The following is a 228,059-nucleotide window of genomic DNA, read 5'->3' as shown; positions in this document are numbered from 1 at the left end:
CGGGGTGACCGGGGCAAAGAGTTGCACGGTTCAACCCACTGCCGGGCTGTCCTGCGCCTCACTCCGGACCGTCGCCCTCACAACCCGAGGACGCGCGGCTCGCGGGGAACGCCCGATTCGAGCAGGGCCCGCAACGGTGTGGCGAGATCGCGTGGGGAGAACAGGTCCGGACCGCGACAGGCGACGATCTCCTCCGGAGTCCACCACTTCGCTCCGCTGATGTGCTCCGCCGCGCGTTCTTCCTCGCTCAGGGTGCCGCGCGGCGCGAACCAGGCGGTGCGGACCAGGAAGTAGTCGTTGACCACGCCGTCATAGCCGGGCGCGTAATCGGGGCCCAGGACTTCCTGGTGCCAGACATGCGGTGGTTCGACGAGGTCCCTTTCCCACTCCAGGCCCACCTCCTCGCGCAGTTCGCGACGCAGCGCGGACAGTGGCCCTTCGTGCCGCTCGACCCTGCCGCCGGGGGCGGCCCAGACCGTCGTCCCCGTCTCCGGCAGCAGGTGTCCGCACAGCAGGAGACGGTCGGCGTCGTCGAGGACGAGAGCGCGGACCGAGTGACGCAGTTTCAGCGGCGGCATCGGACAACACCCATCCCTTGCTCCTCGGTCGGAAACCCGGTCAGTCGTGCGCGGTGTCGATGACGCAGAAGATGTTGCCGTCGGGGTCGGCGAGCACGATGAAGTCGGCGTCGTCCGGATAGCTGTCCCAGTCGACGCGTCGGGCGCCCAGCGACACCAGTCGCTCCACCTCGGCGGCCTGATCGGCGGCGTCCCCGGCGTACAGGTCGAGGTGGATCCGCGGGCGTTCCTGGACCGGCGACCTGCTGAGGCCGAGTGACAGCTGTACGCCGGCCCCTTCCTTCGGTACCAGGACGACCCAGTCGTCTTCCATCTCCTCGCGCGGGACGTATCCCAGGGCGGCCGTCCAGAACGCGGCCGCACGGGGCACGTCAGCGACACCCAACACCACGGATCCGACTCTCAGCATGGGGTGATGATGCCGTACGGCGACGCTTCTCGGTACCGGGCGTGCGCCTGGCGTCCCCATTCCCACGACCGCGCCGTGGGGAACCCCAGGAGTCCCAGGGTCCCCGGGCGGCGTCAGTCGACCAATCTGTCGTCCACGTCCATGGTGGGTCGAGCGGTGACCCGAACCATGGGGCCAGACCTAGCGGTTCTGTGCCCACCACACCGCGAGGCCGATGACCGCGGTGCCGCACGCGTACGAAGCACCGCGCAAGAAGTTCGTGGCAACGAGCCGACCGTAGCGGCGCCATGGGTTCCGGAAGCGGGTGGATGTCTGCGGACGGCCCTCCATTGTCTGCATTGGGAGCCCCTCTCGTGCACGCGGAGAACAGCGACGGTTCCACACGGGGAGCCCCGATCGGGCGGCGTCGGTCGCCGGACCTCCTCGCCCGGGCTCCCTTGCGTTGAGTAAAAGCTTACGAGGTTGTGCGCTTGTGAACGCGTCGTGTTGCCCGGCGCGTCCCCAGGGAATTTCGTCGAATGGTGGCGAAAGATCGTCGTGGGGGCTGCTGGAGGCGGCTCGGGGGCGCGTCGAGGGTGCCTGAGAGTGCCTGAGAGCGCCTGGGGGCGCGGCAGTCGCGCCGGGTGCGGCCGTGAGCGTGAGTGTGGCGCGGCCAACCTCGCTGGTTCCAGGGGGACTTGAAAGTCCATGTGGGGAACCGTGACGCAGCGCCGCGGGTCGCTCCTTCCCAACTGTGCTGGAGGGGCACGTCGGTCGGGGCGCCGGCCGGTCGTCCGCGGCGCGCGCACTGTCGCCGCGCCGCGACCATCGGCGAGGCCCTCGCGGACGGCGGACGGTGGGCATCCGGCAGCGGTGCCTGTGCGCCTAGTTCTTCCCCCTCTTTCTCCTCTTAACCTTTTGCGTCTTCTATCCCTTTTGCTCGTCCCTGTCTTGGGGTTCCGTGGGCTCGTCGGGTGCCGCGGTGGAGTGGGCGGGCCGGGTGAGGGCGTGGATGACCTGCGGGACCAGGTCGTGGGTGTGGTGTGCGGTGCCGTGGATGAGCCGCTGCGCGGTCAGGCCCTCGAAGAGGGCGACGAGCAGGCGGGTCAGGTCCGCGACGGGGACGGCCGGCGCCTCGCCGCTCCGGGCGAGCGCCGCCGTCAGCACGTCCGTCAGGCCCTGGTTGAGGCGTTCCTCGTGGGTCGCGAGTTCCTGGGCGACGGCGGGGTTGCGCGCCGCATGCAGGGTGAACTCCATGGAGACCAGGAACCATTGCCGTTCTTGGTGAGTGCGACCCGCTATGCGCTCCTGGAGCTGGACGAGCGGGTGCTTGCCCTGCTCGGGATGGGCCGCCGCGTCCGCGAGCTCCGCCAGCAGCCGGTCGGTGTGGCTGTCGTAGAGGGTGAGGAAGAGCTCTTCCTTGTCGCAGTAGTTGGAGTAGAAGGCGCCGCGGGTCAGACCTGCGCGTTCGACGATGTCGCTGATCGAGGTGGCGTGGAAGCCCTTCTCGGTGAACAGGGCCCAGGCGCTCTCGGTGAGGGCGGCGCGGGTGAGCGGGCGACGCTTGGTCGGTGACTTGGGCACGGCGGGGTCCTTCGGTGCTGCCCGCGGGGGCGGCAGTCGATCGAGGTCGGTCCTGCTGAGCGTAGTCGTCGTAGAAGCCGCGCCCGGTCTTCACTCCCAGGTGTCCGGCGTCGACATAGCGCTGGAGCAGCTCGCGCGGGCCGGTGGGCAGGGCGGGGTTCTCTGCCGCGTAGTGGTTCTCGATGTCCAGGACGACGTCGAGGCCGACGCGGTCCATCGCGCGGAACGGGCCGGCGGTCAGGCCGGTGTTGATGCGCCACATCGCGTCGACATCCTGGGGCGTGGGCACGCCCTCGGCGACGACGGCCAGGGACTCCCGCTTGATGGCGGCCCAGATGCGGTTGAAGGCGAAGCCGGTGCTCTCGCGGTGGGCCTCGAAGGGGAAGACCCCATAGTGCGGCAGCTCCCGCAGGAGCAGATCCAGGACGACGCGGTCGGTGCGTCCGCTGGACATCAGGTCGACGGCCGGCTGCCGGGGCGGCATGTAGAAGTGCATGTTGAGTGCGCGCTCGGGGTGGGCCACGTCACCGATCTCACGCTGGCGCCCGCGCGTCCGGTCCGCGACCATCTCGCCCGTCGAGCGGGTGGGGGTGCCGAGGTGTCGGCCCGAACTCCCTTGATGGGGGAGGGGGTTCGGGGTCGGTGCGGGGGTGTGGGGCGTTATGTCGAGCGTTCCACTCGTGGCCGGGGTGTGGTGTCGGTGTGGCTGCCGCCCCAGCCGTCGTTGCCGTCGTCCGCGCCGTCGCGCTGTGCCAGCAGGGCGGGGAGGAATCCGGGGAAGGCGCGGTCGAATTCCTCCAGGCGCAAGGTGTTCATGCGCGAGGTGCCGGCGTAGTACTGGCGGATGAGGCCGGCCTCGCGGAGCACGTGGAAGTGGTGGGTGGCGGTGGACTTGCTGACCGGGAGGTCGAAGGAGCCGCAGGCGGAGTCGCGGTGGTTGGCGTGGAGCTGGCGGACGATGCTGCGGCGTACGGGGTCGACCAGCGCCTCCAGCACCCGCTGGAGAGTGACGGTGGTGATGTCCGGGTGCGGCGGGGTGCGATCCCTGCCGGCTCGCTCTGCTGCCGTCATTGCCTGGTGACCTCCCGCGCACATGGTACGACATCGATCAAACTTTGATCATCATCAAGGTTTGATGGTCGTCGAAGTTTGACAGGCATCGTACTTTGGGCTTGAGTGGGGCTCGGCGACGCGACCAGGCGCCGCCCTTACGGAGCGGAAGGACGATCTGCCATGGCCAGAACGGTGCGGTTCCACGAAGTCGGCGGGCCCGAGGTGCTGCGGCTGGAGGACGTGGAGGTCGGCGAACCCGGCCCCGACGAGGTGGCCATCCGGGTCGAGGCGATCGGCCTCAACCGCGCCGAGGTGATGTTCCGCAGCGGCCAGTACATCGAACCCGTCAAGCAGTTCCCCACCGGGCTCGGCTCGGAGGCCGCGGGGGTGATCGACGCCGTCGGCGCGCACGTGACCGGATTCGAGATCGGCGCGCCGGTCAGCGTGGTGCCGGCGTTCTCGATGAACGACTACGGCGTCTACGGGGAGCGTGTGATAGTCCCCGCTGCCGCGGTGGTGCATCGCCCCGAGGGGCTCGACGCCGTCGCGGGCGCGGCGGTGTGGATGCCGTACCTGACGTCGTACGGCGCCCTGGTGGAGGTCGGCGCACTGCGCGCCGGGGACACGGTCGTGATCACCGCGGCCTCCAGCAGCGTGGGCCTGGCCGCGATCCAGACCGCCCTGCGCGTCGGGGCGATGCCGATCGCCACCACCCGTACCGCGGCCAAGAAGGACGCCCTGCTCGCGGCGGGCGCGGCGCACGTGGTCGTCACCGAGGAGGAGGACGTGGTGGCGCGCGTGCTCGACCTGACCGGCGGCCGGGGCGCCGAGCTCGTCTTCGACGCGATCGCCGGTCCCGGCGTACTGGAACTGGCCAAGGCGGTTGCGGCCGGCGGCACGCTGATGGAATACGGCGTGCTGAGCGGTGAGCCGACCCCCTACCCGGGTTTCGCCCTCGGGATGCCCGCTCTGAACATGCGCACCTACACCCTCTTCGAGACCACCGGCGACCCGCAACGGCTGCGCCGGGGCGAGGCGTTCGTCGCCTCCGGCCTGCGCTCGGGGGCGTTCCGGCCCGTCGTGGACCGGGTCTTCGACCTGGACGAGATCGTCGAGGCGCACCGCTACATGGAGGCGGGGACCCAGGTCGGCAAGATCGTCGTCCGGGTCGACCAGTAAGGGACCGGACCGGGGGGAGCGTGTCGCCGGTGCCCGACGGGGGAGTGGTCGGCGTCCCGGCGGGGCCCGTGCGGTGATCGCCCGGTTGGCGGGACGGATTGTTGGGCCGCGGTCGGTCGGGGTACCTCGCCTGGGGTTGCCGACCGCGCACCCGAGACACCGGAAGCGAAGGAGCCGCTGTGAAGTTCGGTGTATCGACCTTCCTCACCGACCAGGGCATCGCGCCGGCCGCGCTGGGGCGTGCCGCGGAAGAACGGGGCTTCGACTCCCTGTTCATCGCCGAGCACACCCACATCCCGGTGGACCGCCGCACGCCGTACCCGCGCGGCGGGGAACTGCCCGAGATGTACTACCGCACCCTCGATCCGTTCGTCGCGCTCGCCTCGGTCGCCTCGGTCACCGAGCGGCTCCTGCTGGGCACCGGCATCGCGCTGGTGGCCCAGCGGGACCCGCTCGTCACGGCCAAGGAAGTGGCGTCGCTGGACCTGGTCTCCGGCGGGCGGGCGGTCTTCGGCGTCGGTGTCGGCTGGAACAAGGAGGAGATGGCCAACCACGGCACGGACCCCCGGACCAGGGGCCGTCTGGTGGACGAGCGGCTGCGGGCCATCCGGGAACTGTGGACGCGGGAAAAGGCCGAGTTCCACGGGGAGTTCGTGGACTTCGATCCCGTCTACTCCTGGCCCAAGCCGGTCCGGCGACCGCACCCGCCGATCTACGTGGGCGGTGGCGAGGGCGCCTTCCACCGGGTGGCCGCGCTCGGCGACGCCTGGTTGGCCATCAGCGCCTCGCCCGAGGAACTGGGGCCGCAGATCGAGCGGCTGCGGAGCCTCGCCGACCGGGACGTGCCGGTGACCGTCTACGCGGTGCCGCCGGAGCCGGAGGTCGTCGAGCGGTACGTACGGCTGGGTGTGGAACGGGCCCTGTTCTACCTGCCGACGGTGCCGGAGGCCGAGACGCTGGCGCACCTCGACCGGTTCGCCGAGGTCGCCGGGCGCTTCCGGTGAGTCGGACGGGGCAGCGGTGCCGGCGATGACCGGCGGGCGGGCCCGGGAGCGCTTCGCGGCGGCCCGGGTCGCCCGTCTGGCCACCGTCGACGACCTGGGCCGTCCCCATCTCGTGCCGGTGGTCTTCGCGGTGACCGGCGACACCCTCGCCTTCGCCGTGGATCACAAGCCCAAGCGGACCACCGAGCTCAAGCGGCTGGCCAACATCAGCCGCCGCCCCGGGGTCTGCCTGCTCGCCGACGCCTACGACGAGGACTGGGACCGCCTGTGGTGGGCACGGGCGGACGGTACGGCCACCGTGCTGCCGCCGGCCGACGCCTCGGAGGTGTCCGCGGGGTATGTGCGGCTGCTGATGGAGAAGTACCACTCGCAGTACGCCGGTCGCCGGCCGGCCGGACCCGTGGTGGCGGTGGCGGTGGCCCGCTGGTCCGGCTGGCAGGCCACATGAGGAGGCCGGGCCGGGCGATGAACCACCCCGGCCCGGCCGTTGGGTGACGGTACGTCAGCGCATCGCGCGGGACTCCGCCGGGCGGCGGGTCCTGCGGTGGATGCCGACCGCCGCGGCGAGGCAGAGCACGGCGATCGCGCAGAGCACCAGCGGGACGGCCCGGACGCCGGCCACCTGGATCACCCCGCCCAGCGCGGGCCCCGCCGCGACGCCCCCGACCATCGACGCGGCGATGACATAGGCACCGGCGCGGCGCGCGGTGGGCACCGTACGGGTCAACCAGGGCAGTCCGGTGGGGAAGATCGGGGCGATGAACAGGCCGACGCCCGCGTACATATAAGGAGCCAGCGCCGGCACCGCGGCGGCGGCCAGGCAGACCGCCATGCCGGCGCAGCTGACCATGATGATCGCGGCCTCGGAGTAGCGGAGCGTGAGGGGGACGACCAGGAACCGACCCACCGTCATCATCAGCCAGTACACCGAGGTGGCGGAGGCGGCGAAGCCCGCGCCGAAGCCGACCGTCTCCAGGTGGGTCGGCTCCCAGCCGCCCACCCCGGCCTCGACGCCGACATGCAGGACGTAGAGCGTCACGAACGCCGCCATCAGCCAGGCCAGCGAACGGCCCAGGGGAGCGGACACCGCCCCGCCGTCGCCGGCGGAGTCGGCGGGCCGGGGCGGGTCGGTGTTGCTGACGCCCTTGAGGAAGAGCAGCAGCAGCGCCGACAGCACACCGAACGCGCCGAAGACGAACGGGTACCGATCCGGGCCGACGGCGCCGATGACGATCGGACCGCCGACCGCCCCGATGCCGAAGAAGGCATTGAGGACGTTGAGCATCGCCGTGCTGCGCCGGCCGAATCCCACCGCGAAGAGCTGGTTGAGGCCGTAGTCGATGCCGCCGAAGCCGAGTCCGGCGCCCAGCGCGGCGGCCAGCGCCACCGGCCAGGACGGGGCCAGCGCGAAGCCTGCGGTACCGACCGCCATCAGCAGGTACGAGGCTCCCAACAGGGCGCGGTTGCCGACTCTGCCGTGCACGCGGTTGAAGGCGAGCACCCCGCACACGCCGCCGATGAAGTGGGCGCTCAGGCCGAGCCCGGCCGCCGCCGGGGTGAGGCCGAAGGAGGTGCGCAACGCGGGGATGGCGGGCCCGTAGAAGGACTGCAGCGCACCGATCAGCGCGAAGCCCGCACAGGACGCCACCAGCGCCACGGTGCTGAACATCCGGAACTCGGGGGCGTGCGGGGGCAGTGGGGCGGTGTCGGTGTGCCGTCCGTCGCGGTTCCTCTTGTCGGCGGTTCCGGTTGCCGGGAGCTCGCTCATCGGGCCTTTCCTCAAGGGTTGTTGAACCGGGACACGATCTCATGGGCGAACGCCATGATCGTGCCCTGTGGACTGATTCCCGTCACGCCGGGGAGCACGCTGGCGTCGCACACCCGCAGGCCCCGGAAACCGTGCGGGCGGCCGTCGGCGTCGCACACTCCACCGCGGTCGGCCGTCCCCATCGCGGCCGAGGCCATGCCGTGCACCGAGACCAGTTCCCAGTCCCGCGGACGCACCCGGCGGCAGAACTCCTCGGCGTCGGCGGGCGAGTGCAGCGCGGGGGCCGCGGCCACCGGCGGCGTCAGCTCGGTCGCGCCCGCCGCGAACAGCAACGCGGCGCCCTTGCGGAAGGCGTCGCACAGCGCGCCGTGGTCCACCGCGGTCATCGCGTGGCGCAGCAGCAGACCGCCGCCGGGGACGGCGCGTACCGCGGCGGTCCCGTGCAGCCGCACCTGCGTGGTGAAGACACCCAGGTGATCGAAGTCGGCCAGAAGGCGTCGAGTGTCCGGGGCCGGCCGGCCGGCGAGCGCCGCGGCCAGGCTGCCGCGGGAGACATTGGCCGGCATGATCAGCACGCCCTGGTCGCCGAACTCCTTCAGCTGCGCGGTGAAGATGGTGCCGCGGTCGGCGTGCACCGGCTCCGGGAAACGGGCGATGGTCCGCAGGTTGACGTGCAGGGAAAGCCGACGGCCCGCGGCGCGGTGCTGGATCCGGCTGCGCTGGAGCAGCGCGGGGGTGCCCAGCGGACCGGCCGCCAGGAACACCGCACGGGTCCGGTAGACGGTCCGGGCGCCGTCCGGGCCGACGGTCAGCACCCCGCGGGCGGTGCGCCCGTCGTGCAGCACGCGCACCACCCGGGTGCCCGGGCGGATCTCCGCGCCCAACGCCTCGGCCCGCGGCAGATAGCTGACGGTCATGCTCTGCTTGGCGCCGCTGGTGCAGCCGGTCGTGCAGCGGTTGCGGTGCAGACAGTCGCGCACCGCGCGGTCGGCGTGCTGCCAGCCCCACGACAGCCGTTCCGCGCCGGCCGCCAGGAGCTGCGAGTCTCGGTTGCCCGCACCGTGCCGCTGGGTGAGGACGCCCAGGCGGGTGGTCACCGTCTTGAGGTGGACCTCCAGGTCCTGCGCCCGGTAGCCGTCGATGCCCGACTGCGCCGCCCAGCGGGCCAGGAGGTGGGGCGGCGGCTCCCACAGCAGCCCCCCGTTGACCAGGGTCGTCCCGCCGACGCAGCGGCCCTCGCCGTATGCGATGGTGGGGGTGCCGAAGATCGGGGTCAGGCCCCCGTTGCGGTAGAGGCGGCGCATGTTGCCGGCCTGGCTGGCCGCGGCGAGGTCGGCCGTGCCCGCCCGGGGGCCCTCCTCCAGAACGGTCACCTGCCGCCCCGCGGCGGCCAGTTCGAGCGCCGCGACGCTCCCGCCGGCCCCCGAGCCGACCACCACCACGTCCGTCTCGACGATCCGTCCCCGCCTACCGGTGCGCATGGGCGCCACCTCGTTCCTCCTCGTCCGCCCGGCCGTCGAGCGCGCCCAACAGGGCCAGTGCGGTGCTGGCCCGGACGACCTCGGCGAAGCCGGGCAGGGCGGCCACGGACCGCATGCCCCGCCGGCCCTCCTCGGCCGACGCGGCGCGCAGCGAGCGCCGCGCGGCGACCCGGAAGGCCAGCGGCAGCAGCCGCAGCGCGGTCGCGAACCCGGCGCGGTAGGGCGCCGGCAGGGTCGCCAGCGTGCCCAGGACGTGGGCCTCGGCCGCCGCCAGGGCGCCCGGCTCGCGCAACCAGGGGTACTGGCGCTGCCAGTAGGCCCGCAGGCCGCTGGCGTGCAGAGCGGCCCGCATCAGCGCACCGCCTTCGCCGCGGAGACCTTCTCCCGCACGAAGTCGGTCAGCAGCCGGCGCACCCCACGGCTCAGCACGTCGTCCAGGGCGCGCAGGAAGATCTGGACCTCCTCCTCGCCCGCCACCAGCGGCGGCGAGACGATCAGCGCGATGCGCTGGTTGGAGCCGAAGAACGTCAGGATGTTGTGGTCCCGGTAGAGGGCGGCGATCACCGCCCCGGTCAGCAACTTGGCTGTGACCTGCGGGTCCTTGGCCAGCGAGAGCGGGATCAGGTCCCGCACCGCCTTGGGCAGCGTCGGCCCCTGCCGCAGGTACACGCCGTGCAGGGCGCCCCGGCCGGCCACCGAGGCCACCAGTCCGGAGTGGCGCGCGGCGAGGTCGGCCAGGCCCGCCGACAGCAGCTCGCCCAGTTTCCGGGCACGCCCGGGGAAGTCCTCCTCCACCGCGACCGAGACCGCCGCCAGCGCCGTCGCGGTCTCCTCGCCGAAGCCGTAGTAGGTGGTGCTGTGCAGCGTGGCGTCGCCGAGGTTGTCGTAGGCGCGGCGGAAGACCGGCTCGCGGGTGACGTAGCCGGAGATGGAGGACTTGCCGCCGCCGAACGACTTCGACGTGGTCAGGACGTCGGGAACCAATCCGGGGTGCCGCATGAAGTGGAAGAGTTCGCCGGTCTTGCCCCAGCCCGTGTAGACCTCGTCGAAGATCAGGACGATGTCCTGTTCGGTGCAGATGCGGCGGACCTCGTACAGGAAGTCGGCCGGGCACTCGCGCAGGCTGGAGGCGCTGAACGGCTCCAGCACCACGGCGTAGACGTCGCTGCGGCCCTGGCTGTCGGCGTGCCGTTCCAGGGCCAGTTGGAAGGAGTCCAGGTCGGCGTAGGCGAAGGAGTCGGTGCCCGGGATCTGCGGGAAGTCGAAGTGGATCTCGGGGGAGGCGGTGAGACTGCCGGCCCCCATCAGCTTGCCGTGGAAGGCGATGTCGGTGTGCAGTACGGTCCCGCGGCGGCCGGCGTGGTACTTGTACGCCATCTTGACCGCGCCCTCGACGGCCTCGGCACCGGAGTTGGGGAAGTACGAGATGTTCAGGTCGCCTGGCAGCAGCGCGGCCAGGTTGTGGCTGAGGGCGGCGACGTAGGGCGAGAAGTAGTTCTTGTGGACCTCCATGCGGCGCTGCCGGCGGTAGCGGTCCCGGGCGGCCAGCACCCTGGGGTGGTTGTGACCGTGGTTGAGGACGCCCACGCCGCCCGTGAAGTCCAGGATGTCGCGGCCGTCACGCAGCCGGATCCAGGCACCCTCCGCGCTCTCCACCAGGTCGCGACCGAAGCCGAAGGTGCCGATCAGCGAGACCTGGCTGCGGCTGACGTACTTGCCGTACAGGTCGTGGACCTGCTCGATGCTCAGGCGCTCGGCCTGGTCGAGGGTGAGCAGTTCAGGCACGGGCGTTCTCCTCGTCGTGAAGCGCCGCACCGGTGCGCAGCCGGTCGGCGATCAGCCGGCCGGCCTTGCGGCCCTCGCGTACGGCGTAGTTGGTGCCGCGGTCCTCGGGGAAGACCTGGGCCATGCTCGACAGGTACAGGCCGGGCAGCCGGGTCTGCAGCGCAGGCATGGACCGGCGGTAGCCGGGGGTGATCACCGGCTGGGCGTACTCGGCCCGCCAGACGTGGTGGTCGTCGATCCAGCTGCGCTCGAAGCCGGGGAACATGGTCCGCAGGTGCGGGAGGCTGTACTCCAGCACCTGCTCGTCGCTCATCCGGTACAGCTCGGCGTCGACCGGCAGGTACTTCGACAGGTAGACGATGTGCTTGCCGCCGTAGCGCCCCGGCGCGTCCATGTTGGTGTGCTCGATGACGCCCACGTAGGGGAAGGACGGGTCGTTGACGTTGAGCCAGTAGGTGTCGGACAGCGGTCGGTTGTTCTCCAGCACCAGGCAGACGTTGGCCAGGTACTGGACGCCGCGCAGCTGCCGGACGAGGGCGGGGACGGCGGGGTGCGGCGCGGCCTCGGCCTCCGGGGCGACCGGGTCCAGCAGGGCCGCGGCCTGCTCGGGGGCGACGGTCACCAGCACATGGGGTGCGGTCAGCAGTTCGCCGGCTTCGGTGCGGACGCCGGTGACGCGATTGCCGTCGGTGGTCAGCGACCGGACGGCGGTGCCGGTGCGGATCTCCACGCCGAGTTCGGTGAGCCGCTTGTGCAGCGCGTTCACCAGGGTCTCGCTGCCGCCCCGGAGGTAGTACAGCGTCTCGCTGCCCGACTTGGTGCGGCTGCCGCCGCGCAGATGGAGCTTGGTCCACATCCAGGTGGCGCCGACCTGCTCGGCGTACTGGCCGAACTTCCCCTCCAGCAGCGGCCGCCACACCACGTCGTAGACCTTGCGCCCGCCCAGGGAGATCAACCACTCCTTGGCGGTGCGGTTCTCCAGCTCCCGCCAGTCCTTGACGCGCTGGGCGCGCAGGGCGAGCAGGCCCAGGCGTAACCGGTCGGGAAGCGAGAGGGGGGCGAAGCGCAGCAGATCCAGGGGCTGGGAGAGGCGGTAGATGGAGTTGGCGTAGTACATGCCGGTGCGGGTCAGGTGCGGTTCGACCGCGCCGGAGATGCCCAGTTCGGCGCAGAGGTCGAGGATCTCGGTGTCGGAGGCGAACCAGTGGTGGTAGAAGCGCTCGATCCGCCGGCCGCCGCCGACGTCGAAGCTGCCGGCCAGGCCGCCGAGTTCGGTCTCCTTCTCCAGGACCTGGACGCGGTGGCCCCGCTCGGCCAGTTCCAGGGCGGCGGACAGGCCGGTGAAGCCGCCGCCGACGACGAGGGCGTCCGCGGGGGCGGCGGGGTGCGTGCTCATGCGTACTCCTCGACGAGCTTCGGGGCGGGATCCGTGGGCCGGGCGGTGCTGCGGATGCGTTCCAGGACGAGATAGGGCGGGCGCCCCTGCACCTGGCGGAAGACACTGATCAGGTACTCGCCCAGCACGCCGCAGACCAGCGACTGCACGCCGAACGCGGCCAGTTGGGCGGATCGGCGCGGGTTCTGCCAGGCCACGCCGACGCCCACCGCCGCGGAGAGGGAGGCCACGCCCAGGTAGGTGGGGAGGCGGAGCGGCAGCGCGGCGCCGCCGGCCATCAGGCCGCTTCGGGACAGCGCCAGCATCTTGCGCAGCGTGTACTTGGTCTCGCCGGCGCCCCGGGCGTCCCGCTCGTAGCGGATGCTGGTCTCCGGGAAGCCGGTCCAGCTGATGGCGCCGCGCAGGAACAGCTCGCTCTCCCCGAGGTTGCCGACGAAGTCGACGACCTTGCGGTCCAGGAGCCGGAAGTCCCCGGTGTCCAGGGCGACCGGCTGCTGGGTCAGGCTCGCCAGCAGCCGGTAGTAGGTGTATGCGGTGGCCTTCTTGAACACCGTCTCGCCCTGTCGGTGGCTGCGTCGGGCGGAGACCACCGACCAGCCCTTGAGCCACTGTTCGACCATACGCGGGATGAGTTCGGGCGGGTCCTGCAGATCGGCGTCGATCAGGACGACGGCGTCCCCGTCCGCCTCGCGCAGGCCGGCCAGGCACGCCGCCTGGTGGCCGAAGTTGCGGCTGAAGCGGACCGCGCGGGCGGTCGGCGTCTCGCCGGTCAGTTTCTCGATCAGCTGCCAGGTCCGGTCGGTGCTGCCGTCGTCCACGTAGACGATCTCGTGCGGGAGGTCGCGCACCGCGCGGGAGAGGCGCCGGTGCGTCCGCTCCAGCACCTCCTCCTCGTTGAAGCAGGGCAGGACGATGCTGACGAGATAGGGGCGCGGAGGCCCTTCGTGCGGAACGGGAGTGGCCATGGGAACCCTCCTGAAGGGGGAAAGCCGACAGGTGCGGTAGGTACTACGGCGGGCGGGACAGGCCCGGACAGCGGACCCGTTGTTCCGGATGGGGACGAGCAGCGCGGCGCCGACCGTCTGCGGTGGTAACCGGGTTTCGGCGGACAGTGGTTGATCAGGGGGCGACCGACCGGCGGACGCGGCGGAGCAGGGCCGACCGATGCCGCGATGACCGCGGCGGTGGGCCCGACGGGCGGGAGACGAGCAGCAGATCGAGCACCGGGATGACGCGGTGGGGCGGCGGACTGCCCGTCAGGGCGTCGAGGGCGAGCGCGCGGCGCGGCCGCCGCGGCCCGGGCGTGCGAACCGAGGGCGGTGCGGCCGGGCGGATGCCTCCTGTTCGGCTGATCGCTGCACCATGTCGGGTCCTCTCCGTGTCCCCGGTCCCGTGGCAGCCCGAAGTCCGGTGTGGGAGTGGGTGAGGGTGCGCTGCCAGACGGCGCTTCCGGAGCTGGAGCCAAGGTGCCGAGTCATCCTCCGAGCGCTTGGCAATATGTTGCCAGGATGGGCGCAAAATTGGCAAGGGTGAACGGAGTGAAGTGATCGGCTCGCCTTGGGCATCGCTCAATTCCCGTGGAATAGGCGGGTGGTGAGCCGAGAGGGGAGGACTGAGGATGTGGCAACTTTGTTGACAAGGGAGGCGAAGGCCATGCCGGCGCGGGCGGCCGTCCGTGGCTTCGCAGGGGCCCGCCGTCGGGCGGGCCGGCTCGAAACCCGGACGGCCGCCCGCGGTTACTTCTTGGCGGCGCTGCGGCCGCGACGCACCGGCCGGTCCCGGTGCACGTCCTCCAGGGCCTCGGCGAGAATGCGCCAGATCTCGGCCGCCAGGTCGATGTTGGACTCCTGCCGGGCCTCCTCGCCCAGCTCCTTGAGCCGGCGGATGGCCTCCTCCTCGCGGCCCTCCCGCAGCATCAGCCGACAGTCGAGGATGTGCAGCCGGATCCGGTCGCGATAGGACAGCCGCAGGTCATGGCCGCTGAGCTCGTCGTACGCCGCCCGGGCCGCGGCGAACCGCCCCTCCTCGAAGGCGAGATGTGTCTGCAGGGTCAACAGTTCCTGGCACAGCACGGGCGTGCCGACCAGTGACAGGGCGCCGGCCGCCGCCTCCAGGTACTCCCGGCAGTGCGACGTGCGCGGTGGCGTGATCTGGAGGCACAGCGAGGCCGCGGCCAGCCGCAGCCGCAACCACAGCGTCAGATCGACACGGCTCTCCAACTCCTGCATGGCGCGTTCCAGATAGGTCATGGCGACTTCGTGGTCGCCCTGCCGGAAGCGCACGGTGGCGACCGACCACAGGGCTTCGGCGGCCAGGACTCCGGACCGGCCCTCCATGAGTTCGGCGAGTTCGTCGGCGTGCGCCCGCGCGTCCGGCAGCCGGCCCGCCTCGGCCTCCACCGACACCAGCGTCAGCAGGGCGCCTCCGGTGTCGGACACCGACAACCGGGCGTTCTTGGCCAGTCGGTGGGCGTCCACCGCGATGCTGATGGCCCGGCTGACCTCGCCCGTCGACCGCAACGACCGGGCCAGGTGGGAGCGGGCGCGGCACTGCAGCTCGGGCAGGGCCTGTTCGTCGGCGATCCGCACCAGCTCTTCCAGGCACGTCTGTTCCTCGCCGCGCTCGCCGCGCTGCCGCCAGTGGACGGACGCCAGCCACAGGGCCTGCCAGCGCAGTATGGCGTCCTCTCCGTCGGCCCGTTCGAGCACGGCGATCAGGTTCTCCGTCGCCTCGTCGCTGTCGGAGGACATCGCCAGGCTCAGTGCCTGGGCGAGCGAGCCGCTGTGCGGGGCCTCTTCGAACGCGGCGGGCTCGACCCCGAGTTGCCTGGCGAGATAGGTGATCACCCGGTCCGTGGGCTGCCGGGCGCCGGATTCCAGACGCGACAGATACCCGGTGGAGATCTCCTCCCCCGCGAGCGCGGACTGCGAGAGACCCCGCTCCGCCCGCAACGCCTTCAGGCGCCGTCCGAAAGCCGGCTGTTCCCTCATATGAATCCCACTATTCAGCTCGGTTGAGAAGTGAGGCCACCCGACCGCCCCAACTCGCCCGAGCGGGCAAAAAGCTGTCCGTTTGTTGCCCGAAGTTTAATGAGGCGCTGCCTGCCCGGGCAAGCCTATTGCCAAACGTGGAGCGGCTCGTTCTAGCAATATCCGGATACTTGGAAGCGCGAATTTGCCAACCTGTTGGCAAACATTGCCAAAGTGTCGGGGTGCTCGATACGTTGTCTGCGATTCAACTGTCGGGATCGCGACATCCCCGGCCATCTGCGTCTTCATCCCTGGAGAAGGAATGTCCCAGCGCGCCCGCACGTTATCCGGTACCGTCCTTTTCGCCCTGCCCGCCTCCCCGCTCGCCGGCTCGACGGACTGGGACATTGACTGGCCACTTCACCAGGGGACCGTCGTCTCCGTACACGGCAGCACGCCATGGATCGACCGGTCGTGACGGCGGTGGTCGCCGGAGTTGCCATCAGTTGGCAAGCGGGTGACAGCTGTGTCGGCGTTGTCGGGCGTCCCGACCCGTGACACGGCGCTCCGCTGTGCCCGAGCACACCCTTCGCCACCCCGCTCCAGCGGCGGCCGGCTCCGCAGTCCTGAACCTGGAGACCGCATGCAGCCACTCAGCAAGGTCGTCATTCCCGTGGCCGGTCACGGAACCCGCCTGCTCCCGGCGACGAAGGCGACCCCGAAGGAAATGCTGCCCGTCGTCGACAGACCCGTTCTGCAGTACCTCGTCGAGGAAGCCGCCGCCGCGGGACTGCACGACGTCCTCCTGATCACCGGGCGCAACAAGCGGCCGATCGAGGACCACTTCGACCGCAACGCCGAACTGGAACAGGTCCTCCGCCGCAACGGCGACCGCGACCTGCTGGCCGAACTCCAACGCCCCGAGGGACTGGCCGCCGTCCACTACCTCAGGCAAGGCACCCCCCGAGGAGTCGGCCACGCCGTCCTCCGCGCCGAACAGCACATCGGCGACGAACCCTTCGCGGTCCTTCTCGGCGACGACCTCATCGACGCCGGCAGCCCCCTGCTGCCGGACATGATCAAGGTCCAGCAGCGGCACGGCGGCTGCGTCCTCGCCCTCACGCCCGCCGCACCGCACGAGATCTCCGCCCACGGCTGCGCGGCCACCCGCCCCGCCCGCACCGACGGCACCCTCCCCATCACCGACCTCATGGAGGGGCCGCGGCCGGACGAGGCCGCCGGCAGCTACGCCGTGATCGGCCGCTATGTGCTGCCCCCGGAGGTGTTCGAGGTTCTCCGAGCCACCCCACCGGGCCGCGGTGGAGAGCTCCAACTCACCGACGCCCTGGCCACCTTGGCGCGACAGGGCACACCGGTGCACGGCGTGCTGCACACCGGACGCCGCTTCGACACCGGCGACCCGGAGAACCACCTGCGCACCGCCATCCAGTTCGCCTGCGAACGCCCCGACATCGGCCCCACCCTCCGCAGGTGGCTCGAACACTACGTACGCCACGAGATGCCGCGCGGCTGACCGCCACCCACCTCGCCGCCACGACGCTCCTGCCGCCGACGGCAACAACCGGCGCCGCCACCCGGCGAAGTGACGGGCCCACACCGCCGAGGCGTCCCGGAGCACGGGAACACAGCGGGGCGCACCACTCGACGGTGCGCCCCGCTGCCCTGCTCCGCCGCAGGTCACGGCCGCTGGGACCGGGCGTTGTCAGTGGTCGTAAGTATGTTCATCCGTGTCCCGCCGATGTGGCGTGGAGCCCCGCCGTTCCGGCGTGGATTCCCCTTTGGTGCGAAGGAGACGGTGCGTTGTCAGCGTGGGAGAGGTCGAGCACGGCGCGGGTGATTCCGCCCGCCCGACCACGGAAGCTCGCCAAGGTCCCGTTCGTCGAGCTGGCCGACGGACGCTTGCAGGGCGTGGTGTCCAGCGGCTCGGACATCGAGCGCGTCTATGTCTCGTCCATCGCCGTCGGTACCCATGCGTACGCCTGCAGCACCAACAACAACCGGCCCTGCGGCGGCGCCCGGGGCTCGTTCTGCAACCACCTGCGCGCCCTGATCAACGAGGCGGTGCTGCAGTACGGCGCCGAGCGCGTCGCCCGCTACTTGAAGGTCGAGGGCGCCGCCGGCGAGCCGACCGCACAGACCCTGGCCGCAGCCCTGACCGCGGCACGCCCGCCCCGCGGGGACACCACCGCAGCGGCACCCGTCTTCAGCCGGTTCCTGCGCCACCTGGCCTACCTGGAACTCGCCCCGAGCACCGGCCCGTTGCCGGACATGCAGTGGTTCCCGCCGACCAGGGCGGCGGTGACCGGGCCGCCCCCGGGCGAGCCCGGTGCGGGTGCCGAGGAGCACGCCGATGCGTTCGCCGAAGCCCCCGCCGGGCTCGACGAAGCCCTCGCGGCCGTCGACGCCTTCGACCAGGTACTCGTCGCCGGCCTGCTCCGCCCCCAGCCCGCCCAGGCCGCCGGCCTCACGGAGCTCGCCCACGCGGTGGCGGGCACGCCGCTGACCGCCAGGGTCGCCGAGGCGGCGGAGAAGGCGGCGGCCGGCACCGCGAGCGAGGACCACTTCCTCGCCCTCGCCGCGGCCCGCACCGCCCTGCTCGGCTCCGTCCACGACGCCCTGACAGCCCAGTTGGGGGAGACGACCGGACGCCCCCGCGCCGAAGCGGCCGCACCGGCCCCCGAGGGCGGGCAGCAGCCGACGAACCTGCTCGCCGCAGCCCGCTCCTGGCTGTCCGACCTGGCGCGCGCCGGGTGGCAGGGCATTGACCACGACCTGGTCTCCGCGGCGGCACCCGTCGTCTCCGCACTGCTTCCGGACCCTGCCCTGCGTCGCCTGGCGACCCTCCTCGACGGCTTCGCCGCCGAACTCGCCGCATCCTGCCCCGGCGCGTCCCTGGACCGCATCCCCGAACGCCGGTGGGCCGACCTGTGGTCGCGAGCACTGCTGCTGACGGTGCCCGGTGCCGCCGACGCGCCGGTCACCGACACGGCCACCGGCCGCCTGCTGCCCCTGGGCATCGACGTACAGGAACACGCGACCGCCGTACAGGCCCAGGTCCACGCGGTGTTCGAGCCCGCCGACGGCACCGCGCCCCGCCTGGTGCGCGCCGGCGTGTCGGCGCCCAAGCCCGACACGGTCGTCGGAGCCGGCCTCTGGCAGCTGCTCCGCCCCCACATGTCGCTCCTGGCGGCCGTCGGCGAAGGCCGTGCCATGGAGCTCTCCGACATGCCGATCACCCCGGAGGGCGACCTGCTCTGGAGCGACGAACACGCCCGCCAGAGCGAGCCAGCCGACACCTTCACCACCGCCCGCGTCGCCCTGCCCACCGCCACCGACCCCGCGATCGCGCCCCTGGACCGGCACCCGGCGCGCATCGCCGTCCCGGTCTTCCTGGAGGGCTACACGGCCCACCAGGCCGACGCGGAGGGCAAGGGCGGCGAGCCGGACGAGGACGATAAGGGTGCCACCCACGATGCCGCGCTGACCTTCACCGTCGCCGGACGCCCACTGGTCGTCGACACCGACCGCCTACCGACCGCCGGTCCGCTCACCCCCGATGCCGTCGCGTCGTCCGCCGCCTGCATCGGACTGCTCCGCTGGGATGCCGGTGCCTTCATCGTCCAACCCCTGGCCGTCGAGCGGACCGTCCGCAAGAAGACGGTCGCCCTGCATGCCGGCGGATGGGTCGGCGGCACGACCGACAAGGCCGGCGTCAAGGCGGAGAAAACCGCCACCGACGCCGTGGCCGTACTGCGCGAGCGCGCGGGAAGGCTGTTGCGGAAATGACGGACCGGACCACCGCGCAACCGGCCGAACCCGAGCAGGCCCCCGGGCCGTCCGAGCGCGCGACCACGCATTCCCTCCCGGCCCACCCGGCCGTGGACCCGCACGACAACCGCCGGCAGGTGCTGTACTGGCGGCTCCTCGCCCGCCTCTTCGACCCCGAGGAGCAGGCCGCGCTGGAATCGGCGAGCCTCGCCGTCGTCAAGGACATCGGCCTGCCGCCCGCCCTGTTGGACCCCAAGACCTCGGTCGACTCGGTCGTGCAGCGCCACCCGGAACTGGCCGCGGAGTTGGACGGGCTGATGGCCCCGGATCCCACCGAAGCCGAAGCCGAAGCCGAAGTCGAAGCCGAAGTCGAAGCCGACGACTGTGACTGTGACTGTGACGGAGACGGTGACTGTGACGGTGACGACGCACGCGACCGGGCTGCCGAAGTGCGCCGCGCCGCGCTGGTGTCGAAGGTGCTGCTCAATGTCTTCACTACCGGATCCGGCGCGGTCAGCGCCGGAGAGCTGGCCCGTTGGCAGTCCGACGCGGGCTGGCTGGAGCGCGCACTCGGCTGTGCACCCGGCGACCTGCGCGGCGGTCGCGCCGGGGGAGGGGCCGGCGCCGCAGGGCCGGGCGTCAGCCCGACCGGCACCGGCGGTCGCGGCACCGCCCCCGATCTCAGCCGGCTGATCCCGGCGATCGGCCCGGAGCTGGGCGCCATCGAGGCCGACCTCGTCAAGCGGATGCGCCTGCGCGAGGTGCTGGCCGATCCCCGGCTCGCCGCGCAGCTGACCCCCAGCATGTCGCTGATCGAGCAGCTGCTGCAGGACAAGAACAACCTCTCGGGCGTGGCCCTGGCCAACGCCAAGGACCTGATCCGCCGGTTCGTCGACGAGGTCGCCGAAGTGCTGCGCACCCAGGTGGAGAAGGCCGCCGTGGGGGCGTTGGACCGCTCCGTCCCGCCCAAGCGCGTGTTCCGCAACCTCGACCTCGACCGGACGATCTGGAAGAACCTCACCAACTGGAGCCCGGAGGAGGAGCGGCTGTACGTCGACCGCCTCTACTACCGGCACACCGCCCGCAAGACGACACCACAGCGGCTGATCGTCGTCGTGGACCAGTCGGGCTCGATGGTCGACTCGATGGTGAACTGCACCATCCTGGCCTCGATCTTCGCCGGGTTGCCGAAGGTCGACGTCCACCTGATCGCGTACGACACCCAGGCGCTCGACCTCACGCCATGGGTGCACGACCCCTTCGAGACCCTGCTGCGCACCAACCTCGGGGGCGGCACCGACGGCACGGTCGCCATGGCGCTGGCCCAGCCGAAGATCGCCGAGCCCCGCAACACCGTCGTGGTGTGGATCTCCGACTTCTACGAATGGCAGTCCGAGCCGCTGTTCGAGAGCATGGCCGCCATCCACCGCTCGGGAGCCAAGTTCATCCCGGTCGGCTCGGTGACCAGCTCCGGCCGCGGCAGCGTCAATCCGTGGTTCCGTGAGCACTTCAAGGATCTCGGCACACCGGTGATATCCGGTCACATCCGCAAGCTCGTCCACGAACTCAAGACGTTCCTCACGTAGGCGCTCGCGGGGCCGCCCGCCCGCTTACCTGCACATCACCCTTCACGTGTCACGTCTCCCGCATCACCCCTCCCGTTTCAGCATGCCCCTATAGCGAAAGGCCCTGAGATGTCTGACCTGTTGCGCGCCCCCGCCGAGATCAAGTACGCCGAAGAACTGGACTGGCTGGAGTCCGTCGACGACAACCCCAAGCCCTTCTCCTGGCGCCTGTCCCCGAAGATGATCCGTCTGTTCATCCTGGGCTCGGAGCGCTCCGACGGCCTGGACCGGGAGATCCCGCAGAAGTGGTTCGGCGACCGCAGTTTCGTCGAGCGCGCCATCGTCACGCTCGCCTCCGACCGCGGTCTGCTCCTCATCGGCGACCCCGGCACCGGCAAGAGCTGGCTGGCCGAGCTGCTGTCCGCAGCGATCAGCCGCAACTCCACGCTGGTGGTGCAGGGCACCGCCGGCACCACCGAGGACCACATCAAGTACTCCTGGAACGTGTCCATGGTCATCGCCAAGGGCCAGTCGCGGGAGTCGATGATCCCCTCGCCGATCATGACCGCGATGGAGAACGGCGCGATCGGCCGGTTCGAGGAACTCACCCGCTCCACCAGCGACGTCCAGGACGCGCTGATCTCGATCCTGTCCGAGAAGTACATTTCCGTTCCCGAACTGGACAGCGACAACATCGTCTTCGCCAAGCCCGGCTTCTCGATCATCGCCACCGCCAACAGCCGCGACCGGGGCGTCAACGACCTCTCCTCGGCACTCAAGCGCCGCTTCAACTTCGTCCGCATCCCCGTGGTGACCAACAAGAAGAGCGAGGCGGAGATCGTCCGCTTCCGCACCGAGGAACTGCTGCGCCGCCACCAGATCGAGCTGGACGTGCCGCCGAACCTGCTCGACGTCCTGCTGCAGAGCTTCGCCGACCTGCGCGCCTCGGCCGCAGCGGCCGGCAGTGACGACGAGAAGCTGGAGTCCGCCCTGTCCACCGCCGAACAGATCGGCGTCCTCGAGGACGCCGTCCTGCACAGCAACTTCTTCGGCGAGCGTGCCCTGACCGCCCACACGCTGGCCTCCTCGCTCGTCGGCTCACTGGCCCGACGCGAGCCCGAGGACCTGGCCATCCTCAACAAATACCTGCATGGTGTCGTCGAGCCGCGCAGCAAGGAAGAGGGCGGATCATGGCCGGAATTCCTGGCGGGCGGCCGCGACGCGATCGCCACCCTGTCATGAGCGGCGCGCACGAGAGCACCTTCGCCGGGCTGCGCGGACAGTTGCAGGAGGCCGCCGCCGCGTTCGCCGACGGGCCCGACGCCCTGGAGGGCATCCTGCTCGGCATCGTCGACGACGTCGACCGCGCGGTCCGCGAACCGCTGGAGATCTTCCCTGTCTGCCACCACTCGCCCGCCTCCGCCCTCGCGATGGCCCGCCGCCTGCGGGAGAAGCAGCCGAAGGTCGTCTACCTGGAGCTGTGCGAGGACATGGCCCCGCTGCTCACCGAACTCCGCAACTGCAGGCTCCCGGTGGCGGTCCAGGCGTTCGCGACCGAGATCGACGGTTTCCCCGCCGAGTGGTCCCCGCTGTCGGTGGTCGCACCGATCACCGAGGCGTCGGCCGAGTACCAGGCGATCGCCTACGCACTGGACACCCCGGGCGTCGAGCTGGTCCTCGTCGACCGCTCCTCGGACCACGTCTTCCAGTGGGACGCCCGCGGCACGCACTCCGCCGAGCCCCCCGCCCAGAACGGGGGAGCGGACGCCCCACCCGCCGAGGAGGAGGCCGCGCTGCACGGCGACGCGGTCGGCGTGGAGATCGGTGACCTGCGGCCCCGCTTCGCCGAGCTGGAGGAACACCTGCTGCGCCACGGCAAGGTGCGGCACTGGTCGGAGTGGTGGCACCAGTACGTCGAAGTGCCGCTCGGCGACAGCGACCACGACACCTACCGCCAGGTCATGCTGCTGATCGGCAGCCTCTTCCGGCGCCTGGCACCGGGTGAACCGAACCGGGTGCGCGTGGACGAGGACCGCGAGCGCTACATGTGGACGAGGATGCGCGCGCACCTGGCCGCGACCGGCGCCGATCCCGCGGACTGCCTCTACGTCTGCGGCGCCTTCCATGCGGCCAGCCGCGTCGCGGAGTTCGGCGTCCACGGCACCGACACCTTCGAGATCGGCCCGCGCACCGCCACCACATGGCAGCACGGCCTGATCCCGTCAAGCCACGCGGCGATCGAGGCGCAGTTCGGCCTCGCCGCCGGCTCGGTGTCGATCGCCGCCACGGTCTGGGCGAAGAACGTCAAACGCACCCGCGTACAGCCCTACCGCCTGGACGGGCAGACCGGCACGAAGAAGCCGGCACGGCCCAGGAAGACCGCGGTCGCCCTCGCCCCCGTGCCACAGACATCGCCGCCCACCGACAAGCTGACCGGATTCCTCCGACAACCGCCGGTCCTGGACGGGCTCGACGAGGCCGAACTCCTCGGCTGGTCGGTGGAGATCGTGCGCGCCGCGCGCCGCAACGGCTACCTCGCGTCCACCGCCGACGCCATCGCGGTGTTCGAGACCTCGATCCTGCTCGCCGGAATGCGGGACCGGGCCAAGCCGACGCCGTACGACTTCCAGGACGCGGCGGTCACCTGCATCGAGAAGGACACCGTGCCCGGCCGGCGCGACGTGCGCCGCCTGGTGGACATCATGATGGGCGGCGACCGGACCGGCCAGGTCGGCTACGACGCCCTGCCACCCCTGGCACGCGACGTCCACGACCGCCTGGCACCGCTCGAACTCAAGCTCCAGCAGCGCGGCGTCCAGCGGGCGTTGCTGGACATAGCCGCCCAGCCGGAACTGGAGCGCTGCTCCGACGTGTTGTGGATGCTGCGCTACCTCATGCCGCACGGCGCCGCCCGCCCGATCATGGGAGAGCGGAAGCTCGGCGAACGCCCCATCCAGGAATCCTGGGACCTGGCACTGGGTACCCACCAGCGCGCGCTCATCGAGCTGGGCTACGAGGGCGTCAGCATCGAGCAGGTCCTCGAACAACGCCTGCGCCGCACGGCGTACGGCTCACAGGCCACCACGGCGACGGTCCTGGAAACCGTCGAGGACGCGGCACTGTACTTGCGCAGCCGCCGGCTCGCCGACGAACTGGGCACCCGCGCCCTGGAGGTGCTGGCCGCCGAACGCAGCGTCGACGGCGCACCGGAGGTACTCCGCCGGGTACGCCGGCTGCTGTCGCACTACCGCACCAGCGAACCGGTGCTGCCGCAGTGGATCGAGTCCTTCGTCAAGACCGGGTACGCGCACTACTGCACGCTGCTGCCTACGGCCTGCACCGACGAAGACGCCACCGTCCGCCAGGTGGCGGCCATGCTGGGCTTCCTGTTCAGCATGGAGGGCCTGGCGCTGTCGCTCGGCTGCGACCGGACCCAACTGGAGCTGGCGGTCAGCCAGTCGCACCCCGAGGACCCGTCCAAGACGGCACTGCTGTGGGCGGCCCGGACCCAGCTCGGCCACCTCTCCCGCGCCGACCTGCGGGCCAAGTGCGACGCACTGCTCGGCAACCCCCTGGTGGTGCCCGCCTACCCGCGCTACCTCAGCGGCTTCCTGCACGCCCTGGAGCCCGTCCCCGGCCTCGCCGACTTCGTCGTGGAAGCGGTGTCGAACGCCTTCGGGCGACTGCCCGACCCGGTGCTCCTGCCGTGGCTGCCGACCCTGATCGGCACCCTGCGCTCGGACGGCGCCGAGCTCGCCCCGTTGCTGATCCGCGAGGCCGGTCGGATCTTCCCCGGCCGACTCGCGGCGCTCGACGCCTGGACACCACCGTGGCGAAGCCAACCGGAGGCGCACACCGCCGAACCCACACCGGGCGCGGACACCGGCCACGGCGTCACCCTCCTCGCCGCCCACCCCGCGACGTGCGACGCCCTGGCGGGCCTGCTCGGCTGCGACGGTACCTGGCAGACCGCGCCACCCGCCCCGCACGGCGCGACACTGACCAGGGCCCACCCGGACACGGCCATCGCACTGGAGGCACTGCTGGCCGGCCGATGACTCCGCCGGGAGCAGGCCCCCGGCCGCGGCCCCCGTCGGGGCGCCCGAACCCACGGGCGCCCCGACGGACACGAGACACACCGCCGCCAACGGGCCGCCAACTGCATGGGTGGCCAACGTCGGTGAGGCCGACGATCCGGACCGGGATGTGCCGACCCAGGCATGAGGCCCCGGCCATCGTCACGGCCAGGACCCCACGCGTGCGCTGTCCGGTGCCCAAGGTGGTCAGAAGCCGGGCGCTCCCGGTACGCGGTGCGGAATCGGGACCGTACTCTTCCCCAGGCCGGCGTTCTGGCTGCCGGACGCCTCGCAGGTGAGGTCCCGTGTCGGGAGCTGGCCGGTGCTCAGATAGGCGTTGACGGCACGGTTGGCGCAGGCGCGCGGGTCCCCGGAGTAGACGCCGTGGCCCTCGCCGCCCTCGACGTACACCATGCGCGAAGCCGTCAGGGTGCGGTGCATGCCCAGACCGCTGACCAGAGGTGTCTGGGGATCCCACTGGTTCTGGACGGTGAGGAGACGGACATCGTTGTGCACGGTCGTGACGGGCTCGGCCGGTCCGGTCCAGAAGGCGCACGGCGTGATGTTGGAGCCGAAGTCGCCGTACAGCGGGTGCCTGGCCTTGTCCTGGATCGCATCACGGCGGTACTGGTCGATGCGACGCGGCCAGGCCGCGGTGTCGCCACAGACGACGGACCAGAACACCGCGGAGCCGTTGTCGGCCGGTGGCTGCGCGTCGGTTTCTCCGGGGCTCCGCGGAGCCGGCGCGCCGTCCAGCCCCACGATGCGGTGCGAGGTGGGCTTCCCATCGGCGGCGGCCTTCAGCGCGGCGACGGTCTCGGCGGCCTCGATCGGACTGAAGAACTGGGGACGCAGACCGGCCCGGAGGTCGTCCCCGCTGAGCTTCTGGTTCTCATACGGGATGGGGTCGCGGTCGGCTCGGGCGACCAGGTCCCAGAACGACGCCTTGACCGCGGCGGGCGTGCTCCCGAGGTGATAGGCCCGGTCGCGCTGAGCGGTCCACTTCGTCCATCGGGCGAACGCCGGCTCGGCGCCCTCTGCCCACACCTGGATCATGCCGCGCCAGACCCGGGCGGGGTCGACCGCGCTGTCGAGTACGAAGCGGTCGGTCCGCTGGGGGAACATCTGCGTGTAGACGGCGCCGAGGTAGGTGCCGTACGAGAAGCCCAGGTACGAGATCTTCTTCTCGCCCAGTACGGCGCGGATGACGTCCATGTCACGGGCGGTGTTGCGGGTGGTGATGTGCCGGAGCACGTCGCCGTTCTCGGTGCGGCACTTCTCGGCGACGGACCGTGCCCAAGTCACATCATGGTTGAACGTCTCGGGCCGGTAGGGGTGTTCGACCTTCCGCTCCGCGGCCGTCAGGCCGCAGGTGACGGGGGTGCTCCGGCCCACTCCGCGGGGGTCGAACCCGATCAGGTCGTAACGCTCGCGGACGTCCTTGGGCATCGTGTCGTTCATCGCGACCGGCATGGCCAGGCCGTTGGCGCCGGGCCCACCGGGATTGAACAGGATCGCGCCGTGCCGCTCGGCCGAGCCGCCGGCCTTCATCCGGGAGATGGCCAGCTTGATGGTCCTGCCGGTGGGCCGGCTGTAGTCGAGCGGCACATCGATCGTCGCGCACTGGTACGCGGCGGGCATCGAGGTGTCGCAACGGTGCCAGGCGGGGCGCTGGTTGTGGAACCCGTGCAGCGGGTCCGCGGCGGATGCCTGCGCCGGGGACAGGGCGGGGACCAGCGTCGCCGTGACCCCGACCGCCAGCACGGCCGCTAAGCGTCGTATTCGCACGAAATGCCTTCCTTCCCGTCAACTTGCCGGAAAGAACGACCATTTCGTACGAGCAAGTGCCGACGAATCCTCCTTCAGGGCCATCTTGGTCCGACTCCAGGCGGACTCCGACCCTCGGCGGCCGGCCGGATCAGGCCGGATCACATCGGATCAGGCGGCATCACGTCGGATCGATCCGGATCAGCGGGAGGTGTCCGAGCCGGCAAGATCCGAACGAGAGGTCGGAGGGGCCACCCGGCGTTGGGCTATGAAGGCGAGCAGCCGCTGTACGGCCTGGTCCTGAGCCCAACGGGGCTCCTCCACCGCGACGCGTTGCGCGGCGTAGATGCGCACCATTTCCGACCGCACATAGTGTCCATGGGCACGTTCCTCGAGGAGGTGGGCGTCGCGCGGTTCGTTGAGATGGCGACGGCGGCCCTCGACGTCCCCGCCGACCAGCACGCTGGCGTGGTGGTCGCCGACGCACGGGCCGGGGTGCAGACCCAGGAAGCGGAAGAGCCGGGCAGCGTTGCTCGACAGACAGTCCGGCGTCGCGGGCAGCAGGGGGCGTGCCTGTTCGGCGGTGCCCGCGTTGTCCAGTGCAACGAGCATCCGGCGGTCGGCGAGCAGCGGATGGTAGAGCGCCGACGCCTCCGTCACGGACTCGCAGAAGTCCGGTACGGCGGGCGGCAGTTGGGCGATGCGTGGATGGCGTGGGCCCCGCAGGTGGTCGCAGACATACGGGGCGACGTAGGGCGCCGCCCTGCCCGACCCCGGGCACGCTGTCACGGCAGGCGCCGGGGGCGGTCCCGCGGACTTCGGGCGATGCGCATTGCTTCGAACGGCTAGCTTGCTAGGATGCTAGCATCGCTTCTGTGGGTGATGAGGAAGTCAAGCAGTTCAACGTGTACCTGCCGATCGGACTGATCAAGCAGGTCAAGTACCACGCCATCGAATCGGGGATGTCGCTGTCGGCACTGGTCGCCGAAGCGCTGCGCGCCTATCTCGACGACGCCGAGGGCACGGACAACGAGCGAGCGACGGAGAGGGAGAGCTGATATGCCGACCGAAGGAATCGAGGCCGTGCACTTGACGACCCACAACTGGGGCAGGGCGGCGAAGTTCTTCCAGTCGCTGGGCTACGAGTTGGAGTTCTCGACCGACCACAACTCCGGTCAGCTCCGCAACGGCGACGGGCCGTACGTCTTCATCGCCGAGGTCCCGGAAGACCAAGAGCCTCAGACGCAGATCGTGCTGAAGGTGGCGGACGCGGACGCGTTCCGCTCCGATCCTGCCGTCGAGGTGGTCACGCCGTTCGAGGACACCCACTACGGAACCAAGGAGATGACCGTCCGCGATCCCGACGGGCGACTGTGGAGCCTCCAAGCACCCGCCCAGAACTGACCACAACGGCGCCGGAAGGGAACACCATGACAGGCGAGCCGACCGGGACACCGGACAACACCGCGCTGCGGACCGCCCTCTGGCGAGCCGTGCACGTCCAGGTGGACCCACCACCGCATGTGCTCGACGACGAGATCGGCCTCCAGCTGGCGGCTCCCGACGACGACTGGCGCAGCCGTCCCGACATGGACCCGGATGCCACCGGGGGATTCCGAGCGGCCATCGTGGCCCGCGCTCGCTTCATCGAGGACCTGGTCGCCGAGCAGGTCGACCACGACGTCACCCAGTACGTCATCCTGGGAGCCGGCCTGGACACCTTTGCCCAGCGCCGGCCGGAGGTCGCCTCCCGCCTACAGGTCTTCGAGGTCGACCAGCCCGCCACCCAGGCATGGAAGCGTCGCCGCCTGGTCGAACTCGGCTACGACATTCCCGACTGGCTGCACCTGGTGCCGGTCGACTTCGAGGCGAGCGAAGACTGGCTGGAACAGCTGACCGTTGCCGGCTTCGATTCCAGCCGACCGGCGGTCATCGTCTCCACCGGCGTCACCATGTACCTCACCAAGGACGCCACCGTGGCCACTCTCCGCCAGATCGCCGGGCTGGCACCCGGCTCGACGCTCGCCATGACCTTCCTGCTGCCGCCCGAACTCATCGACGACGCGGACCGCCGCGGCCTCCGGACGAGCAAGGAAGGCGCACAGGCATCCGGCACCCCGTTCATCAGCTTCTACACTCCGCCCGAGATGTTGGCACTGGCCCGTGAAGCCGGCTTCGGCGAGGCCCGCCACGTGTCGGGGGGTTCGCTCGCCGATCGCTACTTCGCCGATCGCACCGACGGCCTCCGCCCGTCGAGCGGAGAGGACTTCCTGCTGGCCAACACCTGACCATTCGTCAATACCGGCCTTTCTCAACGAGCCAGAGGAGCGCCCTAACGAAATGGTCTTCAAGGAAAGGTAGTTGGGTGGCTTCGAGGGCGATGCGATCACCCACCACGAACGATGTTCTCATCTGGTCGTTGGCTGAAGGAGGCGGCGGATAGCCGACGTCGTAGACCTGATCTGCTACCCCTGCGACGCGTTGAGGTGTCGTCAGCAGATGACTGGGCATCCGAGGGTGAGGAAGGCCGTCGTTGCGATTGCCACCAGTCAAAGTGCCGGCGAGTGGGATGCCGGTGGCGGTGGCGGTGGCCGAGCCGCCCGCCCCCCCGAATGTCGGAAGCATTTGGCCTCGTGGGTCTCCTGGCGGATGTCGTGGCGGTCCCACAGGCGACGCAACTCCGCGCTCTTCAGCGACAGTTCACCGACCGTCCGGACAAGTTGGGGGTCGTCGGTGTCGGTCCCGGCCGCCGAGCGCAGCCCGCCCACGGTGTTGGCCGCCACCTGCTCCCAGTCCGGAGAGAACTCGCGCGCGTCCGGGTCGAGGAACACCAACCGCACCAGGTCGCCGCTGTAGGCATGGCCGGCGAACAGGCTCGGCCCAGGGCGTTATGGGCCAGCACCGTCAGACAGCGCCCGAGGACCACGGCCGGTGTGCGGTGCCGGCCCGCCATCATCCGCAACAGGACCGGACTGACGGTCTCCGGGCGCCTCTGCCCACAGTCCCGCACGGCCCCGCCCCGCAATCGGTCGCGCCAGCCGCTGTAGATGATCCGTCGCGTCCCCGTCCAGGTGCAGGGCCCGGGACAGGGCATCGACGACCTGCACGGAGGGGTGCCGCTCCCGCCCCTGCTCCAGCCGCACGTAGTAATCGGAGCTGACCCCGGCCAGCATGGCGACCTCTTCGCGGCGCAGCCCGGCGACCCGGCGCCGAGGAGAGACCGGCAGTCCTGAGTCCTCGGGGGGTGATCAGGGCGCGGCGGGTACGCAAGAACTGCCCGAGCGGGTTCGCGCTGCCCATGCCCGCAACCTTAGACACGGGCGAGTGAGGTGCGGCACCGCGGAGGGTGGCCGTGGCACTCCTACGATCGTGCCTCCCGGGAGAATCCCTGCCTGGTCAGGGATGCGCTCACCGTCGCAGGCTCAAGCCGTGAGTTCTTCGTCTCCCTCCCTCGCCCGCGACACCCATGCCGGGCACAGCGCTCAGCGGCTGACCGGCAGGGTCGCCGTCGTAACCGGCGCCTCCAGCGGCATCGGCGCAGCCACCGCCCGCCGCCTGGCAGCCGACGGGGCCGCGGTCGCCCTCCTGGGCCGTCGCGCAGAGCGCCTGCGAGCCCTGGCCGACGAACTCGGCCCCACAACCACCGCGCCCATCCTCCTGGTGACCACCGACCTGGCCGACCCCAAGGCCATCGACACCGCCGCCCGCACCATCACCGCGACCCTCGGCCCCGCCGATCTGGTGCACGTCGGCTCCGTGGCCGGCCACAGTCTCTACCCCGGTTGGTCGGTCTGTTGCGCCACCAAGTCCGCCGTGGCCCACCTGACCCGCAATCTGCGTGCCGAACTGGGCCCCCGCGGCGTCCGCGGGAAGAACATCGAACCCGGCGTCACCGTCACGGAACTGGGCCACGACATGCGGGACATCAGCATGCAGACCTCCCTGCCCCGCATGCGGACCGACCTCCGCCCGCTCACCGCAGAGGACATCGCCGGCACCATCGCCTTCGCCGTCTCCGTCCCCGCACACGTCAACGGCGCCGAACTGGTCGTCGTACCCGTCCAGCAGGGCTGATCGGCTCGCCCGCCCTCCCGGATACCGGCAATGGACGTAGCGGCCCGGACCACTTAGCGTTCGGCGCATGACAGAGCGACGCGCGATCCTCAGTGGCTCGACCTTCGAGGAGCAGATCGGCTACGCCCGTGCCGTGATCGACGGTGACTGGGTGCACGTGTCCGGGACGACCGGGTTCGACTACTCCACCATGACGATCTCGGACGACGTGGTGGCGCAGGCCGAGCAGTGCCTGCGGAACATCGAGGCCGCGCTGGCCGAGGCGAAGTGCACCTTCGCCGACGTGGTCCGGGTGCGCTATCTGCTGCCCGACCGCGCGGACTTCGAGCCCTGCTGGCCGGTCCTCCGCCGTTGCTTCGGGGAGGTCCGGCCGGCCGCCACGATGATGGTGTGCGGGCTCGCCGATCCCCGCATGAAGATCGAGATCGAGGTGTACGCACGACGGGCCACCACCGCCTGAGCAGCAGTTCGCGGATGCCTGGTTGCGGACCCGGTAAACGGGGCGTTCCGTGACGACTGGTCGCCCCCCGCCGCCTCACCGGCCGCCCATTCCTGATGCATGCGGCATCTACCGCAGGCAAGCCCGCCCCTTCAAATGCAAGTAACGGGAAGGGAAAAGAATTGTCATGTCCATTCAACGCGCGTAGCGCAGGCCCCGGCATGTGCGGTTTCCTCGAAAGGAGTCTCTCCAACCCCCCACATTTCAGGAGACCTTGATGCCTCGTGCTGCCCTCGGCCTGTCGGCCGCCGCCGTTATCGTCGTCGGCCTGTCCGCCGCCCCGGCGCTCGCCGAACCGCCGGCCCCGCCGTCGACATCGACCGCCCGCGCCGAGCTGACGGCCCTGACCGTCGCCACCCCGCACTCCATGGACGGCTACGCCCGCGACAAGTTCTCCATATGGGCCAAGCAGCCCGACGGTTGCACCACCCGCCAGGAGGTCCTCGCCCGCGACGGCAAGGACGTCCAGGACAAGCCGGGCAGCTGTCAGCCGGCCAGCGGTTCGTGGTATTCCGTGTATGACGACGCCACCGTCACCGATGTCGCGCAGGCCACCATCGACCACATGGTGCCCCTCGCCGAAGCCTGGCGTTCCGGCGCCGACACGTGGACCGCCGACCAGCGCAAGGCATTCGGTAACGATTTGAAGGACCCCCAGCTGCTGATTGCCTCGGAGTCCTCCAACAGCTCCAAGAGCGACAGCGGCCCGGCCGACTGGAAGCCGACCAACCACGCCTTCTGGTGCACGTACGCCAAGGACTACACCCACATCAAGTCCGTCTGGAAGTTGACCACGACCGACGGCGAGAAGAAGGCGCTGGCCTCGATGCTCGACACCTGCACCAACTGACCCGACGGTGACCCGCCTCCCGCACATGCCATGGGGCTCGGCCGGTGCGGGAGGCGTTGCGCAGGCAACCTCCAGGACTGCCCGGCAGGATTCCCCCGACCGGTCGTCGACGACACTCGCACTCCTCGCGCTCCAACGCCCCCTGTCCCGCCGGTAGTCGGCCGCGCCACATGCGTCCAGAGCGTCCACCCCGCGTCCATGCAGCGCTGTGTCTCTCACCTCCCATCGGGCCCCGACGCCTGGGCCACTGCAGGGCGGATTCGGCTACGGCAGGGTGGAACGGTCCGCCGAGGCCCGGAAGTAGTGACCCTGTTCCAGGTCGTCTATGAGTCCGTGATGGGTCGGCTGCCATCCCAGTAGTTCGCGGGTCAGAGCACTGGACGTCGGTGCGTCGGCCCCGAAGAAGGCGCCCAGCCAGCCGAAGTGCCGCTCCGCGTCCTCGGGGGAGACGGACGCCACCGGGAGGCCGAGATGCCGGCCGATCGCCTCGGCGATGGTACGGACCGGTACCGCCTGTTCGGCGACTCCATGTAGCACCGACCCGGCCGGAGCCCCCTCCAGGGCCAGCCGGAACAGGCGCGCGGCATCGCTGCGGTGCACGGCACACCAGCGGTTCGACCCGTCGCCGACGTATCCCGACACGCCCCTGTCGCGGGCGATATCGATGAGGGTCTTGACGAAGCCGTGGTCACCTTCGCCGTGCACCGACGGCGCCAGCCGCAGCACTGACGAGCGGACCCCGCGCGCGGTGAGGGCGAGCGTGGCCTGCGCCGAGGGAGCTCTAAGGGCCCCGATCGAGTCGGCAACGGGGACGTCCCGTTCGGTCGCCACCCGCCCTTCGGCGATCCCCAGCGTGCCGGAAGCGACGACCAGGGGGCGGTCGGATCCCTCCAGTGCGGCACCGAGCGTCTCGATGGCACGCAGATCGGTGTGCGCCGCGTGCTCGTACCGCGAGAAGTCGTGGATGAAGGCGAGGTGGATGACCCCGTCGGACGCGGCGGCGCCGGAGCGCAGACTGTCCGGGCCTTCCAGTGTGCCGCGGTGCACCTGCGCCCCCGCGGCGGTCAGCCGCTCGGCCGAGGCGTCCGAGCGCGCGAGCCCGAGGACCTGGTGGCCCGCGCCGATGAGTTCGGGAACGACGGCGGACCCGATGAATCCGGATGCGCCGGTGACGAATACACGCATGAGGAGAACTCCCAGCACTCCATCGTCCTCTGCGCAGGGTGCACCGAGGACGGACCGATGTCAGTCACTGACATCAAAGGTAGCATCGATGTCAGTCACTGTCATCGAGTAGGATTCGGGACATGAGTCGATGGGAGCCCAACGCGCGTGGCCGACTTGAGCAGGCGGCATTGGAGCTCTACAGCGAGCGCGGGTACGAACAGACCACCGTGGCGGAGATCGCCAAGCGTGCGGGACTGACGGAGCGGACGTTCTTCCGGTACTTCCCCGACAAGCGCGAGGTGCTGTTCGCCGGCGCCGGCACACTCCAGGAGCTCTTCGTCGACACCGTCACCGAGGCGCCTGTCGCCGCGGCGCCGATCGACGCGGTGGCCGCTGCCCTCGATGCCGCCGCGGCACAGTTCCAGGGGCGCTTCGACAGGGTTCGCCGCCGGCAAGCCGTCATCGCCGCCAACGCCGAGCTCCAGGAACGCGAACTGATCAAGTTCGCCTCGCTGTCCACGGCGCTCTCCGACACTCTGCGCCGCCGCGGTGTGGGAGAACCGGCCGCGAGCCTGACGGCCGAGGCGGGCATCGCCGTGTTCAAGATCGCGTTCGAGCGCTGGGTCGAGCAATCCGGTGACCAGGACTTCGCGCACCTCATCCGGGAGTCGCTCGCCGAACTCAAAGCCGTGGCCACGGGCGCCTGACTCCGCCGCCGGGCGCCGCCGCCCGCGCAAGAGCCGCGCGCTCGACACCGGGGCCATTCACGGCAGGCACCTCATCGCCCGGGCCCCGCGTCACCTGCGCAAAAATCCGTTCGTCGGGAGCCGCGGTGACTCGCCAGCATCCTGAAACGTGGCCGTCGACGATCCCGGGGCATCGTGCGGCGCGGATATGGCGCCGTGTTCGTGCACTGCGATGAGGCGTACGGCGCCGCGGCGAAGTGCCGGCCTGTGTTGGGGAGTTCGTGCCCAAGCCACCGTCCCGTCCGTCTTGCCGACCTGAGGCTCGTCAGTGGTCCGCTGCGGTCATCGTGTCGGCGATGAGGCCGGCGAGCTGGTGCAGTTGTGCGGTGAGCGCGTGCCGCTCCTGCGGTGTGAAGCGGGACAGCGCCTGGGCCTGGCGGGCGCGCAGCTCGGTACGCATGGCGGTGAGTCGTCGGGTGCCGTCGTCGGTGAGGCGGATGAGGACCTGCCGTTCGTTGCTCTTTCCGCGCCTCGCCGGCCCGTCCCCCCGCGGCGGTCGACGTGCGCTGATCCTCGGCCGGGGCGCCGTGCTCAGCGAACGCCCGCAGGCGGAGCTCGGGTGCGGTGGCGTCCGCGAGCCGCTGCAGGCGGTTGTCCTCCGCGGCGAGGATCGTGGCGCGTGGTCTTGCGTTGTATCCGGGGTCCGTCAGCTCCACCGTGGTCAGGTACTCGGCCGGCATCGTCGCGGCGACGAAGCGTTCGGCGGTCGGCCCCAGCAGGCCGATCTGGTGGACGTGGGCCTCCAGAACGACCGGGGCATCGGCGTCACTCTCGGACTCGGTGAGCGCCTCGTGCAGTCTCGCGACGGTGGCCACCCTGCCGGCGAAGCAGCCGTTGAGAACGTCGCCGTCGACGGACCTCCGCAGGAGTCAGGGGCGGGTGCGTGGCTCCTCGACGCGGCAGTGGGCTTCCACAACATGGATCCGGCCCGAGCCGGAGACCCGGTCCGCCGGCCAGAGCAGTGACTCCAGCTCTCATTCCTGGTCTCGCAGGTTCGCGTGGAGGAGTTCGTGCAGGCGGCTTCGGGTGAAGTTGCGGCCGTGACCCGGGTGGACGGCGGACACGTCCAGGTCCAAGAGGTGTTGCAGACTTCGGCGGTAGGCGGACCGGTCCGATTCCGGGAGGTCGTCGATGAGGTCGCCGTTGTAGATCACATCGCCGGAGTACAGCACCCCGGTGTGCGTTTCGTGCAGGGCGATGCACCCCGGTGTGTGGCCGGGCAGGTGGATGACGGTCAGCTGTCGGCCGCCGAGGTCGATGACGTCCCCGTGGTGCAGCTGTTGGGTCACCTCCAGGGGAGCCACCTGGTAGGTGCGAGGGTCGTAGGTCGGGTGCGGAAGTGCGTTGATCAGCAGGTTCGGTGGGGGGTCTGCTGCGGCGTCGAGGCCGAGTTGGTCGTAGAGTTCGACGCCGAACAGGCTCGCCGCAACCCCTTCCGCCAGCGGTCCGGCGGCGGCGGTGTGGGCGGCCTGTTCGCGGAACTCGTGGGCGCCGCCGACGTGGTCGAGGTGGGCGTGGGTGAGAACGACCAGCGGATCCCGTGTGAACATCTGCGGGATCTCCTGGCGTAGGGCGGCGACGCCCAGGCCGGCGTCCACGACGAGGTCGCGATCTGTTCCGCGCAGCCACCACAGGTTGGCCCGCAGCAACTTGTCGACGTGCGGTTCGGTGATGCGGACGATTCCGTCGTCCAGTTCGTGCAGCTCAAACCAGTGAGCCGGAACCGGCAGGTCGTGCGTCGCCGTCGCCGGGCCCGCCCCGGGAGCAGAAACAGTCATGCCGAGGATCCCATCAGGCCCCTCGTCGGCCGAGCAAGAGATTTGGGTTCGACCGAATGTTGATCTGTGGACCGGCGCGCGTCATCGATCCGGCCGGTCGACCGACGTCAGTCGCCCCGCTCGGCGATGGCGTCGACGCGGGACGCCCAGGGGCCGGGATCGAGGGTGTTGGCGGGATCGAGGAGAAGTGGGCGGCCGGTACGGGTCTTCGCGCAGGCCGGGCAGGTCCGCGCCGGTCGATCATCCGCACGACCTGTCCGACCAGGCCGCTCGCACGGTGCTCGGTGGACGGCTGGGTGCGGCGCTCCAGGACGAGCGGACCCGCACCGGGCAACGGACGCCGACGCCCCGTCAGGACTTCGAACGGCGTCCGCTGCGGCGGGGTGCCGGCTCCGCGCCGTCCAGCAGCGCCGCCCGCCGCTCCTCGCCGTGCGTCTCGACCTGCACCACGATCCGGCGCAACATCTCCGCGGTCCGTCGGCACTCCTCGGCGTCGAGCCGTTGGGTGACGAAGACCTCCTCCGCGTTGAACTGGGGGAACAGACGGTGCATCAGCGCCTCGCCCTCCGTGGTGAGACCGAGCAGCACCAACCGGCCGTCCTCGGGGTGGCCGGCCCGTCTGACCAGGCCGCGGGACTCCAGGGTGCGGGCGACGCCGGTCAGGGTGCCCTTGGAGATCCCGACCTCCTCCGCGACGTATCGGGTCTCCGACTCGCCCCAGATCCAGATCACCCACAGCACGACGAACGCGGTCCAGGTCAGATCCGAACCGCGCAGTACGGAATTCTCCAGATGTTGCCGGACGGCCGCGGCCACCCGATGGATGTTGGCCACCACGGCCATCTGGTCGTGCCCGATCGGGACGCCGCCGAGCTTGGCTTCGACGAGCTTCTCGGCCTCGATGATGGAGCGTTGGCCTGGCACGGGACCCTCCTCTTCGTCGCCGGCGTACGGCCCGGCCGTGAGGCGCGCGCCGGACCGTACGGAGCCAAATTGTAGAAGTGCCGGGCTTTTGACCGGTCTTGGCTCGCGCCCGCAGAGGAGGAAATCAGGCGTTCGCCGCAGTCGGCGACGTGCGGGGGCCGCACTGGCAGACCGGTCGCGGTTGCCCGCGAGCGTCTGCCGCTACGGTTGGGGCCTGCCGTGCAGGTCAGGAGGAGGGCCCGCTCCAGTAGGCGTCGTCCCACTGCGATACGTCCGGGCTGAACTTCACCTCGACCGGATTGGCGGCCTCCGGCGGCAGCGAGAAGGCGTACTTGCCGACGACCGTCCCGTGGGGCGGGACGGCGCCGGTGATGACCTTCTGCCGGCCGCTTCCGTCGATCACCAGCTGTGCCGAGATCCCGTCCGCGTCCTTGACGTCCGGCATTCCGGTCTCGACGCCCACGCGCCGGGAACCGGTGTTGACCACCGTGACGGTGACCTCCACGGCCTTGTTGCCCTTGGCGTGGCCGTTGGCGAACTCGTCCGGGGTGAACGGCGTCGGCTTGGACACCGTGACCTTCAGGCCGTTGCCGAAGGTGTACGCCTCGCCGAAGGAGAGGTGCCGCTTCTTCTCCTCGGCCGCCTTCGACTCCTCGGCCTCCTTGACTTCCTTGATCTCCGAGCGTGCGCCGTCGACGGCGTGCTTGACCACCACCGCGGTGAACACCGCGCTGCCGGCCGCGATCAGCAGGCCGACGATGCCCAGGGCGAGACCGGCGACGGCCATGCCCTTGTTGGTCGCACGGCCCTTGCGGGCGTGGCTCAGCCCCACGGCGCCGAAGATCACAGCCAGCAGGGCAGGGAGCCAGGACAACCAGAACAGGAAGACGAACACGCCGAGGACCACGCCCACCAGGCCGAGGACCAGGGCGGTGATGCCCATGCCGTTACGGGGTTGGCCGATCTGCGTCGGGTACGTCGCGGGGGGCACGTCGGCGGATTGGTGTGCCGGTGGGGCCCACGGGTTGTGGTCCTGTGGCTGGCGACCCGTGGTCGTGGAGCCATCGGGAGGAGTGGGCGTAGTCATGCGGTTCCTTCACACGAGTCTCTGAACTGGGAGATTACCAGAACATTTTCCCTATTATTTACCCCTGATGGTCGATATCGGTCGAGCTCTCTACTCGCTCGGAAGTCGGCATGGGCGGTCGCGGCGTGGCCATGCCTGGGCGCGGCGAGGCGCGGCATGACGGCACGGCACGGCACCGCACGGCGCCTGGCCTGGCGCGAGCCGAGACGGTCGGCAGGTGCGGTCGACCGCAGCTGGTCAGGCGGGGGCGGATGTCGAGGGCGGACCGGGGCTTCGTCCGCCTGGTTCAGGACGGTGCGCCGGCCAGAACTTCCACTGTGCCCGTGTCCAGCGCGTGGTAGGCGCCGACCACGGCAAGGGCGCCCTTCGCCGGTGCGCATCACATACAGGTCGCCCAGTCCCGTGTCGAAGAGGAGCTTGGCACCCGGCGAGCGTGGACGTGGGCGGCCGGACCCCGACTTCGTCGGCACCCCTGCGACCCTCACTCTCGTCACACCCTCATGGCCTTCGCCTTCCGACGAAATACCGGGTGGAGGTCTGCGCGCGGTGTGAGACTGCTGCCATGACCCTCCACCTCATCTCTGTCATCGGCAGCAGCCCTGGTGTCGGCAAGTCCACCCTGTGCCGTGCGATAGCCGAGTGGCTCGGCAACACCGGCGCATCGGTGGACCACTTCGAGGAGGCCGACATCCTCACACGGTCCGCCTTCCGGCCCGTGACCGAAGAGTTCGCCGGTGGGGACGGAACCGTCCGGCCTGCGACCTTGGCCGAGTGCACTCGCGCCTACGTCGCCGAGTCACTCGCGGCGGGTAAGGACTATCTGGTGACCGATGCCCTGCTGCCGTTCATCCCGTCCCTTGTGGCATGGGGGCACGACGAGGGGACTCTCGTCCACGTCATGGATGAGCTGGCCCGGGCTGTGGAGCCGGCACAGGTCACCGTGGTGTACGTCCATGACGATCCGGCCACGGCGCTGCGGCGTGCGGTCGAGCGAGAGGGCGATGCCTGGGAGGACTGGTACGTGCGAAAGCTCGCCGGGTCCCCTGGTACTCGGGCTGTTCGCGACCTTGCGTCGGCCGCCGCTCATCTCCGCTACGAGGCCGACCTGACCCGTCGTCTGCTCGCACAGACCCCGTGGCACGTGTTGGGCGTGGACGTAGGAGACCTCGACGCTCAGGAAACGTATGCCCATGCCCGGCGCCGCCTGGTGGAGGTGCTGGGCTGGTAGTTCGTCCAGTACGTCCCCGATGCCGGCCGGCCGTGCGGGAAAATCGGGTGAGTGGGGCCCGGGCCGTGATTAGGGTCGGGTCTCATGCACTCCCGTCCCGCTTCCATCAGCGACGATGCCATCGCCCGTGCGATCGCCGGGCATTGGCCGGCCGAGACATCCGAGATCGCGGAGGTCGTCTATCTGCCCTGGGGTTTCGGCGCGCATCACTGGCGGGTGGCCGGTGGCGGCACCGCCTTGTTCGTGACATGGGACGAGTTGGGGTCCAGGCATACCGCGGGGTCGCTGGAAGCCGCGTACGCGGGGGCGGCAGCGCTCGCGGCGGGCGGGCTGGAGGTGATGTGCGCACCGCTGCCGCATCGGGCCGGGCGGTTCACCGTCGAGGCCGCGGGCGGGGCGCTCAGCGTGACGCCGTGGTTGGACGGGCGCACTCCGACGGAGGCGGAGGCGTGCGAGCCGGGCCATGTCCGTGGGGTCGTCGCCGCGTTGGCCGCGTTGCATGACGCCGAGCCTCCGGGGGGATTGCGGGACTGGGCTCCGCGGGTCGCGCCGTCGTTCGCCGACGCCTTGCGGGCCAGGACCACGCGGCCGTGGACGTCCGGTCCGCTGGGGGAGGAGGCCAGGGCCGCGCTGGCCGCGCGCGGCGAGGAGATCGGACGCTGGACGGCCCGCTATCACGAACTGGCGGAGAGCGCGCTCGCCGGCCGGGAGGGGTGGGTGCCGACGCACGGCGAGCCGCACTACGCCAACCAGGTCGTCGGCGCCTTCGGCCTACGACTGGTCGACTGGGAATCGCTGGTGCTCGCACCGCGCGAGCGGGACTACGGCGATCTGCTCGCCGCCGGTGCCCGCCTGCGTCACGATCCGGCGATGGTCGAGTTGTTCGCGCTCGATTGGCGATTGTCGGAGATCGCGGAGTACGCGCGGTGGTTCGCCTCGCCGCACACCGGCAGCGAGGACGACCGCACGGCGTTGGAAGGGCTGTTCGAGGAACTGTCGGCGTCGGAGTGAGTGCGGCTGCCCTGCCCTGCCCCGGCGTGCGCGTGCGCGTGTACGTGGCGTGGGTGCGGCCGGCCGGTGGTGGTCAGCCGGCTGCGGGAAGGTGGACCTCGAAGCGGCATCCGCCGGGCACGTTGGACACCGCAGCGCGGCCCTGGTGGGCCTCCACGATGCCGCGCACGATGGCCAGGCCCAGCCCCGCCCCGGCGGGCGGGGTCCGGGCGTGGGTGCCGCGCCAGCCGGTGTCGAAGACCCGGGGCAGGTCCTCCGGGGGGATGCCGCCACAGCCGTCGGTCACGGACAGGACGACGCCGGTGGCCTGACGCCGGGCGGAGACCGCGACGGTGCCGTCGGCGGGGGTCCGGCGGATGGCGTTGATCAGCAGGTTGCCCAATACGCGGGACATCTCGCGGGCGTCGACCTCGATCGGCACGGGATCGACGCCGTCCCCGACCAGTCGCACGCCGTGTTCCCTGGCGAGTGCGTCCACGCCGGCGATCGCTTCCCCGACGAGGTCGTAGGCCGACATGCGGGTGGGGGCCAGGGTGAGGACGCCGGCCTGGATGCGGGAGAGCTCGAAGAGGTCGCCGACCATGGTGCCCATCCGCTCGACCTCCGTGCGGATGCGGGTGTGGTAGACGCCGGGGTCGTCGACCACGCCGTCCTCCAGCGCCTCGGCCATCGCCTGCAGGCCGGCCAGTGGGGTGCGCAGATCGTGGGAGATCCAGGCGACCAGTTCCCGGCGCGAGGCTTCCAGGGTCCGCTCGCGCTCCCGGGACTCGGTGAGCCTGGCGCTGGTGGCGGCCAGTTCCCGGCTCAGCTGGGCGAGTTCGGCCGTGGGCGCGGCGGCGGGCGGGGTGAAGCGGCCGTCGTCCCCCAGGGCCCGGGCGGCCTCGGCCAGTGCGCGGCTTCCCTTGACGACGCGGCGGCCGAGGACGAGGGCCACCGTCATGGAGACGACCGCCGCCATGGCGCAGACCGTCGTCACGACCCACAGGTCGTGATCGGACAGCAGCATGGCCCAGGAGACCAGGAGCGTTCCGGCGAGCATCGCGGCCACGGTGACGGCGGCGACCACGGCCAGGGACAGGGTGACCGATCGGTTCCGGAGCAGCCGCAGGGCGGCCGTGCCGACCAGTCCGGCGGCGCCCGCGCCGACCGCCGCGTACAGCGCGATGAGCAGCGCGTCACCGATCATCGTGGGCTCCTCGCTCGTCGGTGCCTTCCGGCGGTGGGGCGGCGTCGAAGCGGTAGCCCACGCCCCACACCGTGCTGATCAGGTGCGGGCGGGCCGGGTCGTCCTCGATCTTCTCGCGCAGTCGCCGTACGTGGACGGTCACGGTGGACAGATCGCCGAACTCCCAGCCCCACACCCGGCGCATCAGCTCCTCCCGGCTCGTCGCCCGCCCGGGGTTCCGCAGGAAGAACTCCAGCAGGTCGAACTCCCTTATCGTCAGGGCGAGTTCGGTTCCGTCACGGGTGGCGCGTCGGCCGGCCGGGTCCAGGCTGAGCGGTCCGGCCCGCAGCCACGGCTCCGACCGTGCCGTCCGGGCGGTGGTCGGTACGCCGGCGCGGCGCAGTACCGACTGCACCCGCAGGACGAGTTCGCGGGGGCTGAAGGGCTTGGTGACGTAGTCGTCCGCTCCGAACTCCAGGCCCAGGATGCGGTCCTCCTCGTCGCCGCGCGCGGTCAGCATGATCACCGGGAGTGGGCCCTGCTCGCGGATGCGCCGGCAGACCTCCAGCCCGTCCATGCCCGGCAGCATCAGGTCCAGCACCACCAGGTCGGGGGGCTGGGCGGTGGCCCGGGCCACGGCGGTCGGGCCGTCGGCGATCATCTCGACCGCGAAGCCCGCCCGGTCCAGATAGCCGGCCACGACTTCGGAGACGGTGGGGTCGTCGTCCACGACGAGTACGCGTTTCACCTCACCGAGTCTTGCATCCTCTTTCGGCGGCCGGCCGCGAAGACCCGGGACGTCAGCGTTCCGTAAGGTCACCAAGTCCTTTATGTACCTTTTGCTCTCGTAGGGTGAGGGGGGTGAGTGAGACATCCCCTTCCCCTTCACGGGTCGACGTCGTGCTGCCCTGCCTCGACGGGGCCCAGGCACTGCCGTGGGTGCCGGACCGCCTGGCGCACGGCCGGCGCGCGACCGACATCGCGGCGGCTGCCCAACCCGACGCACCGACGCCCGCCACCGGCCGCCCCGCACCCGCACAACGGCGTGACCCCTGGACGGACCAGCCCTACGCGCACGCCCTGCGCACCGGCAGCGGTCCCCTCTTCCTGCGCCGCCTGTCACCGTCGGACGCCGCGCAGGGCGCCGGTTGGCGGGGCGATCTGCTGCCCCTGGACGTCGAGCGCTGGTGCGCCTTGCCCGACGCGGCCGACTCCAGCGTGCTGCGGCGCTGTGCCGGCCCCGTCCTCGACGCCGGCTGCGGCCCCGGACGCCTGGTGGCCGCGCTGACCGCCCGAGGTGTCCCGGCGCTGGGCATCGACGTCAGCCCGACCGCCGTGGCCCGCACCCGCCGCCTCGGGGGGCGGGCCGTGCGACGGTCCGTCTTCGACCGCCTGCCGCAGGAGGGCCGGTGGGGCACGGTCCTGCTCATGGACGGCAACATCGGCATCGGCGGCGATCCGATCGGCCTGCTCGACCGCCTGCGCACCCTGGTCGCCCCGGGGGGACGCCTGCTGGCCGAGGCGGCCCCCCACGACGTGGACGAGCGCCTCACCGTGCGCGTCGAGGACGCCCGGGGCCGCCACGGCCGCCCGTTCCCCTGGGCCCGTCTGGGCACCAACGCCCTGCTGCATGCCGCCGACGCGACGGGTTGGCTCCCGGCCGGTCGATGGGCGGTCGACGGCCGTCCCTTCGTGGCACTGCACCGCCCGGGCCCGGGACGCCATGACCAACACGCCACCCTGGCCGCCCTCGCCGCGAGGCCCGGTCGCCGATGACCGGCGGTGCCACCCCGGATCACCGCCTGCCCGAATCGACGAACCGCGGATCGGGCGCCGATCGGGCACGGAGCGGACGCCGAACGGCGGCCCGAGAGCTGGCAGTTCTTCCTGATGGACCGCGGCGCGTGCCGGGCCGGGTCAGTGCAGGTCCACCTGGAAGGGATGACGGTGATCGGCAGGGCAGGTGAAGATCCGCAGGTCTCCGGAGCGGCCGACGACGACTCCTGTCTCCGCATCGCTGGCCATGGTGAACAGCAGCGTCAGGTCCGTGCCGCAGTCACCGCAGGCGAACACTGCCGGGTACGTCAGGTGCCAGGTCGGCCAGCCGCCGAGCTTCCAGCCGGCGACGCGGGTGATGACATCACTGCCGTCACCGGTCGCACGGACCAGTTCCTCCAGTTGCGGGCGGAGGTCCGCAGGCAGTTCTTCCCGGTAGGGAAAGTCGGTCAGATGCCGAGCGGTGAGGGTGCATGCCTGGGGCAGGTAGCCGTCCTCGTCGTAGCGCGAGGGCGACGGCGGGGTCGTCAACCGGCTCGTCACCTCAGCGGCCCGACGCCAGCGCATCTCGACCACAGGGCTGATGTCGGCCTGTTGGGCCGGCGGATCCCAGTGTTCATTGGGACACCACAGGATCTGCAAGAGGTCGAAGTCGGCCGGCCACCAGGGCCCTTGCGCGTCTCGTCGGAAGATCTGGGCGACCGGCACCATCGCCGTGGCAGGTGCGCCATCAGGGCTGTCCACGTCGGGCAGGGAGCACTCCGGCCACGGCTCGTCACTCGGCCACAGGAGCGGGCCGCCGATCGAGCTGTTCCGGGGGTCCGGCTCGCCGCGCTCGGGACAGAGCACCACGGCGTCGCGCGCGTAGGGAGCGAGCGCGGGCAACGCGGTGAGTATCGCTTCGGTCGATGGCCTGGAGCTGCGCGTCATCATGTCTTCCGGTCAGCTGGCGGGAAATCGCTGGAAGCGTATCGGCCGGCTGTGACAGTGGCTCCCTCGTACCTGGTCAGCGGAGCCACAGTCGGATCGCGGCAACGACGACCGTGCCGTGGACGACCTGCGCGCGCTGCGCCTGCCCGGTCGCCACGGCCCCCTTCATCCGCCGGACCGGCTCAGGACTCCTCCTCCCACAACGGATGCTCCCGCCTGGCCCAGGCGCGCGAGACATGGCCGGTGCGCAGCCCGCGGCGGGCCTCCGGATCGCGGGCCGCCATCCACACATGGCCGATGACGAGGACGCCGATGAGCAGGGCGATCCAGTCGTGGACGAAGGTCGCCCCGGTCCGCCAGAGCAGCGGCACCAGGCTCGGGAACCACAGGATCAGTCCGGTACCGATCATGACGAGCGCGGCTCCGGCGACCAACGCCGCATACAGCTTCTGCCCGGCGTTGAACTTTCCCGACGAACGGTGGTGCCCGCGCAGGGCCGCTCTCACCCAGCCGCGGTCCTGCGGGCCGAACCGGTTCAACCGGCCCAGATCCGCCCGGAAGGCCCGTGAGACCAGCCCGGCCAGCAACGGTGCCGGCAGGGCGATGCCCGCCCACTCGTGCAGGGTGACCAGCAGGCTGCGGCGACCGACGAGTTCGGCCAGGTAGGGCACGTACAGGCAGGCCGCGGTGAGCAGCATGATGCCCATCAGCGCCGCCGTGGCCCGGTGCACCCACCGCTCCGCGGCGGTGAACCGCCGCAGCCTCTCCGCATGGCGCACCGGGACCGGCCGTTCAGTCAATGCTGGCATCGTCCCGCCCGTTCGATCGGCCGACCCAGGCGTCCACGTCGTACCCGCGCTCTTCCCAATAACCGGGCTGCACGCGGTCGGTGACCGTGATGCCGGACAGCCACTTCGCCGACTTGTAGAAGTACATCGGCGCGGCGTACAGCCGGACCGGCCCGCCGTGCGCGTGCGTCACAGGCCGGTCGTCCATCGCGTAGGCGACCAGCATGTCGGGCCGCCGGGCCTGGTCCAGGGTCAGGCTCTCGGTGTACACGCCGTCGAAGCAGGTGAACCGCACGGCCTTGGCGCCCGGCTTCACCCCCGCCGCGTCGAGCAGATGGGACAGCCGCACGCCCGTGAACGGCGTCCGCGGCACCCGCCAGCCGGTGACGCACTGCACGTCCTTGACCATCCGGGTGCGCGGCAGACCCTGAAGGTCCGCCAGCGTGTACGCCGTCGGACGTGCGACGAGCCCGTCCACGGCGAGGCGGTAGTCGGCTGCGGTGCGTTGCGGGACCGAGGGGGCCACCGAGTAGAACCGGAAGTCACCGGAGCCGGGCAGCAGGCCCGTGATGCCGGTGGGATCCTTCTCGCGCACGCCGGCGAACACCCCGTTGAGGCTGTCCTGCAGCGGTGCCCCGACCGCCACGCCCACGGCGCCGAGCCCGAGCATTCCCAGGACCAGTCGCCGACCGACGGGCCTGCCTTGCCTTTCACTGACCATGCGACCAGCACAGCACCGGTTCGGGGCCGCCGACCACCCCCCGCGCCCGGCCGTCAGCGATTCGTAAGACCCGGAGCCGCTGGGTGCCACAGCAGGCGCAGCCCCGGGAGCAGCAGGTGGGTCCGCCCGCTCGCGTGGTGGCGGCGCGTGCGGGCGGACCCACCCGGGCTGTGCGTTCAGCTGTGGCAGGTCGTGAAGTTGGGGCTCGTCTGGGCCAGGTAGATGCTCGACCGGCCCTGGTCGTCGCTCTTCAGCGGAACGGTGACGGTGTCCTTCGCCTTCTAGGGGAAACCGTTCGCGTCGAAGGTCCACTCACCGGTCACCTTCGTGGCCGGCTCCGACAGCGCCACCCAGCCGTACTGGTGCGACGGAACGTTGATGACCAGGCTGTTGCCCAGGTCCTGCTTCAGGTCGTAGGTGACCTGGCCGGAGAGGGTCAGGCTGACGCTGGCCTGGACGGGGCTCGCGGAGCCCGCGCCGACTTCCGAGGTGAAGCTGACGCCGAGTTGGCTCGACCAGCCGGAGGAGGTGTGCAGCGAGAACGTCCACGGCACCGGGGATTCGGTGCCGTTGTACCAGACGGGGGAGGCGCACTGCTTGGGAAGCGGCTCGGTCGGGGCTTGGGAGCCCTTGGTCCACAAGCAGGTGGAGCCGCCTTCTGGCAGCGCTTGGCGGCGGTCGGCTTGCCGCGGACGACGTCAGGAGCTCGTCAGGACGACGAGTTGCCGGGTCGCCCGGGTCATCGCGACATAGCGATCGACCGCACCCTCGATGCCCGTGCCGAACTCCTCCGGGTCGACGAGGACGACCAGGTCGAACTCCAGCCCCTTCGTCAGTTCCGGGGCCAGCGACCGCACCCGGGACGTCGCCCGGAACGTGGGATCGCCGATGACACAGGCGATCCCGTCCGCATGCGCGGCCAGCCAGGCGTCGAGGATCGAGTCCCGGTCCGCAGCGGATCCGTGGGCGACGGGCACGCCGCTGCTGCGGATGGAGGTCGGCACATTGGCATCCGGCAACTCGGCCCGGATGACCAGCTCGGCCTCCGACATGACCTCTTCCGGCGTCCGGTAGTTGATGCCCAGGGCGGTCACCTCGACCCGGTCGAGCCCGATCCGCTCCAGTCGTTCCTGCCACGACTCGGTGAACCCGCGCCTGGCCTGGGCGCGATCCCCGACGATGGTGAAGCTCCGGGACGGACACCGCAACAGCAGCATCTGCCACTCCGCGTCGGTCAGTTCCTGCGCCTCGTCCACGACGATGTGCGCGAACGGGCCGGCGAGGCGGTCCGGATCGATGCCGGGCAGGGCGGTCCGGTCGATCAGCCTGTCCTGCAGGTCCTGCCCGCGCAACATGGTCACCGCGCCCTCACCGTCGTCATCCGCCGCCAGCACATCGGCGATGACGTCGGCCATGCGGGCGCGCTCGGCGTCGACGGCGGCCTGCTGCCGGCGGGTGCGTCGCGCCGTCTCCGGGTCGCCGAGCCGCTGCCGCGCCGCGTCCAGGAGCGGCAGGTCGGACACCGTCCACGCCTGGGGCGCCTCCTTGCGCTGCAGCGTGCGCACCTCGTCGCGGCTGAGCCAGGGGGCGCACATCCGCAGATACGCCGGCACCGACCACAGGTCCCCGACGAGGTCGGTCGGTTCCAGCAGCGGCCACGCGCGGTTGAGGGTGGTGACCAGCTCCTCGTCGTGCCTGAGCGAGCGTCGGAACAGGTCGGGCGGGACATCGCCGTCGAGCTTGTCCAGCAGGATCGTGACCAGCTCGTCCCAGATCTGCTCGCGCGCCTCGTTGTGCGGGGTGCCTGGATCCGGCGCGTCGAACGCCTCGGCCCAGTCGTCGGCGCTCAGTCGGATGTCGGCCCAGTCGGTCGTGACCGTCATCCCCTCGGCCGGCGGCTCCTCGTAGAACCTGACGGCCGCCTCGATCGCCTCGACCATGCCCGCGGACGACTTCAGTCGGGCGACCTCCGGGTCGGCCTCGACCGCCGCTCCGGCCCCCTCGGCGACGAGGTCCCGCACGGTGCAGGTCTGCACCCCCTCCTCCCCGAGACTGGGCAGGACGTCCTCGACGTAGGCCAGGTAGGGCTGGTGCGGACCGACGAACAGCACGCCGCCCCGACGGTGGCCGAGGCGCGGGTCGGAGTAGAGAAGGTGGGCGGTGCGATGCAGGGCGACGACTGTCTTGCCCGTGCCCGGGCCGCCGTCGACGACGAGGGCGCCCCGGGAACCCGCCCGGATGATGGCGTCCTGGTCGGCCTGGATGGTGGCGAGCACGTCGCGCATCCGGGACGACCGGGTGCTGCCCAGGCTGGCGATGAAGGCGGACTGGTCGTCGAGCGCGGCGTGCCTGTCCAGTCCGTCCGTGGTGAACACCTCGTCCCAGTAGTCGCTGATCCGGCCGCCGGACCAGCGATACCTGCGGCGGCTGGCCAGACCCATCGGGTTGGCGTGGGTCGCCGCGAAGAACGGTGCGGCAGCCGGGGAGCGCCAGTCGACCAGCAGCCGACGCCCCGCGCTGTCGGTGAGGCCGAGCCGTCCGATGTACACGGGCTCGGGGTCGTCCGCGCCGACCACGCGCCCCAGGCACAGATCCAGGCCGAAGCGCCGCAGGGCACGCAGGCGCCCGGTCAGCCGCTGGACCTCCGCATCCCGGTCCATGGCCTGCCGGCCGACGCCGCCGGGTGCCTTCAGCTCGGCGTCGAGGCGGTCGGACAGTTCGGCCATCGACTGCTCAAGGCTCTCCGCGATGGCCGCGAAGTGCTGTTCGTCGCCGGCGATCAGGGTCGGGTCGGCCTTGGGGGAGAGGCGGTCGGGAAGGTCGAACGCGCTGGTGGTGAGGGGATTCATGGCACCGGCTCCGATAAACACACGCACTTCGTAAAGCTCCCATTGCCGAAGGTCCTGGCCGAGGTCAGCGATTGTGCGGCATGACTGGGGCCTTGCCGCAAGACCCCCCGTGCGCTATACGTTGAGAGTGGCAAGGAGTGGGTACGCCCTTCTGCCGTGATCGTCCGCTCCGGACAGACAAGCCCTTCACGAGGCGCGACGCGCCGCATGCGGCGCTGCCCGACGCCCGGAAATCCTCGGCTGACGGGCAGGCAAGGCGCTCGGCCCGTGCCGCCGAAGGCCCCGATGCGGGCCGGACACCACTCAGTGCAAGGCGCGATCCAACGTGTCCCGGTGAGCGAAGACCCACCGATGGGCCGCCCGCACCCGCCCCAGCACCCCGGCGTCACGGAGACGGACCATCGACGGGTCTCCGCAGTGCGCCGCAGCCTCGATGCCGCGCCAGCACCGGTCCTGCCACCACAAGATCACGGAGACCAGCTCACGCCGATCCACGGGGCCGTAGCCGTCGGCGATCAGCCGCAGCCGTCGCGCGGCCTCGGAGACGTCCCGGACGGCCGGCCCGAGCCCGAGGTACTGCCAACACACATGGGCGACATCGTGGATCCGTGCGCCGGGAGCCGCCAGATCCCAGTCGATGAAGGCCACCGGGCGCAAGGCGCCGTCGACCGGCTGATAGACCGTGTTCTTGGGCGAGAGGTCGTTATGGCACACGACCTCGTGCGACCCGGCCAGTGCCGTGCCCGCCGTCAGGTCATGGAACTCCCGCACGAGCCGTGCGACCCGCAGCAGACTCTCGTCGGAAGAGACCGCAGGCGGCTGCCTGCTCCATCACGCGGTGCGGGCCGGGCCGCCGGCAACGGTCCGCTGCCGAAGCCCACCCCGCCCCCACGTCATTGTGACTGCCATCACACCCCTCTGCTGTCACGATCGCCCGGCCTGCGATGTCCTCACAGCGTCAGGTCGAACTGAACGGAGGTGGGTCGTGGTGGCGCGAGTGGTGGTCGTCGGGGCGGGCTACGCGGGAGTGATGGCCGCGAACCGACTGGCGGCCGTGGGGCGGTCCGACGTGGACGTCACGGTGGTCAACCCGCGACCGGATTTCGTGGAACGCGTCCGGCTGCACGAGCACGCAGCGGGCGCGCCCCGCGCAATACGGCCGCTGCGCGGTCTGTTGCGCCCCGACGTGCGACTGCGGGTGGCGGCGGCGGACACGATCGCCGAGCGATCCGTGCGGCTCGACGACGGCGGCGCGCTCGACTTCGACTATCTGCTGTACGCGGTGGGCAGCACGGCAGCCCGCGGCATGACCGGGTCCGAGCACGCCTGGAACATCGCCGACCTCGACGGTGCCGAGTCGTTGCGCACCCGGCTGCGGCAACTGCCCGCACAGGCACCCGTCGTCATCGTCGGCGGCGGTCTGACCGGGATCGAGAGCGCCGCCGAAATCGCCTACCGGTACCCGTCCCTGGACATCGCGCTGGTCTCCCGGTCGGTCGCCGCCGGGCTGCCCGCATCCAGCCGCGCCCGCATCCACGCCAAGCTCGCGAACGCCGGGGTTGCGCTGCACACCGGACTGCGGGTCACCGCGATCCGCGCGGACGGCGTCGACACCGACGGCGGCCGGCTGCCCAGCGACTGCACGGTCTGGGCGGGCTCGTTGGCCGTACCGGACCTGGCGCTGCGCAGTGGCCTTCCGGTGGCCGCCCACGGCCGTCTGCGCACCGACGACGCCTTGGTGTGCCTGCACCATCGACGGATCGTCGGAGTCGGCGACGCCGTCGCGCCGCCCGTGCACGTAGGGGCGCACCTGCGGATGAGCTGCCAGGCGGCGTTGCCCATGGGTGCCCACGGCGCCGACACGGTGCTCGCGATGATCCGGGGGCAGCAATCGACGTCCGTGTCGATCGGCATGACCGGACAGGCGATCAGCCTCGGTCGGCGGGACGGCTTCATCCAGGCCGCGCACCGGGACGACACCCCCGCGGCGTTCGCGCTGTCCGGCCGGGCGGCGGCCGTGGTCAAGGAACGCGTCTGCCGCTTCACCGTCACCTCGATGCGGTTTCCGCGCGCCTACCGGTGGCTTCCCGGCACGACACGATCAGTGCCCGTGCCGCCCCCGGTCGAAGCCCGATGAGCGGGAAGAACTCCCGGGCAGACCGGGTGCATGGCCCGATCTGCCCCACACCACACGGAATACGTCGAAGCGAAAGGAACCGCATCATGAAGGCCGTCATCGTGTGCACCTCCGTGTCCCACGGCAACACCAAGAGGATCGCCGACGTCATGGGGCAGGTGCTCCAGGCCCGGGTCGTCGCCCCCGAACAGGTCGATATGGCAGAACTCGCCACCTGCGACCTGGTGGGATTCGGCTCCGGGATCTTCATGCAGAACGTCCATCCGCAGCTGCGCCAGTTCGTCCAGGCACTCCCGACGGGTGCACGACGCAACGCGTTCGTGTTCACCACCAGCGGGCTTCCCGCACTGCGGGTCCGGCCGTTCACCCGCCCCCTCGTGCGGCTCCTCCAGCGGAAGGGCTTCGAGGTGCGCGACACCTTCTCGTGCCGCGGCTTCGACACCTCGTTTCCGTTCAAGCTCGTCGGCGGCATCAAAAGCGGACGCCCCAACGGCGCCGATCTGGTGGCGGCGCGCACCTTCGCCGAAGGGCTGCGCGATCGGATCGGCGCCGCCTCCTGACCGGCACGGTCCAACCGCCCCCTCCGCGGCCGGTGTTGTGCGTCACATGGACCTCATGTCACGTATGGGCGGCCAGCTTCCATCTGGTGGCCGTCAGCAGCGAAGGAAGGAGGACGGAACGATGAACGCACAGCAGGGCATCGGCACGGAGTCCGCGCACCGGGTAGTGGTTCTGGGGGCGGGTTACGCGGGCATGGCCGCGGCCGTTCAGCTCGCGGCCCGCACCAAGCGACGCCAGGGCGTGCAGGTGACCGTGGTCAACGCGCAGGAGCGGTTCACCGAGCGCCTGCGGCTGCACATGACGGCGACCGGGCAGGAACTCGCCGAGCTGACCATCGGCACCGTCACCTACCAGGGCATCGATCCGGCCGACAGGAAGGCCGAACTCGCGGTGATCAACGGTGGGTTGGGCATGGTGTTCAGCGCCCCGGACCGCGTGATCGCCACCGTCACCTTCGACTTCGACGCCGACGGCCGCATCATCGCCCTCCACAACGTGGCCAACCCCGACAAACTCCAGGCCGTCGCCGGCTGCGCCCCCTATGACATGGGGACGCGATGAGCAGCCGAACTCCGTGATCAGACGCCGGGCCACCGCCGAGCCCGGCGGGACGACCAACTGCGCGGAACGCGGGCGACGCCGACCCGCCGATCAGTTGACGTGTGCGGCGATGCTCCGTGCGCACTCCATCGACTCGGCATGCGCGGTGTCCACTTCCAGGTCGTACTCCACGTCCCGGTGGACCGCTTCCGCCTGGGACGCGGCCATCCCGATGATGCGGTCGCCTCGTGCCACCTCGCGGCCCGTGGCGACCGCACCGTCACACCTCACGCCGACCCACAACACCGGCAGTTCGCCCAGGGCTTTCCGCCAACGCCGCTGTGAGTCCGCTCCGCCCAGGAAGACCTCGTCGACGATGACCCGGGCGCCCGCTCGGGCCATCGCGGCCACCCCTTCGAGCCAGGCGGCCTCCAGCGTGCGGAACTCCGGCCCGACGACCACCTCTCCGTCCGACGCGAACTCGATTCCGCCGTCCGACGTTTGCATGGACGCCGGCATGGCCTCGACCAGTGTGTCTGTCCCGAGCGCCAGCCACGGATCCGGCAGGACCGCCTGCAGACACCGGACGATCCCGGACTTCCCGGAGCTGGAACCACCATTGAGAACGATCACCTGAGTCATCACCGCGCCACAGTAGAGGCGCCGGGCCAGCACGCGAAACGGGTTTCGCGCACCTCGGGCGCCTGCCAGAACGCGGCGGAGCGCGCCGGTGACGTCGGCGGCTCGGACAGGCCCTACGCCGTGTCCACACCGGGCGGCACGGGTGTGGCCTGGTGGTAGTACATCCGCCAGCCCGACCCGTCGTCCCACTTGCGCCAGATCGAGCTACGCCTGGTCCTGACATCGCCGAGTACGGTCTCGAAGGTCAGGTGCACCAGCCCCGGGGCGAGCCGCACGCCTGAGATGTCCGAGGGTTCGTAGCGGGGGGCATCCGGTGAACGGTCCGGACGGCTGGACAGCTCGGCGACCATGGCCTCGTACGTCCACCGCCGCCCCGATCCGCCGACCTCGACGAACTCCGGGTCCAGGAGCCGCCGGACGCGCTCCCGCGAGGCGCGGACCCCTGGGTCCATGAGCTGCAACTCGCCCGCGATCGCCTGGTTCACGTCGTCTGTCGCACTGTCCATGAACACATCCTCCCCGGGCCCACCCGCTCCGCCGCAACCCAATTCATCGGCCGTCACGTCGGGTCCGGTGTGATCCACGGGATCGCGGTCCCCCGCGACGTGCGGCACCCCGGTCTGCGGTTGCCTGTCCTGGTCCGATTCGGCGACGCGGTCGCGCTCGCTCACGGGACCAGGACGACGACGCCCAGGCCGTGTGACTGGGATGCCGCGGTGAGTGCCGCGGTAGGGTCGTCGAGCCCGACGACCGTGATGTCGAGTGCGGAGAGGTCGAGTACGCCGCCGCGGACCATCGACCACACGTCGAGGATGGTCGCGTTGCGGCATATCCACGATCCGCGCAGCGTCAACCGGCGGTGCATGAAGTCGCTGTACGGGATCGGCAGGTCCTGGCGTACTCCGCCGACGAGGACCCAGGAGCCGTCCGGGCGCAACGCGTCGTACCCGGCCATCGTCGGGCCCGGGCTCGGCACCGCGCCGAGCGTGTCGACGACCGCGTCGACCGGCCCGGCCGCCGCCGCGATCGCGCTCCCGTCGGTCGCGCGGTCGCCGCTGAGCGGCACGGGCAGCACCCGCGCATCGAGGCTTGCGAGTGCGGCGAGCGAGTCGCGGTTGCGTCCGACCGCGACGACCGCCGCGGCGCCGCGGGCGAGCGCGACGAGCACGGCCGCCGCCCCGAGTTGACCGGTCGCGCCGACCACGGCGACGACGTGCCCCGCGCGCACGGACGCCCGGTCGATCGCTTCGGCCGCGATGCCCAGCCAGGGCAGGAACGCGAACCGCTCGGGCGCCGGGTAGGCGTCCGCGCCGGGCAGGGCGACCAGGGTCCGCTCCGGCTGTACCGCCCGTTCGGCGTACAGTCCGTCACGCCACACCTCGCGTATCCGCTCGGTGGTCGGTGTGGCGCGGCCGGCACCGCCGATCCCGGTCCAGGCCAGCAACGCCTCTTCCGGGTGGGCAAGGCGCCCGGACCGGAACAGCCCACTGGCGACGACGACATCGCCCGGCCGCACTCCGAACACGTCGTCAGCGGTGGCCGTCACCCGACCGATCCCACAGGCCCCCAGTACGATCGGGGTAGGGAAGCCACCGCGTCCTCCGGCCACGAGAGCGTCGGTGTACGCAGGGATCTGTGCGGCGAGGACGTCGAGCGTCGCGCCGCCACCGCGGAGCGGTGGGTCGGGCAACTCCGCGAGGTGCAGGCCGCTTTGGGGTGTGGTCATCTGCCATGCCTTCATGGCTGTGTAGTCCACACGAAGCGAGGGGCGGTATCCAGACATGCCTGATGGTGGAACCAGGAGTACCAGGAAGGGCGCCGGACGGGAGGACGCGGCGGCGGTCGCGCGGCGCGAGCTCGGAGCGTTCCTGCGGGCGCGGCGCGAGCGGATCGGCCCGGCCGACGTGGGGCTTCCGGAATCGGCCCGCCGCCGCACGCCCGGCCTGCGGCGGGAGGAACTGGCGGTGCTGGCGGGGGTGAGCACGACCTGGTACGCGTACGTGGAGCAGGGCCGGGACGTGCGCCCGTCCGATCAGGTCCTGGCGGCGATCGCGGACACCCTGCGGCTCGGGCCGGGGGAGCGGGCTCATCTCCGCGCGCTGGCCGAGGGGGCCGCCGGTCAGCGGCGCTCCGTCAGCCGCGAGGGCTCCCGTCCGCCCGTGGTCGAGACCGTCGCTCCTGAGGTCGCCGCAGTCCCCGCGCTCGTCGCCCCCGCCCCGGCCTACGTCACCGGGGCCACCGCCGACGTGCTGGTCTGGAACGACGCCGCCGCGGAGTTCTTCCCGGGACTGGTCCGACGACGGGACGCCGACCGTCCCAACCTCGCACGCTGGGTGTTCCTCGATCCCGGGGCCAGGCACGTACTGGTCGACTGGGAGTCGGTGGCGCAGTCGGTACTGGCCAGGCTCCGGACGAACGCCGGACGGCACCCGGGCGACGAGCGGTTCCGCCGGCTCGCCGCGGAGCTGCGCGCCGGCAGCGCCGAGGCGGACGCATGGTGGCCCCGGTACGACATCGCCGGGCACCGCACCGGCAGCAAGCGCGTCCGGCACCCCTCCCGCGGCGAGCTGACCCTCGGCCATGCGGCGTTCACCGTCGCCGATGCCCCGGAACAGGTTCTCGTCGTCTACTCCTCCCCGTAGCGACGGTGGGGCGGGCGGTGGTCGGGCCGGAGCCGGCGGCACGGCTCACCGCGGCGGGACCTTGCGCTCCTGGTCGAGCCGTACGGGGCTGTCGATGGTGAGGTGGGGGCGGCGCCGTCCGACTCGATCGGCACGAGGACTCCGTCGGCCTTGAGCTGCGGGTCGGCCGCGCTCTCCTCCAGTGTCTGGACGACTCCGTAGGTGAGCCCGGCGGAGTCGAGCAGTGTGCGGCACTCGGCCAGCGGACGCCTGGCGAACGCCTGGTCCAGCAGCGCGACGATGTCGGCGGAGTGCACGTGCCGGCTAGCGGAGTCCTTGAAGCGCGGGCCCTCCGCCGCCTCAGGATGGCCTACCGGCTGCGGCAGCACCACGTCGGCCTGGTGCTGTGGCTGCCTGAACGGTGCCACGGCGGGGCGGCGCTGGCCCGCCTCGACCGGCTCACCGGGAAGATCGCGGCCGAGCTGAACTGCGCCGGCGAGCCCCTGTTCGTGGTCCGCGACGGGGCACTTGCCTGGGCCTGGCTGCCGTTCGGCGCACGCGGCGAGATCGCCTGGCCCGCGCTGGCGGACACGGTGGAGGGCGGCGATCCCACCGCACGCGTCTGCGCGGGTGAGGTGGAGTCCGGCATCGACGGTGTCCGGCGCACCCACCGACAGGCACCGCGTGCACAGGAACTCGCGCTGGCCGCCGCCACCGGCCTCCGGGTCACCGCCTACACCGAGTTCGCTCCGATCGCCCTGATGTGCCAGGACATCGGCAGCACCCGGGCCTGGGTGTGGAACGTCCTCGGCGGCCTCGCCACCGACGACGAGCACTCGGCGCGGCTGCGGGAGACACTGCAGATCTTCCTGGCCACCGGCGGCAGCTACACCGCGACCGCCGGCCATCAGATCCTGCACAAGAACACCGTTCAGTACCGCATCCGCAAGGCGGAGGAGACCATGGGGCGTTCGGTCCACGAGCGCCCACCGCACTGGGGATGGCGCTGCTCGCCTGCCGCTGCCTCGGCTCCCCGATCCTCCGGCCCGGCGGTGGCGACGTCGCCCCGACCCAGGCGCGGGGCGACCAGGGGAAACGCACGGACCCACGGGGCGAGCATGAAGTTCGCCGGACGCCCGACGCCTGATGCAGGACCCAGGCAGGACCGCCGTCCGGCATCGACCGCCAGTCGGTCCCGTCGGCCGCGACGTTAGGATCACTTGCCGGCCGCTGCCACCAGAAAGCGCCGGACAGAGGCAAGACAGAGGCAAGACAGAGCCAGACAGGGCCGGGGCCCGGGCAGAACACGGGGGACGTCATCGTGACGGAGACGGGAAAGATCGAGCTGTCGTACACGCCGACGGTCGAGGACTTCAAGGAGGCGCTGGGGGCGCGGGCCAGAACGTCGAAATCCGCCCGTCGGACGCGCTGGCTGCTGGCCGCGACGGGCGTCTGCCTGACCGTCGCGACGGTGCTGGGGTTGGCGCAGAAGGGCAGACTGGATGTGCCGTTGATCATCGGGCTGGCGGTGTTCGTCGTGATCATGCTGGGACAGACCGGTCTGCAGGCCCGCAGCTTCCACCGGCTCGCGGCCGCCAAGGGCGAGCAGCGCATCGTCGTCGACGAGTGCGGTGTCACCGTCTCGACGGCACAGGCAACCCATTCCCTCTCCTGGCCGGCGACGCCCCGCTACGTCGAAACCCCGGGGATTTTCCTCTTGTTGAGCGGGGACGAGAACGCTTCGACCATGACGCTGCTGCCCAAGCGCGGACTCGGCGCAGCGACTGATGTCGATCGGCTGCGCGCCGTCCTGGATCAGTACTCGGTCCGGACAGGCGCGGAGCGAAACCGTCCTCGCCCTTGAGGCCCGGCGCTTGAGGCCCGGCCCTTGACGCCCCGGCTCGCGGGTCGGCCTGGACCGTATCCGCCGGTCCGCCCCCTGACCTGCCACGTTACGGTGTAGGCGGACCGTTTCCCACCTGCTCGTCGGCTCCGGAGACCGTCTCATGCCCGCACGAACCGTCCTGATCCTGCAACACGTCGAAGTCGAGAAGCCCGGCATGATCCTCGACACCCTGGACGGCAGCGGACTCGACATCGACATCCGCAACCTGATCGACATTCCGGGAGCCTCGGCCAAGGACCTGCCTGCGGTGTCGGAGCTGGCGGGGCTCGTCGTGATGGGTGGTCCCATGAACGCCGACGACCTGGCCGGCCATCCGGCCCTGAAGGTGGAGCGCGAGCTCTTGGCCGACGCGCTCCGGCACGGGGTTCCGACGCTGGGGGTATGTCTCGGGGCCCAACTTCTCGCTCGTGCCCGGGGCCTGGTGGTGCGTCCCGGCAGCGAGCTCGGTCGGAGCAGCGAGATCGGCTGGGCGCCGCTGCTCGACGTGGACCGCGACGACCCCGTTGTCGGCCCGCTGGCCGACGCCCCCGGGGTACTGCACTGGCACGGTGACCGCATCGTCCCCGATCCCGGGACCCGCGTCCTCGCCCGTACCGACTCCACCGAGTGCCAGGCGTTCCGAGCCGGCCCGGTCGCCTGGGGCCTGCAGTTCCACCTGGAGGTCACGCCGCGCCTCCTCGACGACTGGCTCGCCGACCCCGCCTTCGCAACCGAAGCCGAGGAAGCTCTCGGTGCCGACGCCGTCGACAGGCTACGAGCCGACGCCCGCGCCGCCGCACCGGCTCTGCGCCCGCTGGCCGAGCGGAGCCTGGCCCATCTGCGGAGCCTCTTCGAGGCACCCGCCGATCGTTAGCGGCCGACTGCCCGCGAACTGCCGCCAACCGCCCGCCAGCTGCCGGCCAATGAAGGTGGCTGTGCGAAGGCTGCGCATGCTGCGATGGAGGAAACCCCGAGCCCACCCTCGCCGTTCGGATCTGCACGTGGTGATGTGCTGTGCGGTGTGCACCATTACCTGTGCGCGATGCTGAGCTGCACGGTGATAGGGGAATCGAACCCCCGCGTTGCTCTTCACGCACCAGGAGTGGGTTGGGAAAACCGCCAACCCTCGGTGTGTGCACGCCTCCGAAACGGCTACCTGCTCCCCATCGTCCTTGTCCGCCGGGATGCTCAGTCCAGCAGATCGGCTTCCCAGTTCGTGCGCTGGATCCGCACGTCGATTTCACGGATCTCGCGTGCGAGTTCATCCGCCTGACGGCGCAGTTCCGCGACCGGCAGCGCGGCGAGCATCTTCAGCTCCGACCGCAGCTGCCGCCCGTAGCCCCGCTCGCCGGTGCCCGCTGCCGCATCCGCCGCCGCGGTGACCACCGCATGGCGCAGCCGCAGCACGTCCCGGCGTGCGAGCGCGTCGGTGAGCGTGCCGTCCGGGCCCATCTCCACCGCGGCGTTGGTCCGGTTGATCCTTCGTATCAGCGTCTCCAGGGTGTCCAGCACCTCACCGGCCTCGGCCAACAACTGGGCCGCATCCTCGGCGGGCGTCTCCCCTTCCTGGTACCGCGCGGTGCTGACGACGCGGGCCCGCAACTGCTCCACACGGCGCGTCGCCTCGGCGCGTTCTGCCAGTGCCTCAGCTAGCTTCACTGTCTGTACGTCCTGTCCTTCGTCAGTTCGCATGAGTATAGGGACGGCCACAGGCTGGTACGCACCTGGATTTTTGCTCCGGGGCGGTCCGAACCAGGCACCGGAGCCTCGTGACACGCGGAACCGTGCCGGTGTCTGACCGTGCGGAGGGAAGCGTCGCCCGAGGGGCGGGGCTCCGGCGCTGCTCCGACGCTGCGGTGGAGCACTCACACGGCGCAATCGTGTCGCCCGGGAGAGCGCTGTTGTGGGCGCGCCGCGTTTTGCGGCAGTGGCGTGGGCAATGTCTTCGGGGCCGCGGACCGGTCCGCAGCGACCGTCCGTTGTGAACTTGCCCCTGGAGTGCCATGAGCACGGTTGTTGCCCGCAGCATGTCCGTGTCCGTTCCCTCAGCTCTTATCGGCCCCCTCCTCGCCTTCGTCCTGCTCGACGGGTTCATCCAGGGCAGCGTCGTCTCCCTGCTGCCCGTCATCCGCGACGCGTTGCACACCACCACCGGCCCGGCCATGTGGATCACCGCGGCACAGTTCCTGTCCGCCGCGGTGTGCGTACCGGCCTTCGGGCGCCTGGGCGATCTGTACGGCCACCGCCGCATGCTGCGGGTCGCGCTGGGGTCGATCACCCTCGGCTCCCTGCTGTGCGCCTTGGCGCCGACGCTGGCGCTCTTCCTTACCGGCCGAGTCCTGCTCGGTCCGCTCAGTGCCCTGCTGCCCTTGTCCGTGGGACTGGTGCGGGACCGACTGGACACCGCGGGCAGCCGTCGTGCGATCAGTCTGCTCGCCGCGGCGCTCATCCTCGGGGTGACGGCCGGTACGGCAACGGCGGGGCCCCTGGCGTCCGTTGCCGGTGGTGGCCGCACGGTGCTGTGGAACCTGGTGGTGCTGGCCGGCGCGGGTTTCGTGCTCGCCCTCACCCCTCGCATCGCGGAGACCGGACGGCTGGCGAGCGGCAGGATGGACTGGAAGGGGGCCGTTCTGCTGGGCCTCGGCCTCACGCTGCTGCTCGGCTCCATCGCCCAAGGCAGCACGAGTGGGTGGGGCTCCCCGCTGGTCGTAGGGGGCCTGCTTCTCGCGCCGATGGCCCTGGGGCTGTGGGTGCGTTCCTCGCTGCGGAGCAGTGAACCCCTGGTCGACGTGCGGGCGATGGCGAGCCGCGCCATCGCGCCGGCCTTCGTCTGTGGATTCACCGCGGGCGTCGTGATCCTCGGCGGGCAAGGCATCACCGTCGCCTTCCTCGACGCCGCCCCCGAGAAGGCCGGTTACGGCTTCGGCCTGCCGCACTGGCAGATCGGCCTGTGGATCGCGGTCCCGGCCCTGATCAGCTTCCTGGCCGCCGGTGCGTCGGCTTCCGTCGGCCATCGGCTGGGCTACCGCACCATGCTCGCCCTCGCCTTCCTCCTCGTCGGCGCCGGATTCGGGGTGCAGATCGTGGGGCACGCCGTCATGGCGACGTGGTACGGCGGACACCTGCTCTCAGGCGTGGGCGTCGGTCTTGCGGTCAGTGGGCTGCCCACGGTCATCACCGAGGGCAGCCCACAGGACCGGGCGGCGGCGTCGACCGCCGTCTACTACAACCTCAAGACGGCCGGCGGCAGCGTCGCCGGAGCCGCGGCGGCCGCGGTCTTCAGCGGCCTGTTGATCCAGTCCACGCATCAACCGTCGCTGACGGCCTACCTGTTGCTGTGGAGCGTGTGCGGCGTCCTTGCGTTGGCGTCGGCGGCCCTGATCCACCTCACGCCGCACACATGACAGTGCCGTGGCGTCCCCTCGGCGGTCGGCCGCTGGTGGTGCCGGGTGACCGCTGCCAGGCATCGAACCATCGGGCATATTTCGCAAATCGACTGGCCTTCGAGATGTGATGTGCGAAATCGACGATGAATACCGCAATTCCTGCCCGATCTCGGGCAGGAATCTGGACGTTCTGTCGATTGCCGACCTAGGGTGATCGCTCATGATCACCCTGCACGCAATAGGGACCTTCACCCTGATAGTGGGTCTTCTCACCCTCACGCCCGGACTGGATACCGCGCTCATCCTGCGGACCGCGGCGCTCGGGCGCCGGCGTCGAGCCTGGGGCGTGGTCCTTGGCATCCAGTGCGGCACGCTGGCCTGGGGCGCGCTCACGTCGCTCGGTGTGACCGCGCTGCTGACTGCCTCTCACCTCGCCTACCAGACTCTTCGTTGGGTCGGTGCCGCCTACCTGGTGTGGATGGGCGGCAGGATGCTGCGGGCCACCTGGCGCAAGGCGTCGAGCGAGAGCCCGCAGGCATCGGTGACTGGGGACGCGGCCGCGACTGGAACTACGAGGAAGGTCAAGGCCGCGCGGAGTGCCGGCGATACCTTGCTCGGCGGTTGGCGACAGGGCATCGTGACCAATCTGCTCAACCCGAAGATGGGCGCCTTCTATGTCGCGGTGCTCCCGCAGTTCATGCCCGCCGGCGCCCCGCGCCCTGCGCTGGGCGTGTTCCTGGCCGGTGTGCACATCCTCTTGGCCGTCGTCTGGGCCTGTGCGCTGATCGCCTTCGCGCACATGGTCCGAGACCGCCTGCAACGCCCCTCGGCCCGCCGCTGCCTCGACCGCATCACCGGCACGGTCATCGCCGCCTTCGGCATCCGGCTCGCACTCGGGCAGTGAGGCACCGGGCGACGCAACCGCACGTCCACCAGCAGCCGCCGAACCGACAACCCGTGCACCACCCGAAGCGAAAGGACAGCCGCATGCGCGTGCTCCCCACCAACACCGAGGCCGTGGTCTTCGACTGCGACGGTCTGCTGGTCAACACCGAAGTCTGCTGGACCGTTGCGGAAACCGCGATCTTCGCGGAGCGCGGCCATCCCTTCGGCCATGAGCAGAAAGCCCTGGTCATCGGCCGCACCGTCGAGGCCGCGGCGGAGTCCATGGCCCAGTACCTCGGCTGCCCCGGCGACGGCGCCGAACTCGCTGCCGAACTCCTCGAAAGAGTCCGCAAGGAGCTCTCCCGAGGGGCCGCAGCCCTTCCGGGGGCGGCGGAACTCGTGCGCGCCTGCCGGGCGGCCGTACCCGTCGCCGTGGCCAGCAACAGCCCCCGGGAACTGCTGGACGTGGCGCTGTGGTCGGCCGGCCTCGCCGACTGTTTCCCGCACTCGTTCGCCGCCGACGAGGTACGTTCCCCCAAGCCCGCACCGGAGCTCTACCTCACGGCGTGCGAGACACTCGGTGCGGCCCCTACGCGCTCCGTCGCCTTCGAGGATTCGGCCACGGGTGTCGCGGCGGCACGCGCTGCCGGGCTCCACGTCGCGGTCGTACCGTCCCTGCCGGGCGGCGGCCTCGACCACGACTGGCTCGGCACCAGCCTGACCGACCCAGAACTACAGGACTGGGCAAGGGAGTTGGGGCGCGGCGGTGCCTTTCGCCCCTCTCCCTGAGCGTACGAGCAGCCGTGCTCGACGAGTTGCCGCAGGGCGGCAGAAGGTGATCTTCGCCGGGGTGCGACATGCCGTTCGCCGTCCTGGTCGGCCAGATCTCCGCGGCCTACCAGGCATAGGGGCCCACGCCGGCCTGCCGTCGGCCCGCTGCCGTTCCCGGTGTCCGGTCAGGGTTTCAGGGTGGGGGAGAGGGTGCCACCTGCAGTTTTCCGGCACTCCAACCCGTCGGTAACTTCTGGATCGGCTGCGCTGCCCCGCCCTGCCCGACCGTCACCGCATCGGGGCGGCCGGTGGTGCCGCGCTGTGTCGGCCTTCCGAACAGTGCGGTGTCTGCGTGCGCAGGGCGGTTGCGGTCGCGGCGCCGGAGGATTGACGCGAGGCTGGCAGAAGAGCGTGGCTCGCCTCGCACATGCGGTGTGCCTCGGCGAGCGCGCCGGACAGGAAGGCGGCGGCCATGGTAGCGATGCCTGACAATGGGCGCCAGCGGAGCGCCTACGACAGCGGATTGGTGATGGGCGATGCGCTGTTCGCCGGGGTGGCGATGACGGTGACCGGCCCGCTCAGCGTTCTTCTGGGCATCACCGGCATCACACGCGACAGCGTGTTCTCCCCGCCCGGGTACGCCTATCGGTTCGACCTCACCTCGTGGGGCTGGATCCACCTCGTGATGGGAGTGGCACTGTTCATCGTCGGCGTCGGGATTCTGCTCGACAAGGGATGGGCGCGCCGGGCCGGCATCGTGGTGGCGGGGATCAGCTTGATCACCCAGTTCATGTTCGTTCCGTACTACCCGGTGTGGTCCATCATCGTGATGACGTTCGACCTCCTCATCGTGTGGGCGCTGAGCAGGACGTTCCATCCGGGGGCCGGCGCCGGCCGGTGAAGCCGAACCAGGCCGGGCGGCCGCGTGCCACCAGCGCGTCGGCACCTCAGCCGGGCGGCTTGTGCGGGGGAGTCGGGGGGGGCGTCGCAGGGGCGTGTCAGAGGAAGTGCCCGTTGGCGAGGTAGGGCGCCGGGACGGGCATCCCGCGGACGGCGAGATAGCCCTCTTGCGCGATGTCCAGTCGGGCCGCGAGGCCGACGTCGATCGCCCACTCGTTGGGGGTGGTGATGCAGTTGACCAGAGTTTTTCCCCGCGATGCGCAGGTTCTCGTCCAACCGGTCCATCCAGGCGAAGTCGTCGGCTCCGCCCTCCCGAAGGCCGTCGACCGCGGGGAGTGTGGACCGGTCGACGGTGCCGACCATCCGCATCTGCGGATGCAGGGAGAAGCCCGCCAGCCGGTATCGGCGGGTGGCGCCCGGGTGGGTGCTGGAGGGAAAGGCGCCGGCGCGGTCGCCGGCATGGCCGAGCACGGCAGCCATCAACCGCTTCCCGATGCCGCGGCCTTGGTGGCTCGGTAGCACGCCGTAGGTCGCGAGGAACCACAGGCGGCCGCGGTTCTGTGAAACGGCGAATCCGACCACCTCGCCAGCCCCGCCAGCTCCGCCGGCCTCCTGCACCGCGACCCGGCATCCCGCCGGATCGATGGTCAAGTAGAAGCGCATGCGCTCGATCCGCTGCCCGGCGGCAGTCGCCGAACGCGGTTCGACTTCCGGGTCGCCGACCCGCCTGGAGATCTGGTCCGCCTCGAAGAACGTCACCGCCGATGCCCGCTCCGCCGAGACGAGGTCGTTCTCGTGCATCCGCCCGATCTGTACCGAGTCCATCGCTGAAGCGTAGGGACAAGTCAGGAAAAGTTGCATCTGGTTATTGCGCGATCACGGTGGGTGGTGTTCGTGTCGGTGCCCCGCCGGTGCCCCGCCGGTGCCGCCGAGGAACGGGACCGGTGGGGGCGGCAATTGCGGAAAACCGCAGTGTGGTCGGGCGGTGAACCGCATGGTGCGGGCCTGGCGCGCTGCCTAGCGTGGACCGCATGATCACCATGTTGGCTTCCGTGCCGCTTCCCGCATCCTCTGCCGAACCGGCCGGCGGCATCGCCGGGTGGGCCGTCGACGTCATGGGCGCACTCGGTGCCGCCGGCGCCGGGCTGGCCAACCTCGTTGACACCGTGTTGCCGTTCATCCCCAGTGAGGTCGTCCTCCCCGTCGCCGGATTCGCGGCCGGGCAGGGGCGGCTGAATCTGTGGGCCGTCATCGTCTGGACCACCGTTGGCTCCCTGGTCGGCTCCTGGATTGTCTATGGGGTGGGTGCCCTCCTGGGCCGCGACCGCACTCGTGCACTCGCCGCCCGTATTCCCCTCGTCCGGCCGCACGAGATCGACCGGGCCGAGGCGTGGTTCGAACGGCGCGGTCGCGCCGCGGTGTTGCTGGCGCGCATGGTGCCGGTGGTGCGCAGCCTGATCTCCGTTCCGGCCGGGATCCAACGCATGCCGCTGCCGGCCTTCACCGCCCTGACGGCCGCCGGCAGCCTGGTGTGGAACACCGCGTTCGTCCTGTGGGGATACTGGCTGGGCGACAACTGGCGGCTGGTGGAGGAGTACGGGGGAATGGTGTCCAAGGTGGTGGTGGCGGTGGCCGTGCTGGCCGTCGGCCGTTGGTTCCTGGTGCGGCTGCGTCGCCGCCCGAGCGCCCGGCACCGCGCATGAGGTCGGTGCGGGCGGTCGCCGGTCTCGTGCTCGGCACCGTCTCGGTGTGGGCCGCCCTCGCCGCCCTGGCCGCCTGGGGCGTGGCGCGGTGCAGCGGGCCGGTGGTCGGGGCGGCCGCACTGGAGCAGCGGAGAGTGGCCGTGCTGTTCGGCGGGGAGCCCACCGGTGCGGAAGGCATCGAACCGCGACGGGCCGCCGCGTATCTGTGGTGCCGCATTCCCGTCGGGCTGCTCGGTGGCGGGGCGTTGTTCCTGTTGGTGGTGGGCGGTTGGACGGCCGGTTTTGGGCTGTCGCGCTGGCTGGCCGGCCAAGACGTCGACGGCATGCGCCCGACCTGGCCGATCGTCGGGTACCTCCTGACCGCCGGCCTGCTCCTGCTCTTCCTGGACCTGGCGGGACTGGCCACCGTCGTCGAGTGGGAACGGCGGTTGGTGCGCCGCTTTCTCGGCCCGGACGAACTGGCCAGGATGCGCCGCCGGATCGACGAACTGGCCGCCACCCGATCGGGGATCGTGGAAGCCGTGGACGCCGAACGGCGCCGCATCGAGCGCGACTTGCACGACGGACTGCAACAGCGCCTGGTCGTGGTGGCGATGCTGCTGGGACGAGCGCGTCGCAAGGACAGCGCGGAACTGTACAGGCAGGCACAGGCCGAAGCCGAGCGGGCGGTCGAGGAGCTGCGTCAGGTGGCCTGGCGCGTCTTTCCCGCCACGCTGGACGCGTCGGGGCTGCGCGAGGCCCTGTCCCAGGACGCCGAACGGTCACCCGTCCCGGTCCGGATCAGCGGCGACCTGGCGCGGCGCCCGGCCCCGGCCGTGGAGACCGCCGCCTACTTCACGGTGCGCGAGGCCCTCACCAACGCCGCCAAGCACGCGGGTGCCAGTCGGATCGATGTGGAGATCGACCAGGAGGCCGACCTGGTGCGCGTATCGGTACGCGACGACGGATGCGGCGGCGCCGACCCCGCGGGGCCGGGACTGGCCGGGTTGGCGCGCCGGATCCGTGCCTTGGACGGACATCTGAGCGTGGAAAGCCCGACGGGCGGTCCCACGCGGGTGGTTGCGGAGCTGCCGTGCGCTTGATGATTGCCGAGGACTCGGCGCTGCTGCGCGAGGGCCTGGTCCATCTGTTGGCCGACGAGGGGCACGAGGTGGCCGCCGCGGTCGGCGATGCGGACGCGCTGTGGGCCGCGGTGGCCGCCGAGCCGCCGGACGTCGCCGTCGTGGACGTGCGCATGCCGCCCGGTCACACCGACGAGGGACTGCGGGTCGCGCTGCGGCTGCGGGCCGAACACCCCCGGGTGGGGGTGCTGGTGCTGTCGCAGTACGTCGAGCCCAGGTACGCCGCGGAGTTGCTGACGGCAGACACCCGGGGCCTGGGGTACCTGCTGAAGGACCGGGTCGCGCGGGTGGAGGAATTCCTGTCCGCGCTGGAGCGGGTGAACGAGGGGGAGACGGTGTTCGACCCGGAGGTGGTGCGCCGCATGCTGACCCGCTCACGCCACGCCGACGAACTCGGCCTGCTGACCGACCGTGAACAGGCCGTGCTGGCCCTCATGGCCCAAGGGCACACCAACACGGCCATCGCCGGGCGCCTGTTCGTGTCCACCAGCGCGGTGGAGAAGTACACCAACGCGGTGTTCGACAAGCTGCGGTTGCCGCGGGACAGCGGTACCAACCGCCGGGTGTTGGCGGTCCTGCGCTTCCTCGGGAGCTAGGCGGTGGTCCGGCGGTGCTGGGGCGGTGTCGGGCACGTCGTTGCGCTGGTCGCGGTGGTGTTGTCGGGGCGCCGCGACCCAGGGGCGCCCCCTGCGGTGACGTGCTGCGCGATCATGCGAAGCCGCCTTGGAATCCTTTCAAATTTTGGGTGATTAGGGGAGCTTGCGCAGGGGAAGCGGTACTTTCTTCGGTGCTTATAGGGGATGACCGCCTATCAGGGAATGATCCAACTTTCGTTGACATCCGCTCGGCCGGGGTGGTTGAGTCGAATGCGCCAGCGAGTCCCCCTGGGGGTTGCCGAACCACCATGAACGATTGCGCCGACACGTGATTCCCATGTGACCGTGAGCAGCCCGGCCGCCTCCGGCAGGGGTATCCCCTCTCCTCAACTCAGTGACGGCTTCGGAGTGTTGTGTGCGTCAGCGCAGGTGTGATTCGCCGCAGGGGACGGTGCGGTCGGCTGTTCCGGGTCTTGCGGCCTCAGGGAAGGGAGCAGGGGGTGCCTGAGGTGCGGAAGACCGTCCGGGAAACGGCCCGGGACGCCGTCGACGACGGTGCCCGGCGATTCGACAGACCGGCGACCGAGGCGGCGCACCTCGTGGTGGACGGCGGCCGGGAGTTGGGGCGCCGCGGCCCGTTGACCGTCGCCGTGGCAGGCGACAAGTCGGTGAGTCACCGGGCGCTGCTGGCCGCCCTGTTACCCGGTGCCCCCGCCGTCCTCACCGTCCGCAACGCCAACTTGGGCGGTGCGGTACGGGCGTTGCTGCCTGCGCTGCGTGCGTTGGGGTTGCGGGTGGACGACGAGGGGGGCGGCACGCTCGTCGTGCGCCATGGCGCGGTGCCCGTCCCGCAGACGGTTCGCGCGCACTGCGGCATCACTGCCTGGCCCGCGGACGTGCCGTATCTGGAGACCGGCGGATCCAGCGCCGCGGCGCGACTGCTGATCGGGCTGCTGGCCGGGACCGGAACCCGTGCGGTGGTGGACGGCGACGAGGTGTTGCGCCACCGGCCGATGGAGTGGATCGTCGATCCGCTGGTCGAACTCGGCGCGGAAATAGACTACTTGGGCGACGCAGGACGCTTACCCGTGCTGGTGCGGGCACCGGTGTGCCGGTCCGCGGCGGTGGAGTTGTCCGTGGGAAGCGCCCAGGCCCGGTCCGCGGTGCTGCTCGCCGTGGCCGCGGCCAGGCTCCCGGCCACCGTGCGGCACCCGGTCCGTTCCCGCGACCACACCGAGCGGATGCTCGCCGCGTTCGGTGCGGGACTGCACGAGCGCGACCGCACGATCACCTGGGACGGCGGGCCGTACACCGTCCCGTCCGTCATCGACGTGCCCGCCGACCCCTCCCTCGCGGCGTATCCCGTGGCAGCCCACCTGATGTGGGGCGACGACGCCGAGCTGCGCGTCCCGGGCGTCTGCCTCAACCCGACCCGGTTGGGGTTCTTCGAGGTCCTACGGCGGGCCGGTGCCGACATTTCGTACGAGGACGAACGGCGTACCAGTGGTGGTGAGCCGATCGGAACGGTGGTGGCCAGGGGCGGACTGGAGGGGCTGGAGTCGGTGCGGGTCGACGATCCCGCCCTGCTGCACGCACTGATCGACGAGGTGCCGCTGCTCGCCGTGGTCGCCGCTCTCCTGCCCGGCACGTCGAGGATCGGGTGCGCCGAGGAACTGCGGTTCAAGGAGACCGACCGGTTGACGACGACGGCGCGCATGGTCGGTGCGTTCGGGGCCCGGGTCGAGGTGGCGGCGGACGGCCTGACGGTCCGCGGCGGAGCCGCCCTGCGCGCCGGCACCGTGCCCGGCTTCGAGGACCACCGCGTCGCGATGGCCGCCGCGACCCTGGCGATGTGCCTCCCCGGACGCACGACCGTGCGCGGCGGCGCCTGCCACCACACGTCATTTCCCGACTTCGCCGACGTGCAACGTGCCGTCGGCGCCCGGATCGTGGAGGACAGCCAGCGATGACCGACTCAGTGACCGACGCGGCGGCCGGTGTGCGGGGAAGGAGGGACGGCGCCGGCGCCGTGGAGGCGCGGTCCACCGGCAGTACGCTCGGCCCCGAATTCAGCACCGGCAGCGGCCCCTGGCTCCACACCGAGGACGGCACCGCCTGGTTCGACGGCACGTCCGGAAGCGGCGCGGCGACCCTCGGCCATCAGCACCCCGAAGTGACCGCCGCCGCGGTCGCCCAGCTCGGCCGCCTGACCCACACCGGCTGCAAGGTCGGCTCGGACGCCCGGACGCGCATGGTCGAACGGATCGGCGCGCTGTCGCCGTACCGGGAGCCCGCGGTGCTGCCCACCGCGACCGGGGCCGAGGCGGTGGAGTCCGCACTGAAGATCGCCCGGGCGGCCACCGGACACCAGGCGGTGGTGGCCTTCCGGCACGGCTACCACGGCAAGACCGCCGGAGCGTTGGCCCTGACCTGGCGCCCGGAGTTCAAGACCTACAGCGCACCGCAACCCGACCATGTCGTCACCGCGGAGCTTCCCGACCCCCGCCTCGGCGACCAGGCGGACGGCATGGCCCGCTTCGCGGCCGGTCTCGCCGCCGCGCTGGACGCCGCCGATCGCCGTGGCGGCACCGCGGCGGTGGTCCTCGAACCCGTCCAGGTGACCGAAGGGGTGCTGCCGGTATCCAGTGCGATCCTCGACGAGATCGCGCGGCAGGCGCACTCCCGGGGCGCGCTGCTGGTGTTGGACGAGATCTACACGGGGTTGGGGCGGGCCGGGCGGCTGTTCACCGCCGAGCTGATGACCCGGACCCCGGATCTGACGCTGCTCGGCAAGACGCTGGGCAACGGCTTCCCGATCGCCGCCGTGGTGGGGGAGCGGGCGGTGCTGGACGCGCTGCCGCCGAGCGTGCAGACCTCCACCTTCTCCGGCCATCCCGTCTCCTGCGCCGCGGCCGCCGCGGTCGTCGACATCGTCGAGCGGCAGGACGTGGCGGGCCGGGCGCGGGCGCTCGGTGACCGGCTGCGGGCCGACCTGACGGAACTGGCCGCCCGCCACCCGTGGATGCGCGCCGTGCGCACCGTCGGGGCGCTGGCGGCCTTCGACTGCGTACCCGACGGGCGGTTCGATCCCGCCCTGGCCAAGGCCGTCACCGGTGCTGCGCTGCGGGAGCGGCTGCTGCTGTTCGGCGGCGGCCCGGAGGGCGCCTCGGTCAAGATCGTCCCGCCGGCCCTCCTGGAGGAGGCGGACTACCGCTGGCTGGTGGAGCGGATCGCGACGGCGGTGACGCAGGCGGACGGGAGCGGTCGAACATGACGTTCCAGCAGCTCCAGAAGGACGTGCTGGATCCGGGCCTGTGCACCGTGTGCGGGGCCTGCGAACTCGCCTGTCCGGCCGGGGTGATCGGCTTCGACGGACTGGACCCCGTGCTCACCACGGAGTCCTGGACCGCCGCCGACTGCGCGGACTGCTCCGACTGCCTCGACGTCTGCCCGGGAGCCGACCCCGGCACCCCGGCGGCCGAGGAGCGCCTGTTCGGCCGCACCCGCACCCCGCGGGAACGCTGGATCGGCGTCTTCTCCGAGGTGGTCGCCGGGCACGCCCTGGACCCGGTGGTCTACGAGACGTCCGCCAGCGGCGGCAGCCTGACCGCCCTCCTCCAGACCGCCATGCACAGGCTGGAGGTGACGGCGGTGCTCTCGATGGGGCGGGACGAGAAGGAGCCCTGGCGGGCCGCACCGGCCCTGGTGCGAGACCCGGACGACCTGGTGGAGACCGCCCAGTCGACCTACCAACTCGCCCCCTACTTAGGCGCGTTACGGCCCCTGATGATCGAGGAGCCCGACGCCCGGGTCGCCATGTCCGGGGTGGCCTGCCACATCCAGGCGATGCGCAAGCTCCAGGCGATGGACACCGAGGTGGGCCGCTGGGCGCGCGAGCACGTGGTGCTGCTGGTCGAACCGGCCTGTTCCTCCAGTACCCGCCCCGAAGGAACCGCCGCCGTGATCCGCGAGCGGGCGGGCGTCCCCCTGGACTCCGTGGTCCGGCTGCGCTACCGCGACGGCGCCTACCCCGGTGACATCGCCATCCGCACGGACGACGGAGCGGACCACCGGGTGGAATTCTGGCGCGCGGTGCGGGACTTCGCGGGGAACAAGACGCACCGCTGCCTGTCCTGCGGTGACTGGATGTCCGGGCTCGCCGACATCAGTGTCAGCGACGGCGATCCGAACATCTTCGCCGCGAGCGTGACCGGCGCCGAACAGCCCAAGCACGGGCGGGTGTTCATCCGCACCCGGGCCGGTGCCCGAGCGGTCGCCGCGGCGCGGGAGCACGGACTGCTCGCCGACGAGCCGGTCGATCTGGCCGGGCTCAACCTCGGACTGGAGCGCAAGCGCAACCGCCGGGCGTCCTACGAGCGGTCCGGCAAACCGGTGCCGCTGGGACCGATACCCGGGTATCAGGAGGAGCTGGAAATCGTGCCCGACGAGAAGTGGATCGCGGCCCCGGAGCAGGAGGAAGACAGGTGACCGCGGTGCGCGGAATCCCCACCGGGGGCCGGACAACGGAACCGGACGCCGTCCGGCAGCCCACCCCCACCACCTTGGTGGTACGGCAGTTGGTCGCGGACGGGGCGGCCGAACCGCTGACGGAGCAGGTCCACAGGGAACCGCCCGGCCGCGGCGAGCTGCGGCTGCGCGCCGAGTGGAGCCTGGTCAGCCCCGGCACCGAACTGCACTACCTGGACCGCAGCGCACGCACCGGCGAGCGCTTCCCCCTCGGCTACTGCTCGGCCGGGGTGGTGGAGGCGGTCGGCCCCCAGGCCCCCGGATACGCCCCCGGAGACCGGGTCATCGCGATGGGCTGGGGCGAGGCCGTGCACAGCGAAGCGGTCACCGTCCCCTACCGGCTGTGCCGCCATGTCCCCCACGACCTGGACCTGGCGGACGCGGTGGTGGCCGGCCTGGCGGCGACGGCCGTGCACGCGGTGGACCGGGCGGTGCTGGAAGCCGACGACGAGGTGGTCGTGGTCGGCGCGGGCATGGTCGGGCAGCTGGTCGCCCAGACCGCGGCGGCCCGCGGGATACCGGTCACCCTGGTCGATCTCCGCCCCGAACGGCTGCGCACGGCGGCGGCGCTCGGCCTGAACGCGGCCGACGGCGGAAGCTTCTTCGCGACGGACCCCCCGCAGGCGCGCCCGACGGGCGGCCGGTGCGTCTTTTTGTGCGGCACCGGCGACGCGGGCGAGGTGATCGCGGCGGCGGCCCGCTGGGCGGACCGGGCGCCGGGCCGGCCGAGGCTGGTCGGCGTGGGCCGCTTCGCCGCCCACATCGACTTCAGCGTGGAACTGGGCAACCTCGACATCCGTTACGCCGCCCGCTGCGGCGCCGGCTACCGGGACGCGGCCTACGCACGCGGACTGCGCGACGTGACGGCCCCGGCCGGCGAGGGCACGGTCACCGAGAACCTCCAGCGGGCCCTGGACCTGATCGACATCGGTGCCATCCGCCCCCGGGAGATGGGGCTGCCGCGCCTGCCCCTGGGCCGCGCGGCACAGGCGTACGCAGAACTGCGCGAGCGACCCGCGCACCCCGCCGTCCTCCTCGGCTACGGCCCGCACGAGGGGAGGGGGACGCCGTGACCGAGGAGGCCCCAGTGTCCGAAGCGGCCTTCGGACACCGGCCGTTCCCCACCGCGCAGCAGGCGGGCACGCTCGTCCACCGCTTCCTGGAGCAGGCCGCGGCACACCCCGAACGCGAGGCCGTGGTCACCCCCGAAGCCCGCTGGACCTACCGCGAGACCGCGGGGCGCTCGGCCCGGGTCGCCACCGCGCTGTCCGCGGCCGGCCTGCGGCCCGGTGACCGCGTCGGCCTGCTGTTCTCGCACGGCGCGGAGATGATCGCCGCCCTGCTCGGGGTGTTGCGCGCCGGCATGTCCTACGTGCCGCTGGACGCCTCCTACCCGGAATCCCGGCTCCGCTACATGGCCGACGACGCCGGCATCCGCGCACTGGTCGCCCTCGCCGCCAACGCGCCGCTCGCCGACCGGTTGGCCGGCACCCGACCGGTGCTGGCATACGAGGACCTGGTGCCGACGAAGGGCACGGACCCGTCCGGCACCGACGCGGCGGACGGGCTCGACCTGCCGGCGCCACCGGTGGGCCCGGACAGCGAGGCGTACGTGCTCTACACCTCCGGCTCCACCGGGCGGCCCAAGCCCGTCGCGCAGATCCACCTCAACGTGCTGCACCACACCCGGGTCTGGACCGACGGCCTGGGCATCGGCCCGCTGGACCGGGTCACCCTCCAGTCCGCCTACAGCTGGGACTCCGCGGTCCAGGACACCTTCGCCGCGCTGCTCAACGGCGCCGCGCTGTACCCGGTCGACCTCAAGTCCCTCGGCATCACGGGCCTGTTGGAGTGGATGGCCGCCGAACGCGTCACGGTCTACCACTCCACGCTCCCCGTCTTCCGGGCACTGGTCCGGGCCATGGCATCGCGCGCCACCGAGCTGCCCGGGATGCGGATGCTCGCGCTCGGCGGCGACACCCTGCACCTGGCCGACCTCGACGCCGCCCGGCGGTCCTTCGGGAGGCACTGCCGGGTCGCCGGCGCCTACGGCTCCACCGAGTGCTCCTGCGCCCTGCTCCGGGTGGCCGACCGGAACTACCGGCCCCCCACCGGAGTGTTCCCGCTCGGGTTCGCGGTGGCGGAGACGGAAGTACGGCTGGAGGACGCCGAGGGGCGCGTGGTGGCGGGACCGGGCGAGGGCGAGATCGTCGTCGAGAGCCCCTACCTCGCCCCGGGCGCGGTCGCGGACGGCCGCACCTACCGCACCGGCGACCTCGCCCGGCGGCTCGACGACGGCACGCTGCTGCTGATCGGGCGCCGCGACTTCCAGGTGAAGATCTCCGGGATCCGGGTGGAGACCGGCGAGGTGGAGAGCGCGCTGAAGGACCTCCCCCAGGTGACCGAGGCGGTCGTGATGCCGTTCGACGACCGGTCGGGGGAGCGGCAGCTCGCCGCCTATCTCGTGACGGCCGACGGCGCACGCCCCGAGCCGTCAGCGCTGCGGGCCGCACTGCGCGGCACCCTGCCCGCCCACGCCGTACCGGCCGCGTTCGTCCTCCTGGCGGCCCTGCCGCTGACGCCCAACCACAAGATCGACCGCGCCGCGCTGCCGCCCGCGCTCAGCGCGGCGGACCCCGGCCGGAGCACCGCAGGGCCCGGCAGCGCCGGCCCTGCGGCAGCCGGACCGTTGGCGCGGGCGGTGGCCCGGGCATGGTGCGAGGCACTGGGCACCGACACCGTCGGCCCCGACGACAACTTCTTCGACCTGGGCGGCACCTCGCTGCGGATGGCCGCCGTGCACGAACGGCTCACCCGCACCGTCGCGCCCGACCTGCGGATGACCGACCTGTACCGGGCCCCCACCCTCCGCAGCCTGGTGGGGCTCATCGGCGGTGACGACCGGCAGGACTCCGCGGCGGGCGCCGCCCGAGGAGCCCGCCGCCGCACCGCCCACGGCGGCCGCCGCGCCGCGGCCCGTACCCGCAACGCTTCGTCCCCCTCGAACGACCGGCAACCAGGAGGCACTTGTGACTGACCGTCCCCGCGGTGCGACGGCCGCCACGGCGACCCCCGCCGACACCGCCCCAGACGGCCGGATCGCCCTCGTCGGCCTGGACTGCCGACTGCCCGGCGCGCGCAACCACACGGAGTTCTGGCGCAACCTGGTGGCGGGCACCACCCACATCACCGACGTGGACGAGGAACAGCTGCAGGCCGCCGGCGTGGCCCCGGAGACGTTCGCCAACTCCCGTTACGTGCCGCGCGCCTCGGTCCTGGAGGACACCGACCTCTTCGACGCCTCGTTCTTCTACCTCAGTGCCCGCGAGGCCGAGCGGATGGACCCGCAGCTGCGGCTCTTCCTCCAGTCCTCCTGGTCCGCACTGGAGCACAGCGGCCACGACTCCGAGCAGTACCCCGGCCGCATCGGTGTCTTCGCCGGCGCCCTCAGCAGCACCTACCTCCTCCACAACGTGCTGACCGGGGAACGCGGCTTCGACGGCTCGCTGCCCCGGATGCGCGAGGACCTGGCCACGCTGATGGGCAACGACCCCAACTACCTCGCCACCAGGGCCTCCTACCACCTCAACCTCACCGGCCCGAGCATCTCGGTACAGACCGCCTGCTCCACCTCGCTGGTGGCCGTGCACCTGGCGATGCAGAGCCTGCTGTCGCAGGAGTGCGACGTGGCACTGGCCGGCGGGGCGGCGCTGCGCTTCCCGCAGGAGGCCGGATACCTCCACGAGACCGACGGGATCACCTCGGCGACCGGGACCGTGCGCCCCTTCGACACGGCGGCCGACGGCACCCTCTTCGGCAACGGCATCGGAGTCGTCGTCCTCAAGCGGCTGGAGGACGCGCTCGCCGAGGGCGACACCGTCTGGGCGGTGCTACGCGGCTCCGCGGTCGGCAACGACGGCGCCGACCGCGTCGGTTACACCGCGCCGGGCGTCGCGGGCCAGGCCGCCGTCCTGGCCGAGGCGCTCGCGGTCGCCGACGTGGACCCCGCGACCGTCAGCTATCTGGAGGCGCACGGCACCGGCACCAAGATGGGCGACCCCATCGAACTGGCCGCCGTGGCACAGTCCTACCAGGTCGCCGGCGCACCACCGCTGACCATCGGATCGGTCAAGGCCAACCTCGGCCACCTCAGCACCGCGGCCGGTGTCACCGGACTGATCAAGTGCGCCCTGATGCTGCACCACCGCACACTGGTCCCCACCCCGCACTTCACCGCATGGAACCCCCAGTGCGCCGTGGCGGGCACCCGCTTCCGGATCGGCACGCGCACCGAACCCTGGCGGTCAGCGGACGGCGGACCGCTGCGCTGCGCCATCACCTCCACCGGCATGGGCGGCACCACCGCGCACGTCGTCCTGGAGGAGGCCCCGGCGGCGGACCCGGCCGCCCGGGGCGCCGCGCCCGCACCGCCGGTGGTGCTGCTGCCGGTCTCCGCCAAGTCCCCGGCCGCGCTGGAGACCGCGCGCCGGGAGCTGGCCGACCACCTCGAAGCACCCGCCCAGGAGACCGGGCCCGCGGCCGGCGACACCGCGGTGGACCCCACCGGCGCCCTCGGTGACACCGCCCTCGACGACACCGCGTACACCCTCGCCACCGGCCGCCGCACCTTCAACTACCGCGCCGTGATCACCGCCCCCGACCGGGCGACGGCGGTACGCGCCCTGCGCACCGCCGACCCGCGCTTCACCCACCAGGACTCCGGGCAGCCCGCCGATCGCCCGGTGGTCCTGCTCCTCCCCGGCCAGGGCGCCCAGCACCCCGGCATGGGCCAGGGCTGGTACGAACACCTGCCGGTCTTCCGCGCGGCACTCGACGAATGCGCCGAACTCCTCGCCCCGCACCTCGGCCTGGACCTGCGGGACGCCCTCTACCCCCGGCTCCGCGGCTACCAGGGCGAGCCCCATGACGTGGGCCGCACCCGGCTCACCCAGCCCGCCCTGTTCGCCGTCGAGTACGCGCTCGCCCGGCAGTGGTCGGCCTGGGGCGTGCGCCCGGCCGCCCTGATCGGGCACAGCGTCGGCGAGTACGTGGCCGCCACCCTCGCCGGGGTGTTCCGGCTGCCCGACGCGCTGCGGGTGATCGCCGAGCGCGGCCGGCTGATGGACGAGCTGCCCGGCGGGGTGATGACCGCGGTGATGCTCCCGCCGCAGGAGCTGGCCGCATACCTCGATGGCGGCGAGGTCGCGCTCGCCGCCGTCAACGAGCCGGCCGTGTGCACCGTCGCCGGTCCCAAGGAAGCCGTACGCGAACTGACCACCCGGCTGACCGCCGACGGCGTCGCCCACCGCAAGGTCGTCACCTCGCACGCCTTCCACTCGGCGATGATGGACCCCGTGGTCGGCCCGTTCACCGAGCTGCTGCGCGGCGTCGAACTGGGCTGCCCCCAGACCCCGTTCCTCTCCAACCGCACCGGCACCTGGATACGCGACGAGGAGGCGCAGGACCCGGTGTACTGGGCCGGGCAGCTGCGCGAGACCGTACGGTTCGCCGACTGCCTCACCACGGTGCTCGCCGACGGCGACCACGTCTTCCTGGAGGTCGGGCCCGGTCAGACGCTGGCCACCTTCACCCGCCGGCACCCGGACCGCGAGACCGGTGTGCCGGTCATCACCTCCGCGGCCCGCGGACGGGACGCCGGTGCCGATCTGACCGCGGTGACCGCCGCACTCGGCCGGCTGTGGGCGGCCGGCCTCACCGTGGACTGGCAGGGCTACTACGCCGACCGCGAGCGGGCCCGGGTACCCCTGCCCACCTACCCCTTCGAAGGGACCCGCTACTGGGTCGAACCCGGCAGCGGGACCCTCACCGGCACCGGCAACGGCGCGCGCACCGTGCGCAAACTGCCGCTGGACCAGTGGTTCTCCACCCCCGTGTGGCGACCGGCCGTCGGCACCCTCGACGCCACCGCCGAACCGATCGCCGACCCCGTACTGCTCTTCGCCGACGCCCAGGGCACCGCGACACGGCTGGCCCGGCACGCCTTCGCGGGCGAGGTCCTCACCGTCACCGCCGGCAGCGAATACCGACGCGACGGCGACACCTGGACCCTGCGGCCGGACTCCGAGGACGACCACGCCCGGCTCATCGGCGACCTGCTCGCCGAGGACCGCCTCCCGGACCGCATCGTGCACGCCTGGTCCACCGCCCCCCTGCCCCCCGAACGCGGGAAGGAACGCTTCGAACAGGCCCAGCACAACGGCCTCTACAGCCTGATGGCCCTGGTCAAGGCGGTCAGTGCGCACGGCGTCACCCAGCCCCTGCAGCTGGACCTGATCAGCGCCGGCGGCTACGCCATCAGCCCCGCCGAGCCCGAACCGGTCGCCGAACTGGCCCCCCTCGCCGTCGCCGCCCGCGTCATCGGCCAGGAACACGGCAACATCGGCTCCCGCCACTTCGACCTCCCCGCCACCCCCGACGACCGCTCGCTGCGCACCCTGGCCGCCGAACTCGCCGGACTGCGCCGCCCCGAGGTCGCCACCACACTGCGCGGCGCCACCCGCTGGATCGCCGACCTGGAACCGATCCGCGCCGACTGGACCGCCAAGGCCGCCTCCCGCCTGCGCGACGGCGGCGTCTACCTGATCACCGGCGGACTCGGCGAGATCGGCTCCACCATCGCGCACTGGCTGCGCCGCGAATGCCCCGGCGCCCGACTGGCACTGCTCACCCGCGATCCGCTGCCACTGCGCGAGAGGTGGGACAGCTGGCTCGCCGAACACGACGCGGACGACCCGACAGCACTGCGGATCACCCGGCTGCGGGCCCTGGGTGCCGAGGGCGACGAACCGTTCCTGGTCCACGCCGACGTCGCCGACGAGGACGCGCTGCGGGACGCCGTGCACCAGGTCACCACACACTTCGGCACGCTCGACGGCGTGGTGCACGCGGCCGGACTGCCCAGCGAACAGTGGGACCGGGCGATCACCGCGGCCAGCGTCGAGCAGTGCCAATGGCACTTCGCGCCCAAGGCGCACGGCCAGATCGCGCTGGAGAAGGTCCTCGCCGACCACCCGGTGGACTTCTGCCTGCTGCTGTCCTCCTTGGCCGGGGTCCTCGGCGGGCTGCGGCTGCTCGGCTACGGCGCCGCCAACCACTTCATGGACGCCGCCGCCGAACGGGCCAACCGCGGCCTGGACCGCACCGTGTGGATCAGCGCCGCCTGGGACGTCTGGCAACACCACCAGGACGAGAAGCGGGCGATCTCCGCGATCGGCCGCAGCATGGACGACAAGGCGATCCAGCCCGAGGAGGGCCTGGAGGCCATCCGCCGGCTGCTGACGCTCCGCGACGTCTCCCATGTCGCCGTCTCCACCTGGGACATCGCACACCGACTGGACCAGTGGGTGCGCGACGAGCGGATCGCCCGGCCCACGGCCGGCGGGGCCACCGGCACCGTCACCGGCGAGGGCGCGCAGGGCAGGGCCGCCGACGACCTGACCGAGCAGGTGGCGCGCCTGGTCCGCGGGGCGCTGGGACGCGAGGACATGCCGCTGGACGGGGACATCTTCGAGTTCGGCGGTGACTCGCTGCTGATCGTGCGTCTGCTGTCCGACATCCGGGAGCAGTTCTCGGCCGAGGTGCCGCTCGCCGATGTGCTGGGGGAACCGACGCCGAGGGCACTGGCCCGATTCGTCCAGGAGCGGATCGACGCCCGGGCACAGGCACCGGCGGCGACCGACGGCGACGACATCGAGGCGCTGGCCGCGGAACTGGCCGCACTCGACCCCGACGAGGTCGAACGCCTGCTGGCCGAAGCCCAACAGCAAACCGCCCAGCAGGCAGCCGCCCAGCAGCCAGTCACCCAGCAAGAAGCCCCCCGGCAGGGCGGGACCGGCCAGGAACAGGAGCGCTGACCGTGGACTTCAGCCTGATCTTCTTCTCCGGCGACGAGAAGAACAAGTACCGCTTCGTGCTCGACGCGGCCCGCTACGCCGACGAGAACGGCTTCACCGCGATCTGGACCCCCGAGCGGCACTTCCACCGCTTCGGCGGCCTCTACCCCAACCCCTCGGTGCTCGGCGCCGGCCTGGCGATGGCCACCCAGCGCCTGCAGATCCGGGCCGGCAGCGTCATCCTGCCGCTGCACAGCCCGATCCGGGTGGCCGAGGAGTGGGCGGTGGTCGACAACCTCTCCCGCGGTCGCGCCGGCATCGCGCTGGCCACCGGCTTCAGCCCGTTGGACTTCGCCATCAAACCGGACGGCTGGCAGGACCGCCGGCAGCGCACCTTCGACGCGGTCACCACCATCCGCGAACTGTGGGAGGGCGCACCGGTCTACGTCCAGGACGGCCTGGGCAATCACGTCGAGGTGGAACTGCATCCGCAGCCCGTACAGCCCGAACTCCCCATCTGGCTCACCTGCACCAAGAGCCGCGAGACCTTCGAGACGGCCGGACGGCTCGGCTGCAACGTGCTGACCGCGCTCATCGACATGACCAACGAGGAGCTGGAGGAGAAGCTCGCCCTCTACTACGAAACCCTCGAACAGTACGGGCACGACCCCGAGAGCACCACGGTCACGCTGATGCTGCACACCTTCATCGGCACCGACCTGGAAGAGGTGCGCGAGACCGTCTGGCCGCCGTTCAGCGACTACCTGCGGTCGTTCTTCACCGTCATCGACTCCCAGAAGAAGAACCTCGCCCCGGGCGCGGGCGTGCGGGACATCTCGGCCGGCGACCAGGACGAGCTGATCAAGTTCGCCTTCGACAAGTACTTCGAGAAGGGCGCGCTGCTCGGCACCCCGGACTCCTGCACCAAGGTCGTCGACCGCTTCCAGGGCATGGGTGTGGACGAGATCGCCTGCCTGATCGACTTCGGCGTCGACGAAGCCCTCGTCGCGGAGAGCCTGAGCCACCTCAACGAACTCCGGAGGCGCTACGCATGACCGCCGACCTCGCGGCCCGACTCGCCGCACTCACCCCCGAGCAGCGGGCCCGCCTCCGCGCCCGCCTGCCCCGGGCACGAGCCGCCCGGCACCAGCTGACCCCCGGTCAGCTGCGGCTGTGGGAGACCAGGCAGTGGGTGGCCGATCGCCCGGTGGACGTGGTCTGCCAGGCAGTCCACCTCACCGGCGCCCCGGTCGACCTCGACCTGCTCGCCGCGCGCGTGCACGGCTTCGTCGCGGCCCACGAGGCGCTGCGCACCACCTTCGAAAGCGACGGGGACGGGGCCGCGGTGCGCCCGGTCGTGCACGCGCAGCTGCCCCCGGGGCTGATCCGCACCCGCTGCTCGGGAGCCGAGGAGGCCCACGCGCTCGCCCGCGAACTGGCCGCCGAGCCCTTCGACCTGGGCAACGGCCCCCTGCTGCGGGTGGCACTCGCCCAGGGGCCGACGGCCGACCAGGCATGGCTGCTGGTGGTGGTCCCCAACCTCGTCTTCGACGCCTGGTCGTTCGAGCTGCTGCTGGACGAACTGGCCCGGCCCGCGGACACCGACCCGCCCGCCGCGCCGGCCTTCAGCGCCTTCGCGCACGAGCAGCGCGGCTGGCTGGAGAGCCCGGCGGGCCGGGCGGCGGCCGCGTACTGGGCGTCCGAGGTCGCCGACGCCCCGCCGCCGCTGCCCACCGACCGGCCGCGCCCGGCAGGCACCGGTCGGGCGGGCGCCCGGGTGCCCTTCGCGGTGTCCCGCACGGTCGCCGAGGGGATCCTGGCGGCCGCGCAGCGCGAAGCGGCCACCGCCTACATCGGATGGCTCGCCGTCGCCTGGGCCGCGCTCGCCGAACACGGCGGCCGCGACGACCTGCTGCTCGGCACGTTCACCGCGGGCCGGGACCGGCCCGGCGGCACCGACGTCGTCGGCTATCTCCTCAACGTGCTGCCGGTACGGCTGCGGGACGCCGGCGACGGCTCGCACGCCGCCCGCACCCGGGCCGCCCGCGCCGCGACCAGGGCAGGACTCGCGCACGCCGCCTACCCCGGCGAACTGATCGCCGAAGCGCGCAGGGTGCCGGGCACCCACCCCCTGTTGGACGCCGTCTTCGTCTTCGACAACCTGGGGGAGGCCACCCGGGAGATCCAGGGCGCCCAGGTGGCCACCGCCGACCTGGACAAGGGCACCGCACGCTATGACCTGACGCTGGCCGTCTACCCCGGCCCGGACGGCGCCGACGGCTGGCTGGAGTACGACACCGAGCTGTACGAGGAGAGCACCGCGCGGCGGATCGTCGAGCGGTTCACGGCACTCGCCGAGCAGGCCGCCCGCGGCGCGGTGGAGAGCCGACCCGGCGAAGGGGGACCGGCATGATCACCGCACGGCTCTGCGCCCCCGCCTATGAGCTGGGCGAGTACGCCGCCCCCGTGACCGAACTGCCGGAGCTCCAGGCCGACCCCCGCATCGCGGCCGAACTGACCGCCCCCAACGCCGGGTTCGCCACCTACCGCTGGTCGGACGCACCCGTCGTGGAGCTGATGGCCGCCGCCGTCCAGTGCACCCTGGGCGAGGCCGGGATCCCGGGCGACGAGGTCGATCTCGTCCTGCTGGCCACCGACTCGCTGCCGGGCGGCCGTGCGGCACACCGCGACGTCGCCGAACTCCTCGCCGAGACCGGACTGACCCGCGCCACGGCCGGCACCCTCGGCCTGATGGACTGCGCCACCGCCATGGCCGCCCTCGGCACCGCCGCCTCCCTCGTCCGGGACGGCAGCGCGCGCCACGTCCTGGTGGTCTCCGGAGACGTGGCCGACCACGCCACGGGCGGCGAGCGGGTCGTGGCGGGGGGAGTGGCCATCGCGAGCGACGCGGCGGCCTCCGCGCTGGTGTCCGCCACCGCCGCGGGCCTTCCGATCCTGGGGATGGCCCACCACACCTCGGCCGCCCCCGGCACCGGCGGCGGGGCGCGACAGGAGCTGACCGCGAAGGTCACCGCACACCGCGAGCTGTTCGCCCGCCTGGCGGCACACCACCCGCACCGCCCCGAGAGCGTCCGCGCCGTCCTGCCCAGCAACTTCGCCCGCATGGCGCTGGAGATCTATCTCTCCGACGTCGGCTACGGCGGGGACAAGCTCGCCCTGGGCAACGTGGGCCGGATCGCGCACTGCCTGGGCAGCGACCCGCTGATCAACCTCGCCGACCGGTTCGCCGACGCCATACCCGCCGGGCCGGGGACGAAGGACGGCACCGGTGCGGAACACCTGGTGCTGCTCGGCGCGGGAATCTCGCACCTGGCGGCCGTACTGCTGGACGCGCGACTATTGCCCGACGCCTCGGAGGGAGCCTTCTGAGCGGCAACCGCCCGCACCACACGGGTGCCGGAGGGGGCGCGCTGAGCGCCGCCTATCTCAACGGTTGCGCCGCCGCGCTGGGCGATCTGCGCAGGAAGGTGGCCGAACTGCCGGAATACGCCTCGGAACCGCCCCGTCCGGGGGCCGGGTTCGACACGTACCGGCTCGCGCGGGGCGGCCTGTCGGACCTGCTGCGCCCGGCCCTGAAGGACGCGCTGGCCGCTGCGGGGACGCCCCCGGCGGCGGTGGACACCGTCCTGTTCGCCACCGAGTCGCTGCCCGGGGGCGAGGCGTCCCAGACCGCCGTCGCCCAGCTCCTCGGCGACCTGGGGATGTCCCACGCCTACCCGTTGACGCTCGGCCTCGCCGACTGTTCCACGGCCACCGCGGCCCTCACCGTCGCGGCGGCGCTGGTCGGTTCGGGCGCGGCCCGGACCGTGGCGGTGGTCTCGGGAGATCTGGTGCGCACGGTGCTGCCGGGCGGCCGGGTCCTCCTCGGCGGCTCGGCGGTCGCCAGCGACGGGGCCGCCGCGGCCGTCGTCTCCGCCCGACGACACGGATGGGAGATCCTCGGCGGTGCCCGTCAGGTCTCCTACGACCTCTTCGGGACCGGCCCCGCCGCCCACCGCCTCGGGGCCCAACTCGCGGCCTATCAGGGCCTGTTCGAGGACCTGTGGTCGGCCACCGGCCTGACCCCGCCGGAGGTCGCCGCGGTCCTGCCCAGCAACCTCGCCGCGGACACCCTGCGGCTGTTCCTGGGCGAGGCCGGCTTCGCACCCCGGCAGCTCTACCAGGACAACGTGGGGCGGATCGCGCACTGCCTGGGCAGCGATCCGCTGATCAATCTCATCGATCGTACGGAAGCGGGAACCACGAGGGACGCGTACCCCGTGGTCGCCCTGCTGGGATCAAGTGCGGCACATCTGGCCGCCGTTCTGCTACGCGCCGTGGAGGACTGAAACAACATGTCACCTGTCGAGGAGAGGATCGCCGCCCTCTGGCGGGAGGTGCTGGGCCCGGACCTGGCGCCCGGTACCGTCATCGGCGTCGAGGACGACTTCTTCACCCTGGGCGGTACGTCCATGCAGGCGATGGCCCTGGTACAGCGGCTGCGCGAGGAGTTCGGGGTCGCCGTGGGCCTGAGCGCGCTGCTGGCGGACGCCACGCCGGGCGGGATCGGCGCCGCGGTCACGGCAGCCGGGGGAGCCCTCCGGTCATGAGGTTGGAGTCGGTGGCCGCCCTGCGCACCTTGCCGCCGCGCACACGGGTGGTGATGGCCGCCAACCTGGTCAGCTCGGTGGGCACCGGCCTCGTGCAGCCCTTTCTCGTCCTGTACCTGACCCGGGTACGCGGGCTGCCTGTGGGCACCGCCACCGCCGTCATCTCGGTGATCGCCGGGGCGTCGCTGGTCGGCGGCCCGGTGGCGGGACGCCTCGCCGACGGCTTCGGCATCCGGCCCACGGCGGCCGCGGCGATGACCACCGCCGCCGTGGGCACCACCGGATTCGCGCTGGTGACGGAGGTGTCGGGCGCCGTACTCGCCGGCCTGACCTACGGCCTGGCCTACGGCGCCATGCTCTCCGTGTGGAACGTCGTCATCGCCCGGAGCACACAGGGCGAGAGCCGCTCCGCCGCCTTCGGGCTGCAGTTCGTCGCGCTCAACGTCGGGGTCGGGCTCGGCGGAGTGCTGGGCGGAATCTTCGCCTCGACCGCGGATCCCGGCCGCTTCCAACTGCTCTACGTGTGCGACGGCCTGTCGTTCCTGGTGGCCGGGGCGTTGCTGATCCTCGCGCTCGGCGGGCGGCGCGCCCCGTTGCCGTCCGACCACGACACCGCCCCCGAGGCCGGCACCGGCGCGCGCGGCCACCGTGTGGTGCTGCGCGACCGGGCCCTGCTCAAGGTCCTGGCACTCACCGTCGCGCTGATGGTCGTCGGGTACGGGCAGCTGGAGTCCAGCATCCCGGGGCTGGTCGCGGTGCAGGGCATGGACGCCCGCATCATGGCGTGGGCGTTCGTGGCCAACACCTGCTGCATCGTGCTGATCCAGGCCGTCGCCGTCACCCGGATCTCCCGGACGCCGCCCGCCGCGCTGCTCGCCGCCACCGCCACCAGCTGGGCAGGCTGCTGGCTGTTGCTGCTCCTGGCGGCGGCCGGCGCCGGCACGGCCGTCGAAGCGGCCCTGGTCATCGGCGCGTTGGCGGTCTTCGCCGTCGGTGAGGCGCTGCTCGCCGTCGCCCTGCCCACGCTGGTCAACAGCCTGGCCCCCGAGGCGTTCCGCGGCCGCTACAACGGCGCCTACTCCGCGGCCATGTCCACCGGCTTGGTGATCGGCCCGCTGCTGGGCGGAGCGCTCCTCGGCGCGGAACAGACCTGGCTGCTGCCGGTGGTACTGGGCCTGGGGTGCCTGATGTGTGCCGGTTGCGCGGTGTTGCTGGGCCGCCGGTCGCCCCGGGCACGCGCGGCGGCGCAGCCGGCACCCGAGGTGTACGACACCGACAGTCACGAAGTGCCCTGCCGGGTGGAGCAGTTGGAGGGTGGAGAGGTGCGATGACCGACGGACAAGGCCACGGCGACGGCCGCGGCACGATGCACGGGGTCTTCCGGCAACGGGCCGCGGAGCACCCGGACGCCCTCGCACTGATCCACCGCGACACCACTGTGAGCTACCGGACGCTGGACCGGGCCTCGGACGCCTTCGCGGCCGAACTGGCCGACGCCGCAGTGGGCGCCGGCGACGTGGTGCCGGTGCTGATGCCGCGGTCACCGAGGTTCGTGGCGGTCGTGCTCGCGGTGCTCAAACGGGGCGCCGCCTACGCGGCCATGGACCCGCGCTGGCCCCGTTCGCGGGTGGCGGAGCTGGTGGCGCAGACCGACGCCCCGCTGATCGCCGCGACCCCGGACCAGGCCGAGGGCTGGACGCGCCCGGTATGGGTCCCCGAGGCGGACCTCGCACGGGTGGCCGCCGCGCCCGCCCCGCGCCTGGACACCCCACCCGTCGAGGAGACCGACACCGCGTGCGTCTTCTTCACCTCCGGCAGCACCGGCCGCCCCAAGGGGGTGCTGTCGCCGCACGCCGGGACGGTACGGCTGTTCGGCCCGGACCGCTTCATGGCCGTCGGCCCCGGCACGGTCATGTCTCAGGCCGCCCCGCTGCCCTGGGACGCCGCTTCGTTGGAACTGTGGTCGATGCTGCTCAGCGGCGGCACCAGCGTCCTGATCGACGAGCCCTACCTGACCGCGGACGGTCTGCGCACCCTGGTCCGCGACACCGGGCTGAACACCCTCTGGCTGACCGCCTCGGTCTTCCACATGCTCGTCGAGGAGGACCTCGACTGCTTCGACGGGATACGGCAGCTGCTGGCCGGAGGCGAACGGCTCTCCCCCGCCCACGTCCGTCGATTCGTCGCGGCACACCCCGGCACCGCCCTGGTGAACGGCTACGGGCCCGCCGAGTCCACGGTCTTCGCCACGACCCACCGCATCACGCCCGAGGACTGCGCCACGGGAGCGGACATCCCGGTGGGCCGCCCGGTGCCCCGTACCGAGGTGTTCGTCCTGGACGAGCGGTCACGCCCGTGTCCGCCGGGCACGACCGGCGAGATCTGCGTGACCGGCGCCGGCCTGGCAAACGGGTACCTGGCCGACCCCGAGCGGACCGCCAAGAGCTTCGCCGACATCGACCTCGGCGCCGGCGGCCCGCGCCGGATGTACCGGACCGGCGACCTCGGCCGCTTCTCGGCCGACGGAGTACTGCACTACGCGGGACGTGCCGACCGTCAGGTCAAGGTCCGCGGGCACCGCGTCGAGCCGGGCGAGGTGGAGGCCCGGGTCGCCGAACTCCCCGGAGTGCGCCGCTGCGTCGTCATCCCGCTCATGTCGGCGGGCGCCTGCGTGGGGCTGGCCGCCGCCTACACCTGCGCGGACGGGCGGCCCGTGGGCGAGGACACGGTCCGCACCGCGCTGGCCGCGCACCTGCCCGAGTACCTGATGCCCCGGACCCTCACCGCCGTGGACGGCTTCCCGCTGACCGGCAACGGCAAGTTGGACACCGAGGCCCTGCTGGAACGGGTGACGCGGGACGCGGGCCCCCAGGCCCCGGCCGCTCCGCACCCCCGCCCCCACGACCGTTCGACCGCGGGCCTGGTGGCGCACGCCTTCGCCGAGGCCCTGCACACAGACGGCACCGTTCCGTACGACACCTCGTTCTTCGCGATGGGCGGCGACTCCCTGGACGGCGCCCGCCTGTGCGTCCGGATCGGCGCGCGCACCGGCGTCCCCGTGCCGCCCTCCGTCTTCGTCGCCGGCCCGACCGTGCGGGAGTTGGCGCAGTGGATCGAGGCCCGTACCGAAACGGCGCGCACACCCGCCCCCGAGGACCGCCCGGCGCCCGGCGAGCCGCTGCCGCTGCTGCCCACGCAGAGCGGGTTCCTCTTCGAGCAGCAGCTCGACCCGACCGACACCTCCGCCCACTGCGAGCTGATCTGGCGGGTGACCGGGGACTTCGCCCCGGAGGCATTCCGCGCCGCGGTGGCCGACGTGCACCGGCGACACCAGTCGCTGCACGCCCGGTACGTCTTCGACCGGCGCCCCGTCGCACTGCTCGACGAGCGGATCACACCGGTCCGGACGACGGAACTGGCCCCGGCGGCGCACCAGGACGCGGCCCTGGCAGCCGTCCGTGCCACGCTCGGCCGGCCCCTGGACATCGGCACGGGCGAGAACTGGCGGTGTGTCCTCGCACCCGAGGCATCCGGTCGCGCATGGCTGCTGGGCATCGTCGTCCACCACATCGCCTTCGACGGCGCCTCGATCCGCCCGCTGGCCGACGACCTCTCGGCCGCCTACGCCGCCCGCCTGCGGCACCGGACCCCGGACACCGCGCCCCCGCCTTCCCTGGCAGCCGTCCTCGCCGGCGCCCGCGCCCAGGTCGACGAGACCGGGCTGGCAGAACAGCGCACCTTCTGGCGCGACGAGGCGACCGGCGTACCCCCGCTCACCGTGCCCGGCCCCGACGACGGTGACACCCGACCCCGGCCCACCTTCCGGCTGACGGCCGCCGAATGGGCCGCACTTGAGACGCGCGCCCACGGCTGGGGCAGCACCCGCTTCGCCGTGGCGCTCGCGGCCTACGCCGAAGCGCTCGCCCTGGTCTCCGGCGACCGGGACCTGGCGATCGGCGCACCGATCGCCAAGCGCTACCACCCGGACACCGCAGACGCCGTCGGCTGCCTCATCGACGTCCTCTGCTTCCGCATGCGCCCGGCCGGCGACGGTACGGCGGACCACGTGCCGGCACTCCTGGCAGGCGTGCACGCGGCACTGGCCGCCCAGGACGTGCCGTTCGAGGACGTCGTACGGATGGCCGCCGACCCCGCCCGCGACCGCTCCCGCCACCCGCTGTTCCAGACCCTGTTCGCCCTGCAGAGCGCCCCGCCCCGCAACCTCACGCTCGACGGCTGCGAAACCGTCGTCGTGGGACCCCGGGCCGACCGCGCCCTGCACGAGCTGGAAGTCGAGGTGTGGCCCGAGCACGACGGCGGTGCGGAGGTGGTGTTCGGGCACCGACCCGGCACCGCCGCCCGGTTCGTGGCGGACGTGGCGGCGGCCTACCGCCGGTTGCTCCGGGAGCTGGCCGCCGGGGCGGACCGCACATGAACGAGCGCCCCGCCGCCGCGCGCCGGGCAGCCGCCGGCGAGGACCCGGCCCGGCACGGCGCGCGCCTGCACGAGCTGGACGGCGACATCATCCGGCTGATCCAACGGCGCGTCCGCGAGGACCGCCTGCTGCAGGACGCGCGCCGCGCCGCCGGCGCCGCGCGGACGGACCTGGCAGGGGAGAACGCCGTACTGCGCCGCTACCAGGAAGCACTGGGACCGGCCGGCGCCCAACTGGCCCTGCTCCTGATCGGCCTGACCCGCCACCGGGGCCAGGCGCCCGGCGGCCGGCAGGAGCATCCGTCACACGAGCCCTGACCCCTGACGAAGGAGAAGGTATGGCAGCGCCCCGACGCGGTTTCGCGGACTACCAGTTCGAGATCTACCTCAAGGGCCTGGAGGACCAGGTACCCCCCTTCACCACGGACCTGTCGGCCTTGGAGGACGCGGCCCGCGAACGGATCGACCCACAGCCGTACGGGTACGTCGCGGGCGCGGCCGGTACCGGGGCCACCGCCCGGGCCAACCGCGCCGCGTTCGACGCCCACCGCATCGTTCCGCGCATGCTGCGCGACGCCGCCCCCCGCGACCTGCGCACCACCGTCCTCGGCAGCGAACTGGCCGCCCCGGTGCTGCTCGCCCCCATCGGCGTGCAGTCCGCCCTCCACCCCGAAGGCGAACTGGCCACCGCCCGGGCGGCCGAGGCCACCGGGATCCCCATGGTGCTCAGCACCGCCTCCTCGCACACCATCGAGGAGGTCGCCGAGGCCAACGGCACCGGGCAGCGCTGGTTCCAGCTGTACTGGCCGCACGACGAGGAGGTGACCGCGAGCATCCTCGCCCGGGCCCGCGCGACGGGCTACACCACGCTCGTCGTCACGCTGGACACCTGGCAGCTGGCCTGGCGCCCGCACGACCTGGACCAGGCATACCTGCCGTTCCTCCGCGGCAACGGCGTGGCCATCCCGCTGTCCGACCCGGTCTTCCGCTCCCGCCTCGACCGCCCCGTCGAGGAGGACCCGCGCGCGGCGGCCATGCAGTGGCTTCCGATCTTCAGCGGCAAGGCACACACCTGGGACGAACTGGGCTTCCTGCGCGAGCACTGGGACGGCCCGATCGTGCTCAAGGGCATCCTGCACCCCCAGGACGCCCGCCGCGCCGTGACCGCCGGTATGGACGGTGTCGTGGTCTCCAACCACGGAGGGCGCCAGGTGGACGGAGCGGTCGCCGCCCTCGACGCCCTCGTCGACGTCGTGGCCGAGGCCGGCGGCGAGACGGAGGTGCTCTTCGACTCCGGGATCCGCAGCGGCGCGGACGCCTTCAAGGCCCTGGCCCTGGGCGCCCGTGCCGTACTGCTCGGCCGCCCCTACGTCTACGGCCTGGCCCTCGGCGGCGCCGACGGAGTGCGGCACGTCGTCCGCAGCCTCCTCGCCGACCTCGACCTGACGATGGGACTCGTCGGATGCACGCGGGTGGCGCAGATCGGCCCGGACACACTGCATCGCCCCGCACCGGCGGGAGGGGAGGCACGACGGTGAAACGACCGTCACCCCGGGCCCGCCGACTGACCGCGGCCGTCACCACGGTCCTCGCCCTGGCCGCGTCACCGATGCTCCTCACCCGCGCGACCGCGTCCCCGGCCCACACCGCAGGTCCTGGCCCCCGGGTCTCCGACGGCCTCCCCGCCGCCTCGACAGCGTCCGGGCAGTGGCCCCCGGACACCGGCCGGGGCCCCTGCGAGGTCCGCAGGACCACCGACGTCGGCGCCACGATGCGGGACGGCACCGTCCTGCGCGCCGACGTCTACCGGCCGCTGACCGGCGACAAGGTCCCGGTCATCCTGATGCGGACCCAATACGGCAAGGCGGACGCCGAGGTGCAGCCGTCGAGCTACCAGTCCCCGCAGTGGTTCGCCTCGCACTGCTACCTCGTCGTCATACAGGACGTGCGCGGCCAGTACGCCTCGGACGGTGACTTCTACGAGTTCGCCAACGAGGGCAAGGACGGCTACGACAGCGTGGAGTGGGCCGCCCGACTGCCCGGCTCCAACGGCAAGGTGGGCATGTACGGCTCCTCCTACGTCGGGGCCACCCAGTGGCTCGCCGCCGCGGAGCGCCCGCCGCATCTGAAGACGATCGTGCCGGCCCTGACCTCCGACGACTACGACGACGGCTGGACCTACGAGGGCGGCGCGTTCCGGCTGAACTTCGTCATCCCGTGGGCCATGCGCAAGATCGTCCCCTCGGCCGCCGCCAACCGGCGCGACTGGGCCACCTACCACCAGGTCAACCGCGACTACCAGGACGTCAACGGCTGGCTGGGCACGGCACCGTACAACGCCTTCCGGCCCTTCCACCCCGGTGACCCGAAGGTCGCCCCGTACTTCTTCGACTGGATCAAGCACCGCACCTACGACGACTACTGGCGCCGATGGGCCCCCAAGGAGCACTACCCGAAGATCGACATCCCGGTGCTCAACTACGCGGGCTGGTACGACGCCTTCCTGGACGGCTCGGTCAACAACTACCAGGGCATGGTGGCGCGGGCCGGCTCGCCGGCGGCCCGCGCCAACCAGCGGCTGGTCATCGGCCCCTGGGACCACACCGGCTGGGGCCGCCCGACCAGCGCGCCCGCACCCCTCCTCAAGGCCATCGGCCCGGCCGGCAACAGCCCCATCAACGAGATGATGCTCGCCTGGTGGGACCACCACCTCAAAGGCAGGGACAACGGTGTCGGGCGCAACGGCGTCGACTACTTCGTCATGGGCGCCGACAAGTGGCGCACCGCCCCCACCTGGCCGCTGCCGCAGACCCGTTGGCAGGACTACTACCTGGGCAGCACCGGCCACGCCGCGGGCAACACCCAGGACGGCACGCTCTCCACCACACCACCGGGCCGGCACCACCGCGCACCGGCCGACCACTACACCTACGACCCGCGCAACCCCGTCCCCAGCGTCGGCGGCCACTCCTGCTGCACGGCCGCGATCAGCACCCAGGGCCCGTACGACCAACAGCAGATCGAACAGCGCCCGGACATCGCCGTCTACACGAGCGAGCCGCTGGCACGGGACACCGAGGTCACCGGACCGATCACGGTGAAGCTGTACGCCGCCTCATCGGCCCCGGACACCGACTGGACCGCCAAACTGGTCGACGTGCACCCCGACGGCACGGCCGTCAATCTCAACAGCGGTATCGTGCGCGCCAGTTACCGGACATCCTCGACCGAGCCCACCCCCATCGTCCCGGGCAAGGTGTACGCCTACACCATCAAGGTGTGGCCGACCAGCAACCTCTTCCGGAAGGGCCACCGGATCCGGCTGGACATCTCCTCCAGCGACTACCCCCAGTACGACCCGAACCCCAACACCGGCAGCTGGCTGGGGCAGTCCACGGCCCGCCGCACGGCGCACCAGACCGTGCTCCACGACGCCGCGCACCCGTCCAAGGTCACCCTCCCGGTGATCCCGGACGGCGGCCCGGAACGGGGCAGCGACACACCACCGCAAAAGTAGAGTCGGCGGTGCCCGCGCCGACGCAGAGGCAACCCACGGCAACCGAAACGACGGAAAGGCAAGGCATGCACCACGTACGCCGGGCCCGCACGGCCGACTACCCCACACTCGTGGAGTGCGTCCAGCAGTGGTGGGGCGACTCCCGCACCCCCGAACAGGCCCGGGAGCTCTCCCTGTTGCTGCCGCGGCTCTTCCTCCAGCACTTCGCCGCCACCAGTCTGGTCCTGGAGGACGCGACCGGCATCCGGGCCTTCCTGGTCGGCTTCCACTCCGCCGACGACGAACAGCAGGCATACATCCACTTCGTCGGCGTGGACCCGCAGCTGCGCCAGCAGGGCATCGCCCGCCGCCTCTACACCCGCTTCTTCGAGCGCGCCGCGGCGGCCGGCCGCACCGAGGTGCGTGCCATCACCTCACCGCAGAACACCGGCTCCATCGCCTTCCACAAGGCCATGGGCTTCGAACTGGCCCCCGGCGACCTGGAGTCGGCCGGCCTGCCCGTCCACAGTGACTACGACGGCCCCGGGCAGCACCGTGTGGTCTTCCGCAGGAAGCTCGGCTCGTCGAGCGCCGACCCCCTGCAGTCCTTCACGACACGCCCGGCGGGGCCGGAGGACTTCGACACCATCGTCGGGGTGGTCGACGACTGGTGGGGTCGCCCCGCCTCCCGCGACCTGACACGGGTCTTCGTCGACCACTTCTTCGCGACCAGCCTGATCGCCGAACGCGACGGCGAACTGGCCGGCTTCGTCATCGGCTTCCTCTCGCCGTCCAAGCCCAAGGAGGCGTACATCCACTTCACGGGCGTCGCCCCCGCCTGGCGCCGCTCCGGCCTGGGCCGCTACCTCTACGAGCGGTTCTTCGACATGGCCCGCGCCGACGGCCGCACCCTGGTCAAGGCGATCACCTCGCCCCAGAACGCCCGCTCCATCGCCTTCCACAACGCCATGGGCTTCACCAACTCCGCCCCGATCACCGACTACGACGGCCCGTCGCTGGACCGGGTCGCCTTCACCCGCCCCCTCTGACCGGCGCGCCGTGGCCGACCCGGACAGCCACCGTGCCGCCCGGGCCGGCCACGGCACCAAGGAGGCCGGAGCGCCGTCGGCCCCGCCGGTGCACCGGGAAGCTGCGCGGGCAGCCGGTACCGAGAGACGATGTCGGTGGAGGAGTCCCGCGCTTCACGTGAGGAGCGGGTAGCCATGCGGTCGCCTTTCCGCTCAGCTGCTGCGGCCCGCCCGAGCGGCCGTCGGGAACTCGTCACGTTGCTGCAGTGCCTTCCTTTCGTGATCGCACTGCTCGTCGTCGCCATTGACCTCTCGCCCGCGCACTTCCTGTACACCGGCCCCCTGCTCACGGCGACGCCGGCGCTGGCCGCGGTGACGATGGGCCCGAAAGGCACTCTCGCGGCGGGCGGCCCTGGCCATGCTCGTCAGCATCACCACGGCCGCCTACAACCAGGCATGGGGGAGCCAGCAGGTCTACACGAACCTGTTGGCCCTGTCGCTGGTGTCCCTGGCCGGCATCACGATGAGTAGCGCCGCCCAAACCCGCAGGCAGAACGAACTCGACCAGGTCCGCCGCATCGCCGAGGCGGCACAGACCGTCCCGCTGCGGCCCGTACCCGCCCGACTGGGCCCGATCCGGGCGGCGAGCGTGTACCGCGCCGCCGAGACCGGGGCGCAGATCGGCGGCGATCTCTACGAAGCCGCGCAAACCCCAGGTGAGCTTGGTCACGCCACACTCGGCATCTACTACGCGCGACCGTGGACCACAACTCCCGGCGGGCGTCGGAGAAACCGGCGCCGCCCCCGGGGCTCGGTACGGTCGCGGGCCGTATCCCACGCCGTTGTCAGTGCCTGGGGAACGAGCTAACAATGTGCGCTGTCGCGTAGTGCCGCCTGTGCCGCACCTCCGGTGGTGCCCCCTCCCCGACGTGGCCATCCGGAACCCCGATCCGGCTTGGCCACGGCCTCGGCCGGGTCATCCGGGCGCAAGGAAGAAGGTGCCCCATGCCCAGCCTCGCCCAGCTCGTCCCGCCTTCGCTCGCTGCCGCTCCGACCGGCGCGGCCGGCCGCACGACGGCCTTCCTGGACTCCTTCGCCGGCGTCCTGACCCTGCTCTCGCTGACTGCCGTCGTGGCATGCGGGCTCGCCGCCACCGACCGTCTGGTGCTCACGCCACGACTGCGGGTGGCCGTACAGTCGCTGCACCGGGCGAGCACCGTGGCGGCGCTCGGCTTCCTGGCCACCCACATCGCCGTCAAGGTCGTCGAGCGGCACGCCGCCCCGCCGACCGCGGTGGCCCCGTTCACCGGCGGCACCGCCCTCGCGGTGAGCCTGGGCACCGTCGCCGCCGACCTGCTCGTCCTGATCACGGCCACCGGCGTCCTCCGCGGCAGGTTCGCCGGCAGCCGCCGCCCCTGGCTGTGGCGGGTGTGGCACGCGACGGCGTATGTCTGCTGGCCCGTCGCACTGATACACGGGCTGACGGCGGGGCGCACGGCGCACGCAGGGGTGGTCTGGGGATACGGCCTGTTCGCGGCCCTGGTCGCGCTCGCACTGCTGGTCCGTTCCCTGTCCCACCTGGGCCGCCACCGCACCCGGAGCCGCCGCCGGCGCGGCGCCAAGGCGTACCGGCCCGCCACCGCCCGCCCCACCGCGCTGGCCGCCCTGTCCAGTCAGTCCGCCCGACCCGCCACCGGCACCCGTCCGCTCGCCCGGGGCGCCCGCCCCGCGGCACCGACGACGGCGGTCCCCCGGGCCGGACAGGCCGCCGGCCTGCCCAGACAGGCCAGGCATGCAGCAAGGCCAGGAGCCCGGCCGCTCCGACTGGCCCAGCCGGGGAGCGGCGAGTGAAGGGCGCCCCGCTGAAGCTGCCGGACGTGAGCTGGCTGGACCCGGCCCGGCTGACTGCCGGGCTGGACCGCCACCAACGCCTGGACCTCCCCGCGCACACCCGCGTCCACCCGCCGCTCCACCGACCGGACCGGGACGCGCTGCTCGTCCTGGCCGAGGCCATCGGCCTGCCCGGCCGCGGCGGCGCCGGCTTCCCCTTCGCCCGCAAGGTCCGGGCCACGCTCGCCACCGCCGACCGCACCGGCGCGCCGCCGGTCATCGTCGTGAACGGCGCCGAGGGCGAACCGTCCAGCGCCAAGGACACGATGCTGCTCGCCCGCGTGCCGCATCTGGTACTGGACGGCGCGTGCCTGGCCGCATCCGCGTTCGGCGCCGCGGAGATCGTCATCGGCGTCGCTGCGGGCAGTCCCGGTGAGATCTCGGTCCCGGCCGCCCTCGCCGAGCGCGAACTTCCCTGCCGGGCGCGGACGTTGTGCCTACCCGAAAGCTTCACCTCCGGCGAGTCCGGAGCCCTGATCCGTGCCATCAACGGACTGCCGGCGGTCCCGGCACCACTGAAGGCCCGCGCGGCCGACGGCGGAACGGGCGGCGTGCGGCGCCGTCCGACACTGCTCTCCAACGCCGAGACCTGGGCCCAGCTCGCCATCGCGGCCCGACTCGGACCCGACGCCTACGCCGCCGTCGGCACCGCCGACGAACCCGGCACGGTCCTGCTCACCGTCAACCGTCCGGGCACCGATCCACTGGTGGTCGAAGTTCCGACCGGCACCCGGCTGGGCCCGGTGCTGGACGCCTGCGGCCTCCAGCCGGGCGCCGGGGTGCTGGTGGGCGGCTACCACGGTGCCTGGCTGCACCCCGATGCCGTCGACGCACCGCTCTCCCGCGCCGGACTCGCCCGCCTCGGCGGAACCCTCGGCGCGGGCGCGATCGTGACGCTCCCCGACAGCACCTGCCCACTCGGCGAGACCGCCCGGGTCGCGGCCTGGTTGGCGGCCGAGTCCGCCGGCCAGTGCGGGCCGTGCAAGCGCGGCCTTCCCGAGGCGGCCGAGGCCCTGGCCGGGTTGGCCGCGGGCGCGGCCCGTCCCACGGCGCTGGCGGACGCCCGGCGCGCCCTCGGCGCGGCCCAGGGCGGGGGCGCCTGTTCGCACCCGGACGGCGTGGCCCGCTTCGTCCTCACCGCGCTCGATGTCTTCGCCGAGGACCTCGACGCCCACCTGTCCGGTTCCGGCTGCGGCCGTCCCGTGCGCGGTGTGCTGCCCCTCCCGCCCGCGAAGGGCCCCCACCTTGAGGTGGATTGGTCCCGCTGCGCAGGCCACGGTCTGTGCGCCGTCCTCGCGCCCGACCTCATCCGCCTCGGCCCGCACGGCTACCCCACCTCCACCACCGTCCCGGTCGCCCCCTGGCAGGAGCACGGCGCCCGCCGCGCCGTCAACCAGTGCCCGGCGCTGGCGGTACGTCTCCAACACCACGGGTGACGGCCACCCGGCCGACCCTCATGGCGACGACCTGCCCCGCGCCGTGCCGAGAGGTAGCCCTCAACTACCGCTCTGACGCGATGTAGTTGGCGGTCACGGGCGGGCTGTTGCATTGCGCACGCGACAGATCAGAAACAGTGCACGGTGGTCCGAACCGGGCAGTACGAGGGCGTCCGGCTGCTGGCCCTACCGGCCTGGCTGGAGTCCCGGCTCGGTCCATTGCCCGTGGGCGCGGGCTGAGCACGGCCCAAGTGGCGGACCGCCAGGACGAGTTCCCGTGCGCAGGACCAAGCGCGGTGGTCACGGACGACGTGTCGCCCGTTCATTCCTCGGAGAGCCCCAGCCTGTCGTGCAGGCGGCGCAGCGGAGGCGGCGCCCACCAGTTTGCGCGCCCCGCGAGCCGCATCACGGCCGGCACGAGGACGCCGCGCACCAACGTGGCGTCCAGCAGCACGGCCAGCGCCAGGCCCACGCCCAGCAGCTTCAGGAAGGTGATCCCGGACGTCGCCAGCGCGATCATGACGACGGCAACGAGCGCGGCCGCGGCGCTGACCAGGCGTCCGGTGCGTTCCAGTCCGATGGCGACGGCCAGGGTGTTGTCCCCGGTCTCCGCGTACACCTCCTTGATCCGCGACAGCAGGAACACCTCGTAGTCCATGGACAGTCCGAAGGCGACGCAGAACATCAGTACCGGCATGGTGATCTCCACCGATCCGGTCACCGTGAAACCTCCCACCAGCGCGCGCAGGTGACCTTCCTGGAAGACGTAGACCATGGCGCCGAACGTCGCCGACAGACTGAGCACATTGAGCAGTACGGCCTTGACCGGGATCAGCACGCTGCCGGTGAACAGGAACAGCAGCACCATGGTCGTGGCGCCGATGATCAGCATGGCCACGGGGACTCGACTGACGAGCGTGCCACGGGTGTCCTGGAGCACCGCGGCGTCACCGCCCACGAGCACCGGGCCCGGTGCGCGGCCCGTTCGCAACCGTTCGACCAGCGCGGTGCCGGCGGAGGAGTACGGCTCGACCGAGGGCACCACCGACAGCCAGCTGGCGCCACCGGCGCCGAAGGAGGCCGAGGCGGTGGAGGGGGGCGCCACCCGCCGCCCCGCGACGTAGGAGCCGGTGACGGTGTCCACCCGGGCCACGCCCGGCAGGCCCGACAAGCGGGTGGCATAGGCGGCGACGCGATCACGGTCCCCGGAGCTGTCGCCGACGGTGGGCAGCACCACGGACAGCGCGGAGGACTCGCGACTGGCGAACTCCTCCCGCACGAACTGCGCCGTACGGTGCGCGGGCGCGTCGGCGGGCAGCACCCGGTCGTCGACCATGCCGAAGGAGACCCGGGTGAACGGCAGCCCCAGCACCACCAGGACGGCGATCACGGCGACCGCGCACAGCACCGGCCGCCGCATGACCGCGGAGGCGAGCCGGTGCCAGAAGGCGCCGTTCTTGGCGGCCGGCGCCGCCCCCGTCCCCGGATCGCCGCCCGGTCGCGGTCCGCGCCGGAACAGCCGGCGTACGTCCAGCGCGTCGATCCGCGGGCCGAGCAGTCCCAACGCCGCGGGCAGCACCACCAGCGCAGCGAAGGCCGCGAGCGTCACCACCGCCACGCCCGCGTAGGCGAAGGAGCGCAGGAAGTACAGCGGGAAGACCATCAGGGCGGAGAGCGAGAGGGCCACCGTCAGCGCGGAGAACAGCACCGTGCGCCCGGCCGTGCGGACGCTCTGCGCGACCGCTTCGGTGGTGCCGAGGCCGCGGGCCAGCTCCTCCCGGTACCGGGTGACGATGAACAGGCTGTAGTCGATGGCCAGTCCCAGCCCCAGTGCCGTGGTGATGTTGGTCGCGAAGATGGACACCGAGGTCAGTTCGGAGAGCACCCGCAGGACGACGAACGTGCCCAGGATGGAGAACACCCCGATGAGCAGCGGCAGGACGGCTGCCGCCGCACTACCGAACACGAAGAGCAGAATGAGCAGGATGACCGGGGCGGCATACGCTTCGGCCCGGAAGAGGTCCTGCTGGCTGCGCTTTTGGACCTCCACCGCGACCTGCGCGAACCCGGTTGCGGAGACCTGCAGTACTCCCTGACGGCCCGTGACGTGGGGGGAGAGCCTCTTCGCGGTCGTCCGCACCTCGTCCTCGTCGCCGCCCAGTCGCAGGAGCACCAGCGCCGAACGCCCGTCGCGGGCCCTCAGCGGTGCCGCCGAGTCGTGCGGGACGGTCCAATACGAGGTGACCGACAGTACGCCGGGCTCCTGGGCGAGCCGCCTGGTGAGGTCCCGCCCGGCGGTCGCGGTCCGTGGCTCGTCGACCGGTCCCGGGGCGCGGGCCAGAAGTGCCAGGTTGGGGACGCCTGTTCCGAAGCGGTCGGTGAGGAACGTCTCGGCCTTCGTGGACTCCGCCGCCCGGTCGGTGAAGCCGCCGCTGGACAGGCGGTCGGTGACGTCCCCACCGATCGGCACCGCGGCGGCCATGGCCAGCAGCACGACCAGCAGCACCGGTACCCGCAGGCGGACCACAAGGCGTCCGAGAGCGGCGAGCCGGGAGCGGCCGGTCGGTGACCCGGGCCGGAATCCGGGCGGCAGGTCTTCGGTCGCGGTGGTGGTGCTGGTGGGTCTGGGCACGGTGACTCCTGTGGATCGGCTCGGAGCCCTGTCCCCTGCGCGGGGTCAGACGCCGAGGAGCAGAACCGCGTACAGGGTCAGCCCGGGGCCGAAGGCCAAGGCCAGGCCGTACTGCTCGGGTGCCAGCGGAGACCGGTGCTGCAACTCCTCCACCACGAGTGGCAGGCCCGCTGAGGCGCAGTTGCCGTGTTCCTGCAGCACGTGCCGGGAGGCGGCGAGGGCCTCGGGCGGCAGGCCGAGACTGCTCTCGGTGGCGTCGAGGATGCGCGGCCCACCGGGGTGGACCGCCCACCAGTCCACGTCGGTGAGGCTGATCGAGTGACGGGACAGCAGGTCGCCGACCATGGTCGGCAGATGGCGTTCGAGCACCTCGGGCACGCGGGGAGACAGGCCCATCCGGAAGCCGTGGTCGCCGACCGTGAGCGACATGTAGTCCTCGTGCTCGGTATCGGTCTGCGCGACGACGTCGATGATCTTCAGGCCGTGGCCGACCCCGGTGGGCAGCTCGGATTGGATGACGGTGGCCGTGACGGCATCGCCGAAGAGCGCGTTCACCAACTGCTGGGAGGCGTCCCAGGGCGGCGGCTGCAGGTGCAACGACGACAGTTCCGCGTTCACGAGCACGGCCGACCGCTTCTGGGTGCGGACGAAGTTGGCGCATGCGGCCAGGGCCGGCAGGGCCGCCAGGCAGCCCATGTGCCCCACCAGGAGGCGCTGCACCGTGGACGGCATCCCCACGTCCCGTGCCAGTCGGGTGTCCAGGCCCGGTGCGGCGTATCCGGTGGAGGACGTCACGCATATCAGGCCGACGTCGGCCGGGTCGGTGCAGGTCTCGGTCAGGGCCGACGCCACGGCGTCCTTGCACAGCGGGAGCGCCTCTTCCTGGTAGCGGCACATCCGTGCGGCCGTGGACCAGTGCTTGACGTCGTCGAGCAGCGGGCTCACCGCCACATGCCGTCGTGAAATGCCCGAACAGGCGGCGATCCGGTCGATGAGCCGTTGTTTGGCGTCGTTGCCCTCCAGGAGGGCGTACTCCTCTTGGCTGTAGGAGATCGCAGGTAGGGCCACCGCAACTCCGGTCACCACCGCCGAACCGCATCCGCCGCCCATACGCCCGCCCACCTTCCGCAGTCACACTGATACGTACGGTAATCATACCGGCGGGGGGTGGGGGCGCCACGCGTGATGAGGCGCCATCGCCGCGACCCCGCCGCCAGGCACCGCCACCCTGGAGGAGCGGCCTGCCGTGACTGGCGTTCGCCGTCCAATCCATTCAAAGGTGGGGGGAGCGCTCGGCGCATCCTCGACGAGTTGGTGGAGCGGGATGGCCGGACACTGTTCGAGATGTGTACGCGGCTGGTGACGAAGCACGGCCTGGTCCTGTCCCGCCAGGCGATCAGTCAGTGCCTGGCCGTACTGGAATCCGCAGGTCTGGTTCATTCGCGGCGCGAAGGCCGCTACAAGTTCCGCGACCTGAACACCGAACCCCTTGAGCGCATCGTGACCCGATGGCTCAGGCCCGACACACCGGAGGGCGCCCCATGAGGATCCACCTGACCAGCGTCTTCGTCGACGACCAGGAAAAGGCCGTGCGCTTCTACACCGACGTGCTGGGCTTTGTGAAGAAGAATGACGTGCCGCTCGGCGAGGCCCGGTGGCTGACTGTGGTCTCACCGGAAAATCCCGCGGGGGCCGAACTGCTGCTGGAGCCCTCCGACCATTCCGCCGTGCAGCCGTACATGGCCGCGGGCGCGCGCGTGGATTGCACCACCGACATCCGAACGGGGCAGTGCATGCGGGTCGTTGGCCGAGGTGACGGGCCGAAGTGGCGCCGTGGCCCACCCGGTAGGGAGCACCGCACGCGATGACCCACCACACCTCCGACGCCGAGCTCGCCGCGCAACCCGCCGCGTACCGGACGGGAGTGGCATACGAGGCCCTGATCCGCGAGGGCCGGCTCGTCCGGCTCGGCTCCGCCCACCCCGAGTCCCTCACCCCGCCCGCGGGCGTCCCCACCGTCCGCCTCGACCTCACCGTCCCGGCGACCTTCCGCACCGCCCTGACCGGTATCACCAACGTCTTCCTCTACGCCACCCCCGACCACATCACCGACTTCATCCACCACGCCCACCAGGCCGGAGTCACCCATGTCGTGCTGCTGTCCTCCTCCAGAGTGCTGGGCCCCGACCCTGACAGCGACCCGCTCGCCAAGTCCCACCTCGACGTGGAACAGGCCCTGCTCGCCTCGCCGATCACCACCACCATCCTGCGGCCCGGCTCCTTCGCAGCCAACGCCGGTGCCTGGGCCTGGCCCGTCAAGGCCGGACGCCCCGTCAGCCTGCCCTTCCCCGGCGCCCACCACGACCCCAGCCACGAGAAGGACGTCGCGGAAGCCGCCCACGCCGCCCTCACCGACCCCCGCCACCACGGCGGTCGGTTCGTCCTCACCGGCCCCGAGTCGATGACCTTCGCCCAGCAGATCGACCAGCTCGGCACCGTCACCGGCCGGCCCATCACGATCAACCGCGTCACCCGTGAGGAATGGAAGCGGGAGATGGCCGACTACATCCCCGCCGTCTACGCCGACGCCCTGCTGAACTGGTGGGAGTCCAATGACGGCAAGCCCGTCGCCGTCACCGGGACCGTCGAGGAACCCACCGGCCACCCCGCCCGTTCCTCCACCACCTGGGCCACCGACTTCACCACCTCTTGAGCCCACCGGCGAAGAACCCTGCGCGGCCCACCGCGGTCCTCTCAGACCGTCGAGGCCAGCCTGCGCAGGGTTCTGGCCGAGGGGGATCCGGGGTCGGCCGTGATCAGGACGACCTCCTGATCGTCCTCGGGGACGAGGAGTACGTCGCAGTTCAACCGAAGGCTGCCCGCCGTCGGGTGGTCGAGGGTCTTGGTGCGGTGACCGGGGGCGTGGACCGGTCGGGTCTCCCAGATGTGGCCGAACTCCTCGCTGCCGACGTGCAGTTCGGCCAGCAGGGCGGCGAGCTGCGGGTCGTGCGGATAGCGGTCGGCGGCCCGGCGCAGCCGTGCCACCACGATGTGCCCGAACTCCTCGGCGCTGGAGCTCTCGGGCATCCGCCCTTCCCCGAGGAACCGGCGCCGGGCCAGGTTCGTCGTTCCCCGTCCGAGGTCGCCGCCCAGCAAGGCACGGGCCAGTGGGTTCCAGGCGACGACGCCGTAAGCCGCGTCGGTGACGATCGCGCCGGTCTCCGGCAGACGCTCCAACATCCGGGCCACGTGCGGCCGTACGCGCCGTACGGCACCGGTGGCGGGCGGCGGCGCGCTCGTTCCGGCCAGACGGAACAGATGGCTGCGTTCGGCCGGCGTCAGGCGGAGGGCCTGGGCCAGCGCGTCCAGGATGTGGGGCGACGGGCGGGGGCCGCGGGCCTGTTCGAGGCGCGCGTAGTAGTCGACGGACATGTGGGCCAGCTCCGCCACCTCTTCGCGGCGCAGTCCCGCGGTCCGGCGTGGGGCGTTCGTGGGCAGGCCGAACTCGTGCGGACGCAGGGTCGAGCGGCGGTCCCGTAGAAAGCGGGCCAGTTCCTGCCGCGCCATGGTCTCTCCTCCCGCTGCCTGGTACAGGTTGTCCCTGGCAGGCCGGTCGCCGCCAGGGGACCGTGGCTGTCATGAACGAGCGCACAGCACTGGTCACCGGTGCCAACAAGGGCATCGGCCAACATATCGCCCGCCTGCTCGCCGCGGAGGGTTTCCGCGTGTACGCGGGCTCCCGCGACGCCGGGCGCGGGCGGCGGGCCGTCGAGGAGATCGGCGGCGCCGCACGACTGCTGGTCCTCGACGTGACGGACCCGGACAGCATCGCCGCAGCCGCGCAGCAGATGGACCGGCTCGACGTGCTGGTCAACAACGCGGGCATCTCGCCCTCGCTCGCCCCGCCGACCGAGACCGGCACGGACGACCTCCGGCGCACGTACGAGACCAACGTGTTCGGGGTCGTCGCGGTCACCAACTCCTTCCTGCCCCTCCTGCGACGCTCCCCGCACCCCCGAATCGTCAACGTCTCCAGCGGAACCGGATCACTGACCTGGAGCACGACCCCGAACCCCCAGTTCGCCAGCGGCAGTGGCGGCGCGGCCGCGTACCGGTCGTCGAAGGCCGCCCTCAACGCCCTCACCGTCCTGTACGCCCAGACACTGGCCGAGGAGGGTTTCAAGGTCAACGCGCTCGCCCCCGGCCTGCGGGCCACCGACCTCAACTCTCGGGCGGCCTCGGCGGGCGGGGACCCGGCGGAGGCCGCGGCGGGAGCCGTCCGGCTGGCACTTCTGCCGGACGACGGGCCGACCGGCGCGTTCTTCTCCTGGGACGGAACGCCCGTGCCGTGGTGAACGCGGGACGGCCTTCCTCGACCCGCTGGCCCAGGGCGCCACCGGCCCCGGTCACGCTCCGGAGCGCGGCGAGGGCCTTCACCGCCCGGCGCCCTTCACGAGGCGGTGCCGGGGGTTTCGGGGTGTTCCGCGTCGGCCGCGGCCGACGTCGCGATCCGCGCCACGACGCTGTCGGCCAACGCCTCGGCCGCCCGGCGATCGACGCCCCGCTGGGTCGCCTGTTCCACGATGTGCGTTCTGACCAGCGCCAATTCGCCGGGGTCCAGCGTGATCAGCGTGTGTTTCGCCGTGTTCGGTGCCCGGCGCAGCAGCCTGCGCACGCCGGCCCGGCCGCGCGCCAACAGGCCCTCCGTGGCCCGGTCCACCGTACGGCGGGCCGCCTGATCGAGGACGAGCCAGACAACCGGCGTGACCAGCGCGGACACTTCGGCATAGCCGAACCCGAGCGGTTCCCGCTTCTGCCCGCCCGCGGCGAGGGTGCGGATGACCCGGCCGTCGTCCAACGTCCGCAGGCTGTCGACGAGCGGCAACTCGTGGGCCGCGTGCTCTGCCACCACTTCGCGCACCAGATCGCGCACATACAGCACAGTGCAACCCCCCTACGCAGCAGTCCAGTTCATTGCCACGCATTGCAGCACCAAAGGGGGAACGTAGGGTACCCCCGGGGGAACACGGTGACGGACCGTGGCGCAAGACGGCGCCACCATCAGCCATCGGCTGTCGACCGGACCAAGTGACTCAACTGCACCTACCACTGCCGCTGTAGCAGGGGGGTACGGGCAGCACATGCGTCGTCATGCGGTCCGCTTCGTCGTGGCCTCCGCCAGTCGCCGCAGGGAGTTTCGGGCCGCTGGGCGAATCCTGCGCGCGGAGCCGAGCAGATGGAGGGCGTGTGCACGCCGTTGGCTGATCATGTTCTCGACGTGGGTGCGGGCGCCGGTGACGGTCAGGATGTTACGGATCTGGGTGGCGTCCGCCTCGGTGAGGTGGGGGTTGCCGATCAGGCAGCGGAGGACGGTGGCATGGGCCGGTGACGCGTCGCGCAGGGCGAGGGCGACGAGCATGGTGTGCTTGCCCTCGCGCAGGTCCTCGACGTGGGACTTGCCCGTCACCTTCGGGTTGCCGAAGACACCCAGCAGGTCGTCGCGCAGTTGGAAGGCTTCGCCCAGCGGCACGGCGTAGTCGGTCAGTTCACGCAGGAGCTGTGCCGGGGCGCCGCCGAGGACGGCACCGATGTGGAGGGGGCTTTCACAGGTGTACTTGGCGGTCTTGTAGCGGATGATGGCCAGGGCGCGTTCCAGGTCGGGAGTGGGGCATCCGGTGGCGGTGACGTCCAGGTACTGGCCGTAGATCACCTCGGTGCGCATGGTGTTCAGTACAGGCTGCAACGCTGAGAGTTGACTGTTCGTCAGTCCAGCTGTGTGCACCAGCTCATCGGCCCAGGTCAGGGCGAGATCGCCGATGAGGAGTGCGCAGGAGGCCCCCAGGCGCTCGGCGAGCGGGCCAGGGCGGTGTGCCGCATGGTGGGCAGCCAGGGTGCGGTGAACGGTCGGCGCGCCGCGGCGGGTGGCGCTGTCGTCGATGATGTCGTCGTGGATGAGGCAGAAGGCATGGAACATCTCCAGACCGGCCGCCACCCTCACCACCGGCTTCGGCAGCGGCGTGGCGGTGGACGCCTGCCAGCCGAGCGCGCACAGCATGGGCCGCAGGCGTTTTCCCCCGGCGGACAGGAATTCCTCCAGTGTGCGGGCCGCCTGATCGGGGAGATTGCGGGCTGCGGCAGCGGCGGTCTTCTCCTGCAGGAACTGGCGGAGCACGGTGTCGACGTCGTGGCGCAGGCCGTCGAGGTCCGGCGGCGTGGGGGAGGAGCGGACGGGGACGGTGGCGGTCACGGGCGGTCACCTGCCTCGGCGGTGTCGGGGTGGGGCTTCGGGGTGGGGCTTCGTCGTCGGCTCGGCTGTGCTTGTCGGGGTCGGGGCTGCGCCGCTGATCAGAGTGAGGGCTTCGTCGAGGAGGGCGTCGACGACGCGGCTCTCCGGCACGGTCCTGATGACTTGGCCATGGCGGTAGATCTGGCCTTTGCCGTTGCCGCAGGAGACGCCGAGGTCGGCTTCGCGTGATTCGCCCGGGCCGTTGACGACGCAGCCCATCACGGCGATGCGCAGGGGATGCGGAAAGCCGTCGAATGCGGCTGCTACCTGGGCAGCGAGCTTGTGGATGTCGACCTGCAACCCGCCGCAGCCGGGGCAGGAGACGATCTCCAGCCTGCGGGGGCGCAGGCCCAGGGAGGCCAGGATGTGGCAGCCCGCCGTGACCTGCTCGACCGGGTCGGCCGACAGCGAGACGCGGAGGGTGTCCCCGATGCCCTCGGACAGCAGGATTCCGAACGCGACGGCTGACTTGACGGCTCCCCGCAAGGTGGGACCGGCCCCGGTCACCCCCAGGTGCAGCGGGTAGTCGCAGCGGCTCGCGAGGAGCCGGTTCGCGGCGATCACCGTGAGCGGGTCGGGGTGCTTGACCGCGATCTTCAGATCCTGGAATCCGTGGTCCTCGAACAGTGAGCACTCCCACAGTGCGGACTCCACCAGTGCCTCCGGCGTCGCGGCGCCGTGCTTGGCGAGCAGACGGGCGTCCAGGGAACCGGCGTTGACACCGATGCGGATCGGCACCCCGGCCGCCGAGGCCGCCAGGGCGATCTCGGCAATCCGTCCGTCGAAGCGTTTGATGTTGCCCGGGTTGACGCGGACCGCCGCGCAGCCGGCATCGAGGGCGGCGAAGACGTAGCGGGGCTGGAAGTGGATGTCGGCGATCACCGGGATCGGCGACTTCGCCACGATCGCGGGCAGTGCCGCGGCGTCGTCCTGCGTGGGGACGGCGACCCGCACGATGTCGCAGCCGGCCGCGGTGACTGCGGCGATCTGCCGCAACGTGGCGTCCACCTCGGCCGCGTTGGTGGTGGTCATGGTCTGCACGCTGACCGGTGCGCCGCCGCCGACGGGTACGGTCCCGACGTGGATCTGCCGGGAGCGGCGGCGCACCGGAACCTGCGACGAGGGCGGGGCGGCCGGGCCGTGATCGAAGGTGGTCATCCAGCACCTCCGTGCCTCTGAAGGGATGAAAGCCTGTGCGCGGGCCGGTTGGCGGTTGCCGTGCGGACTGCCTGTACGACACCAGGGGCGTCCAGACCGGCCTGGGCGTGGAGCTGGTTGCGGGGGCCGTGCGGGATGAAGGCCCGCGGCGGACCGAGTGTGTGCACGCGCGTGGGGATGCCGTGGTCCTGGCACTGTTGCGACAGGGCCGCACCGACTCCGCCGGTCCGTACGCCGTCCTCGATGCTCACCACCACCTGGTGGCGGGCCGACAGCGACGGCAGGGCGGGGTTGACGGGGAGGACCCAGCGGGGATCTGCGACCGTGCACCCGATGCGCCACGGCCTCGATGGAGGCGCCCGCGGTGGCCTTGGGCAGGCGCACGACAGTCGGCCCCTCGTCCCAGGCAACCGCCTCGGCGAGGAGCGCCGGCAGTCGGGCGGCCTCCCGAGGTGCGGCGAGGCGCAGGCCGGGGACCATGGACAGCGGGCTCAGGTCCCACATGCCGTGATGCGAGGCACCGTCCGGGCCGGTGATCCCGGCCCTGTCCAGCACGAACGTGACCGGCAGCCGGTGCAGGGCGACATCGAGCAGCACCTGGTCGCACACCCGGTTCACAAACGTCGCGTAGATCGCGACGACCGGGTGCAGACCCCCCATCGCCAGACCGGCCGCGGACGTCACCGCGTGCTGTTCGGCGATGCCGACGTCGAAGACCCGCCGGGGGAAGCGTTCCCGCATCGGCCCGAGACCGGTGGGCTGCAGCATCGCCGCACTCGCCGCCACCACTTCCGGGTGCGCAGCGGCCAGCTCGACCAGGGCCTGCCCGAACACGCTCGTCCACGAGCGTGTCGAACTCCTGGTGCCGCCGCGTGCGGAGGCCGGGACGACCGCGTTGACGGTGCCCAGGCAGTCCACCGTGTCCGTCTCGCTGGGCCGATGTCCCTTGCCCTTGACGGTCACCACATGTACCACCACCGGCCGGTTCATCGCCCGGGCCCGGCGCAGCACGACCTCCACCCCACCTGTGTCGTGCCCGTCGACGGGGCCGAAGTAGACGAAGCCCAGGACGGTGAAGAAATTCCGGCACGCCCCCGTTCCACCCCCGTGCCGGAGGGCGCCCAACTGCTCGGCCAGGGCACCGACGGTGGGCGCGTACGAGCGGCCGTTGTCGTTGTCTTCCTGACGCCCAGTCAACAACTTTTGCACATAAGTCTGATGGCCGGTGTCGAAGACGAGCGCATCGCGCGGGGAGTCGAAGACCCGGTGCAGGGCCAGGGTGAGCTCCACCATTCCCGGATTCCGGCCCAGGTGCCCGCCCGTCGCACACACCCGATCCACCAGGACCTGGCGGATCTCGTGTGCCAGCAGCGGTAGTTGGTCGGCGGGAAGCGCACGCAGTACGCCCGGGTCGGCCACTCGCTCCCACAGCGACAAAGGGCTGTCCGATAGGGTCGTCGCCATCCCGTGCTCCTTCCGCGACAGCGCTGCGTTTCAGCCACCGGCCGCGTGCAACTTCCAGGAGACCCGGAACACCGCAGTCGGCGGAAGCCCATCCCGCCGCCAAGTGCGTGAACCTGTTGAAAGGATGCATCCGGCGAAAGGCCGAAAGGCCCGGCAGCGCAGCGCGCGGAGCTGATCCCGCCCCGACGCAACACGCCTGACCAGGCGCGATACGAGAACCCGACGAGGTCGGCGGCATGCACGCGCACAGAGATGGCGCGCCCCGCTCACCAGCAGCCCACTCGGCCATCCGTTCCCGTCATCGAACATGCGCGCCCGTCGCATGGAGGAGTTGCACTCCATCGGCACATGATCCGCGTGGGCAGGCCGAGAGATCTGTTCACGGTCCACCGCAGGATCCTGGCAAGCAGGCACGTCCCCGGGGGAGGGACTACTGCTGTGCGGAAGCCTGGCGCAGATGGCGGCTCACGTCGCCGACCAGGTTGATGCGGACCTGTCGTTCCACGAAGCGCCACCGCCCGGCATCGCGCTCGAAGCGGTCGTGGTACCGACCGCCGGCGATGGGTTGGAGCGGCAGGTCGGGCAGCGCCTGCAACACGGTGACGTACGAACGCGAGACCGCCGTGCCCGCCTGTTCGTCGACCTCGATGGCGACGTTGCTGATGACGTGCTGGGTTTGCGGCGTGCCGTCTGCGTAGACGATCAGAGTGTCCCGGAACATCTTCTCGATCGCGTCCCGCCCGCTCACCGCCTCGCCGCTGCCTGTGAAGGTGGCGTCGGCGAGAAGGACGCCGAGCCCTGCGAAATCGCCGTCGTCCACGAGCTCGGCATAACGTGCGATCAGGTTCTCGATGGCCCGGCAGCTCGACATGGGACCGGCGGGCGTGCGGATGGATGCGGACATGGTCTCCCCCAAGCGAAGACGGGCGATCTACGAAGACGGGCGATGTGCGAAGACGGACGATCTACGGAGGCAGGCGTTCTGCGGCGTGCGAGCCGCAGGGACAACAGGGCTGCAAATGGGCGGTGGTGACACGTAGCTTGCCATGTCGTCGTCCCTGTTCCGGTGCGCGGGCACCGGCATGATCCACGCCACATCGCCACTGCGTTGGCAGCCCTCCTCGCGCTCAGGGACGCGCAACAGCCCTGGCTTCCGCGATGATTCATCGTGTATGGAGTTCTTCGGCCCGTGCCAGCACAGACATGGGTTGTCCGCTTCCCTCGGGGGTCCCACAGATGAACGAAGCCAGCACGGTCGGCAACGACGCCACCGACCCGGCGACCGGGGCGTTCATGGCCCATCGCAACCTGCTCTTCACCGTCGCGTACGAGATGCTTGGTTCGGCGGCCGACGCGGAGGACGTCCTCCAGGAGACCTGGCTGCGATGGGGCACGGTCGACCTGGGGCAGGTGCAGGACCAGCGCGCCTACCTGGTACGGGTCACGACCCGGCAGGCACTCAACCGGCTGCGCGCCATGAAGCGCCGCAAGGAGGCGTACGTCGGCCCCTGGCTGCCCGAACCACTGCTCACGGCACCGGACGTGGCCGAGAACGTCGAGCTCGCCGAGAGCGTGTCGATGGCGATGATGCTCGTCCTGGAGACGCTGTCGCCGACCGAACGCGCCGTCTTCGTGCTCCGCGAGGTCTTCGACGTCGGCTACGACGAGATCGCCGCCGCCGTCGACAAGAGTCCCGCGGCCGTTCGCCAGATCGCCCACCGCGCCCGCCAACACGTCGATGCCCGCCGCCCCCGCCAGGCCGTCTCCGCGGACAAGAGCCAGGCGGCCGTGCAGGCGTTCCGGCGTGCGCTCGAAACGGGCGAGCTGCAGGGCCTGCTCGATGTGCTCGCCCCGGAGGTCGTCCTGGTGAGCGACGGCGGCGGCGTCAAGAAGGCCGCGCTGCGGCCGATCACCGGCGCCGAGAAGGTGATCCGTTTCATCGCCGGTGGCTCGGCCAAGGCCGAGGCCACGCTGACCGGGGATGCCACCGAGGTCAACGGCCACCCGGCACTCGTCCTGCGTGTGAACGGCGAGATCGACGGCGTCATGGCCGTCCGGGTCGAGGACGGTCGGATCGCCGGTATCTACTACGTCCGCAACCCCGAGAAGCTGACCCGCATCGCGTCCCAAACCCCGCTCGTGGTGCGCTGATTGGCGAGATCGGCGGCGTATGCGCGCGTGCGGGACTCGTCCGCGCCGCATGCCCACGACGTGTGGTTGCGACAGTGGCCGCCGTCGTGGGCATGCTCGCCTACCCGGAGCCGCCCGTTGACTGTGGGCTCCGTTGGCTTTGGCTCGTCCTCAGCGTGTCTTCGCTCCCGCCGTCTCCCCGATGAGAAGCGCGGTACGCCGCATGCCGTGCCGTGATTGCACTGGCCGACGATCAGGTCGACACGGTCCGCCCGTGCCGGGCTGTTCGAGGAAGCGGTGCGGACCTGCGCCGAGCGCTACTGTGAGGTCTCTCGGCAGGCGGTCGCCGAGAAGGATCTCCGGACCGTCGTCGAACGCATCCTCATCGACTCGGTCCATGAGTTCACCCGGCCAAGTGACGTACATCCAGGCCGTCTTCTCAGCAGCGTCGCGATGACCGACCGTACGAGCACACTCGACACCAGCGCCTACTACGCCGAACTGCAAGGCTGGAACGAGCAGACCCTTCTCGCCCGCGTCGAGCGAGCGATCCGAGACGGCGAGCCGGACCTGGACGGGGAAGCGGCCGCCGGGGTCGACCCGGCGGCCCTGACCGGGCTCGTCCAATCCGTCGTGCACGGATTCTCGGTGCAAGCCAACCTCGGCACGGCTCGCGAGGGCCTGCTCGCAACGGCGCAGCTCGCCCACAAACTGATCTGCCGACAACTCACGTCACCAACGCCCTGACCCGCAACAGCGTTCAATGGCAACGCCGTCGCCACCCCCTGAACCACCGTGACCTCAGGATCGGCCTACTCGTTGTGCACTAGAGGGTGCCTTGGAGGGGAGGTGAGGATGGCCTGGATCTGCCCTTTGTGCAGCAGTGCGGACGCTGTGCCCTACATCAAGAGCCCACCCGACGGTCTCTATCCGTTGCCGTGCCTGGACTGCAAACGGAGCGTCGCGGTCGGGCACGCCCCGCTCGCCGAGTTGGTGGGCTGTGCGCCGTGCAGCACCGACGGCTGCACCGGTGTGGTGAGTGACCGGTTTCGGTACGGTGCGCAGGCGCAGCTCATCGGAGTGGTCGAGGGGCGCTGTTCGGTGTGCGGCCAGCGAAAGCCGCGCAAGGTGAAACGGGCCGCGACGAGAGGCGGCCGTCGCCATGCGATACCCGATCCGAGAACGCGCATGCCGTCCTGAACGACAGAGACCCGAGGGGGTGATGATGACTCCTGCCTGTCCCACCTGCGAGCAGCCGATGCAACTCAACCAGGCGTCGGGGAATGTGCCCGCCGGCGTGTGGTGGCTCTGCTGCGGCAATGTCATGAGGCGGTTCGAGGGCGAGTACGAGATGCCGGTCGACCATCCGCTACGCCGCATGGGGATCGTGCGATGAGTTGTGGCCGCCGCAGCGGAATGCAGGAAGACGAGCCGGACGACAACCTGCAAAAGAAGGGCACGGGCACACACCGTGCCGAGCGGGGCGACGACGACTCCGAGTAGCTGAACGGGGGCCGCGGTGAAGCCGCCGCGGCCCCGCTACGACGTGACCTGGTCAGTCCTGGGGGAGTGGGGGGTCCAGCAGGTGGGGGCCGTTGTTGCGGACGTTGTTGACCGCGGTGTTGACGGCCCGGGCGTCGAGGTCCCCGTGCGCGGGCGTGGTCAGCAACGCCAGGAGTTCGTCGTTGTCGTGGTGTGCGGGGTCCAGCCACTCGGCGTAGTGATCCGGCGCGATCGCCAACGGCATGCGGGGATGGATGCGGCCTGCTGCGTCGGTGGCCTCGGTGGTGATGATGGTGCAGGTGGTCCGCCACGCCGCCGGATCGTCGTCCGATGCCACACCGGGATCGCGCCAGAACTCGTACAGGCCCGCCAGTGCCATCACTTGTCCGTCCTCGGGGGCGATGAAGTACGGCTGTTTCCGCGGCTTCGTCGTGGCCCCCTCGCCGGCCGGGAGCGCCTGCCACTCGTAGAAGCCGTCGGCGGGCAGCAGACAACGTCGCTTGGCGAACGCCCGGCGGTAGGCGGGCTTCTCATGCACCGTCTCCACCCGCGCATTGATCATCTTCGCGCCCACGCCCAGGCTCTTCGCCCACGACGGCACCAGACCCCAGCGCAGCGCACGCAACTGCCGTTCCACCGCTCCCGTGCCGCGGTCCAGGCGTTCCAGCACGGTCCATACGTCGTCGGTCGGTGCGACGTTCCAACTCGGCGCGACGAGGTCCGAAGGATCCCACTGGGTGACCTGGAACAGGCCGACCAGGTCCTGAGGACTGCGGGTGGCTACGAATCGACCGCACATGGCGTCCACGATGCCATGGCCTGGCGACCGGCAGCGGTAAGGGATGCGGCCGTGGCGGCCATCCCGGCACGGCACTCCACCGCCGGGCCACCCGAGCGGGAGGTCCCGCCCGGATGGCTCGGCGAGGAGGCGCCTCAGTGGACGCGGTGCCCGCGCGGATCGAGCGGGGTGAGGACGCCGAGGCGCTCCTCGATCCGCTCAGCTGCGTCCAGACAGAGGTCCTCGCGATACATCCCCGCCATGATCTGGACGCCCTGCGGCAGCCCGGACGCGACTCCGGTGGGTACGGCCACGGCCGGCACCCCTACATACGTCGACGCGGTCACCAACCGCATCGGCGCGAAGGTCGCCTCGCGCTCCTCCAGCGTCCGGGGCACCACCGGCTCCGGAATCGGCTGTGTGGACACCGGCCCGATCAGCAGGGGGCAACGCTCGAAGAGGTGGGCCCAGGCGCGCTGGACGCCGAGGCGCACGCCGGTCTGCCGGAGGTATTCCTCCAGCCCGACGGCCGGGTGGCGTTGGGCGTCCAGCTCGATGTGGCGGGCGCTTTCGTCGGTGAGCAGCCGCCTGAGCATGGGCCAGGCCAGGGAGAACTCGGCCCGCAGCAGCGTGTCGTAGCCGTCGAGGGCGTCCTGCAGCCGCGGCACCTCCACCTCCTCCACGGGGTGGCCGGCGTCTTCCAGGGCTGCTGCCGCCGCCTCGATCGCCGCGCGCACGTCCGGGTGGACATCGCCCCGACCGCCGGGGTCGGTCACCACGCCGACCCGCACCGGTGCGTGGGGCCGCGGCCCGTACAGCGGGGCCGGAACGGCCCGCGGGTCCTGCGGGTCCGTCCCCGCGAGCACCTCGTAGGCCGCCCGCAGGTCCGCCACGGTCCGGGCCAGCGGCCCGTCCACCGGGAAGAGTTGGTGGCCCAGGACCGGCTCCTGGTCGCTCATCCGGTGGTCGGCCGGGAACCGCCCGTAGCTCGGTTTCAGCCCCGCGACACCGTTGAACGTCGCCGGGTTGCGCACCGACCCGCCGGAGTCGTTGCCCAGGCCCAGCGCCGCCATGCCGGTCGCCACCGCGACAGCGTCGCCGCCGCTGGTGCCGCCGGGAGTGCGCTGCGGGTCCCACGGGTTGACGGTGTCCCCGAACAGTTGGCTGACCGTGTGCAGTCCCGCGAGCGCCAGGTCGGGCATGTTGGTGCGTCCGATCGGAATCGCCCCGGCCGCGCGCAGCCGTCGCACCGGGGGCGCGTCCGCCTGCGCGACCCAGTCGCGGAAGTACGGCACGCCGTGGGTGGTCGCCGATCCGGCGACGTGGATGTTCTCCTTCACCGTGAACGGCACTCCGGCCAACGGGCCCAGCTGCTCACCGGCGGCCCGCCGCCGGTCGGTCTCCTGCGCCGCCTGCCGGGCACTTTCCGCCAGCAGTCGGGTCACCGCGTTCACCTGCGGATTCACCGTGGCGATCCGCTCCAGGTGTGACGCCACGGCCTCCGTCGCGGACACCTCTCCGGACGCCACCAGCTGCGCCAGTTCCGACGCCCCCAGCGACCACAGTTCGTTCGCCCCCATCGGGCCTCCCTTCGTTTCGAGCGGCGAATATACAGATCTGTATCTGGATACGGAATTGAATATTGCGGCCCCGGGGGCGTCGTAAGATGCCTGGGTGACACCCCAACGCAAGCGCCTGACCCGCGAAGAGAGCCGACAGCAGACCCGCGACCGCCTGGTGGCCGCCGCCGCCGAGCTGTTCACCGAACGCGGCGTCAACGGCACCTCCGTCGAGCAGATCGCCGAGCGCGCCGGCTACACCCGGGGCGCCTTCTATGGGAACTTCGAGGACAAGAACGCCCTCGTCGCCGAACTGCTCCACAACCGCACACACCACGAAGTCGAGGAAGTGCGCGCTCTCACCGAGGACGCCACCTCCCCCGCCGATGCCCTCGACAGGCTCCGGGCCTGGAACCGCGACCGCGCCGAGCACCTGCCCCAATGGCTCGCCCTGCGCATGGAACTCGTCCTGCACGCCCTGCGGAACGACGAACTGCGTCCGCTGCTGGCCCAACGCGAACTGCTCGCCCGCAACGCCCACGCCACCGGTCTGGAGCAGGCGTTCGCCTCCCACGGCGTCCAAGCGCCCGCGGACCCCGCGTTCCTCGCCCTGATCGTCCACGCCCTGGAGGACGGCCTGCTCATCCAGCGCCTGCTGACCCCCGACGGCATCCCGGGCGACGTCGTGGTGGACGCCTTCGACCTGCTCCTGCGCTCCTGGATCGCACTCGCACGACAGCCGGCCCCGAAGGCCAAGGGACAGAACCCGCCGTCAGATCCCGTCTAGCACCGGGGTCCCTCCGGGGGATGACCTCGGCGTTCGTCGCGGCGGGTGCCCGCGCCGACCTCGAAGTCCTGCTTCTCCGGCGAGCAACGGCGTTGAAGGCCGGGTCAGGCTGGCCCTGGCAAGTCCTGATGGCTTGTCAACTCGTTGGGTCCGTGGGGTGTTTGTGCAGATCGATCAGGGTGCGCACGAGCGGTGGCAGCCAGTCCTCGCCAGGCGGGTGGTGGTGGTCGGCGAGCTGGGCGATGACCTCAGCGGGCTTCGGGCGGCCCGCGGGATCGTGATCGAGGCAGCGGGTGACGATGTCGGCCAGGCGGGACGGCAACAGGCCGAGGGCGGAATCGAGGGGTTCACCGACCGCGGGGACGGCGCCGGCGGCGTGGCAGAGCACCATGCCGAAGGCGTACAGGTCCGTGGCGAAGGTGACCGGCGCGCCGGTGAGCTGCTCCGGGGCGAGGAAGCCTCGGGTGCCGACGACGTGATCGGTACGGGTGATGGCGGTGTCGTCGAGGGCGCGTGCGATGCCGAAGTCGATGACGCGCGGGCCGGTGGCGGAAAGGATGATGTTGCCCGGCTTGAGGTCGCGGTGGACGATGCCCAACTGGTGGATTTCCGCGAGGACTTCGGCGACGCCGACGGCGAGCGTCTGGAGGGTCTTGACGGGCAGCGCGCCGTACCGGCTCAGGACGTCGTGCAGTGACGGGCCGGGAATGTACTCGGTGGCCAGCCAGGGCGGGTCACCGTGCGGATCGGCGTCGACCACCGGTGCGGTGTGGGATCCGCCGACCGTGCGCGCGGCAGTGATCTCGCGGGCAAAACGCTGACGGAACGTCGGATCGGCGGCCAGCTCCCGCTGGATGACCTTGACGGCGACCAAGTGCTCGCCCGGCGAGTGACCGAGATAGACCGTCCCCATCCCGCCCTGGCCCAGCCTTGCCGTCAGCCGGTAGCGGTCGATGCGGCGCGGGTCGTTCTCCCGTAGCGGCTGGCGCGTGGGCGGGAAGTCCGTCTGCGGGTGCGACAGCGGCGCGGTCCGTGCGGCCTCCTTCCCGACGGGGACGATGCCCGTCACGTCGCGTTCCACCTCTGCCTGGATCGAGCCGGCCCGCTTCTCGGCGTCAGGCTTCTCGGCGTCGGGGTGCAGGGCTTCGGACTCCCGAACGCGTTCGGCTTCGAGAGCCGGGGCGCGCTTGTCGCGATCGGCGCGCATCCGTCGCTTCAGCGAGTCGTGGATGGAGGCGGGCGGTTCCATCCCCTTGAGCTGGATCCGGTTGACGCGGCACCCCCACTTGCCGGTGGCCTCGCCGAGGACTCTGCGCAGGGTGGCATTGATCTCCTCGCGGGAGAGCAGGGCCCGCTCAAGGTCCATACCGCCGATGGCGCTTCGGAGGGTGGTGGCAATGAGCTGCTCGATCGCCTGGATGTAGCTGGTGACTTCATAGGTGGCCGCGCGGGGGTCCGTCACCTGGTAGCAAAGGAGCAGATCGACGTTGACCACCACATGGTCCCTGGTGGCCACCGGCTGCGGCGGGAAGGGCACGACTTGTTCACGCAGGTCGATCCGTTTGACGACCGAGTCGATGAACGGGGCGACGATGTGCACGCCCGGGTTCAGGGTCCGGGCGTAACGGCCGAAGCGCTCGACGATGGCGACGCTGGCCTGCGGGATGACGCGGACGGTCCTGGCCAGGGTGATGGAGGTCAGCGCCACCACAACGGCCAAAATGATGATCAGCGGTTCCATCGCTGCTCCCCCTGCCCGTCAGGCCCCAGGTGCCGGACTCGGATCGCGCCCCTTGGTGCCCGCGTCAACGGAGCCGGAGACGCGCTGTGATGCCCTGCTCGGCGACCGGTACTGATGTGCTGACGTACTGACCGATCCACATGGCGACTCGCAGTATGCCGCATCTCAACTCACCTGCGTGAGGGGTTGACTTGGTTCACGCGGGAAGGCGCGAAGGGCCCGACTTCCGGATCGAACACCGCGGGATCGCGCGGCGGAATCCGATCGTCGGCGTGAGCGTCGACGATCACCGTCGAGCCATGCTCGCAGCGTGGTGTGAGAAGAAGCCCTCGGCGGACTACTCCGTGATACCGTATAGCGGTACTCAGTGCTGCGCAGTACTGGGAGGTTCGAAGGGGAGGCCCGCGATAGACGACCTGACGGAGATGTTGAAGGGCACGCTTGAGGGCTGCGTGCTTCACATCATCGACAGCGAGGAGACCTACGGATACGCCATCACGCGTCGGCTGAATGAACTCGGCTTCGCCGACGTCGTCGAGGGGACGGTCTACACCATCTTGCTGCGACTGGAGAAGAACGGGCTCGTTCAGGTGACGAAACGACCATCCGGGGTGGGCCCGCCGCGCAAGTTCTATGCGCTCAACGATGCGGGGCGCCAAGAACTCGGGAGGTTCTGGGTGAAGTGGGAGTACCTCTCCTCACGAATCGACAAGCTCAAGGAGGGCGGGAGATGAATTTCTGGGAGACCATTACCGGAAGCGACCTCACCAGGGAATGGAAGGCGTTCGAGGCCCGGGCCGAGGCGTTGCCGCCCGACCACCGGGAGGCGTGGGAACAGATCAAGGTTCACCTCTCCCCCTACTCGGACTTCACCGGTCGCAACCTGATGCCGATTCTCGACGGCGCCCTGGGGCTGCTCGAAGAAACATCGGCGGATGGGCAGAGCATTCAAGAGGTGCTGGGCGACGACGTCCAGGGCTTCTGTGCGGCGCTGGCCGGCGGAGAAGGGGCTCGGGGCTATCGCGACCGGTGGCGCGAGCAGTTGAACCGGAACGTCGCAAGGAAATTGGGCCAGCTAGGAGGCTGACGTGGGTATCCAAGACATCCTTGAGGGCAAGAAGCAGTGGCGAGCGCACATGGCGCGGGTCAAGGCGCTCCCGCCGGATTATCAAATCGCCTACAAGGAGATTCAGAAGTACTTCTTCAAGGTCGGACCGGTCGACTTGCCCGACGGGACCCTGCTCTCAGGGATTGTCGATTTCTTCGAGGAGGGCGTCGCGGCCGACAAGGGGGTCCTGGAACTCCTCGGCAACGATGTCGCTGCCTTCTGCGACGACCTGGTCAAGGACTCGCGCACCTACGCGGATATCTATCAGGAGTCCATCAGCCGGAAACCCGGCACGGCCGGGAAGTAGGACCGAACCTGCAGAACGGGGGAGGGTCGACCTGCAGAACATAGGGGGTGGACGCCGGGTCGCTCTGAGCCGCACGTTCGACGAGGACGCAGAGCTGTACGACCGGGCCAGGCCCGGGTATCCGTCGGAGCTGTTCGACGACCTCGCCGAGTTGGCCGGTATCGGCCGCGGTTGCCGCCTCCTTGAGGTGGGGGCGGGCACCGGCAAGGCAACTGTGCCGCTGGCCGAGCGTGGTTGCCGGATCACCGCTGTCGAGCTGGGCGAGGCCATGGCCGCCGTCGCCTGGCGCAACCTGGCCGGGTTCGGGGCGGTGGAGGTCATCACGTCGGACTTCGAGAGCTGGCCGCTGCCCAAGGAGCCGTTCGACGCGGTCGTCTCGGCGACGGCGTTCCACTGGATCGATCCGGCGGTGCGGCTGGCCAAGGCCGCCGATGCGTTGCGGCCTGGCGGCGCCCTCGCGGTCATCGCCACACACCATGTGGCGGGCGGCAGCGAGGAGTTCTTCGTCGAGGTCCAGGACTGCTACGAGCGCTTCGACCCGGCCACCCCTCCGGGACTGCGACTTCCGGCCGCAGACGACGTCGACACCTCTGACTATACGGACGAGGTCGCAGACAGCGGCCGGTTCGGCCCGGTCGTCTCCCGGCGGTACGCGTGGGATCTGACGTACACCACGGTGGAATATCTGGAGGTGCTGCGGACCTACTCGGGCCACCGAGCGCTGCCTCCAGCTGCGAGGGAAGGGCTGCTGGGGTGCATCGCCGCGCTGATCGACACGCGGTACGGAGGCCGGGTCACCAAGCGCTACCTCACGGAACTGCGCGTGTCGCGTAGGCCAAGCCGCACACCGCAGTCGTTCTGAGACGGTCAGTCGGCGCCACACACCGCAACGGTTCGCCGGGCGGACTGGCGAACCGTCACGAGTTGTTGGGGGCTAGTTGGCCGGAGACACGTAGCCGCTGATCGACATGTTCCAGTACGAGCTGTCGCCCACCGCACCGCTGTACGGGCCGTCGTGGTGGACGGAGGAGGACGCAGGGTCGTTGGTGACCTCGTTGCCGCCTATGCTCTCGATGGTCCCGTCGGGGTTGACCGCCGTGACGATGGCAACGTGATCGGCGTATCCGTTGCCGTTGTAGTTGAAGACGACTGCGTCACCGACATGGGGATCCGGGTGCAGTCCTGCACCGTACTGCCCGAAGCTGCCGGCTGCCGGCGTCAGTCCGTTGACGTTGAAGCCCGCCTGCGCCCAGACCCAGGACGCGAAGTCGGCGCACCAGTTCTCCGGTGAGCCTCCTGCACCGGTGCAGCTGGAGTTGTACCCCTGCGCGCCGGTGCTGTTCGCGTCACAGGCATGATGGTCGAGATTCGCGTTCGCGACCGTGACGATGTCGTCGGTTGTGGCCGATGCCGGGCCTGCGGCCAGCATCAGGGACGGTACTGCCAGGGCTGCAACCACCATGCCCTTGACGATGGGTTTCCGCATCTTCCGGAAAGTCATGACGTGCCTCTCTGTCTCAGCCGGATTGGCACGTATCCGCGGTGAGCCGGCGCCACTGCTCGGCTGCCGGACAGGCAGCCCGACGGCAGAGCGCGCGTCTCAGGCATTGCGCACCGCGAAGACGTCAGGAAGGACGGTAGAAAGGCTCGATGGAATCGACGTGAAAGGCCGGGGGTGGGGAGGGAGGTGGACGCGAGAGCGGGAGCTGCCACTGACCGAACTAGCGGAATTACGCGGGTCGTTGGTCAGGTTGGTGACACTCCGGTGGTCCCCGTAGGCTGCGGGCCCTTCCGCGGACGTTGGTGGATACGCACCTGACGTCTGCCGCACACGCCGACGGGGAGTCGAAGGCGAAGAGGCGCTGGGCCTCTCTACCCTTCGACTCCCCGTGGGCGAGCGAGGTGCTCGTCAGGTGCTACTTGCCGCGAATCTTGAACGGCAAGTTCTGGTAGTGGAACGACGTGTTGCCGGCACCCACCGACACACCCGCTTCCACGTTGACCAGGGGAGCGTCTCCCGCGACGGCCACACGCATCCGGTACACGGCGGTGGCGCCGGGTGCCAGCGGCTTCTTCGCGGTCGGGATCAGCTCGGCGCCCATGCCTGGGTCGCAGCCGCCGGGCACCAGCGACACACGCTGCCACCCCTGGCCTGGCACGTACTGCTGCAGCACCAGGTCCTTGGGAGCCAGGGCGCGACCGTCGCTCTGACCGTAGGCGAAGTACTCGGCGTTGAGTGCCGGGTAGGCTCGCTTGGTGGTGTTCTTGACCGTGAGCTCGAACTCCTTCGCCGCACCGCCACGCACCAGGCTGGCACCGCGCGGCCAGCCCGTGACCGTGGTGGTGGGCCGGTCGACGACGGTGTTGCGCGTCGGGGCGCGGTAGGTGTGGCCGTGGCCGTCGTTGACCGAAGCGGTCACGGCCAGACGGCCGGGACGGTCGATGGCCTGGACCCGGAGAGCCACCGTGGCGGGGTGGTCGGGGCTCGCTGCCACCGAGAGGGGGAACGAGAACGCCCCCTTGTCCGGCTTCTCGGTGCCGGTGGGCTGGACGTCCAGATCGACCCAGCGGTGGCTCTTCTCGTCATAACGCTGCATCAGAAGAGAAGCCGCGATGAAGCCTTGTGTGGTGACGTCCAGACGGACAGTGCCCTGGGAGACCGGGGTGCGCAGGGTGAGGTTCGAGGACGCCCAGAGGCCGATCGGCGCCTCCGGAGCGAGGCTGTAGGCGAGCTGCTGAGCCGCATCTCCGGTGACGGCCGGGGCCGGACTGCCGGTCAGGCCCGTGCCTGGGGCCGTTTCCGCCCCTACTGCGGCGTTCGGCCGCGTTGCCGCAGCCATGGGCGCCGTCGCAGCGGCCCCGCAGCTCGGCGCGGACCGTGCCCCCGCAGCCGCCGCCGCGGTGGCCGCTTGCCCAGGTGCCGCGGTCCCGATCAGCAGGGCCAGTCCGCCGACCACCGCCGCCGCGGAGCCGGCGGTCGCCTTCCGCGCTCTCACGGACCGTTGCGCCTTATGTGTCATATTGCCCCCACTTCGTGCCGGACGCACCGGTGTGCGTCTCTACGGGTGAGGAGTCGATGCTGCAGCACAGGGTTCCCGCAAGTTAATGAAATGGCGCATTTTGATAGGGAAGTTGCGTCTTCGGGCTGACTTGCGATCCTCGACGTTCATGCAGCGTCTGGGCATTATCGACGATGCGACCAGGCGCAACCACCCGCCCTTGTGGCCGCTATCCATCGTCTATCCATCGTCGCCGCCCTCTGTCGTCGATCACGTTGCGTTTCGAGGTGGGTCGCCCTCGATCGATCGGACTCGGACCGGATGCGGGCAGCCCTGAGGGGCCTTGGTCGATCCGCCGTACGAGCGCACGGCGAGGTGGGAGCCGTGCCTGGCGCGGCGTGGCGGGTCGATCGGGCGGGTAGTGGGCGGCCCACGGGACAGTGGTTGGCGGCCGGGTCAGCGAGTGCGGCGCCGGGTGAGGGCCGCGTTGGCCTTCATCAGTGCGGGGATGAGGGCATAGGCGGCTATGGGGACGACGATCGCGGTCAGGATCAGCGTCCGTAGCAGCAGCGGCAGGTGGGCGGTGATCGGGCCGAGCAGCCCGAGGACGAGCGTGATGGTGGGGTAGACGGCCAGCCAGGTGATCAGCGCCCGCCGGTGGATCGACGGAGCGGCGGCGCTGGTGGCGGTGGCCGGCGCGTTCGAGGGCATGGATATCTCCTGATGAAAGGGGGTTGGAGAGGCGATTTCCAACCAGCGGGTTGGAGTCTGGCATGTGGCGGACTCCGTCTGCAACCGATCGGTTGGAGATGGGTTAGGGTCGGCGCATGGCCTGGGACACCGCACGCACGAAACGGCTGCTGCTCGACGCCGCGGTCGAAGAGTTCGCCGAGTACGGGCCTGAGGGCGCCCGTGTCGCGCGTGTCGCAACCCGCGCCGGGATCAACAAGGAGCGGATCTACCAGTACTTCGGCAGCAAGGAGAAGCTGTTCGTCGCGGTGTTGGAATCCGAGCTGGAGAAGATCGCGGCCGCCGTCCCGCTCACCCCGGAACAGGCGGCCGACCTGGGTGACTACGCGGGGCGCATCTTCGACTACCACCGCCGGCATCCGCACTTCGTACGGCTGCTGGCGTGGGAGGGGCTGCTGTGCCAGGACCGGGTGGCGGCCGAGGGCCGGCGCACCGACCACTACGCGGAGAAGATCGCGGTCATCGCCGCAGCTCAGAAGGCGGGTGCGGTCACAGAAAGCGTGGAGGCGAGCCAACTGATGCGCGCGGTGATCGCACTCACCGTCTCCTGGTTCACCCTGCCCCAGCTTGCCCGGATGCTGGCCCCCGCGGTGGAGCAGGTAGGTCCCGACGCTGAGCGCGACGCCTTGGTCGCCCTGGTGCGACGCCTTGCCACGTGACGGCGGCGATGGCTGAGCGGAGCCCAAGGGTGAGGTCCTCGGTCTGTGTCGGCAGGCGCGGCGTTGGTAGTTGGCGGTTGCGCTCTCACGCGTCGCGTCGGTGCGGGCGGCGCGGGGCGTCCGGGCGGGATCGACGGGTGTGAGCCCGTGTCGACGATGCCTTCGTAAGATCGCGTCATGACTGCCGACGCATCGCTGACCAGAGAGTCGTTCCGTCGCCTTACGACCATCACGGTGCCGAGGGCGGTTGCTCAGCTACCGGACCGGATCTGGACCGACGCGGAGTGGCACCGAATCCGGCTGGGATATCAAGCCCAGAGTATGGATGAGAGATGGAACGTCTTTGCCGAGGGCGATGTCGTCTTCATACACCGAAGTTGGACCGGGCACGGGATCTATGAGGTGTCCTTTGCTTCCGTGTCCGGAGGCGGGAAGAGGATCGCGTCGGCCGTGGCGGAGTCCGATCCCCGGCGTTATCGGAGCATGGGCGACGCGTACGACCGCCTGATGCTGGAGCTCGTTCTCGGCGCGATCGTCCTTGGTGAGTCGGCTGTCGAACTCCGGTCGGAGCTTGCGGAGTTGACGCGCAGTCCTTCGGGGAGCAGCGAGCTTGCGGCGGGTGTCGTGGAGCGCAGCGCCGTGGGACTGCGTTCCGAACCGCAGGCTTGATGGTCAGCCAGCCGCGTCGAGAGACATGTGCCGGGCCTCTGGCTGGGTGTTGGCGGATCTGGCGGATCTGCCGGTTGGCGCAGGTTCGTGACTTGCGTCGCTATGGCGTGCGGGGTGGGGGAGCGATGGGGGGTGGCGGCGGTGCCTGGGCGGTTGGGGCGCCAGGTTCGGTTGGTGTGTGCGGGGTGCGGCCCCACCACAGGTGAGGGACGTCCGGTTTCGCGCGACCGGGGCGGATGGCGGTTGCCACGACGGGGAGCACGGCACGGGGATGCAGCAGGACCGCGCTGCTGCGTGTCATGTGCATCGCGGCGAGGAAGCGCCTGAACGCCTCGGGGTCGTCCGCCATGGCTGGGGCGGGCGAGCATGGTGTGCAGCAGGTCGGCCGCTATGGCGGCGATGCCCATTCCCTGTCCGTAGAGCGGGTTGAAGGCGCATACGGCGTCGCCGAGGGCCAGGAGCCCGCCGGGTGATCGCGTAGAGGCGGGAGGCGTAGCCCACCCGGGCGTCGGTGATCGTGCGCTGTGGTCGGTCGAGGTCGAGTGCGGCCAGCCAGCCAGCCAGCCAGCCAGCCAGGCAGCCAGTCAGTCAGGAAGGTGCGTGGTGCGGCCGTTGGCTACGACCACCAGGTCGGCCGGCAGTACGTCATCGGTGGCGCCTAGGCCGTCAGGGGGGGACGATGGGGCAGTCACGGGTGACGGGGTGACCGCTGGGCGGGTGCGTACGCGCACGCCCGTCACGTGAGTGGGGCTCCAGGTCAGGCCGGTCACGCGTACACCGTCGCGGATGCGGAATGCGGATGCGGTCGAGGGCCGTCAGCCGGTGCCTGAGATGCGTCTCCAGCAGGGGGCGGCTGAAGGTCTGTAGCGGGATTCCGGTGGGGATGCGCGGCGACCGGCAGTCGGGGAAGCGGAAGGCGACGATCTGCCCGAAGTCCCCTCCCGGGGCGCGCCCGCAGTGGCCAACTCGCCACCAGACTAGGAAACAGACGCACCATCACTTCCGCCCCGCGCGCGGTCAGTCCGTGCACATGGTGGCCCTGCGCTACGCCGGGGCGCTGGACGGGCGTCGTGGGGAGTACGTCCTGTTCGACCACCTCCACCTCGGCGAACGTATCGGCCAGCACGCGTGCGGTGAGCAGGCCGGCGATGCCTGCTCCGACCACCAGGGCCCGTCGTCGTGGCCGGTGCGGTCGGAGCGTCATGAGCCGGACCACGGTCAGTGCTCCTTGAGGAGATCGGTGACGAGGGCCGACTCGCCCGGAGGAACCAGCCGCGAGTACCGTGCGCATGTCCTGCTCCAGTGCAGATAGCCGCTCATGGCGGAGCGCATCGCATCGGCCATCCGGCCTGCGACGTCGGCGTCCTGCCCCGCCCCGGGGGCCGTCAGCTGGCGCTCCAGGGTGCGGAACTCCTCGCACCAGGACGTGATCATCCGTTGGATCTCCCGGATGCTGGTGCGCCGGTCACAGCCCTGTTCGTGCTCGATGACGAGCACCAGGTTGTGGAGGTCGCCGCGGGACTCCTCCTTCTCCAGGGAGTGCACGTCGTTGAGGGTGTCCACGACGTCCGCGGTGATGTCCAGCATTCGACGCAGCACGGGATGGGCGTAGAGACGGTGGGGGAGTTCGAAGCCGTATGCCTTCTGACTGAGGTCCAACATGGCGTAGACGAAGCCCGACCTGCGGCGCAGGGCGAAGTGCTCGGCCCGGGTCGGGATCCTGCGGTGCGCACGGTTGTTGGCCTCCTGCGTGTAGGCGCCGACATACCACTGCCAGTGCTGCCCGGTGCGCTCCAGCCAACCCGGTGTGGCGCCGTGGGCCAGGCGGCGCCAGACCTCCGCGAACGCCGTGACCAGCGGACCGGCGTGCGGCGGGGAGGAGCCTTCGGAGGCGATGACAGTGGTGAAGTCGCGGCAGACGACGTCGACCTGGTCCGGCTGATCGGCCAGGGGACTGTCGATGTGATCGTCCAGGAAGGTGGCCACCACGACTGCGTCCACCGTCAGGTCCAGCTGGTCCCGACTCGCCTCGGGGCACCAGGTGGCCATCAGCCCGGCGATGTCCCAGCGGAGGAAGCGCTGCTCGTCGACGGGGTGGGTCACCAGGTTCTGGCGGCGGCACCAGGCAAGGCTGCGGTGCCGTGCCGCTTCGACGTCGGGGCTGACGCGCGGCGAAAACGGGAGGACGAACACGGTGTCCTGCGGCATGGTGTTGCTTCTTCCGGACGGGGAGCACCCGAGCGAGGCGGCCGGGACTGCGCTGTCGACCGACGGCAGTGCACGGGCCCCGCGGGCTTGGGATGAGCAGATGAAGCCGGCCCGCCGACTGAGATGGGCGGGCGGTGCGCTTCCACGGGGTCCGGTTGCCTGGTAGCGGCGGAAGGCGATTCCGTCGCGGCGGCGTGACTGCAGGGAAGGCGTGCCGTTGGAAAGCCCGACGAGGCCGGTGATGGGGTACGGACCACTCAACTTGCCGTGTCCCGGTGCGGCAAGCCTGTTCGGGGGGCGTGCGACTGCCCCGTGAGGCAAACGGCGCAGGCGTCGGCGCGCACACCGGGCAACGTCGGCGCCGGCGCAACAGATTGGGCGGTGGTTTGCCGTCCGTGGTCGGTCACGCGAGCCGCGCGCAGTCGAGGACCCACCCCTGCCTGTCCCGAGCGACGGCGGCCACCTCAGGTCGGCGGGTCGCACCGGGGAGCCCCGGCACTTTCCCGCGTTGCAGGGAAGGGGCCGCGGGCGGCGGCGTGGGCAGGGGCGGGACGGCGTCCGTTGCCCGCGATGGGGTGACGAACTGGCCCTCCTGCCGGGCATGCTTAGCGGTTAGGGTCTGTCCGACGGGGCAGGGTCGGACAGACCCCAGGCCCGACGGCCGACCGACATTGAGCACGCCGACGACGAGAGGGGCCCATGGCCGAAAGAGCGAGCCGTGCCGACGCCGGTGTGCAGCCGGCGCACACCAACGTCAAGGTGTTGGTGACCGACCTGGACGGCACCCTGCTGGGAGGCGACGAGGACGGCCGGCGGCGGTTACGCCGGGCGTTGGAGCGTCACCCGGAGATCACGGTCGTCTTCGCGACCGGCCGCGGACTGTCGTCCGTCCAGGCCCTGCTCCACCGCGATCAGCTCGTTCCGCCGCCCCGGTGGATTATCGCGGACGTCGGGGCGAGCGTCGTCGACGCCACCGACATGAGCCACGTCGATGTCCTGGAAGCCCAGCTCCGCGCGGGCTGGCCGGGCCACGACCGGGTCCGCGCGGCCCTCGCCCGCCGGTTCCCGCAGCTCACCTACCAAGACGGTGTGGCTCAGGAAGGCCGCTGCTCGTACTACCTGTCCCCGCAACACCTCACCGGACATCTCACGGCGGCCGTCGAGGACTTGGGCTGCTCATGGACATACTCCGACGGTCGCTACTTCGACGTCCTGCCGCCCCAGGCAGGCAAGGGTCCGGCAGTCCGCCAGCTGGCCCGCAAACTCCAGTGGCCCACCACCCGGATCCTCGTGGCCGGCGACTCCCTCAACGACCTCTCGATGTTCGGCCTCGGCACCCACGGAGTGGTCGTCGGCAACGCCGAGCCGGGGCTGTCCGCACAAGTACCCACGACCGGCCGCGTGTACCGGACCGAGCTCCATGGCGCCGCCGCGATCCTCTCCGCCCTGGAACACCTCGGGTGGGTACGGGACTCCGCACCGGTGGTCATCGGGTATCACCGCCCGCCGCTGCACTGGACCCGCGGCCAGTGGCACCGCCCCATGAGTCCCAACGGAATCCTCCCGACCCTGACCTCCGCCCTCGCCGACGGTAGCCCACACGCCTCCACCGCGATCTGGGCCGCCGCCCTCGTCCAGGACGATCCAGCAGGCGTCCCAGGCGGCATCCCTGCTGGCGAGTCGGCCGGCGAATCGGCCGGTGTGCCCACAGGCGACCCGCCTCATGTCCCCGCCGGTGTACCCGAACCCCCCACCCACCTTCCCATGGCCTTCCTGCCGGTGCCGACCCGACGGTGGGCGGGTTACTTCCACGGCGCGTGCAAAGAAACGCTGTGGCCCGCGCTGATGTCCCAACCGCACCTCATCCGCCACACGACGTCCCAGTGGGCCGACTACGAGGCGTTCAACGAGGACTTCGCCCGCCACCTCGGCACGCACGCGGAACACGGAGGGACGGTCTGGTTGCACGACTACAACCTCTGGCTGGTCCCGGGCATCCTCCGGTCCCGACGGCCCGACCTGCACATCGGCCTGTTCCACCACACGCCCTTCCCCCACCCGGACATCTTCCGGCAGCTCCCGGTCGCCGAACAGCTGCGCTCCTCCCTCGCCCAACTGGACTGGGCCGGCTTCCACACCGCCTCCTCCGCCCGCCATTTCCACGACCTCCTCGCCGACGCCACCCACCCGCCGCGCACCGGCGTCCACCCCCTGGGAATCGACCGCCAGGCCGTCGCCACCCTGGCCCTTTCCCGCCCTGCCTGCGACGACGACACCCTGCTGGTCCTGTCCGTCGAACGCCTCGACTACGCCAAGGCCCCGGTCCAGAAGATCCGCGCCTTCGCCACGCTCCTCGAAGCGCGCCCCGAACTACGCGGCCGACTCCGCTTCCGCCTGATCTGCCCGCCGCCCGAGCCGGGCATCCACGCCTACGACACCACCCGCGCCGAGCTCGAAGACGCCATCGACACACTCAACGCCCGCTTCGCGGCGCGTGGTTGGTCCCCGATCGACTACCACCCCTGCTCCCTGCCGTTTCCCGAGGTCGTCGACCACTACCTGGCGGCCGACGTGTTCTGGGTGACCTCGCTCGCCGACGGTATGAACCTCACCGCGCAGGAGTACATCGTCGCCAAGGCCGCCACCGGACGTTCGGGCGCACTCGTCCTGTCCCGAGAGGCCGGAGCCGCCGAACACTTCGGCACCGCCGCCCTGCTCACCGACCCGCACAGCCCACAGGACCTGGTCGACGTCCTGAGTCAGGCCCTGGACATGACTCCCGCCCAGCGCGAGGCACACACCGCGGGCCTCGTCGCCCTGCTCACCACTCCGTCGCCCGCTGCCTGGGCCCGTAGCATCATCGCCGGTATCCAACGAGCACGCGGGCCCCACCAGGAAGCATCCGGATAGCGGTCCGGCTTCCGGCGTGATGGCCTCTGCTGCTGGTCGACCGGCCGATCGGTCGACGTCCGCCGGGAGACGCCCACGCGCGCCTCCGAGGCAGGGGCAGTCAGTGGCAGGGGCCAGAGCCAGGGCCAGGGTCGGGGCAGGAGGATGGAGGATGGAGGAAGGGGAGGGGTGGGGTGGGGTGCTCGATAACTCCAACACCCCACCCGTTTCCGGAGGTTCACAATCAAAGGGTGCCGGGGCCGGCAATGTTGCACGAGGTTCGTGCGGCGGGACGTTGGTGCTCAACCGGAGACGAGGTCGCGGGTGAGGGAGGGGATATCCGGTGTGCCTGCCAGGGCCATGGCATGGGCCAGCTCCGCGGTGAGCTCGGTGAGCAGCCGTTGCACCCCGGCGGCTCCACCGACGGTCAGCGCCCATAGCGTCGGCCGTCCGACGAAAACCGCCGTGGCGCCCAGCGCGAGGGCGGTGAGTGCGTGCCGCCCCGTGCGGATACCGCCGTCAACATAGATTTCGGCGTCCGTGCCAGCCAGGGCCTCGGCGACCGGTCGCAGCGCCCGGGCCGTTGCGATCGCGCCGTCCAACTGCCGGCCACCGTGGTTGGACACCCACACCGCCGACGCGCCGGCGGCCACACACTCGCGGGCGTCGTCCGCGCGCAGCACCCCCTTGACCACCACCGGAAGGCCCAGGGTGGTGCGCAGCCAGTCGATGGTTGCCGGAGTCAGGTCGGCCGCCTTCTCCAACTGCGCTGCTTCTACGCCTTGTTGGTCGACGTTGGCCAGGAGATGTTCCGGGGGAACGGTCTCCCATACGCCCGGGCCGGTGCTGTGTTTCTGCCCGACAACAGGGGTGTCCGCGGTCAGAACGACGGCTTTGGCCCCAGCCTGCCGCGCACGGTCCAGCAGTTCCACGGTCAGCTGCCTGTCGCGCAGCACGTACGCCTGCACCCACCATGGGCCGGAGTCCGCCAGGGACGTGAACGGCACCCCCGCGTTGCTGGAGACGCACATCAGCGAGCCCGCGGCGGCGGCACCGCGCAGCATGGCGACCTCGCCCTCCTCGTGTGCGGCAAGCTGCAAGGTGGTAGGGGCGACCAGCACCGGTGTGTCGACCGCGGATCCCAGCACCGAGGTGCCGGTGGAGACCACGCTGACGTCCCGCAGCACATGGGGCAGCAGACGCAGTGCGTCCCAGTGCGCCTCGGCTTCCGCGGCCGACAGACCGGCTCCGGCGCCCTGGCGGAAGTAGGTCAGGACCGGAGCAGGCAGACGCTGCTCGGCCTCATGCGCCAACGTGTCCATCCACCGCATTCCGATGCCTCTCCCCGAGGGTCGATTTGGCCGCCGCAGCCAGTCGGTCCGAGCAGCCGTCATCCTGGACGTCCAGTCCATATCCACGCTCACGTCCACGTACACGCCCACACCCACGTCTACGTCCACGTCGACGTTCGTTCGGGCCGGCGCGCCGGGGCGCCGAGCTGTGCTGTCTCCCGCGTGGCCGTGCTACCGCGTGGCCGTGGCCTCGCAGTGCTGCCTGACGAGCTCGTAGGAGCGGAGACGGTGGCGGAGGTCGTAGACGGGTGTGGTCAGCATCAGTTCGTCTGCTCCGGTCTCACCGGCCAGCTGGGCCAGTCGGCCCACGACGCTCTCCGGCGTCCCGATGGCCTGCTGGGCGCGGAAGCCGGCCAGGGCCTGTCGCTCCTGTTCCGTGAAGGGGTGGGCGGCCGCCTCCTCAGGCGTGGGGAAGGGGATCTCGCTCATGCCCTTGAGGAGCCCTGCCTTGACGACGCTCATCGGCCCGATGTGCCACGCCGCCTCCTCCTCCGTCTCGGCGCACACCGTCTCCACGCACAGCAGCACTCGCGGCTGTTCGCACCACCGGGACGGGGTGAAATCGGCCCGGTAGCGTTCCAGCACCGCCTGGGTGTTCTGCGGCCTGATGTGGTGTGCGACGGCGATCGGCAGGCCGAGTTCCGCGGCGAGGGCCGCGCCCGCGGTGCTGGAGGCCAGCAGCCAGGGTTCCGGCAGCGGGCCGAGGGCGACTTCGTCGACCAGGAACGACAGGATCGCGGCCACGTCGTCGTGGTACTCCGCATCCGTCGTCGGGCCGGCTCCGCGGCGCAGCGCCCGTGCCGTGGCATCGTCGAACGTGCCGGGGCCGCGGCCCACTCCCAGGTCGATGCGGTCCGGGTGCAAGGCGGCCAGTGTGCCGAACTGTTCCGCGAGGGTGAGGGGTGCGTGGTTGGGTGCCAGTACTCCGCCCGAACCGAGCCGGATGGTCGAGGTCGATGCGGCGGCGTGCGCGATCAACACGACGGGCGGGAACGCGCCGATGGCGGGGGAGTGGTGGTGCTCGGCGTACCAGATCCGGTGGTAGTCCAGCCGGTCCAGTCCCTGTGCGAAGGCGGTGGTGTCGCGCAGGGTGTCCACGGCTCGGGTGCCGGACTGGACCATTGCGACTTCCAGCGCTGAAAGCGGTACATCGATCATGTCGTCAGCATAGGGAACGACTGTTCGGCGAGGGGGTGGAGGTGCCTACTGCGCACCGCGGAGGTCGGTTGATGGGGCGTGACACTGCGAAGAGGGCGGGATTCTCGATGATGACGGTCCCAACGCTGCTGCTGTGGCGGACCGTTGGAGCTCCGAGACGGCCTCTTGCACTCAACGGACACCTGGGGCCGTAGCTGCAGCGGTCGGTGACGGCGATGGGAGCCGGCGCTTCCGCCGCACAGGCGGACGGGCGCGGTCGCGCCACCCCCACGTTCGTCCTCGTCCACGGCTCCGGAAGCAACTCCTGCTACTGACAGCCCCTCTTGCGTGAACGGGGACTGCGCGGGCACCGCGCGATCGCCGTCGACCTCCCCGGCGTCCGCGCGGTTCGGGGAATCGGCCGTCCCGACCGCGGTGCCTGGGCCGACGGCGGTGACTGGGACGACCGCGGTGACCGGCGCGAACGGACCGGTCGTGGCCTCCCCCGGATTCCGCCGCCGTCCCGTCCGCCGGCCAGCGAAGGCTTCCACCAGGTCAGTGGGATCGGCGCCGCCTTCCGTGTGCCGGACGACTGGAAGGTCATCAAGCAGTCGGGCGAGTCCGTCACCTACGGCGACAAGTCGGGCCGGGCCGGCCTCACGGTGGGGATGGTGGAGCCCGCCGGTTCGAGCCCCATGCCGCACTTCACGGACATGGAGACGAACACGAAGGTCAACTACCACGTGTACCGGAGACTGCGCATGCAGCAGACCGCGTTCCGGGAGCAGCCGGCCGTCGTGTGGGAGTGCACATTCCAGGGGCGGGCACGCTCGTACCGCGGCATCAAGCTCGGCTTCGGCCGTGAGGGCGGCCGGGAGGACGACATCTACCTCTCGGCGTCGGAAACCGAGTGGGACACCTACCGCCTCGTCTTCGACAAGGTCACGGACGCATTCGCGCCGATCGGGCGCTGAACCCCTGACGCGGGCGGGGATCACCGTCCCGTCACCAAGGCGGTCGGGCATGAGATTCCTTGCCCGAGTAGGGGCGGGAACGGGAGATCGTCGGCGGGCCGTCAGGTGCTCTCCGCCGCCGGGCGCAAGCGGTCCAGCAGGGCGTAGAGCGTCGTGCTTTCGACGTCGCTCAGGGCGTCGAGGGCGCCGTGCGTCTCCTGCATCTCCTCGCGCACGCGGCGGATGATCTCGCGGCCCGCGCCGGTCGCGACGACGTTCTTCACCCGGCGGTCCGCGGGATCGGCCGCACGGCGGACCAGCGCGCGGGCCTCCAGACGGTCCACGATCCCCGTGACGTTCGACGCGTCGCACGCCAGCACGGCAGCGAGGCCGCGCATCGGCAGCGGGTCGTCGAGCTGGGCGAGGACCTTGGCCTGGGTGGCGGTGAGGCCGTGGTGGGCCGCGGTGGTCGCGAAATCGCGCCACTGGGCGTTGCCGATGGCGGCGAGCAGCTCCAGCAGCTGGAGCTTGGTCGGGGCCTGTGGGGCGGTGGCACTCATGGTGGGAGCGTACCCAAGATGCTTCACGTCATCAATTGTTTACTTGACTACCTGAACTATTGACGTCTACCGTCGTCTACGGAATCGCTTGATGAACTGAAATATCTACGAGCTGAAGCACTGAGAAGGTCCCGCCAGCTATGAGCCACGTCGTGTCCGCCCCCGCCGCCGGGCGGCGGAACGAGACGATCATCGTCTTCGCCCTGAGCCTCGCCGCCATGGTCGTGTCGATGATGCAGACCCTGCCCGTCCCGATCCTGGGCCTGATCCGTAATGACCTCGGCGCCTCGGCCGCCGAGGTCAGCTGGGTGACCACCGCCACCCTGCTGTCCGCCGCCGTGTGCACCCCGCTGCTCGGCCGCTTCGGCGACCAGCACGGCAAGAAGCCCACCCTGGTGGCCGTGCTCGTCGTCATGGTCGTCGGCTCCGTCATCGCCGCGGTCGCGAGCTCGCTGCCGCTGCTGATCCTGGGCCGGGTGCTCCAGGGGGCCGCCACCGCGATCTTCCCGCTGGCCCTTTCCGTCCTGCGGGAAGAGGTCCGGCCGCAGAAGCTGCCCGGCGCCATGGCCCTGGTCAGCGGCACCCTCGCGTTCGGCAGCGGGCTCGCGCTCGTCGCCACCGGCCTGCTCACCTCCGGGGCCGACGCGGACTACCGCAACGCCTTCTGGATGGCCACCGGCTTCGCGGTCCTCGCCCTGCTCGCCGTCGTCTTCCTGGTCCCGGCGACCCGGCACAAGAGCGGCGGACGCACGGACTTCCTCGGTGCCCTCACCCTCGGCACAGCCCTGCTGCTGCTCCTGCTGCCGATCTCCCAGGGGCACGAGTGGGGCTGGGCCTCCGGCCGTACGCTGGGCGCCTTCGCCGGCGCGGCCGTCATGATCGCGGTCTGGGTGCTGACCGAGCTCAAGGTCCGCGAACCGCTCGTCGACATGCGGATGTTCATCCACCGTCCGGTCCTGATGGCCAACCTCGCCGGGATCCTCGTCGGCTTCGGCATGTTCGCGAACTTCCTCGGCGTCTCCTACCTGGTGCAGATGCCCAAGGCGCTCACCGGCTTCGGATTCGACGCGTCCATCCTGCGCGCATCCGTCCAGTTCCTGCTGCCCGGAGCGGTCATCTCCCTGCTCGCCTCGCCCGTCGGCGGCCGGCTCGTCCGCCATCGCGGCCCCCGGCTCGCGCTCGGCATGGCCGCCATATGCGGAAGCATCGGCTTCGGCTGGCTGGCCCTGGACCACGCCCACACCGCCTCGGTGATCGGAGCCGGCCTCCTGACCGGCGCGGCCGTCAGTTTCGGCTACGCCGCCATGCCCGCCGTCATCATGGCGAGCGTCCCGCACCACCAAAGCGGCATCGCCAACGGCATCAACTCGATATCCCGCTCCACCGGCAGCGCGATCGGCAGCGCCATCGTCACCACCATCCTGGCGTCCAGGACGATCGAGCACCTGCCGGCGGGCGTTCCGCCGCTGCCCGCCGAATCCGGCTTCACCCTCACCTTCGGGATCGGGGCCGTCGCGTTCGTGCTGGTCGCGGTGATCAGCTGGCTCGGCCTGCGCGCGCCGCGCGACTCCCGAGCGGCCGAGGCGGACCCGGCACGCGCGGGCAACTCCTCAACTCCGACTGCTGAAACGGCCGTTGCCGAACAGGCCGCGGAGCCCGCGGTCCAGGCCAATGCAGTCCAGGCCGATGCAGTCCCGGGCGAAGCCGTCCTGGCCGATGCCGTTCCGGCCGGGGGCGGGTTCCACGGCCTGGTTCGGGACGCCGCCGGCGAGGTGCTGGGCGGTGCCGCCCTCACCCTCATCGCGCCGGACGGTCAGCAGGTGGGCCGCACGCTCTCCCGACCCGACGGCCGGTACGCCCTGCACGCACCGGCCGGTGGCCCGTATGTCCTGATCGCCGCCGCCGACGGCCACCAGCCGCAGGCCGCCCCGGTCACGGCGGGGGACGCCCCGGTCGCGTACGGCATCAGGCTTCCCCGCGCCGTAGGAGCGGCCGGCGCGCAGGTGCGGGGCACCGTGAGTGCCGGAGAGGGCGGCCGTCCGCTGCCCGATGCCCGGCTGACGCTGGTCGACGCCGCCGGGAACGTCGTGCGCACCACCCTCACCGACGCCGAGGGCGCGTACGCCTTCACCGACGTGACCGCGGGCGACTACTCGCTCATCGCCAGCGGCTACCCGCCCGTGGCGTCGCCGCTGGCCGTCGAGGGCCACGGCACGGACGGCTTCGACGTGCACCTGGTGCACCCCTAGGCCGTCTCCGGGATCACAGGGCAACTCGCCGTACCGGCGCGATGCCACCGCCCGCACGCTCGCCCCTGCGTCCCGTCAACCCACGTGGCACACGCCCACCAATATTCACCGATACCTACCGATATCCACTGACGTCCACTGATACGCACAAGGAGCATCCCGATGGCCATCTCCACATCCTCCGCCTCCCGCGCGGCCGAGATACTCTCCCGGCCCGTCACGCTGAACGGCCTGACCGTCCCGAACCGCATCGTGATGGCGCCGATGACGCGGATGTTCTCCCCGGGCGGTGTGCCCGGGGATGACGTGCGCTCGTACTACGCCCGTCGTGCCGCTGCCGGCGTGGGCCTGATCGTCACCGAGGGGACCTACGTCGGCCATGAGTCCGCGGGACAGAGCGACCGGGTGCCCCGCTTCCACGGTGAGGAGCAGCTGGCGGGGTGGGCGAAGGTCGCCGAGGCCGTGCACGAGGCGGGCGGCACGATCGTGCCGCAGCTGTGGCACATCGGCATGGTGCGCAAGCAGGGCGAGCCGCCCTACGCCGACGCCCCTGCCGTCGGCCCCTCCGGCATTCGCGTCGACGGCACCGAGGGCACCGGCAAGGCGATGACCCGGGGCGACCTGGACGATGTCATCGGCGCCTTCGTGGAGGCCGCCGTGGCCGCCGAGCGGATCGGCTTCGACGGCGTCGAACTGCATGGCGCCCACGGCTACCTCCTCGACCAGTTCCTGTGGGCCGGCACGAACCGTCGTACCGACGCCTACGGCGGCGACCTGGTGGCCCGTACGAAGTTCGCGGCCGAGATCGTGGCCGCGGTCCGCGAGAGCGTCTCGGCCGACTTCCCGGTGATCTTCCGTTACTCGCAGTGGAAGCAGGAGGCATACGACGCGAGGCTCGCCGAGACCCCGGAGGAGCTGGAGGCGATCCTGGCCCCGCTCGCCGCGGCCGGCGTCGACGCCTTCCATGCCTCCACCCGGCGCTATTGGCTGCCGGAGTTCGACGACTCGGACCTGAACCTGGCGGGCTGGACCAAGAAGCTCACCGGCAGGCCCACCATCACCGTCGGCTCGGTCGGCCTCGACGGCGACTTCCTCCGCGCGTTCGCAGGTGAGGGCGCCGCGGTCGGCAGCATCGACAACCTCCTCGACCGCATGGAGCGCGACGAGTTCGACCTGGTAGCCATCGGCCGCGCCCTGCTCCAGGACCCGGAGTGGGCGGCGAAGGTCCTGGCCGGCCGCTTCGACGAACTGCACCCGTATGACGCGGCGGCGCTGAAGACGCTGAGCTAGGCGGGCCGGCCGGGCCCGTCCACGGGAGGGAATCCGCGCGAAGCCCTTCCGTAGACGACGCCACGGCGGCAGACATGGCGGCCGCGCATGACGCAGGGCACCGGTGATCTCGCCGGTGCCCTGCTGCCGTTCCGGGGCATGCCGCGACCACGCCCGGCCGCGGTGTGCCGTCGGGCAACCAAACGAGGGCCCAAGTCCCGGATCACGGAACCGAGTTCAGCGCCCGAAGCGCCGGACGGGATCAGGCCGGGTTCAGGGCGGATTGCGATGCCCGTCGGAAGCCTGATGTGCCCCGTGTCGTCCCTGGGGCGTCCGAGGCAACCCGACATCGGCACGTCATGCCTTCTGGCGCGAGCGTCCGAGCTGGTCAGACGTCCGCACGCAAACGAAATGCCACGTGAGAGACTTAGCCCATCATTCTCAGAGAATTCGGAACGCATGGTGAGAGACCCGGACGGCATAACTGACCCCCCGGGCGCCCAGCATGAGGTTCGGGTGAAGCAGCGACCTCTGGTGGCTGCCGGGACAGGTCTGTGTGTCGCGCTGCTGTTGGCCGCGCTGTCGCTTCTGCTGCTCTCGGCGGCCCAGCATCTGCGCTCTCTTCAGGGCGGCGTGCAGGCCCCGGCGACGCTGCACGAGGCCGGTTCGTGCATATCGGGCGATTGCCGGGTCGAGTTCGAGGCCAACGGGCGGACCGTGGTCGCGAATCTGCCGGTGGGCAGCAGCGGCGGCAAGAGAAGTGTCGGCGACCGTATGACCGTCCGGTACCAGGCGGACGATCCGCGGGTGGTCGCCCGCGAAGACGATGTCGATGGCAGTGGTGTGGTGCTGTTGGCGATGACGGCGGGTGTCGGGGCCCTGGCCTTCCTGCTGCTCTCGGCCATGGCAGCGGTCCAAGCGGTACGCCAGCGGCTTTCGCGACGCTAAGGGTTGTCCCGTAATCCCTGGCGGCCGCACGCCGTCCGGACCGGCATCCGAACGGCGTGCTACGTCGTTACAGGGCGAAGGTTCTCTGATGCGGCACTCGTTCTGAGCTTGGCGGGACCCCGTCAGTGTCAGTGCGTGCGCCGGCGGGAGGCGTTCGTCTGCCACTCCCGGCCGATGGAGCGCATCAGCGCCGGGTACACCCCGAGGTAACGGAAGGGCTTGATGGCGGCCATGTAGAGCGTTCCGAACGGTCCGTTCGGCTTGACCAGGACGGCCATCTGGCCGCGGTAGCCGCCGGATCCGTCCGGGACCCAGCCGATGTGCATCACCGCGTGCACGGTCTTGTTGGCCATCTCGGCGGCCCACTCGTCGTCCCGCTGGTAGAGAGAGGTGAACGGGGAGGAGCCGAGGTCGGGGCCCTGGGGGCCCTGGCGGAGGTCCGCCGGCATCCGGTCGCGCAGGGAGGGCAGTCGGGTGCCGATGCCGCTGCCGGCCGTGTCCCAGCCGAGCAGTGCTCCGAGCTTCCAGCGGACGGCGAAGAGTGCGCGGGAGACGAGACCTTCTCCCTTCACCCCGCCGATGAGTCCTTCGGCGAACTGGCGGACCAGCCAGGCGAGGTCGTCGGGGCCGCCGGGGGTGGGCAGCGCCCATACGTCCTCCACCGTGAAGTCGTCGGCGATCTCGTGGACCCGCCAGGGGAGGTCGGTGTGGGCAGTGCGGGGAAGTCGCATGAGCAGACCCCTGTCCGTGATCTATACGGTGGCGTATAGATCGAACGTAGAGCCATCTATACGCCCCCGTATACTCGGTGGGGACGTGAGGAGGCACACATCATGGGCGCGACCCGCACGCCACGGGGCAAGTGGATCGAGGAAGGGCTGCGCGCACTCGTCGCAGGCGGCCCCGAAGCGGTCCGGATCGAGGCGCTGGCGCAGGCACTCGGCGTCAGCAAGGGGGGCTTCTACGGATACTTCCGCAATCGGGACGCACTGCTCACCGAAATGCTCGACACCTGGGAGTACGAGGTCACCGAGAGCGTGATCGAGCAGGTCGAGAGCGGCGAGGGAGACGCCAGGGCCAGGCTGGCGCGACTGTTCGGCATCGTCGCCGCCGCGGCCGACGGGCCGGTGCGGGGCACCACCGCCGACATAGCGATCCGGGACTGGGCCCGCCGCGACGCGGCCGTCGCCGAGCGCCTGCGCCGCGTCGACAATCGCCGCATGGACTACCTGCGTTCGCTGTTCTCTTCCTTCTGCCCCGACGAGGAGGAGGTCGAGATCCGCTGCCTGATCTCCGTCTCGGTGCGCATCGGCAACCACTTCTACGCCGCCGACAACGGCCGGCGCAGCCGCGCGGAAGTGATGGAGTTGGTCAGGCAACGGCTGTTGGCATAGCCGCCCCGGCCGTCGGGATGTCCGGCACGCGCTGAAGCGGGTGGCGATCGGGCCGTGGGCAGGTCGCCGTGCACCCTGTAGCGTGTAAGGCATGGACAGCATAAATGGCCCTTACGAGTTGCGGGTGGGAGTGCCCTCCGTCGAGGTCTTCCGTCGGCTGCGGAACGATGCCGGGCTCTCCGACAAAGCCCCCGAGGCGGTGGCACTCGCCCTGCCCAACACGTGGCACGGGGTGGTGCTCCATCACGAGGGCGAGCCCATCGGCATGGGGCGGATCGTCGGTGACGGTGGTACCGCTTTCCAGATCGTCGACATCTGTGTGCACCCCGCGCATCAGGGGCGTGGCCTCGGCAGACGCATCATGGCTGCGCTGACCGAGGAACTGGAGTGCCGGGCGCCCGCCACCGCCTATGTCTCGCTGATCGCGGACGGGCCCGCGCGCTTCCTCTACGAGAAGTTCGGCTTCGCGGACACCGCCAGGCACGACTCAATCGGCATGTACCGCCTGATGGGGGTGAGTTGACGGCTTCGCGCTCGGATGGGGCGTACCGGGCAGGGCCTTCGAAACCCAGGCAGGGGTCAGGGCGGCCGGTCCCGGTGGCCGGTCGCCCTGCTGCTGGGAGGAGGATGCTGCCCGCTGCAGCAAGAGCGTTCCACGCCGCGGCCGCGATGAGGTAGCGGGCGTGGAACGCGGTGCTTCAGCCGCTCACCTCGAATCCGGCGGCCCGGTGGGCGGCTTCGGCACGTGCCACCGCTTCGCGCCGGTCGGTCCCGACGGCCAGCACGTACCCCTGGCGGCTCCCGGAACCGTCCAGCGGGCCAAGACGCTGACCAGGCCGTACGGTGGTCAGCGCGGTCATGACGCCAGGCATGGCGCGTACCGCATCCAGATCGCCGACGGACCGTACGACGGTGTTCTGCTCGGCGAAGAACCTGATGGCAGCACCGCCGCCGACGGCCGGTCGGCGGGGTGGCGCTGCCGCCCCCAGGATTCCGGCGGCCGTGGCGGCGGCCAGTTGGACACCGGTGACCAACTCCACCATCTCCCAGATCTGGTCGCCGCCGAAGCGCGTCTGGGTCTCGATGATGACGGGCGAGCCGTCCGCCTGCAGCATGACCTCGGTATGCGCAGGGCCCCATCGGTGACCGAGCGCGTCCAGCAGCCCGGTGACCGTGGCCGCCACGCGCTCCGCAGGTCCGGAACCGAGATCCGCCGGCATCTGGTGCCCCACCTCGATGAAGGACGGCGGGCCCGAGGTGAGCTTCTCGGTGATCGCCACCACTTCGTGCGCACCGTCCAGCGTGAGCGTCTCGACGCTCATCTCCCGCCCGGTGACACACGCTTCGGCGACCAGCGGAACGCCCGCCGCCGCGGCGCGCCGCCAGCCGGCGGGCAGTTCCCCCGGTTCGCGGACCAGCGTCACCCCTCGGCTGCCCGAGCCGTCCGAGGGCTTGAGGACGACCGGAGCCCCCAACTCCCGCTGAAAGGCGTCGGCTTCGGCGAGGCTGCCGCAGACGCGGTAGGGCACCGACGGCAGGCCGTGCTCGTCGAGCAGCGCACGCATACGGGCCTTGTCCCGGCTGCGCACGACCGCGGGCGCGGGGTTGTGGGCGAGGCCCAGGAACTCGCCGATTCGGGCGGCGGTGAGCAGCTGCGACTCCGCAAAGGACAGGACGGCGTCGAAGGGGGCGCCGGTGCTGTGCAGGAACTCGGCCACGGCCCGGACGGGGCCCTCCTCCAGATGTTCCTGGACCAACAGGGTGTCGGCGCGCCGTGTCTGGGGTTCGCTGAGGTTCGCCCGCTCCTGGACGAGGGTGATCCGCACGTCGAGCTCGGCGATCGAGCGGAAGCCCGAGTCCTTGCCGCCGATGAGCAGGAGATGGGGGCGGTGGGGGCGTCCGGACTGTTCGGGTTCCGTCCGCGCGGGTGTCTGCGGCCGGGTGTGAATCAGGTCGTCCATGTCCCAGATTCTCCTGATGTCCTGGTCCAGCTCGGACATCCGGGCTGCCGTCAGCTCGATCGAGAGCGTCTGCCAGTGGCCCTGCGCCGCCGTGCCCACCTGCTTGCCGGGGGAGTGGTACACGGCGTGCGTGGAGTAGGCGGGCAGCGCCGTCACACGGTCGAGGGCGTGCAGGCCCGTGAAGACCCCGGTCGTCCGGGGGAAAGGTGTCACGATGCCGAACGGGCGGTCGAACTTCCTGCCCAGGTCGGGCTGTTCGCCGCGCATCACGGCAACGTAGGCGGCCATGAAGGAGACGCCGTGCGCCTGGTGGAGCACCCGGGCGCGGTGGCCGCCCGGGCGGATGCCCACCTCCAGCAGCCGGGGCCCGGCAGGTGTGAGGACGAACTCGACATGCGCGGCGCACAGGCGAAGGCCCATGGCCCGTACGGCATGGACGGCGAGTTCGGCCATCCGGATCCGGTCCGGGGCCGGGGCCAGGCTCGGGGCGAACCGGGCGAAGTGATGGAAGTCCGCGCCGCCCAGATCGGCCCCGGTCAGCACGTCGACCACCGGACCGGGCCAGGCGTTGCCCTCGCGGTCGACGACGAGGTCCACCGAATGGTTGCTGCCGGTGAGGAACTCCTCGACCTGGAGGGCGCGGAAGGAGTCCGGCAGCGCCTTGTCGCGGACGTGCCCGTCGACGCCGTCCCGGATGTGCCGGAAGGCTTCGGCGGCGGCCTCGGGTCCGGGCACGGGTACGACGAAGAGACTGGAGTAGAGCGCTGCCGGTTTGACCACCACGGGCCAGCCGTGGTGTCGCCCGAACTCCACGATGTCCGCGGGAGATCGGACGCGTGCGAAGGAACCGGTGCTCTCCTGACCGATGCGTTCGACGAACAGCCGACGCATCAGGTGCTTGGAACGCAGCTCGGCCACTTCCTCCGCCGGAACCGCCGGCAACCCGAGGGCCGTACAGAGCCGGGCGTAGTGCTCGACATATGCCTCACGGAGATTGAGGACACACAGCGACGGGTCCTGCTTGAGCTCGGCCGCGAGGGTGTCGATGCCCTCTCCCGGGTCCCAGCGCCACACCACGTCGAAGGCGTCGTCGGCCGCACACCAGCCGTGCGATGTGGTGTCGCGGATCAACCCGACCCGGTATCCCGCCTCACGGAGCGGCTCGAACTCGCCGTAGCGGGCATTGCCCAGGAACAGCACCAGCGGCGGAGTGGTCATCACGCGGCCTCCGAGTCGTCGAATCCGTATCGCACCGAGGTGAACGCCCCTGCCAGGGCAGCCACTTGGCCGGCGACGTCGGCGGTTGCGGTGGCTCCTTCGGTGTGCGCGGCCCGGGCCATGAGCTCGGCCAGCCGCCACATCTCCGGCTGGCGCATCCCCCGCCGGGTGACCTCCTGCACGCCCAGACGGAGCACCACCCGCCCGTCCACCGGGCGGGCGTTGAGCATCACGCCACAGTGCATCAGCCGGGCGGCGAGGGCGTACGGATCCGCGCCGTCGTGCTGCCGACCGCCCTCGACCAGGAGCACATGACTGGCGCTCGGCCCCGTCGCGCCCGGTGGGTGGTGGACCGCGAAGCCCGACTCGCCCAGTGCGCAGGCGAGGGCGGCCTGGTTGGCGAGCATCTGCCGGGTGTACGCGGAGGCGTGGACGCCCATCTCCAACGTCGTCACATAGTTCGCCAGTGTGGGACCGGTCTGCTGTGAGGAGACCAACGCCAGTCCCAGGCGCTCGGAGAAGCCCTGGCCCAGCGCCGCGTCGGCGAAGGCGACCAGCCCCTTGTGGGCTCCGGGGAAGCTCTTGTGCGTATTGCCCTGCAGGAGGTCACAGCCCTCGGCCAGGGGATCCTGGAACCGGCCGCCGGCGATCAGGCCGAGGGTGTGCGAGGCGTCGTACGCCAGCAGCGTGCCGTCCCCGATGACGGCACGCAGTTCACGGACCGGCAGCGGCGCCAGCGGCACACCGTGGTCGAGGAAGACCATGGCGCCCGGATGCGCCCGCCAGACCTCGGCGAACGCGGCGAGGTCGACCGTTCCGGCGGAGGCGCACCAGGGCAGGTACCGGCCGTCGCGGCCCATCGACTCCAGCAGCGGCTGGGTCGCGAAGTGCCCGCCGTTGGCCGGCGCGATGGAGTAGACCGTCGAGCCGGGGGCGGTCAGCAGCGCGAACACCGAGATCGTCGCGTGCAGGCCGGACAGCGGCCGGAAGTCCACCCAGGCCGCGCCGAACAGCTGCCGGGCGGTCTCGGAGGCGGCGCGCTCCAGCGCGTCGACGCCCGGATAGGCCGCCGAGAGCAGGCCCGAGCGCAGCAGCGGGTCGAGTCCCCGGCGCTCCTGCTCGTGTCCGATCAGATAGCGGTCCGCGAGCGGGCCGTGCAGCATGGCGCGGGCCGTACGCGAGAGCACGTTCTCGAACGCGGCCAGATTGACCGTCGTGGTGAGGCGTCCGACGTCGTCGTGCACGGCCGTGAGGAGGCCGCCCGCCGGGCCGGTACGGCCGCCGGCCCGGTGCGGGGAACGCACCGGACCGGCGGCGGCAAGCTCCGTCATCAGCCCTCGCCCCGCATGGCACCCGCCGCGTCCCACCGCTCACGGAAGGACAGGGCAGCCTTGAGGTAGTCCTCCGGTGTGTACCCCCGGGCGAACTCCTCCACGACCGCCGCACCGTCGAACCCGTACGAACCGAGCTTCTCCAGCGACTCCCAGAGGGGGAGATCACCCGCGCCGATGGGGATGTGGGTGTGGTCGGAGCCCTTGATGTCGGCGATGTGCGCGGTACGGACGTAGGGGGCGACCGTGGCCAGCGCCTCGTCGAAGTCGCCCCGGGGCCGGTGCACGGTGGCGAGATGGGGGATGTCCAGGGTCATCCACGTGCCGGTGCTCTCGCACAGCGTGACGTGTTCCTCCGGGGAGAACACCACGTAGCGGGGCCGGTCGGCGCCCATGTTCTCCATGCACAGCAGCACTCCGGTGCGATCCAGCAGGGGCCGCACCCGGTCGAGCGAGGAGCGCAGGACGTCGAGCAGGACGCTGTTGGGACGGCGGCCGGTGTATCCCGGGTGGTAGGTCACGCGATCCACGCCGAGGTCGGCGGCGAGGTGTACCGCGCGGCGCAGGAAGTGCACGGACTCGGTCCGCTCCGCCTCGTCGGCCGCGCATAAGTCGGTGTGCGGCCCGTACCAGGCAGCGTGGACGGACACGTCCAGCCCGCGCTCGGTGATGACGGAACGCATCCCGTCCACGATCTTCTCGTACTCCTGAGCCGTGGCCCCGAAGAGCACCTCTTGCGCTTCCTCGGCGATCTCGAACTCGATGTCGGTGAAATGGTCGGCCAGGAAGTCCAGGTGTCCCACGATGTCCGCGGGGTTGTCCCAGATGTTGGTGGAGAAGCCGATGCGGGGGCGGGTGGGGGAGGTGGACGTGGTGTCCGGAACGTCAGTCATGGGACTGTCCTTTCGACAGGGGTCGGGGGCTCGGGGCCGGCAGGGCGGGATCGGCGAAGAAGTCGACCAGGAGCATGTCCCGGACGGCGAGGTCGGCCCCGGCGGCGACGCCGACCGGGGAGGCGTCGTGGAGGACACGCCGGTCGTCGAGGATGATCGACTCCCAGGGCGCGGTGAGTTGGGACTGGTAGACGAGGCGCCGGTCGAGGTCGTAGATGCGGGACTGGGCGCCGTGGACGCCGTCGCGGCGGACGAGCACCTGGCCGACGAAGCGGTGCCCGTCCTGGTGCATGCCCTCCGGAGCCGGATCGCCCTCCGCGCCGGGGACGGCCGTCACCCGGATCTGGTGGATGCCGCAGGCGTTGATGTCCTGATGGGGGCCGGGCAGCTGGTCGTGGAGCGCACCCACGATGGCACGCAGTGCCAGGCTGGTGGCCACCGCGTCGTCCAGGGGCGCGAAGTGCCGGGGCACTCCACCGCTGAGCTTGTTCACGGTCTTGGCCTGCAAGAAAGGACCGTGCGAGACCTGTTGCGGCCCGTCCTCGGAGAGGTGGAATTTCCCGTAGCGGCGAAAACGGTAAGGTCGTTCGGCTTTCACATACGCATCGGCGGGCAGTGCGTTCCAAGAGCTGGCAAAATGGCTGACGGCGTCCGATGGAATGCCGTCGAGTGCGGCCCGGATCAGGTCCGGGCGGTGGTGCACAAAGGCTTGGGGGGTTAATTCACCCTGGGATTCCCGTGGTTGGGTCCGGGCGAGGGCGTCGGGCGCGTAGGGGGGCATGGCTTCCTCGTCTTTTTGACTGCCTTTCAGGTCTGGGTGTCCGGCAGGCCGACGACCAGCGCGCTCGGCCCTTCGCCCATCACGAGGCGACAGCTCAGCCGACTGTTCGGGCGGCGCTGAACGGCGGTGTAGTCCAACATGTCGTCCTCGTCGGCATCGAGGCCGGGCGGAGCCGGTCCCTCGACGGCCTCCACGAATACATGGCAGGTCGCGCAGATCAGGCGACCGCCGCACTGGCCGTCGATTCCGTCGATTCCATTGTCGACTGCGGCTTCCATGATGCTTGTGCCGCTGGGGACATCCAGCACCGACTGGTGTCCGTTGGCGTCGGAGAACGTTACCTGAGCCATGGGACCACCTTTTTCCTGTCCAGTTTCACAACCAGACCTATGGCCACGGCAGAAAAGCCGGGCGTGGCACTAATGAAGGCTGTTGGCACTCAGTGCCAAGATCGTATGGGTCGAGTGAGGCGCGTGTCAATGAATTCGATCGGTGCGGAATGTCAAACTCCCCGTAAAGAAAGGTGAGTTGGGGCGATGTGAACTCAGCTTGGTGTCGCGGGCGTGCTTCGGGAGTGCTTCCCGGCAGGCTTCCTCGCGCCTTTTCAGCGCGCTTCGGAGGGGAGTGGGTCCGGCGTCGCCGCCTCGTCCGCCCCCGGCGACGGTGTGGGTTTTCCCGACCACAGCGCGCCGAGTGTCGCCACGGCGAACAGAGCCATGAGCACGGCCCACGCCCAAGGGCCCAGCGGCAGCAGGAGGCTCACCAAGAGGACGGGTCCGAAGACTTTCTGGGACGTCATTCCCATGCTGAACATGGCGAGGTATTGCCCACGCGCCTCGGCGGGGGAGAGGAGGTAGGACAACTCCCAACTCGCCACCGAATGCAGGTTTTCCCCCAGGGTCATGGCCGCCACGGCACCGAGCGCGGCAACCAGTGAGGCCCACAGTGGAAGCTCCTCGGCCAGCGCGAAAAGAGCGCAACCGGCGGCCAGTGTCAATGCCGTGCATTTCACCAGTCGACGGGCGCCCTGAGCGTCTTTCGCAAAGCGGGGAACTGCGGCCTGGAGCAGGACGGTGAGTGTGGTGTTGACGGTGAGAAGCACGGGCGACCAGGCATGGGCCAGCTCCGTACGCTGTATTACCCAGACCGGCAGCAGGACGATCAGCGCCGTGTCGTAGAGGGACAGAACGCCGTTCGAGGCGGTGAACACCAAAAAGCGCACATCGCGAAAGGGCGTCGGTGCCCTGGAGGGCGGGCTCCCGCTCCCCGCGTGTCCCTGCGGTCCGCCCCCGTTCCCTATGCCCTTGAGTGGTGTCAGAGCGGAGTCGCCGGCCGCCTTGACCGACCACAGCACCAGTGCCGCGATGGCGAAGAAGGAGAGGGCGTTGACCAGGAAGATCGTGGCGAAGGCGGCCCGTGACGGAAAGCCGAGCACGGCGCTGGCGCCGAGCAGGCCGACGCTGAGCCCGATGTTGCGGACCGCCCGAATCGACGCCAGCGTACGGGTCCGCTCCTGCTGGCCGGCCACGGCGGCCGCGATCACCTGGAGCAGGGGGGAGCAGGCCCGGTCCGCCGCGTAGAGCACACAGGTCAGAACGGCATAACCAGAGAGATCGGTGATCAGGGGGTATAAGGCATAACCCGCGCCGCGGAGGCACATGAGCAGTACGTAAGTGCGTACCGCGCCATGACGATCCGCGACCCGGCCTAAGGGGACCGGGCTGAGCAGTCCGAACACCGCGGCAATGGACAGGGTGGTTGCGACACGGGACGCAGGGAGTCCCACCACGCTCACGAAGTACAGCGTGGCGGAGGCCATGAAGAGACCATTGCCGGTGGAGTCGATCAGCGCGCCGGCGACCAGGATCCGGCTGCCCCGGTTGGCCGGCATAAGGGTCTGTCTCATATATGCGAAGGTCTTCAAGAATTTTGCCTCCCCGTGGCCATTCGAGCCGGCCTGGAACCCTCAGGTCCCCTCCCGCTGCCCCCGCGCCGGTGCCTCAACCCCCGTTCTGCACACGATGATCGCCGGGCGACTGTAGCGCGGCCCGGCGGCTCCGGCAATCTAGTTGCACAGTGAAGTTGACTGACTGGTTTGCCGTTGGGTTCCCCTCTCGCCCGAGACGGATCCGGGCTGTTGGGAAGTGACTGGAAAGTGGCTGGGAAGTGGCTCCGGCATCCGGTGTGACGCCGAAACTGTGGTCTTCGCGACAGAATTGGGTCGTTGACGGTGCCGAGCCTCCTCGTGGCAAACTCGCGGTGCCGAAGTCGAATGCGGGGAGGGTCCGTTGAGCAATGCCGTCGCAGCGGACCGGGCCCTGCTGAGAAGTGTGCGAGGGGCGCTGTCGCTGTCCGCTGCCGTGGTCGCGCGAGGGCCGCGGGCGCGGCCACGACCCGGTGCCGGACCGTCGACGACCCGAAGGACATCGGCTCGGCGCCCCTGGCCGGCGCCTGCCTCGCGGCGGGACGCTCGGGCCGACATCCCCCTCGGGGACCAAGGGAAGGCTTCCCGGAGCCTGGGAACCCAGCGAGCATATAACCGGTTGCCTGGTGACGATGGTGGTGGATGCAATGTCCGGCCGAACCGCCACACGGGAGACGTCAACGCATGAACATGCCACCACTGAACATGCCACCATCGCCACCGGGAGCAGTGCGGACCGACGGACCATCCGTCCAGATCGGCGCTCTCGTTCCGCTCACCCGGCCCGGCTGGGTGGAGGCAGGCCAACACCTGCTCGCCGGACTCGAATTGGCCGTTGATGAAGTCAATGACGCCGGCGGCATCGTTGGAAGACCGCTGGAGCTGGTGGTCCGGGACACCGCGGCCGATCCACAGCGGGCCGCGGCGGCCGTAGACCAATTGGCCCGTCTGGGTGTGGCTGCCTTGGCGGGGGAGTACCACAGCGTCGTCGCGCGCGCCGCTGCCGCCAGGGCGGACGCCCTCGGCCTGCCGTTCCTCTGCTCGTCAGCGGTTCTCGACGCGCTCACCGAACAGCCGACGGACTGGGTCGCCCGCCTCGCCCCGGCCCAGTCCCGAGGCTGGCAGACCTACGCGGACTTCCTCCTCGGCGCGGGCCACAGCCGCCTCGCCGTCGCAGCCCAGCCGAGCGTCTACTGGGCATCTGGGACACGCATTCTGCGGGACTGCTTCGCGGCACGCGGCGGCACCGTCATCGCACTCGACGCGGACACGCTCTCTCCCACGGCCCTGTGCGACGAACTCGTCGACAGCGGTGCGACAGCCCTTCTCCTTCTGGTCGGTCACCCGGAGCCGGCCGTGCCGATCGTCAAGGCTGTCCGCCGCGACCAGCGCCTGGCCGACATCCTGGTCGGGGCTCCGGCCGGGCAACCGGAGTTCGCCGAATGGGCGACGTTGCTGGGCGACGACGGCGCCGCGATCCCGTTCTTGCGCTACCTTCCCGAGCGCCTCGGCCCACTCGGCGCACGAGTCGAGAAGGCCCTGCGCGAGCGGCTGGGCGTAGCGCCCTCCTTCGTCGCCTTCGAGGGCTACGACACGGTCGCCGTCCTCGCGGACGTACTGCGTTCGCACGGCACGGATCGGTCACGCACCGCCGAATCCTGGCCGCGCGTCGCCGTCGAAGGAACCCGAGGGAAGATCCAGTTCTCCCGCACGCCAGGCATCGACGTTTGGCAGTGGGCCTGGCCGCCCATCCAAGTCGTCGATCGCGACCCGGCGCAACCCGATCGCTTTCGAATCCTCCACACCAGCTGACAGACAGACAGGCAGCCGGCCGGCCTTCTGCGGTCTGGACGCCCGCCAGATCGGCTACGCGGCGCCCAAGGACGAGGCGCGATCACCGGCCAACTGCTCTTCCTCACCAGGCCATTGGTGACCAAATGCATCGAGCAGTTCAACACCGCACACGGTGCGGACGCGAACGGACCGGCGAGAGCCGGGTACCGGGGTTCAAGCACGCTTTCGTCACCGTCCTGGCCCCTCGGGATTCCGCCCGCCGGCGACCAGCCGCTCCTGCAGGCGTGCGTGGCGGAACTGGTAGACGGAGCCCTCCTGGCGCATGACACCGCGTTGGTGGGCGTCGTCGAGGAACCGCATCAGACGCCAGGGGAGTTTGCCGCGCAGGGCGAGCCTGGCATGGGTCACCTGGTAGGCGCCCCACCGTGACGCGATGATCGCCCACAGGGCGAACGCCATGACGCACTGGGCGATTCTGAAGCTCAACGGGACGTCGTCGTGCACCCGCGACAGCCCGGTCACCTCGTGCACGACGTCGGTGCCGACCAGGACCAGGATCGCCGACACGGCGGCCACGGTGAGCGGGGCACGACGCTCCCGGGCCATCAGGACGGCCGGGCTGACGGATTCGACGTCGACCTGTTTGCGGTCCCAGTAGATGCTCATCATCGCGTTCGGCACGAGGAGACCCAGCGCAACGACGCAGGCCAGGGCAGTCGGCACGACGGGCACACGGCCTCCCGTGGCGACCCAGGCCACGACGAACATGGTCGCCGTGGCGAGCGACCCCCCGACCGCCACACTGGAGTACCTGGATCGGTAGTGCGGGCGTTTCCTGACCGCCCCGCCACGCCAGAGCGCGATACAGCACATCGCGCCGATCGGGCCCCCGCCGGACCAGACGAAGCCCCACGGCACGGCCCGCCCGCCGACGACGGCGGCCACGATGATCGCCAGGCTGAAGCAGCCCCAGGCGGCTGCCCCGAACGTCCATGCGTTCTCACTGGCGGGCCCGTCCTGTTCCAACTGCCACCAGGCCAGGTCGCGGGTCTTGAGCCGCTTCATGTGCTGGGCCAAGAACACCAGCCAACGACGGGACTTGGCCTCGTCCCAGCGCCGGGCCCGCCAGGCGAAGGCGTTGCGCGCAGCGGGTTCGCTCCGGAACGCCGTCGACAGCAGCGCATCGAGCAGATGCGCCTCGATCGCCGCCGCGCTCGATAGCCGTGCGGTGTCGACGAGTTCCGCCGGGTCACGGCCGCTCTCCGGGGCGTAGGCGGTGCGCGCGAGGCTGAGCAGCAGCGGGCTGGCGAGCGCATCGGCCAGCGGCCCGCGCGGCTCGGCCGCCAGGCGATCGAGCACGGGCCGCCACCGGGCCTCGCGCCGGGCGCTGTGCGGCGCGAGCAGATAACGCCTGACGTCCTCCGGGGCCACCGGCCTGGCCCGCAGCACAGTTGCTGAGTACAGGCCGTCACTGCTGTTGAGCAGCGCCTGGTACTCGTCGGTTCGGCAGGTCAGCACGAGCGGGTCGTGGTCCGAGAGTGCCTGGTTGATCTTGGCGAGGGCATCGGCACGGCGGCGTTGCGGCAGCTCGTCCAGGCCGTCGAGCACGGGCAGGACCAGCCCGGCGTCGAGCAGTCGGCCGGCGTTCGCGGCGGCCGTCGCTCCGGTGCCCAGAACCGGGTACTCCTCGGCCAGTCGGCGGGGTAACCAGTTGGTCAGGTGCTCGGCCGTCGGATCCCACGACCCGATGGACAGCAGCACCGGGATCGGATCGCCGACCGCTCGATGCGCGAGCAGCTCATGGACCAGCAGCACGGCCATGGTCGTCTTGCCCGCCCCCGCGGAGCCGAGGATCACCAACCGTCGTGGTGTGGGCAGTTGGCGGTACAGGTCCGCGAACCGGGCGGCGGACCAGACGCCCTGCCCTCCGGCCATTTCCCATGCGATCGGCAACGGCGCAGCCCCGAACAGCCCGCGCACCGCCGCCTCGGCCTTCCACTGTCCGGCCACTGCCCGGGCCAGCCGCTGAGCCAGCCGTTCCACTGCGTCCGGTGGGGCATCGCTGTGGTGGACGTGGATCTCTCCCGCCTGCACGACGCTCTCGGCGTTGCCGGAGAACTCGTTGTGCACCTCACCGCTCATGCCGTGATGGTCGCACCAATCGGCCGCAGTGGTACAGCAAATGACACTGCGCCAGTTGCCGCAACGGCTCTTCGTCGAAACCCTGCCGCCTCTTCGCTGTGACCCTCCCGCCCGTCGGCAGCGGTTCGATGGTGTAGGTGCCGTGGGCCAGGCGCCGGCCAGCGGCGCTGATGTTGCGTTCGACGAGTCGCCGGGGCGCCTCCGCCTCGACGACTTCGATGATGACGTCGGACTGCACGCCGCCCAGCGCGGCGGTGACAGTGGCGCGACGCGCATCCCGAGGACGAGGACGAGGACGAGGGTGAGGACGAGAGTGAGGCCGCTGGTGGCCGGAACGGAGACCGGCGTGCACAACTGGTGGACGCGGCCGTTCGGCCACGTCGCCGCGCACGGCATCGCGGACCTGAGCCTTCGCCGCCTGGGCGCCGCGATCGACGTCAGCCACCGCATGCTGATCCACCACGCTGACGGACCCTCAACTCGCTGGCCAGGAGCGGCTTTTGTTCGAGATCTGCGGCCACGCCCTGCAAGGCCGACCTGAGGCGGTCCCGATCCTCGAAGGGCTGGTGGAGGACCGGCTGGAGCCACTGGTGGCCGCCGAAACGGCCGCAAGGATGGCCCCCGCCACGGCCCGGAACCGCGCCAGGCTGGGGCTCGCCACCGTCCGCGGCCTGCTGCTCGACCTGCTCGCCACCGACGACCGCGCCGGCGTGAACGCGGCGATGGAGGAGTTCCTCCGGCTGTACTACGGCACGGACTGACACGGCTGCCGCCCAGCCCGATCCACCGGGCCGGGACGGCAATTCACCGCAGCTTCTGATCGGTACACGGTCGGTCTCGACAGCAGGCTGGAGACCCGGCGTTGCGGGGCCAGGTCTCCAACGCGGTCTGTTTCCCTACACGCCGGCCCGGCCGGCTGCGAGCACTACCGGTACCGGTAGCGGATCCGGCCGCGGGTGAGGTCGTAGGGGCTGAGTTCCACGAGCACCCGGTCGTAGGGGAGGATCTTGATGTAGTTCTTCCGGATCTTCCCGCTGATATGGGCGAGCACCATGTGCCCGTTTTGGAGCTCCACCTTGAAGGTGGCGTTGCGCAGGCACTCGATGACGGTGCCTTCGACTTCTATGCCCCCTGCTGCTTTTGTCATGATCGCTCACTTCTCCCGTTCTGCGACGGGGGTGTTCGGTAGGAAACGCATGTGGTGCGCGGCCGGGCGCGACGCGGTCGCCGGCCGCGGTGTGGCGGAGTGTCATCGGCGCACGAGCTCCAGGGTGCCGGCCGTGCGCCGGGCACCGATGCCCTCGAACAGGGCGGTGGCCGCCGCGTTGGCCTCGTCCACCTCGGCCCATGCCGCGGAGAGTCCGGAGCGGTGCAACGAACCCAGCGCGTGGGCCAGTAGCGCCCGGGCGATACCGCGGCGGTGCCGGTCGGCCCGGACGGCGATCAGCCCGATCCGTGGCTGTCGGATCAGCGGCGCCACCCGGACCAGTCCCACGTACTGGTCGGAGTGCTGTGCCACCGCGTACTTCGACGGATCGACCAGGGTGGTCCCCGCCGGGCGGGGCAGCACTTCGGCCGGCATCGTCCGCCATCCGACGGTGGCCTCGACCTCGTCGCGGATGACGCGGTCCAGGGCACGCAGCGGGCCTTCCTCCGCTTGACCGGCGGGCACGATCGTCACGCCCGACGGGGGCCGCACCGAGCCGAGTCCGCTGACGTGCGGGTCGGTGGGCACGAGGTAGCCCCACTCGCGGCGTGCGACGGCGAAGCCGGCCCGCTCCCAGGCGGACCTGGAGTCGTGGTCGGCCTCGTCGACGACGGCGTACAGGGAAGTGGGCAGGTCCGCCAGCATCGCGGCGACGATGCGGTCGAAGACCGCGCCGTGCCACGCGTCGATACTGATGAAGAGCCGGCCGTCGGGTCGGCGCGAAGCGTCGCCGCGGCCGACCGTCAGATCGTCCTCCACGGCATGCCACCGCATGTCCGAAACCCGCGTGACCGTGACCGCGCGGTCGTCCGCGCTCGAAGTGGAATGCACAAGATTCATAGGTGTTGCCTCTCGGGAGTGCCTTGTCCGAGGCGCTCCCGGCGACACCTGCGTCAATCGCCCACCGTGACGAAAAGGGGGAGCACCCACATGGATACAGCCTTCATGGGTCTCACCTCCTCGCGTTCTCTCACGGCTGCCCAGACGGTACCAGCGGGGGTCGGCCGGCCCAACCCAATTAAAGCCAACCGGCTTGAGCCCGCGCGGCTGTCGTCGCAGTTGGTGCAGTTGGTGCAGTTGGTGCAGTCGGTGATCAGGTGAGGGCGTTCGCCGTCGGAGAGCTTCGCAAGTCCTGCTGACCCGGCCGGGTGATGTGGCGTTAAGAGGTCCGAAGCGGAGGAATTCCTCTCATCGAATCCACTCCGCCTCGGGGCGTCCTCGCCGCCATCTCACGCGTGTCCGTGGGCACACCGACGCCGCCCGCGAACGGAAAGAGAGGAAGGGCCTGCCATGCGGCACCATTTCCGCATCCTGACCGTCTCCGCCATGCTTACCGTGCTCACCTTCGGATGTGCCGCCCTGGCCCAGGCCGAGGGTTCGGGCGAAAAGCCCCGGCTCAAGAGCGTCCTCACCAACGTCCCGGTCGTCGGCCACGTTGTCGACGGGCTTGATGAAGAGGGGAATTGAGGACGGCGCCTCCGGACGCGATCGGAACCCGCAGGGTCCTGTGCCGTGGAGATTTGGGTCAGCCGCGCTCGGGAGCGGACCATTCGACGAACTGGATGATCACGCCGTTGGGGTCGGTGACCTGGAACAGGGTTTCGCCCCAGGGTTCCTGGCGCAGCGGCATGGTGATCTCGATTCCCGCGTCGCGCAGTCGCTTCTCCTGCTCTGCCAGGCCGCTGTCGAGGGTGAAGGCCAGGATCAGGCCGTCGGCGTGCCGGTCGCGCTGCTCGGGCGGCAGCACCTGGATGCCGCGGGCGAGCAGAACGACATCGACCGCGTCGGGCCGCGACAGGGAGGCGAAACCGTCGGCGGCCCGCTGGACGGTGTAGCCGAGGTGGGTGGTGAAGAACGCCTGGGAGGCGGCGACGTCGTCGACGGTGAGCGAGACGGTGGAGGCGGTGAACTGCATGGGGATCTCCATGGGCGCGGCGGGAGGGGCGGGGCAGTGGCTGCGGTGTCGGGGTGGGCACGTGGCTGAGGTGGTGGTGGGGTGGGGGCGGACGCCTCGGGTGGGAGTCGGCCTTCGCGTCAGGCGCTCCGTCAGCGAAAAGTTATGACGGGGGTAAATTTAGCCCGGACCTCCTGGGGTGTCAATGTAAAAGTATGACGGGGGTAAGATTTCGGTATGGCTACCCAGACGCCCGCCCCGGCCGCCGGGCTGCGCGAGGCGAAGAAGCAGGAGACCCGGCAGCTCATCTCCGACCACGCCACCCGGCTGTTCATCGCCCAGGGCTTCGAGCAGACGACCATCGCCGAGATCGCCGCCGCCGCCCGCGTCGCGAAGAAGACCGTCACCAACTACTTCGCCCGCAAGGAAGACCTGGCCCTGGACCATCAGGAGGAGTTCGTCGCCTCCCTGTCCGACGCCGTTGCCGCCCGGCGCCCCGGCGAATCAGCGCTGGGCGCACTGCGCCGTACCTTCGCCGACGCCGTGGCCGCCCAGGACCCGGTCGCCGGGTTCTCCGGCCAGGAGTTCGCCCGCATGATCGCTGACAGCTCCACCCTGACCACCTGTCTGCACGGTCTGCACGAGCGGCGCGACCACCACCTCGCCCAGGCACTCGCCGAGGCCACCGACGCCGAACCCGACGACATCACCGTCCAGATCGCCGCCGGCCTGTTGGGCACCGTCCACCGTGTGCTCTTCCACCGCATCCAGGCCCTCACCCTCGCCGGCCACCCCGAGGACGAGATCGCTCGCCTCATCGCCGCCGAAGCCGCCCAAGCCTTCGGCCTGCTGGAGCCCGCCCTTTCCGACTACGCCACCGCCTGACGCGGGCATCTCGCCGAACTCCGCCACACCAGGTGGGTGTGGTCTCGGCGGTTGCCGCCGAGAAAGCGACGGAGTCCGATGGCCTGGCTGCGCCACGGCTGATGGACAGGCGAAACCCCCCGAGGCTCGGACTCGGGGGGCTGGTGGCGTGCGGCACGGGGGGCGGGTCGGGTCAGCGAAGTCCCGCCTGCCGTCCGGCGTTCGGCACGCACTCTCGCCGGACCAGGTGGTACGACCGGCCCGGCCGTATCACAGGGCGCCGCGACGCCACTCCCGCAGGAGCAGGTAGCCGAGGTACGCGCCGCCCAGCGCCATCGTCCAGATGCCGACCGGCAACTTGCCGAAGAGCGGGGCGTTTTGGGCCGCCAGATCGGCGAGCACGAGCAGCAGCGCGCCGGAGAGCGCGGAGAGTGTCAGGTGCGGGCCGCTGCCGCGGGTGATCCGTTTGACGATCTGCGGTGCGGTCAGCGCGATGAACGAGATCGGGCCGGCGACCGTGACGGCCCCGGCCGACAGCACGATCGTGAGCAGCACGGCGCCGGTGAAGGCGCGTTCCGGACGTGCTCCCAGGGCCGCCGCCGTGGTGTCGCCCATCTCGCTGAGGCCCAGGGGGCGGGAGAGCAGCGCGGCGCACGGCACACAGAGCAGCAGCACCACGCCGATGGTCGCCGCGTCGTCCCAGGAGCGTGCGGTCAGGCTGCCGTTGAGGTACGAGCTGAGCACGGTGGCCTGGTCGCGCTCGATGGCGTAGACGATGTACTGGATGAACGCCGTCGCCATGGCCGAGACCCCGATGCCCGCGATGACCAGACGGCTGGGGTTGCGGAATCCGCTGCCGGTCGACACGTAGACCACCGCCATCGCCGCCAGCGCTCCGCCCAGTGCGCCCAACGCGACCGGCACGTCCGGGAAGAGCAGGGCGACCAGCGCGGCGCCCGCGCCGGCCCCCGGGCCGAGGCCGATGACGTCCGGGCTGCCCAGCGGATTGCGGGTCACCGACTGGAAGAGGGCACCGGACAGGCCGAAGGCGGCACCGGCGGCCACCGCCACGGTCAACCGCGGTCCGCGCAGTCGGTCCAGGACGAAGGAGTCCACGCCGGTGGCGTTGCCGGACAGTGCCGACGGCAGGTCCGGCAGGGCGATGCCCAGGCGGCCGACGGTGAGGGTGGCGACGCACGCGGCGAGCAGCGCCACGCACAGGGCGAGGCCGACCCAGACCATGCGGACCGGGACCCGCAGGGCGACCCCCGACCCGAGTCTGATGAGGAGTTTGCGACTGCCGGGGCGGGGCCGCTGAACGGTACGGGAGACGGTCGTGGACGAGGTGGCGGTGGTGGGGGTCATGAGCTGGCTCGCATTCTGCGAACGGCGATCAGAAGGGCGGGGGCGCCGGCGAACGCGGTGACCACACCGACCATCAATTCCTGCGGGCGTACCAGGAGCCTTCCGATGACGTCGGCCGCCAGAAGGAGGGTCGGGCCGAGCACGGCACTCAGGGCGAGCTGCCGCCGCACGTCGGCTCCCAGGAGGGCCCGGGCCAGGTGCGGCACGGCGAGTCCGACGAAGGCGATCGGTCCCGCGGCCGCGGTCGCGGCGGCGCTCAGCACGGTGGCCGTCAGCAGCGCGACGGCCTTGACCCGCTCCGGGCGGGCGCCGAGGGACGTCGCGGAATCCTCGCCCAGCGCGACGATGTTCAGCCCGCGGCCCAGGAACAGGGCGACGGCGAATCCGGCGACGGCCAACGGCAGCACGCTCAGCACGGCGTCCCAGTCATGGCCGCCGAGCGCACCGACGACCCAGTAGCGGTAGCTGTCGAAGACCTGCGGGCGGCTGAGGGTGACGGCCTGGATGAAGGCGCTCAGCACGGCGGTGAGCACCGCGCCGCCCAGCACCAGTCGGACCGGGTTCAGCCCCCTGCCGAGGGTCCCGATGACGTAGATGAAGACTCCGGTCAGCAGTGCGCCGGGCAGTGACCACAGCAGCGTCTGCGTCTGCCCGGAGACGCCGGCGAACGCGGTGGCGGCCACCACGCTCGCGGCGGCTCCGGTGTTGACGCCCAGCAAGCCCGGCTCTGCCAGTGGGTTGCGGGTCACCGTCTGCATCAGGACACCCGCCACGGCCAGGCCGAGGCCCACCACGATGCCCAGCGCGGTGCGTGGATAGCGGCTCTCGACGACGGTGGTGGTGTAGGCATCGGCGTGGCCGGTGACGGCCTCCCAGACCTGCCCCGGGGGCAGGATCTTGCTGCCGAACATGATGCTGGCGATGCAGACGAGGGCCAGCACGGCCAGGGCCAGGAGCAGTACGACGGTCGTGCGCCGGGCCGGCCGGCGCACGGCGGTCCGTTGCTCCGCGGTGTCGATGGTGGCGACCATGTGTCAACCGTCCCGCGGCGTTACTTGCCGGCCTTCTTCACCGCGCTGTCGATCAGCGGCAGGTAGCGCTTGATGCTGTAGGGCACGGTCAGCGGGTTGATCATGGAGGAAGCGGTGACGAAGGAGTTGTCCGAACTGGCCACCACGGCACCCTTCTTGATGGCCGGCATGGCGGCGTACAGCGACTGGCCCTCGGTCTCCCGACGGGTCTTGTCGTCGGAGTAGAAGGTGAAGAGGACGTCGCTCTTGTTGAGCTTGTCGGCGTTCTCCAGGCCGATGAGGGAGGAGGCGGTGCCGTCGGTCTCCTTGAAGGTGTTGACCACCGGGTCGACCTGGAGCCCGAGGGACTTGACCATTTCCACCCGCTGCTCAGCGGGCTTGAAGACGCCCAGGGTGCCCGGACCCGAGGTGTAGATGTAGGAGAAGGTCACGTTCTTGTAGTTCGGGCGGGACGCGGCGGCGTCGGCGAGCTGCTTCTTGATGCCCTTGATCAGCTCGGTGCCCTTCTCGGGCTGCCCGACGGCTTTGGCGACGGTGTTGATCTGCTCGTCCCAGCGAGTGCTCCACGCCTTGTCCGGGTACGCCACCGTCGGAGCGATGTCCTTGAGGACGTCGTACTGCTTGGCCGTGATGCCCGACCACGGCGCCAGGATCAGGTCGGGGGCCAGTTCGGTGATCGCCTCGATGTCGAGCTGGTCGCCGCCCTTGAACTGCTCGGGCAGGGGGTCTCCGGCCTTCTTCACCGCGTCCTTGACCCAGGGCAGGTAGCCGGACTTGTCGCTGCCCCAGGCGTACTCCTCCACGCCGACCGGCGTGTGGCCCAGGGCGATGGCCGTCTCGGCCGAGCCCTGGCCGAGCGTGACGATCCGCTTGGGCTCCTTCTTGATGGTGGCCGTGCCCAGCGCACTCTTGATCGACACCGGGAAGGCACCGTGGCTGCCGCCCGCGGCCTCGGCGTCGCCCTTGCCTCCGCCGCCGCACGCGCTGGTGACCAACAGCAACGAGGTCGCCGCCGCGGCAGTGAAGAGACGGCGCGTTATCCGACGCGAGGCGATGGTCATGCGAGGTCCTTTTCCTGGGCAGTACTGCTTGCGGCCCAATTTGCCTGTGGTTGCGAACTCATCCGGACGGTGCGGGACGTGCCCCGACCTCCCCCGAATACTTAGGTGAGCCTAACTTAATGTCGATCTCGCCTCCACCCCTACCCTCCCCACCCGCGGCCCCGGGCCCGCCCGGCACGACGTGAGGCGGACGAAAGGGGGCTGTCGTCTACGCCGGAAGCGCGGTGGAATGTGGGCGTCCGATGCCGCCGCGCCTGCTGCCTGGCGTCTCGCGCATGTGCGTGCGCAGGCGCGTCACCGGTATCCGAGCGCCCACCGCCGGATGCGAGCCCTCACTCGATCCTCTCCGCCGGGGGCGCGGGTCGGTACCCGGGCGCCTGCCGCCACCGCCAACCTGACTCCCGCAGGGCGCTGGCGCGTTGCACGAGTGCGTCGATCCGCGATGCCGCCTCGGGCGCTTCCCAGTAGTGCTGGGACGCCGTCGTCTGGTCGGGATGCTTGCGATAGAGGACGCTCGGCTCCGCTATGAACTCGCCGGGTGCCACGGCCTCCGCGGCAAGGAGCAGGGCGACCGTCTCGGCTCCGGACAGCGCCTGCCAGCCGCCGAGCGCCAACACCAGGCGACGGTGCGCGGCGAAGGTGGTCGCCTGAACGGACAGGCGCCGCTCCAGCACCTCGCGGTAGAGGCGGGCGGGTTCCAAGGCGCCACCCGGAGGGTCGCAGGGACCCGGTGCCGTGCTCCCGTCCTGGTGGAGGTCGATGCAGGCGGACACGCACCAGGGGACGCGTTCCAGGGTCTCGATGTCCCGCTCCAGCGCGCCCGGCAGCAGTACGTCATCCGCGTCCAACGTCCGGACCAGGTCTCCCCTCGCGCGCGCGAGGGCGTGCGTGCGTGTCACCGCTATGCGCGCCCGCAGTCCTGTCCCGCAGGTGATCCGAGGGTCATCGGGCAGGCTCTGCGCGGGGATTCCCGAGGTGCCGTCCTCCTGCACGCACCACTCCCATTGCCAGTCATCCGGGAGCTTTTGTTCGCGCAGGGATTCGTAGGTGTCACCGATGAAGTGGTGGCCGCCTTCGTGTACGGCGGTGATGACGCTGATGGTTCGCATGGATGGGTCCTGTCGGAGAGGGGTTGGCCCGGCCGTGATCATGGTATGGACCACTGGCCAAGGATTTTCTCCGGGTACCCGGTGCGGCTGTCCGTCCGTGCGCGAAGCCCGCGGTGGCCCGGGAGTGACTGAACGCAGCCGCCGCTGGCCGTGGCCCCGCACGCCGCCCGCTCAGGCGCGCCGCAGCGTCGCGGTGGCGATCTCCAGGAAGTCCCGCAGCAGCTTCTCGGGCCGGTCCGCGACAACGGCCAGACACGTCTCGATCCCGGGTGCGTCGGTGACGGGGAGGTGCACGAGGTCGGGGCGGGAGTAGGACCGTGCGACGCCCAGCGGGATCAGCGCGATGTTGCGTCCGGAGGCGATGAGCTCGAACTTCTCCTCCAGCGTCAACGTCCGCCGCTGCGGGGTGTCGAGCATCCGCTCGCCGTCGAGGTCCGCGGAGGCGAGCTCCTGGCGGGACGCCAGCGGATGTGCCGCGGGTATGCAGGCGACCCTGGGCTCGTGACCGATGGGAACGATGCGCAAGCCGGTCTCGTCGAACGGCCGCCGCAGATAACCGACTTGGGCGCGACCGTCCCGCAGTGGGCGGTCCTGCTCCCACCAGCGTGCCGGGACGACGTCGATCTCGACGTCCGGGTGGCGCGACGTGAACGCCCGGATCGCATCCGACACATGCAGCCCGGGGGAGAAGGCGACCGCGAGCCGTTGGACGCCCTCATCGACGTCGTGGACGCGCCGGACCGCCGCGGCGACGGACGGGAGGATCTGCTGCGCCTCCTCGTAGAGCTGTTTGCCGGCGGCGGTCAGCTCCACGCTGCGGGTGGTCCGGACGAACAGCGGACACCCCAACTCACGCTCCAGGGACTTGATCTGACGGCTGAGCACCGGCTGGGCGATGTAGAGCTGTTCCGCCGCCCGGCCGAAGTGCCGGTGCTCGGCCACCGAGGCGAAGTAACGGAGTTTGCGCAGATCGAGATCCATGCCCTGAAGGTATCTCATGCGTCCATTTAGCAGTGATCGTTCCTGATGGCAAACGCGCAGGTCACGATGTCGGAGCTCCGGAGTGAACCGGGACTCTTGCTCTACCCGTGCTGACTGTGTGCTGACCTGCGGGCACCTGCCATCACCCCGGGAAACCCGTCCCGTGCTGGGGCGCTGCTGATCTGTTGTGCGGTCCGTCTCGGGCGCGGTGTTGCCGTGGTGGTCGACCACTGCGGCTGCGGGTAGCAGAGGGCCGTCTCGGCCCCGACTACAACGCGTTGCCGGCGTCGTGAGAGTAGAGGGGCGGTTCCGTCTCGTCGTGCTCAACTCGTCGTGCTCAACTCGTGGTTGGTGAGCAGCCGGGAGCGAAGCAGGAACCCTATGCCCTGAGGGGTTCCCAGGGGCAAGCCGCAGTCCAGGTCGGTGACCACGTCCACGGTGCGGTGGGTGTGCGACCAGTACACGTGCTGGTCCGCGCTCATCCAGAAGGGGGTGCCGCCGGCCACGTGGCCGAACTGGACGTCCGGGGCACCGCCCCGGAGGTACCACATGGGCGCGCCACCGTCACAGCAGCCGCCGGAGGGTGCCCTCGCTGACGGCACAGCATGTCAGGCTCGCGGAATGAGGAACTCAGCGGTGCGTACTGTGATGCACGGTGTCCACGGACAGTGGGACATCCGGGTGAGCGGACAACTCAAGTCCTTGCCGACGGACAGTTGATCTCCCTGTCTGGTGTGACTGTTCGTCCCCTGTTTGGCGGGGCGTGTGTCAGTGGTGGCCGCGATGCTGGCGGCATGATCCCGTGGAACCTGCTTGATCTCGACAAGGCCCTGCGAGCCAGCTGGGCCGCCGACACCTGCTCGCCCGATGACCAGGCCGACTGGCAGGCGGACAACCCGGCCTGGGGCCACTGCGACATCACTGCCTTGATCGTCAACGACGTCTTCGGCGGCGGCCTCATGGTCGGTGAAGTGCACCTTGACGGGACCCAGCATGGTTTCCACTGGTGGAACAGGCTGCCCAGCGGTTGGGAACTCGACCTGACGCGCGAGCCGTTCCAGCGGGGACAGACCGTCACGGCTGCCCGTGTCGTCGAGCGCCCGCCGGGCCCGCTGCCACGACGCTGGGAGGAGTACCTCCTTCTGCGCGAGCGTGTCATCAAGCACCTCGGTCCGCTTCCAGAGCCTGTCTGAGGGGGCCGGGAATCAGCTCGGCTGGTTCAGCGCGACGACGCCCTGGCCGCTGGTGGCCTGGGTCAGCCGGAGCGAGGAGCCCTCGGTCAGGACGACGTGGGCATGATGGAGGAGCCGGTCGACGGCGGCCTCGACCGGGCAGCCGCCACGCATCCCGCCATCCGCAAGGTGGTTGCCGGCCTTCGGCGGAGGGGGCGCTGTGCTCACCGCATCAAGTCGGAAGGAACGGAAGCCCCGGGTCGAGAGTGATCCCGATGCTGTTGGTGACGTAGGAGATCAGCTGGTAATGACCTACGACGAAGAGCAATTCGATCAGTTGTTGGTTGCTGTAGCGCTTGCCCAGCGCATTCCAGGCTTCCTTGTCGATGCTGTTGTCGTGGTGGATCTGATCGGCGGCTCGGATGAGGGATGACTCGAAGGGGCTCCAGTGCGGGTCGTCGGGGCCGCTGATGAGTGCGGTGAAGTCGTGGTCGGTCAGACCGGAGTCGCGGCCGATTCGGGAATGGTGCCCCCAGATGTAGTCGGCTCCCGTGAGTGCCGCAGTTCGCAGGATGGCCAGTTCGCGGTCGCGAGGCGGCACTTCTCCTTCGAAGAGGAGGAAGATGCTCAAGGGGTAGTGGGCGACTGCGAGACCGGGATGCTGGGCGAGGGTGCGGAGGAGATTGATACCGCTGCGTTGCTGTGGATCTGGGATGTCGGGGAGAAGCCGGACGATCTCGGGGGGAAGAAGCCCGGCAGGCAGAGCAGCGATTCTCGGTTCAGACATTCGTTCCCCCCTCGTGGGGTTGGCGTTCGCGGTGAGAGGGCGAAGATGTGCTCGCGGCGAATGCTTGGATGGCGGCGAGGAAAGCGTCAGGGCGGCTGCGATGGATGTCGTGGTCGGCTCCTGGGATGTGGAGCATGGTGCCCGTAGCCGGTAGGTATGCGTGGATACGGTCCCAGCTGGCTGTGTCGATCACGCTGCGGACTTTCGGGTCGGAGCGCATGAGCAGGAGCGGCGGGCGGGCGTCCGCGATGAGGGGGACGAGGTCGGGGTGTTCCGCGGCGTCGGTGGTGTAGCTGCGGATCACAGTGGGCGTGGTGTGGTGCAGTCCGTGGCACAGGGCACGCAGCTCGGTCCCGTCGCGATCGGGGAAGAAGACGCTGCAGAGCGCGCTCAGTTCGTCCAGCGGACGGCCTGCCAGCTCGGCGGCGGCTTCGGCGCTCTCGGTCACTCGCGGCGTGGTGAAGGTGGGGGGCGGTTCGGCGAGGACGAGCGCTGAGGCGCCCGGGGCGGGGTGGCGCGTACCGGCGGCGGCTGCCTGCACGAGGGCGACGGCGGCGCCCCAGGAGTGGCCGATGATCAACGGCTGCTGCAGGGAGAGGGCGGTGATGAACTCGGTGACGTCGTCGGCGGCGCGCCAGAGTTGGTAGGTGCCGATGGGAGTTCTGGGGCTCAGGCCATGGCCGCGAAGGTCCATGGCGTAGACGGGTCTGGTGCGGGCGAGGGCAGGGGCGATGCGGTTCCAGACCTCGGTGCTGGCGGCGCCACCGTGCAACAGCAGCGCGGGCGGCCGACCGGTGGGAGTGCCGGACCAGTAGCGGTAGTGAAAGGAGCCTTCGGACAGTTGGACGAAGGCCCCGTGAACCGCCGATGCACCCGTTGTCATGTGTGCTGTCCCTCCGGTGGACTGGGCGGTGCCGGGACGCTCATGTCGCTGCACCGGTGTCGGCAGCGGCCCAGGTCGCCTGGGGGTCGGCCTGGAGCCTTTCGGCCAGTGCCGCGATGTTCGGGCTGGTCCAGATGACCGTCCGCGGCAGGGACACCCCGAGGCTGCGCTCGATGCGGCTGCGCAGTTCGAGCGACATGAGGGAGTCCAGGCCCAGGGCGGCGAGGTTGTTCGCGGGGCCGATGGTGTCGGCGGGGATGCGCAGGACGGCGGCGATGTGCTCGGCGAGATGCTGCTCCAGCAGGCGACGCCGGGCTCCTTCGCCGCTCGCACTCCGCAGTCGGCTGAGGACGTGTGTGGAGCCGGGGGTGGAGGTGGTCTGCCGGTGGGTGAGGACGTCGGTGAGGAAGGCGCTTTCCATCGAGGCGGAGTAGTTCTCCACCCAACGGTCGAGGTCCTGGGGTGTGTAACCGGTGCGGTGGCGGGCATGCCGCAGGATCGTGTCCAGGGCGCGGATGCCCTCGGCGGGGTCGATCGCGTCGTAACCGCGCTGTTCCAGTACGACGCCACGGCCGTACCGGCTCCAGGGGCCCCAGTTGATGCTGGTGGCCTTGAGACCTCGGGAACGTCGCCAGGCGCAGAATTCGTCAAGTGCGGCATTGGCCGCGGCGTAGGGGCCTTGGCCCGGGGAGCCGTAGAGGGCGGTGATGGACGAGAACCCGACCCACCAGTCGAGGTGCTCGTTCGCCGTCGCTTCGTGGAGACGCCAGGCACCGGTCACCTTGGGGCGCCAGACCTGCTCCAGAACGTGGGGAGTGAAGTTGGCGAGGGTGACGTCCTCGACGATGCCCGCGGCGTGGACGACGCCGCGCAGCGGGTGGCCCGCAGCCGTGGCTTGGGCCACGAGGGTTTCGGCTACGCCCGGTTCGGCGATGTCGCCGGCCACGTGGCTGACGCGGACTCCGGTGGCTTGTAGCTGGTCGATGACGCTCTGCGCGTAGGGGGTGGGAGCGGATCGGCTGCACAGGGCGATGTCGGCTGCGCCGTTGTCGCCGAGCCAGCGGGCGACGAGGAGGCCGAGGCCGCCGAGGCCGCCGGTGATGGCGTAGCTGCTGTCGGTGCGGACGACGGGGACCTGCTCAGGTGGCAGGAAGGCTTCGACGGTGCCGTCGGTTGGCCAGGTGAGGACGGGTTGGGCGGGAGGATCGGCGGGGTCTGCGGGGCGGAGCGCCGCAGCAGCCTCGGTGACGGGGCGAGCGATGCGGGGCAGGGCGGTGACTTCTCCGTGGGTCAGGGCTGGGGCCAGATCTGTGATCAGCTGGGGTATCAGTTCGGGGTGGGAGTCGCGTAGCAGGGTGAGATCCACGATGTGAAGGGACGTGTTGTGGCGGAGCGGCCGTAGGTCGATGCGGTCACCGGCGCGGAGGTGGGGGGAGCCGAGTGCTACGAAGTGCCCTTCGGGTGCGACCAGGTCCAGGCCGGCCGTCCGGGACCCGGCGCGGGAGTTGAGGATCACGTCGATGCCGCGGCCTGCGGTCGCCTCGCGAACGCTGGAGGCGAAGGCGGGGGAGCATGGGTCGAAGACGTGGGGGATGCCCAGCGAGCGTAGGTAGTCACGTTCGGCTTCGGTGCCGGCTGTGCCCAGGATCGTCGCGCTGCGGTAACGGGCGATGGCCATGGCGGCCAGGCCGACCGCGCTGGTGGCATGCTCGATCAGCACGCTCTGTCCGGACCGGAGGTCGGCCAGACGACGAAGGGCGTACCAGGCGGTGAGCCACGCTGTGGGCAGGCCGGCCGCGGCGGGCAGGTCCATGCTGTCGGGCACGGGGAACAGGTGGTCGGCACGCACCACCGTGTGCGAGGCCAAGTCGTCGGCCATGGCCGCCACGCGGCGGCCCCGCCACGTCTCGTCCACGCCGTCACCCAGCGCGGTGACGGTACCCGCACAGTCCGCGCCGGCCGGCTGCCCTGCCGCATCCCCGGCGGTCAGGACACGTGAGAAGCCCCATCCGCTCGCAGCCACAGCGACTTCCACCTCGCCGGCGCCCGGTGTTCGGCGGTCGTGACGGACGAACCGTAGGGAGTCGATGTCGCCGGGGCGGTGCTGTTGCAGGGCGAACGGGTCGGTGCCGGCCCGGCAGGTGTACTGGTGCTGTTCGTCGTCCCGTAGGGGGCTACGGGCCAGGCGTGCGGCATAGCGCACCCCGGCCCGCCAGGCAACCTGGTCGTCGCCCCGGGCGCCACCCAGCAGGTCGGCGACGAGTTGGGCGGCACCGGTGTCGCGGTCGAGGTCGATGAGGGTCGGGCACAGTTCGCCGTGCTCGTAGGACAGCACCCTCAGCAACCCTTGGATACCGATGTGGGAGAGGTCCACCGCTTCGTCGGCCAGGGCGCTCTGACCGCCACGGGTGACGGCCCACAGACGCGGGCGGGCCATGGCCTCGTGCCGCGCGAGTTCTCTGACGAGCAGGGCCAGGCGCCGTACCCGCTGTTCGGCGAGCGCCAGGCCGTGCGGCCCTGTCGTGCTCGCGCTTCCGGGAAGGACGACCACACCGCCCAGGTCCGGGTCGGCCAGCAACTGCGTCACGGCGCCCTCGACCGCCGTGACGTCTGGCGGCAGAGTCGCCGTTGTGATGGTTCCGCCCTGTGCGTCGAGAAGCGAGACGACCTGGTCGGCGAAGGCGTCCGAGGCCGTCTCGGTGAGCAGGAGCCAGTGCCCCTGAGGAGCGAGGGCTTGGTCGGGCAACGGCTGAGGCTGCCAGCGAATGGTCAACAGGGAGTCGCCTACCTGCTGTTCGGGACTCGGTTCACCGACCCTCCGCAGGACGACGTCGTCGGCTTCCGCCAGCACCTGCCCTGTTTCGTCCAGCAGCCACAGCCGTCCCGTGCACTGCTCGCTGTCGGCTTCCTTCAGCACGGCCAGGCAGTACCGGCCTTGGAGGGGGGCCTTGTGGACGCGGAGCGAGCCGACGCGCACGGGTACGATCAGACGCTCACCGCCGACTTGTTCCCACAGCGCTGCCATGGTCTGCAGACAGCAGTCGAGCTGGACCGGATGCCAGTTCACACCCCGGGCGCCCGTGAGCGCGTTGCCGTTCAATTCCAGTCGCGCCAGCGCGCTCGGCTGCGCGACGTTGCTCAGACGTACTTCCGTCAGGCCCCTGAAGGCGTCTCCGTGCACGATGCCGCCGGCACGCATGCGGCCGTAGTAGGCGGTGACGTCGACGGCCTCGGTGTGCGCGGCCGACTGCTCGGCCATGTCGAATGCCTCGGGCTGGCGGGTGTGTTCGTGGTGCAGCACGGCAGTGGCGTGCACCGTTCGGTGATGACCGTCTCCCAGGCATGCCAGCTCCCAGCGGTGGCCGCCGGTCCCGTCGGGGGCGGCGGTGGCGACCAGACGCTGCTCGGTGGCCACTGGAACCGGTCGCAGGAACTCGACGTCGCTCACCCATACCCGGCCGACGGGTGCGGCGTAGACGTCGCGGGCGGCGGCGCACGACATGTCGCAGAGCGCTGCGCCGGCCAGGACGGGCACACCTTCGACCATGTGGTCGGCCAGCCACGGCACGGCGGTGAGGGCGAGGCGCGGCTGCCACCAGTGCCGTTCGTCCCCCGGGTCCAAGCCGTACACATGTGCTCCCAGCAGCGGATGGTCGCTCGCAGACGCCGCCCCCAGTACACCTACCACCGGTCGGTCCACCAGATAGGAACGGCGTTTCCACGATGTGGTCGGGACGTCCACCAAGGCACCTTCACCGTAGGCGCGTGACCAGTCGATGGGACAGCCCGCACAGAACGCCGCCGCCAACTGCCGTGCGAAAACCGCCCGTTCGTCATTGCCGCGCAACAGGGTGGGCAACACCAGAGGCCGCTCCTGCCCAGCCGCGTGCAGGGTCTCGGCGAGCGGTGCGGCCAGCACCGGATGCGGGGCGACCTCGACGAACAGCCGGTGCCCGTCCTGTACGGCGGCGACGACGGACTCATGGAACCGCACGGTGCGGCGTACGTTCTCCACCCAGTAGCCCGCGTCCGCCGTCACCGGCAGTCGGGGATCGGCGTGGACCGTGGAGTAGAAGGGGAGGGAGGCGGGACCGGGCCGCAGGTCCGCCAATGCGTCGCGGATGTCGTCCAAGGCCGGGTCGACCTGGGGGGAGTGTGAGGCTACGTCCACCGCGACCAGGGCCGTCTTCACACCGGCCGCGGCCCAGCGTTCCATCAGGGCACCCACCTGCTTCGCGTCACCGGCGATCACGGTGTTGGACGGCGAGTTGACCACCGCGACCGTGACGTCCACGGTGCCGGCCGCGGCCAGTTCGGCCTCCACCTCGGCCTTGCCGAGCCGGACCGAGGCCATCAACCCCTGTCCCGCGACCTTCCCCATCAGGCGTGATCGTCGGCACACCACCCGTGCACCGTCCTGCGGACTCAGCATGCCGGCCACGACAGCGGCGGCGGCCTCGCCCATGGAGTGCCCGATCACCGCTGCCGGCTCCACCCCGTGACCACGCCACATCGCGGCCAGCGCGACCTGCAGCGCGTAGAGCACCGGCTGCACCCGTGCGAACCCGCTGACCACCTCCGGGGCGGACAGGACCTCGGACAGCACCAGGCCGGACTCGCTCGCGACAACCGGCTCCAACTGCCGGATCATGTCCGTGAACGCCCTGTCCCGGCCCAGCAGCCCCCAGCCCATCCGCGCCCACTGTGAGCCCTGCCCCGAGAACACCCACACCGGCCCGGCAGCCACCCCGGGACCCACCGTCCCCGTACGCGCGGTGTCCGCCTCCTGGCCCAGCACATGAGCCCGCAGCGCCGATCCCAACTCCGCACGGGACGCTGCCGCCACCGCCAACCGCACGGCGGCGTGCGAACGCCGCACCGCCAATGTATGGGCGATATCCGGAAGCTGTGCTGTCGCGCCGTCGGCGTCGAGCCAGCCGGCCAGGCGCCCCGCGGCCACTTGTAGCGCACCCGGTGATCCGGCGGTCAGCACGACGACGTACGGTCGACCGTGATCCGCCGCCCCCGCCTCCAGGGATCCCCCATGCACCGGCGCTCGGCGCGGACGACCAACGACCGGGACATGGACGCGCGGTGCCTGCTCGACGATGACATGAGCGTTGGTGCCGCCCAACCCGTACGAGGAGACACCCGCGACTCTTGACCCGCCCTCGACCGGCCAGTCGATCAACCGGGTGGGCAGCAGCATCCGGGTGTCCTCCGCCCGGATCTGCGGATTCCACTCGGAGAAGTGCAACGATGCGGGGATCTTGCCGTGTCCGACGCTCAACACGGTCTTCAACAGGCCCGCCAGTCCCGACACCGGCTCCAAGTGCCCGATGTTCGTCTTGACCGACCCCAACGCGCAGCGTCCCGGCCCGCGCCCGTAGACCGCCGACGTCGAGGCGAACTCCACCGGATCCCCCGCCGGCGTGCCCGGACCGTGCGCCTCGATCATCCCAACCGCTGCCGCGTCCACCCCCGCATTGCGCAGCGCCTGCCGGAACACAGCTTCCTGCCCCCGCTGGGAAGGAACCGTCATCCGGGTGCCCTGCCCGTTCTGGTTCACCGCCGACCCCCGGAGAACCGCGAGGACCCGGTCACCGTCCCGGTGGGCGTCGGCCAGCCGCTTGAGCAGGACGACAACACTGCCCTCACCCCGTACGAATCCGTCCGCTGCCGCGTCGAAGGCATGGCAGCGCCCGGACGGGGAGAGCAGACCCCATCCGGCGTGCGTCAGCATCGTCTCGGGGGAGCTCAGCAACTGCGCGCCACCGACCAGCGCAAGGTCCGACTCACCGGCCCGCAGACTCTGGCATGCCACGTGTACGGCGACGAGGCCGGAGGAACACGCGGTGTCCAGCGCCATCGCAGGCCCCCCGCAGATCCAGCAGGAACGCGACCCTCCCCGCGGCCGTGCCGTGGACCCCGACCATGCTCCAGTAGTTGTTCAGGGCATCCGGTGGGCGAAGCCCGCGCAGCGCGTAGTCAACCCCGTACATGGCTGTATACACACCGGTCCGGGAGCCCCGCAGTGCCTCCAGCGGAATCCCGGAGTGCTCACACGCCTCCTGCGCCACCTCCAGCAGCAGACGGTGCTCCGGAGCCATCCAGGCCGCCTCCGCAACGCTGACTCCAAAGGCAACAGGATCGAACTCCCCGATCCCTCGCTCCAGGAAGCAGCCCCACCGCATGCCTTCAGCCACCTTCGGCCCCGCCCCGGCCACTGCGTCGGCCGGCCAACGGTCCGGGGGCACCACGCCGACGGTTTCCCGGCCATCGACCAACAAGCGCCACAGGGCGTCCGTCGAGTCCACACCGCCAGGCAACCGGCACCCCGCCCCGATCACGGCGATCGGCTCAGCATGACCCTGCGTGGCAATCGGATACGCAGATGGCTGGATCACGACACACTCCAGTGACGCCCGGGGGCGGCACATACGTAGGGGCAAGAACGGCGGAACCGCCAATGCAGGCGCGCGGTGTGGTTCCAGGGCCGACTGCACGCCTTCTTCAAGGGAGTAGCCGGTAGGGAAGTTCGTCGGGGCCTGTTGGAGAGCCTCGTCTTCCCGACCGTGACGTCAAGGGGCCGTGATGCCCGCACGAAGGCGCAGGCACCGCGAAATGGTCCACAGGCGATTGTCCGCATCGCGGCTACAAGTGAGTGGGACGTGCTCGCCGTGAGCCGAATGGCCCGTTGCTTTGCATCATCTGGCTCCCGGCGATTCGTCGGAACAGACCGCAGTCACCTTGCACCCATATTGATGCTTCTGCCGGCCCCGAGGTTTGAGTGGCCTTCAGCGGCGAACGACCTTCGCGGGGCATGTCCCGCGGATCATGTGAAGAAGCCTGCCTGTGCCGTCCCGGCGGCCGGTGTATGGGCACATGGCGATGAGCCGTCGTTGGGGAGGGGGCGAAATCGGTCGACGTACCTCACACGAGGGATGCGGAGGATGCGGCGCAGTGCACACGGGAAGGCTGCAAATGGGGTCAATTCCCTTACTTGAATGCAGCATTGATGTGAGTTCCTCGGTGTTGCCGTCCAGTCAGTCTGTGTTCATTCCTGCTGCCCGCAGACGGGCCGTTGTCCGGCAGTACCGAGCAGAGGGCGGAAGCGGTCGGCAGCAGGCTCATGGCGCAACCCTGCCGGCCACCCCGGCCTGTGCGACCCGACTGCCTTAGCCCGAGGGAGAAACCAGTGATCCACCCGCTTCCAAACGCTGTCGGCACCCGCACATCGCCCCTTGACCTGCGCCCGTACAGCGCCCCATTCCAGGCTGACCCGTATCCCTTCTACGCCCAACTGCTCCAACAAGGCCCCGTCCACTACGTCATCGGACCCGACTCCGTACCCACGTGGATGATCCTGGGCTACCCCGAGGCCAAAGCCGCCATGGCCCGCCCTGCCCTGCGCGTGGACTGGGCCTACGCCAGCCCGCAATGGCGTGCCCTGGTCCTCGGCGATACCCAAACAACCCAGCCGCCGCAAGGACGTTCCGTCGCCACCTCCGACAACCTTGACCACAAACGCCTACGACAACCTCTCATCCAGGCATTCACCGTCCGACGCATCCAAGAATTGGCCCCCTTCATCGAGCAGCGCGCCCACCAACTCATCGACCGTCTGCCGCCCCGTACACCCTTCGACCTGGTCGACGACTACGCCGCCCCGCTGACCATCGCGGTCATCTGCGACATCCTGGGTATCTCCGATCTGGACCAGAACCGATTCCGGTACCTGGCCGACCGGCTGTCCTACCCGGCGAGCCTCGACGACGCCCATGCCGCGCGCCATGAAATCACCCCTCTTCTGCGTCAGCTCGTCGCGAGCAAACACGATCGGCCCGGCGATGACCTCCTCAGTCATCTCCTGCAGATCAATCGCGATCTCTCCGTGCCGCAGGACATGCTGACCGACACCGAGCTCACGGGTGCTACGTTCACCCTGCTCAACGCCGGCCATCAGACGAGCATCCACCTCGTCACCAACACCCTCCTCTGCCTGCTCACCCACCCCGAGCAACTGGGTTTGCTCCGAGACAACTCCAGCCTGCTTGGCATGGCCCTCGAGGAGACCCTCCGCTATGAAGGACCGATCGGAGGAGCGCTCCGCCGATTCGCCGCCGAAGACCTCAGCATCGGCGACACCCTGATCCCCGGCGACGGCAGTCAAGTCCTGGTCATGCTGTCGAGCGCCCACCGTGACCCCCGTCAGTTCCCCGATCCCCACCGCTTCGACATCGGGCGCCGGAACACCGACCTCCTGGCCTTCGGCCACGGACCCCACTACTGCCTCGGCGCGGTGCTGGGTCGGCTGGAGGCCCGCATCGCGGTCGGTTCGCTGCTCGATCGCCTCCCCGGGCTCTCCCTGGCGCACCCTGACGAAGACCCGAGCTGGCGTCCCGGGCCGATCTTCCGCGGCCTGGCGCACCTGTCCCTGATCCACACCTGACGGAGCGTCGCCTCTTCACCATCCCCTCTGCATCGCTCATGCCCGAGTCGTACCGGGACCGGCGGTCCGGGTGGTCGCTGCGTTCCCGAACCTGTAGGCGAGGCAGTCACACTCTGGAGTGGGCGAGTTGGACTCCGGGCGGGTCTCAGGAGTCGGTGGTGGACAGTGGCCGGGTGCCGGTGAGCCAGTCCCGGAGGACGTTCCTGCGGATCTTGCCGAGCTCGTTGCGGGGGAGGCGCGGCACGGTCTCGACGCGGGTGGGCCAGTACCAGTCGGTCATGCCGTGTTCGGCCAGCCAGATGTGCAGTTCGGCCAGGTCGGGGACGAGCTCGCCGGCGGGGACGACGAGCGCGCAGCTCCCCCTCGACGTCCGGGACGGGGATCATCAGCTGGGTGGTTCCGCAGATCCGGTCGGAGGCCCGGCCCGCGTAGCGCAGGCCGTCCTCGTCGTCCGGGCGCACCAGGTCTCCGGTGGCGTACCAGCCGTCGGTGTCGGCCGCGCGCCACAAGGGGCGTCCGGTGTCACGGTCGAAGGTGCCCAGGCAGACGGACGGGCTGCGCACATCGAGCCGCGAGGGGAGATCCGCCCCGGTGGCGGGTGCCATCCGCAATTCGACGTCGGGCATCGGGCGGCCGATGCTGCGGGCGGCCCGTTCGGGCGGATCGGTGGGGCTGGTGGCGGTGATCCCGGCGGTTTCCGTCGAACCCAGAGAGTTGACGACGTGTTCGCTCGGGGTCCGGCACAGGAGATCGACAAGTTCGTGCGAGGGGCTCGTGGCCACCGCCTCCCAGGCGGGCAGGTCCCGCGGGCGGCGGTGGCGGGCAGAGGCCGCATGGCGTCGAACAGCCCCGGCATGGGGTTCGTGTTCCCTCGGTGAGGCAGGGACGGCCTCCGGTGGGGGACCGATCGACGGCCGCGAGTTCGTCGGTTCGCAGGCCCGCCGGGCCATGTCCGCACTCTGGTACAGCCGGGTCGGCCGGTGCGCCCGTGCGGAGTTGCGGCGCGCCAGAAGGGATGGTTTCGATCGGGCGGGCGACGTGTGGGCGGTGCCGGACGAGGTTTCCCATGGCCGCCGCTGCATGGGAGCGGACGTTGGGGCCGGTGGTCAGGCGGCTGGCCGGACGGCTGTGGCGCGAGCGCCGCCGGGGTGTTGCGGCCCGCCGCGCGCTCTCGGGATCTGCGGATCGAGGCGCCGCGTCGGGTGGTGCGGTTCGTTCGAGGAGGATCACATGGGCAGGCCGATCGCCTCCGTCTGGGGCGTGGATCGGTTGGACCTCGACGCCCATCTGGCACGGATCGGGTACGTGGGGGAACGCGAGCCGACGCTGAAGGTGCTGCGTGCCCTGCACGCCGCGCACATCGTCTCGCTCACCTTCGAGGACCTGGAGGTCGTCCTGGGCCGACCCATCCGACTCGACCTGGAATCCCTGCAGACGACGATGGTCCGGCGGCGACGCGGGGGTACGTGTCGCGAGCAGATCCTTCTCTGTGCCGCCGCCTTGGACGCTGTCGGCTTCACCTTCACTGCGGCGGCGTCCCGCGTTCGCCTGGGAGAGGACCGGATCCGTCCGGCCACGCACATGTCGCTGCGGGTGGACGTCGGCGGTGAGGGGTGGTTCACCAACGTCGGCTTCGGCGCCGAGAGCCTCTTGGAGCCTCTGCGGCTGCGTGACGGCGAGGCCGCACGGCAGGCGGGCGGGCCCCCTCGCTCTTCCGCGACAAGCTGTTGGTGCAAAAGCCGGCGGTCGATCAGCGGCTGGCCCTGCGCAACACGGGCGCCCGCTCCAGCGATACACCGGACGCCGTGAAACCTACGGAGAAACCCAAGCCGCGATCACCTCCCTCGTCTCCGACCGCTCCGCCAGGCGCCCCACCCGCCGCAGGACAGCACCGCTCTCGTGCCCTTCCGCACCACCACCAGCTCCAACACATCGGGCTCGTCACCGATGTCGTGGATCACGTGGTCAGGGTCGGTGGTCATCTTGTTCGCGACGATGTCGAGGAGCGTGGCGACGAACCCCACGGGCGAGCTGCCTGCCACGTTGGCCCGCCACCGTTCAGGGGCCTGATTGTCGGTGCGGGCGTGAGCACCAGGTGCGGTCCGCGCTCCACGGCCGTGCGATCGAGGTGGACGGTCACGCGCCCGCATGGGCTGGCGACGGTGCGCGAGGAAACGTCGCAGTGCTCGGCCCACGCGTACTCCTCGGCGGAGACGGACAGAAGCACGTCATGGCCGGCCGGGCGGCTGGCGGCCAGGCAGCGGGGCTCAGCAGGACCGCACGTTTCACGCGATCGTGAGCAGCGGGCATGGCAACTCCAAGGGGGTGGGGAGAAGAGGGCGTCCGCTACGCGGTTGCGGGGGCCGATTTGGGTCCGCGAATCCGTGAGCAGGGTTTCTTGTGGGAGCGCCGGAATCCGGGTGTAGTGAGCATTGCCTGCGTCGGCGGATCGTGAGCACATGGGGCCGCTGACTTGTTGGTGAGCCCCTATGGTGATCACTGTGCGTGATCCGTGGTGCCAGACGGCCGGTGATTCAGCGCTGATACTGGGTTGCCCAGCAGGGTCGTTGAGGAGCGTTGGCCGGAATTGGCGGTCGCGGAGAGTGAGATTGAGGCGGGATGGAGCCGAACCGACAGCCCATGGCGTTAGGGAACGGTCTCATGATGGATCGCTGGGAGTGTTGCGTGGTTCCGGCCACAGCCATGGTTTGGCCCACGTTCCGTCTTGTTCGAGACCGTAGCGCCCACAGGCATCCGTTCGCGGTGGCTGTATCCGCACCAGCTCTTCCAGTGCACCTTGGATTCCGGCGTCGACGGCCGCGCGATAGAGCGCTTCCGCTTCCCCCCGGTCCCCGGACTCCGCCCGCATCCGTGCCAGCCTCAGCAAGGCATCGGTGTTTCCGGCGTCGACGGCGGCACGGAGCAGCGGTTCGATTCCCTCCCGGTCTCCAGACTTCTCCCGCATGTTCACGAGGTCCCACATGGCTTCGGTGTGACTGGCCTCGGCTGCCTGATGTACAAGCCGCTCGGCTCCCTCCCGGTCCCCGCACTCCTCCCGCACCTTCACGAGGTCCCGCAGGGCTTGGAGGTTTCCGGCGTCGACGGCGGCGCCGTAGAGCACTTTCGCTTCTTCCAGGTCCCCGGACCTCGCCCGCATCTCAGCCATCGTCGCCGCCAGCGCTCCAAGGCCGTAGGCGCCACCGAGTAGTCGTATGACTCCCGCCCAGTCCCCGATCTCTTCTCGCATCCTCGCGAGCATCCGTAGGGCTTGCGGGTTTCCGGCATCGGCTGCCTGGCGGGCGAGCCGTTCGGCTGCCTCCCGGTCCCCGGACTCCTGCCGCATGAGCGCCAGTTCCAGCAGTCCTTGGGAGTTTCCAGCGTCGGCGGCGGAGCGATATAGCGCTTCGGCTCCCGTCGAGTCTCCGACACTGTTGTGCATCCATGCGAGGTCCATCAGGGCGTCGATGTTTCCGGCGTCGGCGGCAGCGCGGTAGAGCCGTGCGGCTCCCTGCCACTGCCCGATCTCTTCGAGCATCCCCCCTAGCATCCGCAGGGCTCGCGGGTTTCCGGCATCGGCTGCCTGGTGGGCGAGCCGTTCGGCTGCCTCCCGGTCCCCGGACTCCCACCGCATCCGCGCCAGAACCTCCAGGGCTCGCGGGTTTCCGGCATCGGCTGCCTGGTGGACGAGCCGTTCGGCTGCCTCCCGGTCCCCGGACTTCTCCCGCATCGACGCGAGGTCCAGCAGGGCGTAGGTGTTTCCGGCGTTGGCGGCAGCGCAGTACAGCGCTGCGGCGGTGCTGTGCCGGGACCGCTGGCAGGCGGCATGAGCGAGGTGGCGGAGTTCGTCCGTGTTGGAGAGGTGTTCCAGGACGGCGTCCCAGAAAGAGGTGGGCGGGTACAGGGCCTGGCGGGTGTGACGACCATGCTGTTGGAGGTAGTCAGCGAGGCGGACCACACCGGACAGCGAACCCATCCCCGACGGCCGGGGGACGTCCTGTAGCGAACTGGTGGTGTGTTTGACAAGCGTTTGGGCATAGGCGAGTGCATGGGCGAACCAGTCGACGCCGGCGTTGCGTCGTTCGCTGTCGGTGAGGTAGCCAGGGGCGGCTGCCTCAAGGAAGGACAGGGGCAGCGGACCCGTAACGCCCAGGCGGTAGGCGTCCATTGCTACCTCGACCAGGGCCTTGCCGTAGCAGCCGTGTGGGCCTGCAGGGTCCTCGTAGTGGCGGACCAGGTCCGGCCCGGCGGCCAGGGTCTGCGTCATGTCCGCGCCGCCGGCCTCCAGAGCAGCGGCCAGCGAGTGATCATGGTGCGCTTCGTTGTTGGCGGCGTCCAGTCCGTCCGCGAAGGAACGAGGAACGCCGATGCGGCGGGCCTGACCGAGGAGCGTTCGGGCGTGCCAATGAGGATCCTTCCCATCCTGGGCAGGGGCGGCAGTGAGAGCTTCTTCGTGGGCGGGCCATAAGGTAGCGATCACGATGAGGGGACCGTCGTCGTCGAGTCGGCGTAGTAGCGCAGCAGCGACGGCTTCGCCCGCGGGATCGTCCAGATAGTTCTGGGCCTCGTTCAGCCACAAGACGGTGCGCGTATCCAGCGCATCTGCGGCTAGCACGGCCAGCAGCCCGTCGGCATCGGCTGGGAAGAGCAGTTCGAATTCGTCCGGGACCACCGCACGAACGGCTTCGAAGGCGGTGCGAGTCTTTCCGGTGCACGACTCGCCCCGCACGACTACCAGCGTCGGCGCGGCTTCGTTGGCCACGGCAGCAGCCAGATGGGTGCGCAACTCGGCATCATGCCTGCGTGGCACGTACCAGGGCAGGACGAACCCGTCACTCCGATCCCGGGAATACCCGGGAATGGCACGGTGCACCCCGAGCCGTTGTGGGCTCCAGGACCGTACGGGGCGCGGACGGTCCGCCAGCGCAGCCCGACGCGCACGGCGCTCCTCGTGTTCCAGTGCAGCTTGCGCCTTCTGCCGTTCCACGGCCTCCCGATCCGCCTGGATCCGGCGGCCGTGTTCGGTCTCCCACGCCTTGCGCCAGCGGTCCTCGGCCAGCAAGTCAGCGACAGTCTCGCCCGCAACACCATCAAGTCGATCAGCAAGGACTCCCGCCCTGACGGCCTCGGCCCGGATCTGCTTCACGATGTCCAGAAGCGCGCTCAGTCTGGTCGGGAAGCGCTCCCCGCGCAGCCACGCCCCAATCGTGTCGCGGGACAGCTTGGGGTTCGGCACTTTGGACAAGGCGTTGTCCGCTGGCTGCGCGCCCAGCCGGTCGCGCTTGAGCGCGCCCACACGCCGCAAGTCCTCGAAGATGTCCGGCTGTTTGCCCATCCCTGCCCCGTGCCACTGATGCGGTGTCCGGATCGGACACCGTCGGACATCGACAGCCTAGGGCCGTCAAGAGCGACCTGGCAGCAGATCTGTCCGACTATGCGGCACCCAGCAGCAGGACACACCCTCGGACAGGCAGTGTCCGGCCCAACCGGCCCACGCAACGGGCCACATGACAACGGGAGACACCTCAATGTCCACACTCCAGCTGCTGGCGATGCTGCTGGCGCTGTCCGTGACCCTGCACATCGGCTGCGCCGCTGCCTTCACCGCATGGCGGGGTGGCACCAGCCCTGCCAAAGCCCTCCTGATCGGCGCCAGCGCCACCAGCACCGCCTGCGCTTTGTACCTGACGGCCGTCGGCGACTACCGCTGATGTGCCTCCCGACAGTCCGGTGATCATCTCCAGCTCCACCGGATTGTCGGGTGGCGCCCACGATCGAGAGCAATGCTCAAGACCTAATAGCAGTGCACGGCGCCGGATGACCCCTACTCAATACCCGGAGCCCTGACTCCTTTCCACAGGCAGAGGGCTCCGTCGCCGTGCACTCTTGCGAGTGAGTATCGATCGCCTCCACCAGGGCATTCATGATCGTGACCCGAGCCGTCCCATTTCGTCCCGGCCCTGGAGCAGTTCCTCGGCAGCACGGCCGGGCTCTCGCCCGCCACCGTCACCCGGCTCACCCAGCAGTGGCAGGCCGACCACACCGCGTTCATGGACCGCGACCTAGCGGAGGCCGACTACGTGTACGTGTGGGCCGACGGCTTCCACCGCAACGTCCGCCTGGAGGAGGCCAAAGCCTGCGTCCTGGTGCTCATCGGGGTTCGCGCCGACGGTTCCAAGGAACTGGTCGCGCTCAAGGACGGCTACCGCGAGTCCGCCGAGTCGTGGGCCGATTTGATGCGCGACTGCGCTCGCCGGGGTATGCGTGACCCGGTTTTGGCGGTCGGCGACGGCGCCCTGGGCTTCTGGAAGGCGCTGGCCGGGGTGTTCCCTGCCAACCGTGAGCAGAGGTGCTGGGTTCACGAAGCGGCCAATGTCCTCGACTCGATGCCGAAGTCCGCGCAGCCGGGCGCGAAGAAGGCTATCCAGGACGCTGGGCGGCCCGGGCCGATGAAGCGGGGTTCGCCACCCTCGCCACGACCGGGCTACGCATACCCGGGTGTGAGCGACACCGCCGCGCTCGCGGCCGCGGCGGGAGCGACCACCACGATCGGCCTGCCCAGCGCGGTCCTGCTCGCCCCGACGTGGCCGGGTGCCCTGCTGGCCAAGGAAACCGCCGGGATCGACGGAATCGCCGGCGGCCGTCTCACGCTCGGTGTCGGTGTCGGATCGCGCGAGGACGAGTTCACCGTGCCCGGACACGAAATGCACGGTCGTGGCGCACGGCTGGAGTCCGACCTGGCGACCGACGTACCGAGAGATCTGGGGCGGGGCGCTGGTCGGCAACGGACCGAACGCGGCTGTGCCGTCGGGAACCCGGCAGGTCCCCCTGCTGTTCGGCGGGTGCTCCGCTCGTGCGCTGGACCGCATGGTGCGCTGGGGCGAGGGCTATATCGGCGGTTCGCTGCCGCCGGACATGACGGCGCCCAGATCCGAGGCGGCGAAACGGGCCTGGCGGGGTGGTGGGATGGGCGAGCAGCACGCAGATGTCGACCTGCCGCAGCTTCGGCGGCCCGGCAACCGCGGACTGGCGCAGGACAAGCCGCCGTCCTTCGATCTCCGCGACGGTGAACTGCTCACCGTCGAAGGCGATCGGCAGGCCGGGCCGCGACGTCTCCGTCCACCGGTTGATCCACGCCTCCGCGGAACACACTCTCCCCGACAGCGGTCGAGCCGAGAGGTCCGTGGTCAACCGCCCCTCCCACAACAGCGCCATCAGCGGCGGACGGGCTTCTTCGGGCTTTCGGTCTCCGGCCGGCCGTCTCTCGGCGAGCGCCAACTCCTCGCCGTCGACGACCTCTTGCCAGGCCCGTTCGACGTCGTCGGAGGGCACGATGCCGGGGTGCCGATAGGCGGCGAGGAACCTGATCTTCTCCAGTAGGGTCGGCTCGGCGTCCGGCCAGGTCTCGTACTCCCAGCCGTGCCGCTCGATCAAGTCTCCCGGCCAGGCCAGGGCCTGCGCGACCTTTGGGTCCTGCAGGCGCGAGGCCGGTTTGACGTTGACGACGCGCACCGTTCCCGAGCTCATCACCAGAAGGAAGTCCGGAACGTGGCTGCGTACCTTGCCGTCGATCCGCGTCACCATACGCAAGGGCTGGGCGCAGATACGGCACACCGACGGATCGAAGTCGGCGAGCGGCAAGCGGGCGAGCTCCAGGCGGCTCTCGTAGACGACCTGGCCGACCGCCGTCGCCGAGACGTAATCGCTCGAGTAGTGCGCCATCCCGGGTGCGGAACGAACCCGGCGCCACGTGTCCAGGCGGCTCGGACACAAGAGCATCAAGGAGACGGCGGACACGTACGGGCACCTCGCTCCGGACTCGACGGGTCGGGCCGTGGAGGTGATGGATCTGGCGCTTACCCGGCACCGTGCTGATGTGGTGCTGACGTAAGGAAGCAGGAAGCGTGATCCGGTGTTTTCGCAGGTCGGAGAAGCGACTTCCAATACCCTGAAGGTATCAATTGCCGGGAAGGGTATTGGACGCGACGGATGACCGCCCCGAGACTCGATGCATGATCGTCATCACCACTCCGACCGGCCAGATCGGCGGCCGGCTCCTGGAGATCCTCCTCACCGAGACCCGCACGCGCGGCGAAGAACTGCGCGTCATCGTGCGCGACCCAGGGAAACTCCCCGACGCGGTCCGCGCCCACGTCGACGTCGTCACCGGCTCGCACGACGACCCCGAGGTCGTCGACCGGGCCTTCGCCGGCGCGGACGCCGTCTTCTGGCTGGTTCCTTCGGACACACAGACACCGAGCCTGGAAGCCATGTACTCGGGGTTCACCCGCGCCGCCGCGAAGGCGTTCACCACCCACGGAGTCGGCCACGTCGTCGGCGTCTCGGCACTCGGCCGCGGCACCCCCGTCGCCGGCCGCGCCGGGCACGTGACCGCGTCGCTGGCCATGGACGACCTCATCGCCGGCACCGGCGTGGCCTACCGGGCGCTCGCCAACCCGACGTTCTTCGACAACCTGCTGTGGCAGGTGGCCTCGATCCGCGACCACGGTGTGTTCACCGAGACCGTCGCCGCCGACCGCAAGGCACCGAGGGCCGCCACCCGCGACATCGCCGCGGCCGCCGCCGGCCTGCTGCTCGACCGCTCGTGGACCGGGACGGGCGAGGTCCCGGTGCCGGGCCCCGAGGACCTCTCGCCCAACGACCTGGCGCGCACCATGTCCGACGTGCTCGGCCGCCCCATCCGCTACGAACGGCAGACGCTCGACGCATTCCGCACCGCACTCGCCGGACGCGGCATGGAGGACGCATTGGCACAGGGCTACGTCGACATGATGCGGGCCAAGGACGACGGCCTCGACGACGGGGTGCCGCGCACCCCGCAGACCGCGAGCCCGACGACCTTCCGCGAGTGGTGCGAGCAGGTCCTCAAGCCGGCGGTGCAGGCATGAGCGCCGGGACCGCCCTCATCGTCGGGGCCTCCCGGACCCTCGGGCTCGGCCTGGCCACCGAGTACGCACGCCGCGGTTGGGACGTCATCGGGACCGTCCGGGGCGATCAGCGCACCGGCCTCCACGATCTGGCCGACGCGTCCGACGGTCGCGTCACCGTCGAAACGCTGGACATGACGGAGCCGGAGCAGATCGCCGCGCTGCGCGAACGCCTCGCGGAACGCACCCTCGACCTGCTGTTCGTCAACGCCGGCATCGCGCGGGGCGACATCCCCGTCGGCGAGGTCCCGACGGAGATGTTCGTCGAGGTCATGGTCACCAATGCGCTCAGCCCGATGCGCGTGGTCGAGTCCTTCCGTTCGCTGGTCGCGCCGACCGGGACCATCGGCGTGATGTCCTCGCGCCAAGGCAGCCTCAGCCTGAACACCAAGGGCGGTCAGGACGTCTACCGCGCCAGCAAGTCCGCCCTGAACCAGCTGATGCGCAGCTACGCCGTCCGGTACGCCGACGCCGCACACACGCTGCTGCTCATGTGCCCCGGCCATGTCCGCACCGAACTCGGCGGCCCCCAGGCGCCGTTGACCATCGACCAGTCCATCCCGGGCGTCGCGGACACGATCGAGCGCCACAGTGGCGAACCGGGCCTGAAGTTCCTCAACCATCAGGGCCAGCCCGTGCCCTGGTAGCAGCCGCCGCAGTCGCCCGCAGGTCAGGCGGCGACCACCACCGCACGGACCGGTCACGGATCGGTGAGCTCCCGGAGTCTGCGGGCGAGCGTGGCGCGCTCCGGGTCGTTGCCGACGAGGTCGAGGGCGGCCCGGTAGGCGGCGGCCGCCTCCGTGCTGCGGCCCAGTCTCCGCAACAGGTCGGCCCGTGCCGCGGGAAGCAGGTGGTAGCCGCGCAGCTCGTCGGCCCCGGTGAGCTCGTCCAGGACGACGAGGCCCGCCTCGGGGCCGTCGCGCATGGCCAGGGCCACCGCCCGGTTCAGGGCGACGAGCGGCGACGGCTCGATCTGCAGCAGCACGTCGTAGAGCGCGACGATCTGCGGCCAGTCGGTCGTCTCGAAGGCCGTCGCCTCGTCGTGCAGCGCCGCGATCGCCGCCTGCACCGCGTACGGTCCGACGCCGGGGCCGGTCAGGGCCGGCACGACGAGCCGCTGCCCCTCGGCGATCCGGTCGACGTCCCACAGGGCGCGGTCTTGGTCTTCGAGCAGCACCTGGCCCCCGGCCGCGTCGGTCCTGGCCGCGCGCCGGGCGTCGGTGAGCAGGAGCAGCGCGAGCAGCCCGGTCACCTCGCGTTCCCGGGGGAGCAGCCGGTGCAGGATCCGGGCGAGCCGGATGGCCTCGTCGGCCAGGTCGGGGCGCAGCAGGTCGGTGCCGGAGCTGGCCGCGTACCCCTCGGTGAAGACGAGGTAGACGACCCGGAGCACGCCGGGCAGCCGCGCGGGCAGTTCGTCCGGCCCCGGGACGCGGAACGGGATGCGGGCACTGCGGATCTTGCGTTTCGCGCGCACGATGCGCTGGGCCATCGTCGCGGTGGGCACCAGAAACGCCCGGGCGACCTCGGGTGTGGTCAGGCCAGCCAGGAACCGCAACGTCAGCGCGGTCTGTGCCTCCGCGGAGAGCGCCGGGTGACAGCAGGTGAAGAAGAGCTGCAGCCGCTCGTCGGGGATGTCGTCGAAGCCGGCCTCAGCGGGGACCACGGGGGCCGCCCGGTCGCTCTCCACCTGCAGTATCGCCAGCCGCTCCGCGTACGCGCGGTCGCGCCGGATCCGGTCGATGGCCTTGCGGCGTGCCGTGGTGAGCAGCCAGGCCAGTGGCTTGTCCGGTACCCCGTCGAGCGGCCACCGCTGCAGCGCGGCCTCGATCGCCTCGGAGGTGGTCTCCTCGGCCAGGTCGAGATCCCCGAACCGGGCGGCGAGGAGGGCGAGCAGCCGGCCCCGGTCTTCGCGGAACACCGCCTCCACGGAGCGGGCCGCTCGCTGCTCGTTCACGGCTGGACCGGCTCCCAGACCGTGCGGACCTCGACGGTGCCGAACCGGGCCCCCGGGCACCGGGCCGCCCAGTCGAGCGCCGCGTCGAGGTCGGGAACATCGATCAGGTAGTAGCCGCCGACGATCTCCCGGGTCTCGGCGAACGGCCCGTCCGTCACCACGCGCTCACCGTTCACGCGGACGTGCACGGTGGTCGCGGTCGTGATGTCCAGGGCGTTGCCGTCCAGCTTGACGCCGGCGTCGGAGACCGCCTTGTCGAACGCCATGAAATCCTCCACGGTCGGTCCCTCGGCCGGTCGCTCCTCGGTGGAGTCGGGTGACAGGGTGTTGATCAGCAACAGGTACTTCACGGTGTGCTCCTCGTGCGTCGGATGGTTGCGCAGGGATGACGAACGGCCGGACGGAGAATCGACAGGCCGCCCGGAAAATCTCGTGGGAATCCTGTCGTGGCTCTTCGCCCACCGGGAGTGCCACCGCATGCGGCCGCATACCGTCGGGTACTGCCAGCCCCGCTCCGCACTCCGCACTCTGCACCCTCGCTCCTCGCTCCTCGCTCCTCGCTCAGAGCCTGGCGAGCCTGGCGGACAGCGCGAGAAAGTCATCGACTTCGCCCTGCAGGTCTGGAGGGACGTCGTCCATGGCAGCGACGAACAGACGAAGGGCACGAGCGGCTTGCGGTGCCCCGGCCCACGCTGCGCGGTCTCTGGTCAGGACGGTCGAGAGCAGGTCGCCTTCGTACAGGTCGCCTTCGGCCAGCGGATCGGCACGGAGCACGTCGACGGCGCGAGGCAGCAGGTGGGGCAGGCCGATGTTCTGCCGGATCAGCAACCGGAGGTCCTCGGGCCCGAGCGCGCTCACCGGTCTGCGCCGCACGGCATGCACCGTGGCCGTGAGCCGAGTGGCGCCGGCAGGCGGGTCCGGCAGGCGGTCGCCCTCGATCTCCTCCAACGACAGAGACCCATGTCTTGATCCAGTCACCTACCGATTATCCCCCACCAAGATGACAACAGAACCGAATTCCCATTTACTGCCAAGTCGGCCTGTATTGCGGGTGGTTGAGTGGCGTGACGGAATGCGCATTCACCGGTACGGATGCTCCGGGCCGGCCGTTCGTCGACTGTGGCTTCGACTTTGACGAGTGTCGCCACCTTCGCGCCTCATGGTGAAACGGCTGGTTAGATGCGTAGGCCGACGAGGGCGCCGAGGTTTGTTTCGTCTCCCGTGTCCTGGTTGGTGCCGGCGTCGGCAGATGCGGCAGAAGCTGCCCCCAACGAGAACAGGACGGCCAACAGCGGAACTGCGACGAGCTGAAGGATGCGACGACTACGCACGGAACCTCCGGGGAGTATGCGAATGCACGACAAGGGATTGCGCGTCATGGGAAATTTCCATGCTGGCAGAGATGATTTAGCGTTCCCTGGCTCTTCGGTGGGTCGAGTGTAGCGGTTGCTTCCCGCGCAATTGATTATCCGCGGCTGCTCCGTTTCACGAGCCACTCCGCGGCAATGGCCGTGGCGACAGCATGGTCGGCGCCGAGAGCCCCGACAATGCCTTCCTCGCATCTCCTTCGCGGAACGGGGCCATCGAGGCAGCCCAGTCGGCGCTCGCACTCATGGCGTGCTAGCCGTCGATCGGCATCAATATCCAGACCGTCGTCCACGCGGGTGTTCCTCGGAGGGAAAACCGGAAACTCCCTGCAGCGTCACTGGCCAACCCGTCCGTCGATGCGCTCGCGCAACAGGTCGGCGTGCCCGCAGTGACGGGCGTACTCCTCGATCCTGTGCACCAACAGCTCCCGAACTGCGATGCCGTCCTTCCCCAGGCGCTCACTCAGATCCGGATGCTCGGCCAGTGCGGCATCGGTCGCAGCCTGCTCGCGGGCCAGTGCGGCATACGCGGCGTCGACCTCCGTCTGCTCGGCGACAGCCCCGTCGAAGTCCCCGTCGTGCTCGTCGTACAGCTTCGGCAGTGGTTCCGCATCGCTGATCCAGTTACGCCAGTCCCGTTCCGTCTCGGCGAGGTGCCGCAGCAGGCCGAGCAGCGACATCGACGACGGCGGAACCGATCGGCGGGACAACTGCTCCGCATCCAGACCTTCGCACTTCATCCGCAAGGTGATGCGGTAGTTCGTCAGGAAGTCCTCCAGTGTGGCAAGCTCGCCGTCCGGACTGACTCCTTCGCTGTTGCGGGGGTCGTCGTCCGGGCCAACCCACATGTCGGGGTAAACGGTTGCCCGGCTCCATCGTGCAGGTTGGTCACTCATGGGCTCCATGTTCGTCCGTGAGGGTCCGAGCTCGCCAGTGAGTATCTTCACGTTGTGCGCGAGGGGGCGGGGGACGATGTCTTCGATCGCGGCCGGGGCTGAGCGCGACGCACGGCGAGGCGCACGACTGTTGCCGGCCGGGCCGGTTCATCCGACGGCGGAGTGCAAACCTGTTCGCACGAGGGCCTGTTGATGGGCGAGACTGACGCGCGATGACTGAACGACCATGTGGTGTTGAAGCAACCTTTCGGACGACGAGCGGTCGAGTGCGGGGCAGAAGGGACAGCGACGGCATCACCGCCGTGCTCGGTGTCCCGTACGCGGCCCCGCCGTTCGGCGACCGCCGGTTCCGCGCGCCGCAACCGGCGCCTGCCTGGGACGGGGTCCGGGACTGCACGGCCTTCGGCCCCATCGCCCCGCAGTCGGTGGAGCTGCCCGGCGCGCCGGTGTGGCGCCCAGGCGACGAGGACATCCTCACCGTCAATGTGTGGGTGCCTGAGCATGCGGACGGTGGCACGCTGCCGGTGTTCTTCTGGATCCACGGCGGCGCCTACACCTTCGGCTCCTCCGCCCAGCCCGACTTCGACGGGGCGGCCCTGGCCCGCGCCGGATTGGCCGTCGTCAGCTGCAACTACCGGGTGGGCTTCGAGGGTTTCGGTCAGGTACCCGGGCTCCCCGACAACCGCGGGCTGCTGGACCAGGCCGCCGCGCTGCGCTGGGTCCGGGAGAACATCGCGGCCTTCGGCGGCGACCCCGGTAACGTCACCGTCGCCGGGCACTCCTCCGGGGGAGGCTCGGTGGCCTGTCTGATGGTCATGGAGCAGACACGGGGCCTGTTCCGACGGGCCATCGCCCACAGCGTGCCCAGCGCCTTCTTCACAGTCGAGCTCGCAACGGCGGTCACCGGGCGGATCGCGGCGGAGGCCGGGGTTGCCCCGACGGCGGACGGACTGCTGTCGGTGCCGCCCGAAGCGCTGGTGGCCGCGTCCGACAAGACCGCTGCGAGCTGCGGGAGCGACCCCGTCACGGCGATCCACGCCTTTGACCCGGTGATCTTCCAACCCGTCGTCGACGGCGAGGTGTTGCTCGTGGACCCGCTGCGCGCGCTCGCCTCAGGGGCGGCGCGGGAGGTGGACCTGCTGGTGTGCCACACGTTGGAGGAATACTGGTTCCTCCACGCGGTGGGAGCCGTGCGGGAGGTCACCACCGAGGCGGAACTGGCGGACTTCGCCGCGTCCCTGCGCCTCTCGGCCCACCTGGTCGACGGTTACCGTGCAGCGATGCCGGACGCCCCGGTACTCGACCGCTACCTCGCGATCTTCGGCGACGCGCGGTTCGGCGAGTACACCACCCGCCTCGCCGAGCAGCACGCCAGGGCCGGCGGCCGGGCGTACCTGGCCCGCTTCGCCCGCAGGCGCGAAGCGGCCAGGCCCTGGCACACCGCGGACATTCCCTTCGCCTTCGGCAACCTGGACTCCGTCGGCGCAGACTTCCTCATCGGTGGTGTCCCCGACGACCACGACCGTGCCCTGTCCCGCCGCATGCTCCGCTCCTGGGCCGACTTTGCGGCCACCGGTGACCCGGGCTGGCCGGCGGTCACCGTCGGTGCGACGCCGGTCAAGTCATGGGCCGTCCCCGGTGACCACTTGACCGCCGACGATACGTCCGCGCGCCGTGCCCTGTGGCGCGACGTCCGGTTCGACCTGCTGCGGTCGGGGCAGACGGCCGGGCTTCGTGCGGGTGGGGAATCCGGCGCCTGAGGCCACCGCGTCCCCGTCCGGAACCTGGAGGCGAGCGCTTCGGTCGCCCTCATCGATGCTGGCCATGCCTGAAAAGCGTGGCCAGCATCAGCGAGCCGGGAAAAGGAAAGCGCATTCACGTTGCGCAAATTCCGACGCACGCCCGGAAATTGGCGGTATCCAGGTCGTTGTTGCCCGTGGAGATCCTGTCGACCCACCATCCGCCGAAGTCGGTCCTCCCGCGGTTCGCGTAGCAGTCCACGCTGTCGCGGCCGCCGCTGTGCGACCAGATCTTCAGGAAAGTTCTCCTTGCCGCGGCATTCGACGTGGTCGATGGCGAACGCGTTGCCGGTCGGCACGGTCATGGTGAGCGTGACTGCTGCTGCGAACGCCACCGCCATGGAACGCGCGCCCTCTTCGATTTCGAGATCGCCCATTCTCCTTGATGCGCAATGTCGAACTGGGGGGGGCATTTCGTGGCCAGAATATCCAGATCGGGCGCTCGTCAGGGTGTTTGGTGCGTTCGAGCGTGAGTGTCAGTTTACGCGGCTACCGTCCCTTTATGGCGTGGGGTGACGCGATCAGAGGGGCAGGGCGGAAACGGGGAGGCAAGGGTGAGCGGGAAGGGTGGGAAAGGCGGCAACGGCGGGGCGGGAGTGGAGGCTTGAGGCGTTGCGGTCAACTCGACAGGACGTAGGGGCCGATCATGACCGCCGCGAAGAGCAGCAGGAGCCCTCCCACTATGGCTGCCACGAGGAGGACGGCCTTCATCGCGGTCTCCGCGGCCCGGTGGTCGCGGGCGGGCTGCACGGGGGCAGGGCGGTTGTCTGCGTGTTCAGTCACGGAGCCATCCTGCGCATCTCGGTGCCCGCAGGCCATCGGTAGAAGTACTCATCTGATCGGGCTCGTCGGCTCGAACGCGCACGATCCGCATCGGCGTCACGCGGCATGACCTGTGTCAGCGCGTGGTGAGGTTCGGGTCACCTGCCGGTCCGGCACGGAGCGGTCGGTCCGACGTCCCGGTGACGCAAGCGGACAGGCCCCGGTGCAGCGGTCATGACTGCGGCGGTCATGACCGCACCGGGGCCTGTCCTGTCGTGCTCTGCACCGTCATGCCCGGGGAATCCCCCGAGCGTTCTGCTCTGCCGGGAGTGGTGCGGCTACTGATCCGACTCGGCCGGGGCGACGATCGGGAAGGAGGGGTCGGGGGCGGTCAGGTAGCCGAACACGGTGTCCGCGTATTCCTGCTTGCCCTCGGGGATCTGGACGACGCCGTCGCGCACGGCGGCGTCGAAGGCGTTCGTGAAGCCCGTGGGGCCGTACATCAGGCCGTTGAGGGCCTCGCGGGACAGCTTGATCACGGTCTGCGGCGTCCCGGCGAACCGGTCCTTGCCGGGTACGTAGACCAGGACGCCGTTGCGCAGCGTCGTGGTGCAGGTCTCCTCCTCGGCGCCGCTGACCAGCCACTGGAGCACGATCGGGTCGCGTTGTTCGCGGGCGGCCGTGGGCCCGTCGACGGTCCGGGCCAGGGTCGAGAAGTACTGCTCCAGGCTCATGCTGAGGACGAGATCGCCGGCCTCCTGGTTGGCGGGCCGTTCGACGCCGTGGGCCAGTTCGTCGGCGCCGGTCAGGTAGAAGTTGCGCCAGGTGCCGTTCTCGGAGCCGTAGCCGAGCTGGGTCAGGGCCTTCTGTTGGAGTTCCTTGGCCGATGCGCTGTCCGCGGGGTGGCCGAAGATCACGTGGTTGAGCAGCTCGACGGTCCAGCGGTACTCGTGGCGGTCGTACGCCTGCTGCGCTGTGGCGACGACGGCGTCGACGCCGCCCATGGCCTCCACGTAGTGCACGCCTGCCTTGCTCGGGGGGAGGTTCCACAGGTGGGCGGGGTTGCCGTCGAACCAGCCCATGTACCGCTGGTAGACGGCCTTGAGGTCATGGCTGAGGGAGCCGTAGTAGCCGCGTGTGTACCAGTGGGCGGTGAGGGCCTCGGGCAGTTCGAGGTCTTCGGCGATCTCGATGCCCGTCCTGCCCGCGTTGATGAGCCGCAGCGACTGGTCGTTGAGGTAGGCGTAGACGTCCCGCTGGATGCTCAGGTAATCGACGATGTTTGTGGGGTTGTCCTCCTTGCGCCAGCGGGGCCAGTGGTGGGAGGCGAACTCGACGTCGGTGTGCTCGCCGAAGGTCTGGATCGTCTCGGTGAGGTACTTCGACCAGGCATGGGCGTCGCGGACCTGGGCACCGCGCAGGGTGAGGAGGTTGTGCAGGGTGTGGGTGGCGTTCTCCGCGGCACACAGGGCACGGCCCTGCGGGAGGTAGATGTTCATCTCGGCCGGGGCCTCGGTACCGGGCGTGAGCTGGAAGATCAGCCGGATGCCGTCGATGAGCTGTCGGTAGAGGCCGGGCCGCCACGGGATGACGTCCTTGGAGGACCACTGGTCGCGGGGAACGGGGGCGGTGTCGCTGCCGCCGATGCTGACGTTCGGCGGGATGAGGGTGACCTCGCCGGTGGAGATGGTCAGCCCGAGGCCGGCGCCGATCTGCCCGTGCGGGCCCTTGTCGAGCTTGGCCGCGTACATGTACTCCGAGCGGCGGGCCATGGCCGGACCGGCGTAGACGTTCTCGCTGACGGCGTGCTCCAGGAAGCCGTCGGGCGCGATGATGGGGATGTCGGTGTCGACCACGTCGTCGCGCTCGTGGAACAGGCCGCGGGCACCACCGAAGTGGTCGACATGACTGTGGGTGTAGATGATGCCGACGATCGGCCGCCGGCTCCCGGTCGTGTCCCGGTAGAGCTTGAGCGCCCACTGAGCGGTCTCGTAGCTGGCGAGCGGGTCGATGACGACGATGCCCGAATCGCCCTCGATGATGGTCATGTTGGACAGGTCGTACCCGCGGACCTGGTAGATCGCGCCGTGCTCGTACGACGTGACCTGGAAGAGTCCGGCCTGGGCGGTGAGCAGTCCCTGCCGCCACAGGCTCGCGTTGACGGTCGGCGGGGCGTCGGAGACCTCGGACGCGCTCAGGAAGTCGTAGCCGGCGAAGTTCCACACCACCCGGTCCCCCTGGCGGCGGGCCGGGATCGCCGGGACCGAGGGCAGTGCGAGCAGACCCCGTCGGGCATCCTCGAAGTCCTCGGAGTTCGGTGGGATCGTCTCGACGATCCTCCGGTTGGCCTCGGCGACAGTGGGGTCGACGTCGATCGGCTCGGAGAACTCGGGCATGCGACAGCCTCCTCGGGCACACGGGACCGCCGCGCGCCGTAGGCGTGATGGGTCGGAACGCGGCCGAGGCTAGGCCGGGCCGCAAATCGCCTACAAGGCGAGCGAACCGGCCAGGAACCGGCAATGTGGCTGATCAGCCGTGCCGTTCGGGGCGGCGCCACTCCGGCCGACGCGTGCGAAGGCACGTTCCTGTCCAGGGTGGACACCGTTTCAGCAACACGGACCGCTTAAACCTTGGACAAGTTGCGGCCCGCGAGCACGTGGGGCGGGTTCTGGACAAGCAGTGGTCCGGCTCAGGCCCGGCCGGGTGTCGGGCGCAGGACCAGGGAGACGAAGCCCCAGGTGTCCCGGTAGCCGCGCAGCCATTCGGAGCGCCGGGTCGTGGCTGTTTCGAGCGCGTGCGCGCTGTCCAGATCGGCAGGGTGGTCCAGGGCCCAGGCGGCCAGCGAACCCCAGCAGGCCCACTCGTAGTCGTCCAACTCACGACGGGTGCTGACGTGACCGTCGACCGGCGTCCAGCCGTCGGCGACGACACGGTCCACAGTGGTCGCCAGGTCGGTGAAGTTCCCCAGCATTTCGACGGCCTCCGGCGACGGCGGGCGGTCCCAGAATCCCTCTCCGACGAGGACACGGCCGCCGGGAGCCAGGTGCTTGCGGGCCGCCGCGAGGGTGGGGAGCAGGCCCCCGAAGGCATGCGTGGCCCCGAAGCTGAGGACCACGTCGAACGGCTCGGCGGAAACGAAGTCCTCGGCCTTCTGGTGGTGCAGGACCAGGCGGTCCTGGACGCCGCGGTCGAGCGCCGCGGCGGCTGCCTGGGCCAGGGCGTCCGCGGACACGTCCACGCCCTCGGCATGGAGGTGCGGTCGTGTGGCCAGGGCACGCAGGAGCCATTCCCCTCCGCCGCACCCGAGGTCGAGCACCCGCTCGTCGCCCCTCGGGAGCCCGCGTTGCAGCAGCCGGTGTACCGAGTCGTCGTCGAGCGGAGACTTAATCGGGTGCTCGGTGTGCGCGATCCTGGAGATCTGTTCACGGTTCATCAGCGCAGCCTGACAGCGACAGAGATGGCGCGCACCTCGATTTCGTCGATGCGCCGCTGCCTGCGCCGCCCGGCCGAGGACCGGCGCCGGGCGGTCGTACCCGGGCCGTGCTACCCGGTCAACGCCGCGTGCAGTGGTGCCAGCAGGGAGAGGTCGTCGGTGGTGACGGTGAGGTGGGTGGCGCCGGCGGACCGCCATGCCTGGGCGAGCGACCGCCAGGTATCCGGCCGGCCGGGGGCGGGCCTGAGACGGGCCTCCGTGCCGAAGGCGGCCCAGTCACGGCCGGCTTCGGTCACCGCGGTGCGCAGCTCGGCGATGAGCGCGGCACCGCGGTTGACGCGGTTGGCGAGCAGCCCGGACATGGTGAAGCCGTCGGCGAGGGTGGCGATCCGGCGCAGCGCGCCCGGTCTGCCTCCGGTGCGCAGGGTGCCGCCGCCCATCCAGAGCGGTATCCGGCGCGGCCGGGGGGTGACGGTGACGCCGGTGAACGCGACGTGCTCGCCGGCGAAATCCGCTGCCGGCCGGGTCCACAGCAGGCGCAGCGCACGGACCTGTTCCTCGAACAGCGCCGCGCGGGTTCCCGGAACGGCGCCGAGGGCGGCGGACTCGGCGGGATCGGCCCCCGTGGCGACGCCCAGCCGCAGTCGGTCGCCACTGAGGTGGGCCAGCTGCGCGGCCTGCTTGGCGGCGAGCACCACCGGGCGGTGCGGCAGGATCGTCATCGCGGTGGCCAGTTCGATCCGGGTGGTGACCGCCGCCAGGAACGCCACCAGCGTCAGGCTCTCGTAGGCGGGAGTGCTGGACACCAGGTGTTCCGGGACGGAGAGGTGGTCGTATCCGAGGTGTTCCGCGGTCATGGCGAACTCGCGGAGCTCGACGGGTGAGAGGCCAGTGGGAACGGTCCAGCCGAGGCGTAGCGTCATTTGCGGAAGGTCTCCGGGTCGGCGGCGGAGATGAAGACGGCACGAGGGCGTTCGGCGGGCAGCAACTGGGAGTTGAGGAGGCGGCGTACGGCCTTCTCCCCGCCCGGCAAGCAGTCGGTGACCGACAGATGGACGTCGAGCACCTGTGTGCCGCCCTCGTTCACCACCTTGGGCAGGCAGTGCACCACCCCCGGGATGGCGTGGGCGGCCTGCCGGACGGTGTTCAGCGAGACCTTCTCGCCACGCAGCACCACGAAGTCCGACAGGCGCCCGTGGAAGGTCAGATAACCCTCGTCGATCGAGAAGGCGTCCCCGGTGGCGATGGTCCGCGGTCCCAGCAGAACTCTGCCGCTGTGGTCCCCGACCCGTCGCAGCAGTACGGTGTCGGATTCCACCACCAGTTCGCCCACGTCGCCCTGCACCTCGCGCAGCGACGCGCGCACCCCGGGCAGCGGCCGGCCGACCGAGCCGTACCGGTGCGCGGGCTCGGCGTGCGCGGCCAGGGTCGACACGCGCGGCCCGGCCTCGGTGAGCCCGTAGGTCAGATACAGCTCAGAAGACGGCAGTGCGGCCAGCAGGTCCGCCACCTCCGCGGGCGCGAGCCGGTCCCCGCCGACCGTCAGCGCCCGCAGACCGGGGGGCACGGGCCCGGGGTCGGCCAACAGTTGGCGGGCGATCGTCGGTGTCACCGATGAGTGGGTGACCCCGTGCGCGGTGATCGCGTCGCGGTAGGCGCCCGGCGAGAACGGCGGCCCGTCGAGCACCAGTCGCGCCGTGGTCACGTACGCGGCGAACGCCTGCGCCACCAGGGCGTAGGAGTAGTACAGCGGCAGGTTCACCAGCAGTGTGTCGGCCGCGGTGATGCCTGTGGCCTCGGCGTGCAGACGGGCGTTGTGCAGCAGCGAAGGCACGTGGTGCACACACGCACTGAACATTCCCGAGGTACCAGAGGTGGACAGCAGGATCTCGCCCGGCCGGTACGGAGTGGCGCAGTGCCCGGTCGGTACGGCGAACGCGTCGCCCACCGGCGCCTGCGGTTCCGCGCCGGTCAGTCGGGTGGTCACCACCACGCTGGCCCCGACGTGCCCTGCCAGTGCCCGGACCCGCTGCCATGGCGTGCTCGGAGGCACGGCCAGCGGCACCAGGCCCAGCAACAACGACGCGAGCTGCACACGCAGCAGTTCGACTCCGTTGGCCAGGCAGAGCACGACCGCGTCGCCCGGTGCGAGGCCCAGCCCGGCCAGATCCGCCAACACGTCGTCCACCCCGGCCGGCGCGCCGGCGTCCGCGCCGGCCACGGTGGCGTGGACCCGGCTCAGGAAGTCGGCCACCGCGGACCGGGTGAAGCCGTTCACCGGCCCTCCCCGGCACTGGTCAGGACCAGACAGTCGCACAACTGCCGCTCTCCCGCGGTGGATTGCAGGCCGACCAGGATCACGTGCCGGGCGTGGCCGTCGGCGAGCCATCTGTCGATCACGGTGAACGCCACGGGGGTGGCTGTGTCGGGGTGCGCCGCCAACAACAACGACGGACCGCGCAGCCTGTGGCGCAGGGCGGGCAGCCCGGCCAGTACCCCCGGATTCGCTCCGGCGAAGCGCAGCGGCGAGACCCGGGAGCGCGGCACCGAGTCGGCGATGCGGCGTATCGTCCGTTCGCTTCCGGTCGCGCTCATGACCAGGATCGCGGTGTCGTCGGTGGCGTCGCCCACCAACTCGGCGCAGCCCGCCAGCGCCCGGTCCACGGTCTCGGCGACCAGCCAGGCAGCGGGGTCGGCATAGAAGGACGGTTTGTTCCTCGTGTACGCGGCCGGGTCCTCGGCGACCACCGTCGCCGAACCCAGGACCCGTGTGCCCGGCGGCACGTGTGTCACACCCCCACCCCTTCGAACAGCAGACACGTGTTGAACCCGCCGAACCCCAACGTCAGGCTCAATCCGGCGCCGGCGCCCACAGGTTGCGCCGACTCCGTGGCCAGCCGCACCGGTGCCACCGGATCGCGGAGCCCGACCACCGGCGGAACCCGTCGGTGCCGCAGCGCCAGTACCGTCGCCACGGCCTCGATGGCCCCGGTGGCGCCCAGACTGTGCCCGAAAGCCCCTTTTGTGGCGAACGTCAACGGGCCGTCCTCGCCGAACAGTTGCAGCAGGCTGCGTGCCTCGACCTCGTCGTTGAGCGGGGTGCCGGTCCCGTGTGCGTTGACCACTGCGACGTCCGAGGGTGCCAGGCCCGCGGATGCCAGGCAGCGTTCCACCGCGCGTACCACGGAGCGTCCGGACGGGTCCGGTGCGGTGAGCCCGGCGGCGTCGTTGGCCGCGCCGGCCCCGTGCAGCCGGGCGTACACCCGGGCGCCGCGCTCCCGGGCGGAGTCGGGGTGCTCGACCACCACGAACGCCGCGCCCTCGCCGAGCAGCATGCCGTCGCGTGCCCGGTCGAACGCCCGCATGTCGGTGGGGCTCATCGTGCCCAGCGCGGAATGCCCGAGCCGCTTGGCCTCGGTGACCACGTCCACCCCGCCCGCCACGCACACCCGCCGCTCGCCCGAGCGCACCAGGGTCTGCGCGATGGCGATCGCGTCCGATCCCGCGGAACACGCGGTCATGACACACACCGGCGTGCCCGGGTGCCCGATGCCCGCCGCCGCGTCGTCGGCCCAGGCGTGCAGTGTCGGTTCCGCCTCGTCCAACGAGGCACCGAAGCTGGTGCCCAGTACCAGGCCGACCTCGGCGTCGGTCGTGGACAGACCGGCGTCCGCGAACGCGGCGCGCAGCGCCCGCCCGGCGAGCAGCCGTTGCCGCCTGCCCGCAGGCGTCCCATAGGGCAGCGACTCGATGACGGCCGCGGCGGTGTTGCGCAGCGGGTGCGGCGAGTCCACGGGCGCCAGACCGGAGTCCCCTGCGCACAGCCGCTCCCACACCGCCTCCAGGGCCCGGCCCAGGGGAGTGTCCCAGGCCAGCCCGGTGATCACCGGGGTCACCACGGCCGGGCCCTCGCGGGATCGACCGTCACCCGGCTCATCGCGCCGCGGAATCCTGCGACGGATCGACCCTCGACGGTCACCGCGGCGGAGAAGGCGAAGGTGTGGCCGGACAGCCGGTCCGCGCGTACGTCGAGCACGACCTGGTCGCCGGGCACGACCGGGACGAGGAAACGGGACTTGACCGTGCCGACCAGGGTCACCTCGTCGTCGGCGAGCGGGGCGCTGCTCAACTGGTAGAGCAGCACACCGGATTGGGCGAAAGCCTGCATGGTGTGGCTGCCGGGCAGGACCACCCCCGGGGTCAGGCCGCGCTCGGGCAGGTGCCCGGACAGTGCGCTCATCTCGGCCGAGACGGCGAACATGCTGCGCAGGAACACGCCGGGCTCATGGTCCAGAACCCGGTCGATGAACAGTCGCGGATGGCGTCCGTGCACCAGGGCGGCGATCGCCGAGGTACCCAGCGGCCGAGCCGCGCGGACCGCCGCGGGAGGGGGTGCCGATTGGTCGGTGTGCGGCATCCGGGACCATTCCTCTCAGAGTCTGTCGCAGCGGCGCCGGCAGGGGTACCGCGCGCCGGGTGTCGGGGTCGACGGCGGCGAAGACGAGGTCGCCGGTCACCAACGGGGTGCGGACGCCGTCTTCCTCCTCTCGCAGCAGCCTCACCGCCAGCGCGAACCAGGCCGCGCCGACGTGGTCGACTCGGGTGTCCGCGACGATCACATCGCGGTACACGGCGCTGTTGAGGTAGGTCACCCGCAGGTCGGCGGCCACCAGGTCGACGCCCGCCGCGCTGAAGGCGGTCAGACCCGCGTGGTGCGCTTCGAGGTGTTCGGTGCCTGCGGTTTCCATCAGTGAGGTGTAGCGGGAGAAGTGCACGATCCCGGTCGCGTCGGTGTCGACGTGCTCGATCCGGGTGCGGAACTCCGCGCTCACCGCAGCGCCCGGGCGCCTGCCGCCACCCGGTCCGCGATCTCGTCGGCCTGTGTCGTGGTGGCGATCAGCGGCAGCACGATCCGCAGCGTGGGATGGACGTAGCGCCGGCCGCCCGAGCGTTTCCCCGCGCCCGCCATGAACTCCGCGTACACACCCGCTTCGATGAGCGCCCTGCGCAGCTCGCCGATCCGGTCCGCCGCCGTGGCGGTCAGCTCCACTCCGAGCATCGCCCCGGTGCCGCGGACCTCGGTGAACACGTCAGGGTGGCGGCCCACCAGGGTGGCATCGAGATGTTCGGCCAGGTGCACGCCGACCTTGGCCGACCGTCGCAGCAGCCCTTCGGTCCCGATGTGTTCGATACCGTCACGGATCACCGCACAGTTCAGTGGCCGGAGATCGGAGGTGGTCACGGCGCCGGAGGAGCGGACGGCCAGACCCTTGCGGGCGATCACCATCGACGTGGACACCGCGCCCATGCCGAGGAACTTGCCGATGACGGTGATGTCGGTGGGCACCGGCCCGTCCGCGTCGCGCATGGCGAACCAGTCACCGGTCTTGGCGAACGTCAGTACCTCGTCGGCCACGAGCAGCACGTCCTCTTCCGCGCACCGCCGCGCGAGTTCGCGCAGGTAGCCGGGCGGAGGCAGCAGAATGCCCGCGTCGCCCTGGATCGGCTCGACCACTACGGCGAGCAGCCGGTCGGCAGACGCGGCGAAGTACTCCGCCAGGGCTTCGGGGTCGCCGAACGGGATGTGCGCGACCCGGACGCCGTACGGGCCGGCGGTGTCCGGCGCGGGCAGTCCGGCGCGGTAGTACCTGCGGTTGAGCAGTTGCACCAGCCCACCGGTCCAGCCGTGCCAGGCACCCTGGAAGGCCAGGATGGTGTCGCGCCGCACCTTGCCCGGTCGGTGGCGCAGTCGCCGGCCGTCGAACCGGGACTCCAGCACGAGCCGTAATGCCAACTCGTTCCCCTCCGAGCCGGAGTTGCGTCCGCTGACGTGGTACCGCCCCGTGGGGAAGTGGTCGGTCCACAGCCCGCCGGGGCCGAAGAGCCGGTCGAGGAGTTCCGCGCGTTCCCACGACCCCAGTTCGTCGGTGACGTTGCCGACCGCGGTGCTGCGGGTCAGCGCCGCGCGGATCACGGGGTGGTCGCCGCCCAGGGTCGCGCTGGCGTAGCCGCCGCTGGCGTCAAGCAGCCGTAGCCGTCTGCCTCGCCCCGCCGGGCTCAGGTCGACCATGTCGAGCTCCAGGCCGCGTCCGCCCACGCAGGCGAACGGCAGCCGTGCTGCCCCGTAGTGGTTCAGATGCAGGTCCCTGCCGCGCGACAGCACACCGGTGGGGTCCCCGGCGTGGTCGGTCCGGGCGACCGGGGCCGTGCTCACGTGGTGGCCGGGGGGTGGACGGCCCCCGACAGCCGCTCGACCAGCGCGAGTACATCGCCGAGGGTGGACAACTGGCCGGTGGCAACGGCCTCGTCGGGGATGTTGATGTCGAACGCCTCCTCACACTGCACGCGCAGTTCCACGAATCCGAGTGAGTCCATGCCATAGCTTTCGCGAAGGCTGTCGTTGAGCCGCATCTGGTCGATCGGCACCTCTACCAGCACATCGGAGTGCAGAATGCGTTTGATGGTCTGCAACGGGTTCATCAGGATTTTCCCCTCTGGGTGGGTTCATCCAAAAGGCCACGGCCGGCGTCCGGAACGTGGGAAAGAAAGATGAGATCGCGGCGGCATTCGGGCCGGAGGTGAGCCGGCCCCGAACGGAGACAAGGCGGTACCGGCCATTCACGCTTATCGAAGCTAGATGAGGCTCCCTTCGCCTGTCAATGTGGTCTCCGGTTTTACTCGCCATTTGCTTTCAAGTGTCGGCGTCCGTAAGGGCTTTGCACATGAGTTCGGCGACGTTTCGGCCGCTCGCGCTCAGCGGTGGATATGTCTGTGGAACAGAATCCCTCGACCTGCCCCTGGCGCCCGTGGATCCAGCAGGGAGAGCCCTTGTCGGTGGTGGTTGAGCGGAGGCTCAGGCCGATTGGTGTGCACTTTTTGCACCATTTGTCACGTATTTCCACCTGGCTCAGATGACGCTTGTGGTGATGAATCGCCCCTGACTAGCCTCAAGTTACCTATTTGCCTACCTGATGGACGCGCAGTGCGGGACGGGTGGGCAACGGGTACCCGGGCGCCCGGTGACACCACCGGGTTTCACGCCCGGAATCCCCTGTGATTCACGGCAAGCGCATCATGTGATTGTGCTGCCCATTCCCCTCTCTTTCCGGTGGCCGAATTCCGCCCGATCGCCCGGCCGTCGGTGGACTCTTTCGAAGGAGCCATGGAAAGTCATGAGTGTCTCCCCGGGCGCCCTGTGCGGCGTCACCCTGTTTGTCGGCGGTCCGATCCAGCATGCCTTGGTGCCCGGCGGAATGGCGACGCCGATTCGGGAATGCCTGAGTCGGACCATCGACCAGTCGCGGCAGGCCGGCGCCACCGTGCTGTCCGCGCACGTGGCGGAGCGGTTCGGCGCCGACACCGCCTCGTTCACCCCCGAAGAGGTATCCGTGCGCGACTATGCGTGGATGTGCGAGTGCGATGTCTTCGTGCCGGTACTGCCGGTGCTCGACGGCACCCTGCTGCGCACGGACGGCACGCACATCGAGCTGGGGTGGGCCAGCGCACTGGGCCGCCCCATCGTGGGGATCACCGATCAACCCTTCGCCGAGTCGGCCAGTCACCTGCTCAAGGGGCTCGCCCAGGTCGCCGTCGCCACGTTCTTCTCCGCCGAAGAGATCGCCGCGGACTCGACACTGCTGGTCGACGGCGTGCTCGCGGCGCTGGGTCGGACGAGGACGGCGGTCTGACATGGCGACCGCGACACATCTGCTGGGGATGGACCTGGCCAATCCGGTTGTGGTCGGCTCGGGCCTGCTCACCGACCAGGAACGCAACATCCGCAGACTGCTGCACTCCGGCGCGGGCGCGGTGGTCACCAAGACCATCCACCCCAACCCGCCAACGGGCCTGGACGAGCGCATCATCCGCCTGCCCACCGGAATGATCAACAGCACCACCTACTCCAAACGGTCCGTCGACCACTGGGTGGGCATCCTGCACGACCTGGCACGGGACCGGCTGCCGGTCATCGCGTCGCTGCACGCCGACAGCCCTGCGGAACTGGCCGAGTTGGCGGCCCGGGTGGAGGCAGCCGGCTGCCGGGCACTGGAGCTCGGCATCTCCTGCCTCAATGAGAAGGACGGTCTCGACGACGCTCCCGAGCGGGTGCACGCGTACACCGCGGCGGCCCGCGCCGCGACCCGAGTGCCGTTCTCGGTGAAGCTGGCCAGCGGTGAGGGCCTCCATGCCCGGGCGCTGGCCGCCGCCCGAGCCGGCGCGGACGTGGTGACCATCAGCGACACCCTGCCCGCCGCCGCCGTGCACCCGGAGACCGGCGACCTCCGCCTCGGGGGTGTGTTCGGCTACTCGGGACCGGGCATCAAGCCGCTCGTACTGGCCTCACTGTGGAAGCTGCGCAGCGCCGGGTTCTCCCTGCCTTTGATGGGTTCCGGCGGCGTGCAGTCGGGTCGGGACGTCCACGACTATCTCGGGGTCGGCGCGGTGGCGGTCCAGGTCTACACCGCGCTGCACACCGACATGAACCTCACGCTCACCCGGATCGTGGCCGAGGCCACCGGATCGGGAAACACCGACCACAGCTGCGCACCCGTCGTCGGAGCGGACCGATCCGGGCAGGTGCGGTCATGACCTCCCGATCGACCGGGGCGCAACTATGGGACCTGAGCAGCGCCGAGATCCTGGCGGCCACCGCCGGCCGGACCGTGGTGTGGCCGGTGGGGTCCGTCGAACAGCACGGCCCGCACCTGCCGCTGTCCGTGGACACGCTCCTGGCCGACGCCTTCGCCCGGCAGATCGCCGGCGAACTGAACGCCCTGACCTTGCCGGCGCAGTCCATCGCGGCGCGGTCGTTGCCGCAGAGCGGGGGAGGACTGGCCTTTCCCGGCACCGTCCATGTGCGCGGTCGGTCCCTACTGGCCTTCCTGGAGGACGCACTGGAGTCCTTGTGCGCCCTGCCGTGGCGCCGGTTGCTGATCGTCAACGGCCACTTCGAGAACGAACCGTTCCTGTTCGAGGTCCTCGACGAGGTGGGCCGACGGCCGGTCGCCGCGGGCAAGGAGTTCATCGCGCTGAGCTGGTGGAGCCTGGTCGACGCGGACTGGCTGGCGGGGCGGGTGCCGCTCTTCCCCGGGTGGCACGCCGAGCACGCGGGCATCACCGAGACCAGCCTGATGCTCCACCTCCGTCCGGACCTGGTCCGGCCCGCACGGCCCGACCACGCCGACCCGCCCCGCCCGGGCATCTACCTCCACCCCGTCGATGTGGACCGCACGACCAACCAAGGCGTCCTGTCGAGCACTTCGGACGCCACCGCCGCCCTGGGCGAGGAACTCTTCCGGCACGTGGTCTCGGCCGCGGTCGCCCTGATGTCCGAGGGCAAGGGACTGCTGCGCGAGGAGAAGACATGACCACACCCACCCTCTGCGTGTGCAACGCCGTCGACACGCTGCACGACTTCGCCGTCCGGGCCGACGACGTCGACGCGTTGCTTTCGGAGTGCTACGCCCAACAGGACCAGGCCCTGTTCTGGGGGCCGTTGGACAAGATGCTGATCACCTACGAACCGATCGGAGACCTGGACTGGCAGCGGGAGTTCCTGGGGCTCGACGGCGTGGTGAACCTCAGTCCGGCGGGCCGCACCGGCTCGCTGTTCGCCGACACGCTCGCCGACCCCGGACTGATGGCCGCCGTCGTCGCGCACGCGGGGCCGGGCCGCAGGCTCCGGCTGATCCCGCACACCACCACCACCGACCTGTGGCGGTTCGTCGGGGTCCTGCGCACCCGGCACGGCGTGGGGGTCGAGTTGCCGGAGAGCTCGCCACAGCAGGGCCTGCGCGATCTGTTGGACACCAAGACTGGCCTGCGCGACCTGGCCACCGACCTCGGCATGGCCGACGGGCCCTGCCGCATCCCGCCCGGTACGCACTGCTCCGGGAAGCACGAGGTGCCCGAGGCGGTGCGGGGCATGCTCACGACGGGCACGCCGTGCATCGTGAAGGCGGACCGCGGGGAGGCGAGCCTCGGCCTGCTGATCTTCCGGCCGGGCGACGACGACATCACCGAGCGCCTGGCGGCGAGCACGTTCTACGACGAAGATCCGGTGGTGGTCGAGGAGTTCCTCGACGGCGACATCGACTTCCCGTCCGTGGAGTACATGGTGCCCGCCGACGCCCCGCCCCACCTGTGCTACACCACCGACATGCTGTTCGAGGGCGCCACACACCTGCGCGGCAACGTCACCGCGCGGGAACTGCGTGACCGATGGTGGTACCGCCCGCTGACCGAGGGCGGACTCCGGCTGGCCGAGGAGATGCAACGGCGAGGCTACCGCGGGCGCTTCGGCATCGACGCGATCGCCCGCGACGGCGTCGTCTACATGCACGACCTCAACGCCCGTCGCACCGGGTCCAGCCATGTGCACGAATTCGGCGCGCACCTCATCGGCCCGGACTACCTCGACACCCACGCGGTCGGCAACTACGACTTCTACGGACTTCCGGCCGGGCTGGATCTGCCGGAAGTGCTGCGCCTGCTCGGGCGGCTGGTGGCCTCGCCCCGACACGCCGACCGGGGAGTGGTTCCCACCGAGCTGACGGATCTGCCAACTGGCAGACTGAGCTGCATGTTCTACGCCTCAAGCCTGGCCGAGTTGCACGATCTGATCGTCGGAGCGAGGACGGCCCTGGGCCTCGACCGGTGACCAGCACGACGCCTGTGGTCGGGGCCCGGCGCTGGCTGGTGCTGGCCGTGGTGCTGTTGTGCTTCCTGCCCGCGGCCATGGACGTCACCATCCTCACCATCACCGTCCCGACTCTCGCCCACGAACTGCACGCGTCCCCGCCCGAAGTGCTGTGGACAGTGGACGTGTACTCGCTCCTGATGGTCGGACTGGTGCTGGTCAGCGGTCCGTTGGGCGACCGGATCGGACACCAGCGGCTGCTGTTGGCCGGGTTGGTGGTCTTCAGTGCGGCCTCGGCACTGTGCGCGATGGCACCGGGGCCGCTGGCCCTGATCGGTGCCCGGGCAGTGCTGGCGGTCGGCGCTTCGATGATCATCCCGGCCACGCTGGCGCTCATCCGGCAGACCTTCGGTGACGGACGTGACCACGCGGTGGCCATCGGGGCGTGGAGCGCGGTTGCCGCCGGGGCCTCGGCGCTGGGACCGGTGGTGGGCGGCTTCCTGCTCCAGCACTTCTGGTGGGGCTCGATCTTCCTGGTCAACCTGCCGATCGCGGCGCTGGCCATGCCCGCAGTGGCGCTGCTGCTGCGCAACCAGGTCGAGTCCGAACGGCAACCCTGGGAGGCCACCTCGCCCCTCCTCTCGATCGTGGGGTTCCTGGGCTGCGCCTACACCATCATCGCCTTCACCCACGACGGCGTCGGCGCACTTGAGTTGGCCCTGCCGGGTGCCTTGGGCCTGACCGCACTGGTCCTGTTCGTGCGACGGCAGCAGCGCCTGCCGCACCCGATGCTGGACCTGTCCCTGTTCCGGCTGCCCGGACTGCGTGCCGGTGTGGTGGCCTCGGTGCTGCCGGTGCTGGTGATGGTCGGCTTCGAACTTCAACTGGTGCAGTACCTGCAGTTCGTCAAGGGACTGTCGGCGGAGGGCGCCGCACTGTATCTGATCCCGATGCCGGTGGCCGCGACGGTGGCGGGACCGGTGGGCGGAATGGTCCTCTCTCGTCTGGGACGACCGCGGGTGGACGTGCCCGCCGGCCTGCTGCTCGCGGCGGCCGGGTATGTCCTGGTCGCCTCCGGCACGGTGGTCCCGCTCGGCCTGGGCCTGATCGGGTTCGGTCATGGACTGGTCCAGATGGTCGCCTCGAACCTGATCATGGCCACCGCGCCCTCCTCCCAGGCGGGTGCCGCGGCGGGCATCGAGTCCGTCTCCTATGAGGCCGGTGCCGGCCTGGGCATCGCCATCTTCGGCACGGTCACCGCGGTGGCCTACCGCTCCTCGCTCCCCTCGGGCGCGTCGACGTCCCCACTGGAAGCAGGCGACTCCCCGGAAACGGCTCGGGCATTCGCCGAGGCGTTCCACACCACCACGTGGTTGGCCGCCGCCCTCACCCTGGCCACGGTCTTCCTGGCCACCCCGAAACCATCAGCAGCCCACACGTCGCCCGAGGCCGCCGAGTAACTGGTCGTTTCCGCCCGGGGCGCGGTGCTCCGGCCGGCGGCGGTCAGTCGTCGAGGTGGCGGAGGACCTGCCTGAACTCGCCGTTCTCGATCAGGCCGGTGAGGACCCGGGTCATGTTGCCGATGCCGGCGTCGCGGACGATCAGCCCGTCCGGGCACCAGAAGTAGCGGCCTCCCAGCGCCTCGCCGCTGGCGGCCCAGCGCTTCATCAGAACCTCGACCTGGGCGACGGTGAACAGGGTCGCACTCCACCGCGAGCCGTCCCGCAGCCGCACCTCGACGTCGACGTTGTCCACGGTCTCCAGGTTCTCACCGGCATCCGGCAGGAACGCGGCCTCGAACTGCTCCGTGCGGACGCGGTACCAGGGACCGTCCCAACCCTCCGGTGGTGTGCTCTCGCTCATCTGACGAGTGTGCCAGGTCGGGGCCCGCCCGCCTCGACCGCCCTGACCGGGCACGCTTCCGGGCGCGAACGACAACCGGTACCCGAGGACACCGGGCGGCCGGACCGGAGGAACCGGTCGGCCGCGCCGGCGACGAAGGAGTCCCGGGTTCCGTCACGGGACTGTCGCACTGCCCGGACGATGCCCGGGCCTCATCGCCGAGGGCTCAGGCGGCGAAGTCGTCGATCGCCTCGGCGAGGTCGTCCCCGGTCAGAGGCTGCTGCACGGCGCTGAGCAGTTGCGCCACGGCAGGCAGGGCGCTCTGCTGGTTGGCGAGGACCACGCTCACGTGGTCCCGGTCCGGTATGAGGACCATGGCGGCCCGGTAGCCGGGAAGCCGTCCGTTGAGATACATCTGGCCCGACGGCCCCAGTGCCCACCCGAGTCCGTAGGTCATGGGGTCGTCGGATCGGGTGCGCGGCCGACGGATCTCCTCCAGGAGGTCCCGGTCGGCGAGCAGACCCTCGCCGACGGCCAGCAGCTCCGACACCGACGACCACAGGCCCCCGCTGGGCCGACGGGTGCGCGGGTAGCGCAGGAGCGGGAGTTCGGTGGTGCCGTCCCACCCGGTGACGGACGCCGGCGAGGTCTCGAAGCCGGTTCGTGCCAGGCCCCAGGGGGTGAGGAGCCGAGCCTGCAACGCGCCCTCGTACGTCGTGCCGCTCAGGGCCGCAAGGATTGAACCGGCCAGGAAGTAGTTGCCGTTGTAGTAGGACCACCGTGCGCCCGGCTCCCGCTCGTTCCCGGCGCGGACCACGAGCCGTGCGGCTTCCAGCAGCCCGCCGTCCCCGTCGCCCAGCGCCGCCGCGGTCGCTCCGTCCACCGATTCGCGCAGCCCCGACACCTGACCCAGGATCTGCTCGACGGTGAGGCTCGGGTCGGCCCGCCAGTCCGGTGCCAGGTCAGGGAGCAGTTCGATGACCGGGGTGTCCAATGCGATGCCCTGGTCCCGCAGTGCGCGGACCAGCGTCGCGGAGGTGAAGACCTTCGTCAACGACGCGATCCGGAAACACGAATCCGCCGTCACCGCGACCGGTCCGTGGGTGGCCGTGGTGCGTGCGCCCGCCGTGGAGACGCCTGCCGCCATCGCCGGGACATCGCGAAGACCTGTCTGTGCTGCCATCAGCTCATCAAGATTCACAGTGCGCATGGTATTGACGGCGTTCCGGCCCGTTGGAAGCGGTGCCACCGGCCAAGGGAACGCCCCGGGTGGCGGATCCGGAGGCAGGCGAACCGGAGGAGCCGGGCGAGGGTCTGTATCAACGGCCCTGGCGCACATCCGGTGGTAACGGAGCGTGCTGCTACCCAAGGAGGATGCGGTGCCGGAGCAAGCTGAAGCCTGCTCGTCCGTGTATCGGGCGTGCGATCCGTTTGGTCTTGGTGTTGACGCCTTCGGTGGGGCCGTTGCTGTACGGAAGTGTGAGCCCGGCGATCACGGCGAAGCCCTCGCACGTCGGCGCCGGCCTGGGCCAGCGAGCCGACGTGCACGATCATCACGTCGACAACGAGCTTGCCGTGCGGCTCTTCCGGGTATGCCGGGACACCCGGGAGGACAGCCATGTGTGCCATGAACATCATGTCGTCGGGCACTCGACCATTGAGCTCGTTGAGGTGCTCGAGGAGCTCGGTGGCTTCCACGGCGTCGTACACCAAGACACCTGCCAGAACCTGCTCCGGGACCGGGACAAGCTGAACCTTCATCCAGGTCACCACACCAAAGTTGGAACCGGCGCCACGTGCAGCCCAGAACAGATCCGGGTTCTCCGAAGGAGTGACGCGGAGCACTTCGCCGTTCGCCGAAACGACCTCGAGTTCGAGGATGGTGTCGACGCCGAGCCCCAGCTTCGCGCTCAGGCAGCCGTAGCCGCCGTGTAGGAGGAATCCTCCAAGGCCAACGGCGTTGGTCCAGCCTGCGATCCCGGCCAGACCGTAAGTCAGGGTTTCAGCGTGCAAGTCAGCGCCATTCGCACCGCCCTGGACCCAGGCGGTCTGTTCGTCGACATCAACACGCACCGAGCGCATCACCGACAGGTCCACGACGAGACCGCCGTCCACCGAGGCAAAGCCGGGCAGTGTGCCGCCCGCCGGACCGGATGGCGATCTCAAGATCGTGGGCACAAGCGAACTTGACGGCATCGACGACATCGGCGGTGCCCGAGCACAGCGCGATAACGGCCGGTCGTTTATCGTGAGCCGCGTTGTACAGCGTCCGCCGATCGTCGTACGACGGGTCTCCCGGCAGAATCAGCTCGCCGTTGAATCGCTCCCGTAGCGCTTTGACCGCGGTAGCAAGTCTGGTCGAATCGGTCATCGGTGTCGCCTTCTCTCTTCCGTCGCCGATCAGCCGACTGGTCGCTCAGTGGGCACTGATGAGCCAGGGCGTCGTCACCTACGCGGCCCGGCCGATCGTCGCGAGACGCTAGTACCACCTCCGGGGTACCCCAGAGGAAGGCAACACGACGAGGAAGATGCTGGAAGCGTGCCCTCGCCCAACAGCTACGGCGGAGTTGCCCCCGCGTCGCGCTCACCGACTTCGGCTGGTCAGGGTGACGTTGGGATGCCGAGGGCGAGGCCGGTGCCTGCCATGAAACCGTCGAGGGTGTCGGGCCGGTACTGGAGGCGTTTGAGCCGGTGGCGGACGAGGGCTTGGAGTCGGTCCAGGGCCATGACGGCGAGGTTGGCCAGGCTGCGCTTGACGTGGGCCCCTACCCACTCGACGGGGTTCAGGTCGGGTGAGTAGGCGGGCAGCAGGAATACCGTCAGCCAGTCACGCTCGGCCACGAGGTCGCGCATCCTGCGGGAGACGTGGGTGTTCAGCCGGTCCCACACGAGCACGATCGGGGCCTTGACCAGCTGGTGGACTCCGTCGATCAGCGCGATGAAGTCCCGCTCGCCCATGCTGCGACGTGCACTCTTGCCGGCGGGGTGGGTTCGAAGTCGGTGACAGCCGGGTTCAGGAACCCGGCCGCATCGCGATCAGCCCAGCCACCGACAGCCGTCCCGACCGCCGGCCGCTGGCGGTGACGACCGGAGTCACTCCGCGCCGACCCCACGTCCGTCCCCGGGGCGGCCGTCGGGTGAAGCCGGCTTCGTCCTCGAAGCAGACGTAGCCCCGGCAGGCCGCCCGGGTCCTTTACGTCCGCCCAGGTCACCTCCCGCCACACGCCCACGGCCTCCTCATCGCGCTCGGCGACCCGCCGGGCGGGCACCTGCGGGGAAGTCCCGAGCCGGTGCATCAACCGGGTGGCACCCGAGACGCTGTAGTGAAGTCGGTATGCCATTCGGCGGCCGCGCAATCGGATCACGTGCCGGCCGGGTTTCGGGTTGCGCTGCGTGGTATCCACCACCGAGCACGCCGCTCACCGCCGAAGTGGCGCTGCCCCTGTCCTGGAAGCCAGACAGCGCCCAGGATCCAGGGTGAAAGCTCCCCTACTTCAAGGAGGCGAGGGCGGCTGCATAGTTCGGCTCATGGGAGAGCTCCGAGACAAGCTCCGAGTGAAGGACTCTGTTCTCGGTGTCCAGCACGACGACGGCTCGGGCGGCCAGGCCGACCAGCCTCCCTTCCTCGATCGCCACCCCGTAGTTGGTGAAGAACTCCCGATTGCGGAAGGCGGAAAGGGCGCGGACGTTGTCCAGGGCCTCGGCGCCGCAGAAACGCGCTTGGGCGAAGGGCAGGTCGGCGGAGATGCACAGCACCACAGTGTTGGCGAGGTTCACGGCTTCCGCGTTGAACTTGCGAACGGAGGAGGCACAGGTGGGGGTGTCGACACTCGGGAACGTGCTGAGGATCTTGCGCTTGCCGGCGAAGTCCCGCAGCGTGAGGTTCACCAGGCCCGCACCGACCAACGTGAAATCCGGAGCGGTGCTGCCTGGCTTCGGTAGTGTGCCGTCGACCGCAACCGGGTCACCGTTCACCATGATTTTAGGCATCAGGAGTCTCCTACTGAAGGAAGAGTGTGCTTGCCTACATCGCTGACGTCGCCCGGAGTTCGATTCTGGCCCGTCGATGAGGGGCCGCGTCCGGTCGTCGGTGAGCGGGCCCGTCGACCGACTTCGGGCCGTCTCAGCCTTGATCTGGAGGGCCTTGGTGTAGCCCGCCCCTGAGCTGTGAGCGGGCAGCCGGTGAGCCGGCACGATGGCTCACTCGAAATCGGTGACCAGCCCGCCTCGGTAGGGCTGGCGTTCGCCGTACCGTTCTCCGGCCACCTGCGAGGCCAGCGGGTCGAGTTGCGCCAGCTCGTCCGGTGTCAGTTCCAACTCCGCGGCGACCGCGTTCTGCTCCAGCCATGTGCGCCGCTTGGTCCCGGGTATGGGGACGACAGGAAGGCCGTGCAGCTGAGACTGCTGATGCACCCAGGCCAGGGCCACCTGCCCGGGTGTCGCCCCCCGGGTTCCGGCGATGGCGCGTAGGACGTCGACGAGCGCCGCGTTGCGCCGGGCGTTCGCCGGCTCGAATCTTGGATTGTCCGCACGGAAGTCGTCCCGGTCGTACCGGGTCGTCGCGCTCAGGGAACCTGTCAGGAACCCCCGGCCGAGAGGGGAGTAGGGAACGAATCCGATCCCCAGCTCGCGGCAGGCAGGCACCACCTCTGCTTCGACCTTGCGCGACCACAGCGACCACTCACTCTGCAGGGCGGTGATGGGGTGGACGGCGTGCGCCCGACGGAGTTCTTCGGCCGTCACCTCGGACAAAGCCAGATGTCGTACCTTCCCGGCTGCGACCAGTTCCGCCATGGCGCCCACGGTTTCCTCAATCGGAGTGTCGAGGGCCACGCGGTGCAGGTAATACAGGTCGATCGTTTCGACACCCAACCGCTGAAGACTGGCCTCGCAGGACCGCCGTACGTATGCCGGCTCTCCCCGATATCCGCGCTGGATCGGATCGGAGGCGTCCGTTCGCAAGATGCCGAACTTCGTGGCCAGCTCGACCTCGTCCCTCCGCCCTGCTATGGCCTTGCCGACCAGCCGCTCGTTCTTCCCTCTGCCGTACAGATCGGCCGTGTCCAAGAAAGTCACACCGAGGTCCAGGGCCCTGCCGATGGTGGCTAGCGATTCGGAATCGTCGGTTTTCCCGTAGAACTCCGACATGCCCATGCAGCCGAGCCCTTGCGCCGATACGTTCAGCCCGGCGAGATGTACTCTGCGCATTTCTTCGCTGTTCCTCTCCTTGCCGACCGACTGTCGCGCGGGCCTGAACGGGGCAGGTATCAGGAGACCTTGGGGTTCAACGGCGCGCCGACGAGCGACTCCGATGGCTTGCCATCCACTCCCACGGGAATGTCACCCACCACCATGACGCGGTGCATGATTCGCGGTTTACCGCTTTGGAGATGAGCGGTGTCGATCGGCCCCAGATGCATGGTAGACCGGTTGTCCCAGAAGGCAACGCTGCCTGGTTCCCACCGGAAACGTACGGTGTACTCGGGCCGTAGAATCTGCTCGGTGAACATGCTGAGCAGCCCTTGGCTCTCGAAGCGGGAGACACCGATGATCCGCTCGATGTATTGGCAGTCGATGAACAGCACTCGTTCGCCGGTTTCCGGATGTACTCGGACTAGCGGGTGGATGGTGGCCGCCTGGTTTTCCATCAGATGTTCCACGTACGCGTCCCGACCCGGCCGGGACCGGTAGGTGACCCCGAGACGGTGCTCGACCCGCAGGCCGTCGGCCAGCCTCTGTACGGCTTCCGACAAGCCGGTGTACGCGGCGGCCAGATTGGCCCACATCGTGTCGCCGCCGTACGAGGGCACGTGTTCAGCCCGCAGGATGGTGGCGGTGGGCGGGTCGATGCGGGGGCTGGCGTCGATGTGCCAGCCGCGCCAGGGCGAATGGCGATTGCGTTCCGTCCATTCGTTGTTGTCCAGCCCGAAAGTCGGGCCGTGTTCCAGGAAGTCGGCGGTCGTTTCGATTTCTGGGTAGTCCTTGGGGGAGACGGAACCGCGCGCCGGCATCCTGATGAGTTCGCCGAATCGCTGACCAAAGGCTACGTGTGCAGCGTGGTTGATGTCCTGTTCCCGGAAGAAGACCACCTTCCAGCGCAGCACGGCAGACCTGATCGTTTCGATCACCGAATCTTCCAGCGGTTTTGCGAGATCCACGCCGGAGATCTCCGCACCTATGTGACCGGAGAGCGGCTGCACTGTCACGCCGGAGAGCGTGGTGTCGGTCATTGCGAGACCTACTCCCTGCTTGAACCAGAATTCCGTCGGATGGTGGGAACGAGGGTGTTGATTACCCCCTCGATGCCATCAGACACCTGCCCGCGGAGGTCTCAGTTAGGAATCCGCCACCCCCGGATGTCGTTGGCATCCCCACACCGACCGTGCTGAGCCCGTCCCAACCCCGGCCGCGCGCATCAGCATGGGCCGGGTAGGTTGACTGGTTCCCGACCGCAGCGTCTTTCTGGTGAGAGAAATGTGCCCCTGATGTGTCGTTGGGGTGTGGTGGATGCGCACGCCGTCGCCTTCGAGACAAGTTGCCAAGGCGTTCTGGTGCCGATGGACGCAGGCAGAGAACACTCGGGAGTCGGCAACCGACTATGTCTGTCTGCGGAAGGAATCCACCGTGAATGACGATGGCCGCGCTGGTCCCTTTGGCCACCGAGCCACCGCACGTCGCCCGGCTGGGAGGAGGCTTCGATGACACAGATGCGGGCGGTCGTGAAGGACGGGAACTCCGTGCGGGTGCGGCGAGTCCCCATTCCCGATCCGGCACCGGGAGAGGTGCTCATCCGCGTCGAAGTCGCAGGGGTGTGCCGCACCGACATCTACGTGGCCCAAGGCCGCATCCCCTGCGCGGACCCGCTGATCCTAGGCCACGAGTTCTCCGGCACGGTCACGCGTACGGGGCCAGGCGTCAGCCGGTTCGCGTCCGGTGACCGTGTCGCGGTGATGCCGGTGCTGCCCTGCACAACCTGCGCGCGCTGTGCCCAGGGAACCCCCGAGTGTTGCGCACACCACCGCTTCCTGGGAGTCGCCCGGCACGGAGCCTTTGCCGAGTTCGTAGCCGTCCCCGCCGAGGTGGTGCACCCCTTACCGGACGGGCTGTCCTTCCGTGAAGGCGCCTATGCCGAGCCGGTATGTGCGTCCCTGGCGGTCCTCAAGACGGGGATCCGCACCGATGACTTGGGAATGGTCTACGGGGCCAACCGCATAGCCGACCTGACGGCACGGGTGCTGGACAGCGCCGGTTTCCGTCACGTCGCGGCCACCCGCACGGCTCCGCTCGCCGTGGACGCGTACGACTTCATCATCGAGACCCAGCCCGTCCCCTCGGCCTTCGAGGAGATGATCCGTGCCGTGCGGCCAGGCGGACGGATCGTCTTGAAGAGCCGACCGGCCGCGCCGGTCGGCATCGACCTCACCGCCGCCCTGCGCAAGGAAGTGATCTTCGAGTCAGCGGCCTACGGGACCTTCCAGGCATCCTTGGAGTTCCTTGTCCGGCACGACATCTCCGATCTGCTCGGTGACACCCACGCCCTGGAGGACTTCGAGCGGGTTTTCGCCGCGGACGGGGTCGGTGAGCGGCTCAAGACCTTCTTGGCTCCCGGTGCCGGCCTCCAGAGCAGCCGGACCACGGCCTCGCCCTCGCGGGTGGAGGCGGGTGCGTACCCCTCACGTACCTGACCCACCGGGAGTTTCGACCGACCGAGGAGGATGAGGCGTGACAGTCACCGCAGAGGAACTTTCCGTGTTCGCTGCGTCCTTCAACCCGGCGAACTGGTTCGACGGTGTCCGTGCGCACACTGCCGTCTACCGGGATGAGCGGATCTTCGAGCTCGAAATGGAGCGCATCTTCCACTCCTCCTGGGTGTACGTGGGCCATGAGAGCGAGATTTCGGAGCCCGGCGACTACCGGCTGGTGCGGGTCGGACGGCAGCGGATGCTGCTGGTGCGCGGGCACGACGGTGCGATCCGGCTGCTGCGCAACCGCTGCACGCACCGCGGGACAGAGCTGTGTCAGGCACCTTCTGGTAATGCCAACGCCTTCCGGTGCCACTACCACGGCTGGACTTTCCACAACACGGGCGAACTGGTGGGCGTCTCCTTTCCGGACGGCTATCCCGGCGGCACGGCGAAGCACGGCCGCGATCTGTGGTCGGCTCCCCGTCTGGACAGCTACCGGGGCTTCGTCTTCGCCAGCCTGCAGCCCGACGTTTCCTCACTGCGTGAGCATCTGGGCCCCGCAACCGACTACATCGACGGCTATGTCGACCACGCCGGTGGACGGGAACTGTGCGTTGACGCGTGCGCGCACACCTCCCGCTACCAGGGGAACTGGAAGCTCCAGGTGGAGAACGGGGTGGACGGCTACCACGCCAACTTCACCCACTCCTCCTTCTTCGCCTTGATGCAGCGCCGCACGGGTAGGCAATCGCGCTACATCGTGCAAGAGGAGGGCGGCTGCACACGAGACCTCGGCCACGGCCACGTCGTACTGGACCAGAGCGAGGTGGCGGGCGAGGTGCTGAGCCGGAGGCTGGCGACCCTGCCCGGCTTCGACGGCCTGAGCGCTGAGCGGCTGGGGCTGGTGGAGGACGAATACCGCGCGCTGCTGGAGGCGAACGCCGGCCCTGGCTACAACCTCTCCGTCTTCCCCAACCTGCAGTTGATCGGCATTCACATCCGAGAGATCGAGCCGGTGGCCGTCGACGAGACGGTGATTACCCTCAAACCCCTGATGATCAAAGCCGCCCCAACCGCGATCAACGGGCTGCGACGCCGCTACCACGAACTCTTCTGGGGCCCAGCCGGCTTCGGCACCCCGGACGACCTGGAGATGCTGGGCCGGGTGCACGACGGCAACCGCCCCGTCGACGGTTGGGTCTCCTTCGAACGCGGCACCCACCGTCTTGAGACCGGGGAGCATGGACTACGCGCCGCGATCACCGACGAGGTACCGCAACGAGGCTTGTACAGCCGGTGGGCGGCCCTGCTGGGCCAGCCGTTCACCGCTGGACGGAAGTGAGCTGATGACCCACACCGGTATGGACGGCACCGGCACAGAACTCGACCGCGCTGAGCCCTACTTCGCCCTGGTCAGGCACGAGGCGCGCCTGCTCGACACGGGGCGGTATGACGACTGGCTGCGGCTGTACGCCGACGACGCGACATATTGGGTGCCTGTCGACCCTGCGGCCACCGACCCCGAAGACAGCCTCAGCATCATCTGCGACGACCGCAAGCGCATCCTCGACCGGCTGTTCCGGCTCTCCAGCGGGTACGCACACGCCGAGGTACCGCCCTCGACCGTGCGCCGTGTCGTGTCCGGATGCGAGGTGTCCCCCTGCCCTCATGGCGCAGACACGGACGTCGTCTCCACCTTCGTCCTGGTGCACGCCAGGCTCGGACGGCAGGGGGTGATCGCCGGTGACTATCTCCACTGCCTGAGCACGGGCGGTCAACGCCCCCTCATCCGGCGCAAACGCGTCGCCCTCTTGGATCCCCATGCTGTCAACGGCCCTCTGGCCTTTCTGCTATGACCGCCTCCTCCGCCGAGGGCAGTTTCCTGATCGCCAACGAATTCGCGGCAGTCGAAGTGCACCCGGATACAGCCGCCAACGGGCCGCGGTTGCACGTACGCGACATCGAAACCGGAGCCGAGATCTTCCTCGATCCGCTGGACCTCGCGAGTCTGTGCCTGGCGGGGCCGCGAGAGCGGGCGACGTGGCTGCGGTCTGCCGCTTACGAGGCAGCCGGTGCCCGTCACGCTGCGCCCTCCTACCCACGCTCCACCCGTCACGAGAACACCCGGGAGTGATGACATGCGGCGTGTGACGCTGGGTACCAACGGCCCCGAAGTAGGCGTCCAAGGTCTTGGTTGCATGGGCATGAACGAGTTCTACGGCGAGATCCGCGGCACGGCCACCCGGGCGGAATCTCTGGCCGTCATGAGCCGTGCCCTGGAACTGGGCGTGACCCTTTTCGACACAGCCGACGCGTATGGGCTGGGCGCCAACGAAGAGCTGCTCGGTTCCTTCCTCAAGCTCGGCCATCGTGATCAGGTGGTGACGGCCACCAAGTTCGGCCTCGTCCCCGCCGTGGGCACGCCGGGTCGGCGGAGGATCCGGGGAGACGCGGCGTATGTTCGGCAGGCGTGCGAGGCGAGCCTTCGCCGACTGGGCGTCGAGACGATCGACCTGTACTACATGCACCGGCGGGACATTCACATCCCGATCGAGGAGACCGTCGGTGCGATGGCGGAGCTCGTGGCGGCGGGCAAGATCCGCTATCTGGGGATGTCGGAGGCGACCGCGGCTGAGCTGCGAGCCGCGACAGCAGTACATCCGATCGCCGTGCTCCAGTCGGAATGGTCCCTGTTCTCCCGGGACATCGAGGACGGACCGGTACAAGCGGCTCGCGAACTCGGTGTTGCACTCGTGCCGTACTCGCCCCTCGGCCGCGGTCTGCTGACGGGGTTCTTCCGCTCCACCGACGACCTCCCCGCCGGAGACCTCCGTCGATCCCATCCTCGGTTCATGGGCCGCAACGCTCGCATCAACGTCGCGCTGCTCGCCCCGGTACGTTCCCTTGCCCGCGCCCACGCCGCGACTCCGGCCCAGATAGCTCTGGCCTGGGTACAGCACCGGGCTGATTCCTGGGGCCTCACCGTGGTGCCGGTGCCGGGATCCCAGGTGGTCCGCGAGGTCGAGGAGAACGCGGCAGCAGCCGACCTCAAGCTGAATGCAGAGGAGTTGGCCGCCCTCGAACCGCTCGCAGCCCGGGTTGCCGGTGACCGGTACGCCGACATGAGTCACACGTCCGCACGCCGCACATGACACCGCTGGTGCGCCGATCACCGGCCCCGGCACTGCGCCCACCAGAAGGGACGATCACCACGATGATTGACCACTCCGGGAGTGGCTCGGCGAGCGTACTGGAGCTCCTGGGCGCGCGGATCGCGGGTGTGCGCCACCAGGACCTGACACACCATGGGCATGCGGTGTTTCACACCGCGCTGGTCGACACGGTGGGCGTGGCGTACGCCGGCTCCGCTGCCGAGGGGTCCCGGCTGACACGAGCCGCCGCCGGGCCCCTGAGCCCGGGCCAAAGCCTCGTCCTGGGCACGGCCGACCGCGTCAGTGCGCTCGACGCCGGGCTGCTCAACGGAGTGTCCGCGCACGCACTGGACTACGACGACACGAACGCGATCATGGGCGGCCACCCCTCCGCCGTGCTCATCCCTGCCGCACTTGCCCTCGCGGAAGAGCGAGGCTCCTCGGCCGGGCAGGTGGCCGAGGCGTATGCGGCCGGTTACGAGGCCGTCATCCGGATCTCCCGAGCCGTCGGCACCAGCCATTGGGACAATGGTTGGCACTCCACCCCCACCCTCGGCGTGCTCGGCGCGGCGGCCACCGGAGCACGTTTGCTTGGACTACCCCCCCAGCGGTGCGCGACAGCCCTGGCCATCGCTACCTCGTCAGCCGCCGGGCTCCAGGCCAACATCGGGACAATGGTCAAACCCCTGCACGTCGGTCGTGCCGTACGCGAGGGCCTCTTCGCCGCTCGCCTCGCCGCGCAGGGATTCACTGCCAACCCGCGTGCTCTGGAGGAGCCACGTGGTTTCCTGGACCTGTACAGCGGCCCGGGGCGCTACGAACTCGCGGCAGCTGTCCCCGGCGCCGGCGACTCCACCCTGGAGATCAACCGTTGCTCCAACACCGTCAAGGAACACGAGTGTTGTGGCAGCACCCACTCCGCTCTCGAGGCGGCAATCGCGCTGCATCGGAAGCGGCGTTTCACACCCGAGGACGTGGAACGGATCGACATCGTCGTGGACCGCCGGTGTCTGCCGCACACCGACCGGCCCGTCCTACCGGAGCCTCTGGCTGGGAAGTTCAGTCTTCAGTACGTAGTGGCTCGTGCTCTCCTGGAGGGTGGGATCGGCTCAGCGCATTTCGAAGACGAGGCGTATCTGAGTTCGCGGATACGACAGTTGATGAACCGGACAAGAGTCAGCGTGGCGGCGGCGTCGTGGTCCGGCGACGTGCGCGTACCGGCAGAAGTGACGGTGTTCACCGTCACCGGCGGCGCCCTTCGCCAGATGGCCGAGGACAGCCCTGTGGACCCAACGGAGGTTCTCCACCCACCGAACCTCTGGGAGAAGTTCAGCGAGTGCGTTGGGCGCGTCGTTGGGCAGGCTGACGTCTCGCGCGTGGTCTCAGTACTGGAGAGGTTCGCCGAGTTCGCGGACGTACGGGATGCCACCCGTGTGCTGGAGGTGTGCCAGCCGACTGCACAAGGCCGTGTGGGCTCGCCGGCGGCGGGCCGGGGCCGCTCGTGACGGCCTCGCGCATCGTCGGCGCGACGAGGACCATGCAGGGCCGCCCGACAGACGCCGCCTGGCACCGACGCGGGGATCAACGGTTGACGCGTCCCGCAGCAGCCGAGGTCCGTGACCTCCTGGACAGGCAGATCCTGAACGCGGCCGACACATTGTGGCCACAACGTCCCGTGCGCCTGGGGGCGGTGGTGCCGAGCGAGTTCAGTTTCGTGCGACGCGTGGACGTAGCGGGCCGACCGTTGTTCGCGAAGGCATCGCTGCTTGGAATGTCGATGCCTGCCGTACTGCTCGGCGCCGGGGGAGACCTGACGCGTCTGCGTGCCGAGCAGGCCGACTACCTGTCCCGGCCCGGCGAGCTGCTGGACCGGGAGGCGCGCCAGCTGTCCGCCTTATCGGGACTTGGCCTACGGGTCGCCGGCGTGGCCGGTTCCACCGGGGGAGTGCTGTTCACCATCCCGGCGCCGGGCCCGACGCTCAGCGAGGCCATCGAACGTCACCCGCGGCACACCGCCGATCTACTCGCTGCGACGGCACGAGAACTCCGATGCCTGCGCTCTCCCGCCCTGGGGGGCCGACTCCACGGTGCGGCCATCGCCGAGCAATCCATCACCGCCACCTTCTTGCGGAAGTTCAACGGCATCAGCGGGTCCTACTACTTGATGAGGACGGGCCACGCCCACCACCTGGCACCCATCGTTGCGCGACTGCACGCCCAGCTCAGGCCGGGTGCCGCGGGTCGACGGGCGTGGTGCTACGGGGACCTCGAACCGGAACACGTCCTGTTCGCGGACGGCCCGGAGTCGCCGCCGACCTTCATCGATCCGAGTCTGTCCCACTCCCTCCCGGGTGCGGACTTGGCGAAAGTCGTCTCCCGTACAGTGCTGCGCCTGGTAGCAGGACTGGTTCTGGAGGGCAGGGCGGACGGTACAGAGAGCCCCGACCACATCCTGGACGGCGTCGCGGCCCACGTCGAAACGTCCATGCCACGTGAATCTGCCGCAGCCGCTCAGGAGTGGCTGCGCCGCCTGCTCGTCCTGTGGCTGGCCGACACCGTCAACACACTCAGCACCAGCCTCACGGCTCCAGAGGGCTTTCCCCTCCCTGGCCGGTGCATGACGACAGTTACCCGGATCGACGCAGTCTGCACACTGCTGGACCACTTCTCCGACGCCCTCGCCGACGGGGAACCGCCCTGTTCTCTGTGGCAGCGGGCCCTCGCCGAGACGAGACGGACGGTGGCCCCGGAGAGGTACGGGAGCGCCGCTGCGGCGCCGATGGTCTGATGAATGCGAACTGGAGGGTGGACACTCCGGCCGAGGCATGCGATGCCCAGCGGGTCACGTACGTGCCACTTGACCGATCGGGGCGCAGCCTCGGGGTGTTGGCCGCGTTTGCCGTCGATGGTGTCCAGCTGAACAACGGCGGGTGATCATGCAACGCTCCCTGTTGAAACGCCAGTTCAAGCGGCGGAAGCGCACGATGGCCCTGTCTCACCCTGATGTGACATGCCTGCCGGAGTCACTACGTTCGTCCGACGGAATCGAGCTCGTCCGCAGCGTGGCCGAGCGCCCGGCGCGCTTCGACGGGAGGCTGGGCAAAGATGCCCAGCGCCCTGGGCCACAGGAAATCCCGCAGGAGGATGCTGCCGCCGTTCTCCTGAAGCTGCCGTGGTTCTCAAGCGGCCTGCCGCCCCGATGCCCTTGTGACTGTGACTCCGAGGGGTCAGGGGCAAGGCCGCCTCTGACCCCTCGTACACCCTCGGGGTGCCGGTCACGGAGCCCACCGGGATCAGGTCCCGCTGCTGGTGGTCCCTGGGGAAGTCGATTCCAGGACCCGGACACTACCGGTCGTACCTGGACGGTTTCCCGGCGGTTGGCTTGGGTGCTTCGGTTGGCTTGGGCGCTTCGGGGGCCTTGGCGCAATCGCTCCGCTTCAGCTTGTTCTCCAGGTCCTCGTCCTTCTGAAGGCCGGGGTCCTCCTTCACCGTCGGACTCGACGCATTCATGCGGTCGGCCGCCGCTGTGGACACCGAGCTGGGAGTGCCGGCGTACTTGGCCTGTGCAACGGCCGACGCCTGGGTGGTCTGGATGAAGGAGCCGAGGAAGCCCAGGACGGCCCGAGCTTCGGGCGACTGCTCTTGCACGACCTTGGCACGGGAGGAAGCGCCGTGGATGGCGCTGTTGAACAGGCTCGTGCTCGTGTCGTCGTAGGTGTCGTCGTCGGCGTCCTCGAAGTCGACGCCTGCACCCGGCTGCGGCTTGTCGCTGTCGGTGGTCACTGAGAAGAGCCCCGCGCTCTTGCCCGCGAAGCCGAAGATGTTGTCGAACACCATGGTCGTCACCCCTGGTCGTCGTCGTGGCGGCGCCGCCCGCCGGTCAAGGCTTCTTGTATAGCGCTCGTTCGCTGTCGGTCAGGCTCTCGCCGTCGAACATCGTGTGGTGGACCTCCAGGGCGGAGACGACCTCGGCCAGTCCCTTCATGCGGAAGCCGCCGCCGGCCAGATCGAGGTCGCCGATATCGCGGGCGACCACCTGGTCGAGGCCGGGGTAGTCCCCGGACTGGGGAGGAGACAGGACCGCCACCGGCACGTCGTACTTCACCGCGATCAACCCGGAGAAGGTCACCGGGATCTCGTAGGAGTACTGCTTGCGGGCGCGCCGCTGCGTGACGATGGTCTGCACGCGGGAGTCCGGCGGGACATCGCCGGAGATCTGCGATTTCGAGTCCCAGCTGGTGGTCAGGGTGCCGCCGACGGAGGCCGTGATGCCCAGCATCAACTGCGCGTTGAGCGTCGCGGTGCCGGTGGCGGTGCCCTGGGTCGTGAACGCCACCGAGTCCGTCACAGAGTTCGTCGCCGCGCTCCTCACGCTCGCCTCGGTGGCGTTGGCGTTGTCCACCCCGGTGCTGTTGGGGCTGTTCTTGTTGGTCACCGTGTTCGTGTTCTTGCTCGCCACCTCGTTCTGAAGCTGCTTCTGGAGGTCCATCTTGAGCTGGGTCTGCAGCTGCAGCTGGAGCTGCGCGCTGACGCTGCCGCCGAAGGTGAGCTGGGTCTGTCCCTGGAGCGACCACGTGACCGCGTTCGACACGGTGAAATCAACCGAGTCGGTGAAGGTCATCGTGGAGTCCTTGCTGCGGTTGGCGTAGGTGCGCGTGGAGAACATGTCGGGCGGGGGCTGGCTGATGTTGCCCCGCTCCTCGATCAGCGGTTCCCCGAGGTTCATGTAGGCGAGCCAGCCCAGCTGGGACGCGGTCCCGGGGAAGGCGCCGAAGCTCGACTTGTTCACGGAGAACCCGACGGGCTTGTGTCGTACACCGTTGTCGTCGACGTAGACCAGGTTGGGGTGGTCCAGGATGGACTGCCAATTCTGCTCGATGTCGAGTTCCCGCAGGTTCTTCTTCGTCAGCGGTTGGCGCTTGGCATGTTCCAGGTTGTATGCGATGGAAGGCATTCCCCGTCCTCGACTGATTTTGGTCGAACCGCGATCGGTGAAGTGGAAAAATGCAGAGCGCACGTTCCGGCAAGCGAAGTTATCACGAGCAACATTGCCCGGAAAGGCGCCTCCGTGCATCACGCTGCCATTGGCTGATTAAGGTCACTGTCCGTTGCCCCTGCTCCCAACTTGCGGAAGACTGCGGCACGTTGAAGCGCGGTCGGTCACTCGCTCGATGACTTTTCGCTAGTCCCGCCTGCGGGCGTTGTGGCCTCGGTCGTTGCCGTGGGCGAGGGTATTTGCACCGACCTCCCATTCGTTTTCGAATTTCTTTCGAACGAAAGTGGTCAGGCTTGCGGTAATGCCGCGTGATGGGCCAGTGCACTGAGTGCCCGACGCGTTGTCCTCCACATTCAGAACAGGTGAGGTTTCCGCGATGTACACCCAAGAACGCACCACAATGTCGAATTTGGTGGTCGGCGGCCCGGTGGCGGTGAACAGCTATGACAACGCAATCGTGGCAGCGCTGGTCGAGAATCGGCCGGTCATGCTCGTCCACGCCTTCAACGGCGGCTACCTGCGGCCGGCCGAGCTGAAGGCGGACAGCCACGACAAGGGGGCCAAGCTGGCCACTGCGCTCGACCCGGCCACCAAGGAGGCGCAAGGCCACCTCTGGTACATCACCCCCGGCGGCTTCTTCGGACAGCGACCGCTGTACTTCATCGAGAGCGCCGCGGGCCAGGTGTCGCCCAAACCCGCCGGCACGGGCGGAGCCGACTCCGGGCGCGGTGACGACGGAGCGCCGAAGCCGCAGCGCAGGCGCATCACCGTCCACCAGGACGCCCCCCAGAGCTCCGCCGACACCGTCCAGATCGGCCTACCCGACAAGGTGGGCGACAAGTGGCGCGGGAAGAACGGTGCGTTCGAGGACACCCAGCTCTGGGTCGTCACGGTGACGCCGTGGGGCGGGATCACGTTCGTGCCGATCACCCACCCCGACGCCATCCTCGGGTTCAAGGATTACGCGGTGGCGGCCGACAGCGAGGTGCGTCTCACCTACAACTGGGGCGGTGACTTCACCGGGACGGTCATCAACACGTTCTATCCGCGGCTGCCCAGCGAGTGGAACGTGCCGTACCACCACGTCTTCACGTGATCCGCGGCCAGCGCCGCACCACAACCGTCCCGAGCCAACGCCCCAACCGCCTGGAAGAGGCACCACGATGGCCGTGCCCACGGAAGAACTGAAGCTGGAGATCGTCAACGCCGCCACGGGGAAGACCCTCGGCACCAAAGCCGCGCCGAGCACGGACGGGACGCTCGTCGTCCGCGACTTCCCCGATGGCGGCCCGAAACCGGAGCAGTGGCAGCTCACTCCTGTGCAGTCCGCGCAAGGCGGCCAAGCACAAGCCGACCAGGCATATGTAATCCGCAACGCGGCCAACGGCAAGGTGCTCGACGACCCTGCCGCCGCGGACCGCGGCGTCCGCCAGTCGGACGCCGCCGCAGGCAAGAAGAGCCAGCAGTGGCGCATCGTCCCCATGGAGGGCGAAGCGGGCCTCTACTTCATCAAGGGCGCGACCGACGGTGCCGTTCTCGACCTCGCCGACCCCGGAGAGGACAACACCCGGATCGTCCTGCGCGAGCACGACGACCGCGCGAAGAGCCAGCGCTGGCGGTTCGTCACGGCCGAGCCCGAGCGCACCAGCGACCTCGTGCTGCGCTGGGCACCACTGAGCCACTGGAACGGCCGCCGGTCCTGGCGGCTGGCCCGCTCGACCGCGCTGCGGCCGACACCCGACGCGACGCCCTCCTTCAGCGACATGCTGCTGGTCCTCAAGCGGTTCGGCAGCGACCAGGACGCCGGCGGATGGAAGAGCGACGGGGCCAACCTTCCCCAAGCTCTCGGCTTCGCTCGAGCAGGGAATACCCCATCCCCCAGCGGGCAACCGGGCTGGTGGGCCGGAATCGGTGACCGGTTCCTCGCCGACACCACGGGAACAGGGCGAAAGGACATCGTAGGACTCAAACCCGCGAAGGGGGCTGTGACGTCGTCCGGCAGAGGCGACGGGACATTCGACGACGACGAACGCGTCCTGCAGCCCGCGTCCTCCGCGAGTCCCGCGGACCTGTGGACCTTCGTGGACACCACGGGCGACGGCAAACCCGACATTGTCGTGCTCTCCGCCGACGGTGTCCGGGTGTCCTCTCAGGACGCGGGCGGGACGTTCACGCCCGCGGGCGGCAAGCTGGTCCTCAAGGCGTTCGGACACGGCAAGGAGGCCGGCGGGTGGCTCGCCGACAAGCATCCCCGCTTCCTCGCCGACACCACCGGTGACGGCAGGCTCGACATCGTCGGCTGCCACGACAACGGCGTCTGGGTATCACTCCAGGACGAGAAAGGCACGTTCGCACCGATCCCCAACGAACCGGTCCTCAAGGCGTTCGGACACGGCAAGGAGGCCGGCGGGTGGCTTGTCGACAAGCATCCCCGTTTCCTCGCCGACACCACCGGTGACGGCAGGCTCGACATCGTCGGCTGCCACGACGACGGCGTCTGGGTATCACTCCAGGACGAGCACGGCACGTTCGCCGACCCTGTGCACGTCCTCGACGACTTCGGGGCCGCCCAGGGGTGGAGCTCGGTCGAGGAGCACCCCCGGTTCCTGGTCAAGACCAGCAGTGACGGAGCACTGGACATCGTCGGGTTCGGCCCACAGGGCGTCGTCGTCTCACGCGGGCGCGGCGACGGCACGTTCGAACCCTCGAAACTCGTCCTGAACGACTTCGGGCTCGCCCAGGGGTGGACGGGCAAGAAGCACCTTCGCATCCTCGCCGACGTCACCGGCGACGGTAACCCGGACATCGTCGGCTTCGGCGACGAGGGAGTCTGGGTGTCGCACAGCCGCGGCGGCGGCCGGTTCGAGCAGGCCCGACTGGTGTGCCGCGGCTTTGGGTACAACGAGGACGCAGGCGGCTGGCGGGTCGACCGCCATCGCCGCTTCCTCACCGACATCACCGATGACGGACGCGTCGACATCGTCGGCTTCGGCGGCCCGGGCGTGTACGTGGCCCGAAACCTCTTCCGCCGCTTCAGGACCCGATAACCCCCGCAGGACCTCCACAGCCCCATCCATTACGGCGACTCGTCATCGGCGTGCCGGAACCCGGTCACCCCGATCCGTCGTGCGGCCTGGCACGCCTTCGCCTGCGAGGCCGCACGACGAGCAACCGCAGTAACCGGCTACTGCGGTTGACAGTGAGAACCGACCACGTCGACGCCCCGTCCGAGGACGCCCTGTCCAGGCTCATCAGCGAGCTGAACGACGTGGACAACACCTTCGCCGCCGTCCAGTCAGACGGGGACGAATCCGCCTGGTTCGCCTCCGCTCCCGTGCTGGACGAGGGTGGCTACGAGGCCGTCATCACCGGCGCGCTGCCGGATCGCGTTCCGCAGTCCGCGCTGACCACGGCCGTAGCCAAGCAGGCGGTGGGCATGCTCGGTTGGTGCGTGGCCGGCGCCCATCCAGCAGCGGCGTTGGTGTTCCTGTTACTGATGGACGGTCCACTCGGGCCGGTGTCCATGACCACCCAGAACGCGATGCTGCCTTGCGCACCAGGCCGCACGGATACCGCACTCGCGGCGAACTCCGGTTCCCACGACGTCGGTATAGCGGTGGGCGCCGCGCTCGGGCGACTGGTCCTGCCGCTAGCCGATGTGCAGTCCCCACTTACGACGGCCTCCCCATCACCGCCGCCAACGGGGGAAGCGCCCGCACCTTCACCCGCAAGTTCACTTCTGTCAGGCCCTGACGGGCATGGGCCGCTCCGACTTCGACCACTTGGTGACGGTCTCGGAGCCGTACGGGGACCGCCTTGGCCGAGGCCGCAATCCAACGATGCCTTCACCGTCCGCGCAGCTATCTCCACCCGCAGACCGGCAGCCTGGACCACTACCACCGACTGGAGCCCTAGGCGTCCGCCTCGGGCCGTTGCGGTGGCCACCCTTGGGTGGGGTCGTCGGCGAGCAAGGGCCGGAGCGCGCCGAGCAGCGCGCCGATGCAGCTGTCGCGGAGTTCGGTGCGGGTGCAGGTCTCGCGGGTGAGCCAGTCGACGCAGAGGACCTGGACGAAGACCAGCCAGCTCTTCAGGACGGCGGAGACCGCCTCGCGGGCGCTCTCCTGGGCGAGCGGGACCACGGCCAGCAGCCGGGTACGGAGTGCGTCCAACTCGTTCGTCATGATCGACTGGATCACCGGGTCGCCCGCCAGGACCCGGTTGACGGCGAGGACGGCCTGACGGTTGGCGATGAAGTAGTCGAGGTGGACGTCCATCCCCTGGATGAGCTGCTCCACCAGGGAGTCGGCGGGGTCGAGCCGGGTGTCGGCGAGCAGTTGGTCCGCCGCCTGTTGGTAGACGACCGCGAAGAGAGCGTGCTTGTTGGGGAAGTGGCGGTAGAGCAGGGCCCGCGAGACACCGGCCTCTTTGGCGACGTCCTCCATCAGCACGTCGTCGTACGGGCGTGCGGCGAAGAGCTGCGCTCCGACGGTGAGGAGCTGGGCGCGGCGGTCGGCGGGGCTCAGTCGTTGGCGGGGAGACACGAACGCAGACTACTTGACATGTGTCTACTAGCGCACCCAGTCTAGTAGACACATGTCAACTAAGGCTCCACCGAAACGGGTTGGGAGGGGTCATGGCAAGAACTCTGCGGGTACTCACGCAACTGTCCGGCTGGGCCTGCGTGCTGATCGGCCTGTACCACGTACTGCTCGGCAACGCGGCGATCCCCGGCGCGGGTTCCGCCGGCACGACGGTCGACAGCTGGGGCCGGTTCATGGGGGCCAGCTTCGTCGGTTACGGGCTGGCCTGGCTCTGGGCCGCGCGGCAGCGGCCCATTCCGGCTCAGGCGGTGCGGTGGCTGGCCGGCGTCCTCCTGCTGGGCGGCGCGGGGCGGCTGCTCTCGCTCGCCCTGTACGGCTGGCCGCACTGGTTCCAGATCCCGCTGGCGGTGATCGAACTCGGCCTGCCGCCCGTCTTCTTCTGGCTGGCAGCCGCGGAGGAACGAGCGCTGCACGGCGGCGCGGAGACCGTGCCCGCCGGACGGTGAGCGGTGTGTGCCACACGGTGCTCAAATCCTCCAGCGGCCCCTTCCGGTGGAACGTCTCTTCAGGTTCTGCTGCCACTCGGGCATCGCTACGGTGAGCGCATGAGCAGTCGCGAAGTGGGCGATTACATCAGCCGGATCCTCAAGTCCGCCACCAAGTCGTGGCATGACGACCAGGAGACCGTGGCATGTGATCGCTGCTGCACTCCCCTTCAGTTCACCGGTCGGGAGCGGCAGTCGATCGTGGAAGTCCGGCCCCACTGCCCGAAATGCACGGGAGGAGTGGACCTGCACCCACCACAGAGGGAGTGAGGGGGCGGCGGCCGGGCACGTCCACCCCCTGGCCCTGGCACTGGCGCTGGCGCAGTGTCGCGGTCGGTCGGTCAGCCGTCGTGGAGGAGACGTTGGGTGCGGGGGTCTGCGGGTGTGCTGCCGGAGGCGGGGTCGAAGAGGGCGGCGTGACGCAGGTGTTCGGCGAGTGAGGCAACGGCCGTCGAGGCGGCATGGTCCCGCACGCCCCAGGCCAGCAGGTGGTGGCGGCGGGCCCAGGGGTCCTGGAGTGCGCACACCTCAAGTGGCCGGTCGGGGTCGATGACGGGCCGCGGTACGACGGCGAGTCCGACGCCGGCGGCGGCGAGGGCCACGAGGACGTTGAGGTTGGCGACGGTGGTGCGGTAGCGCACCACCGGGGCGTGCGGCACGAGGTGTCGCTCGATCCAACGGCGCAGCGAGGAATCGGCGTTGAGCCCGATCAGCGGGTGCTCGGCGACCTCGCTGTAGGTCAGCGCGGTCCGCCCGGCCAGGATGCCGCCGGCCTGGCCGATCACCACGAGGGAGTCGTCGCCGAGCGGCTCCATGTGCAGGCCGCAGTCGCGGGTCTCGTCGTCCAGGACCACCCCCAGGTCAGCCTCCCCGTCGGCGAGCATCCGCACGGTCTGGGGGGTACGGCTCTCGGACACCGTGACGTCGACGTCCGGGTGTGCGCGGAGGAACGAGACGAGGGCTCGGGGGACGAGCCGGTGCATCGCGGAGCCGCCGCCCAATAGGACCAGGGGAGCGGTGGGGGAGCGGGTGTAGCTCGCGACGGCGCTTTCCAGTCGCGCGGTCTGGGCGAGCACGTCCCGCGCGTGCCGCGCCAGGGTCGTCCCGGCGGGTGTGGGCCGCACGCCCCGCCGGCCGCGGATCAGCAGTGGCACACCGGCGTGGTGTTCCAGGGAGCGGACTCTGGCGCTGGCCGAGGGCAGGCTCAGGTGCATCCGGTGGGCGCCCGCCGTGATCGACCCCTCGGTCACGATGTGGAGGAAGAGCCGCAGGTCGTCCAGGTCGTAGCGCATCGTCTTAGCCTACGGCGCAGCCTTAGGCTGGGTATGCCGATTACGCATTGTGGACGCGCTGGCCACGGGGCGATGCTCGGGGCTGTGATCAATACTTTGCTCGTTCTTCTGACCGGCGTCGCTGCCGGTGCCCTGAACGCCATCGGCGGTGGGGGCACGTTCGTCGCGCTGCCCGCTCTGGTCGCGTTCGGCCTGCCACCGGTGACCGCGAACGCGTTGTCCCGGGTCGCCCTCGTGCCGGGCGCGGTGGCCAGCGCATGGGTCTACCGACGCGAACTCGCCCCGGTCGGAGGGGCGTCCACGAAGGCACTGACGGTGGTCAGCATGGTCGGTGGCGGCGTCGGCGCCGGCCTGTTGATGGCACTGCCGGCGTCGTCGTTCGACGCCGCGGCGCCCTGGCTGCTCGCCACCGCCACCCTGATCCTCGCCTTCGGACGCCGCCTCCCGCAGGCGCTGAGCGCCCTGTTGGGCCGCCCGGTCAGCATGAGCTCTCGAGCCGTCCTGATCGGTCAGTTCTTCCTCGCCATGTACGGCGGATACTTCGGCGGTGCCGTAGGTATCACGATGCTGGCGCTGTGGAGCATCGGACTCGGACTCGACGCCGCGGCCAGCAACCCGATGCGGGTCGTGCAGCTCGCGGCCGTCTTCCTCAGCGCGGGGATACTGTTCCTCTTCGCCTCGGACATACTGAGCGCTCCGCTCATCCTCGCGGCCATGCTGATCGGCGCGGTGGTCGGCGGCTGGGCCGGCGCCCACCTCGCCCGCCGGCTGTCCGCCGCGCTGCTGCGGGGCATCATCCTGGCCATCGCCGTGATCATGACGGTCATGTACTTCCTGCGCGGCTGACCACGCGGGGAGCGCTCCTGACCCGCTCGGAGGAGAAAGATGGTCGTCCCACCGTCGTCCGGCACACCGTCCGTCGGCGTCCGGGTACAGCGGCACCTCGCCGTGCGTGTTCTGGTCCTCGCGCTCCTGCTCGGCCTCACGGGCGAGGTGCTGCTGACCGTTCTCGTCGTGCTCGTCGGGATCGGGCTCCTGGTGCTCATGACGGAGTGAGCAGGGGACCGCCGGCCCGAGGGGAAGGCGGTCGCCCGCGGCGTACCCGGGTGTCTCAGAGCACCAGTTCCTCCACTTCGGCCGAGACCGGTTCGAAGCGCACCGGCAGGCTGCTGATCCCGGTGAGGAGGTTGGAGTAGATCCGGTGGACCGGCCCGGAGATCTCGAATCCGGTGGTGAAGTCGCGGAGCGCGAGCAGCATTTCGGAGATCTCCACCCTCGCCAGGTACGCGCCGATGCAGTAGTGCGGGCCGTGTCCGAAGGCGATGTGCTTGTTCGGCGACCGGCCGATGAGGAACCGGTCCGGGTCGGCGAAGACCCGCTCGTCACGGTTGCCCGAGACGTTCCACACCGTCACCACGTCGCCCGCCGGAATCGGGGTGCCGTGGATCTCCGTGTCCTGTACGACGGTTCGGCCGAAGTGCATGGTCGGTGAGGCCCAGCGCAGCACCTCTTCGGTTGCCTGCTTTGCGGACACCTCGCCGCTCTTGAACGCGGCCCACTGGTCCGGATTGGCGCTGAAGCTGTGCACGGCGTCGATCATCGCCAGGCGACTGGTCGCGTCCCCGCCGAGGATCAGGCTGTAGCAGTTCAGGACGATCTCGTCCTCGCTGAGCGGTTCGCCGTCGATGGTGCTGTTGGCCAGCACGCTGACCACGTCGTCCTGCGGTGCGATGCGGCGCTCCTCCACCAGGCCGAGGAAGTACTGCAGGATGTTGTTGCGGGCGGCATCGGCCGCCTCGGAGTACTCGCCCTGGTCGTCCGAGCTGATGGCGGACTTGGTCAGGGTGAGCAGGTAGTCCCGGTCCTGAGGGGGAATGCCGAGCAGATCGCAGATGGTGGCCATCGGGATCTTGCTCGCGACCTCCAGCGCGAAGTCGCATGCGCCGCGGTCCACCGCGGCGGCCAGCAGCGTCCGGGTGGTCCGGCGGACGTGCTCGCCGATCCGGCTCAGCACACGAGGCGAGAACGCCTGGAGCAGCACGTTGCGCAGCTCCTTGTGCCGGTGCCCGTCGGTCACCGGCACCATCAGGCCGGCCGCCGAGTCCCCTTCGCCGAGCAGGGTGATCAGGACGTTGCCGCGCTCCGAGGTGAAGGTGGTGTTGTCCCGGTAGAGGGCGACGATGTCCTCGTAGCGGCTGAGCACCCAGAAGCCGGGGCTGTTCCCGACCGCGGGATGCCGGTAGAGGGGCCGGCTCGCCCGCAGGGTGCGCCAGTAGTCGCTCAGGTCGTGGTCCGCGAACGTCTGGGGGTCCCCCAGATTCACCCGGGACAGGTCGTCCGGTGTGGCGCGGCGGGGCAGGTCTTCCACGGGCTTGACCTCCAGTTCGAACCGGTGGGGCGGATCAGAGGGCGAAGGACCGGGTTCGCGACAGCCGGGGGTCGCCCGGCCGCAGGAACAGCGCGCGGTTCTTCGTGTCGAGGACGACGGCGCAGACGGTGCGCTCCCGACGGATGTCGCCGTCGTCGCCGACGCAGATCGGTGGTTGGGAGAGCAGCGCGAAGTGCTCCTCGGGATGCGCGTTCGCGGGAAGGGCCCGCAGGCCGGCCTCGGCTGCCTGGAGCCGGCGGAGCGAGGAGTTACGGGCGAAGACGTTCAACTCGTCCCGGGTGGTGAAGTCCGGGGCGAGGAAGTGGTTGGTGTGCACCGACTCCCGCCCCGTCGTCACCCGGTACTCGTCGCCGATGACCTCCACCCAGGCGGTGGTGACGGCGTCGGCGAGGACGAGGGTGCGGGAGCTGGCCAGGGGAAGCGCACGCAGTACGGCGATGGCCGACTCCACCGACGTCGCGGTGTCGAGGAGGTGGCGGATGGCCAGGTACGGCGGGACGCCCGGACCCCAGCGCCCGCCGAGGACCAGGTTCAAACCCACGGCCAGGCCATGGGAGTTGACACCGAGGTAGCCGAGCAGTCCGGCGAAGCTCAGCACCAGGGCCCTGCGGTCGCCGTGGCCGACTTCGAGCACCGCGATCCGGTCGTCGAGATTCCCGTTGAGGTCCACGGTCTGCGCCAGTACCCCCGGCCGGGCGTAGGTGGTGCAGTCGCCTCGGGCGGGGATCCGTTGGTAGCCCATGATCTCGCGCCGCAGTTGCAGCAGGGTGGCCTCGTCCGAAGTCAGCCCGGCGCCGGCCGCGAGTCCGGTGATCTCGTCGGCCAGGTGGGGCGTCGCACGGGCGATCTCCGCCCGGTGGGCGGCGAGGGTGCCGGACAGGCCGGCGACCGACACGGCGGTGGGCAGCAGGTGGTTGAGCCGGGCGACGCCGTCGTCGAGGAAGTCGCGCAGTTGCTCCTTGAGGGCGGCGCCGTGCGCGAAGCCGGCGGCGTACGGCTCGCCGTGGGCGATGACGTGCGCCACCGGCAGGGGCGTTGTCACCGCGCGGCCACCCGGGCGGTCAGCCGCTCGCGCACCGAGGGCCATTCGCCGCGCAGGACGCTGTAGTAGACGGCGTCGCGGCGGGTACCGTCCGGCATCGGGTTGAAGCTGCGCAGGATGCCTTCCTCGGTGGCGCCGATGTTCCGCAGGGCGCGGCGGGCCTGCTCGTTGCGCTGGTCGGTCTTGAACTCCACCCGCTCGGCGCCCAGCCGTTCGAAGGCGTTGTGCAGCAGCAGGAGTTTGGCGTGGCGGTTGATTCCCGCGCCGCGGAAGTCCCGGCCGAGCCAGGACCAGCCGATCTCCAGCCGGCGGTCGGCTTCCGACAGGTTTCCGTAGCTCATCGACCCGGCGGTGCGGCCGGTGGCCAGGTCGGTGATGTGGAAGACGACGCGCCGGCCGGCGGCATGGTCGGCGATCATGGTGTCGAAGAAGGTCTCGAAGGACGCCTCATCGGTGACCAGCGCGACGAAGTAGCGCCAAATGGCCGGGTCCATGGCCACCGACCGGATGCCCTCCCGGTCGGTGGAGGTGATCGGCCGCAGGCGGACGACGTCGTCGTCCAGGACGGTCGCGGCGCGTTCGTGCCAGTTCATCTGAATGCCTCCGTGGTCGCTCCGCCGCTCGGGGCGGAGTGGGGTGCCTCCCGCTCGCGGGGGAGAGGGACTCGCGCGGAGCAGGTCGGCAACAGCCGTTCCGCCGTCGAGGCGGAACGGTGTCCACTGCCAACTGCCCACAGAAAAATACAAGTTGACGTGCGGGTGGATGGTGGTGAGGGGGCAGGTGATGTCGCGTTCGCTGGTTCACCGGGGTGCGGACATCGCCGCGGTGCGGCTCAGTGCACCTCGGCGTGCCGGGACAGTGCGGTGACGACCTGCCCGAGGGTGCGCATCGCGGCGAGGTCGTGTTCGGTGAAGTGGTGCAGCCCGACCTGGACCCGGTCGCACACCGAGGTCAGGAACAGCACCTTGTTCAGTGAGGTGAGGCCGAGGTGTTCGAGATCCGCGTCGGGGTCGATGGCCTCGGGCGGCAGGTCCTGCGGCAGGACCTGGGCCAACGCGGAGCGGGCCGCCGTTTCGATCGCGTCAGGCACGAATTCCCTCCTCGGGGTCGACGACGAGGCCGCGGTACCGCGCCTCGATCTCCTTGCGACGGGGCTTGAACTGGGAGCTGAGCAGCCCGTTGTCGATGGTGAACCGCTCCGCCAGAACGGCTTTGGCGAGCTGTTCGTCGTGGTCGAGGGCGGCGTTGGCCTCCTGCAGCGCCGCCGCGACCAGCGCGGTGTCCATCGGGTACGTGCTGGGGGAGACGATGGCGACGAGCTGTCGCTGGGACGGGTTGGTCACCACGCAGTCCTCGATCGCCGGATGGGTCTTGAGGCGTTCCTCGATCCGCCGCACGACGATCTTCTTGCCGTTCTCCAGCACGATCACGTCGTCGGCCCGGC

The 228,059-nt window shown here is 70.4% G+C and carries 205 protein-coding genes and 14 pseudogenes (1 of these 219 only partly in view); 105 read left to right on the top strand and 114 right to left on the bottom strand.

The features are described 5' to 3' along the window. Positions 1–77 precede the first annotated feature (77 nt). From JNO44_RS02035 to JNO44_RS02015, 5 genes and pseudogenes are all read right to left on the bottom strand, one after another. A complete protein-coding gene (locus JNO44_RS02035) occupies positions 78–578 on the bottom strand; it encodes an NUDIX domain-containing protein (RefSeq protein ID WP_205360807.1) in 501 nt (166 codons plus the stop codon). 40 nt (positions 579–618) lie between these two features. Continuing rightward, a complete protein-coding gene (locus tag JNO44_RS02030; protein ID WP_205360805.1) occupies positions 619–987 on the bottom strand; it encodes a VOC family protein in 369 nt (122 codons plus the stop codon). A 906-nt stretch (positions 988–1,893) separates the two neighbouring features. Then, a complete protein-coding gene (locus JNO44_RS02025) occupies positions 1,894–2,550 on the bottom strand; it encodes a TetR/AcrR family transcriptional regulator (protein ID WP_205360803.1) in 657 nt (218 codons plus the stop codon). Positions 2,551–2,629: 79 nt separating this feature from the next. After that, positions 2,630–3,004, bottom strand: a pseudogene (locus JNO44_RS42945) (3-hydroxyacyl-CoA dehydrogenase family protein); the annotation flags it as partial. 206 nt (positions 3,005–3,210) lie between these two features. Further along, positions 3,211–3,621: an ArsR/SmtB family transcription factor gene (locus tag JNO44_RS02015; RefSeq protein WP_205360801.1), complete on the bottom strand. Its 411-nt coding sequence runs from the start codon at positions 3,619–3,621 to the stop codon at positions 3,211–3,213. Positions 3,622–3,783: 162 nt separating this feature from the next. Here JNO44_RS02015 and JNO44_RS02010 point away from each other — a divergent pair, with 162 nt between their 5' ends. From JNO44_RS02010 to JNO44_RS02000, 3 genes are all read left to right on the top strand, one after another. Continuing rightward, positions 3,784–4,782: a zinc-dependent alcohol dehydrogenase family protein gene (locus tag JNO44_RS02010; RefSeq protein WP_205360800.1), complete on the top strand. Its 999-nt coding sequence runs from the start codon at positions 3,784–3,786 to the stop codon at positions 4,780–4,782. A 179-nt stretch (positions 4,783–4,961) separates the two neighbouring features. Next, positions 4,962–5,786 (top strand): LLM class F420-dependent oxidoreductase, encoded by an 825-nt coding sequence (locus tag JNO44_RS02005; protein ID WP_205360799.1) that lies wholly within the window; start codon positions 4,962–4,964, stop codon positions 5,784–5,786. A gap of 16 nt (positions 5,787–5,802) precedes the next feature. Continuing rightward, positions 5,803–6,234 carry a TIGR03668 family PPOX class F420-dependent oxidoreductase gene (locus JNO44_RS02000; RefSeq protein WP_420882605.1) on the top strand — a complete coding sequence of 144 codons (432 nt, stop codon included), beginning with the start codon at positions 5,803–5,805 and terminating at the stop codon, positions 6,232–6,234. 54 nt (positions 6,235–6,288) lie between these two features. On the opposite strand, the gene JNO44_RS01995 is transcribed toward JNO44_RS02000, so the two are convergent. The 7 genes from JNO44_RS01995 to JNO44_RS01965 form a co-directional block, all read right to left on the bottom strand. After that, entirely contained in the window at positions 6,289–7,455 is a 1,167-nt protein-coding gene (locus tag JNO44_RS01995) for an MFS transporter (protein WP_205369335.1), read from the bottom strand. Between the two features lie 110 nt (positions 7,456–7,565). Beyond that, complete coding sequence (locus JNO44_RS01990; protein WP_205360794.1) at positions 7,566–9,035, bottom strand: GMC family oxidoreductase; 1,470 nt, start codon at positions 9,033–9,035, stop codon at positions 7,566–7,568. Further along, on the bottom strand, positions 9,022–9,387 hold the full coding sequence (locus JNO44_RS01985) for a hypothetical protein (RefSeq protein ID WP_205360793.1): 366 nt from the start codon (positions 9,385–9,387) through the stop codon (positions 9,022–9,024). Before JNO44_RS01985 ends, JNO44_RS01990 begins: the two co-directional genes overlap by 14 nt. Then, positions 9,387–10,820: an aspartate aminotransferase family protein gene (locus tag JNO44_RS01980; RefSeq protein ID WP_205360792.1), complete on the bottom strand. Its 1,434-nt coding sequence runs from the start codon at positions 10,818–10,820 to the stop codon at positions 9,387–9,389. The genes JNO44_RS01985 and JNO44_RS01980 overlap by 1 nt, the downstream gene beginning before the upstream one ends. Continuing rightward, positions 10,813–12,216: an NAD(P)/FAD-dependent oxidoreductase gene (locus JNO44_RS01975; protein ID WP_205360791.1), complete on the bottom strand. Its 1,404-nt coding sequence runs from the start codon at positions 12,214–12,216 to the stop codon at positions 10,813–10,815. The genes JNO44_RS01980 and JNO44_RS01975 overlap by 8 nt, the downstream gene beginning before the upstream one ends. Next, positions 12,213–13,181 carry a glycosyltransferase family 2 protein gene (locus JNO44_RS01970; protein WP_205360790.1) on the bottom strand — a complete coding sequence of 323 codons (969 nt, stop codon included), beginning with the start codon at positions 13,179–13,181 and terminating at the stop codon, positions 12,213–12,215. The genes JNO44_RS01975 and JNO44_RS01970 overlap by 4 nt, the downstream gene beginning before the upstream one ends. Before the next feature lie 771 nt (positions 13,182–13,952). Further along, complete coding sequence (locus JNO44_RS01965; RefSeq protein WP_205360788.1) at positions 13,953–15,206, bottom strand: helix-turn-helix domain-containing protein; 1,254 nt, start codon at positions 15,204–15,206, stop codon at positions 13,953–13,955. A 622-nt stretch (positions 15,207–15,828) separates the two neighbouring features. Here JNO44_RS01965 and JNO44_RS01960 point away from each other — a divergent pair. From JNO44_RS01960 to JNO44_RS01940, 5 genes are all read left to right on the top strand, one after another. Beyond that, positions 15,829–16,719 carry a UTP--glucose-1-phosphate uridylyltransferase gene (locus tag JNO44_RS01960; protein ID WP_205360787.1) on the top strand — a complete coding sequence of 297 codons (891 nt, stop codon included), beginning with the start codon at positions 15,829–15,831 and terminating at the stop codon, positions 16,717–16,719. Positions 16,720–17,474: 755 nt separating this feature from the next. Next, positions 17,475–18,992, top strand: coding sequence for a hypothetical protein (locus tag JNO44_RS01955; RefSeq protein ID WP_420882735.1), 1,518 nt, complete (start codon positions 17,475–17,477; stop codon positions 18,990–18,992). Then, complete coding sequence (locus tag JNO44_RS01950) at positions 18,989–20,560, top strand: vWA domain-containing protein (RefSeq protein WP_240167372.1); 1,572 nt, start codon at positions 18,989–18,991, stop codon at positions 20,558–20,560. The genes JNO44_RS01955 and JNO44_RS01950 overlap by 4 nt, the downstream gene beginning before the upstream one ends. Positions 20,561–20,668: 108 nt before the next feature. After that, positions 20,669–21,781 (top strand): ATP-binding protein, encoded by a 1,113-nt coding sequence (locus tag JNO44_RS01945; protein WP_205360785.1) that lies wholly within the window; start codon positions 20,669–20,671, stop codon positions 21,779–21,781. Then, positions 21,778–24,597 (top strand): DUF5682 family protein, encoded by a 2,820-nt coding sequence (locus JNO44_RS01940; RefSeq protein WP_205360784.1) that lies wholly within the window; start codon positions 21,778–21,780, stop codon positions 24,595–24,597. Before JNO44_RS01945 ends, JNO44_RS01940 begins: the two co-directional genes overlap by 4 nt. A 225-nt stretch (positions 24,598–24,822) precedes the next feature. On the opposite strand, the gene JNO44_RS01935 is transcribed toward JNO44_RS01940, so the two are convergent. Both JNO44_RS01935 and JNO44_RS01930 read right to left on the bottom strand, forming a co-directional pair. Next, entirely contained in the window at positions 24,823–26,403 is a 1,581-nt protein-coding gene (locus tag JNO44_RS01935) for an alpha/beta hydrolase (RefSeq protein WP_205360782.1), read from the bottom strand. A 180-nt stretch (positions 26,404–26,583) separates the two neighbouring features. Continuing rightward, positions 26,584–27,171, bottom strand: coding sequence for a hypothetical protein (locus tag JNO44_RS01930; RefSeq protein WP_205360774.1), 588 nt, complete (start codon positions 27,169–27,171; stop codon positions 26,584–26,586). Between the two features lie 86 nt (positions 27,172–27,257). Here JNO44_RS01930 and JNO44_RS01925 point away from each other — a divergent pair, with 86 nt between their 5' ends. Genes JNO44_RS01925 through JNO44_RS01915 form a run of 3 tightly spaced genes read left to right on the top strand, consistent with a single transcriptional unit; the run spans position 27,258 to position 28,670 of the window. After that, complete coding sequence (locus JNO44_RS01925; RefSeq protein ID WP_205360772.1) at positions 27,258–27,440, top strand: ribbon-helix-helix domain-containing protein; 183 nt, start codon at positions 27,258–27,260, stop codon at positions 27,438–27,440. 1 nt (position 27,441) lies between these two features. Beyond that, positions 27,442–27,786 carry a VOC family protein gene (locus JNO44_RS01920; protein WP_205360764.1) on the top strand — a complete coding sequence of 115 codons (345 nt, stop codon included), beginning with the start codon at positions 27,442–27,444 and terminating at the stop codon, positions 27,784–27,786. Between the two features lie 26 nt (positions 27,787–27,812). Further along, positions 27,813–28,670 (top strand): class I SAM-dependent methyltransferase, encoded by an 858-nt coding sequence (locus tag JNO44_RS01915; protein ID WP_205360762.1) that lies wholly within the window; start codon positions 27,813–27,815, stop codon positions 28,668–28,670. A 261-nt stretch (positions 28,671–28,931) separates the two neighbouring features. Here the strand turns inward: JNO44_RS01915 and JNO44_RS42935 are convergent, their stop codons facing one another. Then, positions 28,932–29,222: an MmyB family transcriptional regulator gene (locus tag JNO44_RS42935; RefSeq protein WP_240167371.1), complete on the bottom strand. Its 291-nt coding sequence runs from the start codon at positions 29,220–29,222 to the stop codon at positions 28,932–28,934. 264 nt (positions 29,223–29,486) lie between these two features. After that, a pseudogene (locus JNO44_RS44740) lies at positions 29,487–29,555 on the bottom strand (hypothetical protein); the annotation flags it as partial. A gap of 256 nt (positions 29,556–29,811) precedes the next feature. Between JNO44_RS44740 and JNO44_RS44330 the strand changes: the two are divergent. From JNO44_RS44330 to JNO44_RS01895, 3 genes are all read left to right on the top strand, one after another. Then, positions 29,812–30,456 (top strand): SDR family oxidoreductase, encoded by a 645-nt coding sequence (locus JNO44_RS44330; RefSeq protein WP_275695731.1) that lies wholly within the window; start codon positions 29,812–29,814, stop codon positions 30,454–30,456. Positions 30,457–30,523: 67 nt separating this feature from the next. Continuing rightward, positions 30,524–30,916 (top strand): RidA family protein, encoded by a 393-nt coding sequence (locus tag JNO44_RS01900; protein ID WP_039639342.1) that lies wholly within the window; start codon positions 30,524–30,526, stop codon positions 30,914–30,916. 256 nt (positions 30,917–31,172) lie between these two features. Further along, the gene (locus tag JNO44_RS01895) at positions 31,173–31,805 is read left to right on the top strand and encodes a GmrSD restriction endonuclease domain-containing protein (RefSeq protein WP_205360757.1); all 633 of its coding nucleotides are present in this window, start codon (positions 31,173–31,175) and stop codon (positions 31,803–31,805) included. 264 nt (positions 31,806–32,069) lie between these two features. Here JNO44_RS01895 and JNO44_RS01890 read toward each other — a convergent pair whose 3' ends face one another. Then, positions 32,070–32,990: an SDR family oxidoreductase gene (locus tag JNO44_RS01890; RefSeq protein ID WP_205360755.1), complete on the bottom strand. Its 921-nt coding sequence runs from the start codon at positions 32,988–32,990 to the stop codon at positions 32,070–32,072. A gap of 122 nt (positions 32,991–33,112) precedes the next feature. Here JNO44_RS01890 and JNO44_RS01885 point away from each other — a divergent pair, with 122 nt between their 5' ends. Beyond that, entirely contained in the window at positions 33,113–33,679 is a 567-nt protein-coding gene (locus JNO44_RS01885; RefSeq protein WP_205360753.1) for a TetR family transcriptional regulator, read from the top strand. A gap of 304 nt (positions 33,680–33,983) precedes the next feature. Here JNO44_RS01885 and JNO44_RS01880 read toward each other — a convergent pair whose 3' ends face one another. From JNO44_RS01880 to JNO44_RS01865, 4 genes are all read right to left on the bottom strand, one after another. Further along, on the bottom strand, positions 33,984–34,118 hold the full coding sequence (locus JNO44_RS01880) for a hypothetical protein (RefSeq protein ID WP_268825799.1): 135 nt from the start codon (positions 34,116–34,118) through the stop codon (positions 33,984–33,986). A 574-nt stretch (positions 34,119–34,692) separates the two neighbouring features. After that, complete coding sequence (locus JNO44_RS01875; protein WP_205360751.1) at positions 34,693–35,496, bottom strand: MBL fold metallo-hydrolase; 804 nt, start codon at positions 35,494–35,496, stop codon at positions 34,693–34,695. Positions 35,497–35,847: 351 nt separating this feature from the next. Further along, positions 35,848–36,420 (bottom strand): MarR family winged helix-turn-helix transcriptional regulator, encoded by a 573-nt coding sequence (locus tag JNO44_RS01870; protein WP_205360749.1) that lies wholly within the window; start codon positions 36,418–36,420, stop codon positions 35,848–35,850. 226 nt (positions 36,421–36,646) lie between these two features. Then, positions 36,647–37,411 carry a DUF4190 domain-containing protein gene (locus JNO44_RS01865; protein WP_235092017.1) on the bottom strand — a complete coding sequence of 255 codons (765 nt, stop codon included), beginning with the start codon at positions 37,409–37,411 and terminating at the stop codon, positions 36,647–36,649. 658 nt (positions 37,412–38,069) lie between these two features. On the opposite strand from JNO44_RS01865, the gene JNO44_RS01860 reads away from it, so the two are divergent. Further along, positions 38,070–38,735, top strand: a complete 666-nt coding sequence (locus JNO44_RS01860) for a P-loop NTPase family protein (protein ID WP_205360740.1) — start codon at positions 38,070–38,072, stop codon at positions 38,733–38,735. 84 nt (positions 38,736–38,819) lie between these two features. Continuing rightward, entirely contained in the window at positions 38,820–39,746 is a 927-nt protein-coding gene (locus JNO44_RS01855; RefSeq protein WP_205360739.1) for an aminoglycoside phosphotransferase family protein, read from the top strand. Between the two features lie 73 nt (positions 39,747–39,819). Here JNO44_RS01855 and JNO44_RS01850 read toward each other — a convergent pair whose 3' ends face one another. Both JNO44_RS01850 and JNO44_RS01845 read right to left on the bottom strand, forming a co-directional pair. Further along, positions 39,820–40,932, bottom strand: coding sequence for a sensor histidine kinase (locus tag JNO44_RS01850; protein ID WP_205360738.1), 1,113 nt, complete (start codon positions 40,930–40,932; stop codon positions 39,820–39,822). Further along, a complete protein-coding gene (locus tag JNO44_RS01845; protein ID WP_205360737.1) occupies positions 40,922–41,659 on the bottom strand; it encodes a response regulator transcription factor in 738 nt (245 codons plus the stop codon). The genes JNO44_RS01850 and JNO44_RS01845 overlap by 11 nt, the downstream gene beginning before the upstream one ends. 230 nt (positions 41,660–41,889) lie before the next feature. On the opposite strand from JNO44_RS01845, the gene JNO44_RS01840 reads away from it, so the two are divergent. Next, the gene (locus tag JNO44_RS01840; RefSeq protein ID WP_240167922.1) at positions 41,890–42,687 is read left to right on the top strand and encodes a class I SAM-dependent methyltransferase; all 798 of its coding nucleotides are present in this window, start codon (positions 41,890–41,892) and stop codon (positions 42,685–42,687) included. A gap of 141 nt (positions 42,688–42,828) precedes the next feature. Here JNO44_RS01840 and JNO44_RS01835 read toward each other — a convergent pair whose 3' ends face one another. The 6 genes from JNO44_RS01835 to JNO44_RS01810 all read right to left on the bottom strand — a co-directional run bounded on the left by JNO44_RS01835 (position 42,829) and on the right by JNO44_RS01810 (position 48,764). Beyond that, on the bottom strand, positions 42,829–43,572 hold the full coding sequence (locus JNO44_RS01835) for a hypothetical protein (protein WP_240167369.1): 744 nt from the start codon (positions 43,570–43,572) through the stop codon (positions 42,829–42,831). A gap of 227 nt (positions 43,573–43,799) precedes the next feature. Next, the gene (locus tag JNO44_RS01830; RefSeq protein ID WP_205360735.1) at positions 43,800–44,426 is read right to left on the bottom strand and encodes a cytochrome b/b6 domain-containing protein; all 627 of its coding nucleotides are present in this window, start codon (positions 44,424–44,426) and stop codon (positions 43,800–43,802) included. Next, the gene (locus tag JNO44_RS01825) at positions 44,410–45,126 is read right to left on the bottom strand and encodes a molybdopterin-dependent oxidoreductase (protein ID WP_240167368.1); all 717 of its coding nucleotides are present in this window, start codon (positions 45,124–45,126) and stop codon (positions 44,410–44,412) included. The genes JNO44_RS01830 and JNO44_RS01825 overlap by 17 nt, the downstream gene beginning before the upstream one ends. 281 nt (positions 45,127–45,407) lie before the next feature. Next, positions 45,408–45,767, bottom strand: a complete 360-nt coding sequence (locus tag JNO44_RS01820) for a hypothetical protein (RefSeq protein WP_205360734.1) — start codon at positions 45,765–45,767, stop codon at positions 45,408–45,410. Between the two features lie 57 nt (positions 45,768–45,824). Next, positions 45,825–47,975 (bottom strand): RNA polymerase recycling motor ATPase HelR, encoded by a 2,151-nt coding sequence (helR, locus tag JNO44_RS01815; RefSeq protein ID WP_205360732.1) that lies wholly within the window; start codon positions 47,973–47,975, stop codon positions 45,825–45,827. A gap of 303 nt (positions 47,976–48,278) precedes the next feature. After that, on the bottom strand, positions 48,279–48,764 hold the full coding sequence (locus JNO44_RS01810) for a phosphotransferase family protein (protein ID WP_268826827.1): 486 nt from the start codon (positions 48,762–48,764) through the stop codon (positions 48,279–48,281). A 196-nt stretch (positions 48,765–48,960) separates the two neighbouring features. Here JNO44_RS01810 and JNO44_RS01805 point away from each other — a divergent pair, with 196 nt between their 5' ends. The 4 genes and pseudogenes from JNO44_RS01805 to JNO44_RS01790 form a co-directional block, all read left to right on the top strand. Continuing rightward, complete coding sequence (locus JNO44_RS01805) at positions 48,961–50,112, top strand: NAD(P)/FAD-dependent oxidoreductase (protein WP_240167367.1); 1,152 nt, start codon at positions 48,961–48,963, stop codon at positions 50,110–50,112. Positions 50,113–50,198: 86 nt separating this feature from the next. Beyond that, a complete protein-coding gene (locus tag JNO44_RS01800) occupies positions 50,199–50,672 on the top strand; it encodes a flavodoxin family protein (RefSeq protein WP_205360730.1) in 474 nt (157 codons plus the stop codon). A 121-nt stretch (positions 50,673–50,793) separates the two neighbouring features. Next, positions 50,794–51,009, top strand: a pseudogene (locus JNO44_RS01795) (FAD-binding protein); the annotation flags it as partial. Then, positions 51,007–51,234 (top strand): annotated as a pseudogene (locus tag JNO44_RS01790) (RNA polymerase subunit sigma-24); the annotation flags it as partial. The pseudogenes JNO44_RS01795 and JNO44_RS01790, both read left to right, overlap by 3 nt. A 90-nt stretch (positions 51,235–51,324) precedes the next feature. Here the strand turns inward: JNO44_RS01790 and cpt are convergent. The 3 genes from cpt to JNO44_RS01775 all read right to left on the bottom strand — a co-directional run bounded on the left by cpt (position 51,325) and on the right by JNO44_RS01775 (position 53,581). Then, on the bottom strand, positions 51,325–51,855 hold the full coding sequence (gene cpt / locus JNO44_RS01785; RefSeq protein WP_205369328.1) for a chloramphenicol phosphotransferase CPT: 531 nt from the start codon (positions 51,853–51,855) through the stop codon (positions 51,325–51,327). Between the two features lie 113 nt (positions 51,856–51,968). Then, a complete protein-coding gene (locus tag JNO44_RS01780; RefSeq protein ID WP_205360729.1) occupies positions 51,969–52,361 on the bottom strand; it encodes a nuclear transport factor 2 family protein in 393 nt (130 codons plus the stop codon). Positions 52,362–52,522: 161 nt separating this feature from the next. Next, positions 52,523–53,581 carry a zinc-binding dehydrogenase gene (locus JNO44_RS01775; RefSeq protein WP_240167366.1) on the bottom strand — a complete coding sequence of 353 codons (1,059 nt, stop codon included), beginning with the start codon at positions 53,579–53,581 and terminating at the stop codon, positions 52,523–52,525. A gap of 55 nt (positions 53,582–53,636) precedes the next feature. On the opposite strand from JNO44_RS01775, the gene JNO44_RS01770 reads away from it, so the two are divergent. Then, positions 53,637–54,497: a helix-turn-helix transcriptional regulator gene (locus JNO44_RS01770; protein WP_205360727.1), complete on the top strand. Its 861-nt coding sequence runs from the start codon at positions 53,637–53,639 to the stop codon at positions 54,495–54,497. On the opposite strand, the gene JNO44_RS01765 is transcribed toward JNO44_RS01770, so the two are convergent. Then, a complete protein-coding gene (locus JNO44_RS01765) occupies positions 54,482–54,793 on the bottom strand; it encodes a CoA transferase (RefSeq protein ID WP_240167365.1) in 312 nt (103 codons plus the stop codon). The genes JNO44_RS01770 and JNO44_RS01765 overlap by 16 nt on opposite strands. Here JNO44_RS01765 and JNO44_RS01760 point away from each other — a divergent pair, their 5' ends adjacent. From JNO44_RS01760 to JNO44_RS01750, 3 genes are all read left to right on the top strand, one after another. Then, positions 54,794–55,690: a PucR family transcriptional regulator gene (locus JNO44_RS01760; protein WP_240167364.1), complete on the top strand. Its 897-nt coding sequence runs from the start codon at positions 54,794–54,796 to the stop codon at positions 55,688–55,690. It begins immediately after the preceding gene. A 107-nt stretch (positions 55,691–55,797) separates the two neighbouring features. Further along, positions 55,798–56,340: a YcxB family protein gene (locus JNO44_RS01755; RefSeq protein WP_205360724.1), complete on the top strand. Its 543-nt coding sequence runs from the start codon at positions 55,798–55,800 to the stop codon at positions 56,338–56,340. Between the two features lie 142 nt (positions 56,341–56,482). Continuing rightward, positions 56,483–57,235, top strand: a complete 753-nt coding sequence (locus tag JNO44_RS01750; protein ID WP_205360715.1) for a type 1 glutamine amidotransferase — start codon at positions 56,483–56,485, stop codon at positions 57,233–57,235. Positions 57,236–57,549: 314 nt separating this feature from the next. On the opposite strand, the gene JNO44_RS01745 is transcribed toward JNO44_RS01750, so the two are convergent. After that, a complete protein-coding gene (locus tag JNO44_RS01745; RefSeq protein ID WP_205360713.1) occupies positions 57,550–58,020 on the bottom strand; it encodes a DIP1984 family protein in 471 nt (156 codons plus the stop codon). A gap of 344 nt (positions 58,021–58,364) precedes the next feature. Here JNO44_RS01745 and JNO44_RS01740 point away from each other — a divergent pair, with 344 nt between their 5' ends. From JNO44_RS01740 to JNO44_RS01725, 4 genes are all read left to right on the top strand, one after another. Next, a complete protein-coding gene (locus tag JNO44_RS01740) occupies positions 58,365–59,765 on the top strand; it encodes an MFS transporter (protein WP_235092002.1) in 1,401 nt (466 codons plus the stop codon). Positions 59,766–59,967: 202 nt separating this feature from the next. Continuing rightward, positions 59,968–60,651: a LysE family translocator gene (locus JNO44_RS01735; protein ID WP_205360711.1), complete on the top strand. Its 684-nt coding sequence runs from the start codon at positions 59,968–59,970 to the stop codon at positions 60,649–60,651. Positions 60,652–60,734: 83 nt separating this feature from the next. Further along, a complete protein-coding gene (locus JNO44_RS01730; protein ID WP_205360710.1) occupies positions 60,735–61,421 on the top strand; it encodes an HAD family hydrolase in 687 nt (228 codons plus the stop codon). A 463-nt stretch (positions 61,422–61,884) separates the two neighbouring features. After that, positions 61,885–62,304: a DUF7144 family membrane protein gene (locus tag JNO44_RS01725; RefSeq protein WP_235091999.1), complete on the top strand. Its 420-nt coding sequence runs from the start codon at positions 61,885–61,887 to the stop codon at positions 62,302–62,304. Here the strand turns inward: JNO44_RS01725 and JNO44_RS44995 are convergent. Further along, positions 62,208–62,966, bottom strand: a complete 759-nt coding sequence (locus tag JNO44_RS44995; protein WP_420882734.1) for a GNAT family N-acetyltransferase — start codon at positions 62,964–62,966, stop codon at positions 62,208–62,210. The two genes, JNO44_RS01725 and JNO44_RS44995, sit on opposite strands and share 97 nt — an antisense overlap. A 368-nt stretch (positions 62,967–63,334) precedes the next feature. Between JNO44_RS44995 and JNO44_RS01715 the strand changes: the two genes are divergently transcribed. The 23 genes from JNO44_RS01715 to JNO44_RS01605 all read left to right on the top strand — a co-directional run bounded on the left by JNO44_RS01715 (position 63,335) and on the right by JNO44_RS01605 (position 94,997). Further along, complete coding sequence (locus JNO44_RS01715) at positions 63,335–64,006, top strand: DedA family protein (protein WP_205360705.1); 672 nt, start codon at positions 63,335–63,337, stop codon at positions 64,004–64,006. Then, a complete protein-coding gene (locus JNO44_RS01710; RefSeq protein WP_205360703.1) occupies positions 64,003–65,088 on the top strand; it encodes a sensor histidine kinase in 1,086 nt (361 codons plus the stop codon). The genes JNO44_RS01715 and JNO44_RS01710 overlap by 4 nt, the downstream gene beginning before the upstream one ends. Then, positions 65,079–65,723 (top strand): response regulator transcription factor, encoded by a 645-nt coding sequence (locus JNO44_RS01705; protein ID WP_235091995.1) that lies wholly within the window; start codon positions 65,079–65,081, stop codon positions 65,721–65,723. Before JNO44_RS01710 ends, JNO44_RS01705 begins: the two co-directional genes overlap by 10 nt. A gap of 500 nt (positions 65,724–66,223) precedes the next feature. Further along, the gene (locus tag JNO44_RS01700; RefSeq protein WP_205360701.1) at positions 66,224–67,693 is read left to right on the top strand and encodes a 3-phosphoshikimate 1-carboxyvinyltransferase; all 1,470 of its coding nucleotides are present in this window, start codon (positions 66,224–66,226) and stop codon (positions 67,691–67,693) included. Beyond that, the gene (locus JNO44_RS01695; RefSeq protein WP_205360699.1) at positions 67,690–68,997 is read left to right on the top strand and encodes an aspartate aminotransferase family protein; all 1,308 of its coding nucleotides are present in this window, start codon (positions 67,690–67,692) and stop codon (positions 68,995–68,997) included. The genes JNO44_RS01700 and JNO44_RS01695 overlap by 4 nt, the downstream gene beginning before the upstream one ends. Next, positions 68,994–70,211, top strand: coding sequence for a Coenzyme F420 hydrogenase/dehydrogenase, beta subunit C-terminal domain (locus tag JNO44_RS01690; protein ID WP_205360697.1), 1,218 nt, complete (start codon positions 68,994–68,996; stop codon positions 70,209–70,211). The genes JNO44_RS01695 and JNO44_RS01690 overlap by 4 nt, the downstream gene beginning before the upstream one ends. Continuing rightward, positions 70,208–71,323 (top strand): 3-hydroxyacyl-CoA dehydrogenase NAD-binding domain-containing protein, encoded by a 1,116-nt coding sequence (locus tag JNO44_RS01685; RefSeq protein ID WP_205360694.1) that lies wholly within the window; start codon positions 70,208–70,210, stop codon positions 71,321–71,323. Before JNO44_RS01690 ends, JNO44_RS01685 begins: the two co-directional genes overlap by 4 nt. A 14-nt stretch (positions 71,324–71,337) precedes the next feature. Further along, entirely contained in the window at positions 71,338–73,287 is a 1,950-nt protein-coding gene (locus JNO44_RS01680; RefSeq protein ID WP_205360693.1) for a non-ribosomal peptide synthetase, read from the top strand. After that, positions 73,280–78,124 (top strand): type I polyketide synthase, encoded by a 4,845-nt coding sequence (locus JNO44_RS01675; RefSeq protein WP_205360691.1) that lies wholly within the window; start codon positions 73,280–73,282, stop codon positions 78,122–78,124. Before JNO44_RS01680 ends, JNO44_RS01675 begins: the two co-directional genes overlap by 8 nt. 2 nt (positions 78,125–78,126) lie before the next feature. Then, on the top strand, positions 78,127–79,158 hold the full coding sequence (locus JNO44_RS01670; RefSeq protein WP_205360689.1) for a MupA/Atu3671 family FMN-dependent luciferase-like monooxygenase: 1,032 nt from the start codon (positions 78,127–78,129) through the stop codon (positions 79,156–79,158). Further along, positions 79,155–80,516, top strand: coding sequence for a condensation domain-containing protein (locus JNO44_RS01665; RefSeq protein ID WP_205360687.1), 1,362 nt, complete (start codon positions 79,155–79,157; stop codon positions 80,514–80,516). The genes JNO44_RS01670 and JNO44_RS01665 overlap by 4 nt, the downstream gene beginning before the upstream one ends. Next, entirely contained in the window at positions 80,513–81,493 is a 981-nt protein-coding gene (locus JNO44_RS01660) for a beta-ketoacyl-[acyl-carrier-protein] synthase family protein (protein ID WP_205360685.1), read from the top strand. The genes JNO44_RS01665 and JNO44_RS01660 overlap by 4 nt, the downstream gene beginning before the upstream one ends. Positions 81,494–81,591: 98 nt before the next feature. Then, complete coding sequence (locus tag JNO44_RS01655) at positions 81,592–82,452, top strand: acyl carrier protein (protein ID WP_205360683.1); 861 nt, start codon at positions 81,592–81,594, stop codon at positions 82,450–82,452. A 6-nt stretch (positions 82,453–82,458) separates the two neighbouring features. After that, the gene (locus tag JNO44_RS01650; RefSeq protein WP_067356678.1) at positions 82,459–82,713 is read left to right on the top strand and encodes a phosphopantetheine-binding protein; all 255 of its coding nucleotides are present in this window, start codon (positions 82,459–82,461) and stop codon (positions 82,711–82,713) included. Further along, positions 82,710–84,044, top strand: a complete 1,335-nt coding sequence (locus tag JNO44_RS01645) for an MFS transporter (protein ID WP_205360681.1) — start codon at positions 82,710–82,712, stop codon at positions 84,042–84,044. The genes JNO44_RS01650 and JNO44_RS01645 overlap by 4 nt, the downstream gene beginning before the upstream one ends. Continuing rightward, positions 84,041–87,148 (top strand): non-ribosomal peptide synthetase, encoded by a 3,108-nt coding sequence (locus JNO44_RS01640; RefSeq protein WP_205360679.1) that lies wholly within the window; start codon positions 84,041–84,043, stop codon positions 87,146–87,148. Before JNO44_RS01645 ends, JNO44_RS01640 begins: the two co-directional genes overlap by 4 nt. Next, on the top strand, positions 87,145–87,465 hold the full coding sequence (locus JNO44_RS01635; RefSeq protein ID WP_205360677.1) for a chorismate mutase family protein: 321 nt from the start codon (positions 87,145–87,147) through the stop codon (positions 87,463–87,465). Before JNO44_RS01640 ends, JNO44_RS01635 begins: the two co-directional genes overlap by 4 nt. Before the next feature lie 20 nt (positions 87,466–87,485). Continuing rightward, positions 87,486–88,685 (top strand): lactate 2-monooxygenase, encoded by a 1,200-nt coding sequence (locus JNO44_RS01630; RefSeq protein WP_205360675.1) that lies wholly within the window; start codon positions 87,486–87,488, stop codon positions 88,683–88,685. Beyond that, on the top strand, positions 88,682–90,664 hold the full coding sequence (locus JNO44_RS01625) for a CocE/NonD family hydrolase (protein WP_205360673.1): 1,983 nt from the start codon (positions 88,682–88,684) through the stop codon (positions 90,662–90,664). The genes JNO44_RS01630 and JNO44_RS01625 overlap by 4 nt, the downstream gene beginning before the upstream one ends. Before the next feature lie 65 nt (positions 90,665–90,729). Next, positions 90,730–91,692 carry a GNAT family N-acetyltransferase gene (locus JNO44_RS01620; RefSeq protein ID WP_205360671.1) on the top strand — a complete coding sequence of 321 codons (963 nt, stop codon included), beginning with the start codon at positions 90,730–90,732 and terminating at the stop codon, positions 91,690–91,692. Between the two features lie 397 nt (positions 91,693–92,089). Beyond that, entirely contained in the window at positions 92,090–92,539 is a 450-nt protein-coding gene (locus JNO44_RS44735) for a hypothetical protein (RefSeq protein WP_338058551.1), read from the top strand. A gap of 137 nt (positions 92,540–92,676) precedes the next feature. Next, positions 92,677–93,522 (top strand): dermokine domain-containing protein, encoded by an 846-nt coding sequence (locus JNO44_RS01610; RefSeq protein ID WP_205360669.1) that lies wholly within the window; start codon positions 92,677–92,679, stop codon positions 93,520–93,522. Next, positions 93,519–94,997 (top strand): NADH-quinone oxidoreductase subunit NuoF family protein, encoded by a 1,479-nt coding sequence (locus tag JNO44_RS01605; protein ID WP_240167921.1) that lies wholly within the window; start codon positions 93,519–93,521, stop codon positions 94,995–94,997. Before JNO44_RS01610 ends, JNO44_RS01605 begins: the two co-directional genes overlap by 4 nt. A gap of 322 nt (positions 94,998–95,319) precedes the next feature. Here JNO44_RS01605 and JNO44_RS01600 read toward each other — a convergent pair whose 3' ends face one another. Both JNO44_RS01600 and JNO44_RS01595 read right to left on the bottom strand, forming a co-directional pair. Then, positions 95,320–97,629, bottom strand: a complete 2,310-nt coding sequence (locus JNO44_RS01600; protein ID WP_205360667.1) for an MMPL family transporter — start codon at positions 97,627–97,629, stop codon at positions 95,320–95,322. A gap of 45 nt (positions 97,630–97,674) precedes the next feature. Further along, on the bottom strand, positions 97,675–98,697 hold the full coding sequence (locus tag JNO44_RS01595) for a type III polyketide synthase (RefSeq protein ID WP_240167363.1): 1,023 nt from the start codon (positions 98,695–98,697) through the stop codon (positions 97,675–97,677). Positions 98,698–98,928: 231 nt separating this feature from the next. On the opposite strand from JNO44_RS01595, the gene JNO44_RS01590 reads away from it, so the two are divergent. Genes JNO44_RS01590 through JNO44_RS01580 form a run of 3 tightly spaced genes read left to right on the top strand, consistent with a single transcriptional unit; the run spans position 98,929 to position 100,342 of the window. Next, entirely contained in the window at positions 98,929–99,174 is a 246-nt protein-coding gene (locus JNO44_RS01590; protein ID WP_240167920.1) for a helix-turn-helix domain-containing protein, read from the top strand. Continuing rightward, positions 99,171–99,497: a VOC family protein gene (locus JNO44_RS01585; RefSeq protein ID WP_205360663.1), complete on the top strand. Its 327-nt coding sequence runs from the start codon at positions 99,171–99,173 to the stop codon at positions 99,495–99,497. Before JNO44_RS01590 ends, JNO44_RS01585 begins: the two co-directional genes overlap by 4 nt. Beyond that, on the top strand, positions 99,494–100,342 hold the full coding sequence (locus JNO44_RS01580) for an SDR family oxidoreductase (RefSeq protein WP_205360661.1): 849 nt from the start codon (positions 99,494–99,496) through the stop codon (positions 100,340–100,342). The genes JNO44_RS01585 and JNO44_RS01580 overlap by 4 nt, the downstream gene beginning before the upstream one ends. A gap of 41 nt (positions 100,343–100,383) precedes the next feature. Here JNO44_RS01580 and JNO44_RS01575 read toward each other — a convergent pair whose 3' ends face one another. Continuing rightward, positions 100,384–101,196 carry a helix-turn-helix transcriptional regulator gene (locus JNO44_RS01575; protein ID WP_205360659.1) on the bottom strand — a complete coding sequence of 271 codons (813 nt, stop codon included), beginning with the start codon at positions 101,194–101,196 and terminating at the stop codon, positions 100,384–100,386. Between the two features lie 71 nt (positions 101,197–101,267). Here JNO44_RS01575 and JNO44_RS01570 point away from each other — a divergent pair, with 71 nt between their 5' ends. Continuing rightward, positions 101,268–101,984 carry an SDR family oxidoreductase gene (locus JNO44_RS01570; RefSeq protein WP_205360657.1) on the top strand — a complete coding sequence of 239 codons (717 nt, stop codon included), beginning with the start codon at positions 101,268–101,270 and terminating at the stop codon, positions 101,982–101,984. Positions 101,985–102,079: 95 nt separating this feature from the next. On the opposite strand, the gene JNO44_RS01565 is transcribed toward JNO44_RS01570, so the two are convergent. From JNO44_RS01565 to JNO44_RS01545, 6 genes and pseudogenes are all read right to left on the bottom strand, one after another. Further along, the gene (locus JNO44_RS01565) at positions 102,080–102,562 is read right to left on the bottom strand and encodes a hypothetical protein (protein WP_240167362.1); all 483 of its coding nucleotides are present in this window, start codon (positions 102,560–102,562) and stop codon (positions 102,080–102,082) included. A gap of 216 nt (positions 102,563–102,778) precedes the next feature. Then, positions 102,779–103,876 carry a polyprenyl synthetase family protein gene (locus JNO44_RS01560; protein WP_205360653.1) on the bottom strand — a complete coding sequence of 366 codons (1,098 nt, stop codon included), beginning with the start codon at positions 103,874–103,876 and terminating at the stop codon, positions 102,779–102,781. Between the two features lie 6 nt (positions 103,877–103,882). Next, positions 103,883–105,073 carry a flavodoxin-dependent (E)-4-hydroxy-3-methylbut-2-enyl-diphosphate synthase gene (gene ispG / locus JNO44_RS01555; protein WP_205360651.1) on the bottom strand — a complete coding sequence of 397 codons (1,191 nt, stop codon included), beginning with the start codon at positions 105,071–105,073 and terminating at the stop codon, positions 103,883–103,885. Continuing rightward, the gene (locus JNO44_RS42915) at positions 105,070–105,483 is read right to left on the bottom strand and encodes a transketolase C-terminal domain-containing protein (RefSeq protein ID WP_240167919.1); all 414 of its coding nucleotides are present in this window, start codon (positions 105,481–105,483) and stop codon (positions 105,070–105,072) included. The genes ispG and JNO44_RS42915 overlap by 4 nt, the downstream gene beginning before the upstream one ends. 16 nt (positions 105,484–105,499) lie before the next feature. Beyond that, positions 105,500–106,537 (bottom strand): annotated as a pseudogene (locus JNO44_RS01550) (1-deoxy-D-xylulose-5-phosphate synthase N-terminal domain-containing protein); the annotation flags it as partial. A 430-nt stretch (positions 106,538–106,967) separates the two neighbouring features. Continuing rightward, a complete protein-coding gene (locus JNO44_RS01545) occupies positions 106,968–107,441 on the bottom strand; it encodes a nuclear transport factor 2 family protein (RefSeq protein ID WP_205360649.1) in 474 nt (157 codons plus the stop codon). Between the two features lie 332 nt (positions 107,442–107,773). On the opposite strand from JNO44_RS01545, the gene JNO44_RS01540 reads away from it, so the two are divergent. Both JNO44_RS01540 and JNO44_RS01535 read left to right on the top strand, forming a co-directional pair. Further along, positions 107,774–108,688 carry an RNA polymerase sigma-70 factor gene (locus JNO44_RS01540; RefSeq protein ID WP_205360647.1) on the top strand — a complete coding sequence of 305 codons (915 nt, stop codon included), beginning with the start codon at positions 107,774–107,776 and terminating at the stop codon, positions 108,686–108,688. A gap of 216 nt (positions 108,689–108,904) precedes the next feature. Then, complete coding sequence (locus JNO44_RS01535) at positions 108,905–109,414, top strand: TetR/AcrR family transcriptional regulator (RefSeq protein ID WP_205360645.1); 510 nt, start codon at positions 108,905–108,907, stop codon at positions 109,412–109,414. Positions 109,415–110,222: 808 nt separating this feature from the next. Here the strand turns inward: JNO44_RS01535 and JNO44_RS01530 are convergent. Then, positions 110,223–110,969, bottom strand: coding sequence for an SOS response-associated peptidase (locus JNO44_RS01530; protein ID WP_205360643.1), 747 nt, complete (start codon positions 110,967–110,969; stop codon positions 110,223–110,225). Positions 110,970–111,103: 134 nt separating this feature from the next. Further along, positions 111,104–112,528: an amidase gene (locus JNO44_RS01525; RefSeq protein WP_205360641.1), complete on the bottom strand. Its 1,425-nt coding sequence runs from the start codon at positions 112,526–112,528 to the stop codon at positions 111,104–111,106. 94 nt (positions 112,529–112,622) lie between these two features. Here JNO44_RS01525 and JNO44_RS01520 point away from each other — a divergent pair, with 94 nt between their 5' ends. Further along, positions 112,623–113,294, top strand: coding sequence for a TetR/AcrR family transcriptional regulator (locus tag JNO44_RS01520; protein WP_205360640.1), 672 nt, complete (start codon positions 112,623–112,625; stop codon positions 113,292–113,294). A 136-nt stretch (positions 113,295–113,430) separates the two neighbouring features. Here JNO44_RS01520 and JNO44_RS42910 read toward each other — a convergent pair. Then, positions 113,431–114,228, bottom strand: a pseudogene (locus JNO44_RS42910) (serine/threonine-protein kinase); the annotation flags it as partial. 141 nt (positions 114,229–114,369) lie between these two features. Then, positions 114,370–115,035: pseudogene (locus tag JNO44_RS42905) on the bottom strand (SPFH domain-containing protein); the annotation flags it as partial. A 407-nt stretch (positions 115,036–115,442) separates the two neighbouring features. On the opposite strand from JNO44_RS42905, the gene JNO44_RS01510 reads away from it, so the two are divergent. The 4 genes from JNO44_RS01510 to JNO44_RS01495 are packed head-to-tail and all read left to right on the top strand — an operon-like array spanning position 115,443 to position 117,312. Further along, positions 115,443–115,769 (top strand): PadR family transcriptional regulator, encoded by a 327-nt coding sequence (locus JNO44_RS01510; RefSeq protein WP_205369323.1) that lies wholly within the window; start codon positions 115,443–115,445, stop codon positions 115,767–115,769. After that, complete coding sequence (locus JNO44_RS01505) at positions 115,766–116,122, top strand: DUF1048 domain-containing protein (RefSeq protein WP_205360636.1); 357 nt, start codon at positions 115,766–115,768, stop codon at positions 116,120–116,122. The genes JNO44_RS01510 and JNO44_RS01505 overlap by 4 nt, the downstream gene beginning before the upstream one ends. Before the next feature lies 1 nt (position 116,123). Next, a complete protein-coding gene (locus JNO44_RS01500; RefSeq protein WP_205360634.1) occupies positions 116,124–116,450 on the top strand; it encodes a DUF1048 domain-containing protein in 327 nt (108 codons plus the stop codon). 31 nt (positions 116,451–116,481) lie between these two features. Then, positions 116,482–117,312, top strand: a complete 831-nt coding sequence (locus JNO44_RS01495) for a class I SAM-dependent methyltransferase (RefSeq protein ID WP_420882733.1) — start codon at positions 116,482–116,484, stop codon at positions 117,310–117,312. Positions 117,313–117,384: 72 nt separating this feature from the next. Here the strand turns inward: JNO44_RS01495 and JNO44_RS01490 are convergent, their stop codons facing one another. The 3 genes from JNO44_RS01490 to JNO44_RS01480 form a co-directional block, all read right to left on the bottom strand. Beyond that, positions 117,385–117,936 carry a CHAP domain-containing protein gene (locus tag JNO44_RS01490; protein WP_205360630.1) on the bottom strand — a complete coding sequence of 184 codons (552 nt, stop codon included), beginning with the start codon at positions 117,934–117,936 and terminating at the stop codon, positions 117,385–117,387. 430 nt (positions 117,937–118,366) lie between these two features. Then, positions 118,367–119,446 carry a hypothetical protein gene (locus tag JNO44_RS01485; RefSeq protein WP_240167361.1) on the bottom strand — a complete coding sequence of 360 codons (1,080 nt, stop codon included), beginning with the start codon at positions 119,444–119,446 and terminating at the stop codon, positions 118,367–118,369. A 459-nt stretch (positions 119,447–119,905) separates the two neighbouring features. After that, entirely contained in the window at positions 119,906–120,160 is a 255-nt protein-coding gene (locus tag JNO44_RS01480) for a putative antibiotic biosynthesis monooxygenase (protein WP_205360626.1), read from the bottom strand. Positions 120,161–120,276: 116 nt separating this feature from the next. Between JNO44_RS01480 and JNO44_RS01475 the strand changes: the two genes are divergently transcribed. Then, entirely contained in the window at positions 120,277–120,858 is a 582-nt protein-coding gene (locus tag JNO44_RS01475) for a TetR/AcrR family transcriptional regulator (RefSeq protein ID WP_205360624.1), read from the top strand. Between the two features lie 177 nt (positions 120,859–121,035). Next, positions 121,036–121,527, top strand: coding sequence for a hypothetical protein (locus JNO44_RS01470; protein ID WP_240167360.1), 492 nt, complete (start codon positions 121,036–121,038; stop codon positions 121,525–121,527). A gap of 1,218 nt (positions 121,528–122,745) precedes the next feature. Here JNO44_RS01470 and JNO44_RS01465 read toward each other — a convergent pair. After that, positions 122,746–123,735 (bottom strand): terpene synthase family protein, encoded by a 990-nt coding sequence (locus tag JNO44_RS01465; protein ID WP_205360622.1) that lies wholly within the window; start codon positions 123,733–123,735, stop codon positions 122,746–122,748. A 699-nt stretch (positions 123,736–124,434) separates the two neighbouring features. Here JNO44_RS01465 and JNO44_RS01460 point away from each other — a divergent pair. Further along, positions 124,435–126,645 carry an HAD-IIB family hydrolase gene (locus JNO44_RS01460; RefSeq protein ID WP_205360620.1) on the top strand — a complete coding sequence of 737 codons (2,211 nt, stop codon included), beginning with the start codon at positions 124,435–124,437 and terminating at the stop codon, positions 126,643–126,645. Between the two features lie 281 nt (positions 126,646–126,926). Here JNO44_RS01460 and JNO44_RS01455 read toward each other — a convergent pair whose 3' ends face one another. Continuing rightward, positions 126,927–127,946: an alpha-hydroxy acid oxidase gene (locus JNO44_RS01455; protein WP_240167359.1), complete on the bottom strand. Its 1,020-nt coding sequence runs from the start codon at positions 127,944–127,946 to the stop codon at positions 126,927–126,929. A gap of 201 nt (positions 127,947–128,147) precedes the next feature. Further along, positions 128,148–129,134, bottom strand: a complete 987-nt coding sequence (locus JNO44_RS01450) for an LLM class flavin-dependent oxidoreductase (protein ID WP_205360618.1) — start codon at positions 129,132–129,134, stop codon at positions 128,148–128,150. A 323-nt stretch (positions 129,135–129,457) separates the two neighbouring features. On the opposite strand from JNO44_RS01450, the gene JNO44_RS01445 reads away from it, so the two are divergent. Further along, complete coding sequence (locus JNO44_RS01445) at positions 129,458–130,087, top strand: hypothetical protein (protein WP_205360616.1); 630 nt, start codon at positions 129,458–129,460, stop codon at positions 130,085–130,087. Positions 130,088–130,188: 101 nt separating this feature from the next. On the opposite strand, the gene JNO44_RS01440 is transcribed toward JNO44_RS01445, so the two are convergent. Then, complete coding sequence (locus JNO44_RS01440) at positions 130,189–130,626, bottom strand: MarR family winged helix-turn-helix transcriptional regulator (RefSeq protein ID WP_205360614.1); 438 nt, start codon at positions 130,624–130,626, stop codon at positions 130,189–130,191. Between the two features lie 140 nt (positions 130,627–130,766). Between JNO44_RS01440 and JNO44_RS01435 the strand changes: the two are divergent. The 4 genes and pseudogenes from JNO44_RS01435 to JNO44_RS01425 form a co-directional block, all read left to right on the top strand. Beyond that, a pseudogene (locus JNO44_RS01435) lies at positions 130,767–132,245 on the top strand (MFS transporter); the annotation flags it as partial. 90 nt (positions 132,246–132,335) lie between these two features. Beyond that, positions 132,336–132,875, top strand: a complete 540-nt coding sequence (locus JNO44_RS42900; protein ID WP_338058607.1) for an MSCRAMM family protein — start codon at positions 132,336–132,338, stop codon at positions 132,873–132,875. Positions 132,876–133,037: 162 nt separating this feature from the next. After that, positions 133,038–134,165, top strand: a complete 1,128-nt coding sequence (locus JNO44_RS01430; RefSeq protein WP_205360610.1) for an NADH:flavin oxidoreductase — start codon at positions 133,038–133,040, stop codon at positions 134,163–134,165. A 495-nt stretch (positions 134,166–134,660) separates the two neighbouring features. Next, positions 134,661–135,092 carry a DUF3592 domain-containing protein gene (locus JNO44_RS01425; RefSeq protein WP_235091960.1) on the top strand — a complete coding sequence of 144 codons (432 nt, stop codon included), beginning with the start codon at positions 134,661–134,663 and terminating at the stop codon, positions 135,090–135,092. Positions 135,093–135,220: 128 nt separating this feature from the next. Here JNO44_RS01425 and JNO44_RS01420 read toward each other — a convergent pair whose 3' ends face one another. Then, positions 135,221–135,823 carry a DUF2867 domain-containing protein gene (locus JNO44_RS01420; protein WP_205360608.1) on the bottom strand — a complete coding sequence of 201 codons (603 nt, stop codon included), beginning with the start codon at positions 135,821–135,823 and terminating at the stop codon, positions 135,221–135,223. A 102-nt stretch (positions 135,824–135,925) separates the two neighbouring features. Here JNO44_RS01420 and JNO44_RS01415 point away from each other — a divergent pair, with 102 nt between their 5' ends. Beyond that, complete coding sequence (locus tag JNO44_RS01415) at positions 135,926–136,486, top strand: TetR/AcrR family transcriptional regulator (protein ID WP_205360606.1); 561 nt, start codon at positions 135,926–135,928, stop codon at positions 136,484–136,486. Positions 136,487–136,577: 91 nt separating this feature from the next. After that, positions 136,578–137,009 carry a GNAT family N-acetyltransferase gene (locus JNO44_RS01410; RefSeq protein ID WP_205360604.1) on the top strand — a complete coding sequence of 144 codons (432 nt, stop codon included), beginning with the start codon at positions 136,578–136,580 and terminating at the stop codon, positions 137,007–137,009. 175 nt (positions 137,010–137,184) lie between these two features. Here the strand turns inward: JNO44_RS01410 and JNO44_RS01405 are convergent, their stop codons facing one another. From JNO44_RS01405 to JNO44_RS01380, 6 genes are all read right to left on the bottom strand, one after another. Further along, positions 137,185–139,665, bottom strand: a complete 2,481-nt coding sequence (locus JNO44_RS01405) for an ATP-grasp domain-containing protein (RefSeq protein WP_205360603.1) — start codon at positions 139,663–139,665, stop codon at positions 137,185–137,187. Continuing rightward, positions 139,665–140,996, bottom strand: a complete 1,332-nt coding sequence (locus JNO44_RS01400; RefSeq protein WP_205360601.1) for a hypothetical protein — start codon at positions 140,994–140,996, stop codon at positions 139,665–139,667. Before JNO44_RS01400 ends, JNO44_RS01405 begins: the two co-directional genes overlap by 1 nt. Then, the gene (locus JNO44_RS01395; protein WP_205360599.1) at positions 140,996–141,889 is read right to left on the bottom strand and encodes a sugar phosphate isomerase/epimerase family protein; all 894 of its coding nucleotides are present in this window, start codon (positions 141,887–141,889) and stop codon (positions 140,996–140,998) included. The genes JNO44_RS01400 and JNO44_RS01395 overlap by 1 nt, the downstream gene beginning before the upstream one ends. Then, on the bottom strand, positions 141,882–142,670 hold the full coding sequence (locus JNO44_RS01390) for a 2OG-Fe dioxygenase family protein (RefSeq protein ID WP_235091954.1): 789 nt from the start codon (positions 142,668–142,670) through the stop codon (positions 141,882–141,884). The genes JNO44_RS01395 and JNO44_RS01390 overlap by 8 nt, the downstream gene beginning before the upstream one ends. Before the next feature lie 26 nt (positions 142,671–142,696). Then, complete coding sequence (locus JNO44_RS01385) at positions 142,697–143,020, bottom strand: 2Fe-2S iron-sulfur cluster-binding protein (RefSeq protein ID WP_205360595.1); 324 nt, start codon at positions 143,018–143,020, stop codon at positions 142,697–142,699. 254 nt (positions 143,021–143,274) lie between these two features. Further along, complete coding sequence (locus JNO44_RS01380; RefSeq protein WP_205360593.1) at positions 143,275–144,594, bottom strand: MFS transporter; 1,320 nt, start codon at positions 144,592–144,594, stop codon at positions 143,275–143,277. 699 nt (positions 144,595–145,293) lie between these two features. Between JNO44_RS01380 and JNO44_RS01375 the strand changes: the two genes are divergently transcribed. Next, positions 145,294–146,406 (top strand): ABC transporter substrate-binding protein, encoded by a 1,113-nt coding sequence (locus JNO44_RS01375; RefSeq protein WP_205369319.1) that lies wholly within the window; start codon positions 145,294–145,296, stop codon positions 146,404–146,406. Positions 146,407–146,616: 210 nt separating this feature from the next. Here the strand turns inward: JNO44_RS01375 and JNO44_RS01370 are convergent, their stop codons facing one another. Together JNO44_RS01370 and JNO44_RS44730 are read right to left on the bottom strand one after the other, a co-directional pair. Continuing rightward, the gene (locus JNO44_RS01370) at positions 146,617–148,530 is read right to left on the bottom strand and encodes an NACHT domain-containing protein (protein WP_205360591.1); all 1,914 of its coding nucleotides are present in this window, start codon (positions 148,528–148,530) and stop codon (positions 146,617–146,619) included. Then, positions 148,520–148,768 carry a hypothetical protein gene (locus tag JNO44_RS44730; RefSeq protein WP_338058550.1) on the bottom strand — a complete coding sequence of 83 codons (249 nt, stop codon included), beginning with the start codon at positions 148,766–148,768 and terminating at the stop codon, positions 148,520–148,522. Before JNO44_RS44730 ends, JNO44_RS01370 begins: the two co-directional genes overlap by 11 nt. Before the next feature lie 262 nt (positions 148,769–149,030). On the opposite strand from JNO44_RS44730, the gene JNO44_RS42895 reads away from it, so the two are divergent. Beyond that, complete coding sequence (locus tag JNO44_RS42895; RefSeq protein ID WP_235091951.1) at positions 149,031–149,291, top strand: hypothetical protein; 261 nt, start codon at positions 149,031–149,033, stop codon at positions 149,289–149,291. 164 nt (positions 149,292–149,455) lie between these two features. On the opposite strand, the gene infA is transcribed toward JNO44_RS42895, so the two are convergent. Then, complete coding sequence (gene infA / locus JNO44_RS01355) at positions 149,456–149,677, bottom strand: translation initiation factor IF-1 (RefSeq protein WP_039639435.1); 222 nt, start codon at positions 149,675–149,677, stop codon at positions 149,456–149,458. 102 nt (positions 149,678–149,779) lie between these two features. After that, positions 149,780–150,577, bottom strand: a complete 798-nt coding sequence (locus JNO44_RS01350) for a GNAT family N-acetyltransferase (RefSeq protein ID WP_205360589.1) — start codon at positions 150,575–150,577, stop codon at positions 149,780–149,782. Between the two features lie 450 nt (positions 150,578–151,027). On the opposite strand from JNO44_RS01350, the gene JNO44_RS01345 reads away from it, so the two are divergent. Further along, positions 151,028–151,204: a hypothetical protein gene (locus tag JNO44_RS01345; protein WP_205360588.1), complete on the top strand. Its 177-nt coding sequence runs from the start codon at positions 151,028–151,030 to the stop codon at positions 151,202–151,204. A gap of 58 nt (positions 151,205–151,262) precedes the next feature. On the opposite strand, the gene JNO44_RS01340 is transcribed toward JNO44_RS01345, so the two are convergent. Continuing rightward, the gene (locus JNO44_RS01340; protein WP_205360587.1) at positions 151,263–151,652 is read right to left on the bottom strand and encodes a VOC family protein; all 390 of its coding nucleotides are present in this window, start codon (positions 151,650–151,652) and stop codon (positions 151,263–151,265) included. Between the two features lie 216 nt (positions 151,653–151,868). Here JNO44_RS01340 and JNO44_RS01335 point away from each other — a divergent pair, with 216 nt between their 5' ends. Next, positions 151,869–152,516, top strand: a complete 648-nt coding sequence (locus JNO44_RS01335; protein ID WP_205360586.1) for a TetR/AcrR family transcriptional regulator — start codon at positions 151,869–151,871, stop codon at positions 152,514–152,516. Between the two features lie 249 nt (positions 152,517–152,765). On the opposite strand, the gene JNO44_RS01330 is transcribed toward JNO44_RS01335, so the two are convergent. The 6 genes from JNO44_RS01330 to JNO44_RS01305 form a co-directional block, all read right to left on the bottom strand. Then, on the bottom strand, positions 152,766–153,737 hold the full coding sequence (locus JNO44_RS01330; RefSeq protein ID WP_235095871.1) for a FecCD family ABC transporter permease: 972 nt from the start codon (positions 153,735–153,737) through the stop codon (positions 152,766–152,768). A gap of 119 nt (positions 153,738–153,856) precedes the next feature. Continuing rightward, positions 153,857–154,891 carry a FecCD family ABC transporter permease gene (locus JNO44_RS01325; RefSeq protein WP_052287248.1) on the bottom strand — a complete coding sequence of 345 codons (1,035 nt, stop codon included), beginning with the start codon at positions 154,889–154,891 and terminating at the stop codon, positions 153,857–153,859. A 20-nt stretch (positions 154,892–154,911) separates the two neighbouring features. Beyond that, positions 154,912–155,952, bottom strand: a complete 1,041-nt coding sequence (locus JNO44_RS01320; RefSeq protein ID WP_205360584.1) for an iron-siderophore ABC transporter substrate-binding protein — start codon at positions 155,950–155,952, stop codon at positions 154,912–154,914. A gap of 332 nt (positions 155,953–156,284) precedes the next feature. After that, positions 156,285–157,061: a glycosyltransferase family 2 protein gene (locus JNO44_RS01315; protein WP_205360583.1), complete on the bottom strand. Its 777-nt coding sequence runs from the start codon at positions 157,059–157,061 to the stop codon at positions 156,285–156,287. Between the two features lie 171 nt (positions 157,062–157,232). Continuing rightward, positions 157,233–158,042: a LysR family transcriptional regulator gene (locus tag JNO44_RS01310; RefSeq protein ID WP_205369318.1), complete on the bottom strand. Its 810-nt coding sequence runs from the start codon at positions 158,040–158,042 to the stop codon at positions 157,233–157,235. A 323-nt stretch (positions 158,043–158,365) separates the two neighbouring features. Then, on the bottom strand, positions 158,366–158,644 hold the full coding sequence (locus JNO44_RS01305) for a DUF779 domain-containing protein (RefSeq protein ID WP_420882604.1): 279 nt from the start codon (positions 158,642–158,644) through the stop codon (positions 158,366–158,368). Between the two features lie 192 nt (positions 158,645–158,836). On the opposite strand from JNO44_RS01305, the gene JNO44_RS01300 reads away from it, so the two are divergent. Next, complete coding sequence (locus JNO44_RS01300; RefSeq protein WP_205360579.1) at positions 158,837–159,235, top strand: YunG family protein; 399 nt, start codon at positions 158,837–158,839, stop codon at positions 159,233–159,235. Between the two features lie 12 nt (positions 159,236–159,247). Here JNO44_RS01300 and JNO44_RS45445 read toward each other — a convergent pair. From JNO44_RS45445 to JNO44_RS44325, 5 genes and pseudogenes are all read right to left on the bottom strand, one after another. Beyond that, positions 159,248–159,364, bottom strand: a pseudogene (locus tag JNO44_RS45445) (ATP-binding protein); the annotation flags it as partial. Positions 159,365–159,446: 82 nt separating this feature from the next. Beyond that, positions 159,447–160,001, bottom strand: coding sequence for a carboxymuconolactone decarboxylase family protein (locus tag JNO44_RS01290; RefSeq protein WP_205360577.1), 555 nt, complete (start codon positions 159,999–160,001; stop codon positions 159,447–159,449). Beyond that, positions 159,994–160,884: an alpha/beta fold hydrolase gene (locus JNO44_RS01285; RefSeq protein WP_205360575.1), complete on the bottom strand. Its 891-nt coding sequence runs from the start codon at positions 160,882–160,884 to the stop codon at positions 159,994–159,996. The genes JNO44_RS01290 and JNO44_RS01285 overlap by 8 nt, the downstream gene beginning before the upstream one ends. Positions 160,885–160,924: 40 nt before the next feature. Continuing rightward, entirely contained in the window at positions 160,925–166,753 is a 5,829-nt protein-coding gene (locus JNO44_RS01280; protein ID WP_205360573.1) for a type I polyketide synthase, read from the bottom strand. Beyond that, positions 166,680–167,291, bottom strand: coding sequence for a beta-ketoacyl synthase N-terminal-like domain-containing protein (locus JNO44_RS44325; RefSeq protein WP_205360571.1), 612 nt, complete (start codon positions 167,289–167,291; stop codon positions 166,680–166,682). Before JNO44_RS44325 ends, JNO44_RS01280 begins: the two co-directional genes overlap by 74 nt. A 953-nt stretch (positions 167,292–168,244) precedes the next feature. On the opposite strand from JNO44_RS44325, the gene JNO44_RS01270 reads away from it, so the two are divergent. Then, positions 168,245–169,336: a cytochrome P450 gene (locus JNO44_RS01270; protein ID WP_205360569.1), complete on the top strand. Its 1,092-nt coding sequence runs from the start codon at positions 168,245–168,247 to the stop codon at positions 169,334–169,336. A gap of 145 nt (positions 169,337–169,481) precedes the next feature. Here the strand turns inward: JNO44_RS01270 and JNO44_RS44320 are convergent, their stop codons facing one another. Continuing rightward, positions 169,482–169,616, bottom strand: coding sequence for a hypothetical protein (locus JNO44_RS44320; RefSeq protein WP_275695730.1), 135 nt, complete (start codon positions 169,614–169,616; stop codon positions 169,482–169,484). Positions 169,617–170,566: 950 nt separating this feature from the next. Between JNO44_RS44320 and JNO44_RS01265 the strand changes: the two genes are divergently transcribed. Then, a complete protein-coding gene (locus tag JNO44_RS01265; RefSeq protein WP_205360567.1) occupies positions 170,567–171,145 on the top strand; it encodes an arylamine N-acetyltransferase family protein in 579 nt (192 codons plus the stop codon). A 26-nt stretch (positions 171,146–171,171) separates the two neighbouring features. On the opposite strand, the gene JNO44_RS01260 is transcribed toward JNO44_RS01265, so the two are convergent. Then, positions 171,172–171,378 (bottom strand): hypothetical protein, encoded by a 207-nt coding sequence (locus JNO44_RS01260; protein ID WP_205360565.1) that lies wholly within the window; start codon positions 171,376–171,378, stop codon positions 171,172–171,174. A gap of 617 nt (positions 171,379–171,995) precedes the next feature. Next, positions 171,996–174,668 carry a tetratricopeptide repeat protein gene (locus JNO44_RS01255; RefSeq protein ID WP_205360562.1) on the bottom strand — a complete coding sequence of 891 codons (2,673 nt, stop codon included), beginning with the start codon at positions 174,666–174,668 and terminating at the stop codon, positions 171,996–171,998. 193 nt (positions 174,669–174,861) lie between these two features. Between JNO44_RS01255 and JNO44_RS01250 the strand changes: the two genes are divergently transcribed. The 3 genes and pseudogenes from JNO44_RS01250 to JNO44_RS44985 all read left to right on the top strand — a co-directional run. Beyond that, on the top strand, positions 174,862–175,044 hold the full coding sequence (locus JNO44_RS01250; RefSeq protein ID WP_205360560.1) for a hypothetical protein: 183 nt from the start codon (positions 174,862–174,864) through the stop codon (positions 175,042–175,044). Positions 175,045–175,275: 231 nt separating this feature from the next. After that, positions 175,276–175,764, top strand: a pseudogene (locus tag JNO44_RS01245) (transposase); the annotation flags it as partial. A gap of 18 nt (positions 175,765–175,782) precedes the next feature. Beyond that, positions 175,783–176,004: pseudogene (locus tag JNO44_RS44985) on the top strand (LLM class flavin-dependent oxidoreductase); the annotation flags it as partial. Between the two features lie 13 nt (positions 176,005–176,017). On the opposite strand, the gene JNO44_RS42885 reads toward JNO44_RS44985, so the two are convergent. Continuing rightward, positions 176,018–177,130: a TnsA-like heteromeric transposase endonuclease subunit gene (locus JNO44_RS42885; RefSeq protein WP_240167358.1), complete on the bottom strand. Its 1,113-nt coding sequence runs from the start codon at positions 177,128–177,130 to the stop codon at positions 176,018–176,020. Positions 177,131–177,345: 215 nt separating this feature from the next. Here JNO44_RS42885 and JNO44_RS01235 point away from each other — a divergent pair, with 215 nt between their 5' ends. Both JNO44_RS01235 and JNO44_RS01230 read left to right on the top strand, forming a co-directional pair. After that, on the top strand, positions 177,346–178,242 hold the full coding sequence (locus JNO44_RS01235) for an NAD(P)H-binding protein (protein ID WP_205360559.1): 897 nt from the start codon (positions 177,346–177,348) through the stop codon (positions 178,240–178,242). Continuing rightward, positions 178,239–178,928: an SDR family NAD(P)-dependent oxidoreductase gene (locus JNO44_RS01230; RefSeq protein ID WP_205360557.1), complete on the top strand. Its 690-nt coding sequence runs from the start codon at positions 178,239–178,241 to the stop codon at positions 178,926–178,928. Before JNO44_RS01235 ends, JNO44_RS01230 begins: the two co-directional genes overlap by 4 nt. A 53-nt stretch (positions 178,929–178,981) precedes the next feature. Here the strand turns inward: JNO44_RS01230 and JNO44_RS01225 are convergent, their stop codons facing one another. The 4 genes from JNO44_RS01225 to JNO44_RS01210 all read right to left on the bottom strand — a co-directional run bounded on the left by JNO44_RS01225 (position 178,982) and on the right by JNO44_RS01210 (position 182,507). Further along, a complete protein-coding gene (locus JNO44_RS01225) occupies positions 178,982–180,235 on the bottom strand; it encodes an RNA polymerase sigma factor (protein WP_240167357.1) in 1,254 nt (417 codons plus the stop codon). After that, complete coding sequence (locus JNO44_RS01220; protein ID WP_067356824.1) at positions 180,232–180,585, bottom strand: YciI family protein; 354 nt, start codon at positions 180,583–180,585, stop codon at positions 180,232–180,234. Before JNO44_RS01220 ends, JNO44_RS01225 begins: the two co-directional genes overlap by 4 nt. Before the next feature lie 211 nt (positions 180,586–180,796). Further along, a complete protein-coding gene (locus JNO44_RS01215) occupies positions 180,797–181,183 on the bottom strand; it encodes a contact-dependent growth inhibition system immunity protein (protein ID WP_240167356.1) in 387 nt (128 codons plus the stop codon). A gap of 754 nt (positions 181,184–181,937) precedes the next feature. Beyond that, entirely contained in the window at positions 181,938–182,507 is a 570-nt protein-coding gene (locus JNO44_RS01210) for a DinB family protein (RefSeq protein WP_205360555.1), read from the bottom strand. A 203-nt stretch (positions 182,508–182,710) separates the two neighbouring features. Here JNO44_RS01210 and JNO44_RS01205 point away from each other — a divergent pair, with 203 nt between their 5' ends. Next, entirely contained in the window at positions 182,711–184,258 is a 1,548-nt protein-coding gene (locus JNO44_RS01205; RefSeq protein WP_205360553.1) for a carboxylesterase/lipase family protein, read from the top strand. A 160-nt stretch (positions 184,259–184,418) separates the two neighbouring features. Here the strand turns inward: JNO44_RS01205 and JNO44_RS01200 are convergent. The 12 genes and pseudogenes from JNO44_RS01200 to JNO44_RS01145 form a co-directional block, all read right to left on the bottom strand. Next, positions 184,419–184,638, bottom strand: a pseudogene (locus JNO44_RS01200) (beta/gamma crystallin domain-containing protein); the annotation flags it as partial. Between the two features lie 277 nt (positions 184,639–184,915). Further along, the gene (locus tag JNO44_RS01195; RefSeq protein ID WP_205360551.1) at positions 184,916–185,080 is read right to left on the bottom strand and encodes a hypothetical protein; all 165 of its coding nucleotides are present in this window, start codon (positions 185,078–185,080) and stop codon (positions 184,916–184,918) included. Positions 185,081–185,397: 317 nt separating this feature from the next. After that, entirely contained in the window at positions 185,398–187,455 is a 2,058-nt protein-coding gene (locus JNO44_RS01190; protein WP_205360549.1) for an alkyl/aryl-sulfatase, read from the bottom strand. Positions 187,456–187,748: 293 nt separating this feature from the next. Further along, entirely contained in the window at positions 187,749–188,492 is a 744-nt protein-coding gene (locus tag JNO44_RS01185) for an SAM-dependent methyltransferase (protein WP_205360548.1), read from the bottom strand. 110 nt (positions 188,493–188,602) lie between these two features. Continuing rightward, positions 188,603–189,415 (bottom strand): TIGR03619 family F420-dependent LLM class oxidoreductase, encoded by an 813-nt coding sequence (locus tag JNO44_RS01180; protein WP_205360547.1) that lies wholly within the window; start codon positions 189,413–189,415, stop codon positions 188,603–188,605. Continuing rightward, complete coding sequence (locus JNO44_RS01175; protein WP_205360546.1) at positions 189,412–190,770, bottom strand: class I adenylate-forming enzyme family protein; 1,359 nt, start codon at positions 190,768–190,770, stop codon at positions 189,412–189,414. Before JNO44_RS01175 ends, JNO44_RS01180 begins: the two co-directional genes overlap by 4 nt. Continuing rightward, entirely contained in the window at positions 190,767–191,285 is a 519-nt protein-coding gene (locus JNO44_RS01170) for a polyketide synthase (protein WP_205360545.1), read from the bottom strand. Before JNO44_RS01170 ends, JNO44_RS01175 begins: the two co-directional genes overlap by 4 nt. After that, positions 191,282–192,391 (bottom strand): beta-ketoacyl-[acyl-carrier-protein] synthase family protein, encoded by a 1,110-nt coding sequence (locus JNO44_RS01165; protein WP_205360544.1) that lies wholly within the window; start codon positions 192,389–192,391, stop codon positions 191,282–191,284. The genes JNO44_RS01170 and JNO44_RS01165 overlap by 4 nt, the downstream gene beginning before the upstream one ends. Continuing rightward, a complete protein-coding gene (locus JNO44_RS01160) occupies positions 192,385–192,768 on the bottom strand; it encodes an ApeI family dehydratase (RefSeq protein ID WP_240167355.1) in 384 nt (127 codons plus the stop codon). The genes JNO44_RS01165 and JNO44_RS01160 overlap by 7 nt, the downstream gene beginning before the upstream one ends. Positions 192,769–192,775: 7 nt before the next feature. Then, positions 192,776–193,324 (bottom strand): acyl-CoA thioesterase, encoded by a 549-nt coding sequence (locus tag JNO44_RS01155; protein WP_205360543.1) that lies wholly within the window; start codon positions 193,322–193,324, stop codon positions 192,776–192,778. After that, positions 193,321–194,706: an aminotransferase class III-fold pyridoxal phosphate-dependent enzyme gene (locus tag JNO44_RS01150; RefSeq protein WP_205360542.1), complete on the bottom strand. Its 1,386-nt coding sequence runs from the start codon at positions 194,704–194,706 to the stop codon at positions 193,321–193,323. The genes JNO44_RS01155 and JNO44_RS01150 overlap by 4 nt, the downstream gene beginning before the upstream one ends. Next, positions 194,703–194,972: an acyl carrier protein gene (locus JNO44_RS01145; RefSeq protein WP_073443771.1), complete on the bottom strand. Its 270-nt coding sequence runs from the start codon at positions 194,970–194,972 to the stop codon at positions 194,703–194,705. Before JNO44_RS01145 ends, JNO44_RS01150 begins: the two co-directional genes overlap by 4 nt. A 692-nt stretch (positions 194,973–195,664) precedes the next feature. On the opposite strand from JNO44_RS01145, the gene JNO44_RS01140 reads away from it, so the two are divergent. Genes JNO44_RS01140 through JNO44_RS01120 form a run of 5 tightly spaced genes read left to right on the top strand, consistent with a single transcriptional unit; the run spans position 195,665 to position 200,591 of the window. Then, on the top strand, positions 195,665–196,180 hold the full coding sequence (locus JNO44_RS01140; protein WP_205360541.1) for a TIR domain-containing protein: 516 nt from the start codon (positions 195,665–195,667) through the stop codon (positions 196,178–196,180). Position 196,181: 1 nt separating this feature from the next. After that, entirely contained in the window at positions 196,182–197,081 is a 900-nt protein-coding gene (locus JNO44_RS01135; protein ID WP_205360539.1) for a beta/alpha barrel domain-containing protein, read from the top strand. Next, on the top strand, positions 197,078–197,860 hold the full coding sequence (locus JNO44_RS01130) for a creatininase family protein (RefSeq protein WP_205360537.1): 783 nt from the start codon (positions 197,078–197,080) through the stop codon (positions 197,858–197,860). Before JNO44_RS01135 ends, JNO44_RS01130 begins: the two co-directional genes overlap by 4 nt. Further along, positions 197,857–199,152 carry an ATP-grasp domain-containing protein gene (locus JNO44_RS01125; RefSeq protein ID WP_205360535.1) on the top strand — a complete coding sequence of 432 codons (1,296 nt, stop codon included), beginning with the start codon at positions 197,857–197,859 and terminating at the stop codon, positions 199,150–199,152. Before JNO44_RS01130 ends, JNO44_RS01125 begins: the two co-directional genes overlap by 4 nt. Beyond that, positions 199,149–200,591, top strand: coding sequence for an MFS transporter (locus JNO44_RS01120; RefSeq protein WP_205360533.1), 1,443 nt, complete (start codon positions 199,149–199,151; stop codon positions 200,589–200,591). The genes JNO44_RS01125 and JNO44_RS01120 overlap by 4 nt, the downstream gene beginning before the upstream one ends. Positions 200,592–200,634: 43 nt before the next feature. Here the strand turns inward: JNO44_RS01120 and JNO44_RS01115 are convergent, their stop codons facing one another. From JNO44_RS01115 to JNO44_RS44980, 3 genes and pseudogenes are all read right to left on the bottom strand, one after another. Further along, positions 200,635–200,994, bottom strand: a complete 360-nt coding sequence (locus JNO44_RS01115; RefSeq protein ID WP_205360531.1) for a hypothetical protein — start codon at positions 200,992–200,994, stop codon at positions 200,635–200,637. Positions 200,995–201,199: 205 nt separating this feature from the next. Further along, the gene (locus JNO44_RS01110) at positions 201,200–202,156 is read right to left on the bottom strand and encodes a serine hydrolase domain-containing protein (protein ID WP_205360530.1); all 957 of its coding nucleotides are present in this window, start codon (positions 202,154–202,156) and stop codon (positions 201,200–201,202) included. A gap of 662 nt (positions 202,157–202,818) precedes the next feature. Further along, positions 202,819–203,169 (bottom strand): annotated as a pseudogene (locus tag JNO44_RS44980) (FAD-binding protein); the annotation flags it as partial. A 140-nt stretch (positions 203,170–203,309) separates the two neighbouring features. On the opposite strand from JNO44_RS44980, the gene JNO44_RS01100 reads away from it, so the two are divergent. Then, complete coding sequence (locus tag JNO44_RS01100; protein WP_205360528.1) at positions 203,310–203,456, top strand: hypothetical protein; 147 nt, start codon at positions 203,310–203,312, stop codon at positions 203,454–203,456. A gap of 118 nt (positions 203,457–203,574) precedes the next feature. Here the strand turns inward: JNO44_RS01100 and JNO44_RS44975 are convergent. The 4 genes and pseudogenes from JNO44_RS44975 to JNO44_RS01075 form a co-directional block, all read right to left on the bottom strand. Then, positions 203,575–204,338, bottom strand: a pseudogene (locus JNO44_RS44975) (transposase); the annotation flags it as partial. 124 nt (positions 204,339–204,462) lie between these two features. Then, positions 204,463–204,951, bottom strand: coding sequence for a thiol peroxidase (tpx, locus tag JNO44_RS01085; RefSeq protein WP_240167354.1), 489 nt, complete (start codon positions 204,949–204,951; stop codon positions 204,463–204,465). Positions 204,952–205,173: 222 nt separating this feature from the next. After that, positions 205,174–206,181, bottom strand: a complete 1,008-nt coding sequence (locus tag JNO44_RS01080; RefSeq protein WP_205360526.1) for an aldo/keto reductase — start codon at positions 206,179–206,181, stop codon at positions 205,174–205,176. 59 nt (positions 206,182–206,240) lie between these two features. Next, entirely contained in the window at positions 206,241–207,203 is a 963-nt protein-coding gene (locus JNO44_RS01075; protein ID WP_205360525.1) for a TauD/TfdA dioxygenase family protein, read from the bottom strand. Between the two features lie 468 nt (positions 207,204–207,671). Between JNO44_RS01075 and JNO44_RS01070 the strand changes: the two genes are divergently transcribed. The 7 genes from JNO44_RS01070 (at position 207,672) to JNO44_RS01040 (ending at position 214,598) form a co-directional block, all read left to right on the top strand. Beyond that, the gene (locus JNO44_RS01070) at positions 207,672–208,658 is read left to right on the top strand and encodes a zinc-dependent alcohol dehydrogenase (RefSeq protein ID WP_205360522.1); all 987 of its coding nucleotides are present in this window, start codon (positions 207,672–207,674) and stop codon (positions 208,656–208,658) included. Between the two features lie 37 nt (positions 208,659–208,695). After that, on the top strand, positions 208,696–210,000 hold the full coding sequence (locus JNO44_RS01065; RefSeq protein ID WP_205360520.1) for an aromatic ring-hydroxylating oxygenase subunit alpha: 1,305 nt from the start codon (positions 208,696–208,698) through the stop codon (positions 209,998–210,000). Between the two features lie 4 nt (positions 210,001–210,004). Next, positions 210,005–210,514: an aromatic-ring-hydroxylating dioxygenase subunit beta gene (locus tag JNO44_RS01060; RefSeq protein WP_205360515.1), complete on the top strand. Its 510-nt coding sequence runs from the start codon at positions 210,005–210,007 to the stop codon at positions 210,512–210,514. Beyond that, positions 210,511–210,792 carry a hypothetical protein gene (locus JNO44_RS01055; protein WP_205360514.1) on the top strand — a complete coding sequence of 94 codons (282 nt, stop codon included), beginning with the start codon at positions 210,511–210,513 and terminating at the stop codon, positions 210,790–210,792. The genes JNO44_RS01060 and JNO44_RS01055 overlap by 4 nt, the downstream gene beginning before the upstream one ends. A gap of 4 nt (positions 210,793–210,796) precedes the next feature. Then, positions 210,797–211,810: an aldo/keto reductase gene (locus JNO44_RS01050; protein ID WP_205360513.1), complete on the top strand. Its 1,014-nt coding sequence runs from the start codon at positions 210,797–210,799 to the stop codon at positions 211,808–211,810. Between the two features lie 128 nt (positions 211,811–211,938). Then, positions 211,939–213,315 carry an MmgE/PrpD family protein gene (locus tag JNO44_RS01045; RefSeq protein WP_205360512.1) on the top strand — a complete coding sequence of 459 codons (1,377 nt, stop codon included), beginning with the start codon at positions 211,939–211,941 and terminating at the stop codon, positions 213,313–213,315. 272 nt (positions 213,316–213,587) lie between these two features. Next, on the top strand, positions 213,588–214,598 hold the full coding sequence (locus JNO44_RS01040) for a phosphotransferase (protein WP_205360511.1): 1,011 nt from the start codon (positions 213,588–213,590) through the stop codon (positions 214,596–214,598). A gap of 557 nt (positions 214,599–215,155) precedes the next feature. Here JNO44_RS01040 and JNO44_RS01035 read toward each other — a convergent pair. Then, the gene (locus JNO44_RS01035) at positions 215,156–215,647 is read right to left on the bottom strand and encodes a hypothetical protein (RefSeq protein WP_205360510.1); all 492 of its coding nucleotides are present in this window, start codon (positions 215,645–215,647) and stop codon (positions 215,156–215,158) included. Between the two features lie 43 nt (positions 215,648–215,690). Then, positions 215,691–216,764: a hypothetical protein gene (locus JNO44_RS01030; RefSeq protein WP_205360509.1), complete on the bottom strand. Its 1,074-nt coding sequence runs from the start codon at positions 216,762–216,764 to the stop codon at positions 215,691–215,693. A 418-nt stretch (positions 216,765–217,182) separates the two neighbouring features. Here JNO44_RS01030 and JNO44_RS01025 point away from each other — a divergent pair, with 418 nt between their 5' ends. Continuing rightward, positions 217,183–217,902, top strand: a complete 720-nt coding sequence (locus JNO44_RS01025; RefSeq protein ID WP_205360507.1) for a hypothetical protein — start codon at positions 217,183–217,185, stop codon at positions 217,900–217,902. 67 nt (positions 217,903–217,969) lie between these two features. Next, complete coding sequence (locus JNO44_RS01020) at positions 217,970–219,853, top strand: RICIN domain-containing protein (protein WP_205360505.1); 1,884 nt, start codon at positions 217,970–217,972, stop codon at positions 219,851–219,853. Between the two features lie 864 nt (positions 219,854–220,717). Here the strand turns inward: JNO44_RS01020 and JNO44_RS01015 are convergent. Then, entirely contained in the window at positions 220,718–221,347 is a 630-nt protein-coding gene (locus JNO44_RS01015; RefSeq protein WP_205360504.1) for a TetR/AcrR family transcriptional regulator, read from the bottom strand. A gap of 92 nt (positions 221,348–221,439) precedes the next feature. On the opposite strand from JNO44_RS01015, the gene JNO44_RS01010 reads away from it, so the two are divergent. Then, positions 221,440–221,853 (top strand): DUF4345 domain-containing protein, encoded by a 414-nt coding sequence (locus JNO44_RS01010; RefSeq protein ID WP_067356884.1) that lies wholly within the window; start codon positions 221,440–221,442, stop codon positions 221,851–221,853. A gap of 380 nt (positions 221,854–222,233) precedes the next feature. Here the strand turns inward: JNO44_RS01010 and JNO44_RS01005 are convergent, their stop codons facing one another. Then, positions 222,234–223,184: a LysR family transcriptional regulator gene (locus JNO44_RS01005; protein ID WP_205360503.1), complete on the bottom strand. Its 951-nt coding sequence runs from the start codon at positions 223,182–223,184 to the stop codon at positions 222,234–222,236. 84 nt (positions 223,185–223,268) lie between these two features. Here JNO44_RS01005 and JNO44_RS01000 point away from each other — a divergent pair, with 84 nt between their 5' ends. Beyond that, positions 223,269–224,030: a sulfite exporter TauE/SafE family protein gene (locus tag JNO44_RS01000; RefSeq protein WP_205360502.1), complete on the top strand. Its 762-nt coding sequence runs from the start codon at positions 223,269–223,271 to the stop codon at positions 224,028–224,030. Positions 224,031–224,069: 39 nt separating this feature from the next. Continuing rightward, positions 224,070–224,240 (top strand): hypothetical protein, encoded by a 171-nt coding sequence (locus JNO44_RS00995; RefSeq protein WP_205360501.1) that lies wholly within the window; start codon positions 224,070–224,072, stop codon positions 224,238–224,240. A 55-nt stretch (positions 224,241–224,295) separates the two neighbouring features. On the opposite strand, the gene JNO44_RS00990 is transcribed toward JNO44_RS00995, so the two are convergent. The 5 genes from JNO44_RS00990 to JNO44_RS00970 all read right to left on the bottom strand — a co-directional run. Next, on the bottom strand, positions 224,296–225,552 hold the full coding sequence (locus tag JNO44_RS00990; RefSeq protein WP_205360500.1) for a cytochrome P450: 1,257 nt from the start codon (positions 225,550–225,552) through the stop codon (positions 224,296–224,298). Positions 225,553–225,586: 34 nt separating this feature from the next. Further along, a complete protein-coding gene (locus JNO44_RS00985) occupies positions 225,587–226,615 on the bottom strand; it encodes a C45 family autoproteolytic acyltransferase/hydrolase (RefSeq protein WP_240167353.1) in 1,029 nt (342 codons plus the stop codon). Next, positions 226,612–227,208, bottom strand: coding sequence for a GNAT family N-acetyltransferase (locus JNO44_RS00980; RefSeq protein WP_205360498.1), 597 nt, complete (start codon positions 227,206–227,208; stop codon positions 226,612–226,614). Before JNO44_RS00980 ends, JNO44_RS00985 begins: the two co-directional genes overlap by 4 nt. Positions 227,209–227,447: 239 nt before the next feature. Beyond that, positions 227,448–227,705: an acyl carrier protein gene (locus JNO44_RS00975; protein WP_039639508.1), complete on the bottom strand. Its 258-nt coding sequence runs from the start codon at positions 227,703–227,705 to the stop codon at positions 227,448–227,450. Beyond that, positions 227,698–228,059: the final stretch of an AMP-binding protein gene (locus tag JNO44_RS00970; RefSeq protein WP_205360495.1), read on the bottom strand. Its footprint extends 1,138 nt past the window's final position; only the last 362 of its 1,500 coding nucleotides appear in the window; the start codon falls outside the window, past its right edge — the gene reads right to left on this strand; the stop codon is at positions 227,698–227,700. Before JNO44_RS00970 ends, JNO44_RS00975 begins: the two co-directional genes overlap by 8 nt.

This window comes from Streptomyces noursei (assembly GCF_016917755.1).
Classification (GTDB): Bacteria; Actinomycetota; Actinomycetes; order Streptomycetales; family Streptomycetaceae; genus Streptomyces; species Streptomyces yunnanensis.
Note: the sequence above shows the minus strand (reverse complement) of the source record. Positions and strands in the feature narration are given on the sequence as shown.

What these genes read in the sequence shown, in the direction of transcription:
- JNO44_RS01895 (WP_205360757.1), top strand. Translation starts at nt 31,173, where the DNA reads ATGCCTCGTGCTGCCCTCGGCCTGTCGGCCGCCGCCGTTATCGTCGTC.
- JNO44_RS01010 (WP_067356884.1), top strand. Translation starts at nt 221,440, where the DNA reads ATGGCAAGAACTCTGCGGGTACTCACGCAACTGTCCGGCTGGGCCTGC.
- JNO44_RS02035 (WP_205360807.1), bottom strand. Translation starts at nt 578, where the DNA reads ATGCCGCCGCTGAAACTGCGTCACTCGGTCCGCGCTCTCGTCCTCGAC.
- JNO44_RS01210 (WP_205360555.1), bottom strand. Translation starts at nt 182,507, where the DNA reads ATGGAGCCCATGAGTGACCAACCTGCACGATGGAGCCGGGCAACCGTT.
- JNO44_RS01990 (WP_205360794.1), bottom strand. Translation starts at nt 9,035, where the DNA reads ATGCGCACCGGTAGGCGGGGACGGATCGTCGAGACGGACGTGGTGGTG.
- ispG (WP_205360651.1), bottom strand. Translation starts at nt 105,073, where the DNA reads ATGACCACCTTCGATCACGGCCCGGCCGCCCCGCCCTCGTCGCAGGTT.
- JNO44_RS01420 (WP_205360608.1), bottom strand. Translation starts at nt 135,823, where the DNA reads ATGCGACTTCCCCGCACTGCCCACACCGACCTCCCCTGGCGGGTCCAC.
- JNO44_RS44735 (WP_338058551.1), top strand. Translation starts at nt 92,090, where the DNA reads ATGCTCGTCAGCATCACCACGGCCGCCTACAACCAGGCATGGGGGAGC.
- JNO44_RS44320 (WP_275695730.1), bottom strand. Translation starts at nt 169,616, where the DNA reads ATGACCGACTGGTACTGGCCCACCCGCGTCGAGACCGTGCCGCGCCTC.
- JNO44_RS01570 (WP_205360657.1), top strand. Translation starts at nt 101,268, where the DNA reads ATGAACGAGCGCACAGCACTGGTCACCGGTGCCAACAAGGGCATCGGC.
- JNO44_RS01995 (WP_205369335.1), bottom strand. Translation starts at nt 7,455, where the DNA reads ATGTTCAGCACCGTGGCGCTGGTGGCGTCCTGTGCGGGCTTCGCGCTG.
- JNO44_RS01390 (WP_235091954.1), bottom strand. Translation starts at nt 142,670, where the DNA reads ATGCCCCCCTACGCGCCCGACGCCCTCGCCCGGACCCAACCACGGGAA.
- JNO44_RS01880 (WP_268825799.1), bottom strand. Translation starts at nt 34,118, where the DNA reads ATGCGTACCGAGCTGCGCGCCCGCCAGGCCCAGGCGCTGTCCCGCTTC.
- JNO44_RS01960 (WP_205360787.1), top strand. Translation starts at nt 15,829, where the DNA reads ATGCAGCCACTCAGCAAGGTCGTCATTCCCGTGGCCGGTCACGGAACC.
- JNO44_RS01660 (WP_205360685.1), top strand. Translation starts at nt 80,513, where the DNA reads ATGATCACCGCACGGCTCTGCGCCCCCGCCTATGAGCTGGGCGAGTAC.
- JNO44_RS02030 (WP_205360805.1), bottom strand. Translation starts at nt 987, where the DNA reads ATGCTGAGAGTCGGATCCGTGGTGTTGGGTGTCGCTGACGTGCCCCGT.
- JNO44_RS01580 (WP_205360661.1), top strand. Translation starts at nt 99,494, where the DNA reads ATGACCCACCACACCTCCGACGCCGAGCTCGCCGCGCAACCCGCCGCG.
- JNO44_RS01005 (WP_205360503.1), bottom strand. Translation starts at nt 223,184, where the DNA reads ATGCGCTACGACCTGGACGACCTGCGGCTCTTCCTCCACATCGTGACC.
- JNO44_RS01035 (WP_205360510.1), bottom strand. Translation starts at nt 215,647, where the DNA reads ATGGTGTTCGACAACATCTTCGGCTTCGCGGGCAAGAGCGCGGGGCTC.
- JNO44_RS01505 (WP_205360636.1), top strand. Translation starts at nt 115,766, where the DNA reads ATGAATTTCTGGGAGACCATTACCGGAAGCGACCTCACCAGGGAATGG.
- JNO44_RS01020 (WP_205360505.1), top strand. Translation starts at nt 217,970, where the DNA reads ATGGCCGTGCCCACGGAAGAACTGAAGCTGGAGATCGTCAACGCCGCC.
- JNO44_RS01460 (WP_205360620.1), top strand. Translation starts at nt 124,435, where the DNA reads ATGGCCGAAAGAGCGAGCCGTGCCGACGCCGGTGTGCAGCCGGCGCAC.
- JNO44_RS01290 (WP_205360577.1), bottom strand. Translation starts at nt 160,001, where the DNA reads ATGTCTGAACCGAGAATCGCTGCTCTGCCTGCCGGGCTTCTTCCCCCC.
- JNO44_RS01965 (WP_205360788.1), bottom strand. Translation starts at nt 15,206, where the DNA reads ATGAGGGAACAGCCGGCTTTCGGACGGCGCCTGAAGGCGTTGCGGGCG.
- JNO44_RS01945 (WP_205360785.1), top strand. Translation starts at nt 20,669, where the DNA reads ATGTCTGACCTGTTGCGCGCCCCCGCCGAGATCAAGTACGCCGAAGAA.
- JNO44_RS01135 (WP_205360539.1), top strand. Translation starts at nt 196,182, where the DNA reads ATGGCGACCGCGACACATCTGCTGGGGATGGACCTGGCCAATCCGGTT.
- JNO44_RS01385 (WP_205360595.1), bottom strand. Translation starts at nt 143,020, where the DNA reads ATGGCTCAGGTAACGTTCTCCGACGCCAACGGACACCAGTCGGTGCTG.
- JNO44_RS01115 (WP_205360531.1), bottom strand. Translation starts at nt 200,994, where the DNA reads ATGAGCGAGAGCACACCACCGGAGGGTTGGGACGGTCCCTGGTACCGC.
- JNO44_RS01040 (WP_205360511.1), top strand. Translation starts at nt 213,588, where the DNA reads ATGCCTGCCGTACTGCTCGGCGCCGGGGGAGACCTGACGCGTCTGCGT.
- JNO44_RS01255 (WP_205360562.1), bottom strand. Translation starts at nt 174,668, where the DNA reads ATGGGCAAACAGCCGGACATCTTCGAGGACTTGCGGCGTGTGGGCGCG.
- JNO44_RS01640 (WP_205360679.1), top strand. Translation starts at nt 84,041, where the DNA reads ATGACCGACGGACAAGGCCACGGCGACGGCCGCGGCACGATGCACGGG.
- JNO44_RS01340 (WP_205360587.1), bottom strand. Translation starts at nt 151,652, where the DNA reads ATGCAGTTCACCGCCTCCACCGTCTCGCTCACCGTCGACGACGTCGCC.
- JNO44_RS01235 (WP_205360559.1), top strand. Translation starts at nt 177,346, where the DNA reads ATGATCGTCATCACCACTCCGACCGGCCAGATCGGCGGCCGGCTCCTG.
- JNO44_RS01130 (WP_205360537.1), top strand. Translation starts at nt 197,078, where the DNA reads ATGACCTCCCGATCGACCGGGGCGCAACTATGGGACCTGAGCAGCGCC.
- JNO44_RS01475 (WP_205360624.1), top strand. Translation starts at nt 120,277, where the DNA reads ATGGCCTGGGACACCGCACGCACGAAACGGCTGCTGCTCGACGCCGCG.
- helR (WP_205360732.1), bottom strand. Translation starts at nt 47,975, where the DNA reads ATGAATCCCCTCACCACCAGCGCGTTCGACCTTCCCGACCGCCTCTCC.
- JNO44_RS01070 (WP_205360522.1), top strand. Translation starts at nt 207,672, where the DNA reads ATGACACAGATGCGGGCGGTCGTGAAGGACGGGAACTCCGTGCGGGTG.
- JNO44_RS01970 (WP_205360790.1), bottom strand. Translation starts at nt 13,181, where the DNA reads ATGGCCACTCCCGTTCCGCACGAAGGGCCTCCGCGCCCCTATCTCGTC.
- JNO44_RS01190 (WP_205360549.1), bottom strand. Translation starts at nt 187,455, where the DNA reads ATGCCCGAGTTCTCCGAGCCGATCGACGTCGACCCCACTGTCGCCGAG.
- JNO44_RS01055 (WP_205360514.1), top strand. Translation starts at nt 210,511, where the DNA reads ATGACCGCCTCCTCCGCCGAGGGCAGTTTCCTGATCGCCAACGAATTC.
- JNO44_RS01470 (WP_240167360.1), top strand. Translation starts at nt 121,036, where the DNA reads ATGACTGCCGACGCATCGCTGACCAGAGAGTCGTTCCGTCGCCTTACG.
- JNO44_RS01450 (WP_205360618.1), bottom strand. Translation starts at nt 129,134, where the DNA reads ATGATCGATGTACCGCTTTCAGCGCTGGAAGTCGCAATGGTCCAGTCC.
- JNO44_RS01730 (WP_205360710.1), top strand. Translation starts at nt 60,735, where the DNA reads ATGCGCGTGCTCCCCACCAACACCGAGGCCGTGGTCTTCGACTGCGAC.
- JNO44_RS01490 (WP_205360630.1), bottom strand. Translation starts at nt 117,936, where the DNA reads ATGCGGAAACCCATCGTCAAGGGCATGGTGGTTGCAGCCCTGGCAGTA.
- JNO44_RS01855 (WP_205360739.1), top strand. Translation starts at nt 38,820, where the DNA reads ATGCACTCCCGTCCCGCTTCCATCAGCGACGATGCCATCGCCCGTGCG.
- JNO44_RS01125 (WP_205360535.1), top strand. Translation starts at nt 197,857, where the DNA reads ATGACCACACCCACCCTCTGCGTGTGCAACGCCGTCGACACGCTGCAC.
- JNO44_RS01230 (WP_205360557.1), top strand. Translation starts at nt 178,239, where the DNA reads ATGAGCGCCGGGACCGCCCTCATCGTCGGGGCCTCCCGGACCCTCGGG.
- JNO44_RS01950 (WP_240167372.1), top strand. Translation starts at nt 18,989, where the DNA reads ATGACGGACCGGACCACCGCGCAACCGGCCGAACCCGAGCAGGCCCCC.
- JNO44_RS01185 (WP_205360548.1), bottom strand. Translation starts at nt 188,492, where the DNA reads ATGAACCGTGAACAGATCTCCAGGATCGCGCACACCGAGCACCCGATT.
- JNO44_RS01180 (WP_205360547.1), bottom strand. Translation starts at nt 189,415, where the DNA reads ATGACGCTACGCCTCGGCTGGACCGTTCCCACTGGCCTCTCACCCGTC.
- JNO44_RS01050 (WP_205360513.1), top strand. Translation starts at nt 210,797, where the DNA reads ATGCGGCGTGTGACGCTGGGTACCAACGGCCCCGAAGTAGGCGTCCAA.
- JNO44_RS01525 (WP_205360641.1), bottom strand. Translation starts at nt 112,528, where the DNA reads ATGGGGGCGAACGAACTGTGGTCGCTGGGGGCGTCGGAACTGGCGCAG.
- JNO44_RS01455 (WP_240167359.1), bottom strand. Translation starts at nt 127,946, where the DNA reads ATGGACACGTTGGCGCATGAGGCCGAGCAGCGTCTGCCTGCTCCGGTC.
- JNO44_RS01270 (WP_205360569.1), top strand. Translation starts at nt 168,245, where the DNA reads ATGATCCTGGGCTACCCCGAGGCCAAAGCCGCCATGGCCCGCCCTGCC.
- JNO44_RS01030 (WP_205360509.1), bottom strand. Translation starts at nt 216,764, where the DNA reads ATGCCTTCCATCGCATACAACCTGGAACATGCCAAGCGCCAACCGCTG.
- JNO44_RS01695 (WP_205360699.1), top strand. Translation starts at nt 67,690, where the DNA reads ATGACCGACTCAGTGACCGACGCGGCGGCCGGTGTGCGGGGAAGGAGG.
- JNO44_RS01775 (WP_240167366.1), bottom strand. Translation starts at nt 53,581, where the DNA reads ATGACCACACCCCAAAGCGGCCTGCACCTCGCGGAGTTGCCCGACCCA.
- JNO44_RS01140 (WP_205360541.1), top strand. Translation starts at nt 195,665, where the DNA reads ATGAGTGTCTCCCCGGGCGCCCTGTGCGGCGTCACCCTGTTTGTCGGC.
- JNO44_RS01665 (WP_205360687.1), top strand. Translation starts at nt 79,155, where the DNA reads ATGACCGCCGACCTCGCGGCCCGACTCGCCGCACTCACCCCCGAGCAG.
- JNO44_RS01875 (WP_205360751.1), bottom strand. Translation starts at nt 35,496, where the DNA reads ATGACTGTTTCTGCTCCCGGGGCGGGCCCGGCGACGGCGACGCACGAC.
- JNO44_RS01645 (WP_205360681.1), top strand. Translation starts at nt 82,710, where the DNA reads ATGAGGTTGGAGTCGGTGGCCGCCCTGCGCACCTTGCCGCCGCGCACA.
- JNO44_RS00980 (WP_205360498.1), bottom strand. Translation starts at nt 227,208, where the DNA reads ATGAACTGGCACGAACGCGCCGCGACCGTCCTGGACGACGACGTCGTC.
- JNO44_RS00995 (WP_205360501.1), top strand. Translation starts at nt 224,070, where the DNA reads ATGGTCGTCCCACCGTCGTCCGGCACACCGTCCGTCGGCGTCCGGGTA.
- JNO44_RS01915 (WP_205360762.1), top strand. Translation starts at nt 27,813, where the DNA reads ATGACAGGCGAGCCGACCGGGACACCGGACAACACCGCGCTGCGGACC.
- JNO44_RS01250 (WP_205360560.1), top strand. Translation starts at nt 174,862, where the DNA reads ATGTCCACACTCCAGCTGCTGGCGATGCTGCTGGCGCTGTCCGTGACC.
- JNO44_RS01080 (WP_205360526.1), bottom strand. Translation starts at nt 206,181, where the DNA reads ATGCGCAGAGTACATCTCGCCGGGCTGAACGTATCGGCGCAAGGGCTC.
- cpt (WP_205369328.1), bottom strand. Translation starts at nt 51,855, where the DNA reads ATGACTCAGGTGATCGTTCTCAATGGTGGTTCCAGCTCCGGGAAGTCC.
- JNO44_RS01530 (WP_205360643.1), bottom strand. Translation starts at nt 110,969, where the DNA reads ATGTGCGGTCGATTCGTAGCCACCCGCAGTCCTCAGGACCTGGTCGGC.
- JNO44_RS01650 (WP_067356678.1), top strand. Translation starts at nt 82,459, where the DNA reads ATGTCACCTGTCGAGGAGAGGATCGCCGCCCTCTGGCGGGAGGTGCTG.
- infA (WP_039639435.1), bottom strand. Translation starts at nt 149,677, where the DNA reads ATGACAAAAGCAGCAGGGGGCATAGAAGTCGAAGGCACCGTCATCGAG.
- JNO44_RS01920 (WP_205360764.1), top strand. Translation starts at nt 27,442, where the DNA reads ATGCCGACCGAAGGAATCGAGGCCGTGCACTTGACGACCCACAACTGG.
- JNO44_RS01860 (WP_205360740.1), top strand. Translation starts at nt 38,070, where the DNA reads ATGACCCTCCACCTCATCTCTGTCATCGGCAGCAGCCCTGGTGTCGGC.
- JNO44_RS01395 (WP_205360599.1), bottom strand. Translation starts at nt 141,889, where the DNA reads ATGACTGACGTTCCGGACACCACGTCCACCTCCCCCACCCGCCCCCGC.
- JNO44_RS01145 (WP_073443771.1), bottom strand. Translation starts at nt 194,972, where the DNA reads ATGAACCCGTTGCAGACCATCAAACGCATTCTGCACTCCGATGTGCTG.
- JNO44_RS01940 (WP_205360784.1), top strand. Translation starts at nt 21,778, where the DNA reads ATGAGCGGCGCGCACGAGAGCACCTTCGCCGGGCTGCGCGGACAGTTG.
- JNO44_RS01440 (WP_205360614.1), bottom strand. Translation starts at nt 130,626, where the DNA reads ATGAGTGCCACCGCCCCACAGGCCCCGACCAAGCTCCAGCTGCTGGAG.
- JNO44_RS01620 (WP_205360671.1), top strand. Translation starts at nt 90,730, where the DNA reads ATGCACCACGTACGCCGGGCCCGCACGGCCGACTACCCCACACTCGTG.
- JNO44_RS01955 (WP_420882735.1), top strand. Translation starts at nt 17,475, where the DNA reads ATGCAGTGGTTCCCGCCGACCAGGGCGGCGGTGACCGGGCCGCCCCCG.
- JNO44_RS01430 (WP_205360610.1), top strand. Translation starts at nt 133,038, where the DNA reads ATGGCCATCTCCACATCCTCCGCCTCCCGCGCGGCCGAGATACTCTCC.
- JNO44_RS01480 (WP_205360626.1), bottom strand. Translation starts at nt 120,160, where the DNA reads ATGCCCTCGAACGCGCCGGCCACCGCCACCAGCGCCGCCGCTCCGTCG.
- JNO44_RS02015 (WP_205360801.1), bottom strand. Translation starts at nt 3,621, where the DNA reads ATGACGGCAGCAGAGCGAGCCGGCAGGGATCGCACCCCGCCGCACCCG.
- JNO44_RS01715 (WP_205360705.1), top strand. Translation starts at nt 63,335, where the DNA reads ATGATCACCATGTTGGCTTCCGTGCCGCTTCCCGCATCCTCTGCCGAA.
- JNO44_RS01110 (WP_205360530.1), bottom strand. Translation starts at nt 202,156, where the DNA reads ATGGCAGCACAGACAGGTCTTCGCGATGTCCCGGCGATGGCGGCAGGC.
- JNO44_RS01540 (WP_205360647.1), top strand. Translation starts at nt 107,774, where the DNA reads ATGAACGAAGCCAGCACGGTCGGCAACGACGCCACCGACCCGGCGACC.
- JNO44_RS01300 (WP_205360579.1), top strand. Translation starts at nt 158,837, where the DNA reads ATGATCCCGTGGAACCTGCTTGATCTCGACAAGGCCCTGCGAGCCAGC.
- JNO44_RS01985 (WP_205360793.1), bottom strand. Translation starts at nt 9,387, where the DNA reads ATGCGGGCCGCTCTGCACGCCAGCGGCCTGCGGGCCTACTGGCAGCGC.
- JNO44_RS01405 (WP_205360603.1), bottom strand. Translation starts at nt 139,665, where the DNA reads ATGACCACTCCGCCGCTGGTGCTGTTCCTGGGCAATGCCCGCTACGGC.
- tpx (WP_240167354.1), bottom strand. Translation starts at nt 204,951, where the DNA reads ATGGTGAACGGTGACCCGGTTGCGGTCGACGGCACACTACCGAAGCCA.
- JNO44_RS01025 (WP_205360507.1), top strand. Translation starts at nt 217,183, where the DNA reads ATGTACACCCAAGAACGCACCACAATGTCGAATTTGGTGGTCGGCGGC.
- JNO44_RS01465 (WP_205360622.1), bottom strand. Translation starts at nt 123,735, where the DNA reads ATGCCGCAGGACACCGTGTTCGTCCTCCCGTTTTCGCCGCGCGTCAGC.
- JNO44_RS01350 (WP_205360589.1), bottom strand. Translation starts at nt 150,577, where the DNA reads ATGAATCTTGTGCATTCCACTTCGAGCGCGGACGACCGCGCGGTCACG.
- JNO44_RS01315 (WP_205360583.1), bottom strand. Translation starts at nt 157,061, where the DNA reads ATGCGAACCATCAGCGTCATCACCGCCGTACACGAAGGCGGCCACCAC.
- JNO44_RS01780 (WP_205360729.1), bottom strand. Translation starts at nt 52,361, where the DNA reads ATGGACAGTGCGACAGACGACGTGAACCAGGCGATCGCGGGCGAGTTG.
- JNO44_RS01285 (WP_205360575.1), bottom strand. Translation starts at nt 160,884, where the DNA reads ATGACAACGGGTGCATCGGCGGTTCACGGGGCCTTCGTCCAACTGTCC.
- JNO44_RS01320 (WP_205360584.1), bottom strand. Translation starts at nt 155,952, where the DNA reads ATGACCATCGCCTCGCGTCGGATAACGCGCCGTCTCTTCACTGCCGCG.
- JNO44_RS01890 (WP_205360755.1), bottom strand. Translation starts at nt 32,990, where the DNA reads ATGCGTGTATTCGTCACCGGCGCATCCGGATTCATCGGGTCCGCCGTC.
- JNO44_RS01265 (WP_205360567.1), top strand. Translation starts at nt 170,567, where the DNA reads ATGGGCAGGCCGATCGCCTCCGTCTGGGGCGTGGATCGGTTGGACCTC.
- JNO44_RS01885 (WP_205360753.1), top strand. Translation starts at nt 33,113, where the DNA reads ATGAGTCGATGGGAGCCCAACGCGCGTGGCCGACTTGAGCAGGCGGCA.
- JNO44_RS01975 (WP_205360791.1), bottom strand. Translation starts at nt 12,216, where the DNA reads ATGAGCACGCACCCCGCCGCCCCCGCGGACGCCCTCGTCGTCGGCGGC.
- JNO44_RS01410 (WP_205360604.1), top strand. Translation starts at nt 136,578, where the DNA reads ATGGACAGCATAAATGGCCCTTACGAGTTGCGGGTGGGAGTGCCCTCC.
- JNO44_RS01850 (WP_205360738.1), bottom strand. Translation starts at nt 40,932, where the DNA reads ATGATCGGTGACGCGCTGCTCATCGCGCTGTACGCGGCGGTCGGCGCG.
- JNO44_RS01630 (WP_205360675.1), top strand. Translation starts at nt 87,486, where the DNA reads ATGGCAGCGCCCCGACGCGGTTTCGCGGACTACCAGTTCGAGATCTAC.
- JNO44_RS01830 (WP_205360735.1), bottom strand. Translation starts at nt 44,426, where the DNA reads ATGCCAGCATTGACTGAACGGCCGGTCCCGGTGCGCCATGCGGAGAGG.
- JNO44_RS01400 (WP_205360601.1), bottom strand. Translation starts at nt 140,996, where the DNA reads ATGACGGAGCTTGCCGCCGCCGGTCCGGTGCGTTCCCCGCACCGGGCC.
- JNO44_RS01710 (WP_205360703.1), top strand. Translation starts at nt 64,003, where the DNA reads ATGAGGTCGGTGCGGGCGGTCGCCGGTCTCGTGCTCGGCACCGTCTCG.
- JNO44_RS44995 (WP_420882734.1), bottom strand. Translation starts at nt 62,966, where the DNA reads ATGCGCTTCTACTTGACCATCGATCCGGCGGGATGCCGGGTCGCGGTG.
- JNO44_RS01725 (WP_235091999.1), top strand. Translation starts at nt 61,885, where the DNA reads ATGCCTGACAATGGGCGCCAGCGGAGCGCCTACGACAGCGGATTGGTG.
- JNO44_RS01635 (WP_205360677.1), top strand. Translation starts at nt 87,145, where the DNA reads ATGAACGAGCGCCCCGCCGCCGCGCGCCGGGCAGCCGCCGGCGAGGAC.
- JNO44_RS01735 (WP_205360711.1), top strand. Translation starts at nt 59,968, where the DNA reads ATGATCACCCTGCACGCAATAGGGACCTTCACCCTGATAGTGGGTCTT.
- JNO44_RS01740 (WP_235092002.1), top strand. Translation starts at nt 58,365, where the DNA reads ATGAGCACGGTTGTTGCCCGCAGCATGTCCGTGTCCGTTCCCTCAGCT.
- JNO44_RS01310 (WP_205369318.1), bottom strand. Translation starts at nt 158,042, where the DNA reads ATGGATCTCGATCTGCGCAAACTCCGTTACTTCGCCTCGGTGGCCGAG.
- JNO44_RS01325 (WP_052287248.1), bottom strand. Translation starts at nt 154,891, where the DNA reads ATGGTCGCCACCATCGACACCGCGGAGCAACGGACCGCCGTGCGCCGG.
- JNO44_RS01800 (WP_205360730.1), top strand. Translation starts at nt 50,199, where the DNA reads ATGAAGGCCGTCATCGTGTGCACCTCCGTGTCCCACGGCAACACCAAG.
- JNO44_RS01900 (WP_039639342.1), top strand. Translation starts at nt 30,524, where the DNA reads ATGACAGAGCGACGCGCGATCCTCAGTGGCTCGACCTTCGAGGAGCAG.
- JNO44_RS01575 (WP_205360659.1), bottom strand. Translation starts at nt 101,196, where the DNA reads ATGGCGCGGCAGGAACTGGCCCGCTTTCTACGGGACCGCCGCTCGACC.
- JNO44_RS01770 (WP_205360727.1), top strand. Translation starts at nt 53,637, where the DNA reads ATGCCTGATGGTGGAACCAGGAGTACCAGGAAGGGCGCCGGACGGGAG.
- JNO44_RS01610 (WP_205360669.1), top strand. Translation starts at nt 92,677, where the DNA reads ATGCCCAGCCTCGCCCAGCTCGTCCCGCCTTCGCTCGCTGCCGCTCCG.
- JNO44_RS01330 (WP_235095871.1), bottom strand. Translation starts at nt 153,737, where the DNA reads ATGGTCTGGGTCGGCCTCGCCCTGTGCGTGGCGCTGCTCGCCGCGTGC.
- JNO44_RS01075 (WP_205360525.1), bottom strand. Translation starts at nt 207,203, where the DNA reads ATGACCGACACCACGCTCTCCGGCGTGACAGTGCAGCCGCTCTCCGGT.
- JNO44_RS01205 (WP_205360553.1), top strand. Translation starts at nt 182,711, where the DNA reads ATGACTGAACGACCATGTGGTGTTGAAGCAACCTTTCGGACGACGAGC.
- JNO44_RS01545 (WP_205360649.1), bottom strand. Translation starts at nt 107,441, where the DNA reads ATGTCCGCATCCATCCGCACGCCCGCCGGTCCCATGTCGAGCTGCCGG.
- JNO44_RS01585 (WP_205360663.1), top strand. Translation starts at nt 99,171, where the DNA reads ATGAGGATCCACCTGACCAGCGTCTTCGTCGACGACCAGGAAAAGGCC.
- JNO44_RS01345 (WP_205360588.1), top strand. Translation starts at nt 151,028, where the DNA reads ATGCGGCACCATTTCCGCATCCTGACCGTCTCCGCCATGCTTACCGTG.
- JNO44_RS01060 (WP_205360515.1), top strand. Translation starts at nt 210,005, where the DNA reads ATGACCCACACCGGTATGGACGGCACCGGCACAGAACTCGACCGCGCT.
- JNO44_RS01370 (WP_205360591.1), bottom strand. Translation starts at nt 148,530, where the DNA reads ATGAGCGGTGAGGTGCACAACGAGTTCTCCGGCAACGCCGAGAGCGTC.
- JNO44_RS01335 (WP_205360586.1), top strand. Translation starts at nt 151,869, where the DNA reads ATGGCTACCCAGACGCCCGCCCCGGCCGCCGGGCTGCGCGAGGCGAAG.
- JNO44_RS02010 (WP_205360800.1), top strand. Translation starts at nt 3,784, where the DNA reads ATGGCCAGAACGGTGCGGTTCCACGAAGTCGGCGGGCCCGAGGTGCTG.
- JNO44_RS01280 (WP_205360573.1), bottom strand. Translation starts at nt 166,753, where the DNA reads ATGGCGCTGGACACCGCGTGTTCCTCCGGCCTCGTCGCCGTACACGTG.
- JNO44_RS01750 (WP_205360715.1), top strand. Translation starts at nt 56,483, where the DNA reads ATGCCCGCACGAACCGTCCTGATCCTGCAACACGTCGAAGTCGAGAAG.
- JNO44_RS01825 (WP_240167368.1), bottom strand. Translation starts at nt 45,126, where the DNA reads ATGGTCAGTGAAAGGCAAGGCAGGCCCGTCGGTCGGCGACTGGTCCTG.
- JNO44_RS01415 (WP_205360606.1), top strand. Translation starts at nt 135,926, where the DNA reads ATGGGCGCGACCCGCACGCCACGGGGCAAGTGGATCGAGGAAGGGCTG.
- JNO44_RS01690 (WP_205360697.1), top strand. Translation starts at nt 68,994, where the DNA reads ATGACGTTCCAGCAGCTCCAGAAGGACGTGCTGGATCCGGGCCTGTGC.